This is a genomic window from Vibrio stylophorae, from assembly GCF_921293875.1.
Lineage (GTDB): Bacteria > Pseudomonadota > Gammaproteobacteria > Enterobacterales > Vibrionaceae > Vibrio_A > Vibrio_A stylophorae.
Window position 1 is genome coordinate 806661 of sequence record NZ_CAKLDI010000001.1, and the last position, 230686, is coordinate 1037346.

The window sequence follows — 230686 nt, forward strand, 5'->3', positions numbered from 1 at the left end:
CCATCACCAATGACGGCGGCAATTTTTCGTGGTTTTTCTTGCTGGCGCTGAGTGATGGCAAGGCCTAGTGCAGCGCTGATTGACGTGGATGAGTGACCGACGGAAAGCACGTCATATTCACTTTCTTCACGCCATGGGAATGGGTGTAAGCCATCTTGCTGACGAATGGTCGGCATTTGCTCGCGGCGACCCGTTAAAATCTTGTGTGGATAGGCTTGGTGACCCACATCCCAGATTAACTGATCAAAAGGCGTTTGGTAGACGTAGTGAAGCGCCACCGTTAATTCAACAGTGCCAAGCCCAGAGGCGAGGTGGCCGCTGGATTGGCTCACTGTATTGAGCAAGTATTGGCGCAGCTCTGCGCACAGCTCTGGCAACTGCTCTTTGGGGAGCAGGCGGAGGGCATCCGGCGTATCGGCCAATGCTAGGGTCGGGTAGTGAGAGATATCCAACATACTTCTTTATTTTACGTTCGCGTATGATTCGTTTTAATGATTTCGCTCGATAATATATTGAGCAAACTTTTCTAAAGTATCTGTCTGGTAAGGCAAGGATGCGAGCGCGCTGATTGCATTTTGGTAACAATCTCTCGCTTTTTGTTGCGCGCCTTCAAGACCAAGCAGGGCAGGATAGGTGCTTTTGTTATGTGCAACATCGGAGCCTTGCGGTTTTCCTAGGGTTTGAGTATCGCTGATTAGATCCAAAATGTCGTCTTGAACCTGAAAAGCAAGACCGATATTTCTGGCAAAGATATCCAGTTGTTGCAAAACCGTTGCGTTGTTGCAACCGCCTGCAAGTGCCCCCATGCGTACCGCCGCCATAATCAGTGCGCCTGTCTTATGGCGATGAATGGTTTCAAGTTGCGCTAAATCTGCATGTTGGCCTTCGGCCTGTAAATCCAGAGCTTGGCCAATACACATGCCATTGGCGCCAGATGCTTGCGCGAGGGTGGCGAGCATGGCAACACGATTCGCTTCCCCTTGCTGACTGAGTGGGCCTGTAGCCATCACCTCAAAAGCGAGGGTTTGTAGGGCATCGCCGGCTAAAATCGCATGCGCTTCATCAAATTGAATATGACAAGTGGGTTGACCACGACGCAGCGCATCATCATCCATGGCGGGTAAGTCGTCGTGGATTAATGAGTAGGCATGAATCATCTCAATGGCTGTGGCAGGGGTGTCTAGCGCATCAACAGGCGCATTAAATAAAGCGCCCACTTCATAAACTAAAAATGGACGAACGCGTTTACCACCTAAGGTTGCGCCGTAGCGCATCGCTTGAATTAGTGGATTGTCGCAAAAGACTTGGCGATCGAGCCAACCGTGGATCTGCGCAGTACTTCGAGCTTGATGCTGTTGAAGCTGCTGTTGCCAAGCGTTTGAGCTCATCATTGATTACTCATCTTCATCTTGTTGAAAGGTGCTCAGCGGTGCATCGTCTGATTGCGCCAATAAAATCTCAACGCGTTGCTCGGCATCGGTGAGTTTCTTCTGACCAATATTGACCAGACCCACACCACGTTCAAACTGTTTGAGCGCTTCTTCGAGCGGCAGGTCGCCATTCTCTAACTGTTGAACGATGGTATCGAGCTCGGTCATTGCAGACTCAAAGCTCACATCTTCTGTTTTTTTTGTCGCCATAGTGGTTCCGACTTCAAAGTTCAGTGAAAAGACCGCAGCCCAAGACTCGATAAGGGATCAAAGCTCGGGCAAGATAGTATCTATCGGCGGCTGTATTTTAACGAAAAAACAACCTAAAGATCGACAAAAGATGCCGATATATTAGATGTCAGATAAACTGAGCCGTTTTGTGCTCAACACTATCAATAGGAGCTTTCAGTGGATTTAGCGACGCTGCTCGGCATACTCGGGGCTTTTGCCCTGATTGTGATGTCAATGCTATTGGGGGGGAGCATCACCATGTTCCTCGACCTACCTTCTGCGTTAATCGTTGTCGGGGGAACCTTGGGCATCGTCTTGGCTAAGTTTAGCTTTGGCCAATTTTTCAGCTCCCTTAAGGTGGCAGGTAAAGCCTTTTTCTTTAAGACAGATAATCCTGAAGACCTGATCGCCAAATTGGTTGAAATGGCGGATGCCGCACGTAAAGGTGGTTTTCTCGCGCTTGAAGAGATGGAAGTGCGCAACTCCTTTATGCGTAAGGGCATCGATCTTTTGGTTGATGGTCACGATGCAGAAGTGGTTCGCAGTACGCTACAAAAAGATATCGTCCTGACCAACGAGCGTCATGAAAGCAGTATTGGCTTTTTTACGGCCGCTGGTGATGTGGCGCCTGCGATGGGGATGATCGGGACCTTGATTGGTCTGGTGGCGATGCTGTCTAACATGGATGACCCGAAATCCATCGGTCCTGCAATGGCGGTTGCTTTGTTGACCACGCTTTATGGTTCGGTCATTGCCAACGTTATCGCCTTGCCCATCGCGGATAAACTTGCGATGCGTAAAGATCAGGAGCGATTGAATCGCCGTTTGATTTTAGATGGCGTACTTGCCATTCAAGATGGTCAAAACCCACGTGTGATTGATGGTTATTTGAAAAACTATCTACAAGAGAGCAAGCGCACCGTTAGCGGTGATGAGTCTTAGGAGGCTGCGTGGAAGACGAAAGCCCTAAAAAAGAGAAGGCGGGTGCCCCCGGTTGGATGGCAACCTTTGCTGATCTTGCCACATTGCTAATGTGCTTTTTCGTATTGCTGCTGTCTTTTTCTGAGATGGATGTGCTGAAATTTAAGCAGATTGCGGGCTCAATGAAATACGCCTTTGGTGTGCAAAACATGCTGGATGTAAAGGATATTCCCAAAGGCACCAGTGTGATCGCGCAGGAGTTTCGTCCTGGTCGCCCAGAGCCGACACCCATTGAAGTGATCATGCAGCAAACCATTGATATGACGCAGCAAAGCCTTGACTTCCATGAAGGGGAATCATCAAAAGCTGGCGGCATGCAGCGCGATCAAGGTAAGCAAACAGGCGGTCAAAGCATGCAGCAATCGAGCCGTCAAAATAAAGCGGCCGAAGCGCAAGAAAGGCAAAAGCGTCAGGAGCGTCTTGAGCAAGCACTGCGTCAAGCGTTGCAAAAGCAAATTAAAGAGGGTGCCATTGAGGTTGAAAGTTTGGGGCAGCAATTGGTCATTCGTATTCGTGAGAAAGGATCATTCCCAGCAGGCTCAGCCTTCTTGCAGCCTAAATTCCGACCTTTAGTGCATCAAATCGCTGAGTTGGTGAAAGATGTGCCGGGAGAAATTCGCGTCTCAGGCCATACGGATAATCAGCCGCTGGACTCTGAGTTGTATCGCTCGAATTGGGATCTATCGGCGCAGCGTGCTGTGTCAGTGGCGCAAGAGATGGAAAAAGTACATGGCTTTGAACATCATCGTATGCAAGTGATTGGTATGGCAGATACCAAGCCACGTTTCCCTAATGATACACCGGAGCATCGCGCGATGAATCGTCGTGTGGAGATTGCTATCATGCAGGGTAAACCGCATCTTTCCGATGAGGTGATTTCTGGTGAAGCGCTAGATGTGCAGCACCGACAAGGTCATGAGACTTTGCAATCTAAGCCCTGAGTTTGTTCAGATGATGAACTGCAATAAAAAAGCGATGCTGATGCATCGCTTTTTTTATTCTCTCAATCTGTTATTTCAGCCCGTTACTTGAACCCGTCATTTGAGAATCTGAGGTCACTCGGGTTGCGAACACATCACTGCTTATGAGTGAAACTGCTCACAGGCAAGCAGTGTGTTTTCAATCAGGGTAGCGACTGTCATCGGCCCGACACCGCCAGGTACTGGAGTGATGTAACTGGCGCGAGTTACTGCGGTATCAAAGGCCACATCGCCAGCAAGTTTGCCATTGTCGAGACGGTTGACGCCCACATCGATCACCACGGCACCCTCTTTGACCCATTCGCCAGGAATAAAGAAAGGCTTACCAACTGCAACCACTAAGAGGTCGGCTTGGCGCACATGACTTTCTAAATCTTGGGTAAAACGATGACAAGTGGTGGTGGTGCAACCCGCGAGTAGAAGCTCCATGGTCATTGGACGGCCAACAATATTTGAAGCGCCGACAATCACTGCATGTTTACCACGTAGTGGAATATTGTAGCGCTCCAGCAAGGTCATAATGCCTTTTGGGGTACAAGAGCGCAGTGTCGGAATACGCTGACACAAACGGCCCACATTATATGGATGGAAACCATCGACATCTTTATCTGGGCGAATAAGTTCAAGTACCTTCGTGCTATCAATACCGGCTGGCAGAGGCAATTGCACCAAAATACCATCAACCTTGTCGTCTTGGTTCAAGGTTTCAATCAGTGCTAATAGTTCGCTTTCAGAGGTGGTACCTGGAAGGTCAAATGACTTCGACACAAAGCCCACTTCTTCACAGGCTTTACGTTTACTGCCGACATACACTTCCGAGGCAGGATCGCTGCCCACTAAAATAACCGCTAATCCTGGTGCGCGGCGACCGGATGCGACACGAGCTGCAACACGAGCGGCGACTTCTTCGCGAACGCGCTGAGCAATCAATTTTCCATCAATAATATTTGCAGACATCCCTTGGCTCTCTTGAACATCCCTTGAACAATGTGGTGGAATTGTCTCAGAATCCAAGAAATCTGTCAGTAACTGAACCGATTTTTGATCAAGATTGTTGCTTCTTTACCCAACCAAAAGTGCTCGCTCAAAGAAACAATTGACCCTATGGCGGTGAGCCGTATAATGCCAAGCGTTGTACGGCTTCTACGTACACCATGCGCCCTTAGCTCAGCTGGATAGAGCACGTCCCTTCTAAGGATGTGGTCGCAGGTTCGAATCCTGCAGGGCGTGCCATAATTCTAAGGCGAAGATAACTCAGTTATCTTCGCCTTTTTCATTTCTTGATTCTAACCATCATCTGTCTGCTGTGTCTGCTGTGTCTGCTGATTGTGCGCCTCAGTTTTGAGGGGGCTTAGTCTATTTGGGATTGTCTTTTCGCTGCTGCCTCTGCTTTTGCTTCCGCCATCACCTTTGCGAAATAGGCTTCTATTTGCGCTGAGGTGAGCATTTCAGTCTGATTGTTGAAACAGTAGTTGCTGGGCTTTAGATCAATAAAGTACTGCATCGCCATGTTGGTGTTGTCCATATTTTCGAGTAAACCAAGCGGCACATTGAATTCGTTACTTTTTTTGACGCGATAGTAAAGATGCGTGCCGCAGTGACGACAAAAGCCTCTTTTCGCCCATGGTGAAGAATCAAATTCCTGCACATTTTCCTGCCCTTCGACCACAACAGACTGGCCGCATGGGATAGCGAATAGCGGCCCGCCGCCCCATTGCCGGCACATGCGGCAATGACAGACGCTAAAGTTTTGCTGCGCAGGTGTCGCTGTTATTTTGACTTGGCCACAAAGGCATTGACCTTGTTTGGGTTCACTCATCATTTATCTCCCTATGATTGATTCGCTAAATCGATTGATTGACACAAGAAAAGAAGGCGCGAGGGCTAGTATCTGATCCTGTGTATAACGCTCTTATGGCGTGTTTGTTTGATGAAGTATAAAGCGAAAAATAGACACTGTATATTTAAACAGTTACCTTTGTTTGCGTGAAATACGCGGCAATATAAAAGTGTCAGCTTGAGTAGCCATTTTATCTTATTGTTAATTTTGTTACTGGCATTGACTGGTTCACTTTTGTGCAATAGAAAAAGAGTCAATCGGTTTGATTTTTCTTTGCCATACTAAAGGCAGAGAAGTGAGCTGTGGCTTGCGTTTGCGGTGTATTTGGATTGAATAAAAATGAATTTATTTTTTGTTAATAAGACAAAAAATTTTTGTTTTGATTTTCCCCATCCCTCTCGTAAGGTGCCGCCTCTTTTGGTTGTCCAACCAAACTTTCACCTTGTCTTTTTTTCCATGTTATAGGGTTCGCTATGCGTATTGCTATTTTGTCTCGCAATGAAAATTTGTATTCCACGCGCCGTTTGAAAGAGGCCGGGGAAGCACGCGGTCATCACGTTGATGTGATCGATACGTTGCATTGCTATATGGACATTACCAGTAGTAGTCCAAAGGTTCGCTATAACGGTGAAGAGCTACCACCTTATGATGCGGTGATCCCGCGTATTGGCTCTTCTGTGACCTTTTACGGCACGGCCGTGGTTCGCCAGTTTGAGATGATGGGGACGTTTTGCGTCAATGAATCCGTCGCGATCAGTCGCTCACGCGATAAACTGCGCTCACTGCAGCTGTTGTCTCGTAAAGGGATTGGTTTGCCACGCACCGGTTATGCGTCACGCCCAGATAAAATTCAGGATGTGATTCGTAATGTCGGTGGCGCACCTTTGGTAATCAAACTATTGGAAGGCACACAAGGGATTGGTGTGGTATTGGCCGAAACCAATAAAGCTGCAGAGAGTGTGATTGAAGCCTTTATGGGCATGAATGCCAACATTCTCGTGCAAGAGTTTATTGAAGAAGCTAATGGTGCTGATTTACGTTGCTTTGTTGTGGGTAACAAAGTGATAGCCGCGATGAAACGTCAAGCGGCGGAAGGCGAATTTCGCTCAAACTTACACCGCGGTGGTACTGCCCAGTTGGTGCGTTTGAGCAAAGAGGAGCGCGCGACTGCGATTCAGGCTGCTAAGGCCATGGGGTTGAATCTATGTGGCGTTGATATACTGCAATCCAATCGTGGGCCTGTGGTGATGGAAGTGAACTCATCACCAGGTCTTGAAGGGATTGAAAACGCAACAGGGAAAGATGTCGCGGGTTTGATCTACGAGTTTATTGAAAAGAACGCCAAACCTAATGCGACCCGTACACGAGGACAGGGTTAAATGACCACCCCATTGATCATTGGTGGCGTTGAAGTTGCACCGGGAAGCTCGGTGCAACTGAACATTCCAGTCGCCAAACTTTATACCGATACAGAATTAACCTTACCGGTGCATGTGCGCCGTAGTAAAAAACCAGGCCCTGTGGTGTTTATTAGTGCAGCGGTACATGGGGATGAGCTCAATGGGATTGAGATCATTCGCCGTTTGATTCAGCAGCAGTTGAATGTGATCCGTGGTTCGGTGATTTTGGTTCCGATGGTCAATGTTTACGGTGTGCTCAACCAGTCTCGTTATCTTCCCGATCGCCGAGATTTAAACCGCTCATTTCCAGGCTCTCCTAAGGGCTCTTTGGCTGGGCGTATGGCGCATCAGTTTCTAACTGAAATTGTCAGCCACTGTGACTTTGGTATTGATCTTCATACTGGGGCTATTCACCGCTCCAATTTGCCGCAAATTCGCGCTGATTTGAGCGATGAGCAAACCAAAAAACTCGCTGAATCTTTTGGTGTGCCAGTGCTACTTAACGCTGATTTACGCGATGGTTCATTGCGCGCAGAAGCGGTCAGTAGCGGCACGCGAATTTTGCTCTATGAAGCAGGTGAGGCGCTGCGTTTTGATGAGTTATCGATTCAAACCGGCGTTAAAGGGGTGCTCAATGTGCTCTCTTCATTGGGTGTGGTGCGTAAATCGCGCCGTAAAAACCCAATTTCACCCTTTATTGCCAACCGCAGTCAGTGGCTGCGTGCGCCTGTCAGCGGATTTATTCATGAATACGTTGGCTTGGGGGCAAAAGTGGAAGCGGGCGATGTGTTGGCAGAAATTAATAGCCCTGATGGCAGTTTGCTGGACCAATTGGTTGCGCAGCGCGCTGGCATCATTATTGGTAAACAAAATATACCGCTAACCCAAGAGGGGGAGGCTTTGTTCCATCTGGCTTACTTTGGTGAAGAAGAAGCCGATGAAGTGGTGGAGCATATCGAATTGATGCAGGATGCACTTGAACCCATGCCAGAATAAAGAGGTTGTGCATGACAGCAATGACGGAAAACAAACTGGTGATAGGCTGTTTAGAAGTCTGTAGTTTGCCAGAGCTCGGTATTTTTGACCTTGAAGTTCGAGTTGATACGGGCGCACAAACGTCATCACTTCACGTTGATAATCTGACTCGAGTGAAACGAAATGGTCGTTTATTTGCTTGTTTTGATCTCCACCCAGATATCTATCATTTGGAAAAGATCATTCATTGCGAAGCTTTGATTGCAGATTCTCGTCGTATTAAATCATCCAACGGCGGCATTGAGCAGCGCTGCGTGATTCAAACTCAGTTTATGATTGGTGAGCATCAATGGCCAATTGAGGTGACTTTGAGTAACCGTGCAGATATGACCTATATGATGCTGATGGGCCGAGAAGCCATGGCTGGACGTGTTTTAGTCGACCCTGGGCAGCGTTTTTTAGTGACCGGTAACCAATAATCAATAACCGCAGCTCAGGCTGCGGTTTTATTTGTGCATCAAGCACTGGTTTGAAAACAAAAAAAAGCGCAGTATATCTGCGCTTTTATGAAAGATTATGGCTTATACGGCCATGACATCATCATCTTCGCTGCTGTAATCTTCATCGTTTACAACATCGTTGTTTTTCACAGTGCCATTGAGCGTGTGGAAATTTTTTCGCCCACGGGATAAGCGAATATATTTGAGCCAAACATGCTCAATTTTATTCTTGGCTTTGCCTGGATGAGCAAGCGCTTTGACGAAATGTTTTTCGTCACAGTTTTCTGGTGCCAACTCACCCGTTTCTAGTGCCAGCATGGTTTCACCATAGGTCATTAGAATTTCTTCTTCAGTGAGGGTGAAATCGCCAGATTTAGCAAATCCACGGGGGAATTTTTTATCGTCATAAAAACGTTTTTTACCATGACGAAAAAGAGTGTTTTCCATACAAGCCTCAATAGTCATATAGGAGGTGGCAACTTGAATCTAGACGGAAAATACGAAGATGATGATGAAAGTTAAAGCAAATGTTTTTAATCGTTACCATAATATGAGTCAGTTTTTTGCGGAGTCAGAATCGCAATGGATGTGAAGGTTTTTCGAACATTTTTAGAAGTGGCTAAAGAGCGACATTTTGGCCATGCTGCGGACAATTTATATATTACTCAGGCGGCGGTGAGCGCCCGTATTAAACAGCTAGAAAGTTACTTTGATGCGGCTCTATTTCGTCGACATCGTAATAACATCACTTTGACCTCTGCAGGGGAACGTTTGGTACCTTACGCTGAAATGATGGTAACCACGCTTCAGCAAGCAAAATTTGAGTTGGCTTTAGAAGAGCACAAAGCTTATCAATTAACGCTCGGTGGTACCCCCAATGTGTGGGATGCGTTTTTACAGCACGGTTTAAGTGTGGTGACAGACGCCTTTGATGGTTATGGTTTTATCGCCGAATCACTCAGTCGTGAGCACCTACAACGTAAGTTGCACGATCGCACCTTAGATATGGCTTTTTCCTTTGAGCCAATGAAGGCAGATGAGTTTCATTGTGAAGCCTTGACCGACTTAACCTTGATGTTGGTCTCCACAGAGCCAAGAACTATCGAAGAGGCATTTGCCAATCACTATATCTATATTGATTGGGGCGAGGCCTTCTCGCGCGCACATGCCCTGCGCCATCCTCAGGTTGCCGTGCCTTATATGCGTACCTCAACGGGGCGTATTGCGCTGGACTTTATTTTGGAAAAAGGTGGTGCAGCTTATTTGCCTGCATCATTGGCGGCGCCATTTATTGCCTCTGGTCAGCTATTTGCCGTATCAGATGTTGAGCCTTGGCCGCGTCCAATCTATTTGAGCTACCGGAAAAATAGCGCCGCATTGGAGGCCATTGAGCAGGTACGCACTTTGCTGAAAGCGTTGCCGCCAGCCACCGCTTATTTGCTACAGCAAGCCAGTGAAGCAGCTGCGACCCATGATGAGTCTTAACTCATTTTGAATTGGAAAAGCCGCCGAGAAGGTGGCTTTTTTGTTGGTGAGCGCGAAATGGCGGAAGATTTTGTGGTTTCGATCGGTTTTTTCTCGAATAAATCGGTATTTTTCTCGATTTCACCCTTGAAACCATTAAATTCAGCCCTATTTCACAGATACCATGAGTTGGCCTGCGGGGTTCTCGACTCCCCGCTATCTCGCCGCTATAATGTCGCGTCTTGATTTTCACCCCTGTTGCGATTCTCGTCTCTTCAGGATAAAGCAACGACGATTCGGAACATAACAGGATGCCCCGATATGCCCATGAGCGTGTCGGCAGAGTCACTCAGTCCAGGCTGAGTCAATTTAGAGGTTAAAAAATGCAAGTTTCAGTTGAAACCACTCAAGGCCTAGAGCGCCGCATGACTATCACTGTGCCTGCTGCAAACATCGAGGATGCAGTGAAAGCAGAACTACGTAAAATCGCGAAAACTCGTCGTTTCGATGGTTTCCGTCCTGGCAAAGCACCTCTGGCTATGGTTGAGCGCATGTTCGGTCAAACCGTGCGTATGGACGCAATGGGTCAAGCAATGCAACAGCATTACATCCAAGCGATTGTAAAAGAGAAGATCAACCCAGCGGGCGCACCAACTTTTGCTCCAGTAGAAACTGAAGCGGGCAAAGATTTCGTATTCACTGCAACTTACGAAGTATTCCCAGAGATCGAACTAGCAGGTCTTGACCAAATCAAAGTAGAGAAGCCAGTATCTTCTGTGACTGACGAAGACGTAAACGAGATGATCGAAACGCTTCGCAAGCAACAAGTTGAGTGGGTTGAAGCCGATGTAGCAGCTGAAGACAGCCGCGTAACCATCGATTTCGACGGTTCGATTGACGGTGTTGCGTTCGATGGCGGTAAAGCTGAGAACTTCCCACTTGTCATGGGTCAAGGTCGCATGATCCCTGGTTTCGAAACTGACATCGTTGGTAAGAAAGTAGGTGATGAGTTCACTATCGAAGTGAGCTTCCCTGAAGACTACCATGCAGAGCACCTAAAAGGTAAAGCTGCACAGTTCGCAATTAAAGTAAACAAAGTTGAAGCTGCAAACCTTCCTGAAATCAACGATGAGTTCGTTGCTCGTTTCGGCGTTTCAGAAGGCGGTCTTGACGGTCTACAAAAAGAAGTACGTAAGAACATGGAGCGTGAGCTAAAACAAGCGCTTAAAGCACGTACTAAAGAGCAAGTGATTAACGGTCTTGTTGAACAAAACGAAATCGAAATCCCTGCAGCATTGATCGATCAAGAAGTTGACGTGCTACGTCGTCAAGCAATGCAGCGTTTTGGCGCGCAAGCAGACAAAGCACCTGAGCTTCCACGTGAACTCTTTGAAGAAAACGCAAAACGTCGCGTGATCGTTGGTCTACTTCTTGGTGAAGTGATCAAGAGCAACGAAATGAAAGCTGATGAAGCTCGCGTTTCTGCACTAATCGAAGAGATGGCGTCTTCTTATGAAGATCCAAGCGAAGTAATTGCGTACTATGCTAAGAATGAAGAGCTTATGAACAACATGCGCAATATCGCGCTAGAAGAGCAAGCCATTGACTTCATTCTTGAGAAAGCTCAAGTAGCTGATAAAGAAGTTCGTTTTAACGAACTCATGAATCAGTCTGCTTAATCGCAAGATTAAGTAGCGTTTTGGGCTAACTTTTGCTAACAATGGTCCGTGTGAGCTCTCACTCGGGCCATTTTTTATAAAAAGGAATCAATTCTTATGAGTAACGCTATGACGCCTTCGATTATGAACGCGCTTATTCCCACTGTTATTGAACAAACATCTCGTGGCGAGCGTGCTTTTGACATCTATTCACGTCTGCTCAAAGAGCGAATTGTCTTTTTAACCGGCCAGGTGGAAGACCACATGGCAAACTCAATTGTTGCCCAGTTACTGTTTTTAGAATCTGAGAACCCTGAGAAAGATATCTTTATGTATATCAATTCACCAGGTGGCTCAGTGACGGCAGGGATGTCAATTTATGACACCATGCAGTACATTAAACCAAATGTCAGCACTGTGTGTATGGGCCAAGCTTGTTCAATGGGTGCGTTCCTATTGGCAGGTGGTGAAAAAGGCAAACGTTTCTGCTTGCCACATGCGCGTGTGATGATTCACCAACCATTGGGTGGTTTCCAAGGTCAAGCATCTGATATTCAGATTCATGCACAGGAAATCTTACACATTAAGAACCGATTGAATACCTTGCTTGCCGGCCATACCGGTCAACCACTTGAAGTGATTGAGCGTGATACCGATCGCGATAACTTTATGTCAGCTGAGCAGGCAGTACAGTACGGTCTAGTCGATGCCGTGTTAAAACATCGAGACTAAGACAGCAACAGCTGGCATCGAGCACATTTCCATGCCAGTTGTTATACACTCAAAGAAGAAATGAGTGGCAATATCCCAGATTAAGAGGTTAACGAATGACGGATAAGCGCAAAGACAGCAACAGCAGCGGTAAACTGTTGTATTGCTCTTTCTGCGGCAAAAGCCAGCATGAAGTTCGTAAGCTTATCGCGGGTCCTTCGGTGTATATCTGTGACGAGTGTGTCGACCTATGTAACGACATCATTCGTGAAGAGATCAAAGAGCTGGTCCCTAAGCGCGAGCAAGACGAACTACCAACACCAAAACAGATTCGAGATCACTTGGATGACTATGTTATTGGTCAAAACCATGCCAAGAAGGTTCTTGCTGTTGCGGTTTATAACCATTACAAACGTTTGCGTAACGGTGATACCAACAATGGTGTCGAGCTTGGTAAGAGTAATATTTTGCTCATCGGTCCAACCGGTAGTGGTAAAACCCTATTGGCAGAAACGCTAGCGCGTTTCTTGGATGTACCATTTACGATGGCAGATGCCACCACATTAACTGAAGCGGGTTATGTGGGTGAAGATGTTGAAAACATCATTCAGAAACTGCTACAAAAATGCGATTACGATGTCGCTAAAGCTGAGCGCGGCATTGTATATATCGATGAAATCGACAAGATTTCACGTAAATCAGACAACCCATCGATCACCCGTGATGTCTCGGGTGAAGGTGTACAGCAAGCCTTGCTGAAACTGATTGAAGGTACGGTTGCTTCTGTTCCACCACAAGGTGGTCGTAAGCATCCACAGCAAGAGTTCTTGCAAGTAGATACTTCTAAGATCTTGTTTATCTGTGGCGGCGCATTTGCTGGTCTAGATAAGGTGATTGAGCAGCGTGTCAACATCGGTACCAGCATTGGTTTTGGTGCAGATGTGCGCTCTAAGAAAGAAACTGCAAGCTTGAGTGAACTGTTTACCAAGGTTGAACCTGAAGATTTGGTGAAATATGGTCTGATTCCAGAATTCATTGGTCGTTTGCCTGTGGCAGCAACCTTAGAAGAGCTGGATGAGCATGCATTGCTACAGATCCTTAAAGAGCCAAAGAACGCTTTGACCAAACAGTATGCTGCGCTTCTTGATCTTGAAGGTGTTGAGCTTGAGTTCCGTGATGATGCCTTGATTGCCATTGCTCGTAGAGCGATGGAGCGCAAAACAGGTGCACGTGGCCTACGTTCAATCGTTGAAGCTGTATTGCTCGATACCATGTATGAATTGCCATCGATGTCGAACGTCAGCAAGGTAGTGATTGATGAGTCAGTGATTAAAGGTGAATCGGAGCCATTGCTCATTTACCAAAACAGCGATAGCCAAGCCGCTGGCGCTGAGTAAAAATCATTGATTTAAAAGTAAAAGGGAGCTGGTAGCTCCCTTTTTTATCGACTTAGAATTATTCTTATCTGATATATTGAATCTCATAGATTCATCCCCATATACTCTGCTAGAGCCCGAATGGAAGAGAGAAATATGATGAACTTGGAGCGTTCCGAGCGCCTTGAAATTCCAGTTCTACCGCTGCGCGACGTAGTGGTATATCCGCACATGGTGATCCCATTATTTGTTGGACGTGAGCGTTCAATCCGCTGTCTCGAAGCGGCCATGGACAACAACAAGCAGATTCTATTGGTGGCGCAAAAAGATGCGGCGACCGATGAGCCGAGTGTTCAAGACCTCTATAACATTGGTACTGTGGCAACAATTTTACAATTGCTCAAATTGCCTGATGGTACCGTCAAAGTCCTTGTCGAAGGCCAGCAACGTGCGCGCGTTGAACAGTTAGTGGATGACGAATTTTTCCACGCTGAAGCGCAATACCTTGAAACGCCACACCTTGATGTGCGTGAAGAAGAAGTCTTGGTACGCACCGCGATCAATCAGTTTGAAGGCTTTATTAAGCTCAATAAAAAGATCCCGCCTGAGGTATTGACCTCACTGAATGGGATTGAAGATGCCACGCGCCTTGCTGATACCATTGCAGCGCATATGCCGCTGAAATTAGAAGACAAGCAACAGGTACTAGAAATTATTCCTGTTGATGATCGCCTTGAATTTTTGATGGCGATGATGGAATCAGAAATCGATCTGCTGCAAGTGGAAAAGCGTATTCGCGGCCGCGTTAAAAAGCAGATGGAAAAAAGTCAGCGTGAGTATTATCTCAACGAGCAGATGAAGGCGATCCAAAAAGAGTTGGGTGAGCTTGAAGATGTGCCGGATGAGTTCGAGCAGCTGAAGCAAAAAATTGCTGATGCCAAAATGCCCGCTGAAGCCAAAGAAAAAACCGAGCAAGAGCTACAAAAGCTGAAGATGATGTCACCGATGTCAGCAGAAGCAACTGTGGTGCGCGGTTATATCGATTGGATGATCAGTGTGCCTTGGAATAAGCGTTCTAAGGTCAAAAAAGATATTGCTAAAGCGCAAGAGGTGCTTGATGCCGACCACTTTGGTTTAGAGCGTGTCAAAGAGCGCATTTTGGAATATTTGGCGGTGCAATCTCGCATCAATAAATTGAAAGGCCCAATTCTTTGTTTAGTTGGACCTCCAGGTGTGGGTAAAACCTCGCTGGGTCAGTCCATCGCCAAAGCCACGGGGCGTAAATATGTTCGTATGGCGCTTGGCGGCGTGCGTGATGAAGCTGAAATTCGTGGTCACCGCCGCACTTATATCGGTTCGATGCCAGGCAAGTTGATTCAAAAGATGGCAAAAGTGGAAGTGAAAAACCCACTGTTCCTGCTTGATGAAATCGACAAAATGTCATCGGATATGCGCGGCGATCCTGCATCAGCGCTGCTTGAAGTGTTGGATCCAGAGCAAAACAACAGCTTTAATGATCATTACCTTGAAGTGGATTACGATCTGTCGGATGTGATGTTTGTTGCCACTTCAAACTCAATGAACATTCCAGGACCATTGCTTGACCGTATGGAAGTGATTCGTCTGTCGGGTTACACCGAAGATGAAAAACTCAATATCGCCAAACGTCATTTGCTGCAAAAGCAGATTGAGCGTAATGGTTTGAAAGCTGGTGAAATTGAAGTTGATGATTCCGCAATTATGGGGATCATCCGCTACTACACCCGTGAAGCCGGTGTACGTGGTCTTGAGCGTGAAATCTCAAAGCTATGTCGTAAATCAGTGAAGAAAATTCTGCTCGACCGCGATTGTAAGCAAGTGGTGATTAACCAAGACAATCTGAAAGAATTCTTGGGTGTGCAGCGCTTTGATTATGGTAAAGCAGAAGAGAACAACCGCATTGGCCAAGTCGTCGGTTTGGCTTGGACTGAAGTGGGCGGCGATCTGTTGACCATTGAAACCCAATCTATGCCAGGTAAGGGTAAGCTTAGCTACACTGGCTCTTTGGGTGATGTGATGCAAGAGTCCATTCAAGCTGCGATGACTGTGGTTCGTAGTTACTCAGACAAGTGGGGCATCAACCCTGATTTTTATGAGAAACGCGATATTCACGTTCACGTACCTGAAGGTGCAACACCAAAAGATGGCCCAAGTGCTGGTATTGCGATGTGCACTGCATTGGTTTCTAGCCTCACAGGGAACCCTGTGCGCGCAGATGTGGCGATGACTGGTGAGATTACCCTGCGCGGTGAAGTGCTGCCGATTGGTGGTTTGAAAGAGAAATTGCTCGCAGCGCATCGCGGCGGTATTAAAACCGTGCTGATTCCTAAAGAGAACGAACGTGATCTAGAAGAGATTCCTGACAACGTGATTGCTGATCTCGATGTGCGTCCGGTGCGTTGGATTGATGAAGTTCTTGCCGTGGCACTTCAGGAAAATCCTTCAGGTATGGCAGTAGTGAATACCTAAAAGAGTGACATGCAGCAAAAATAAACAAGGAAATCACGCTGGCAAGCCCTAAAAAGCTTGTCAGCTTTTTTTTTGCCAGCTAACGTATGATTCGAAAGCGCCAGCCCAGATAAACTGCGGCTTGGGGCGATAACAGAGGTTTCTCTGTGCTGTAACAAAAATCTAAATAATCTGATGTCCCAAGTGCAAACAAAGGGGCGTCGTTAAAGGGGATGAAAGAGTGAATAAATCACAACTAGTCGACAAAATTGCAGCAGACGCAGATATTTCTAAAGCAGCAGCGGGCCGTGCCCTCGATGCATTCATTGGTGCGGTAACTGAGACCCTTAAGAGCGGTGATCAAGTTGCTTTGGTTGGTTTCGGTACTTTCTCAGTACGTGAGCGTGCAGCTCGCACTGGCCGTAACCCACAAACTGGTGCGGAAATCCAAATCGCAGCAGCAAAAGTACCAGGCTTCAAAGCTGGTAAAGCACTAAAAGACGCTGTTAACTAAGATTGGTTTTTACCGAGGCCATTTTGAGGCTTACCCCCCAAAATGACACGAAAGGTAAAAAAACCGAACAAAATAACAGCAAAGCGCATTGTTTCAATGCGCTTTTTTTTTGCTTTTAGTGTTGATGTGGTTATAGTTATTTTCTTTTATCGTCAGCCCGAATAGGAGACACGGCAAGTGATGATGGACCGACTTCGAGAAGGTGCCAATAGCCTGGTCATTAAGATTATTTTAGGCCTAATTATTCTGTCCTTTGTTTTTACAGGGGTTCAGGGCTATCTCTCAAGCAATATCAATACCGCTGTCGCCAATGTTGGCAGCCAAGAAATTAGTCAAGAATCGCTGAAGCGTGCTGTTGATGCAGAAACGCAGCGTTTAGAGCAAGAACAACCAGCGCTCGCACAAGCGATTCAATCCAATGAAGAATATCGCCAATCATTTACGCTTGATGTGCTCAATCGAATGATCAATGACTCGGTGATTGATGCAACAGCGCAACGCATGGGCTTCCGCTTTAGCGATGCGCAGGTGGTTGCGTTTATTCGTAACGATCCAAATTTCCAAAAAGATGGCAAATTTGATCTTGATTGGTACAAGCTGCTGCTTCGCAATAACCAAATCACCATGGATCAACATGTTGTGATGGTGCGTAACCAGCTGGCCCGCCAAGCTCTGATTATGGGTATTCTGGACTCTGAATTCGTATTGCCATCTGAAGTGGATGAGCTGCTTGCGTTGCAAACACAAGTTCGCAAAGTGCGTGTTGCAAGCATGCCGTTGGCGCCGTTTATTGCGAATGCCGAAATTTCTGAAGCGCAAATCAAGCAGTACTATGACGCAAACAGCATGCGTTATATGACGCCTGAGCAATATCAAATTGCCTATGTGCAGCTTTCTGCGGCTAATCTAAGCAAAGATGTCACCATTACCGATGAAGCGGTTGAAAGCTACTATCAAGCCAACCTAAATCGCTACACTGCGCCTTCTGGTCGTGAAGTGAGCCAAATCTTGGTACTTGGTACAAGTGATGATGCCAAAGCAAAAGCGCAAGCGATTTTAGATGAAATCAAAGCGGGCGCAGATTTTGCCACTGTTGCCAAAGACAAATCGGAAGATGCATTGTCAGCAAGCCAAGGCGGCTCGATTGGCAAAGTGGATCAAGGCGTTCTAGAGCAAAGCTTTGACCAAGCAGTATTTGGTATGGCCGCTGCCGGTCTTTATCCTGAGCTTGTGCAAACCAGCCAAGGCTTCCACATTGTGCAAGTTGATAGCATTGAACCTGCGCAAGTGAAACCACTTGCTGAAGTGAAATCCAGCATCGTTGCTGCATTGAAACAAGAAGCCGCGGTGGATCGCTACTATGAGCTTCAAAACGAGCTCGCCAATGTGGCCCATGAAAATGACGATCTAGAGCCTGTTGCGAAAGCCTTGGGTCTTGAGATTGTCACAACGCCTGTGTTTGTTGCCGGTCAAGCGCCAGCACCGTTAGATAACGCAAAAATCAGCGCCGCATTGAATGATGATCAGCAGCTTCGCGAAGGTCAATTTAACTCTCAGTTGATTGAGCTAAGCGGTGAAAATGCGATTGTATTCCATGTAGTTGAATACAAACCTGAAGCGCAGCTTCCATTGGCTGATGTTGAAAATGATATCGTTGCAACACTCTCTCGTGAGAAGGGCGTTGAAGCGGCAAACAACAAAGCGTCTGAGCTTGTGAAAGCCTTGACTGAGAAAGGTGATGCAGCGCTAGCAGCAGACAAGCTGACTTTTGCGCCAGAGCAAAGCTTAACGCGCATGGACCAAAATCAAGTCTTGGTCAACCGCGTCTTTACCCTTGCGAAACCACAAGCTGGTAAAGCAACCTATGGTTACGTCGTGTCTGGCGATCAAATCTTGGTTGTGGCATTGGATGGGGTTGAGCCAGGTCAAGCGGCAGACTTTATGAAAGTGCCAATGACTGAAAATCTGATGCAAATGGAAAGTCAGCAAGACTTTGCAGCTTCAGTTGGTGTGATGCGCGCACATACTGATGTCGATATCAATGAGTCATATGTTGCGCCAAGCAACGAATAACTGTAATTGAGTTGTTACTCGGCGAGCCCATTGTATGGTGCTCGCCGTTTTTTTAGGCTGCAATTGACCAGTTTTCTGGCGAACTTATCGTGCTGTCTTAGGTTTTAAGTTCACTCAAAAAACCAAAAGGAAGAGAACGATGAAATTATTGCTCAGCTGTTTAAGTCTGATGGCCGCACTTTGGCTGCTTCCAGTTCAAGCGGAAAGCACTGACAATCAAGTGCAAGCTGAAGAAGCCTTCGCCATTCAAGTGAATATCAATACAGCGACGGCAGAAGAGTTGGAAACATTGCTGACAGGCATTGGTGAAACCAAAGCTAAGCGAATCGTTGAATATCGACAAGCCAATGGCGATTTTCAGTCTGTCGATGATTTGGTGAAGGTTAAAGGGATTGGTGTCGCGACGGTGAATAAAAATCGTGACAAGCTAACCTATTAACCTCAATCTCTCTTGGCTTCGGTTTTGGCATTGATATTGCGATAGTGTTGATAAGCGAGCGCGACCAAGCCAAAACCAAGTCCCAGCAGCGCACCGCGAAGGTGCGCTATGGTCAATATATGGGCGCCAATAAGAGCGGCACTTCCCCAATCAAAGTTGTAACACTGCTCTGCTATCATCTTCAGGCTGATTGCCGCGAGCATTCCCCAGCCTTGCCAGCGCATTTTCGGTGTTGCGCAGTCTTGCACGGCGCCGTAGCTCGCCATACCATGCAGCACGCCAGAAAGTCCTAAATAGCGCGTGATTTGGCTGTCCAGCATCCATAGGCCCAAAGCAAAAGACAAAAGCAACAGCAGCACGCTCAGTCGCCAGTGGTGTAAATAACGTCCGTAGATGCCAGTTAGCAGCCACAGCGCGGCGAGATTCATTGTCAAATGCGCCCAATTGGTATGGCCAAAGTTGCCTGTGACTAAGCGCCAGTATTGGCCATCATGGATGGCTTGCTGTTGCCACTCGATTTGAGGTAAAAGAGCAGGCCACTGACAGAGCAAACAGATCAGCGTGATCGCAATTAACTGAAGATAAAGAGTCACTGAATCTCTATGAGTCGATATTGTGCTGCTTGCCATAAAGCGAAAACATCCTGTATTTGTACTTGGATCCAACCGGATCAAAGTCGAGCGCGAGTGATTATTCTACAGCACCCCAGTGAAGGGACAAAGCCATTGGGCAGTGCGGTGATTGCATCGCTAACCCTGAACAATTGTGAGATTTGGCAAGGTGAGAACTTTAGCGACGATGCGCGATTTCTTAAATTGCTCGCAGAGTTTCAGGCTGCGCAATGTGAGCTCGCGCTGCTGTTTCCCTCTGAGCAGGCTCAAACGCTTGCGCAGTGGCAACATGGGATGGATGTTTCATCTCTTGATCAAAAGACAGGCACGCTGGCGCGAGATAAAGTGCTGTTGGTGCTTGATGGTACATGGAAAAAGGCAAAAAAAATCTGGTTTTTGACGCCGCAGCTACAGGCGCTGCCACAGGTTTGTCTCACTGAGCCACCACAAGGCGAGTACCTGATTCGAAAATCGCCGCGCAGCGATGGGCTATCGACCATTGAGGCGATTGCCTATGCATTGCAAGAGCTCGGTGAAAAGCAGGCGATGTGTGAGCAAATGTTGCAGGTGTTTCGACAAATGATTGCAGCGCAATGCGCGCATATGCCAGCGGATGTGTTAGCGCGATATCAGAGCAAAGGATAAAACCCATTATTGATAAAACCTAGGTAGAAAGCTTGCGCTGCAATGGTTTATGAAATGGTTTACAAAGTGAAACAATGCGGCATTGATAATGCATCTTCTTTGTGACTAATATGCCCAAAACTGAGTCAGGAAGTGCATATGCCGTTACCCGCAGTACAAGGATGGATTTCGCGAATAATTCTACTCACCATCGCGTGGTTGAGTTTGTTGCTCGGCGCCATCGGCATTTTTTTACCCCTGCTTCCAACCACGCCCTTCGTTATTTTAGCCAGCGCCTGTTTTATGCGCGCGTCACCAAAGTTAAACCGCTGGTTATTAGCGCACCCCAAATTTGGCCCGCTACTCAATGCTTGGCATACCCACCGCGCCATTCCCGCCAAGGTCAAGCCACGCGCCATTGCGCTTATTGTGCTGAGTTTTAGCTGGTCTATCTATATGTTGGATGGATTGTTGCTACGAATTTTGGTGTTTACTATGGGCTGTATTTTACTTTGCTGGTTTTGTCGGCTGCCGACACTTGAGAACATTGCCGCCAAGAGCGAAAACCCCTAAACTAATCGGCTGGTTTCCGCACCTTTGTGCACAATAATCAAATAGGCATAAATGCCTTGGACACAGCCATGACAGAACAACAGAACCTGATCAAAGAGAGCATCAAAACCATTCCTGATTACCCAAAGGCGGGCATCCTATTTCGTGATGTCACCAGCTTGCTTGAGCAACCTGAAGCCTTTAAAGCAACCATCGATAGCTTTATCGCTGCCTTTGCTGGCCGTGGTTTTACTAAGGTTGTTGGTACTGAGTCTCGCGGTTTTATTTTTGGTGCGCCACTTGCTTTGGCACTGAACCTGCCATTTGTTCCTGTTCGCAAGCCTGGCAAATTGCCACGTGAAGTGATCTCACAAAGCTATCAGCTTGAGTACGGTACTGACACCCTTGAAATCCACAAAGACGCCATCGTTGCAGGGGACAATGTCCTTGTCATCGATGACCTTCTGGCTACTGGCGGTACCATCGAAGCGACAGTCAAACTGATTCGCCAATTGGGCGGTGAAGTGACAGATGCTGGCTTTGTTATCAACCTGCCGGACATCGGCGGTGAAGAGAAGCTGAAAGGTCTGGGTGTGACCAGCACTTGTTTGTGCAGCTTTGAAGGCCATTAATGTTCAATCAGCGCTCTTTCGAGAGCGCTTTGGTTCACTTGGCATAGGAAAGGGTCAATGAGTTATCAAGTATTAGCGCGAAAATGGCGTCCACACCGCTTTGAACAAGTGGTGGGGCAAAGCCATGTCCTTGGCGCGTTGTCCAATGCACTTGCGCAAAACCGACTACATCATGCTTACCTTTTCAGTGGTACGCGTGGCGTTGGTAAAACGACGATCGCCCGTATTCTTGCCAAGGGGTTGAACTGTGAGCAGGGTGTGACTGCCAATCCATGTGGCCAGTGTGCAACCTGTAAAGAGATCGATGAAGGTCGCTTTGTTGACCTGCTCGAGATCGATGCTGCATCTCGCACCAAAGTGGAAGATACCCGCGAGCTGCTTGATAACGTTCAGTACAAGCCAGCGCGAGGCCGTTACAAGGTGTATCTCATCGATGAGGTGCACATGTTGTCTCGCCACAGTTTTAATGCGCTACTCAAAACCCTTGAAGAGCCGCCCGAGTATGTGAAGTTTTTGCTGGCTACCACAGATCCACAAAAACTGCCGATTACGATTTTATCTCGCTGTCTGCAATTTCATCTAAAGCATCTATCGCGTGAGCAGATTGAAGCGCAGCTCAATCATGTTTTAAGTGCGGAACAGATTCCATTTGAGCCACGCGCGCTCAGCTTATTAGCTCGCGCTGCCGATGGCAGTATGCGTGATGCCCTGAGCCTAACTGACCAAGCTATTGCGCTGGGTAATGCGCAGGTCTCAGACCAAGTGGTGAGCACCATGCTTGGCACTTTGGACACTGATCAAGCGCTTCATCTTTTGCAGCCTGTCGCCAGTGGCGATGCGGCCGCGGTGATGGAACAGCTCGATGAGATTGCCAGCGTTGGTGTGGAGTGGGATGCGCTGCTTAAAGAGATTGCTGCTCAGCTTCATCGCATTGCGATGCTGCAAGCGCTGCCCAATGCCATTGAAAGTGGTGAGCCTGATTTTGAGCGTTTAAATCTGTTAGCCAAAGCACTGACGCCGCAAGAGGTGCAGCTTTTCTATCAGCTGATTTTACAAGGCCGTCAAGATTTCGCATTTGCTCCTGATGGACGCAGTGGCGTGGAAATGACTTTGCTGCGCATGTTGGCGTTTCGCCCTGCGGCTGCAGAGCCTGCGCCTTTCCAACAGTTGGCCTCTGCACCGGTAGCTACGCAAGCTGCTGCGCCACAATCAGTGGCGGCTAAGCCTTCTGTATTAAGTACACCAAGCGCTCAAACATCACCTTCTCCAGTGATGCCCGTGCAAGCTGCGACTGCCGTGCCAACGCAACCAGTTGTAGCGCAGCCAACAGCTGCGCAACCTGCCGCAAAATCGGCGCCGGGGATGATGGCTGCAAAAGCAATGTTGACCAATACAGCGCCGCAGGCACGCCCAGCATCGTCACAAGCTGAGCTAAATCAGCTTAAGTCGAGCCAGCCTGCACCGCAAGCGCCCGTGGATCCAGAGCAAGCGGCGATGGATGCCTACTATGCTGAAATGGCATCGCGCGATGATGACAGTGAGGATGATTTGGTTCATGGCGGATCTTCTTCATCGGCGCCTTCATCCGCATCGTCAGTCGCGCAACATTCAGTTGAACAACCTTTAGTTGATCAAGCCTCAGTTGCTCAGCCTGCTGTTGAGCAACATTCTATTGATCAAACAAAGGCACCAACGCAAGGTTCGCGTGCAGCCAGTATTATTCAGGCGCGTAACCGTCTGCGCAGTCAGATGAAAGCGCAGCAAGGGGAAAGCGCCCCAGTAAAAAAGACTAATGCGACGCCAGTAAAAAAAGAGAGTGTGCTTGAACGTGTGCAGCAAAAATCGCCGCACGGCTCGCCTGCTCCTCTGGTGTCGCACAATGCCAATGACGCGCAAGCTGATGCCGCTGCCGATGAAGAATATCGCTGGACGCCAAGCGATCACTATCATAGTTTGATCCAAGAGCAAGCCGAGCAAATCTCGCCGCAGCAGCTAAAAGCTGAGCTTGAGCATGAAAAAACGCCAGAGATGCAGCATCAGCTCGCTCTTGAGGCCGCAGAGCAAGATGCTTGGTCGGCAATGATTCTCCAGCTGTCGATTCCAATGTTGGTGCAACAGTTGGCGCTGAATGCCGCCTTTGAGCAGCAGGATCAGCAAGTGCGCTTAGCACTGCGCTCATCACAAGCGCACCTCAATACAGAGCGTGCCGTACAAGCGCTAACCAAAGCGATGCGTGAGTACTTACAGCAGCCCATTGAGCTGCGTGTTGGCATTGATGATAGCCGAGGACAAACGCCGCTTGAACTGCGCGAGTCCATCTATCAGCACAAATTACAACAAGCCAAAGCGAGTATCTATGCAGACTCGCTGGTGCAGGCGATCTGCTCGCGTTTTGATGCGAATGTGGATGACGCCAGCATTCGTCCGCTATAAGATTGCAACAACTTTAACGAAAGAGAGAACGATTATGTTTGGTAAAGGTGGTATGGGTAACCTAATGAAGCAAGCGCAACAAATGCAAGAGCGCATGCAAAAGCTTCAAGAAGAGATTGCCAATATGGAAGTTGTGGGTGAGTCAGGTGCGGGTCTTGTTAAAGTGACCATTACCGGTAGCCACAGCGTTCGCCGCGTTGAGATTGATGAAAGCTTGCTTGAAGATGACAAAGAGATGCTTGAAGATCTAATCGCTGCAGCCTTTAACGATGCAGCGCGCCGTGTTGAAGAAACCCAAAAAGAAAAAATGGGTGCAATCACTGGCGGTATGGGCCTGCCAGCTGGCTTTAAAATGCCATTCTAATCAATGCGCAGTAGCCCATTATTAAGTCAACTGATGGAAGCGCTGCGCTGTTTGCCTGGGGTTGGTCCCAAGTCAGCACAGCGCATGGCCTTTCATCTTTTGCAGCGTGATCGTAGCGGTGGTTTAAAGCTCGCAGATGCGTTGCAACAAGCGATGACAGAAATAGGTCATTGCCAAACTTGCCGAACCTTTACTGAGCTTGAGCAGTGTGCCATTTGCAGTAACAGCAAACGTGGTGAAAGCGCGCAGCTTTGCGTGGTGGAAAGCGCGGCTGATATTGCAGCGGTGGAGATGACAGGCCAATATTCTGGCCGTTATTTTGTGCTCAATGGGCACCTCTCGCCGATTGATGGTATTGGTCCTTCGGATATCGGTTTGGATCTGCTGTCTGAGCGCTTGGCCAATGAAAGGATTAGCGAAGTGATTTTAGCCACCAACCCAACGGTGGAAGGTGAAACCACGGCGCACTATATTGCCGATCTCTGCCGTCAATATGAGGTCACGGCAACACGTATTGCCCATGGCGTTCCCATCGGTGGTGAGCTTGATTTGGTCGACGGCACCACCTTGTCGCACTCCTTTGCAGGGCGACATCGTTTGTCTTAGACATATTTTGATGTGAAAAAGCGGCTTTGAGCCGCTTTTTTTATGGGCGTTGCTCGGCCATGGTCGTGGTCGCAGCGTTTCAATGGCACGAAAAACAAAAAAATTTCACCCAAGGCGTTGAAACTCTCGCGCTCGCCCATATCTCTACTGCAATACAACGATATTCAATGATGAATTGGAGTGAATAAATGAGCGAACAAGCGCAAGCGGTTAACAACCAAGAAACCCGTGGCTTTCAATCTGAAGTGAAGCAGTTGCTGCACTTGATGATTCATTCTCTTTATTCCAACAAAGAGATCTTTTTGCGTGAGCTGATTTCAAACGCCTCAGATGCGGCGGATAAATTACGTTTTCAAGCGCTTTCAAACCCTAATATCTACAACGGTGACGGCGAGCTGCGCGTTCGTTTGTCTGTGGATGCAGATAAAGGCACCTTGACCATTAGCGATAATGGTATCGGCATGACCCGCGAAGATGCGATTTCTCATCTAGGTACCATTGCCAAATCAGGAACGGCTGACTTTTTTGCTAAATTGGGTCAAGACGAAAGCAAAGACTCACAACTGATTGGTCAGTTTGGTGTGGGTTTCTACTCAGCCTTTATCGTTGCCGATAAAGTGGTAGTTCGTTCACGCTCTGTGGATGTTGCCGCAGACCAAGGGGTTCAGTGGGAATCACAAGGCGAAGGTGATTACACCGTTGCCACCATTACCAAAGAAACCCGTGGTACCGAAATCGAATTGCATTTGCGTGATGATGAAAAAGAGTTTTTGGACGAATGGCGTCTGCGCTCTATCGTTGGCAAATACTCTGATCATATCTCGATTCCGGTGGAAATCTTGACCCCTGAGCGTGATGACGAAGGGAAAGAAACCGGCGAGTCAAAATGGGAGATGATCAACAAAGCGCAAGCCCTTTGGACACGTAACAAAGCGGATATCAGCGACGAAGAGTTTAAAGAGTTCTATAAGCACATCAGCCATGATTTTGCTGAGCCGCTGAAATGGAGCCTTAACCGCGTTGAAGGTAAACAAGACTACACCAGCTTGTTGTATATTCCGTCTAAAGCGCCTTGGGATCTCTTTAACCGCGATCAAAAGCAGGGTTTGAAACTGTATGTTCAGCGCGTCTTTATCATGGATGATGCTGAGCAGTTTATGCCAAGTTACCTGCGCTTTACCCGTGGTTTGATTGACTCAAACGATTTGCCATTGAACGTGTCGCGCGAAATTTTGCAAGACAACAAAGTGACACAAGCGCTGCGTGGTGCCTGCACCAAACGTGTGCTTAGCATGCTTGAGCGCATGGCCAACAATGAGCCAGAGCAATACGCGACCTTCTGGAAAGAGTTTGGTCTGGTGCTTAAAGAAGGTCCTGCGGAAGATCACAGCAATCGCGAGAAAATTGCGAGTCTGCTTCGTTTTGCATCAACACATAACGATGACAATAGCCAGAACGTATCGCTGTCTGCTTATCTTGAGCGCGCGAAAGAAGGCCAAGATAAGATCTACTACATCACAGCAGATAGCTATGCCGCTGCGAAAAACAGCCCACACTTGGAGCAGTTTAAAGCCAAAGGCATTGAAGTCTTGCTGCTTTCCGATCGCATCGATGAGTGGATGATGAGCTACTTGCCTGAGTTTGATGGCAAAGCATTCCAATCAATCAGCAAAGCCGATATCGATCTGGGTCAGTTTGATAGCGAAGAGGAAAAAGCGCAGCACAAAGAAGCTGAAGAGACTTTTGCTTCTGTGCTTGAGCGCACCAAAACCTATTTGGGCGATCGCGTGAAAGATGTGCGTACCACCTTTAAACTATCAAACACCCCTGCGATTGTGGTGACCGATGGCGAAGAGATGACCACGCAAATGGCTAAATTGATGGCGGCTGTGGGTCAGCAAGCGCCTGAGGTGAAATACATCTTCGAACTGAACCCTGAGCACGCACTGATCAAACAGATGGCTGATGAAGCGGATGAAGTTCGCTTTGGTCGCTGGGTTGAGATGTTGCTGGGCCAAGCGCTTCTTGCGGAAAAAGGTTCGCTTGAGGACCCATCGCAGTTCTTGGCGGCGATGAACCAGCTGCTTGAAACAGCTTAAGGCGTTCAATGAAAGCATTCTATTTCTCAGCCAGTACTAGGTGATTGCTGCGTTTATTTGGCAAAAATGTCGCGAATAGCTGAGAAATGAATGCGAAGGATATGAAAACGTTCAAGCCTGACTCGATCAGGCTTGAATGCATTTTACAAGCGGTGTATGTTGCACCGCATTCAACTAAATTTTGAGAAAGGGGATGACCATGCGCATCATTCTGCTCGGTGCACCAGGCGCCGGTAAAGGAACACAAGCACAATTTATTATGGACAAATACGGTATTCCACAAATCTCCACAGGCGATATGCTTCGTGCGGCGATTAAAGCGGGTACTGAGCTTGGTCTGAAAGCAAAAGCTGTGATTGATGCAGGTCAGCTTGTTTCTGACGACATCATTCTTGGTCTTGTAAAAGAGCGTATCGCACAAGAAGATTGTGCAAAAGGCTTCCTATTGGATGGTTTCCCACGCACTTTGCCACAAGCTGATGGCCTAAAAGAGATCGGTGTTGATATCGATTACGTGCTTGAGTTTGACGTTGCTGATGCAGTGATCGTTGAGCGTATGGCTGGTCGTCGTGCGCACCTTCCTTCAGGTCGTACTTACCACGTGGTTTACAACCCACCAAAAGTGGAAGGTAAAGATGACGTGACTGGCGAAGATCTTGTTGTTCGTGATGACGACAAAGAAGAAACTGTACGTGCACGTCTTGGTGTTTACCATGACCAAACCAAACCGCTCATCGCTTACTACGGTAAAGCAGCTGAAGCTGGCGAAACCAAGTACTTCAAATTGGATGGTACACAAACTGTTGAAGCAGTAAGCCAAGAGCTTGCTAAAATCTTGGGTTAATCGCTCGCGATTTATCCTTTGATTGTAACGGTTTAAAATTGTCATTAAAAAGCAGGCCAAGGCCTGCTTTTTTTATGTCGATTGCAGCGATAGGTAAGAATAGGGCGGTGAAGGCTTGAGATTCACCTTTGGCCTGCGTAGGCTTAATCCCAGATTCAAGACAAAAAGGCCGCGCTATGAGCAATTCTCAACACGCTATTTCCACTGCATCATTTGCCAAATCAAAACAACACCAAGTCGGGGTGTTAGTGATGAATCTTGGCACACCCAAAACACCAGATACAGCGGGCGTAAAAGCCTTTTTAAAAGATTTTTTAAGTGATGGTCGAGTCGTAGATGTGAACCCTTGGCTATGGCAACCACTGCTACGCGGTGTAATTTTGCCCACCCGCTCACCGAAAGTGGCCAAGCTTTATCAAAGTATTTGGCTTGAATCTGGTTCTCCACTGCAGGTTTATTCTGATGCCATTACCCAAGGTTTATCAGAACGATTAGACGTGCCTTGCGCGCTAGCGATGACCTATGGCGAGCCCACAGTCAATCAAGCGCTGGATCAACTATTAGCCGCTGGGTGTGAGCGCATTGTGGTGTTACCGCTTTACCCACAATATTCATCGACTACCACTGCGGCTGCTTTTGATGCGCTGGCTGAAGGTTTAAAGCAGCGCTTTTTTGTGCCGCATCTGCACTTTATTGAGCGCTATTTTGACCACGATGCTTATGTGCAAGCGCTGGCACAAAGTGTGCGTGAGCACTGGCAGCAGCACGGTCAAGGTGAGTACCTACTTTGCTCCTATCATGGTATTCCGGTGCGTTACGCTGAATCTGGCGATCCCTATGGCGAGCAATGTGAGCAAACTACGCAGCTTCTGGGGCAAGCATTGGGCTTAAAGCCCGAACAAATTGGTATGAGTTATCAGTCGAAATTTGGTCGTGATCCATGGCTTGAGCCGGCCACCGATGATCGATTGGCACAACTGGCGCAATCTGGTGTGGGTCATGTGGATGTGATCACCCCAGCGTTTAGTTGCGATTGCTTGGAAACACTAGAAGAGATCAATATTCAAAGTCGTGAATGTTTTCTCGAAGCAGGGGGCCATGGCTTTGGATTTATTCCTTGTTTAAATGCTGAGAAGCAACATATCGACGCGCTTGCACAAATCGTAAACGATTGCCTTTAATCATCAGGGGGCTTCCCCTTTTCTTACAAAAAAAGCGTGATATGATTCACGAAATTTTTTGATAGGTATGCTTGATGAAATTTCCAGGCCAGCGCAAGTCCAAGCACTATTTCCCGGTTCACGCTCGTGATCCGCTCGTGACTCCAGTTGCAGAGGAGACACGTCGTAAACCTCGTAGCCACATTGTGGGTATCGATCAAACCTTGGTGGATATTGAAGCCAAGGTCGATGATGACTTTTTAGAGCGTTATGGCCTTCATAAAGGCGCCTCTTTGGTGATTGATGATGAGCGTGCTGAAGCGCTTTATCAAGAGCTGCGCGAACAAGAGCTGATTAGCCATGAATTTGCAGGTGGCACCATTGGTAACACCATGCACAACTACTCAGTGCTTGCGGATGATAAATCATACCTACTGGGTGTGATGAGCCAAGATATTGAGATTGGCTGCTACGCCTATCGTTATTTGTGTAACACCTCATCGCGTGTAGATTTAAACCATCTACAAGCGGTAAAAGGTCCTATTGGTCGCTGTTTTGCGCTGATCTCGGAAGATGGTGAACGTACCTTCGCGATCAACGAAGGTCAGATGAACCAACTGCATCCAGATAATATTCCTGAGTCCATTTTTGCCAATGCATCAGCGTTGGTTTTGACGGCTTATTTAGTGCGTTGTAAGCCTGGCGATCCAATGCCAGATGCAACCATGCGCGCCATTGAGTTTGCCAAAAAACACAATGTACCTGTGGTGTTGACCCTAGGTACGAAATTCGTGATTGAGGAAAATCCACAATGGTGGCGTGATTTTCTTGCTGAGCACGTTACTGTGGTGGCAATGAATGAAGATGAAGCGCTGGCATTGACGGGTGAGTCTGATCCACTATTGGCCGCAGATAAAGCGCTCGAGTGGGTAGATTTGGTGCTTTGCACTGCAGGTCCTGTGGGTTTGTATATGGCCGGTTATACCGATGAAACCATGAAGCGTGAAACCAGTTTGCCATTGCTTCCAGGGAATATTGCTGAGTTCAATCGCTACGAATTTAGCCGTCCAATGCGTAAAGATGATTGTGAAGAGCCAACCCGCGTTTATTCACATATCGCACCATATATGGGTGGTCCTGAGCGTATTAAAAACACCAATGGTGCAGGTGATGGCGCATTGTCAGCTGTGCTTCATGATATGGCGGCAAACCGCTACCATCGTGCGGCAGTGCCAAATTCAAGCAAGCATCAGCAAGCCTGTTTGACCTATTCTTCTTTCTCTCAGGTTTGTAAGTACGCCAACCGTGTGAGCTATCAAGTATTGGCGCAGCATTCACCGCGTCTATCTCGTGGCTTACCTGAGCGCGAAGATAGCCTAGAAGAAGCCTACTGGGAACGTTAATCGAAGCGTCCCCCGCGCTGCTTTATTCAAAGCCGATGAACTAAAAAAGCCACGCATTGCGTGGCTTTTTGTTATTGGCTAATGCTTGTTTAAATTCAATTACAGATGTCCTTAGTGGCGGTCACATTTCGCAACCTTGGTGCGTGCCGAACGCTTGAGAAAAACGCAGAATGGCATGACGTACAGCTTTATGGATGCACAAGGTGAGCAATAAACTATCTGATTTTTCTGTACATATTCCCATTGATCTTGCGCTTTGCGAAAAGCAGGATCGCACCAAGGATCTGCTGCATGACTATAATCATGCTCGCCCCTCTGAGCGTCAGAAAAAACGTGACATTTTGACCCAGCTGCTTGGTCGGTATCAGGGTGAAACAATCGTTCAACCCTTTTATTGCGATTTGGGTGAGAACATTCACTTTCAAGGTGGTGGCTTTTTAAATACCAATGTCACCATTCTCGATTTAGCACCAGTGCATTTGGGCGCTTACGTGCAAATTGGTCCCAATGTGGTGATTAGCACCGCAGGCCATCCTTTTGATATGGCAGAACGGGTGCTTCCCATCGCGCTGGGTAATCCAATCACTATCGGTGATCACGTTTGGATTGGCGCTGGTGCGATTATTTTAGATGGGGTGACCATCGGCGATCGCAGCGTCATTGGGGCAGGGAGTATTGTCAATCAAGATATTCCCGCAGATTCCATTGCGGTTGGCCAACCTTGTCGGGTGATTCGACGCATTGAGCATAGTGAGATGCCCAATGAACAGGAATTGGATGCGATGTGGCGGCCCATCCTTGAGCGTGAGTAAATGATTAAAGTCAGCAAACCTTGTGTCCGTGGTTTGTTGATTTGATTCATTCTTTTCAAAGCGGATGCATCGCGCCGCTGATCACCATGTGCTTTGACTTGCGCTGATGGAAAAAACACGCATAATAACTGTGTTTATATACAGTTTTGTTTTCATCCCTAGGTGCATCGCGTGAGCAAACAGCGCAAGATCATTCATATTGATATGGACTGCTTTTATGCTGCAGTGGAGATGCGCGATCATCCACAGTGGCGCAATCGACCATTGGCGGTCGGGGGTAAAAGTAGTCAACGCGGGGTGATTTCAACCTGTAACTATGAAGCGCGTCAATTTGGCGTGCGCTCAGCCATGTCGACCGCCAAAGCGATGCAGCTTTGCTCTCATCTGCTAGTGGTCCCTGGGCGTATGGATGTTTATAAGCAAGTCTCGCAGCAAATCCATCGTATTTTTTCTCGTTATACCGAGTTGATTGAGCCGCTTTCTTTGGATGAGGCCTATCTCGATGTGACCGATTGTAGCGCCTTTCAAGGCTCAGCCACGCGCATTGCAGAAGCGATTCGCCAAGAGATTCAAGCTACGACTCAGCTAACGGCCTCAGCGGGGGTCTCGTCACTGAAATTTGTCGCTAAAATTGCCTCAGATCTCAATAAACCTAATGGCTTATGCGTAATAAAGCCTGATGAGTTGGATGCCTTTATCGCAAAATTACCGCTGGAGAAAATTCCCGGTGTGGGCAAGGTGACCATTGAAAAGCTGCACGAACATGGCTTGTATTTGGGCCAAGATGTGCGCGATAGCGATCGCATTGAGCTGTTAAGTCGCTTTGGCAAACTAGGGCAGTCATTGTGGCAGCGCGCGCATGGTATTGATGAGCGGCCTGTGGTGAATACACGTACGCGAAAATCGGTTGGGGTGGAGCGAACGCTCAATCAAAATATCAGTAGTCGCGCTGAATGTGAGCTGATTTTAAACCAGCTGATACCCGAGCTTGAGCGGCGAATGCAGCGTCATACACAGGTGGATCAAATCGCTCGCCAAGGGGTGAAACTTAAGTTCGCTGATTTTCAACAAACCACGGTGGAGCACATTCAAGCCAGTTATGATCCCGCACGCTTTTATACTTTATTACAAGAGGCGCTGACGCGGCAAAATGGCCGTGAGATTCGCCTCATTGGGGTGAGTGTGGGGTTAAAAGATAAAGCGGCGATTGAGCAGCTGCAATTTGATTGGGCCTAGTCGCGGTCTTGCCGCGCCTGATATTGCTGTGCATTGATATTCACCAGTACTCTCATATCTCATTACTAGATAAAGAAAAGCCAGTCATATGACTGGCTTTGTGAATTTATCTCTTGAAAACGACCAAGCGCGAACCCTAACTCAGCGCTTGGTCTTTGCTTGCCGCGTTTGTGAATTACTTCACTTGCGTCACACGGCTAGTCTGTTTGCCGCTGGCAGAAACAGAGCGAACCCAAACATCACCTGAAACGGCTGGACGCGCTTGGTCTTGATAAGTTGTCCAGTTTTTACCATCCAGTGAGTATTGCAGTGCCACGCCTGGGAATTGGACGTTCATCATGAGTATGCCGTTTTCCACTTTGGCACCTGGGACTGGCAAGCGATAGTCGATGCCTGATTTTTCCAGTTTCGCCAATTCACGTTGGCCCATGATGTTGGCAAAACGGGTCCAGTCAGCATTGAGTTTGTTTTTGTTGACGAGCTGAGTATTTTGGTTGTACTCCACACCGACTTGGTAGTCGTTTTCCCAATCCGCGCGGTGCCAAGCACGCTCAGCGGCAGCAAGTACGCGTGGGAAGACCATATACTCAAATTGCTCGTCGGTACGCACGGTTTCAGACCAAAGCTGCGCTGATAGACCATAGAATGGTTGTGCTTCAACGGTGCCTTTACCGCTAAAACCGTTGCCATCACGGTCGACTGATGTTTCCGCGTTTTGTGGCATGTTTTCAGGCGCAAACCCAAACATCTTACGGGTATCGGTGGCGCGAGTTGCCCAGTAGTAACCACGCTCTTGTGGATCCACTTCATAAGGCATATCCATGTAGACGTAGTCAGGGTTTGATACGATCACGTCGTAGCCTTTGTTCGCCCACTCATAAACTGATGCAGTACCACCCCAGTAGAGCACATCCCAGAAATTCACGCGGGTGTTTTTGGTATCAAAATCCTTAGCGCCACCATCACTATATTTCAGACCATCTTGCCATGCTTGGAAGTTGGCAATGCCTTTGTCTGCGACGATTTTTGAAACCTCTTCAGCAAAATGACTTGGTAGGTGGGCAAAATCAGAAACAGTACCGTTGTTAATGAGCATTTGGCACTGAGGCGATTGCGCAAATGGCTTGTCTTGTTTGCTGAGATCAATATTGCCTTTCCATGCCACGCCATCTTTGCTGTTGATGTCTTGGAAGCCTGCACCAAGTTTGATGTTTTTCGCTTCATCGCCACCAAAGTGCCAAGTGGTTAGTGGCATGCCGGCTTCTTTGTGCATTGCTGCAACCTCAGTGATCACTTTATCGACAAAGCGTTTAGAGGAGTCCATGCATGGGTTGATAAAGCTGTGCTTATCGTAGAACTGTACTGTGGTGACGTTTGAAGTGTCCTGTGGATCCATCAAGCGGTATTCGTTTGCCGCCGCTTCCTTACCTTCAGCCATCAAACGGTTGTAACGCGCTTCCATGGATACCACAGCAGAGCGTGCGTGCGCTGGCATATCGATCTCTGGAATCACTTCGATATTACGCGCTTTAGCATATTTCAAAATATCGATGTAATCGGCTTTGCTAAAGTAGCCTGAGCCAAAGTTATCACTGCTTGGGCCTGAGCCTAGCTGTGGCAGCAAGCAGTTTTGCTCTTTCAGATCAAAGCAGCGCTGACCGCCAACGTCGGTGAGTTCAGGCAGACCTGGGATTTGCAAGCGCCAGCCTTCATCATCGGTGAGGTGCAGGTGCAGTTTATTCAGTTTGTAAGCCGCCATTTGGTCAAGTAGGGCCAAGATAGCGTCTTTAGAGTGGAAGTTGCGCGCGACATCCACCATCACCCCACGGTATTCAAAACGTGGTGCATCTTTGATGGTGATTTGTGGTAGTGACGTAGCATTTTGGCTATCAATCAGGCCAAAGATTGATTGCACCGCATAGAAAGCACCAGCTTGGTCAACGGCTTGAATTTGAATGCCTTTGTCGGTGATCGCTAGGGTGTAAGCGCCAGATTTTGCCATGTCAGCTTTAAAGTTCTCGGGAACAATTGTGATTTGCACAGGCAGATCACCGTGAACATTGACGCCAACCACATTGGCGCGCGCATTGAGGGCGTCGAGTTGTTCTGCAGCAAAAATATTGGTTGGCAGTGCAATACCATTGGCAATGCTGATTTCGCCTTGGCCAGCCACCACTTCCATTGGTGTTGGAATCAGTGCATCACGTACATCTTCTAGCGCCACATCGGCGTTTTTATCAAAACGACTACTTGCGGTCGCAAAGGTATTGTTGTCATCAGGGGTACGCTTGAGGTTATTGCCTTCAAGGCCATGAACAAAGCTGGCGACATCTTCGGTGTTGAGTGAGGCAATCAGTTTTGGTTCTGCATTTGGCGCAGTCACAAAAGCGCCCGGTAAGAAGTCGGTATCAAATAGCTGCCAGTATTCGCCGACTAGCGGAATCTCAACCACTTCGCCTGCTGCAAAGCCATCGAATTTATCTGTGGGTTCGAGTTTATGGAGGTCACCGGTAATGCGGGTGATTTTGAACTGGTCATTATCGACATCCAAAATCAGACGAATGCTGTGAAAGTAGATTGCCCAATCTTTGCTATCAACAGCGTCACCGTCATTGGTGAGCGTCATGGTGACTTGGTTACAGGATGCCCACTCAGCGCCAAGGTTTTGGCAATCAATGCCTTCATTGGCACCATGGTTGGTGTTCACTGTGTATTGAATATCGAGTTGATCAGCAAGCTCGTTCACCACTTGTTGCTCTGAATTTGAAAAAGCAGAGCAGCCAGAAAGCGCGATAGCAACAGATGCCGCGATGATTGAATATTTAAACATATAATCCCCCTATATGTTTTGAACTGAATATGGCTCTAGGCCTTGTTTTATCTATGCTCAACAACATACAAGTGATTATTTCGCGTGGTAAAATTATTAAAAATAAGATGTGATCTAGTTCAAACTGACGCTTTTTGTTCCGAATTATTGAGATAGAAATCAATAAGTTAATAATCACGTTAAAAAAGACAAAACCATTTTGACGAGAAAGTTGTGATCTTTATCGTTTAATTCGTTGTTTTTTCGCCAGTTGAAGTGATTTCGATCACGCTTGTGATTTTTATGGTATGGCGATTCTCTGGGCGGTTGTTATCAAGCTGTGATTTAGATCTCAGGAATCGCTCGTTAAAATACGTCAAAACCACAAAAAAGTGACGAGATTCTCGTCGGTTTCAGCGTCTGAATGTAAGCCGACATTGCAACTTGCGGGGCGTGTTGCTGTGGTGGGTTTGAGCGGGAATAAAGCGGTCATCTTCAGTCGATCATGTCCATCAAGTGATGTTCTGTTGGCAATTGTCAGTGAAGGGGGGCAGAACAATTCATGACGGCAGTGATTGCACCATAACAGATGAATTTAACGGTTCGTCGCAGTGAGTTGACAGTGGTTGGTGTTTTTTTCAACGATTCAATTTTCGCATCTTCTACCCTTGATGTATAATCCGCGCCTTATTCTCGCTAGCCCTTATATAAAGCAGTGCCATGAAGTATATCGTTAAGCTCCATCCTGAAATCATCGTGAAAAGCGATTCAGTTCGTAAACGCTTTACCAAAATCTTGGAAAGCAACCTACGTAACATTCTTAAGCGCCAGACTGATCAAGTGAGTGTTTACAATCGCTGGGATCATATTGCTGTGTTCTGTAAAGACCCAAGTCAGGATGCCTTTGTACTTCAAACGCTAACAAACACGCCAGGGATTCACCATGTGTTGCAAGTGCAGCAAAGTGAATTCACGGATCTTCATGATATCTATGAGCGCACTTTGGCGCTGATGGGCAAAGATCTTGAAGGCAAAACTTTCTGTGTGCGCGCCAAGCGCCGTGGCCAGCATGATTTCACTTCGATTGAAGTTGAGCGCTATGTCGGTGGGGGTTTGAACCAAGCCATTGCCAGCGCCAGCGTTAAGCTGAAAAAACCTGATGTGACTGTTCAACTCGATATTGATTACGACAAACTCAATCTAATTGAGGCGCGTTATCAAGGTTTGGGTGGTTTCCCGCTTGGTACACAGGAAGATGTCTTGAGCTTGATCTCCGGTGGTTTTGACTCTGGTGTCTCAAGCTATATGCACATTAAGCGCGGTAGTAAGGTGCATTACTGCTTCTTTAATTTGGGCGGTGCGGCGCACGAAACAGGCGTCAAGCAAGTGGCGCACTTCCTTTGGAACAAATTTGGCTCTTCTGCCAAGGTCCGTTTTGTTAGCATCGATTTTGAACCCGTGGTCGCAGAGATCCTTGAAAAAGTCGATGATGGTCAAATGGGCGTGGTTCTTAAGCGCATGTTTATGCGCGCTGGTGGCATGATTGCCGAGCGTTTTGGTATTCAAGCCTTGGTGACGGGTGAAGCCATCGGTCAGGTATCAAGCCAAACTTTGACCAACTTGCGTTTGATTGACAACGTCACCGATACCATGATTTTGCGCCCACTGATCACTTGGGATAAACAAGAGATTGTCGATCTTGCTCGTCATATCGGTACTGAAGATTTTGCCAAGACCATGCCTGAATATTGCGGTGTGATCTCGAAAAAACCAACCGTGAAAGCGGTGAAAGGCCGAATTGAAGCTGAAGAAGCTAAATTTGATTTCGCGATTTTGGAGCAAGTGGTCGATGCAGCGCGCTACATGGACATTCGCGACATTGAAAAGCAAAGCTTAGAAGATGCGCCTGAAGTTGATGAAGTGGCACAAATTGGTAGCAATGAAGTGATTTTGGATATCCGTAGTCCAGATGAAGAAGACGAAAACCCATTGGAAATTGATGGTGTGGAAGTCAAACACTTGCCATTCTACAAATTAGCCACGCAATTTGGTGATTTGGATAAAGAGAAAACCTATCTGCTTTATTGTGAGCGTGGCGTAATGAGTCGCCTGCAAGCGCTTTACTTGCGTGATAGTGGCTTTACCAATGTGAAGGTATATCGCCCTTAATGGCAATCGCCTATCTCAGAGAAAATAGAGAAAATAAAAACGCGCTGTATTGCGCGTTTTTTTATACCTAAATATCAGTTGAGTAGCGGACTCAGATCTGAATTAGCTCAGTTGAGCGGCTTTTCCATCATTCATAAACTGCGGTGAATAGGTCATATTGGGTAGTACACACATGGGCTCTGCAACCGCGGCTGCTTTTTCAATGCCCGCTAAGCGAGCAATGATCTCAAGGGCAAACTCCATGGTGGTGCCGGGACCTTGACTGGTGATCAGGCGATGGTTTTTATCCACCATCACGCGTTTGGTTTTATACAGATGCGCAGGGATTAAATTGGCGGTACTTGGGTAACTGGTTTTATAAGCCTCGCGAAAACAATCAAGCGGCTGAATAACCAGTGCTGGACTGGCACAAATCGCAGCGACCCACTTTTCATCGCAATATTGCTGGTTAAGAATCGCCTGCACCAAAGGGCTCGCAGCCAAATGATCGGCGCCTGGCAAGCCGCCCGGCAGCACAATGCAGTCATATTCATTGTCGGCGACAGTGACCAGCGGGCAATCTGCTGTCATAGGTAAACCACGTGCGCCGCGAAGTTGCACCGCGCCTTCACTGTCGGCGCTGGCGGTGGTGACCTTAAAGCCAGCGCGAAGCAATAGATTTTGACAGGTGACGGTTTCAAGCTCTTCACTGCCTTGGGCAATGATGATCAGAACATTGGATGTCATCGACACTCCTTAGATTGAATTTGGTGATAGAGCTGCTGGTGATGGGGCAATGATACGCCATGCAATGCGCCGCGTTGAAGCAAAAAGCCCGTAATGGCATCGATTTCTGTACGCCTTTGATTGGCAAGGTCACGATTCATCGATGAAAAGTTGGCTGCGGTTGCTTTGACCACAGCCATGATTTGCGCATCGATGGCTTGTGGGGTCCAAGGTAAGCCTTCGCGTTGGGTGACTTGCCATGCTTCTTTAATCAAGGTGGCTATTTCATCTTGATATTGCGGGTTTGCCAGTGCGCCATTTGGGCATTGATCACGTGCGGTAAGTGGGTTGATGATGCAGTTGATCAGCAGTTTTTGCCAGAGTCGTTGCTCTATCTCAAGATCGACATGGGCATCCATGTTTGCGTGGTTGAGATATTCGCACAGTGATTGTGCGATCCTTTGCTGAGTCACGGCTAAGGGATTGAGTGGCCCTAAAATACACTGGCCCAACCCTGTGTGTTTCAACTCACCGGCATCAAGCATGGCACCATGGGTGGTGGTTAGCGCAAAAATAGGGTGGTGGGTAAAAAGTGGATGGGTCTCGCTGAGTGCGCCCATGCCATTATGGCTGAGGATGATGGGCTGTTTGGCGTGAAAATAGGGCGAAAACTGCGCAAGTGCATCGGACAGTTGCCAAGCTTTCACGCAGCATAGCACCAGATCTGCCTTGGCAATGTCAGTGCGCTTATGAGCAAAGGTGATACTTTGCTTTGCAAGGTTGAGTGGCCCAACATAGTTGCGCGTTACTGAACCTAGCTGGCGCTGAAAAAGTGCAACTTGAACACCGCTTGCATCTAGGGTGAGTGCAAATAAAGAGCCGATGGCACCGGGGCCGATGATCGCAATTTTCATGGGCGTTCTTGCATTGAATGGGATTGCCATAGGATACAAAATTAGCGCAATAAAATCAGTGGCAAAAAAAAGCGCCCCCGAAGGCGCGCTTTTGAAACCCCAAACATTGCCGGATGGATTATAGGTGAATACCGATGCGGTAGATTAGTGCATCGCCGTAGCCATCAACGCCCAGTTTGTTGTCGAAGTAACGGTAAGTGAACGAGGTGTACACGCGATCGGTGATATCGTAAGAGATGCTCAAACCACCGTTCAGACCTGTTTTACCGCCTTGCGCATTGGCATAACCAGCGTTACGTGCAAACTCGATTTCGTTCCAGTTTGTCACAAGGAAGTTGTGTTCGCCAAGGTTGAAGCTATAGCCACCAACCCAGCCTAACATACCGCCGTTGTCGCCATTTGATTGGCTGTTGTTACCATTCCAAGACATATCGTGGTAACCGATAAATGGCTTGAACCACCAACCTTCACCCACAAGACCGGTGTAACCAAAACCGATTACACGGTTTTGCTCATCACCAAATTTGTTATCGTTCAAATCATAGATTTGACCATAAAGCGTAAAGTCATCAATCAACTTGTAGTGTGCGGTGACTTTTGCTGCTTGGCTACGAGAGTCTGAACCCATGTTCAATTTTTCGTATTCGTAGAAGCCGTAGATTTCACCCCAATCAAAGCCTGCACCACCTTCAATACCTAGGGTAATGTGAGAGTCACGGTTGATCTCTTCAGTACCTTGTTTCCAGTTGAGGTAATCGACGTATGTATTGGCAAAACCATAGAGATAATCAGCTTGTGCTGGTACAGCAGCAGAAGCAGCAAGAACGCCCAGAGCGATAAGAGACTTACGCATGTTAACTCCAAAATATCGGTTTTCTACGCAGTGAACTGGTAGAAATTATCGTTTGTGTCATGGATATCCAGCAGCGTTGCTGTTGAATGGCGGGCATTTTAGTGACCCAAACCGCAAAAGAAAACGGTCATGATACAAATTGTTAACTAACGCGTAGGATTTCGCCGAATTGAAGGTGAAAAGAGGATTTTGATCACATTAATGATGTGTAAAAAAGCGCATGTAAAACGCATTTGTGTGTTGCATGTCGCAATCGATTGCAATCACAGGTAAACGTTTACGCTGATTTTTTTGCAATCGAATGCTGAGATCACATTTTATGAGGATTAAACTGTTGCGAGTTTGTTAAAGTGCGCGCGCATATAAAATAGCAACATCAGACTAGGAAGCACCATCAACGCGGTGATCACAAAGAAGATAGCCCATTGCCCATCAAGCCAAGTCACCACATAGCCACTGCCTGAGGCAAGCACGGTGCGACCAAAACTGCCCACAGAGGCGAGCAATGCATATTGGGTTGCAGAGAAGGCTCGCCCTGAGAGCATGCTAATAAAAGCAACAAAGGCGACAGTGGAAAAGGCGGTGGTAAAGTTATCGACAAAAAGTGTCAGCATCAGCGCCTGGGTTTTGCTGATGGCAAAACCAAATAGGCTGGCATGTTCACCGACGGTGGCTAGCCACGCAAACATCAGATTACTAGCGGCCATGGCGACGCCACCGATAAACAAGCCGCGCACAATACCAAAGCGGGTGTTGAATACACTACTGATGAGGGTAAAGAAAATCGTGAGCATACCGCCATAGAGCTTGCTGTAAGTGCCAATATCTTCATTACTAAAACCAACTTCACGGTAAAACTGAATCGACATTCGGCCCAAAAAGGCCTCGCCCAGTTTAAAGAGCACCACAAAGAGCAATAAGCTCAGAGCCAATTTCACACCATTGCGTCGAAAGAACTCAGCAAAGGGCTCAAAGAAGCTTACACCCAGCCAGCGCAGTACTTTATCCCAGCGACTACCTTGGTCAAAGAGACTGTCAAAATGCGCTTTAGCCTTTGCTTGCAAGGCTTCACGATCGGTCTTTGGCTCTCGAATAAAGAGCAAATTACATAAAATCAGCGCTACCGTGAGCAGCGCAAAGAAAAGGTAGACACCATGCCAGCTCCAGCTATCAGCGTATTGAAAGGCCACATAGCCTGGAATGGAATAACCTACCCACCAACCAATGGTTGCCATCGCTGAAGCGTTGGGCAGCTTATCTTGATCGAACTGATTAAATAGATCGATGCGAAAGCCATCGATGGCAACATCTTGCGTTGCGGAGCAAAGCGCCACTGCAAACGCGCATAGACCCGTCAAAAACAGATTCGTGGCAGGATCATTGCCCGCAAGGGCAAAGGTGCTGATTGCGATAATTAGTTGGCAGACAAAGATCCAGCTGCGGCGCAATCCGAGCCAGCGATTGAGTCGACCCAATTTTAAGCTATCAATCAGCGGCGCCCATAAAAAGTTAATGGCGTAGGGCACTGTGATGATGCCAAAAAAGGCGATGGTACTTCGGTCAAGTCCCGCGTCATTCATCCATCCCACCATGGCAGAGCTGGTAATCACCCAAGGAAAACCACTGGCACAGCCAAAAATAAACACCCAGAGTAAGCGAATATCTAAATAGCTACGAAAGACTTGAAGCCATGGGTGTGAAGCATTTGATGAGAGAGACACAGCGGCGTCCTTGTCGAAAATCGCCTGCAAGCAGGCGATGGATTATGGTTGGATCAATTGAATATCGGTGATGATAATCGGCTGCATCGGCACGTTTTGCATGCGGCCAAGGTTCGTTGTTGGCACCTTTGCCATCTTTTCAATATTTGAAAATCCGGTGATCACTTTACCAAATACGGTATAACCCGGACGATAGCCTTGGGGATCCAAATTGCTGTTATTGGCCAAGTTAATATAGAACTGGCGAGTCGCAGAATCAGGATCAGCGGTGCGCGCCATGGCGATGGTACCGCGCTCGTTGCTTAGGCCATTTTGTGATTCATTGGGGACAGGAATTTGGTGCGCGCGCGCTTGCATGTTGACATCAAAGCCGCCACCTTGAATCACAAAGTTTGGAATCAGACGGTGAAATTGGGTACCGACGTAGCTGCCATCTTCAACATAGGATAGAAAATTACCCACGGTTTTCGGTGCTTGCTCGGGATAAAGCTCCAATGTGAAATCACCATAGTTGGTTTTCACGGCTACCTGTGGATTGGCAGCTTGCGCTGAAAAATTGATGCTGGCAAAGGCCAGCATCAAAAAGGTCAGAATACGCATTAGATCTTACCTTGCAGATAATCATGTAGCTGATCATCGGCGGCAATATCAGCAAGAATGGCTTCAATCACTTGATTCATTGAATTTTCCATATCTTGAATGCTGGCACTCATCACACCTTCATCGGTGGCATGGCCTGAATAGCGTTTTACTAAGCGTCCATAGGGTGCTTCAACCACAAGCTGCAGTTGCACTTTGGTGTCAATGCCATGATTGACAGCGCTGTCATTGACACGGGTCATCGCTTCCATGATATCGATGCGAAGAGATACAGGGCTTGAGATATCTGCGGTGTAACCTTGCGCGCGAAGCTGATCAGTAATCACATCTTCAAGCAGGACACGTAAATTTTGCTGAGATTGTACCGGTTTCACGCGGTCACGACCTGAGTCAACGATGGCAACAAACTGAGCAGAACGAAGATCGCGGCTAGTGATATTAATCTCGCTGCCGCTTGGTGCCACAATGCTTGAAGGCACGGCTTTGGGAGCGAGCGTTAGTTGTGTTTCGACTGGCGTAGCACAACCAGTTAAAGTGAGAAGAGCGGCTGCAGCCAATAATTTGATCTTCATCGATTAGTTTCCTTTTGCCTGTGGGCGTTTCGATGCCTGCAAAATAACGAATTTGCCATTGGATGCCAAGGTGTTCACTTGGCCAAACAAGCGTTTTAGCTTGATATGGTAACCGAGATGACGATTCCCGATCACAATAAGTTTGCCTTCATTTGCGAGAACATGGCGAGCATCACAGAACATCTGCCAAGCGATATGGTCCGTGATGGCGTTTTGTTGGTGAAATGGAGGATTGCACAAGACGAGGTCAACACTTTGCGGCGCAAAACCACTTAAACAATCATTCACGCGCGCTTCAACTTGGTGCGCTGGTCCTAAATTTTCATCGGCATTGAGATGAGCTGAGGCTACCGCCATGGGGCTTTCATCAACTGCAATGATCTGTGCTTGCGGATTTAAGCGAGCGGCTTGCAAGCTCAAAATGCCATTACCACAACCGAGATCAACGATGGTTTTTAGACTGGGATCTTTCGGAATGTGTTGCAGCATTAAGTGCGCGGCAATGTCGAGTTTCGTATTGGCAAACACATTGGCGTGGTTTTGCATTTCAAAATCATAATCCGGCACAGACCAGCGGATAGGTGCTGGTAGTTGCTGCTGCGTTTTTGCATTATGGCTGAAAATGAGACGCGATTTTTTTTGCGCTAGGCTGGTGTGCGTTGGGCCAAAATGTTTTTCAAAAAGAGCCAAGGTGCTGCTGTGAATCTCTTTAACCTTTCCTGCGCAGATCAGGGTGGCGTCTTTAGGTAGGATTTGGCTGAGTTTCATCAACTGCCAAGTGAGTAAACGCTGACTTTTAGGCAGCTTCATCAGCACCAGCGATGGTGTTCCTTGCCAAGGCTCAAGGCAGTCCCAAAAGGCAAAATCGGCTTGTGTTGATTGACTTTGCTCACGGTTATAGGCCGTACCCAATTGGCTGACATGGCTGTCGTGAATATGACGTAATTTAGCTGTTTGCTTGTCAAGCGCGCAGGCGAGGGCGCCAAAACTGTCGTTGAGTAGCCAAACTTCTTCGCTGATATCGAGCTGTTGCTCCTGTATATATTGCAACAGATATTCGTCGCCCGCATCCCATGCTTGTAAGGTGTCTTGCTCACGCTTTGGATAACGATAAAGCGGTGCACCGATTGGCGCAAAAATAGGGGCTGAAGCGGCCATAAAGCTCTCGATTACGGAATAAAGTTGGTATTGTTGAGGATATCAATTCAGGTTGCAATGGTTGCGAAGATTGCTTGATTAATTTTAACCAAATCTTGATTTTATGCTGCTTTTTGCGGCAGGATGCTGCTCTGTGAATTTGACTTAGATCAATAACCAGGAAGCAAGCATGTCGATTCTGCCGATCATTGAAAGCAAAGTGAGAGAGGCGCTCTCACCAACACATTTAGAGTTGCGAAATGAAAGCCATCTTCATCGCGGTCCACGTGATGCGGAAACGCATTTTAAACTGATTGTGGTCAGTGAACACTTTGATGGCATGCGTTTAATTCAGCGCCATCGTTTGATTCATGAGCTTCTCAAAAATGAGATGGTTCACCCTATTCATGCCCTCGCTATCAGCGCGTATACTAATGCGGAATGGTTAGAAAGAGCGCAGCAAGCGCCACAGACACCCAATTGTCGCGGTGGTGATCTCGCCAATACATAGTTGATGCATGGAGGCAATATGCAGGTCGCAGAATTGCCTTTTTTTTGGTCAAAAATTTCTATCTTTTGAGCGATTTGCCAGTTTTGTTTTGCGTAACTGTTTACACTTCGTTGCAGTGTTTATCATAGAGCGACGAATTAATGTAAATATGTCGTTACATTTTGATTGTTTTCGCAACAAATACGCATAAAAAATAGGTGAATCGCTTTCATGACATTTATTTTGGGGCGATTGTAGGAAAAATGTGAACGTTTGCGTGATTGTGATGTGGCGCAAATGAAGCTCGCTAACTATTTGAAATTTAAGGTGTTGGTGTGGTACTCATTGCTCAGTCAAAAAACCATGTGTTTAACATGGCTAAACAGACGCCGACCCCTTTATTGACGCTGATTTGTCGTGGTCAGCTCGCGTTTAAGATGTTAGAATTGCGCGCTTGATAATTGCTCAGCGCTACGTCGCAAGACGTTATGAGAAAGTTAATGAGTCGGCGACTGAGTGATTTACAGCAGTCATGTCGTGCTCTTTAATTTGTGCGCAATTTAAAGGTTTCTTTCCCGTTAATAGTGCAAGTGCATATGATTACAATTAAAAAGGGTCTGGATATCCCCATTACGGGAGCTCCAGCACAGGTAATAGATGATGGTCATGCCATCAAACACGTTGCCTTGCTTGGCGAAGAGTATGTTGGAATGCGTCCTACCATGCTTGTGCGTGAGGGCGATGTCGTGAAAAAAGGCCAAGTTCTTTTTACTGATAAAAAGAACCCTGGTGTGATGTTCACGGCGCCAGCTGCCGGTAAAGTGGTTGCTATCAACCGCGGCGCCAAGCGGGTACTTCAATCGGTTGTTATCGAAATCAACGGTGATGATCGAGTTTCATTTAGCCAATTCCAAGCCAGTGAACTGCCACAACTCGACCGCCAAGTGATCGTAGATCAATTGGTTCAGTCTGGTATGTGGACAGCTTTACGTACTCGTCCGTTTAGCAAGGTTCCAGCGATTGATGCAACGCCAGATGCCATTTTTGTGACTGCGATGGATAGCAATCCATTAGCAGCAAATCCAGAAGTGATCATCAACGAGCAAGCGGATGCATTTAAAGCTGGTTTACAAATCGTGGCACGCCTGACTGAAGGCAAAGTGTTCGTTTGTAAAAAAGGCGCAAGCCTACCGCGCATTGATGCGGCCAATGTTGAAGAGCATGTCTTTGACGGCCCACATCCAGCCGGTCTTGTGGGTACTCACATTCACTTCTTACGTCCTGTTGACGGCTCACGCAGTGTATGGCATTTGAACTATCAAGATGTGATCGCTTTCGGTCAGTTGTTCTTGACTGGTGAGCTTTACACCGATCGCGTGGTTGCATTAGGCGGCCCCGTTGTGAGCAAGCCTCGTCTGCTGCGCACGCAAATCGGTGCGTGTTTGACTGAGCTGACTGACAAAGAGATTCTTCCTGGTGAAGTTCGTGTTATCTCTGGCTCTGTGCTCAGTGGCACTGAAGCGGATGAAGCGCATAACTATCTTGGACGTTACCATACGCAGGTTTCTGTGCTTCATGAGGGTCGTGAAAAAGAGTTCTTGGGTTGGATTGCACCAGGCAAAGAGAAATTCTCTGTGACTCGTGCGTTTATCAGCCAGTTCTTCAAAGGTAAAACCTTTGCTGTGACCACTTCAACCAATGGTAGCGAACGCGCCATGGTGCCAATCGGTAACTACGAAAAAGTAATGCCACTTGATCTTGAGCCAACACTGCTGCTTCGTGACATCATCTCGGGGGACTGTGATAGTGCTGTTCGTCTTGGTGTATTAGAGCTAGACGAAGAAGATTTGGGGCTATGTACCTATGTGTGCCCAGGTAAATATGACTTTGGCCCGCTGTTACGTGATTGCCTGACGACCATTGAGAAGGAAGGTTAACCATGGGTTTGAAGACATATCTTGAAAAAATCGAACATCACTTTGAACCAGGTGGTAAACACGAGCGTTGGTTTGCACTGTATGAAGCAGTGGCAACTGTGCTTTATACCCCAGGTACAGTGACCAAAGCTGGTTCACATATCCGTGACAGCATTGACTTGAAACGCATCATGATTATGGTGTGGTTTGCATGTTTCCCTGCGATGTTCTGGGGCATGTACAACACAGGTAACCAAGCAATTCTTGCATTGAACCACCTTTATGCAGGTGCGCAGCTGCAAGATATTATTGCGGGTAACTGGCATTACACGCTCACCCAATTCTTGGGTGGTAGCTTGAGCTCTGATGCAGGTTGGATCAGCAAAATGCTGCTGGGTGCAACTTACTTCGTGCCAATCTATGCCGTGGTATTTATTGTCGGCGGTTTCTGGGAAGTTCTGTTCTGCATGGTGCGTAAGCACGAAGTGAACGAAGGCTTCTTTGTGACCTCGATTCTGTTTGCATTGATCGTTCCGCCTACTTTGCCTCTTTGGCAAGCGGCACTGGGTATCACTTTTGGTGTGGTAGTTGCTAAAGAGATCTTTGGCGGTACCGGCCGCAACTTTATGAACCCTGCGCTGGCTGGTCGTGCATTCCTATTCTTTGCCTATCCGGCACAAATCTCTGGTGATTTGGTGTGGACTGCGGCTGATGGTTACTCAGGTGCGACTGCATTGAGCCAATGGGCTCACGGTGGTCAAGCTGAAGTGATCAACCGTATCACGGAACAGCCAATCACTTGGATGGATGCCTTTATCGGTAACATTCCAGGCTCAATTGGTGAAACATCAACCCTGTTCATTTTGCTTGGCGGTTTGATGATTGTCGCGATGGGTATCGCATCATGGCGCATTATTGCTGGCGTGATGATCGGTATGATTGCAACTGCAACGCTGTTCAACGTGATTGGTTCTGACACCAACCCAATGTTTAACATGCACTGGTACTGGCACCTTGTTTTGGGTGGTTTTGCCTTTGGTATGATTTTCATGGCAACTGATCCTGTGTCTGCTTCATTTACCAATGCCGGTAAGTGGTGGTACGGCGCTTTGATTGGTGCGATGGCAGTGATGATTCGCGTCGTTAACCCTGCATATCCAGAGGGCATGATGCTGGCAATTCTGTTTGCCAACCTATTTGCACCTCTATTTGACCACGCAGTGGTAGAACGCAACATTAAGCGGAGATTGGCACGCTATGGCAAAGAGTAACGATAGCATTAGCAAAACGCTGCTCGTGGTCATCGTGTTGAGCATCGTGTGCTCAATCGTGGTGTCTACTGCAGCAGTACAGTTGCGTCCAAAACAGCAACAAAATGCGGTATTGGATGTGCAGAAAAACATTCTAGCGGTTGCTGGTTTGTTGAAAGAAGGCACCGATATTAGTGCAACCTATGCACAGTATATTGAGCCAAAATTGGTTGATCTAAAAACCGGCCAATACATTGAGCAAACCCCTGAAGGTCAAGATGCCGCAAGCTATAACCAGCGCGCCGCAGCAAAAGATCCAGCACAGTCTATTAAGATTGAACCAGAGCAAGATTTCGCGAAAATTATTCGCCGTGCAAACATCGCTAAAGTGTATTTGGTGAAAGATGCGCAGGGCAAAATCGTGAACTACGTGCTGCCTATTCATGGCAATGGTTTGTGGTCCATGATGTACGCATTTGTGGCAATCGAAACTGATGGCCATACCGCTTCTGGTATTACTTACTACGAGCAAGGTGAAACTCCTGGGCTTGGTGGTGAAGTAGAAAATCCAAAGTGGCGTGCACAATTTGTGGGCAAACAACTGTTGGATGAAAATGGTCAACCTGCACTTCGCGTGGTGAAAGGTGGCGCACCAAAAGGTGATCGATTTGGTGTCGATGGGCTTTCTGGCGCAACTTTGACCAGTAACGGTGTACAGCACTCATTTGATTTTTGGTTGGGTAAGAATGGCTTTGGTCCATTCTTGAAAAACCTACGTGAGGGGACCTTGAACAATGGCTGATATGAAAGAGATTAAAAAAGTCTTAGTAAGCCCCTTCGTGGACAATAACCCGATCGCTTTGCAAGTGCTGGGTATCTGTTCTGCATTGGCGGTGACCACTAAGATGGAAACTGCGTTTGTTATGGCGCTCGCGGTAACTTTCGTGACGGCATTTTCAAACATGTTTGTATCGATGATTCGTAACCACATTCCAAACAGTGTACGTATCATTGTGCAAATGGCGATCATTGCTTCTTTGGTTATCGTGGTAGACCAAGTGCTGCGTGCTTATCTATTCGATATTTCCAAGCAGCTTTCGGTATTCGTTGGTTTGATTATTACCAACTGTATCGTGATGGGGCGCGCTGAAGCTTACGCGATGAAATCTGAGCCGCTTCCTGCATTTATGGATGGTATCGGTAACGGTTTGGGCTATGGTTTTATCCTACTGACTGTTGCGTTTTTCCGTGAATTGTTGGGTTCTGGCAGCCTATTTGGTGTGAAACTATTGCCACTTGTTGGTGACGGTGGTTGGTATCAACCAAACGGAATGATGTTGTTGGCGCCTTCAGCGTTCTTCCTAATTGGTTTCTTTATTTGGATCCTACGTACACTGAAACCGGCTCAAATCGAGGCGAAGGAGTAAGGCCCTATGGAACATTATATTAGCCTGCTGGTTCGCTCGATCTTTATTGAGAACCTAGCATTATCATTCTTCCTTGGTATGTGTACTTTCCTAGCGGTGTCTAAGAAAGTAAAAACATCAATGGGTTTGGGTGTCGCAGTAACTGTCGTATTGATGGTTTCCGTTCCTGCGAACAACTTGATTTACAACTTGATTCTGAAAGATGGCGCCTTGATGCCAGGTTTGGATCTGAGCTTCTTAAACTTCATCACCTTTATTGGTGTGATTGCAGCTCTGGTACAAATTCTAGAAATGATCCTGGATCGCTTCTTTCCACCACTTTATAACGCGTTGGGTATCTTCCTACCTTTGATTACCGTGAACTGTGCGATTTTTGGTGCGGTATCTTTCATGGTGCAACGTGATTATAACTTCAGTGAATCTGTGGTGTATGGCTTGGGTAGCGGTATTGGTTGGACGCTTGCGATTGTTGCTTTGGCAGGTATTCGCGAAAAGCTGAAGTATGCTGATGTCCCTCCAGGTCTTCGTGGTTTAGGAATCACCTTTATCACAGCAGGTTTGATGGCGTTAGGCTTTATGTCTTTCTCTGGTGTTCAACTGTAAGTCGGGTAAACCGCAATAACAAAGGAATAATGAATGAATACGATTATTCTCGGCGTCGTGATGTTTACCTTGATCATTTTGGCCTTGGTATTGGTAATTCTCTTTGCGAAGTCCAAATTGGTTCCAACAGGTGATATCACAATTAGCATTAATGGCGATCCAGATAAGGCGATCACCACCGGTGCGGGTGGTAAGTTGCTTACTGCTCTTGCTGGCTCTGGCATTTTCGTGTCTTCAGCTTGTGGCGGTGGTGGCTCATGTGGCCAGTGCCGCGTTAAAGTGAAATCAGGTGGTGGTGATATTCTGCCAACTGAATTGGACCATATCTCTAAGGGTGAAGCCCGTGAAGGTGAGCGTCTAGCCTGTCAGGTGAATGTGAAAACTGACATGGACATTGAGTTGCCAGAAGAGATCTTCGGTGTGAAACGATGGGAATGTGAAGTTATCTCCAATGATAACAAAGCAACTTTTATCAAAGAGTTGAAACTACGCATTCCAGCCGGCGAAACCGTACCTTTCCGTGCGGGTGGTTATATCCAGATTGAAGCGCCTGTGCACCATGTGAAATACAGTGAATTTGATATTCCTGAAGAGTACCGTGGCGACTGGGACAAATTTAATCTGTTCCGCTATGAGTCAATCGTGAATGAACCGACGATTCGTGCTTACTCAATGGCGAACTACCCAGAAGAAGAAGGCATCATCATGTTGAACGTGCGTATTGCGACTCCGCCGCCGAACAACCCTGATGTACCACCAGGTATCATGTCTTCTTACATTTGGTCACTGAAAGCGGGTGATAAATGTACGATTTCGGGTCCATTTGGTGAATTCTTTGCGAAAGAAACTGATGCAGAGATGGTCTTCATTGGCGGTGGTGCTGGTATGGCACCAATGCGTTCACATATTTTCGATCAGCTGAAGCGTCTGAAATCAAAACGTAAGATGAGCTTCTGGTATGGTGCCCGTTCGAAGCGTGAAATGTTCTATGTAGAAGATTTCGATATGCTTCAAGCAGAAAATGACAACTTTGTTTGGCATTGTGCGCTGTCTGATCCACTTCCAGAGGATAACTGGGATGGATACACTGGCTTTATCCATAACGTGCTTTATGAAAACTACTTGCGTGATCATGAAGCGCCAGAGGATTGCGAATTTTACATGTGTGGTCCGCCAGTGATGAACGCCGCAGTGATCAATATGCTCAAAGATCTCGGTGTAGAAGAAGAAAATATTCTTCTCGATGATTTTGGTGGCTAACCCCATTACGGAATAAAATGGCTGGCCTTAAGGCCAGCCTTTTTCATATCAGTACAATTTTCGGAACAAGATTATGTATTCTCAATTGCGACGCGCAGTATCTTGGTTAGGGCTAGGGTTGCTTGTGTTGGTTATGCAAGGATGTAGCCAAGACAAGCAGGTCTATCATTTAACTGGCTCAACTATGGGCACTTACTATTCAATCAAGGTGATTTTGCCGCAGGATAGCCAGCTTAAACCTGACTTTTTGCTCAATGAGATCGATTTACGTCTTGAGCGTGTGAACGATCAAATGTCGACTTATCGCAAAGACTCAGAACTCAGTCGTTTTAACCAAAGCCGCACTGATACGCCAATGACAGTTTCACAAGATACTGCATTTGTAATTACCGAAGCTTTGCGCCTGAATAAATTAACCAGCGGTGCTTTGGATGTCACCATGGGACCTTTGGTGAATCTTTGGGGGTTTGGTCCTGAAGCGCGCCCTGAAACTGTACCGAGTAAGGCACTGATTGCAGAGCGTCGTAAAATGACCGGCACGCAATTTCTTCATGTTGTTTCGCCAACGCAGTTAGTTAAGACAAATCCAGATCTTTATGTCGATCTGTCTTCGATTGCCAAAGGCTTTGGTGTTGATGTGATTGCTGAATACTTTGATGATTTGGGTATCAAGGATTACTTGGTTGAAATTGGTGGCGAAGTGCGCACGCGCGGAGTGAATGATGCCGGTGTGCCATGGCGTATTGCCATTGAAAAACCGGTACCAGGGCAGCCAGCAGTACAGCAGATCGTTTCTATATCTGATCATGCGATTGCAACATCAGGTGATTATCGTAATTACTTTGAAGAAAATGGCCGCCGCTATTCGCATACTATCGATCCAGCAACGGCAATGCCAATCAATCACAGACTGGTCTCTGTGAGCGTGATTAATCAATCTTGTATGACAGCGGATGGCTTGGCGACCGGTTTGATGGTCATGGGGCCAGAAAAAGGTCTCGCACTTGCCGAGAAAGAAGGTCTAGCTGTGTATATGATTATTAAAACGGATGATGGCTTTGAAAGCCGTTATTCCAGTGCATTTAAACCTTATTTAGCTGTTGAGGGCGAATAATGCAGATTTTTCTGATTACATTTGGATTTTTTGTGGTGGTAATTGCCGCGATGGCAATTGGCTATGTGATTCAACGTAAGTCGATTCATGGTAGTTGTGGCGGTCTTGGCTCTGTTGGCATTGAGAAAGAGTGTGATTGCCCAGAGCCCTGTGATGCGCGCAAAGCGCGAGAAGCGAAAGCCAAACAAGAAGAACAATGGCAGAAGGATCGCATTCTTTAATGAAAAACGCAGCGCTAGTCGCTGCGTTTTTTTTATGACTGGCGTAGAATACCAGCAATAACCTTTGATAAGAACGGATACCAAACCGTTGAAAAATCTAACTTCTTGGCTATTTAGTCTCTCGCGGAACCAAAAAATCATTTTAAGTATGGCAAGTGACGCGGTATTTATTATTTTTGCCTATATTTGCGCATATTATGCACGTTTGGGGGATTTTGCTGAAACGCTTTCAAATATTAATATATGGGTTTGTAGTGCGACAGCAGCGATGACTCTCATTGCATTTCATTGCTTGGGTTTATATCGGACTGTATTGCGATATGCAGGCGTTGATTTGGGGAAATTAATGCTTGCTGGTGTTTTATTTTCAGCCGTAACAATAACGCTATTGTCATATTACTTTCGAGAAATGCTGCCGCGGACAGTGCCGATTATTTACAGCGCCTTTTTATTCTGTCTTGTCGTGAGCATTCGCGTATGGTTACGGCATTTACATCATTCATTGATTCATAGTTGCTCAAAGAAAGCACTTATTTATGGTGCGGGGCGATGTGGTCGTCAACTTGCTGCAATCCTAAAGCAAGGTGAAATGTATACACCAGTTGCTTATATTGATGATGATGCCAACTTACAAGGCAAAACAGTTCAAGGACTGAAGGTCTATTCACCCAATCAACTTGAACGCATGATTAAAAAGTATCAACTTACACATGTTTTTGTAGCGCTGTCCAGTGGTTCGAAAAATGAGCGGAAGGTCATCGTACGTTCATTAATGCCACATAAACTCGAAGTATTATCCATTCCTGATATCAATGCAGTCGCTACTGGGGAGATTAAATTCGATGAGCTTAAAGATGTCGCTATTGATGATCTTCTTGGGCGTCATAGTGTTGATGCGCATCACGCATTGCTGACGGCGAATATTCGTTCATTGAATGTGATGGTCACTGGGGCTGGCGGATCAATTGGTTCTGAGCTATGTCGACAAATTATTAAACAAAACCCGCAGCAAATCGTATTATTTGAGTTGAATGAATTTGCTTTATATCAAATAGAAAAAGAGCTCAGTGCCATAGCAAGTTGTGAAGTCATTTCTATTTTGGGTTCGGTACAAGATCAAGCGCGATTGACTTCCGTGATGAAGCACTTTGCCATAGATACGCTCTATCATGCGGCAGCTTATAAGCATGTCCCTTTGGTCGAACAGAATATGAGTCAAGGTGTGCTGAATAATTTATTCGGGACACAGTCTTGCGCCGATGCGGCTATTGAAGCCGCAGTGAAAACTTTTGTTCTGATTTCAACAGATAAAGCGGTTCGGCCGACCAATGCCATGGGGGCTAGTAAGCGCATGGCTGAATTGGTGTTACAGGCTAAATCAGCTGAGCAGTCAAAGACGCGTTTTACCATGGTGCGCTTTGGTAATGTGCTGGGTTCATCTGGCTCAGTCATCCCACTTTTTAAACAGCAGATTCAAAATGGTGGTCCAATTACCGTCACACACCCTGAGATTATTCGTTATTTTATGACAATTCCTGAGGCTGCTCAGTTGGTAATTCAGGCTGGCGCTATGGGAGAAGGTGGTGATGTCTTTGTGTTAGATATGGGTGAACCGGTAAAAATTGTCGATTTGGCTAAAAACTTGGTGTCTTTGTCTGGTTTGGACATTAAAGATGCCGACCACCCCTATGGCGATGTGGAGATCCAATTTACGGGATTGCGGCCAGGCGAGAAGTTATATGAAGAATTGCTCGTGGGTGAACATGAAACAACAACCATGCATCCACAAATCAAACGCGCGCACGAACCCATGCTAGCGCTTGAACAACTAGAACCATTACTTAAGAACATTTATTTGGCTTGCCGCTGTGAAGATTCAGTTGAAATACGTCGTCTGTTGGCATTGGCGCCAACGGGTTATTGTGCAGACCAAAAAATTGTAGATTGGCTTTGGCAAAATAATATTGTCGAGATCAAGTCTGCAAGAAGTTGAGATAAATTTGATGAAACAAATTCGAAAAGCAGTGATTCCAGTGGCAGGTCTTGGGACTCGAATGTTGCCCGCTACAAAGGCAATTCCCAAAGAGATGTTGCCGATTGTGGATAAGCCGTTGATTCAATATGTGGTCAATGAATGTATTGCCGCAGGGATCAAAGAAATTATTTTGGTGACCCATGCGTCTAAAAATTCCATTGAAAACCACTTTGATACCTCTTTTGAACTGGAAGCAACGCTTGAAAAGCGTGTAAAACGCCAATTACTTGATGAAGTGCAAGCGATTTGCCCTGCGGATGTCACCATCATGCATGTGCGCCAGGGGCATGCTAAGGGACTTGGTCATGCGATTTTGTGCGCGAAACCTTTAGTGGGTGATGAGCCATTTGCGGTGGTCTTGCCAGATGTCTTGCTCGATGATGCTTCCTGTGATTTGCAAAAAGATAATTTGGCGCAGATGGCTGCACTTTATCAGGATACTGGGCATAGCCAGATTTTGGTTGAGCCTGTTGCGCAAGCACTTGTTCACCAATATGGTGTTGTAGATATTCATGGCGCCGAATTATCGCCAGGCGAATCAGCACCCATGGTGGCGACGGTTGAAAAGCCAAATGCAGAAGAGGCACCATCTAATTTAGCGATTGTCGGTCGTTATGTGCTTTCAGAGAAAATCTGGCCACTACTAGCAAAAACACCTCCGGGTGCTGGTGATGAAATTCAGCTTACCGATGCGATTGATATGCTCATGGCTGAAGCGCCTGTAAATGCTTATCACATGAAAGGGGTGAGTCATGATTGCGGCAGTAAGTTTGGTTATGTGAAAGCCTTTATCGATTATGCATTGCGCCATGATGAAGTAAAAGATCGGCTACAAACCTATTTGAAGTCGTTAAATGCTTAATAAAAAGGCTTCCATTTGGAAGCCTTTTTAATTTAGTGAGGGCGATTAGATTAAGAAATCATCTAGATTCGCGCCAGCATCCAATTTTTCTTTAAGTGCTGATGGGGTACGGCCTTGGCCAGTCCAAGTTTTCTCTTCACCGTTTTCATCGATGAATTTGTATTTTGCTGGACGTGGTGCGCGTTTACCTTTGGCTTTTGGCGCAGACTCAGAGAAAAGCTCTTCTGGGTTGATGCCATCTTTTAAAAGCATTTCACGATATTGTTCTAGTTTAGCAAGGCGTTCTGCATTTGCTTCGCGCTCTGCTGCTTCAGACTCTTCACGTTCTGCAATAACAAGCGTTAATTTCTCTTGTGCCTCAACCAATTGTTCAAGTGATAGATCACGAGTTTGCGCACGCAAAGAACGTAGGTTAAGTAGAACCTTAATTGCTTCAGACATAGTTATTAATCCTATTTTATTTTCCTATGAATCAGGGGGAATACCCCTGATACAGGGATATTAGTTATTTCGATTTAAATTCTAGCAGCGCTTTTTTTAAAATAAAAGAAAACAAATGATAATGTTCAGATAGGGTTAATTTTCAACATCTTTTTTTTGCAGTGAATATGATGTTGGGAGAGACTTTACGGTTAAAATTAAATCTATCAGAAATGCTGCAAAATTTATTGCGACGAAGTTCAAGTTCGATTCGAGCAAATGTCGAACCGTGTTTGCACAAAAAAACACCTATAATGTTACATTCTTCAAAAAGAAATGGTTGCAAATGTGAGCTTTGTCATTAGAATTGGCTGCACCTAATCCAGGTAGAGGCGCACTGTCTATCAGTAGGTTTGGCGAGGTTGACCACCGATGACCCAAATTGAAAGGAGCCCGTGCCGAAGTCTATAAAGCGTCATCTTTGTAGGCTGGGGTCGTTTTTAATAGGAACGACACTGCCATAGTCAACATTCACTATGGAGCGCTACTGTTGGGGGTCCCAATTGGGGTTTTCTCATCTATCCATGTCATATGGAAACAGTAGATCTCCAACCAAATAGGTTGTACGAGAGATCATGGACATTTCCACTCACGAATATATCAACACAGTTTACTCTGTGATCCCGCCAGTCGTGGCGTTAATCCTAGTTCTATTTACCCGTCGGGTGCTGCTTTCTTTGGGCGTCGGCATTCTCTGTGGTGCATATTTTTATGCCGAAGGTGACCTTTGGGGCGCATTTAAATATCTCGATCATATTACCAGCGCGTTGTTTGTGAACGTTGATGGCGGAAATACATTTTGGAGCGATAAAGTTTCCATCCTCATTTTCCTTATCTGCCTTGGCGTGATGACTGCATTAATGACCCTTTCTGGTGGTACACGCGCATTTGCACAGTGGGCTCAACGTAAAATTAAAAACCGTCGCGGCGCGAAAATGATGTCTGCTCTTTTGGGCGTTTTCATTTTTATTGATGACTATTTTAATAGTCTTGCTGTCGGTGCAATTTCTCGTCCTGTAACAGATCAATTTAAAGTTTCTCGTGCGAAACTTGCCTATATTCTTGATTCAACAGCAGCACCAATGTGTGTAATTATGCCTGCATCAAGTTGGGGTGCCTATATTATTACGCAAATCGCAGACATTCTTGAAAAAAACCACATTCATGAGTCTAGTCCGTTAGGCACTTTTGTGACCATGATTCCAATGAACTTTTATGCCATTTTCGCATTATTAATGGTGCTTGCTGTGGCTTGGTTCCAAATTGATATTGGTCCAATGCGTCGTCATGAGCGTTTAGCACTACAAGGGACTCCTGTTGAAGCGCAGGAAGGTAAAAATCAAGAAGAGATTGAAATTAAAGAGAGTAGCCAAGGTCATGTTGCTGATTTGGTGATGCCTGTTGTGGTTCTTGTGATTGCAACCATTGGTGCCATGATGTGGACTGGCGCGCAGGCAATGGCTGCGGATGGTCGCGCATTTACTGTATTGGGTGCATTTGAAAATACCTCAGTGACAGATTCTCTTCTATATAGCGGTATCATCGGTGTATTGGCGGCGCTTGTGGGTCCACTTCGCCAGCGTCTACCTCGCGCAGAATTGGTGCATGCCATTAGCATGGGTACCAAATCTATGTTTGGTGCGATTTTGATTCTTCTGTTTGCATGGAGTATCAGTACAGTGATCGATAACCTACAAACCGGTGCTTATCTGTCTGGTTTGGTGATGGAACATAAAGTAGGTATTGCACTGATGCCGCTTATTTTCTTCACACTGTCTGGTTTTATGGCTTTTGCAACGGGGACGTCATGGGGCACCTTTGGTTTGATGCTTCCAATCGCGGGAAGCATGGCGGCGGCATCTGCGGCTAACGACCCAACAACTGCAAGCATGGTACTGCCAATGTTGGCTTCGGTACTTGCTGGCTCTGTGTTTGGTGACCACTGCTCACCAATTTCAGATACCACCATTTTGTCCTCAACCGGTGCGCGTTGCTGCCACATTGACCACGTGATGACGCAGTTGCCTTATGCACTTTCTATCGCACTTATCTCGATGATCGGTTATGGTGTGCTTGGCTTTACAGAAAGTACCTTTGCTGGCTTTATGACCTGTACGGTGCTGTTTATTGCTTGGATTGTCTTCTTGCTGATTTTCAACAAAAGACACCCAGAATTAGAAGAAGCATAATGATAACAAGGGGCCCAGCAGGGCCCTTTGTTTTAAGACCCAGAAAGAGAGAACACCTTTGGCGCAACTGTATTTCTATTACTCGGCGATGAATGCCGGTAAATCGACCACCTTGCTGCAATCTGCATTTAACTACAAAGAGCGCGGAATGAATCCGCTGGTGATGACCGCAGCGATTGATGATCGTTTTGGTCAAGGTAAAGTGGCCTCACGAATCGGCCTAGAAGCGCCTGCAGAGCTTTTTACGCCAGAGAGTGACCTCTTTGGTGATATTCAATCCTTGCACCAACAGAGCGCGATTGACTGCGTTTTAATTGATGAAGCCCAGTTTTTAACTAAGGCACAGGTTCATGCCATTACCTTGGTGGTGGATCAGCTTAATATTCCAGTACTTTGTTATGGCTTGCGCACGGATTTTCGTGGCGAGCTTTTTGAAGGTAGCCAATATTTACTGGCTTGGGCTGATAAAATGGTCGAGCTCAAGACCATTTGTCATTGTGGTCGCAAAGCCAGCCGTGTGATCCGCTTAAATGGCGAAGGCAAAGCCATTGCTGATGGCGAGCAAGTCGTGATTGGTGGGAATGAAAGTTATGTCTCTGTTTGCCGCAAACATTACTTTGAGGCGCTTGAGCAAGCATAGCCATGATTGGCTGATGTCCCATGAAAAATAAGATGAACATCAGATAAAAAGGGAGGCTATGCCTCCCTTTGTTGTTTTCGCGCGTTGCCATTGAATTTTATTTTTGATGGCGCGCTTGCAGTACCTGAATCACTTGTTCGAGATTCATCTCTTGATCTTGCAGGAGCACCAACAAATGATAGATGAGATCGGCCGATTCATTGGCGAGCTCTTCACGATCATTGACGGTTGCAGCCAGCGCCACTTCTACACCTTCTTCACCCACTTTTTGCGCCATACGCTTGGTGCCGCGAGCAAATAGGCTTGCTGTGTAAGAAGTACTCGCATTGCCGCCTTTACGGCTGGCAAGTAGGGTTTCAAGCTGATACAAAAAGGCCAACTGCGGGGTGGATGCATCGCGCTGCTCCGCCACATCAAAGCAGCTTTCGACACCGGTGTGGCAGGTCGGGCCCACAGGCATAGCAAGTACCAGCAAGGTATCTTGATCGCAATCTAGGCTGATGCTTTGCACTTGCAGATGATTGCCAGACGCTTCTCCTTTCGTCCACAGGCGATTTTTGCTGCGTGAAAAAAAGGTCACTAACTTTGTTTGCTCAGTTTTTTCCAAGGCTTCAGGGCTCATATAACCCAGCATCAACACTTTGCCGCTTACAGCATGTTGAATAATGGCGGGGATCAGCCCGTCAACTTTACGCCAGTTAATTTGTTGATTGAGTGTGCTCATGGGCGAATGGTGACTCCCTGCTCAAGTAGATATGACTTTAGCTCACCGATATTGATGATCTGTTTGTGAAAGACGGAAGCGGCAAGCGCACCGTCAGCATTGGTTTGTAAAAAAGCGTCTGCAAAGTGGGGCATAGCCCCTGCGCCGCCAGAGGCGATCAGTGGTACTTTACAGATATTGCGCATGCGTTGAAGCTGCACGAGATCGTAGCCTTGACGCACGCCATCTTGGTTCATCATATTGAGGACAATTTCACCCGCGCCGCGCTTTTGTACTTCTTTGATCCAATCTTCCGTTTGCCACTGGGTGACTTGGGTGCGCTTTTCGTCACCGGTGAATTGATAGACCTGATATTGTTGCGTTTGCGCATCAAAATAGCTATCAATGCCCACCACAATACATTGCACGCCAAATTTGTCGGCAAGGCGAGTAATGAGTGTTGGATCGGCCAGGGCGGGTGAGTTGATGGACACCTTATCGGCGCCAAAGGCGAGAATGCGCTGGGCATCCTCTGCGGTTTTAATGCCGCCTGCGACACAAAATGGAATATCGATCACTTCGGCAACGCGAGCCACCCAGCTTTTGTCGACCACACGGCCATCGCTAGAGGCGGTGATATCATAAAAGACCAGCTCATCGGCGCCTTCTTCAGCGTAGCGCGCGGCGAGCGGTACGATGTCGCCAATAACTTCGTGATTGCGAAATTGTACGCCTTTGACCACTTGGCCATCGCGTACATCAAGACAAGGAATTATGCGTTTGGCCAGCATGCCAGTGCCTCCTTCGCGGTAAACTTGCCTTCAAGTAGCGCGCGGCCAACGATGACGCCCGCCACGCCAGTGCCGACAACTGCCTTGATATCCTCAAGATCGCCAATACCGCCGGAAGATTGAAACTCAATTTGCGGATAGGCTTTGCATAGATCGATATAAAGATCGACGTTAGAGCCCTTGAGCGTGCCATCGCGCGAGATATCGGTACATAGCACATGCTTTAAACCAACCGTGAGGTAGTTTTCTAGCAGGGTTTCAATGGTCACCCCTGAATCTTGCTGCCAGCCAGAGATGGCCACCACGCGGTGCCCCTCTTTGGTGATATTGATATCCAAGGCCAGCACAATGCGCTCCGCGCCATAGGTTTCAATCCAGCCTTTCACTAAATCTGGCGATTTAACGGCGGTTGAGCCAATCACTACACGTTCAGCGCCAGCCTCGAGTAGATCTTTGACATCTTGCTCGTGGCGAATGCCGCCGCCAATTTGAATTTTTGCTGGGGTTTTTGCCAGCATTTCACGAATCAAAGGCAATTGGCGCGCATTGGTATCTTTAGCGCCAGTTAAATCTACGAGGTGCAGCCAAGTTGCGCCAGCTTCAAAGTAGGCATTAAATTGCGCCACAGGATCGGCGCTGTATTCGGTTTTTTGTGCGTAGTCACCTTGATAGAGGCGAACAACTTTACCGTCGATTAAATCAAGTGCAGGAATAATCATGTCGACTCCTCAGTCAAAGGACAGGGATAAAAAGTTAGCAAGTAGTTGAGCGCCCACTTTGCCAGAGCGCTCAGGGTGAAACTGTACGCCGTAAAAATTATTGCGACCCACAGCTGCGCTAAAAGGCTGACCATAATCGCAGCTGGCGATGGTGTAGCGCGGATCCACAGGCATGGCGTAGCTGTGCACAAAATAGAAATAGCTCTCGGGTGGGATACCTGCAAAGAGTGGATGATTATCCACAGGTGTCACTGTGTTCCAGCCCATGTGAGGCAGTGGCAAATCACCGGTTTGCATCTTACGTACTTCACCTTCGCATAGCTCAAGGCAAGTGACTTGGCTATCTCCCTCTTCTGAGAGCATCCCCAGCAGCTGCATGCCCAAACAGATCCCGAGCAGCGGTTTTTCAACGCGCTTGACCAGCTCAATTAAGTCGCGCTCAGCAAGGTTATTCATCGCTTCTTTGGCGGTGCCTACACCCGGTAATAGCAGCTTATCTGCCGCGAGTACAACCTCAGGTGCTTTGCTGATGGTGACGTCATAGCCCAAACGTTCAACAGCGTAGCGCACTGAAGCAACATTGGCGCAGCCAGTATCAATGATCACCACCTTGGTTTGAGATTGCGTCATTAGAGCACTCCTTTACTACTAGGGAGTTCGTTGCCCTCAACGCGAATGGCTTGGCGCAGAGTGCGACCAAAGCATTTAAATAGGCTTTCAACCAAGTGATGATCGTTGCTACCTGTGGCACTCAAATGCAGGGTGCAAGCTAGCGCGTCGCTTAGTGAGCGGAAAAAGTGCGGGGTCATCTCAAGTGCGTATTCACCAATGGCATCACGCGAAAATGGCGCATCAAACACGAGATAAGCTCGACCTGAGAGATCCAAAGCGCATTGCGCTAAGCATTCATCCATGGGAAGGGTAAAGCCAAAACGGCCAATACCACGCTTATCTCCCAAGGCTTGTTTGAGCGCCTCACCGAGTGCTAGAGCGGTATCTTCAACGCTGTGGTGATCATCAATATGTAAGTCACCACTTACTTGGCAGTTGAGAGAAAATCCGCCATGGGTGGCGATTTGATCTAGCATGTGGTCAAAAAATCCGATCCCAGTACTGATCGCGCTTTGTCCTGGTACATCGAGATTGACGGTGATGGCGATATCGGTTTCCTTGGTGGTGCGGCGCACCGAGGCAATGCGAGGTTGGGTGGTGAGGTCGGCCAGAATCTCTGGCCAGCCCATGCCATCGCGATTGTATTGAATGCCGCGAATGGCCATATTTTCAGCAAGCTGTAAGTCAGTTTGGCGATCACCAATCACTGCTGAGTGGCGAAAATCCACTTTACCTTGCTGTAGATAGTCTTTGACCAAGCCCAGTTTGGGTTTGCGGCAACTGCAGTTGTCGCCATCAAAGTGCGGACAGATCAACACATCATCAAAACGCACACCTTGCGACTCAAAAATCTGCATCATCAGATTGTGCGGCCCATCAAAATCGGCTTGTGGGTAGCTGTCGGTGCCCAAACCATCTTGGTTGGTGACCATCACTAAGCGATAGCCTGCATTTTGCAAAGCTAACAGTGCTGGGATCACTTGCGGCTCAAGTGCAAGCTTGTCAAATCGGTCAACTTGAAAATCAACCGGTGGCTCTTCTATTAGGGTGCCATCTCGGTCGATAAATAGAATTTTTTGTGCAGATTGGCTCATATTTTCATACCTTGAAAACCATCTTCATTCAGGCTGCGAATGATTGCAGCCTGTCCTTGAATGTTTGCTTCAACAGCAAAAAAACTTGTTTAGGCGTTGACGCACTGGGTTTGATAAAACCCTTGAATCGCAGTGAGTGTTCGCTCACATTCTTGGCGATTACCGATACTGATGCGAATGGCATCTTTGACCGGTGAGCGGCGCAAAATGATCCCTTGATGCCAGAGTGCATCAAACAGTGCGTCGCCTTGGTCAAAATGGATCAGTAGATAGTTGCCCATCCCGGTATTTACGCGAGCCTGTGGCATCGCTTCTAGCGCTTGCTTGAGCCAGTTGCGATTGTCATTGAGGGTACGCATCTCTTGGCGCATTCGCGCAAGGCCTTGGCTTGAGAGTGCCTGACAAGCGATATCGGTGACTGGCACTGGCATGGGATAGGGCGCAATGACCTTGAGCAGCATCTCAATCACATTGGGATTGGCGAGGGTAAAGCCGCAGCGCAAACCCGCCAGAGCAAAGGCTTTAGATAGGGTGCGTAGGATCACCAGATTGTCATATTGATCTAAAAGCGTTGCCATGGATTGGTCGAGACAAAAATCGATATAGGCTTCATCCACTACCACCAGTGCTTGGTTGGCGCAGGCTTGCAATATGCGCTCAATCGCTGCGCGATCAATCAGGTTGCCCGTTGGGTTATTGGGCGAGCAGATAAAAACCAGTTTGACCTGATCAAGGTTTGCCAAAATAGCGCTTTCATCGAGTTGCCAATCATCGGTGAGTGGTATCACTACTTCACCAATGCCAGCGGTTTCAGCGCAGATGCGATACATGCCATAGGTCGGCGGGCAATAGAGAATTTTTTCGCCGGCCTCACAGAAGGTGCGCACCAGTAGCTCGATCCCTTCATCGGCACCGCGCGAGACCAAGGTTTGTTCACTGCGAACGCCAGCATATTGGGCGTAGGCATCAATTAGCGGTTGCGGCTGACATTCGCTATAACGGTTGAGGCGCGCGCAGTCGATTTGATAATCGTGAACAAAGGGCGATTCATTGGCATTGAGCCAAACATCGCCACTGCCGCCGAGGCGACGCGCTGACAAATAGGGGGTTAACGCTTGTACATTTTTACGGGCAAGTTGCTCAATACTCATGCTGGCATCTCCTGCATCGCTTGATTTTTTAGCGCTTCGACGCGAATGGTTACTGCGCGTTTGTGCGCATCGAGCGTTTCAGCATCTGCGATGGTGGCGACGGTGTCTGCAATGGCCAGTAAGCCTTGCGGGCTGAGCTCTTGCACTGTCATACGTTTGCTAAAATCAGCCAAACCAAGGCTGGAGTAGGTGCGGGTATAACCATAGGTTGGCAGTACGTGGTTGGTGCCCGAGGCATAGTCACCCACGGACTCTGGCGACCAGCGACCAAGGAAGATTGAGCCTGCGTTATCTAAATCCACGAGGAGGGCGCGTGGATCTTCGGTTTGTACAATCAAGTGCTCAGGACCGTAGAGATTGGAGATGGCCACGCATTGCGCCAGACTTTCGGTTTCAATTAGCACACTTTCACTGAGCGCTTTACGGGCGATGTCGTTGCGCGACAAGGTTGCAAGTTGACGCGCCACGGCTTCACGTACGGCATTGCATTGCGCTGCACTTGGGGTAACCAAGACCACTTGCGAGTCAGGGCCGTGCTCGGCTTGGCTGAGCAAGTCAGCGGCAATAAAGTCAGGATTGGCTTTGTCATCGGCAATCACTAGCACTTCAGAGGGGCCTGCTGGCATATCAATGGCCGAGCCGTAAAAATCATTGCTCACTTGGCGTTTGGCTTCGGTTACGAAGGCGTTACCTGGGCCAAAAATCTTGTCCACTTTGCTGACGCTGTCGGTGCCATAGGCCATAGCGGCGATGGCTTGCGCGCCGCCGAGCTGGTAAACCGCATCAATATTGCAAAGTTTGGCGACATACAAAATTTCATCAGCGATGGGGGGTGGCGAGCACAACACCACGCGCTGACAACCGGCGATTTGCGCCGGAATACCAAGCATCAATACCGTTGAAGGCAGTGGCGCACTGCCGCCCGGAATATAAAGACCGACGCGGTTAATTGGGCGTGTTACTTGTTCGCAGACCACGCCCGGCTGGGTTTCAACTTGCACCACTTTCGGTTTTTGTGCTTGGTGAAATTTAGAAATATTGGCATAGGCGGCTTGCAGCGCGTGCTTCATGGTATCGCTTAAACGTGCTTCGGCAGCATCCAATTCAGTGCGGAGCAGTTCAATGCTCTCAAGATTGACACGATCAAATTTTGCAGTGAGCGCTTTAAGCGCTGCATCACCTTGGTTGCGAACTTGGCTGATCACATCTTTGACCGCCGATTCAATAGACGCGCCTTGGTTAATGGCTGGGCGAGCTAGTACAGCTTGGCGCTCATCGGCATTGAGTGCTTGCCATTGAACTTGTTTCATCGAGATTGGGGCAATGGTGGTTTCCATGATGCTTACTCCATCATCTTTTCAATTGGCAGCACCAAAATGGCGCTTGCGCCTAGGGCTTTGAGCTGTTCCATGGTTTCCCAGAACAGGTTTTCTGCACTGACGGTGTGCACGGCAACGCGCTGTTTATCGTGGGCAAGGGTGAGTACGGTTGGGTCTTCGCTGCCAGGTAGTAGGGAGATGATCTCTTCAAGGCGATCCGTTGGCGCATGCAGCATGATGTATTTCGATTCTTTGGCTTGTGTTACGCCTTGAATACGCGTGAGCAGGCGCTCGATAAGTTGCGTTTTCTCTGGGCTAAATTCACCCGCACGTTGAATCAGCGCGGCTTTAGAGCGAAAGATAGTCTCGACTTCTTTGAGGCCATTGGCCACTAGGGTTGCGCCTGTCGAAACCAGGTCACAAATGGCATCAGCCAACCCTGCGCGCGGTGCAACTTCCACTGAGCCGGTGAGCATACAGGTGCTAAATGGAATATTTTGTTCGTCCATATAGCGCTTAAGCAAGTGCGGGTAGGTGGTGGCGATGCGCTGTCCGGCCAGATCTTGCGGGCCGTTATAGTCTAAGTCTTGGTCGATGGCGATGGACAAGCGACAGCCACCAAAATCAAGGCGACGCAGTTTGACATAGTCATTGTTGACGCCAAGCGCCCTGCGATCGAGATAGACCTCTTCCAGCTCATTTTCGCCGATAAAACCGAGGTCAACTACGCCATCCATAATCAGGCCTGGAATATCATCATCACGAACCAAAAGAAGGTCGATTGGCATATTTTCAGCGTGCGCAATAAGGCGCTCACCCATCAGGTTGATTTTCACACCGCAGCGTTTAAGTAACTCTTTACATTCGGTGCTGAGGCGGCCTTTCTTTTGAATCGCAATTCTCAGGCGTTGTGTTTCCATGTGTTGATTTCCCTATGCCCTAAATTAAAAAACCCTTGGAAGAGAGCTTCCAAGGGTATCGATTGGGTTTGTCCTTTATACCACCGGAAGCTTTGTTATCTTCCAGTCAGAACGTATCCTCCCGAAAGACTACTCAGGATGATGATGGTGATGAATGACCATTGAGAGAATACGCATAATTAATCCTACTAAATCCATTAGTGGCGCGTGTTGTGAACACGCTTGCTTCACTGCTGCTTTTCATCTGTGAAAAGACTTGAGGCTTCAAATTAACCAAGTGTTGTACAGAATGCAACCCCATTCTTGATGATTTTTTATCTTTTTATTTGACGCATCAAAACTGAATTAGAATGCTGAAAATACAGGTTATGCTACTGAATTAGATATATTTTAGTTGATTATTCCGGTAATTAAATTTAGCCAGTTAAAGATAGGGTTAAATTTTAATTTCATAAAAAAACGCGCTATCTATTGAGCGCGTTTTTCAATTTATTTTATCGCTAATGACGATGAAAAATTAAAAGACCTGCTTAAAGGGTTTGACGATGACCTGTGCATAAACACCGGCATCGACATAAGGGTCTGCATCTGCCCAAGCTTGTGCGTCACTCAGAGAGTCAAATTTTGCGATCACGGTTGAGCCCGTAAAGCCAGCCTCACCCGGATTATCACTGTCAATGGCGGGCATTGGGCCAGCAACAAGCAAACGGTCTTCTGCTTTGAGCGCTTCAAGGCGTGCAAGGTGTGCTGGGCGTGCTTGCTGGCGCAATGGCAAGCTGTTGTCGATATCTTGAGAAAAAATCACGTACCACATGGTACATCTCCTTTGAGTCATTAAGTAAAGCGCTAGCGTGGAACGCGGCGCGGTTTGCCATCTTTATCGACAGCAACATAGTGGAAAATGGCGCTGCATACTTTACGGCGCTCACCAACGCGGTCGGCATGAACAGGTTTGACCCAAACTTCTAAGTCAATGGTCATGGAGCTGTTACCAATTTTGCTGCAATCGCCATAGCAGCAGACTACATCACCGACGCTCACTGGCGCGATAAATTGAATCTGGCTTACTGAGGCGGTGACAATGCGACCATGGGATATCTCTTTGGCGAGCACGCCGCCAGCTAAATCAAGCTGGGACATGATCCATCCACCAAAAATATCGCCCGCAGCATTGGTATCTGCCGGCATGGCGAGGGTGCGAAGTAATAGTTGGCCGCGAGGCACACTGTTGTCGAGGGCAATGTCTGTCATCAATATGAACTTTTATTCCGATTCGGGCGTTTTAGGCTCTTCTTCTTTAGGCATATATTTAAACATATAGACGCCTGAGAGAATGGTAAAAACAAAGGTAGCAATGAGCAAGCCAAAGACCTTGAAATTTACCCAAACGTCAGTCGGTAGATGAAACGCGATATACACGTTGAGCACGGCGCAGATAGAGAAAAATCCGGTCCAAGCCAAGTTTAAATTGCGCCAAACAAATTCAGGTAGGGTGATCTCTTTGCCAAGCATCGCTTTGACAACAGGTTTACCCATTAACTGAGAGCCTAGCAGTACCACGGCAAACAGCGCATAGACAATGGTCACTTTCCATTTAATAAAGTCTTCATCTTGTAGATAGATGGTTAAGCCACCAAACACCGCAACCATGGCAAAGGTGATGAGGTGCATTTTTTCTACTTTGCGATATTTCCACCACATAAAGGCGATCTGAAAAGGGATCGCAACAATCAGCGCCATGGTGGCAACATAGATATCGTGCGTTTTATACAGCACAAAGAAGATAATCAGAGGAATAAAGTCGATCAGTTGTTTCATGGGCTAGGCCTTCTTAATAAGTTGGCATTAGTCTACTCAAATTGTATTTTCACTCAACTCTACACTGTTAGCAGTTGTATCCTGGTCCGATTTTTCCTCTATAATCCACTCAATTCAAGGACGCACAAAAGTCGACTGCTATGATCCCGCCAAAAGCCAAACAACAGATCACCCAACTCACCGCGCACGGTATAACCCGTGAAGATGAATATTATTGGCTGCGTGATCTGGACGATGATGTCGATGTACGTCGTCATCTTGAAGCGGAAAATACCTATACCAAGCAAGTGCTTGCTCATACTCAGCTGTTGCAAGCGCAGCTTTATCAAGAGATGCGTAGCCGTATCTGCGAAGAGACACAAACCGTACCCGCGCAGTGGGGACGTTTTGTTTACTACCAGCAATATATTGAAGGGAAAGAGTATCCCATTCACTGTCGCCGCTTATTTCATGATGAGCAAGCGCCAGTGGAAGTCTTTTTGGATGAAAATGAACTCGCCGAAGGTCATCGCTATTTTGATTTAGCTGCCTTTGATATCAGCCCAGATCATCGCTGGCTTGCTTATGTAGTGGATACTGAGGGCGATGAGCGCTATCAGCTGCGCTTTATCGATTTAGACCAAAAAGTGCCTGTGGATGTGGTCATCGATGCTGTGGATGTCACCTTGGCTTGGCTCAATGACAATCAAACGCTGGCCTATGTCGAACTTGATGATAACAATCGCCCTGTAGGGGTGAAAACCCATACTTTGGGTCTGCCTGCCTGTGATGATCCTTGGCTCTATCGCGAGAAAAGCGAAGGGCAGTATTTTGTCTCCGTGGATAAAACCCAGGATGAAAAATACCTGATGATCGACTCAGGTGGTGCAGTCAGTGGCGAGTGCTATTGGCTCGATGCCAATGAGATCAACAGCAAACCGCAGCGTTTGTATCCGCGAGAAGCGGGTCATGAGTATTATTTGGATCATCATGATGGTTACTTTTATCTGCAAAGTAACCGCCATCATGCCAATTTTGGTGTGTATCGCGTGCCCGTGGCCGATCCCAATGCTGTGTGGGAGTGTGTGATTGAGCCAAGTGATCAGCGTTTGATCACCGGTTTTATCTGCTTTAAGCGCTTTTTAGCCATTAGTTATATGGAAAATGGTCTGCCCGGTATTAGCTTGCTGGTGGATTATCAAATTGAGCGTCCTTTGGCGTTTCAGCAGGCCGCCTATACCTGCGCCATTGGTGAAAACCATGCTTACGACACATTAACTCTGCGTTATGTGTACGCTTCCTTTACCACGCCGACCAGTATCTATGAGTACGATTTGGTGACCGGCGAGCATCGCTTACTCAAACAAGAGCCAGTGCCGCACTTTGATGCCAGCCAATACCAAGTGGCGCGATTGATGGCGGCCAGTGATGATGGCACCTTGATTCCAGTGAGTGTGCTGCATCATCAACAGACGGCTATTGATGGGCAGGCGCCACTGCTGCTCTATGGTTATGGTGCTTATGGCGTGAGTATCAAACCGGACTTTCATCGTAATGTGCTGTCTTTAGTAGATCGCGGTTTTATCTTTGCCATTGCCCATGTGCGTGGTGGTTCAACCATGGGGCGTCATTGGTATGAGCAGGGTAAATTTGAGTATAAACAAAATAGTTTTCTCGATTTTAATGCCTGTGCTCGATATTTAACGGCGCAAGGCTACGGCGATCGTCACGGAATCACTGCATTAGGCGGCAGTGCGGGTGGTTTGTTGGTGACGGCTGCGGCTAATTTAGCGCCGAATCTATATCGCGCTGTGGTGGCTGAAGTGCCTTTTGTCGATGTACTCACCACCATGTTGGATGAGGATTTACCGCTGACAAAATTGGAATATGAAGAGTGGGGCAATCCGCAGACGCTTGCGGCCTATCAGTGGATAGCTGCCTATTCGCCCTATGACAATATTCCAAATGGGCATTATCCAGATCTATTGCTCACCGCTGGTCTGTCGGATCCGCGCGTGACCTATTGGGAGCCGGCAAAGTTTGCCTTGCGCGCCCGCGATCGTCTTGATTCAAATGTGACTGTGTTGCTGCATACGCAGATGGAAGCAGGGCACAGCGGCGCATCAGGTCGTTTTAGTTATCTCTACGAAGAGGCGATGCAATACGCCTTTATTTTAAGTCGTTATCCTGAGCGAGAAACAATACAGACTCGCGCATCTATGGTGTCTGAGTTTTAATATAAATATATGATTTATATTATTTTTGTTTTTTCGTGATATTCTTTCATCACTCAATCAAGGAGTGTGAGTGATGATTCGAACCCTATTTTTCGGCGCCCTTTTAAGCGCCATCATAAGCCTTTCAGCATGGGCGCTGCAGGCTCCAGCCAATTCCCCAAGGGCAAAAGAGACCCATGCGCCAGAATATATCCTTAATCCTAGTGATGCCTATCAACAAGCCATTGAATTTTTTGAGCAGCAAGCGTTTACCAAGGCGTTACCTCTGTTTCGTATCTTAGCTGAGCAAGGGGACGCCAATGCGCAGTTCTATTATGCACTGATGCATCAGCGCGGCAATGGCGTTCCTGTTGATTTAGAAAAAGCAGAAACTTGGTATCTAAAAGCGGCCAAACAGCAGCAGTTGGACGCGCAGTATCATCTGGGATTGCTATATCACGACGCGCCTAAACCGATGCAAAATTATCAACAAGCGATGAACTGGTATTACAAAGCGGCGCGCCAAGGTCACCTGATGGCGATCAATAATATCGGCTATTTGTACCAAGAAGGTTTGGGGGTGACGAAAAATCCACAAACTGCGGCTAATTGGTATCTGATTGCGGCTGAGCAGGGCTTGGCCATTTCTCAAAATAATCTGGCAACCTTATATCGCGTGCAAAAGCAGGTCGACAATTATGGCAAAGCGGCCTATTGGTTTGGTCAGGCGGCAGCACAGGGCGACTATATGGCGCAGCATAATTTAGGGATTAGTTATCTGTGCGGTTATGGCGTAGACCCCAATGGCGCATTGGCTTACACATGGTTGAGTTTGTCTGCGCAGCAGCACTTTGCACCGGCTATCGCGGAGCTTAAGGATCTTTCCTGTGAGCTTAAGCCCGCTGAAATCCAACAAGGAAAAGCGATATTACAGGCTTGCCAAGATGATTTGTTGCGCTGCCCTGTTCCTGATATTTCGGTGACGAAATAGCGCTAAAATCAGCCATTGTTCATATAAAAAATCCCGCAGTATGCGGGATTTTTTGTCACTGAATTTGATTGAATACAGCGTACTTATTTTTGTTTGTTGACCATCTCATCGATGATCACGGCACAAACGGCGTCACCTGTGATGTTGAGCGCGGTACGAATCATGTCAAAGATACGATCTAGCGCGAACAATAGTGGTAAGCCTTCAATTGGAATACCAGCCGCAAGCAGAACCGCAACCACAAGGAAAGATGGCCCCGGAACACCAGCTTGACCGACTGCGCCAAGGGTTGACGTGAGGATGATAGCGCCATAGGCCATCATATCGAGTTCGGTGCCAAATAGCTGGGCAAAGAAAATGGCGACCAAACCGTAATAAATCGCGTTACCACACATATTGATGGTGGCGCCCAATGGCAGCACAAAAGAGGAGGTCGCATTGCTCACGCCCAGCTCTTTTTCCACCACTTCCATATTCACAGGCAAGGTAGCCATAGAAGATGCGGTTGAGAAGGCCACAGCTTGCGGCTTTTTCATTGCAGAGATGAACTTCATCACCGGCACTTTACTAAAGAGTTTGATCAACAGCGGGTTAAAGCCAAAGGCAAAGATCAGAATCGTGGCAACGTAAACGGCAAAGAGCTTCATCACCATTTCAAGTGCATCAAAGCCATAGGTACCAATGGCGACTGCCATCAAACCAAAGACGCCCAGCGGTGCAATCTTCATCACTTGGTTGATCATCCACACCATGGCATCGACGATGACATTAATACCATTAAGCAGAGGTTCACTACGTGCTGAATCAACGCGAGACAGGGCAATACCAAAGAACATGCAGAACACCAAGATTTGCAAAATATTGCCTTGGTTCAGTGCAGAGAAGAAATTGGTTGGGATCATGCCAATCACAGTGGCCCAAAAACCAGCGACTTCACCTTTATCCGCATATTCGCTTGAAAAATGGCTCTGCATGGCCGCCATATCTACGCCACTGCCAGGTTGGAAGATATGACCCATGACGAGCGCCAGCGCAACCGCAGCCGCTGAAGTTAAACCAAAGAAAGCTAGCGTAGAGAGACCGACTTTTCCGGCGGAATGGCTTTTGCCAAGGCCCGCTGAGCCAGAGATAATGGCAACGGCAATCAGTGGAATAACCAACATTTTGATGAGGTTGATAAAGATATCACCTAAGGGTTGGAATACCGTGGCATCGTGGCCCATCATCTGGCCGACAATTGCGCCAAGCACCATGGCGATGACGACTTGAACGCCAATATTTTTTAGTAGGCCAAAATGGCATTTTGATGTTGTGTTTGACACGTCATTCCCCTCTGTCGTGTTCATTTGTTCGGCTCCAGCATTAAAATGCTGAATGAATCCTTGTTTGCGGATGCTTTTTACCGCGACATTGCTGGATTCGCAAGATGATTTTGGCGTTTTATTTGGTGTAAATGCGGTTTTGCCTAGTTAAAACTTTGCTTAAGTGTCTATTTGTGGTGGTTTTTTATATTTAAATCGGCACATTGATAAAAAATTCACAATTTGTGGATTTCATCAAACCGCATCAAAAAATGTGAGTGATTTGGTGAATCTTGACTCTCTTTTGAGACGGAATAAAAAAGCCAAGAGTGATCCCTTAGGATCATGGCTCTTGGCTTGATGCTTAATATAGTACGTTTAGTATTTTTAGTGCTTGGTTTACGGCGTTAACGTACCGCCGCTGGCTTGCTATCAATTAATCAGTAAAAAAATAGCCCTGTATTAGCGCTGCGTTGCAGCTTTCATCTCACACACAAATTGGCTGAGCTCGCGCAAAAGTGCGTTTTGGTCATCCACATTGTTTTCGATAATTTTCACGGTTGCAGAGCCTGAAATTGCGCCTGCAGCGCCCGCATGAATCGCTTCTTTGACCTGCGCTGGCTCTGCGATACCAAAGCCAAGCAGTGGTGGCGGCGCATCAAACTGTCTGAGGTTTTCAAGTAGCGCTGCAACGGGGGTTCCCGCTTTGGTTTCAGCGCCAGTGACCCCTGCGCGTGATAATAGATAGGTATAACCGCCGCCAAGTGCTGCCACTTGGCTTAGTGTTTCTTTATTACCATTGGGCGGCGCGATAAAAATAGGATGAATGCCGTGGGCTTTGGCGCTGGCGACAAAAGGTGCAGACTCGCCTGTGGGTACATCGGCAATCAGCACTGAATCAACGCCGGCCTTTTGGCAGCGCAGATAAAAGTTATCGATACCCGCAGCAAATACCAAGTTGGCATACATCAGCAAGCCAATGGGCAGATCAGGATGGCGCTCACGCAGGGTGGTGAGGATCGCAAAACAATCTTGGGTGGTGGTCCCTGCCGCATGAGCGCGCAGCGTTGCCGCTTGAATGGTGGGGCCATCGGCAAGCGGATCGGAAAACGGGATTCCCAGCTCAAGGGCATCAGCGCCTGAGGCGATCAGGGTCTCGATAATTTCTAAAGAGCGCGCTGGCGTTGGGTCGCCTAGGGTGACAAAGGGCACAAAGGCACCTTGATTAAGGGCATCTAAGCGCTCAAACATCAATTGATAACGATCCATCATAGCGCTCCTTGCTCTTTTAAAATGTCGTACACAGTAAAGATATCCTTGTCGCCGCGACCAGAGAGATTGACCACCAGCAGCTGCTCTTTGTTTGGGTTTTCCTTGGCATTGCGCAGCGCATAGGCCAGCGCATGAGAGGACTCAAGGGCAGGAATGATCCCTTCATGGCGCGCTAGTGCTTGGAATGCTTCTAGCGCCTCATCATCACTGGCATGTTCATATTGCGCGCGACCTGTGGCGAGAAGATGGGCATGCTGCGGCCCAACCGATGGAAAATCGAGGCCCGCAGAGATGGAGTAAGACTCCTCGATTTGTCCTTCGCTGCTTTGCATCAAGGGGGATTTCATACCAAAGAAGATACCCGTTTTGCCATGTTTGAGCGGCGCACCGTGCTGGTCGGTATCAATGCCTTTACCTGCGGGCTCCACACCAATCAATGCCACATCGGTTTCTTCAATGAAATCGGCAAACAGACCAATGGCATTGGAGCCGCCGCCAACGCAAGCGATCACTGCGTCGGGTAAGCGTCCTTCTTTTTCTAAAATCTGCGCTTTGGCTTCTTCGCCAATCATGCGCTGAAACTCACGCACTATGGTAGGGAAGGGGTGTGGGCCGGCTGCCGTACCCAGCAGATAATGCGCGGTATCATAGTTAGCAGACCAATCGCGCATCGCCTCGTTACAGGCATCTTTAAGGGTGGATGAACCAGAATGTACAGGAATGACGGTCGCGCCCATCAGCTGCATACGAAAGACATTGGGGCTTTGACGTTTGACGTCGACAGCGCCCATATAAACGCGGCATTTCAGGCCCAGTAGCGCACAAGCAAGGGCTGTGGCAACACCGTGTTGGCCTGCGCCAGTTTCTGCGATGATCTCTGTTTTTCCCATACGCTTGGCAAGCAGGGCTTGGCCTAACACTTGGTTAGTTTTATGCGCGCCGCCGTGCAGTAGATCTTCTCGCTTAAGATAAATGGTGGTTTTGGTGCCTTCCGTGATATTGCGACAACGGGTCAGTGCGGTTGGGCGACCGGCATACTCTTTGAGTAGGTCGGTAAACTCTTTTTGAAAGGCAGGGTCTTGCTGCGCATCAATAAAAGCTTGCTCGAGCTGATCGAGGGCTGGGACCAAAATTTGTGGCACAAACTGACCGCCATACTCTCCAAAATAAGCATTTAACTTGCTCATGATTACTCCTTGATTGGTCCTGCATAGTTGCGAATCGCGGCGAAAATAGCCTGCAACTTAGCGTCATCTTTTAATCCCGGCGCGCTTTCAGCGCCAGAATTGATATCTAATCCAAAACAGCCAATTTGACTGGCGGCTTGGGCATTGTTGGGGGCAATACCACCAGCGAGCAAATTGCTGGCCAGTGTATTGGGCTGCTGGTGAAGGAGTTGCCAATCAAAGGCTTGTCCCGTACCGCCTTGGGTTTGGCCTTGCTTGCGATCAAACAGGTAGCGATCGGCGCCAGCGACAGGGGCGTCCAGTGTTTCGTCGGCGTTTTGTACGCGCCATAACTCACAACCCGTTGGTAATTTTGCCTTGATGCGCGCCATGGTTTGGCTGTCTTCTTGGCCATGTAGCTGTACGGCAGCAAGGTTCAATGCTTGTGCGGTTTCCACCACAATGGCTTCGCTTTGATTTTGAAAAACGCCGACATAGGCCAGCGGCGCGCCGCTTTGCACTACTTTGGCTTGTTCGAGGGTGACTTTGCGCGGTGAGCGCTCGGCAAAAATAAGGCCGCCATAAATCGCGCCCGCATCAAAAGCGGCTTTGGCATCTTGCGTGCGGGTGAGGCCACATACTTTGTTGTGCCCTAAAATCAGCCCTTTCACCGCGCGTTCAATATCATGTTGTGCCATCAGCGAGCTACCGACCAAAAAGCCATGGGCGTATTGGGCCAGATCGCGCACTTGCTGGTGGGTATAAATGCCAGACTCGCTAATGATGACGGTGCCTTTCGGGATTTGTGGTGCCAGTGTTTTGGTGCGATTGAGATCAATGGAGAGATCGCGCAAATTACGATTGTTAATGCCAATCACCTTGGCTTTGAGTGCAATGGCGCGCTCAAGCTCCTGCGGCGTACTGACCTCAGTCAAAATACCTAAATTGAGCGCCTGCGCCACTTCGGCAAGCTTTTGATATTGGCTATCTTGCAATACCGAGAGCATCAGCAAAATGGCATCAGCGCCATAATGGCGAGCGAGATAGACCTGATAGGGGTCAATCATAAAATCTTTGCACAAGACGGGCACAGAGACTTGCCCGCGAACCTGTGGCAAAAAACGCATATCGCCTTGGAAATAGGGCTCATCGGTGAGCACTGAAATGGCGCTGGCGTAACGGCCATAGATTTTGGCAATGCTGGCAGGGTCAAAATCATCGCGGATCAGCCCCTTGGAAGGCGATGCCTTTTTACATTCCAAAATAAAGGCGCAGCGATCGCTTTGCAGCGCTGCAGTAAAGTCACGATCGCTTGGCGTTAGTTGTCCAATAAAGCTATCCAATGGCTCGCTTTGCTGGCGCGCTTGTACCCATTCAATCTTGGCATCGACAATTTTACCGAGCACCGTTTGATGGATTTCAGGGCTCAGTCCTGCGCCAACTTGGGTCGTTTCAATATTGTGCTGGCTCATGCGTGACCTCGCTGCGCAAGGGCTTGCATCACGGCATAACCTGCACCGTCAGCCATGGCTTTAAGCGCTTTTTGCGTATTGGCTTTGAGATCGGGCTGGCCAAATAGGGTGAGGAGTAGCGCCACGTTGGCTGCCACCGCAGCTTGATGCGCAGGTTGGCCCTGACCTTGCAAAATCGCTTGGGTATGGGCGCGGTTCTCTTCTGGACTGCCACCTTCTAGATCCTTGAGGCGATAGGTCTCAAGACCAAAATCCTGTGGGGTCAGGGTAAAGCTGCGCACGTGCCCGTTTTTTACTTCAGCCACATGGGTTGAGCCATGTACTGCTACCTCATCAAGACCGCTACCATGCACCACCAGCGCATGTTCAAAACCCATGGCCGCCATGGTTTTGGCAATGGGCTCCACCAGCGCTTCGTCATAGACCCCCATCAGCTCTAAATTTGGACGCGCTGGGTTAATTAAAGGGCCAAGTAGGTTGAAAATTGTGCGGGTGGCCAGCGCTTGGCGCACAGGCATCGCATGTTTGACACCGCCGTGATAGTGCGGCGCAAACAAAAAACAAAGGCCGAGATCATCAAGCGCTTGGCGCGCCGTATCGGGCGACATGGTGAGATCGATGCCAAAGGCATCCAGCAGATCAGAGGATCCCGATTTGCTGGAAACGCCGCGGTTACCGTGCTTGGCGACCTTAGCGCCGCAAGCTGCGGCAATAAATGCAGCAGTGGTGGAGATATTGATGGTGTTGGCACCATCACCACCAGTGCCGACGATATCGGCAAAATCATAGCTAGGACGCGGAAAATCTTTGGCGTTTTCCACCAAAGCACTGGCAGCACCTGCGATCTCTTCAGGGGTTTCCCCTTTGATTTTCAGTGCCGTCAGCGCGCTGGCAAGCTGAATCGGATCCATTTCACCGCGAATAATATGATCAAATAGGGTTTGGCTTTGTGCCTGAGTCAGTGATTCGCCGTTATACAGGGCGGTAAAAATCGCATCCATGCTCAACACTCCTTGTTGCTGGTGGCTAAATTGCTGGCTGACAAATTGTGGGGGGGACAAGGCTGAGGCGGCTGTGCCTGTGCCCATGCCAATGCAGCCGTGAGTAGCGCGGCACCATTGGTCGTTAAAATCGACTCGGGGTGAAATTGAAAACCGCACACACGTTCATCATCCTGACGAACCGCCATGACCATATCATGGTTGGCTAGGGTTGCGGAAATAGTGAGCGATTGCGGCACTTGGCTGGCAACCAAAGAGTGATAACGTGCGATGGGCATTGGGCTCGTGAGTCCAGCAAACATTGCTTGCCCGTCATGGGCCATCATCGCTGATTTGCCGTGCACAATATCACCAGCACCAGAGACGGTGCCGCCATAGGCTTGCACCAAGGCTTGATGGCCAAGACAGATGCCAATCATAGGCACGCGGCCACGCAGCGCTTCAATCAGGGGCAGTAAAATCCCCGCTTGCTGCGGATTGCCCGGGCCGGGGGAGAGCATCACCACCGGATTGGTTACCTTTGAAATAGCGCTGAGTACTAAATCTAAGGGCAGATCGTTGCGATAAATGGTGACGTCAAAGCCTAGGTTGCGGCACTGATCCACCAAGTTATAGGTAAAGGAGTCAAAGTTATCGAGCAGAATAATGGTCGGTTTCATCAGGGATCTCCTTAAGCGTGCGCCGCAGTAATCGCGCTTAGCACCGCTTGCGCCTTGGCTCGGGTTTCATCGGCTTCGGCTTGTGGCTGTGAGTCATAGACCACACCAGCGCCGGCTTGAACGTAAGCGATCTCATTTTCAACATAGGCTGAGCGGATCACGATACAGGTATCCATATCACCGGCGCCGGTGAGATAGCCCACTGCGCCGCCGTAGCTGCCGCGCTGCTTTTGCTCGACTTCACGAATCAGCTGCATGGCGCGAATTTTTGGCGCGCCAGAGAGCGTGCCCATATTCATACAGGCTTGATAGGCATGCAGCGCATCGAGTTTGGGTTGCAGTTGACCGACCACGCGTGACACCAAGTGCATCACATGGCTGTAGCGATCAACTTTTAGTAAATCGGCAACATGACGAGAGCCTGCGCTACTAATACGCGCAACATCATTACGCGCGAGATCCACCAGCATCATGTGCTCTGCCAGCTCCTTTTTATCGCTGCGAAGTTCAAGCTCAATGCGGCCATCGAGATCAAAATTGATACTGCCATCGCTATTTTTGCCGCGTGGGCGGGTGCCCGCGATGGGGTAGATCTCTACTTGATTGCTTTGCTGGCTATATTTCAATGCGCTTTCTGGTGATGCGCCAAACAGGGTGAAGTCGCGATCTTGCAGATAAAACATATAGGGGCTTGGATTGCGCTGCTTGAGCGCATGATAGGCTTGCAGCGGTGATGGGCAGGGCAGCGAAAAGGTGCGTGAAGGCACCACTTGGAAAATATCGCCCGCGACCACATGGCTTTTGAGTTTTTCGACGGTATCGCAAAACGCGGCATCGCTAATATCGGTTTGCACTGACGGCATTGCCACTTGCTGGGCTTTCGGAAGCGCAGTGACAAGTTGTGCTTGCTCGCTGAGTTGCTGAATACGACGACTGAGTTCAAAGTAGTTTTCGGTTACTTGCTCGCCACCAAAAATGGTGCCTTGCAGGTGCATCTTTTGGCTTTGATGGTCCAGTACCAGCAGCGTTTCGGCGACAAAAAATAGGTAATCTGGACACTGATTTCGACGCGCTACTTCAGGTAGCGGTTCAAAACTGGCCACTAAGTCGTAGCCAAAGATACCGCCGACAAACAGCGCTTCATCGCGATGACCACGCAGTTCAAGCTCAGTGCGTAGCAAACGCAGCACGCTGAGCACGCTTGGTTGGTGAAGACGAGCATCTTCATCAAGTGCACGGCTGACAGGGGCCAAGGTCAAAATTAAACAGCAATAGCCGTTTTCCATCTGAGTTTCTTGCTTGGCAATGGCGTCGCCAAGGACCGGTAATGCGCGCTCAATCAGGCGAATTAAGTTCTGCCCATTGTTGCTCAGAGCGCTTAGGGTGATGGTTGACGCAAGGCAGTGAATGCGCAGCGCTGCATCCACTAGCATGAGGCTTTTTTGTGCCTGCTTGGTCGCAATTTCCGCAGATTCCAGTAATAGGCTGTGCGCGCGATCGCCACACAGGGTGTGATAGAGCGCCGTCGGATCGTCACGGTAGGTCAAGCTCAGGTGCAAGGTATCGAGCTCGCCTAATGCAAGATTCATGGTTTTCATAAGGTTTTACCTGCAGCTTGAACAAAGGGAGCGATGCTTTGCATCAAATGGGCAAAGTCAGCTTCATCGAGCGCTTGATGACCGTCGGAAAGGGCTTGGCATGGATTGAGGTGCGCTTCAACGATGATGCCATCCGCGCCGACAGCAACGGCCGCTTTAGACAGTGGTGTAATCAGCTCACGCACACCGGTGCCATGACTTGGATCGACAATCACAGGCAGATGGCTGCGCTGTTTGAGATAGGCGACTGCATTGAGATCCAAGGTATTGCGCGTGGCGGTTTCATAGGTGCGAATGCCGCGCTCACAAAGCATGATGTTGTGATTTCCCGCATCGTAGATATATTCCGCGGCAAGCAGCAGTTCTTCGATGGTGGCCGAGAGACCGCGCTTGAGCAAAATAGGTTTTTGCGTTTCACCGACGGCTTTTAAAAGGCCGTAGTTTTGCATATTGCGCGCACCAATCTGCAGGCAGTCGACATACTGGCAGAGACTATCGACTTGGCTCACCTCCATCACTTCAGAAACAGTGGGCAGACCAAGCGCTGTATTGGCTTGTTTGAGAAGTTTCAAACCTTCTTCACCCATGCCTTGAAAATCATAGGGGCTGGTGCGCGGTTTATAAGCGCCGCCGCGAAGGGCGACTGCGCCATAGCGCTGCACCATTTTGGCGGCGCCCATCAATTGTTCTTGAGATTCCACCGAGCAAGGACCTGCAATCACCGTAAAGCGATCGCCACCAATGGCCAAATTGCCAAGGCGAACCACGCTGTCGTGCGCTTGCACTTCACGGCTCACCAGCTTGTATTTAGTTAGAATCGGTTTTACTTCTTGCACGCAAGGATTAGCTTCAAGGTGCAGTTTTTGTAAGACGCGTTCATCACCCAGTGCACCGAGGACAATACGCTCAACGCCAGGCATAAAAAGGGGTTTGAGACCCGCCTGTTCAATTTGTGCCAAAATCGCATCAGCGTCTGCTTTGGTGGCTTTGGCGGTCAGTACAATAATCATGTCCTATTTCCTTTTTCTCTAAGCTTGATTCGAGCGGACATAAAAACGCCCGCTTTCCCTGCGGGCGTGATAACGACAAATCGTCCTTACACAGCCCTTTTGAGGCTGCGCCACCAGTAATTGTGCAATAGTTTTTGTGTGTTTTGCGTTATCATCATGGGTTCCTAGTGAATGCTAGTTGCGTACTAGTACACTAGTATATGAATGCAAAGTCAAGCCTAAAATTGGTTGTTTTTTGATAGGCAAACCAAAATTAAAATCAAGAATGAAAAAAACATGCTAATGATTTTTGACCTTCACAGTCATACCACGGCCTCCGATGGCAAATTAACACCACAAGCACTGGTGGCTCGCGCCGCTGAAAAGAGAATCTCGGTTTTGGCGATCACCGATCACGATTGTGTCGATGCCATCGTGCCAGCGCAGCAGGCGATTCAGCAGCAAGGACTTGCCATGCATTTGGTTGCGGGTGTTGAGCTTTCAACGGTGTGGCAAAACAAAGATATTCATATCGTTGGTCTGAATCTGGATATTGAACATTCAGCGCTAAAAGAATTTTTAGCAGCCCAGCGAGAGCGACGTTTAGCAAGGGCACAGCTCATTGGTCAGCGTTTGGAAAAAGCAGGATTAGTGGGTGCATTAGCAGGCGCTCAGGCGATGGCGGGGCATGAACTGGTCACCCGCGCGCACTTTGCGGCTTGGATAGTGGCGCAAGGTAAGGCTAAAACCATGCAGGCCGTATTTCAAAAATATCTTTCTCGCGGCAATCCAGGTTATGTGCCACCCAACTGGACTGGAATGGCCGAAGCCATTGCTGTGATTCAAAAATCTGGTGGGGTTGCTGTACTTGCTCACCCTGGGCGCTATAAACTGAGTAACAAATGGTTACGGATGTTACTGGCTGATTTTAGTCAGATGGGCGGTCAAGGGATGGAAGTGGCGCAGCCACAGCAACGTCCTGATGAGCGTCGTTTTTTGGCGGATTTAGCCAATCAACATGGCTTGCTGGCTTCTCAAGGCTCTGACTTTCACTATCCATCCCCTTGGTTAGAGCTGGGGCGTAACCTCTGGTTACCCGATGAAGTAACCCCTATTTGGCATGATTGGACGCTGGCAACGCCCATTGATGCGTGTTTCGCCAAGAGCGAATAAGGACCAAATCATGAGTCAATTTTTTTATGTACACCCAGAGAACCCGCAGAGCCGTTTGATTAATCAGGCGGTAGCGATCATTCGCAATGGCGGGGTTGTGATCTACCCAACGGACTCAGGCTATGCGCTGGGTTGTCAAATGGGTAATAAAGCGGCCTTGGAGCGCATTTGTGCGATTCGTCGATTGGATGAAAAACATAATTTTACGCTGCTGTGCCGTGATCTATCTGAGCTGTCGCTTTATGCTCGCGTCGATAACGTCGCCTTTCGTTTGATTCGAAATAACACGCCGGGTTGCTACACCTTTATTCTTAAAGCGACCAAAGAAGTGCCGCGTCGTTTGATGAATCCAAAGCGTAAAACCATTGGCATTCGCGTGCCTAATAACGTGATTGCACTTGCTTTGCTTGAGGCATTGGGTGAACCCATGATGTCCACAAGCTTGATTTTGCCAGGCAATGATTACACCGAGTCTGATCCGGAAAGTATTCGCGATCAGCTTGAGTATGCAGTGGATTTGATTATTAACGGCGGTTATCTCGGCGAACAGCCCACCACAGTGATCGATTTTAGCGAAGATAGCGCAGAAATTATTCGTTACGGCAGCGGTGATACCTCACCTTTTGAATAAGTGATGTATCACTAGGATTGCGATGTATGCGGGTGTATAATCGCGCGCAATTTCGCCAACTCATAAAAATGAGATGTTCGGCATGCTGCCACGGCGTTGACAACGACGTCTGTGAAGACGACAAAGGTAAAAAATGAACGAAAAACTGCAAAAAGTATTGGCGCGCTCTGGTCACGGCTCTCGTCGTGAAATCGAGCAGATGATTATTCAAGGCCGCATTAGTGTGGATGGCGAAGTCGCTACCTTGGGTGATCGTTTGACCAATCCTGAAGCTTGTGTGCGTATCGATGGCAATAAAGCGGCGATCCATCAACCACAAGACACCATGTGCCGCGTATTGGCATACCATAAACCTGAAGGTGAGCTTTGTACCCGTAACGATCCTGAAGGTCGTCGTACTGTGTTTGACCGCTTGCCACGCATTCAAGAAGGTCGTTGGGTTGCAGTGGGTCGTTTGGATGCCAACACTTCTGGTTTGTTGCTTTTCACCACTGACGGTGAGCTTGCTAACCGTTTGATGCACCCAAGCCGCCAAGTTCAGCGTGAATATATGGTGCGTGTTTTCGGTGAAGTGACTGAAGATATGGTGCGCAATCTGACTCGTGGTGTTGAGCTTGAAGACGGCAAAGCGCGTTTTGAAGATGTGCAGTACAGCGGCGGCGAAGGGATGAACCACACTTTCTACGTGGTGATCACCGAAGGTCGTAACCGTGAGGTGCGCCGTTTGTGGGAATCGCAAGGTGTGACCGTAAGCCGACTCAAGCGTGTTCGTTACGGTGATATCATTCTTGGTGCTGATTTGCCGCGCGGTGGCTGGAAAGAGCTTGAGCTAGACCAAGTGAACTACTTGCGTGAAATGGTTGAGCTTCGCCGTGAAACTGAATCGATTTTCCATGTTCGCAAAGATCAGCGTAAAGAAAAATCTGTTCAGAAAATTCGTCGCGCCGTACGTCGCCACGAAGATCGTGTGACAGGCAAAAAAGAGGAAGGTGGTAAGCCACGCTCATCTCGCCGCAATAGTCACATTCAAGATAAAAGTAAGAGCAAACCAACCCAGCGTCGCCGCAATACCGGTGGTAAGCAGCGTTAATACTGGCATTTGCATGATAAAAAGCCCCTAAAGGGGCTTTTTTTATGGGCGCAATCTATGGCGGCATCTATGGGTGAACTAAGTATTGCTGAAATGATTTTTTAGCCCTTTTAATCCATGGCCGCCGGGTGGTCAGCATCATTTTTTCGGCTGCGCATCAATACATTGACCGTGAAGATGTCGACCTTCTGGTGCCATTAGATAAAGATAGAGCGGCATCAAATCTGCCGGTGTTTTTAGCACTTGAGGATCTTCAGCTGGAAAGGCGCTGGCGCGCATTTTGGTACGAGTACCACCAGGGTTGATGGCATTGACCCGCACAGTGCTATGGCTCATCTCATCAGCCAGCACTTGCATCATTCCTTCAACTGCAAATTTACTGATCGCATAGGCGCCCCAATAAGCGCGGCCTTGATGACCCACAGTGGATGAGGTAAACACAATGCGTCCATCTGGGGATTGTTCAATCAAGGGGAGTAGCGCTTGGGTGAGCATCAATTCGGCGCGCACGTTGACCTGCCATAGGTCGTCCATCACTGAGATAGAAAGCTGTTGTAGCGGCCCCAGCGTGCCCAATAAACCGGCGTTGTGAAGGAGCCCATCTAAGCGGCCAAATTGATTTTCAATGGTCTGCGCCAAATCGCGATAGTGCTGGCTGGATGCGCCCGCTAAATCAAGCGGTACAATGGCAGGCTCAGGGCCGCCCGCAGCGATGATGGCATCATAGGTTTGTTCTAATTTAGCCACGGTGCGCCCCAGTAAGATCACGGTCGCACCATGGGCGGCATAACTAAGGGCGGCTTGACGACCAATACCTTCACCTGCGCCTGTCACTAAGATCACACGCGCCTTGAGCGCCTGTTCTGAGACTCTATATTGATTCATGGCATCGCACTCTTTTACAAAAGGGGGATTGTATTGTGGTGGCTCAAGCGATGGCAACAGAGTTACAATAACCCTTTGACCCAAATAACAAGATGAGGGCTTGGCCTTGGAATTTCTATTTGAATATGGATTGTTTTTCGCCAAAGTGCTGACCGCGCTGGTGGCGATTGTGGTTTTGTTGGTGGCGGTTAAATCAATCAACCATAAATCAGCAGCCAAAGGCGATTTAGAGCTAACGGATCTGACCGAAAATTATCGCGATACAGTGCACCTGCTAGAGCAGCAGTTGCTGAATAAAGATGTGCTGAAAGCGCGGGAAAAAGCAGAGAAAAAAGCAGAAAAAGCCAAACTAAAAGAGGCCAAGGCAGCCGCAAAATTAGCGAAAAAAGAGGCCAAAGAAGCGCAACAAAATGATGCACACCAAGCGCCAGAAACCTTAGAGCAAGCCGTGGAGGAACAAGCACCTGCAAGTCGCGAGTCTCAGCTTTTTGTTCTTGATTTTAATGGCAGTATTGATGCCAAAGAGGTGACCTCACTACGTGAAGAGGTGAGCGCGATTTTGGCCATTGCCAACGCTGATGATGAAGTGCTCGTGCGCCTTGAAAGTGGCGGCGGTATGGTGCATGGCTATGGTTTGGCAGCTTCTCAGCTGGCACGTATTAAAGCGGCCGGTATTCCATTGACTGTGGTGGTGGATAAAGTTGCGGCCAGTGGCGGTTATATGATGGCTTGTGTCGCCGATAAAGTGCTAGCTGCGCCTTTTGCCATTGTTGGCTCCATTGGTGTTGTGGCGCAATTGCCAAACTTTCATAAGCTATTGAAGAAAAATGATATTGAATTTGAACAGCTCACCGCGGGCGAGTTTAAGCGCACCCTCACCATGTTCGGTGAAAACACCGATAAAGCGCGTGAGAAGTTCCAGCAAGAGCTCGAAGAGACCCATGTTCTCTTTAAGCAGTTTATTGAGCTGCATCGTCCATCTTTGGATGTGGCCAGCGTCGCAACCGGTGAGCATTGGTTTGGTCAGCAAGCCTTGTCTTTGGGCTTGATTGATGCGATTACCACTTCAGATGACTACATCATCAATGCATGTAAGGCAGACAAAGCGGTGCTTGCTATTCGTTATGTGCAGCGTAAAAAACTGTCTCAGCGTTTTGCCGGCGCCACAGGCGAGGCGGCGGATAATCTATTACTGAAATGGATTGGCCGTGGTCAGCGCCCGATAATGTAAGCGTGATCTGTCAGTGTTATAGGCGTAACAAAAAAGCCCCAGTTGGGGCTTTTTTATGATTGATGATAACTAGCGCTGCTGGCGTTTTAATCAATCAGAATAAATTTATCAGAAAGCTGATGGGCCAAATATTTGTACAGATTGAACACTGTGGTGGTCTTTTCTGTGGGTAGGCCTTGCTCAGATAGGAAGTATTCTTCCCCTTTAAAAATCAATACGCCTGCTTGCTCACGAACCTCGGTCGCGCGCACACCATCAATATAGGCATCGTGATCTTGCAGCATTTGATTGGCAATCATTAGCAGATCAAGTTGGCTAATTTCACTTTTTTCTTGTTTGTCGCTCATGGTACCTCCAAAGTGATGGTGGACAGTGTACTGTCCTTGCGAAGAATCACAAGGTCAATCACAAGGCTTGCAGCGCTCCCTTAATTTGACATATTGTAAAAAGAGCAGTGCAATCGGGGCTGATTTTGTGATTTCGGCTAGAAAAATGCACTTGATCAAAGACGACAATACGTAGCTAATGGTAATAATCTGCCGCGTTTTTTGGTCACATCAATAAGCCGCAAATTTTGCATGGTAACAGGCTTATTGCTATACATCAGATAGAATACAAGCAAGGTTCGCCTTGCTTGTTTGTTTATGCTCAATGAATGAGCACCTCGTTGAAACAGAACAAGTAGAGTCTCGAATGGGTAAATCTCTGGTTATTGTGGAGTCGCCAGCTAAGGCGAAAACCATTAATAAATACTTGGGTAAGGATTTCGTGGTGAAATCCAGTGTTGGTCATGTCCGCGATCTGCCCAAAGGTGCAACCAGTGGTGGTAAAAAAGCTGCACCTATCTCAACCAAGGGGTTGAGTGTTGAAGAGAAAGCCCGCGTTAAAAAAGAAAAAGAGCGCAAATCTTTGATCAAAAAGATGGGGATCGATCCATACCATGGTTGGCAAGCCAACTATGAGGTGATTCCAGATAAGATCAAGGTGGTTTCTGAATTACAAAAGCTTGCTGAAAAAGCAGATTACGTTTACCTCGCAACGGATTTGGACCGCGAGGGAGAAGCGATTGCATGGCATTTACGCGAGCTCATTGGCGGCGATGATGATCGCTATAAGCGCGTGGTGTTTAACGAAATTACCAAAAACGCGATTCAGCAAGCCTTTGAAAATCCGGGTGAGCTTAATCAAGACCGCGTCGATGCGCAGCAAGCGCGCCGTTTTCTTGACCGCGTGGTGGGCTTTATGGTGTCGCCATTGCTATGGAAAAAATTAGCGCGCGGTTTGTCTGCAGGTCGCGTTCAGTCGGTTGCGGTAAAGCTGCTGGTTGAACGTGAGCGCGAAATTAAAGCCTTTAATCCAGAAGAGTTTTGGGATCTGCACGCAGATACCTTGGCTAGCAGTGAAGCCCTTCGCCTGCAAGTGACCAAGCAAGCGGGTCAAGAATATCGACCACGCAACAAAGCTGAGTCCGACGCGGCGGTTGCCGCCATTGCGAAAGCTGCGATTGAAGTGATTGAGCGTGAAGCGCGTCCAACCAAGAGCAAAGCTAGCGCACCATTTATTACCTCGACCTTGCAACAAGCGGCGAGTACCCGTTTGGGCTATGGCGTGAAAAAGACCATGATGCTTGCTCAGCGCTTGTATGAGGCAGGTTACATCACCTACATGCGTACTGACTCAACCAACTTGAGCCAAGATGCTGTCAATGCGGTGCGTGATTACATTGGCGAGAACTTTGGCGATAAATACTTGCCAGCCGCGCCTGTGGTCTTTGGTAGCAAAGCCAATGCGCAAGAAGCGCACGAAGCGATTCGTCCTTCTGATGTCAATGTGCTCGATAGCCAAATTGAAGGTGTGGACGCAGATGCGGTTAAACTTTATCAATTAATTTGGCGTCAATTTGTGGCATGTCAAATGACAGCCGCTGAGTATGACTCCACTACCATTACCGCGAAAGCGGGTGAGTTTACCCTGAAAGCCAAAGGTCGCACGCTACGTTTTGATGGTTGGACACGTGTCCAACGTCCACTGGGCAAAAACGAAGATATCATTTTGCCAATGGTTGCTGTGGGTGACACATTGGCACTTGAGCAGCTTGATCCAAAGCAGCACTTTACTAAGCCACCTGCGCGCTTTACTGAAGCGGCGCTTGTCAAAGAGCTTGAAAAGCGTGGTATTGGTCGCCCATCGACCTACGCATCAATCATCTCAACGATTCAAGATCGTGGCTATGTGCGTGTTGAACAGCGCCGTTTCTACGCTGAAAAGATGGGTGAGATCGTCACCGATCGTCTCGATGAGAGCTTTAACGATCTGCTCGATTACAGCTTTACCGCGCGTATGGAGCAGCGTCTTGATGAAGTGGCTGATGGCGAAGCCAATTGGAAAGATGTACTCGATCAGTTCTTTGGTGATTTCTCAAAAGATTTAGAAAAAGCGGAAGGCGAAGAGAGCGATGGTGGCATGAAGCCAAACCATATCGTGATCACCGATATCGCTTGCCCAACCTGCGCGCGTCCAATGGGCATTCGCACGGCATCCACTGGGGTTTTCCTCGGTTGTACGGGTTATGCATTGCCACCGAAAGAGCGCTGCAAAACCACCATCAACTTGATGGATGAGGAAGGGGTGATCAACATTCTTGAAGAAGATGTTGAAACCGCAGCACTTCGCGCGAAAAAACGTTGCCCTATCTGTGATATGGCGATGGATGCTTATTTGATCGACCAGCAGCGCAAACTGCACGTGTGTGGTAACAATCCAAGCTGTGAAGGCTATGTGATTGAGCAAGGTCAATTCCAGCTCAAGGGTTATGATGGCCCCGTGGTGGAGTGTGATAAGTGCGGCGCAGATATGGTGCTGAAAAATGGTCGTTTCGGTAAATACATGGATTGCACCAGCGATACTTGCAAAAACACCCGTAAGATCCTGAAAAATGGTGAAGTTGCACCGCCAAAAGAAGATCCAGTGCATTTCCCTGAATTACCATGCGAAAACTCGGATGCATATTTTGTGCTACGCGATGGGGCTTCTGGCCTGTTTATGGCAGCGCATAATTTCCCGAAATCGCGTGAAACCCGCGCACCATTAGTGTCTGAGTTGGCTCGCTTTGTTGACCGTTTGCCTGAGAAATATCAGTATCTCGCAACCGCGCCAGCCAAGGATCCTGATGGTCGTCCTGCTGTTGTTCGCTTTAGCCGTAAGAGCAAAGAGAACTATGTGCGCACTGAAGATGATGGTAAGCCTTCAGGTTGGACTGCGCTCTATGTCGATGGCCAATGGCAAGTGACAGACAAGCGTAAAAAAGCCAAAGCCTAATTGGTTTTGATTGAAAAACGCCGCATCTGATATGCGGCGTTTTTTTATGGCGCTATGCTCATCGGGTTCGTGGCTGAACTCGCGCTTTTCTTAACAAAGGCTGGATATTTATCCAGTCCTTGATTATTCTTAGCCGCAATTGTGTAACTCCAGAAGAGAAAGAATGTGATTGGTCGACTACGCGGTGAACTACTCGAAAAACAGCCCCCTGAAGTATTAATTGATGTGGGTGGGGTTGGTTATGAAGTCCAGCTTCCCATGAGCTGTTTCTATTCATTGCCTGAGTGTGGTCAGCCTGTGGTGATCTATACCCATTTTGTGGTGCGCGAAGATGCACAGCTGCTTTTTGGCTTTAACCACAAGCAAGAGCGCGCACTTTTTCGTGAGTTGATCAAAGCCAATGGTGTGGGACCGAAATTGGCATTAGCCATTTTATCGGCGATGAATGCCAGCCAATTTGTGCAATGTGTCGAGCGCGAAGATACCTCCGCTTTGGTAAAAATTCCAGGTGTCGGCAAAAAAACGGCAGAGCGTTTGGTGGTTGAGCTAAAAGACCGTCTAAAAGGTTGGGGCGGCGTTGACCTCTTTACCCCAGCTGCGGATATGGCAGGTTTTGCCGGTCATGATGACCCATTGATGCTTGATAGTGCAGAGCAAGAAGCGATCAGCGCTTTGGTCGCCTTAGGCTATAAGCCAGCACAAGCTGAAAAAGTGGTGAAAGCCGTGGCGAAAGACGATATGCGCAGCGAAGATCTGATTCGCGAAGCATTGCGTTCTATGGTTTAAAGGGAAGGGTTAGATTTATTCCATGATTGAAGCGGATCGTATTATTTCAGCAGCACCTCGCATTGATGAAGAGGTGATTGACCGCGCTATTCGGCCAAAGCTATTGGCCGATTATCAAGGTCAAGATCACGTTCGTGAGCAGATGGAGATCTTTATTAAGGCTGCCCAGCTTCGTCATGAAGCGCTGGATCATCTACTGATTTTTGGTCCGCCAGGATTGGGTAAAACCACGTTGGCGAATATCGTCGCCAATGAGATGGGGGTGAATATTCGAACCACCTCTGGACCAGTGCTTGAAAAGGCGGGGGATCTGGCCGCTTTACTTACCAATCTTGAAGCCAATGACGTGCTGTTTATTGATGAAATCCATCGTCTTAGTCCAGCGGTGGAAGAGGTGCTCTATCCCGCCATGGAAGATTATCAGCTTGATATTATGATTGGCGAAGGCCCTGCAGCGCGCTCCATTAAAATTGATCTGCCACCCTTTACCTTGATTGGCGCGACGACGCGAGCAGGCTCTCTTACTTCGCCGCTTCGCGATCGTTTTGGGATTGTGCAGCGCTTGGAGTACTACAAGGTTGAGGATCTGCAATTTATTGTGGAACGTAGCGGCCGCTGCTTAAATTTGAACATGAACGAGGATGCGGCATTAGAGATTGCCCGTCGTGCCCGCGGTACGCCGCGTATTGCCAACCGACTTTTGCGTCGTGTTCGCGACTTTGCTGAGGTGAAAAACCAAGGGGTAATTGATCAGCATGTGGCTGCGCAAGCGCTAGGGATGCTTGATGTGGATCCCTGCGGTTTTGATTATATGGACCGTAAGCTACTGATGGCGATCATCGATAAATTTATGGGTGGCCCCGTGGGTTTGGATAACGTTGCCGCCGCTATTGGTGAAGAGAAAGAAACCATTGAAGATGTGCTAGAGCCTTATTTGATTCAGCAAGGCTTTTTACAGCGTACTCCGCGCGGGCGTATCGCGACGCCTCGTGCTTATCTGCATTTTGGTATCACGCAACCTGATAGCAAATAACCCATTAATCAGATCAATGCGGGAATGTCATCATTCCCGTTTTTTTGGTCGATAACCTTGCGGCTATGATGCCTGCTTCTGCTTCTGCTTCTGCTTCTGCTTCTGCTTCTGCTTCTGCTTCTGCTTCTGCTTCTGCTTCTGTAATTGCGTGCCATATTTTCTTAAATTTAAGAGATACCTTCATAAATTGTTATCGACACAATGAGGGCGAGGCATAAAGCAAAAGAAATTCATGCAAATAGCGCTGAAATTAGTATGATATAGTAGGCATTCCTTAAGTTTGGCATTGGCTTGTTGGTCAATTTAAAATTTAATTTTGCTTTTTTGTATCTAATTGATAGAAAAATAACTTGCTATTTTAACGCCATCCTCGCTTTGTAAAATCCTCCTATCAATATTTTCCTCATTAGTTCTGTAAAATAGCACAGGCCTCAAATTGATTTAGATCAAGTGTTTGGTTGAATGTCACATTTCTCTCGAGTGATTTTTGATTTTTATCATGGAAATTTGTGTGGCAAATGCTTTGCCGCTGCCTTTGAAAGGCGGTAAGATGAGGCGTAAATTGAATCGCGTTTTGTAACGGTTTTTTAACAAAAATTGGTGAGTGTGAACTTTGCGTTTACAAAAACAACCAAACTGTTATCTCCTTAACTGCTACAAAATATTTTCTTAGCTACGGTGTTTATTGATAAAGCATCTAGGCGTCAGTCAGCTGACAATTAAGGAGTCGCAATGATGAGTGAAATCGTAGAGCTGTCACGGCTGCAGTTTGCCATGACCGCCATGTATCACTTTCTATTTGTTCCCCTGACTCTGGGTATGGCATTTCTACTTGCCATTATGGAGTCGGTCTATGTAATGACCGGGAAGCAAGTCTATAAGGACATGACTAAATTCTGGGGCAAGCTATTTGGGATTAACTTCGCACTGGGCGTTGCTACCGGCTTGACCATGGAGTTCCAATTCGGGACTAACTGGTCATACTATTCACACTATGTGGGTGACATCTTTGGTGCCCCGCTCGCCATCGAAGGCTTAATGGCTTTCTTCCTTGAATCAACTTTTGTTGGCCTATTCTTCTTTGGTTGGGATCGTCTGTCTAAACGTCAACACTTGGCGGTGACATGGCTTGTGGCACTCGGCTCAAACTTCTCTGCATTGTGGATTTTGATTGCCAACGGCTGGATGCAACATCCAGTGGGCGCAGAGTTCAACTTTGAAACCATGCGTATGGAGATGGTGAGCTTTGCTGAGGTGATCTTTAACCCAGTGGCACAGGTGAAATTCGTTCACACCGTGGCTTCTGGTTACACCACTGGTGCCATGTTCATTCTTGGTATCAGCTCATACTATATGTTGAAAGGCCGTGACCTTGCGTTTGCGCGTCGCTCTTTTGCCATTGCCGCATCTTTTGGTATGGCTGCCATTCTTTCAACTATCGTGCTGGGTGATGAATCTGGCTACGAGTTGGGTGATGTGCAAAAAACCAAACTTGCAGCGATTGAAGCTGAGTGGCACACAGAGCCTGCTCCAGCTGCCTTTACTCTGGTTGGTTTCCCGAACCAAGAGACCATGGAAACCGATTATGCGATTAAGATTCCTTATTTGATGGGTATCATCGCAACGCGTTCTTTGGATACCCAAGTAACAGGTTTACGTGATCTTGTGACTGAGCATGAAGGTCGTATTCGTAATGGTATCGTTGCCTATGATTTGCTTGAGAAGCTTCGCGCTGGTGAGCGCACACCTGAAAACATCGCTGCATTTAACAATGTAAAAGATGATTTGGGTTACGGCTTCTTGCTCAAGGCTTACACCGATAAGGTGGTAGATGCTACTGACGCACAAATTCAAGCCGCAGCAAAAGATTCGATTCCACATGTTGCACCATTGTTCTGGAGCTTCCGTATCATGGTGGGCTGTGGTTTCTTGATGCTCGGTATCTTTGGCGCAGCCTTTATTCAGACTTGTCGTCACCGTATTGGTGATAAAAAATGGCTGCTTAAAGCTGCGCTATACGGCATTCCATTGCCATGGATTGCGATTGAAGCTGGTTGGTTTGTTGCCGAATATGGCCGTCAGCCATGGGCCGTAGGTGAGGTGCTGCCTGTACATCTAGCTGCATCACAGCTGGCGAAAGGCGACATCATCTTCTCCATCGTGGCGATCTGTAGCCTTTACACCTTGTTCTTAATTGCCGAACTCTACTTGATGTTCAAGTTTGCACGCCTAGGTCCAAGTAGCCTAAAAACAGGGCGTTATCACTTTGAACAAGAAGCGGCGAAGCGTCAGCAATCTGGTGCTGATCGCACAGTAGAAGCTTAATCAAGGAGAGACAGCATGTTTGATTATGAAATTTTACGCTTTATCTGGTGGGTACTGGTTGGTGTCCTACTGATTGGTTTCGCTGTGACTGATGGCTTTGATATGGGGGTGGGTGCTCTCATCCCTGTGATTGGCAAAAGTGACAATGAACGCCGCGTGATGATTAACTCAGTGGCACCGCACTGGGATGGTAACCAAGTTTGGTTGATCACCGCAGGTGGTGCACTATTTGCCGCTTGGCCTTTGGTCTACGCAACAGCGTTCTCAGGCTTCTATGTAGCGATGATTCTAACCTTGGCGGCATTATTCTTCCGTCCAATTGGTTTTGATTACCGCTCTAAAATTGAAGATCCACGCTGGCGTAACATGTGGGACTGGGGTCTGTTTGTTGGTGGTTTTGTACCACCAGTGATCTTCGGTGTTGCTTTTGGCAACCTGATGCAAGGCGTTCCGTTCCAGTTGAGTGAATTGTTGATTCCAAAATACACGGGCAGCTTCTTTGGTTTGCTTAATCCATTTGCATTGTTGTGCGGTGTGGTGAGCTTGCTGATGATTGTGACCCAAGGTGCAACTTGGCTACAGATGAAAACCACAGATGCGCTACACAGCCGTGCACGTACAGTGGCTCAACTAACTGCGCTAGGTACCGCGGTGTGCTTTGCATTGGCTGGTGTTTGGGCATATCACTTGGAAGCTTTCCGCATTGTTGGTGAGTTAGACCTAAATGCTGCATCAAACCCACTACTGAAAGAAGTCACCATGGCTAAAGGCGCGTTGTTTGATAATTTCAATGCCATGCCTGCACTGTGGATTGCGCCAGCACTGGGCGTAGTGATGCCACTACTAACAGTTGTGCTATCACGCTTTGAGCGTTGTGGTTGGAGCTTCCTGACTTCAAGCTTGGCACTTGCTGGGATTATTTTGACGGCTGGTTTTGCAATGTTCCCATTTGTGATGCCATCAATCACTTTCCCGAACCACAGCTTGACTATGTGGGATGCAACCTCAAGTCAGCTCACTTTGAGCATCATGACGATTGCGGCTGCTATCTTTGTGCCAATCATTCTTGGTTACACCACTTGGTGTTACGCCAAAATGTTTGGTCGTTTGGATAACAAGTTTATCGAAGACAATAAAACGTCATTGTACTAAGCCAAAGGAGACGAAACGATGTGGTATTTTGCATGGATTTTGGGCGTACTATTGGCTTGCTCATTTGGTATTATCAACGCACTTTGGCTAGAGCAAAGTGAAGCGATGGACAAAGACGAGCAATCTGGCAATGACGCCTAATGCCTTTACAAATCGGCTCGATGATTATCATCGAGCCATTTCTGCCTTTCCATGGCGGATAATTTCATTTATCGGCGCTACTGTATTTATGGCGCTGGTGATGTGGGATCCCGTCGCGTTTGCAGAATCGATCGGTGGTTTTAATGTGATACGTGGTATTGGCCTGATTTGGGCTGTCTGTATCGGTATGATCCACGCCGTCGGTTTTTTTCCGCAGCGCTGGTATTGGCAACTTATTTTTTCTCCTTTCATTGCATGGCCTGTGTATCTTTGCTTCACATGCCTGTACTTTTTGTAATTGGATGAAAATACTGCAAGCGGTCATAAAAGAGTGACCGCTTGCGCTATTTCTCGGCAACTACAACGCTTTCCCGCCTAGATTCTTTACCAATTATTGCCAACTTAGGTATAGTATGAGCCCAATTTACATAGGGATATCAATAGGCTTATGGCAATTCCTTCATTTTCTTGGCCGGTGCGTGTCTATTATGAAGACACAGATGCCGGAGGTGTGGTTTACCATGCCAATTACCTTAAGTTCTTTGAGCGTGCGCGAACTGAATTTTTACGCGCAAAAGGTGTCACACAAGAGCCGCTCCTAGCACAGGATATCGCTTTTGTGGTCAATCATATGTCGATTGATTTCATCCAACCCGCGCGTTTAGATGATGCGTTGGAAGTTGTTACTGAAGTAACCCATATGCGCCGAGTTGCCATTGAATTTTGTCAAACTTTGGTTAATTCTGCTGGCCAGTGCTTGTGTCGCGCCAATGTTCAGGTAGCCTGCATTAACCCCAAAAAGACCAAACCTGTTGCCATACCTACAACGATTATTGCGGAGTTGAATCGTGAATCCTGAACCAACCGGTGAACTATCCATTATCAAACTGATCTTTGAAGCCAGCTTGCTTGTGCAGTTGGTGATGTTGATTTTGGTCCTTTTTTCGATTGTCTCTTGGGCAATGATTATTAAGCGAAGCCAAGCACTCGGCGAAGCGAAGCGTCGTAGCGAGCGTTTTGATGAACGTTTTTGGTCTGGCATTGATCTTGCGCAGTTATACCAAGAAGTGAATGCACGTAGTAATCACATTACGGGCGCTGAGAAAATTTTCCACGCAGGCTTTAAAGAGTTTGCCCGTCTGCATCGTCATAATAGTCAATCACCTGAATATGTGATGGAAGGGACTAGCCGCGCCATGCGTGTTGCTTTTTCTCGTGAGGTTGAAAAGCTGGAAGCTGGCCTGCCATTTTTAGCCACCGTCGGCTCTATCAGTCCATATATCGGTCTATTTGGTACCGTATGGGGCATCATGCACTCCTTTGTTGCGCTGGGCGCAGTGAAACAAGCGACCCTAAACATGGTTGCACCAGGGATTGCAGAAGCCTTGATTGCAACTGCGATGGGTCTATTTGCGGCGATTCCTGCCGTGATGTTCTATAACCGTCTCACCGTGAAAGTGACTCATCTTGAGCATGCTTATGGCACCTTTATGGAAGAGTTCGCAAGTATTCTTCACCGCCAAGCATCCTCTGTTCAGGAGTAAGTCATGGGGTATCAATATAAGCGTCGTAAGATGACCGCAGAGATCAATGTGGTGCCCTACATCGATGTGATGTTGGTACTGCTCATTATCTTTATGGTGACAGCGCCATTTATTACCCAAGGTGTGGACGTACAACTACCCACCTCTAGTGATGCAAAAACAGCCGCAGATATTGCCGATAAAAGTGGTGAAAGTAGCTTTATTATTGTGGAAGTTTCTGCCGATGGTCGCTATCGCATCAGTATTGATGGCGGCGATAAAATCCCTGTGACTGCCCAGGAGATGGCGCTGCAAGTGAAAGCGGCTTTGTCGCTGAAACCTAAATCCAATGTGATGGTAGGTGGTGATGTAAACACCCCTTATCAAGGCATTATTGATGCACTGAATATTTTGACTCAAGCGGGTGTCGAGTCCGTGGGATTGATGACGGAGCCTGCAGCTTAAAGCATGGATAAAGACAACAATCTGACCTTTGCCATTATTCTCTCAGTATTGCTGCATGCTGGGCTGGCGCTTGCGCTGTTTTTAGCCTCTTATTTTAATGCGGAGCAAAAACATACATTGCTCGCAGGCGAGAATGTCAAAGCCGTGGTGATTTCGCGTGCTGATGTTGAGCGCCAAGCGCGTGAAATTCAGCAAAAACGAACGGCGGCAGAGCGAAAAGAGAAGGCAAGGATTAAAGAGCTTGAAAACCAATCGGCTGCTTTAGAGCAAAAACGCAAAGCGGCAGAGGAAGAAACCAAGCGCCTTGAGAAAGAGCGCCTAAAAGCAGAGCGTGATGCACGTGAAGCACAAAAGCGTAAAAAAGAACAGTTAGCGGAAGAAAAACGCGCGCAAGAAGCCGCTAAAATAGCTGAACAGAAAAGACAAAAAGAGATCGCAGTACAGCAAGCTGCGAAACAAAAAGCAGACGCAGAACGAAAAGCTGCTGAGCAAGCAAAACGTAAAGCTGAAGCTGAACAAAAAGCGGCAGAAGCAGCCAAACGTAAAGCTGAGACTGAGCGAAAAGCTGCGGAAAAAGCCAAGCGAAAAGCTGAAGCAGAGCGTAAAGCAGCAGAAAAACGCAAAGCCGAAGCTAAACGTAAAGCAGCCGAGGCTGCGCGCAAACAAAAAGAGCAAGATGCCGCACTGGCAGCCATGATGGAAGGACTCGAGACCGAGCAAGCGGGGCGAAACCAAGCGCGCGGTCAACAGGTCAACAGTGAAATTGCACGTTATGCGGCTATCTACCGTGACCTCATCATGAATAATCTCTTGATTGAAGAGCGTTTTCGCGGACAAGAATGTAAAATCCGTTTGCGATTAGCAAAGAATGGTTTGATGACGGATATGCAAGTTCGTGGTGGCAATGATTCTTTATGTCGTGCGACGCAAGCGGCCGTATATAAAGTTGGCAGCTTTCCGATGCCAAAAGATCCGAAAGTGATCGAACAACTACGCTCAATTAATTTAACCGTTGAGCCAGAGTAAGAAGGAACCACGATGTTAAAGCATTGGTTAAAACCATGGGTATTGCTGATAAGCATGTTTGCACTTCAAGCCCATGCTGAATTGGAAATCGTCATTACCAAGGGGGTTGATTCAGCGCGTCCTATTGCCGTGGTGCCATTCCAGTTTGAAGGCACCAAGCCGATGACTCAGGACATTGCGAAAATCGTCGCCATGGATCTGCAGCGCAGTGGTTACTTTAGCCCAGTGGCAACAAGTAATTTACCGCGTACTCCATATCCTGATCAGTATATTAATTTTTCCGAGTGGACTGATCGCGGTATTGACGCCATCGTCACGGGTAAAATTACCCAGCAAGCCGATGGTAACTATACCGTGCATTATCAGCTGATTGATGCGGTTCGCGGCAAAAATACCGGCGGGCAAACCACAGAAGTAGCGGCTGATGGCACTACCACTACGGTGCGTGACCATGTTCTGCTCAACAACATTGTGCGCGATTTGCCCAATAAGCAGGCGCGCACCTATGCCCACCGTATTTCGGATCTCGTGTTTGAAGAACTGACAGGCATTCGTGGGGCGTTTCGTACCCATATTGCTTATGTCGTGGTGGATGATCGCGCGCGTTATCCTTACCAATTGCGCGTTGCCGATTATGATGGTTACAACGAGCGTTTGGTGGTGCAATCGCGCGAGCCAATCATGTCACCAGCCTGGTCACCAGATGGTCGAAAATTGGCCTATGTGAGCTTTGAAAACCGCCGCTCACAGCTTTTTATTCAAGACCTCTACAGTGGCAAACGTGAATTGGTTTCATCATTTCCGCGCCACAATGGTTCGCCACAGTTCTCACCAGATGGCAGCAAGCTGGCCATGGTTTTATCTAAAAGTGGGAGCTTGCAAATCTATATTTTAGATTTAAAAACCAAGAAGTTGACCCAAGTCACGCATGGTCGTGCAAACAATACCGAAGCATTTTGGGATCCAGACGGAAAGTCTCTTATCTTCACCTCGGACCGGGGTGGTCAACCTCAAATTTATCAAGTAAATTTAGCGGACGGACAGACCCGTAGATTAACTTGGGAAGGTAGCCAGAACCAAGGCGGTCAGATTACACCTGATGGTCAATATATGGTGATGGTGAATCGTAATGCGGGTGGCTTTAATCTCGCGAAGCAAAGTCTAGACGAAAGTTCAGGCACCAGCGCTGTCCAGATTTTAACTAAGACGCTCTTAGACGAGTCACCAAGTATTGCTCCGAATGGCACTATGATTATCTATAGCTCCGTTTATGGCAAAAACAATGTGCTCTCTTTGGTGTCCATTGATGGACGTTTCAAGGCTCGCTTACCAGCAACCAATGGTCGTGTTCGCGCACCAGCATGGTCACCGTTCTTGTAACGTATCGCGTTTAAAGCAATATAAGGAAACAACATGCAACTTTCTAAATTTTTCAAGGGATTGGCGATTGCGCTACCAGTATTGGCACTAGCAGCTTGTACTAACACTGAGAAACCTGAAGAGCAGCCACCAGTGGTTGACACTCCTAAAACTGAGATTGTACAACAGCCAACTAAGCAAGAGCTTATCGAGCAACTATCTCAAACCAATACAGTATTTTTTGCATTTGACAATGCAGAAATTCAGCCAGAATATGCAAATATGCTTGCAGCGCACGCTGATTTTTTGAAAGCATATCCAGATGTGAATGTTATCATTGAAGGTCACGCTGATGAGCGCGGCACCCCTGAGTACAATGTTGCCCTTGGCGAGCGCCGTGCAAAAGCCGTTGTTGCATACCTTCAAAGCCTCGGTGTACCAAGTGCGCAGCTTTCAATCGTAAGCTATGGTGAATTGAAGCCGCTAGTTCTAGGTCAAGGCGATGCAGCATACGCGAAAAACCGTCGCGGTGTGATTGCATACTAATCGACGATTAGGCAAAAAGATGAAAAGTAACAAAAGACAGCCGCTTGTCTTGGCGTTACTGATGAGTGCGGCGACCCCTGTGGTCGCCGCACCAGCACCGGTTACGGATGTAACAGGAACGTCAGGCTCAAGCCTTGAGCGCATTGAGCGCTTATTGGAAGCGCGCAATCAAGTTCAACTTGATATGCAGCGTCAACTACAACAGCTTTCCGGCGAAGTGGATCAGCTTCGTGGTATGGTTGAGCAGAACTCTTACCAACTGAAACAAGTGGTGGATCGTCAGCGCGATCTCTACCGTGAGTTGGATCAGCTCAGCCAACAAGCGCCAGCGGCAGCAGCAAAAACTGAAACGCCAGCGGGTAACTACAGCAGTAACTTGTCGGAAAATGAATCCTATGACCATGCGGTTGCATTGGTGCTTGAGAAAAAAGATTTTGATGGTGCAATTCAGGCCTTTAATCAATTTCTAAAGGATTATCCAAAATCAAGCTACAGCAGTAACGCGCACTACTGGTTAGGGCAAATTTACTTTGCCAAAGGTCAGGGGCAGTCTGCGGTTGCGCACTTCCAATCCGTGGTTAATGATGCGCAATCATCCAAACGTGCTGATTCATTATTGAAGCTGGGTTTGATTTATCGCAGTAGTGATAAAGGCAAAGCCAAACAATATTTACAGCAAGTGGTCAGCCAATATCCAGAAAGTGCCACAGCAAAACAAGCAAAAGAAGCGCTCGCTAAACTGAAATAGTGTTGAGTCATTCATTTGCAGCAGGATAGATGGTAAATTTGAGTACAAAATACTGGATAGGTTTATCTAGTATTTTGAATTTTTAAGCCGAATATCGGTGTAGAATAGTGAGCGTTACAAGCGAACTGATTGATGCTTGCAACGAATCGCGTTTAAAGGAATACAAGGAAATATCATGCAACTTTCTAAATTTTTTAAGGGCCTAGCGATTGCGCTACCAGTAATGACGCTTGCAGCTTGTTCAACAACTGAAGATACAACTGCAACTGGCACAACTGAAAACACTGAGCAAGTGACAATTGTTGAAGAGTCAGTTGTACCAACTGAAGCGGAAATGATTGCTGAATTGTCTCAAACCAACACTGTATTCTTTGCGTTCGATAACGCAGAAATTCAACCTGAGTATGCAAACATGCTTGCTGCACACGCTGAATTTTTGAAAGCTTATCCAAACGTAAATGTGACTGTTGAAGGTCACGCAGATGAGCGCGGTACGCCTGAGTACAACATCGCACTTGGCGAGCGTCGTGCAAAAGCAGTTGTTGCCTACCTACAAAGCCTAGGTGTTCCAAGCGCGCAGCTTTCTATCGTTAGCTACGGTGAAGAGAAACCACTCGTTCTTGGTCAAAATGCAAAAGCTTACGCGCAAAACCGTCGCGCAGTAATCGTATACTAATTGCGTATTGAACAATTGAATGAATGTAATGCCTATCCATGGGATGAGGGATTGCAAAAAAACGGTGGCCTGAGGGTCACCGTTTTTGTTTAAACTTGCTGAACTAGCGTGCCTTGCGCAAGGTGCCACGCATTGATGTCGCCTGAACATGAAAGGGGAAATTTGTCGGTAAAACCACCGAGATGGTGAAATTCGCGCCTGAGGCAGTGTATAATCGCACGAGCATCGCTAAAGACCATAGGCAAAGGAATGAGCCAGCACATAGTACCAGCACCATCGCAAACGATTTACCCATTTCCACCAAAACCCGCCAAGCTATCTGAGCAGCAAAAAGCAGAACATATCACCGATATTAAGCGTCTTTTGCTCGAGAAAAATGCAGTTTTAGTTGCCCACTACTACACCGATCCTGAGATTCAAGCGCTTGCCGAAGCTACTGGTGGCTGCGTGGCTGATTCTTTGGAAATGGCGCGTTTTGGTAACGAGCATCCTGCGACCACTTTAATTGTGGCTGGGGTTCGCTTTATGGGGGAAACGGCAAAAATACTAACCCCAGAAAAAACGGTGCTGATGCCAGATTTAGGCGCTGAATGCTCCTTAGATTTGGGCTGTCCTGAAGCGGCGTTCACTGCATTTTGTGATGCGCATCCAGAGCATACCGTGGTGGTTTATGCCAACACTTCTGCAGCGGTTAAAGCGCGCGCAGATTGGATCGTGACTTCAAGCATTGCCCTTGAAATTGTCGAACATCTAGATAGTGAAGAGAAATCGATTATCTGGGGGCCAGATCGCCATCTAGGTAGCTATATAGCAAAACAAACGGGCGCCGACATGCTGCTTTGGCAAGGTGAGTGTGTGGTGCATGATGAATTCTCGGCCAAAGCATTGCGTGAGATGAAAGCGCTACATCCGGATGCTGCCATTTTGGTTCACCCAGAATCGCCAGCCAGTGTGGTGCAAATGGCGGATGCGGTTGGCTCAACCAGCCAGCTCATTGCTGCGGCTAAAGCACTGCCGCAACAAAAGCTGATTGTAGCCACGGATAAAGGCATCTTCTATAAAATGCAGCAAGCGGTGCCTGAAAAAACATTGTATGAAGCGCCAACGGCGGGTAATGGCGCGACTTGTCGAAGCTGTGCGCACTGTCCTTGGATGGCAATGAATGGTCTTAAGGCGATTCAAACAGCGCTTGAGCAGGGTGGTGTGGCGCATGAAATCCATGTTGATGCCAAGCTTCGCGATAAAGCTTTAGTGCCACTTAATCGCATGCTCAACTTTGCAGCTGAACTTAAAATGAAGGTGCAGGGCAACGCCTAAGGTTTTCTCCTCGATAACTTATTTGCATAAAAAAACCGAAGCACAGGCTTCGGTTTTTTTGTGGATGGCTGATGCGATTATTGGTCGCTATCTTGCGCTGCGTCCACCAATTGCTGCCCAAGATAGGTCAGGCCATTGAGCAGCTCTGGCGTGGATTGAAAGAGCTCGTGGAACTGCTCATCCACATTTTCAATGCCTTGGCTTACCAGCTCGTTAATTGCAGCCTGAGGCTCACAAAACAGGCTAAAGGCGAGTAAGCAACCGCCCACCATTTGGTTGGTGGCTTCGCTTTCACCAATGAGGTTATACCAATCATCTTGGCAAATCTGCCAGCCTTGCAAAAAGCCTTCAGCAAAGGCTTGGGTTTCATCGTTGATCAAGGCTTCTTCATCTAAGGCGCAGCTTTCTGGCCACTGCCATTGTCCCTGAAGCAATGTGGCGCGATTTTCATTCCACAATTGCACGATAAGGTTGGCAAACTGCTCAAGCGCTTCACTGGAGGTAAAAGGGGATTGCTCCTCGCCGCCCCATAGTAGAGAAAACCACTCCTGTGGATCAATAGGATGCGGCGCGCAAGCCAGTGCGGTGATCACCCCGTGAATTTGCGATTCGGAAAGCAGCTGTTGTTGTAATTCTGGTTGCTGAACAAAGTCAGAAAGTGTGGTCATGGGATAACTCATTCACAAAATGTTGCGCTAAGTGTAACAGGGCACGGGTTTGGACACGAGGAAAGAAAACACCGAATTAAATGGTGATAAATAACCGATAACTGGATGAAAAATAGAAAAAAGAATAATAAATCAACACCATAAACTGCATGTTTAATGATTTAATTCGTAAAAATATCAATCTCAATTTAGATTGTTAGTTGTTTTATCTAGGGATAGAAAATGACGCAGTTATTCTCTCTTCGTGCGCGTGGCATTGCTGCCGATATGTTTGCCATGGTGGTCTTTTGTTTTGTCACCGGCATGGCGATTGAAGTGCTGATTTCAGGCTTGAGCTTTCAGCAATCTTTGTCGTCGCGATTACTGGCGATCCCTGTGAATTTACTGATTGCTTGGCCCTATGGTTGTTATCGCGATGCCTGGATGCGCCAAGCGAAACATTTTAGCCATCCTTATGCGATGCAAATGGCCGATCTATGTGCTTTTGTCACCTTTCAATCGCCTGTGTATGCCTTGATCTTACTGAGTATCGGCGCAGCGCCGTCGCAGGTGGTGATGGCGGTGCTGATCAACGCGGTAGTTTGTAGCTTGCTTGGCGTGGCCTATGGGCTCTTTTTAGACCGCTGTCGTCGATGGTTTGGTGCATCAGCGCTGCACATTGAACCACTTCACTAAATCAAAAAAATCAGGTAATAAAAAAGCCAAGTTACAAACAACTTGGCTTTTTAGATTGCTGTGATTCGGCTGTTTAGAAGTGAAAGTTTAGAAGCGGAAGCTAAATTTCAAACCGACGAACTCATCGTACTCTTCTACACCCATTTTATAGGCTTGCTCAGCAAACTCTTGGTTGTCAAACCATGGGTTGTATGTCAGTGACACGCTGTTGTCACGCCAAATATCTGTAACCCACCAATGGATATGACCCACAGGGTTTAAGAAGAACAAGCTGGTGCTCCCTAGCCATTCGCTGCCAAGCACTTCACCGCCATTGGCAACAATATCAAGCTCGGTTTGATACATCCATTCACCGACCACGGCACCCCAAAAAGGTGTCACGATAATATCTTGAATAGATGGCACTTCAGCAAAGGACTCAACACCATATTCCCAGAAGAAGGTCGACATGATGAAAGAGTAACCAAAGGATTGGAATTCGTTATAGCCAGCATGGCGGGCGACGGTGTAATAAACACCGCCAAAGTATGGGTGCGCAATATAGTTCAGGACATGGTCATCTTTGTCCCAAACTGGGCCGGCTTTGACGTTATCTTTCCACTTTTTACCTAAGTTGGAAAAAGAGCGATCCTCTGAGTCCCAGTTGGTAAAGCTTTCAGGGAGCAGTGTCATCAAGGCAACAGTGCTCACGCTCAAGCCTAAAATGGTATAGGTCTGTTCTTTGACGTAGTCAAAATCGGTCTCTTCAGAGGTCACAAGATAGCGAGGTAGCGTATCTTGCGGCTCAACCGCCAAGCTATCAATGGTCTCAGGTTGTTCATATTGAAAGCTGGGAAGCTCTGGGCAGTACAAGCTGTAACGGGTGTCACAGTTTTGATCAAGGCGATCATCAACAGAAACCGAGCTATAAGCCATTGTCTGTGGTGCAATAAATGCAGCACACAAAGGCAATAAAAATCGTGCTTTCACAAAAACTCCATCAATAGGAAGGTTAGGCGGGCTAAAAAATGCTCGCGTAAGTATCCAAATTTTCAACGAAATCGCAAGTGGTCTTACATCTTCTCTCTCAATTTTTCTGTCAACTGTGGGGATGGCACAAAAAAAAGTGTGCCAAATGCACACTTTTTATCTCAGACGCACATGAACGATGCGCTACAGCCATTAACCCACGGCAGGAATGAGCTTCGCCATTTGCAATAATTGCGAGCCAACAATCGCAATACCCGCAAGGGTAACGATGATTAATGCCAAGTTGCCACCGCGGACTTGATAACTATCGCAATTGAGTTTTCGCGCTTGGTAAACCAGTGCCACCGGCATAAAAATGGCGAGTATTGCGAGTGCAATCGCGGCGTAGCCCAGCGCCATAGCAAAGCCTTTTGGGTAAAAGAGGGCAAAGCACAGTGGCGGCGCAAAGGTCAGTACAGCAGCTATGGTTCGGCCAAAGCGACGGTTATCGGCACCAATGCGATCGCGAAGAAAATCAAAAAGCCCCAAACTCACACCTAGAAATGAGGTGGCCAGTGCTAAGTCAATAAAAATGCTTACTGCTTGACTGACGCGAGGCGAGGTTAATACAGCGCTCAGCATGGTCACCAGTTCACTGGATGATTTGCTATTCATCAAGTCGTTTTGGCTGAGCACGCCATGGCTGGCCATTTGCCACAATATATACACCACCAAAGGCAACGCAGAGCCACAAATGAAGATGCGTTTCAGGCGCGTCGGCTCAATGCCAACATAGCGCACGATAGATGGAATACTGCCGTGAAAACCAAAAGAGGTGAAAATCACAGGCAGTGAGGCGATGACAAAGCCTTGTGCGACAGGGCGCTCAAGTAGCGCACCTCCGGTGATGTTTGGTGTGAGAAGGCTTAGCATCACCACCAAAGCAATTAATTTGGCTGTAAAGAGAATACGATTGACCCAGTCCACACCTTGCGCGCCACGACTGACAATAGCACCCACCAACAAGGTCACGATGACCGCGCACCATTGCGGCGTAAGTTGCCATTGGCCACTGAGTTTATGGGCGAGTTGATCGCTGCTACCTGCGATATAAGCAGCGCATAGGGCATAAAACAAAAACAGGGTAGCAAATGTTGCAAGCAAGGCACCATAACGGCCTAAAAACTGAGTAGAAAGGGTATGCAGCGTGGCTGTTTGCGGTGCGTGTTGATGCGCCTCAACCATCAGCAGAGCGGTATAGCTGGTGAGGCACCAAAGGCCGAGCATTACTAAACTCGCGGTACCAAAACCAAGGCCAGCGGAGGCGATGGGTAGCGCAACCATTCCTGCGCCTATGGTGGTGCCAGCGATGATCAGGGTACTGCCAAAGGTTTTACTGCTAATCATGAAACATCCTGTCATAAAAAGTGTACATTCTGGTTGGATTGTTTGCTAAAACTGAAATTGTTTAGATAAATCCCTGTGATTGTGCACCTTATGAAAGTTGTAAAAGAAAGTCCACTGTAATTTACGATTTACAAAATAAAATGCTCGTAAATAAATAATTACACGAGATGTATCCTTTAAATTTTATGCATTCATAAAGGGTGATAAGGCGCAGTGAAAAGCATCAGACATGCATGCGCTTTTATGGTAAAAATGGGGTCGTTTTTTTGCTGCAAGGATTCGACATCATGGGACGTTTGGCCATGCTCAGTACCGGTGAAGAGGTACTTCATGGAGATATCACAGATACCAATGCTGCATGGTTAAGTCAGCTGCTCTATGAGTCGGGTTTTCCACTATCACGACGTGTCACTGTGGGGGATGGCTTAAGCGATCTTTCTGCTGTGATGGCGCAGATGGCCACTGAATTTGATGTGGTGATTGTCAATGGTGGTCTTGGGCCAACCAGTGATGACAATAGTACGCTTGCCTTTGCAGAAGCATTTTCCTTACCTTTGCTGCAAAACCAGCATTGGCTAACGACCTTGCGTCAGCGCTATGCTGCGATGGGGCGGGAGATGCCTCCAGCCAATATTAAACAAGCTTTGTTGCCTGAAGGGGCAGAGCTGCTTGATAACCCAGTGGGAACTGCTTGCGGTTATGCTCACTTGGTACAGGGCTGCTGGTTTTTCTTTACCCCGGGTGTACCCCATGAATTTTTTAAAATGGTGGAGCAGCAGGTGCTGCCGCGTTTAAGTCAGAGACTTACCCCAACCAACCATTATTGTTCGCGTTTTTATAGCTTTGGTCTGTCTGAGTCTGGATTGGAGCAAACTTTTTCTGATTTAGGTCTGCCGCCGTCCTATACCTTGGGCTATCGCTCAGCGTTGCCATTTATCGAGGTCAAATTATTTGGTCCTGATGGTCAGGCGCGCACCATTGTGGAGCAGCAAATTGCACGCCGGTTAGGCGATAATTTAGTGGGGCAAAACCATGATTTGCTCACTCAGCTAGCGCTTTTAATTGCCGAAAAACAGCCGCAGTGCCGTCTTGGCGTAGCAGAGCAATTTAGTGGCGGCTACTTAGCCCAGTGGCTGACGAGCCATATTGCGCTGCGTAAAAACCTCAATCAGGCGTGGGTTTTGCCGCAAGATACGCCGCTGACGCTAGCAGAGCAAAATCCACTGGCGGCGGCTTTGGCCTTGGCAACGGCGGCAAAAGAGCGCACCGGCAGTGATATCGGTTTGGCTATCGGTCCATCGCATGAAGGTGATATCACGGTGGCGATCGCAACGCCAACTGGGGATTTTGGTCAACATTTGCAACCGCGTCGTCAGTATGGTTTTGAGGATTGGCGAAAAATGGCGGCGACCGTGGTGCTAGATATGTTGCGCCGCTATTACAGTGAGCGGCCGATGTTTGGGCAGTTTGAGTCGCTGCAACGGATTAATGACATTCATCTACCGCCGGTAGCGCACTGCGATCAATCACCCAACCATATTTGAGCTCCGCAAAGGGCACTTCGTTCTCAATAATGATGCGCTGTCGATGATTGTGATAGCGCATTTTTGTTGAATAATCGCCATTACGATTGAGCTTGAGTGCAAAACCATTTTCTGCAGCGGCAATGGCTTGATGAAAGCGCAGGTAGCCGCGAAAACGCACGATCTGCCCGCAAATCTTTCGTACAGTTTTGATCACTTCTCCCGCGCTTTGACGAAAACCGATACCGGCGCCATAAATGACACTATTGGTGGTTTGCAGAGTCTGTTGATGAAGGGCGCGCAGATCTTGTTTGTCGCGATAGGCCAATAGGATTTGTCGCTGACTGATGCGTTTGAGCTCTTTTAAGCTCACCGCGATATCGGGCTCAAGTGAAAACTCTGCCGCCATCTCAGGGCTCATTTCCGCTTGCCAGATCATCGGGGTGTGATAAAGCAAAATTCCCAATTCATACATGACCACCTCCATTGCTTGTTCTTTGCTTTAGTGTCCATGCTTTTGTTGCGAGCTTCTGTGCGCTTGATAGGGTACGGAATTGATTTTATTGATAAATTAAAAAGTTGCTTTGACCTTCACGTTTTCCTTGGTGAAGGGCCAGTTAAAAAAGGCAGCACATTGCTGCCTTTTTGACGATTTTCGCCAATGCTTTGGCGATTTTTAAAAGTGAATTTGAGTTAACTTACCTTATCGAGCTTTTTACTGAGGGTGCGTTGAAACTGCAAACGCAGCGTGCTTTTGGCACGTGAGATACAGGGCAAAATCTCCCCCGGCATAGTAAATGCTAGGGGTGTTTGCATCAGCTCGACGTCACCTGATTGCAGCTGGCAGCGACAAGCACCGCATACGCCTTCACGGCAGTGGTATTCAAGCTCAAATCCCGCTTGCTCTAAGTTGTCTAAAATCGACAGCTTAGGATTGCTAAGCGCAACAGTCTGCTGCTCAAATTCAATCTTCATTAGAGCTCAAAATCACCGAGATCATCAGAGCTCATATCGGTGTCAATTTGACCCACAAGGTAGGAGCTGATCTCCACTTCTTGCGGTGCAACTTGCACGTTATCAGAGCTCAACCAAGTGTTAATCCAAGGAATTGGATTGCTGGTGGACTCTGGATAAGCAGATTTTAGCCCCACAGCTTGCATGCGCAGGTTGGTGATGTATTCAATGTACTGACACAGAATATTTTTGTTCAGACCAATCATTGAGCCATCTTTGAACAGGTACTCAGCCCACTCTTTTTCCTGCTCTGCGGCATCTTTAAAGAGATCGAAGCATTGCTGCTCGACTTGCGCGGCCACGATAGCCATTTCTGGATCGTCTTGACCGGTGCGCATTAAGTTCAGCATATGCTGGGTACTGGTAAGATGCAGCGCTTCATCACGCGCAATCAGTTTGATGATTTTGGCGTTGCCTTCCATGAGCTCGCGCTCAGCAAAAGCAAAGGAGCAAGCAAAGCTAACGTAGAAGCGAATCGCTTCTAGTGCATTTACCGACATCAAACAAAGATAGAGCTTTTTCTTGAGCTCAAACAGATTGATGCGAACGGTCTCGCCTTTGATTTCGTGTTTGCCTTCACCATAGAGATGGTAGAGGTTGGTGGCTTCAATGAGATCGTCATAGTAGCCCGCAATATCTTTGGCACGCTCAAGAATATGTTCATTGGTGACGATGTCATCAAACACAATGGATGGGTTGTTGACGATGTTACGAATGATATGGGTATAAGAGCGTGAGTGAATGGTCTCAGAGAAAGACCAAGTCTCAATCCAAGTTTCTAGCTCAGGCAGTGATACCAGAGGCAAGAGCGCCACGTTTGGGCTGCGGCCTTGAATGGAATCAAGCAGTGTTTGGTATTTAAGGTTGCTGATGAAAATATGTTTTTCATGATCAGGCAGCGCATTGTAGTCGATGCGATCTTGCGATACATCCACCTCTTCAGGGCGCCAGAAGAAAGATAGTTGTTTTTCAATCAACTTTTCAAAAATAGGGTGTTTTTGTTGATCATAACGGGCGACGTTGACCGATTGGCCAAAGAACATCGGCTCTTTGAGTTGATCGTTTTTAGTGCGAGTAAAGGTGCTGTAAGCCATATCCACCTCAGAAAAAAGCAAGCAAGAATGGGGCATTCGCCCCATTCGAAAAATTAGATTTTACAAGCGCCGCCAGCACAATCGTCGGCTGCAGCTAGGTCGTTTTGTGCATCATCCGCACCATCACGGGTGTTGTGATAGTACAGGGTTTTAACGCCCAATTTATAAGCGGTCAGTAGATCTTTGAGCATCGCTTTCATCGGTACTTTGCCGGTTTCAAAGATGCTTGGGTCGTACGCGGTATTGGCTGAAATCGACTGGTCGACAAATTTTTGCATAATGCCCACAAGTTGGAGGTAACCTTCGTTACTGCCCAGTGACCACAACAATTGGTAGTTGTCTTTATAGCGATTTAGCTCTGGCACTACCTGCTTCAAGATGCCATCTTTTGATGCTTTGACTGACACATAGCCACGTGGTGGCTCAATACCGTTGGTTGCATTTGAGATCTGTGAAGAGGTCTCAGAAGGCATCAGCGCTGTCAATGTTGAGTTACGCAGACCATGGGTTTGAATCTCAGTCCGTAGGGTTTCCCAATCGTAATGCAAGGTATTGTCGCAAATCGCGTCCAAATCCTTCTTATAGGTATCAATTGGCAAAATGCCTTGTGCGTAAGTTGTTTCATTAAACGCAGGACAAGCACCATACTCTTTGGCCAAGGCCACAGAGGCTTTCAATAGGTAGTATTGAATCGCTTCAAAAGCTTGGTGCGTCAGGTTGTTGGCACTGCCATCTGAGTAGCGCACGCCATGTTTCGCTAGGTAGTAGGCGTAGTTGATCACACCCACACCTAAGGTACGGCGATTCATGGTTGCGCGGCGCGCTGCAGCCAATGGATAGTCTTGATAATCCAGTAGTGAATCAAGGGCGCGAACGGTAAGTTCAGCCATCTCTTCAAGCTCGTCCAAGTTTTCAATGGCACCCAAGTTGAACGCAGAAAGCGTACACAGGGCGATTTCGCCATTGGCATCATCAACATTGTTTAGCGGCTTGGTAGGCAGCGCAATTTCCATGCACAGGTTGGATTGACGAATCGGTGCAACCTTGGCATCAAACGGGCTGTGTGTATTACAGTGATCCACGTTTTGAATGTAGATACGGCCAGTTGAAGCGCGCTCTTGCATTAGCAGTGAGAACAACTCAACGGCTTTAATGCTGCGACGACGAATGCTGCTATCTGCTTCATATTGTGCATATAGACGCTCAAATTCAGCTTGATCAGCGAAGAATGCATCATATAGCCCAGGAACATCTGATGGAGAGAACAGAGAAATGTTCTCGCCTTTGATCAGGCGTTGGTACATCAATTTGTTAATTTGAACGCCGTAGTCCATGTGACGTACGCGGTTTTCTTCCACACCACGGTTGTTTTTCAATACCAACAGTGATTCAACTTCACCGTGCCAAATTGGGTAGAACACAGTGGCTGCACCGCCGCGAACGCCGCCTTGAGAGCAACATTTCACTGCTGTTTGGAAGTATTTGTAGAATGGAATACAGCCGGTATGGAAGGCTTCACCACCACGAATTTCACTACCAAGCGCACGAATACGACCCGCATTGATACCAATGCCTGCACGTTGTGAGACATAGCGAACCACTGAGCTGGCAGTGGCATTGATTGAATCGAGGCTGTCGTCACACTCAATCAGTACGCAGGAGCTGAACTGACGGGTTGGGGTGCGCACGCCAGACATAATTGGCGTTGGGAGTGAGATTTTAAATTGTGAAACCGCATCGTAGAAACGTTGAATATAATCAAGGCGCGTTTCTTTTGGATATTTTGCGAATAGGCAAGCGGCAACCAGAATATAAAGGAACTGGGCACTTTCATAAATCTCACCAGTGACGCGGTTTTGTACCAGGTACTTCCCTTCAAGTTGCTTTACTGCGGCGTAGGAGAAGTTCATATCACGCCAATGGTCAATAAAGTTGTCCATGGTCGCGAACTCTTCTTCGCTGTAGTCTTCAAGCAAGTGCGCATCATACTTGCCAGCAGCAACCATTTTGCTGACTTGGTCAAATAGCTTCGGTGGCTCAAATTGGCCGTAGGCTTTTTTGCGAAGGTGGAAAATGGCCAAACGCGCAGCAAGATATTGGTAGTCTGGGCTCTCTTCTGAGATCAAATCTGCCGCGGATTTAATGATGGTTTCATGAATATCTTCGGTTTTAATCCCATCATAAAATTGAATGTGTGATTTAAGTTCAACCTGTGAGACAGAGACATTTTCAAGATCCTCTGCCGCCCAAGTGATCACGCGGTGGATTTTTTCCAGATCGATGGGCTCTTGGCGGCCATCACGTTTGGTTACTGAAAGTTGCTGCATGGACACGTTTCCTATCGCTAGCGACCTATAAACGCGAGGCTTTGCGTTGTGGCGGCTAGCTTCCCTTTGAAGTTGAAAACACTATATGTTGTGTTTTTTCTGTTGATGGGGGACAAGATAGTGTTGTTGGCCGTATTTTTCAAGGGGCTTTTTGACTTGCATCAAAGACATTTTTGTGCCTTCAGGCTAAGGGTGCTGATGTTCTATCCAGTTAGATAAAAATCATCAATCCATGGCTTTTGAACAATCCTAAGCGGGGGCGGACTTTAGCGTAATTTGCCAAGGGCCGTAAACCGAGATCACAAAAAAAAATGTTTGTTGTTACTTTTCAAAAGAAGGGCTCACTTTGGACATCGCTGTGAGCCATTGATTGAGATTGAGAGATGGATCAATCTTGACTGAGGTAGTGCCATACTTGTGCAGGGCTGTTGGCTACTTGCGCTTGATGCCAATGCTGCGCATCATTGAGCGCGCCGTCGGTGTAACCCCAGCCTGCCACGATTGGGGCCATGCCTGCGCCCTTGGCGGCAATAATATCGTTTTGAATATCGCCGACATAAAAGCAATCAGCGGGATTAAGCGCTAATTGCTGACAGACATGGTTGAGCTGGTCGGGGTGTGGTTTGGCACGCGGCAAATCATCGGCACAGACCAAAATATGGTGCTGTGTCAGTGGTAAAAATTGTGCCAATAAAGGCTCAGTGAGATCGCGCGGTTTGTTGGTGACAATGCCCCAGCAGATGTTGGCTTGATTGAGCTGCTCAAGCAGTTCCACAACGCCTTGGTAAAGCTGGGTGCCAACACATAGATTTTGGCTGTAGTAGCGCAAAAATTGTTCGCGAATAATGGTTTCACTGAGCGCTTGCAGTTTGGCTGGCGGCAAGGTCGCAAATCCAGCCCCGAGTAAACCGTGTGGGCCAAGGCTGGTATTGGCTTGAATGTGCTGCTCACTGAGCGGCGGCAAGTCATAATCTGCGAGAACCAAATTCGCCGCGAGCGCCATATCTGGCGCGGTATCCAGTAAGGTGCCATCTAAATCAAAAAAGACTGCGCGTGGCATGCAAGCTCCTTATGCTCAACATAACAAAGGGGAAATGGCGACCTTTAGTCGCGTCGCTCTGTATGCAAAATATAGTTGACGGAGACGTCGTCACCCAAACGATAGGTTTGGCTGAGCGGGTTGTAGTGTAGCCCTGTGATATGGCGCTCGCGCAGTGGGGTTTGATCCACCATCGCCATTAGCTCCGAAGGGCGGATAAACTTGTCATAGTCGTGGGTGCCTTTGGGTACAATCTTGAGCAGATGCTCGGCGCCGGCAATGGCAAAAAGCCAAGATTTTAAATTACGATTGAGGGTGGAGAAAAACACCTGACCGCTGGGTTTGACCAACTGAGCACAGGCGGCAATCACGGAAGCGGGATCTGGGACATGCTCTAACATCTCCATACAGGTCACCACGTCATATTGCGCGGCATGGCTTTGTGCATGTACTTCGACGGGCGATTGAATATAGTCGATGGATAAACCCGCTAACTTGGCATGGGCGCGAGCGACCGTGAGCGGCGCAGCGCCCATATCAAGACCTGTCACCTCAGCGCCAAGTTTGGCCAGGCTTTCCGCCAAAATACCACCACCGCAGCCGACATCGAGCACTTTTTTGCCAGCAAGGCCACCACTTCGCGTTGCAATATAATCACGGCGCAGCGGGTTAATTTGGTGTAGCGGTTTAAATTCCCCATCTAAATCCCACCAAGTACTGGCCATGGCTTCAAATTTAGCGATTTCTTGAGGATCAACATTGTGGGCGTTGGTTTGAGCGGAGGACTGGGTCATCAGTGGGGGTCTCATTTTCTATTTTTGTTCAGCATATATGGCTTTGTAGCAAAAGAAAAACGTGGACATGTAAGTACGCGATTTGTTGCAGGGAATCACCAATGTGATCTATTCGACGCAAATCACTTCAAGCTGCGTCAAATCGCCTTTGTGCGCACTTTTGCCGTGCGTCCTAAGGGTGATTTGTGATATATTCATGCGTCCTGTGGCGACTTGAGACCCAACTGTGCAAAAGCGTGATTTTGACGCTGAACGCGGTTTAAACAGGGATTCATAACGACACCAATAATACGGAAGGAAATTGGCTCTATGAGCGATCTTGCTAGAGAGATCACGCCAGTCAACATTGAGGAAGAGCTGAAAGGTTCATATCTCGACTATGCGATGTCAGTTATCGTTGGTCGTGCTCTTCCTGATGCGCGTGATGGCCTGAAGCCAGTTCACCGTCGCGTTCTATTTGCGATGAATGTACTGGGGAACGATTGGAACAAGGCCTATAAAAAATCAGCCCGTGTGGTGGGCGATGTGATCGGTAAATATCACCCGCATGGTGATAGTGCCGTCTATGACACAATTGTTCGTATGGCGCAGCCATTCTCGCTGCGTTATATGCTGGTCGATGGCCAAGGTAACTTTGGTTCTATCGATGGCGACTCTGCGGCGGCGATGCGTTACACCGAAGTGCGCATGGCGAAAATTGCCCACGAATTGCTTGCTGACCTTGAAAAAGAAACGGTGGACTATGTCCCCAACTATGACGGTACAGAGCAAATTCCTGAGGTACTACCAACGAAGATTCCAAACCTATTGGTGAATGGTTCTTCTGGTATTGCCGTGGGTATGGCGACCAATATTCCGCCGCACAACCTTGGCGAAGTGATCAATGGCTGTTTGGCCTTTATGGACAACGAAGCGATCACCGTTGAAGAGTTGATGACCCATATTCCAGGGCCTGATTTCCCAACTGCGGCAATGATTAACGGCCGTAAAGGGATTGAGGATGCCTATCGCACTGGCCGCGGTAAAATTTACCTCCGTGCCCGTGCTGAAATCGAAGCTGACAAGCATGGTAAAGAAACCATTATTGTCACTGAGATCCCTTACCAAGTGAACAAAGCGCGCTTGATTGAAAAGATCGCCGAGCTTGTGAAAGACAAAAAAGTGGAAGGCATCAGTGCCCTTCGCGATGAGTCTGACAAAGACGGTATGCGTATTGTGATCGAGTGTAAGCGTGATGCTGTGGGTGAAGTTGTACTTAACAACCTGTACGCACAGACTCAGCTACAAACCTCATTTGGTATCAACATGGTGGCGTTGGAAAACAACCAGCCACGCGTGTTTAACCTCAAAGACATGTTGAAGTGCTTCGTCAACCACCGCCGTGAAGTGGTGACACGTCGAACCATTTTTGAATTGCGCAAAGCGCGTGAGCGCGCCCATATCCTTGAAGGTTTGGCAATTGCGCTGGTCAACATTGACGAAATCATTGAATTGGTTCGCAATGCGGCAACACCTGCAGATGCACGCCAAGCGCTGATTGCGCGTGGTTGGGATCTGGGTAATGTTGCGGCGATGCTAGAGCGTGCTGGTGTGGATGCTGCGCGTCCAGAATGGCTCGAAGAAAACTTTGGTATTCGCGATGGTCAGTACTTCCTGACTGAGCAACAAGCACAAGCGATCCTTGATCTGCGTTTGCACAAACTGACAGGTCTTGAGCACGAGAAGATTCTCGACGAGTACAAAGATCTATTGGGTCAAATCGAAGAGCTGTTGAAGATTTTGGGTAGCGCCGTTCGTTTGATGGAAGTGATTCGCGAAGAGCTTGAAGTGGTTCGCGATAGCTTTAACGATGTGCGCCGTACCGAAATTACAGCAGCAACAGCTGATATTGATATCGAAGATCTGATCAACCAAGAAGATGTGGTTGTGACCCTTTCACATGAAGGTTATGTGAAATATCAGCCATTGGCTGATTACGAAGCGCAGCGTCGTGGTGGTAAAGGTAAAGCCGCAACGAAGATGAAGGAAGAAGACTTCATCGAACGTTTGCTGGTGGCCAATACCCATGACACCATTCTTTGCTTCTCAAGCCGTGGTCGACTCTACTGGCTGAAAACTTATCAATTGCCATTGGCATCACGCACCGCGCGTGGTAAGCCGATCGTCAACTTGTTGCCACTTGAAGCGGATGAGCGCGTGACGGCTATTCTGCCGGTTCGCGAATACGAAGCCGATAAGTTTATCTTTATGGCAACCGCTGATGGTACGGTGAAGAAGACGCCTCTGACTGACTTTAGTCGTCCACGTAGCGCCGGCATTATCGCTGTGAATCTTCGTGATGGTGATGAGCTGATTGGTGTGGATATCACCAATGGTGAAAACGACATCATGTTGTTCTCTGCGCAAGGTAAAGTGGTTCGCTTCTTTGAAAGCCCTGTGGTTGATGAAGAAGGCAATAGCAAAGGTGGCGTTCGCGCCATGGGTCGTACTGCTGCCGGTGTGCGTGGTATGAAACTGGCAACGGGCGATCGCGTTGTATCTCTGATCGTGCCTCATAATGAGGGTGATGTGTTGACCGTGACCGAAAATGGTTATGGTAAGCGCACTGCACTGGAAGAGTACCCAGCGAAGAGCCGTGGTACCCAAGGCGTAGTTTCGATCAAGGTTTCTGACCGTAACGGTCTGGTGGTTGGCGCAGTTCAAACCGAAGAAGGTGACGAGTTTATGATGATCACCAACGGCGGTATTTTGGTTCGTACACGTGTTGCTGAAGTCAGCCGTGTTGGCCGTAATACCCAAGGTGTTCGTTTGATTCGCACCACAGGTGATGAAAAAGTGGTGGCGCTTCAGCGCATCGATGAACCAGAAGAGACCGAATTGGTTGAAGGTGAGTTGGATGAAGCTGAAATGACAGCAGCGGCTGACAATGCACTGCCACCTGTTGAAGACCAAGATACATCAGAAGAAGAGTAATTGATTTCTGTAGAAATCAGCTACATTGATGTCGTAAAAAACGCAGCCATAGGCTGCGTTTTTTTATGCCCTGATTTTGAATTTGGCTTCAATGGCTGCTTTGCCTAAGACATATAACAGTCATATAAGCACAAAAAAGCCAGCAAAAATGCTGGCTTTGCTGTCATTTCTAAACAACACCTATGGCATTGGTGGTTGTTTGAAGAAAGACGATGATTGTATTAGCCGAGCGTATCAGCTGCTACTTTATAGCTTGGATCTTCAAGGTGATTGATCTCAACCAAGCTGCCTGCTCTGGTGAGTAGCGCACGACAATCTGGGCTGAGATGGCGAAGGTGCACTTTTTTGCCGAGCTTGGTGTAGCGCTCAGCAAGGGTTTCGATGGCCTCAATCGCGGAAAGATCGGCAACACGAGAGTGCGCAAAATCAATAATCACTTCAGCTGGATCGGTTGGCGCTGAGAAAAGCTCTAGAAAGTTCGCAGTAGAGCCAAAGAACAAAGGACCATGGATTTGGTAGATCTTGATCCCTTTTTCATCGGTGCGACTTGCCGCATAGATATGACGTGCATGATCCCATGCAAACATCAATGCGGATGCAATCACCCCAACGAGTACAGCAATCGCCAAATCCTTATAGACCGTGACCGCAGTGACCAAGATGATCACAAAAAAATCACGCTTAGGAACGCGACGAGCCAATTTGAAAGTGGCCCACTCAAAGGTGCCAATGACCACCATAAACATCACCCCAACCAGTGCGGCAAGCGGAATGCGTTCAATAAAAGCAGAGCCAAACAAAATAAAGGCCAGCAGTGCCAGTGCTGCGGTAACCCCTGATAAGCGTGAGCGACCACCTGAGTTGATGTTAATCATTGACTGACCAATCATGGCGCAGCCGCCCATGGCACCAAAGACAGAGCAGGTTGCGTTTGCAACGCCTTGGCCAATACACTCTTTGTTGCCGCGACCACGGGTGCCCGTCATTTCATCGACGACGGTGAGTGTGAGTAGTGACTCAATCAAACCAACCGCTGCCATCAACACTGCGTAGGGCAAAATCACATAAAGGGTTTCAAAGCTTAGTGGCACGCTTGGAATATGAAAGCTTGGTAGGGAGCCTGCCAGCGTTGCTGCTTCATTGCCGGTCATGCCACGAACAAAATCGATGACGTTGCGGGTATCTAAATCAAAACCAATCACCAGTGCAGTGACCGCTAAAATGGCGACTAAAGATGAAGGGACCGCTTTGGTTAATTTAGGTAGGAAGTAGATGATCGCCATAGTTAAAGCAACCAGTGCCAGCATCAAATAGAGCTGACCATCTTGCAGCCATTGGCCTGCGCCACTGCTGTCTTGCACTTTAAATTGGTCCAGTTGGGCCAAGAAAATCACAATGGCCAAACCATTCACAAAGCCGATCATCACAGGGTGCGGGACGATGCGAATAAATTTCCCTAAGCGGAAAATACCGGCAAAGATTTGTAGAAGACCTGTGAGTGCGACGGCGGCAAAAAGATACTCAACGCCATGGCTTAGCACCAAAGAGGTCATCAGTACGGCCATCGCGCCGGTGGCGCCAGAGATCATGCCTGGGCGGCCACCAATTAATGAGGTCACAAAGCCCATGATAAAAGCCGCATAGAGGCCAATCATAGGATCAACTTTGGCAACAAAGGCAAATGCAACGGCTTCCGGAACCAATGCGAGGGCAACGGTAAGTCCGGACAAAACGTCGTTTTTCACCGATTGTCGTGAAAAGGTAGGGGATTCAAACATGCAACTTTATCCCTGCTGTAAGCAAATTGTTGAAAGGGTGTTCAATTTATGAAGGGGCGAATACTACCGAAACATGTGAGCCAGTTCAAATCTTTCGAGTTCAAATTAATTATCTAACTGTTTGAAAAATGGGAATTGCATGCAGTTTTATTGGTCTTTAAGGAAAAATAAAAAAGCCACGCATTGCGTGGCTTTTTTGTTATATCAATTCAGTGATGGAATGGTTACATCACGAATATTATTCTGCACTAACAGCTTTGGTCATTACCGCTGTAGCATGGTGCGTCGCACTATGGCTGCCAGCAGCGTTGGCTTGCGCTGGTTCGCGGAAGGCTGCTGTTGCAACAGCGAGTTCTTCTGATGCTTCAGCAGGTGCTTGCGCTTTTGCCATATCAGCTTGCGCATGTAGCGTCGCAGCTTGACTACCAGCAACCAAAGTCACTTGCGGCGTACGGAACGCTGCATGTGCCACTTCAATCACTTGGGCATCGGCTTCTGGCGCACTTGCTTTGGTCATTGCTGCGGTTGCGTAACCTTTGATCACTTGCGCAGGTTTTACAGTTTCCTGTGCAGTCTCTGTCACTGGGTTAACCGTGACATCGGCTTGCTTTTCTGGCACCGCATTTTCAACGCGAGTGCTCTCAGCAACAGGAGCTTGAACCACAGGTGTTTCAGCTACAGCTGTTTCTACGACCGATGCGGCAACTTCTGCAGTTTCGATAATTGGTGCAGGTGCCATCATCGGTGCGCTGGCTTGAGCCTGAACACGCGCTTTTGCTTCTGCAAGCTTCGCTTCAACAACTTTGTCAGCAACAGGTTTTGCTTCAGTTGCAACCTTGGCTGGCGCTTTCATGACAGGCGCATCCACAGTGGTTTCAGTGACAATCGCTTTGCTGGTACGAAGTGGTTGTACTTTACCCATGGCCATTTCAGGCATCGCAACACCGCTTAGCATTGTATTTTGCTTCGCGATAGGCGCTTCAATTGCTACTGGTGTATCAACAACAGCTGGCGCAGCAATTTCAATAGACGTTTCAACTGGCAAACTTGGCGCAACACGGCTCCACACTTTACCCATTGCCATTTCAGGGCTTGCAACACCGCCTAGCATTGGACGTTGTGGACGACGTTCACGACGACGACGTTGACCACTTGCACGCAAATGACGTGGTGTACGACGGTTGCGACGTTGGCCTTGCTCTTTTGGCTGTTCGTTGCCTTGAACTGCATTGTTTTGTACCGATTGGTTTTCACCTGCGGCATTGTCTAGCTCACGACTTTCGTCTGCTGGCGCAAATTGACGGGTGTCATTTGGACGAACTGGTTTTTCAAGTTGACGACGTTGACGACGCTGTTTTGGTACCGCTTTCTCTGCTTTAACTGGTGCTTCTTTGCGTTTGTTTTCTACCGCTTTGGTTTCAACAACTTCAGTTGCAACAGTTGCAGTTTCAACCGCAGCTTCTTGCTGAGGACGTTTGCCTCGGCGATCTTTACGCTCGTTTGGACGATCAGTGTTACGTTGACGGTCATTGCGACGACGATCTTGACGCTCAGGTTTTTGCGTTTGTTGTGCGTCTTGTGGTTGCTCATTAACCAACTCTTTTTCATCACGTTGGCGATTTTGCTGACCACGACGGCGACGATTGTCACGGTTGTTGCGGCGATTATCACGGCCATTGCGATTATCACGACCTTGACGGTTTTGACGCTGTTTGTTGTTGCTCTCTTCCTCTTTGCTGCCAAAGAGCGAAGCGAAGAAGGCACCAATGCGGCTCAATAGGCCTGGTTGTTTCTTCTCTTGTTTGTTGTTTTGCGCAACTTTCTTCTCTGGGCGTGGCGCTTGGGCGATCACTGGCGCAGGGGTTGATGGCGCAGCAAAACCAGACAACGCAGGCTCTTCACGTTTGCGCGCCGCAGTACGTGCTTTGGCTTCTTCCTGCGGCTGCTCTGCTTCTTTCAGAGAGTCCACATGTTGCGGCAGCATGTATGACAGGAGATCAAGCTGCTCACCATCACGAACGCGAATGACTTCAAAGTTCGGTGTTTCTTTATCAGCGCTTGGTACCACAATCACACGGGTGTTTTGGTATTTACGCTCGATATATTGAATCGCGCGACGTTTTTCGTTGAGTAGGTACGAGGCGATGGCCACTGGCACAATCGCAACGACTTGCGCCGTGTTTTCTTTGAGCGCTTCCTCTTCAATCAAACGAAGGACAGACAATGACAAAGATTCGTTATCACGAACCACACCGGTACCGCTACAGCGAGGACAGATATGGTGGCTGGCTTCTTGAAGTGATGGGCTCAAACGCTCACGTGACATTTCAAGCAAACCAAAGCGTGAAATACGGCCGATGCGCACTTTTGCTCGATCTTGGCGAACGGCTTCGTGTAGACGACGTTCTACTTCACGTTGGTTACGCACTGGGTTCATATCGATAAAATCGATCACCACCAAGCCACCGAGGTCGCGCAAACGCAATTGACGTGCAATTTCGTCGGCTGCTTCAAGGTTGGTATGTAGCGCAGTTTCTTCGATATCTTTGCCTTTGGTGGCGCGTGATGAGTTGATATCAATTGAAGTCAACGCTTCAGTTGGATCGATCACAATGGAGCCGCCAGATGGTAGGCGAACTTCACGCTGGAAAGCAGATTCGATTTGGCTTTCAATCTGGTAGTGATTGAACAGCGGCGTATCAAATTCGTGACGTTTGACGCGATCGGCGAAATCAGGACGCACCAATTGGATATGCTTCAAAATACGGTCGTATGCTTTTGGACTATCGATGATGATTTCACCGATATCGTGGCGTAGATAATCACGTACGGAGCGAACAATCACATTACTTTCTTGGTGAATCAAGAAAGGTGCTTGTTTCTTATCGGCTTCTTCTTTAATCGCATACCAATGGTTGAGCAGTAGTTTTAAATCCCACTCAAGCTCTTCTTGGGTTTTACCCACACAGGCAGTGCGAACAATCAAACCCATGCCCTGTGGCACTTCAAGGTTGTTCACAATCTCTTTTAGTTGGGTGCGATCTTCGCCTTCGATACGGCGTGAGATACCACTTGAGCTAGGTTTATTTGGCATCAATACCAAATAGCTACCTGCCAGTGAGATATGAGTGTTCAGTGCGGCCCCTTTGTTCCCGCGCTCCTCTTTTTCGATTTGCACGATCACTTCTTGCCCTTCAGTCAAAATATCTTTGATATTTGGACGTTGGTTGCGATGACCATGAAGTTTTTGCAATAGCTCTTCTGGGTAGTATTCGCGGGCAATCTCTTTCAGGGGAAGGAAGCCGTGGCGTTCTGCACCATAGTCCACAAATGCTGCTTCTAGACTTGGTTCGATGCGTGTGACGCGGCCTTTATAGATGTTTGATTTTTTAGAATCATGGCCTGGGCTTTCGATATCAAGATCGTATAAGCGCTGACCATCGACTAATGCGACGCGCAACTCCTCTTTTTGAGTTGCGTTGATCAACATTCTTTTCATTGTGTATTTTTCTCGTTGTCATTGTTTCGCTTTGCAAGCGCAACGAGAGCAGCTTATAAGTGTGCCAGGCCTCGAGTCTGAATCGGTGCAGCCTCCCGGCTGGAAATACAGAGGCGCGCTAGGGCGGCGGTAATCTACCGTTCGACCAGGTCGCATCACATTGTTGAGCGTATTTTGTATTACGCTAAGTCATGGGTTAAGCGGTCTGTGGCCATAAAATAATCGGCAACCGTTAACACTTATAAATCTGTTCGTTGAGTTGCAAAAGCATGGGCCACTGATCTGTCGTCTTACGCCCTGTGCTGCGCATTATCAGTGGTGGTATTTTTCTGTTGCTTTTGCTGTGAGTAAGATGTGTGTACCTTATTCACAAAAATAACTGTAGGTGGTCATCCACCCAAGGCGCAATAATAGCAGGGACACTTTTTTGCGGCAATGCACTTTGTTGCCATGTTAGACTTTAATTTATGAATCAAGATAAGCCTCACGTTCAATTCGTCGATATTGACGAAGATATGGCCGGTCAACGAATTGATAACTTTCTTCGTAACCAGCTTAAACAGGTCCCAAAAAGCATGATTTATCGAATTGTGCGTAAGGGTGAAGTTCGGGTGAACAAAAAAAGAATTAAACCTGAATATAAATTAGCCGCTGGAGATTGTGTCCGAATTCCGCCGGTGCATGTACCGGAGCAAGAACAAGTCGCGCCTGTAAGTACCAAACTCAATCAAGTGGCCAAGCTTGAACACTGCATTGTTTATGAAGATGAGCATCTGCTGATTTTAAATAAACCATCAGGTATTGCCGTGCATGGTGGTAGTGGTTTGAAATTTGGTGCCATTGAAGCGATGCGTGCACTGCGTCCAGAGCAAAAATTTTTAGAGTTGGTACACCGCATCGACCGCGATACATCAGGATTGCTATTGATTGCTAAAAAACGTTCAGCACTACGCCATCTACAAGCGCAATTTCGTGAAAAAACAGTGCGTAAATTTTATTACGCCTTAGTCGCTGGTGAATGGCTGAGCAAATGGCGACAAGTGGATGCACCGCTTTTGAAAAATGAAGTGAACAGTATTGTGCGTGTGAATCGTCAGGGTAAGCCTTCAAAAACACTATTTAAAGTGATTGAAGCCTTTGGCAAAAAAGCGACCTTACTTGAAGCAAGCCCAGTGACGGGCCGAACCCATCAAATTCGTGTGCATACCCAGTATCAGGGACATCCCATTGCATGGGATGACCGCTACGGCGACCCTCGGTTTGATGCCTTGGTGGGGCCAAGTGGTTTGAATCGTTTATTTTTGCATGCGCATCGCATCAATTTTGTGCATCCAGCAACGGGCGAGTCACAAACAGTTGACGCACCGATGGATGCAATGTTGCAGGCAGCATTGACCTATTTACGCTAAATCAAGTAGTTTGGCTGCATCGTAGTCAAGGAGAAAGACAATGGCATTGCCGTATAAAGCCGTTATTTTTGATTGGGATGGTACTTTGATGAACTCAGTACCACGAATTGTTGCATGCCTTGCAGCTGCTAGTGAGGTTGCTGGTTTAGCCAAGCATTCTGATGCTGAGTTACAGTCTGGTATTGGTTTGAGTTTGGATCGCATCTTCTCCCGTCTTTTTCCATCTGCTGATGAGTCGCAACGTGATGCATGGCTGCGTGAATATCGTGAGCAATTTAATCATCGTTGTGAAGTCCCTGCAGTATTATTTCCACCGTCAGAAAGCCTGCTTCAGCATTTGCTAGAGGCACGTTTAACTATGGCTGTGGCGACCGGTAAATCCCGTTTGGGGCTCAACCGTGCATTTGTTGAAACCGGGATTGGTCACTACTTTGATGCATCTCGCTGCGGTGATGAAACAGCGTCAAAACCAGATCCTCGAATGATTGAAGAGCTATTAAAAGAGCTCAATTTAAATCGTTCAGATGTGGTACTGGTGGGCGATAGTGTGCACGATATGGCGCTTGGAAAAAATGCTGGCATGGATACCATTGCGGTGACCTGGGGCATTGATAGCGCTGAAGCACTGGCTGATTTTTCACCTAAGGCGATTGTCGATGATATGGAACAGCTGCAGGCTTTGCTGCTGGGCCAGCCTTGATATTTCGCTACTTTATTGCATGAGTCATCAAACACAAAAAGCACGCTTTGGCGTGCTTTTTGTGTTTTGTTGAATTGCTATCTATTGCTTATCTATTTATAGATTTATCTAGCTAGGGCTGACGCTTCAGGCGCTAAAGGATCGACGCCCATTTTTGCCAAAAGCTCAACTAGTGCAATTAATGGCAGACCGATCAGCGCATTGGGATCGCGGCCTTCTAAACGCTCAAAAAGCGCAATGCCCAAACCTTCCATCATAAAGCTACCCGCGCAATAGAGGGGCTGCTCAATCTCGACATAACGACTAATTTGCGCTTTTGTTAGTGTGCGAAAATGCACAGTAAAGGGCTCAACTAGGCTCAGCATTCTATTTTGCTCACTTTGATAAAGCGCCAAGCCGGTATAAAAGGTGACGGATTTTCCATTGGCCCGCATCAATTGAGTAACCGCATTGTCTGATGTGAGCGGCTTACCAAGAATTTCGCCATCAATAACGCACACTTGATCGCTCCCAATGACCAAGGCGGGTTGCCCATAGAGTGTTGCACCCGCTTTTGCTTTTTCCTGTGCTAGGCGCTCAACCAATTGAATGGCGTTTTCATGAGGTTTGGCACTTTCATCAATATCAGGCGCACAAAAGTCAAAGGGGATCTGCAGTCTTTCAAGTAAAGCGCGGCGGTAGGGTGAGCTAGATGCAAGCAGTAGTGGCAGAGTCATAGGCCTAATTGAGTGATTCAAATGTCGACAAATATGAGGAATCTGGCTAGCTTAGGGAGACGGAAGAAAAATGCAAAGATTTTGTCGCATTTTCTTTGACTCTTTTTACCACGACAGGTAAGATTCGCGCCCTATGCAAAAGGTAAAATTACCACTACGTGTTGACCCAGTACGAGCCGCCCAGAAGCGTCTTGACTACGATGGTATCATCGAAGCCAAAGCAATGACGCGCTTGTCTGACTCGACACAAGGTGTGAAAGACGATGTCTCAATTTACTTATCTTTTGCGGTGGATGAGCAGGGTTTAACTGTGTTGTATGGTAAAGCAACCGCAAATGTTGAACTCCAATGCCAACGCTGCAACGATAATTTTGAGCATGGTTTAGAAGTCGAATTCTGTTATAGCCCGCTTGGTCGCCGAGCGCAGGCTAAGGATTTTCCGGAAGCTTATGAGCCGGTCGATGTCGATGAAAATGGTGAGATCGACCTTTATCAACTGATCGAAGATGAGTTGATTTTGGCACTACCTCAAGTTGCCATGCATGACGAAGCTGATTGCAACGTTGCTGCACAAGACTTGGTGTTTGGTGAGATCCCACTTGCTGATGAGCGCCCGAATCCATTCGCAGTTTTGGAAAGTTTAAAGAACAAGTAACGAGGAGTAGGGCAATGGCCGTACAACAGAACCGTAAAACCCGTTCAAAGCGTGGCATGCGTCGCTCTCACGATGCGTTGTCTACTGACGTAGCAAAAAGCGTTGACGCTGTAACTGGTGAAACTCACCGCAGCCACAACATGACCGCTGACGGTTTCTACCGTGGTCGCAAGGTAGTTGACAAATAAGGTCAACCCTTGACAGGTCTAACCGTTGCACTTGATGCAATGGGAGGGGATCTCGGTCCCCAAGCCACAGTGCCTGCCGCCGTGCAGGCATTGTCGCAATTCCCATCCTTAAAAATCACACTGGTGGGTGATCAATCTCAGATCACCGAGCAGCTTATTACCCTCAATCTCGCTTCCGATACCTCTGTGCATGAGCCTCGTTTGAGCATTATGCATTGTGATCACGTGATCGCCTCAGATACCAAACCATCAAGCGCGCTGCGTCATGGCGCAGGTAGCTCCATGCGTACAGCACTTGAGCTGGTCGCCGCTGGTCAGGCGGATGCCTGTGTATCAGCAGGGAATACTGGCGCATTGATGGCGCTTTCTCGCTATATCCTTAAATTACAACCGGGCATTGATCGCCCCGCTTTGGTCACAAGTATGCCAAGCTTAAATGGTCAGCCATTTTGGTTGTTGGATTTAGGTGCGAATGTTGGCATTGATGCCGATACATTATTCCAATTTGCGGTGATGGGCGCGGTGCTGGCAGAGCAGCAACTTGGCCGTCCGGCAAAAGTGGCACTGCTGAATATCGGCGAAGAAGCGATTAAGGGCAATGATCTGGTTCGCCAATGTGCGCATCTACTACAAGCCAGTGACGCCGTTCACTATGTTGGTTTTGTTGAAGGCGACCGCCTTTATCATGGCGATGCAGATGTCATCGTCTGCGATGGTTTTGTTGGAAACGTCGCTTTAAAAACCAGTGAAGGTGTTGCATCACTCTTTATCAACCGCTTTAAACGATCGCTACAGGGCAGCAAAATTAAGCAATTGATCGCGAAATGGTTATTTTCCGATCTAATGTTGCAACTCAATGAGCTGAACCCCGACCAGTATAACGGCGCAAGTTTGTTAGGATTGCGCGGCATCGTGGTAAAAAGCCATGGCCGCGCCGATACTCAGGCGCTTTCCCAGGCCATAAGCGAAGCAGTATACGAGGTTAAACGGCAAATCCCTGACAAGATCAGTGGTCGTTTAGAAGCAGTTTTACTCGAGAGGCATTATTAGTCTTTTATGTTTAGCAGAATTCTTGGCACTGGCAGCTACTTGCCAGCACAGGTGCGTACCAACGCAGATTTAGAAAAAATGGTCGACACCAGTGATGAGTGGATTGTCGCTCGTACTGGTATTAAAGAGCGCCGAATTGCTGCTGCCGATGAGACCGTTGCAGAAATGGCTTATAAAGCTGCGCGCAACGCATTAGAGATGGCTCAGCTCCAAGCAACCGATCTCGACATGATTGTGTTTGCAACAACCTCGGCAACGCACGCATTTCCTTCGGCTGCATGTCAGCTGCAAGGCCTTCTTCAAGCACCGGGTATTCCAGCATTTGATGTTGCCGCCGCATGCGCAGGCTTTAGCTATGCGCTGAGCATTGCAGATCAATATGTGAAAACGGGTGCGGCGAAAAATGTTTTGGTGATTGGTGCGGATAAGTTATCACACACCTGTGATCCTGAAGATCGTGGCACCATTATCCTATTTGGTGATGGCGCAGGTGCCTGCATTGTTGGCGCCAGTGAAGAGCCGGGTATTCTTTCAACCCATCTTCATGCCGATGGCCAATATGGCGAACTCCTGAGCCTGCCTTACCCAAGCCGTCATGATCGCGCAAGTTGCGATGCATGGCTGAAAATGGCGGGCAACGAAGTGTTTAAAGTCGCAGTGACGCAACTTGCTGGTATTGTGACTGAAACCCTCGAAGCCAATGGTTTGGATAAAACTGAACTGGATTGGCTGGTGCCACACCAAGCGAACCTTCGCATTATTACAGCCACTGCCAAGAAATTGCGCATGGGGCTTGATCAAGTGGTCGTCACCCTTGATCGCCACGGCAACACTTCTGCTGCATCAGTGCCAAGCGCGCTTGATGAAGCGGTTCGTGATGGCCGTATCCAACGTGGACAAACCATTTTGCTAGAAGCCTTTGGTGGTGGTTTCACCTGGGGTTCTGCGCTGGTCAGATTTTAATAAAGGATAACGACATGAGTAATTTTGCCATTGTTTTCCCTGGTCAAGGCTCACAAGCCGTTGGCATGTTGGCAGAACTTGCAGAGCAGCATTCAGTAGTGACTGAAACTTTTGCTGAGGCATCTGAAGTACTAGGTTATGACCTCTGGGCCCTTGTTCAAAATGGCCCAACTGAAGATTTGAACCAAACACAACGCACTCAGCCTGCGTTACTAGCAGCATCAGTTGCAATTTGGCGCGTATGGCAGCAGCAAGGCGGCGCGATGCCAAGTGTTATGGCGGGTCATAGCTTGGGTGAATACTCAGCACTCGTTTGTGCTGGCGTGATTGATTTTAAAGCGGCAATCCAATTGGTTGAGCTTCGTGGTCAATTGATGCAGCAAGCTGTACCTGCAGGTGTGGGTGCCATGTCTGCGATCATCGGTCTTGAAAACGACGTGATTGCAAAAGCCTGTGAAGAAGCGGCGCAAGGCCAAGTTGTTTCTCCAGTGAACTTTAACTCACCAGGCCAAGTTGTGATTGCTGGCAATGCAGAAGCCGTTGCACGCGCGAATGAGCTTTGTAAAGAAGCGGGCGCAAAACGTGCATTGCCACTTCCAGTCTCTGTACCATCACACTGTGCATTAATGAAACCTGCTGCTGATGAGCTGGCAAAAGCGTTGGAAAATATCGAATTTAACGCGCCGCAAGTGGCTGTGATCAACAACGTTGATGTGGCGGCAGAAACTGCACCTGCAGCGATTAAAGATGCATTGGTTCGTCAGCTTTACGGTCCTGTTCGTTGGACCGAAGTGGTTGAGAAAATGGCAGCGCAAGGCGTTGAAAATCTGATTGAAATGGGTCCAGGTAAAGTATTGTCTGGTCTCACTAAGCGTATTGATCGCAATCTAGCATCAACATCTGTTAATGATGTTGCTTCGCTTGAAGCTGCGAAATAAGGGAGAAAGGAATGATGAATCTGCAAGGTAAAATTGCACTGGTCACTGGCGCAAGCCGTGGTATTGGCCGCGCAATCGCAGAGCTTTTGGTTGCCCGTGGTGCCACAGTTGTGGGTACGGCAACCAGCGAGTCTGGCGCGCAAGCCATCAGCGAATATTTAGGTGCAAACGGTAAAGGTTTGGCACTGAACGTGACCTCTACTGAGTCCATTGAAGCGGTTCTTGCAACCATCAAAGCTGAGTTTGGTGACATCGATATTTTGGTGAACAACGCCGGTATCACTCGTGATAACTTGTTGATGCGTATGAAAGATGACGAGTGGCAAGATATCATGGATACCAACTTGACCTCGATCTTCCGTCTATCAAAAGCGGTGCTGCGCGCAATGATGAAAAAACGTTGTGGTCGCATCATTAACGTGGGCTCTGTTGTGGGCACCATGGGTAATGCAGGTCAAACTAACTATGCTGCAGCGAAAGCCGGCGTGATTGGTTTTACCAAATCAATGGCGCGTGAAGTGGCTTCACGCGGCATTACTGTAAACACAGTGGCACCGGGCTTTATCGAAACCGATATGACCAAAGCATTGACGGATGACCAACGCGCAGCTACCTTGGCACAAGTGCCTGCAGGTCGCCTGGGCGATCCAAAAGAGATCGCATTTGCGGTGGGCTTCCTTGCTTCTGATGAAGCGGCTTACATTAACGGCGAAACTTTGCACGTTAATGGCGGCATGTATATGGTTTAATCAAAATCGTTGCAAATTTTAACCGTTAGGATCAAGACAGGTCACGATTTACACCATTTCGTGGTTTGACCAGCCTTGATAACCTTGCAACTTTTTTGCGATTGAATAAACTAACGCAACTATCGCATCTGCGAATCTTGAAGGAAATATATTAGCTATGAGCAACATCGAAGAACGCGTAAAGAAAATCATCGTTGAACAACTAGGTGTTAAAGAAGAAGAAGTGAAAAACGAAGCTTCTTTCGTTGACGACCTAGGTGCTGACTCTCTTGACACTGTAGAGCTAGTTATGGCTCTAGAAGAAGAATTCGATACTGAAATTCCAGACGAAGAAGCAGAGAAAATCACTACTGTTCAAGCGGCGATTGACTACGTTAACAGCCAACAGTAATGAACACCCCCAGGCGGTCTCCCAGACCGCCTGACTTTTTTCAAGCAATCTAAGAATCCCCTTCCGGAGAATAAAATCGTGTCCAAACGTCGCGTTGTCGTCACAGGCATGGGTATGTTGACGCCAGTAGGTAATACTGTTGAGTCTTCATGGAACGCCCTACTTGCTGGTACTAGCGGTATTAGCAATATCGAACATTTTGATACAACTAACTTCGCCACGCGTTTTGCCGGCATGCTGAAAGACTTCAATTGTGAAGATTACATGTCGAAGAAAGATGCACGTAAAATGGATTTGTTTATCCAATACGGTGTCGCTGCCGGCGTGCAAGCATTGAAAGACTCTGGCGTTGAGATCACCGAAGCAAATGCGGCCCGTGCGGGTGTTGCAATTGGTTCAGGTATTGGCGGTCTTGGTTTGATTGAAGCAAACCACCAGAGTTTGCTTGAAAAAGGTCCTCGCAAAATTAGTCCTTTCTTTGTGCCATCAACCATCGTGAACATGATTGCAGGTCATCTGTCGATTATGCACGGTCTTCGTGGTCCAAATATCGCGATCTCTACTGCATGTACCACAGGTTTGCATAACATCGGCCATGCGGCACGTATGATTGCATATGGCGATGCTGACATTATGGTTGCGGGTGGTGCAGAAAAAGCATCAACCGAGCTAGGTATCGGTGGTTTTGCGGCGGCAAAAGCGCTATCAACTCGCAATGATGATCCACAGCGCGCATCACGTCCATGGGACAAAGATCGCGATGGTTTCGTATTGGGCGATGGTGCAGGCATGATGGTGCTTGAAGAGTACGAACACGCAAAAGCACGTGGCGCGAAAATCTACTGTGAGCTTGTTGGCTTTGGTATGAGCGGTGATGCGTACCACATGACTTCACCAAGTGCTGACGGTTCAGGCGGTGCGCTAGCAATGGAAGCCGCCATTCGCGACGCAGGTATCAATGCGGATCAAATCGGCTATGTGAACGCACATGGCACATCAACGCCTGCGGGTGACTTGGCTGAAACCCTTGGTATTAAACGTGCTATGGGCGCAGCTGCAGACAAAGTGATGGTATCTTCAACTAAATCGATGACAGGTCACCTATTGGGTGCGGCAGGTTCAGTTGAATCAATCATTACTGCGTTGACCTTGGTAGAGCAAGCGGTGCCACCAACGATTAACCTTGAAAATCCTGATGAAGGCTGTGACTTGGATTATGTTCCAGGTGAAGCGCGTCAAGTGTCTCTTGAGTATGCAATTTGTAACTCATTCGGCTTTGGCGGCACCAACGGCTCATTGCTATTTAAGAAGATTTAATCGCAAAAAATTAAATAGCTTTAGCGACTCATCGCATCTTCTATTTTAGAGATCCAATGTTCGCTTGAAGCTTGCTATCATAACGGCTCGATTTATCGAGCCGTTTTTTTATTCAAGTAATTGAAAAATAAATATGTTCATCAATGAGATAAGGAGCTGCTGTGCAATGGATTAATGGTCAGCCAGCGTCACAAGTGAATGCACGCGATCGAGCGTTGCACTATGGTGATGGCTGTTTTACCACAGCGCAAATGTGTCATGGGACAATCCTAGATTGGTCATCTCATCTCGCACGTTTGCAAGATCATTGTCAGCGACTTTGGATTTCATTTGATGAGTGGTCTGCGCTTGAATCCTGTTGCCAGCGTATTGCTCATGAGCGGCAACAAGGTGTATTGAAAGTATTGATTAGTCGAGGCTCGGGTGGTCGCGGTTATAGTCCACAAGGCTGTGATGCACCGATGTGGCTGGTACAAACCAGCGAGCTCCCTAGTCATTATGAGCAGTGGCGACAGCAGGGCGTACGTCTTGGCTTAAGTGAGGTGAGCTTAGCAAGGCAGCCTTTACTGGCTGGCATCAAGCATCTCAATCGGCTTGAGCAAGTACTGATTAAGCAAGCACTGCTAGCGACGGATTGGGATGATGCACTGGTTTGTGACACGGTAGGGCACATCATTGAAACCAGTATGGCTAATGTTTTTTGGCGCATTGGCAACATTCTCTATACACCAAAGCTAGACCAAGCCGGTGTTGCTGGTATTATGCGCGCCAAAGTGCTTGGTCAATGTGCTTTCTTAGGCGTGGAATGTCAGCAAGTTTGCGAGCCGATTTCGGCCTTGACCATGGCTGATGAACTGATGATTTGTAATGCATTGCTGGGGGTGGCCCCTGTCCAGCAGTTTGAACAACGGATGTATCGCGATTTTTCGATGACGCGACAATTACAGGAGACACTTCGCTCGTGTTAAAGAAGTTATTTATTGCCGCCATTTTAGGTCTAGTTGCAGTGGCTGCTGCAGCTGGCTATGTATACCAACAGGCAACGGGCTATTTGGATCAAACCAATCAGCTTTCCGAGCCTTCACTCTTTGAAGTGAAGCGTGGTATGAGTTTTGCTGCGGTGACAGCAGCGCTACAAGCGCAAGGGATTGCAACGAATAATCCATGGACGCGTTTGATTCCGAAATTAGACCCCAAGCTTGCCAAAATCAAAGTGGGTGTTTACCAAATTGCGCCAAAATTGACTGTGCGTCAGGTTTTGGAAGTGCTGGTCGCTGGGAAAGAGCATCAATTCTCCATCACCTTAATTGAAGGTGAGCGCTTTACTGATTGGCGCAAACGGCTTGAAGCTGCGCCTTATCTTAAGCAAACCATGGCTGAGATGAGCGAGGCAGAGATAGCTACCGCCATCGGTGCTGATCGCACTAAGCTTGAGGGCTTACTGCTGCCTGAAACTTATAATTATGCGCACGGCAGTACGGATATCGCGCTACTCAAACGTGCCTATGATGACATGCAGGCCTTAATGGTCGCATCATGGCCTAAGCGCGCGAAAGCCAGTGAGCTGGATACGCCCTATGAAGCGTTAATTTTGGCATCGATCATTGAAAAAGAGACCGCTGTCGCCAATGAGCGTGGTAAGGTGGCCTCTGTATTTAATAACCGTTTGATCAAAGGTATGCGTTTGCAAACGGATCCAACGGTGATTTACGGCATGGGCGATAAATATGATGGCAATATTCGTCGCAAAGATTTGCGCACGCCAACGCCTTATAACACCTATGTGATTTATGGCTTGCCACCAACGCCGATTGCCATGGCAAGTAAGGAGTCAGTCCTTGCGGCGCTCAATCCTGATAAAACGCCATACTACTATTTTGTAGCTGATGGTACGGGCGGTCATAAATTCTCACGCACGCTGCGTGAGCATAATCGCGCAGTGCAGGCTTACTTAAGAACCTTACGACAGAATAAATAATGCTTGGAAAATTTATTGTAATTGAAGGCCTAGAAGGTGCTGGTAAATCTACTGCTATCGCCTTTGTAAAAGCCAAACTTGCTGAGCGGGGCATCGAACCAACTTGTACTCGTGAGCCAGGCGGTACGCCGCTGGCTGAAAAAATGCGCGCTCTGGTTAAAAGTGCGGATGAATCAGAGCCACTCACTGATATGGCTGAGCTACTGCTGCTTTATGCGGCGCGTAGTCAATTGGTTGAAAATGTCATTCGCCCAGCACTGTCGCGTGGTGAATGGGTACTGGGTGATCGTCATGATCTCTCATCACAAGCATATCAAGGTGGCGGTCGTGGCATTGACGCTGCCTTGATGCAAAATTTAAAGCAGACAGTGCTTGGTGATTTTGCGCCGAACCTAACGCTTTATCTGGATATTGAGCCGGCGCGAGGCCTCGCACGTGCGCGTGCGCGTGGTGAATTGGATCGTATTGAACAGATGGCTCTGGATTTCTTTGAGCGCACGCGTGAGCGTTATTTAACGCTGGCAAAAGCGGATGCCAATACAGTGATCATCGATGCCAATGTTGAATTGGAACAAGTACAAGCGCAACTGGATCAAGCCTTAACGACTTGGTTGGATGACAATGTCTGATTGGCGTGAACTGCAGCCGCAGATCTATCCATGGCAGCAACCGCTTTGGCAGCAGTGGCAGCAATTATGGCAAAGCCAACGTTGGCACCATGCTTTATTGCTGCTTGGCGATCAAGGCTTTGGTGCGCCGCAACTTGCAGCGTATTTAGCGCAAGCGTTGCTGTGTCAGCATCAAGGCTCAAATCCGCTCAATCTTGAAAGCTGTGAGTTATGCCATAGCTGTCGATTGTTTCAAGCGAAAAACCACCCTGATATTCACTGGCTTGCACCGCTAGAAGGCAAACGGATTGGCGTTGAGGCTGTGCGTGAAGCCAATCGTTGGGCGTTAGAAACCGCGCAGCTCGGTGGCCAAAGGGTGATCGTCATTGAAGGCGCGGATCGCCTCGGTGAAAGCGCGGCCAACGCCCTGCTCAAAACCTTGGAAGAGCCACCGGCCAATTGCCAATTTATTTTGCTGGCTGAGCGACAAAATTTGGTATTACCTACTATTTTAAGTCGTTGTAGTTTATGGCGAATGACAACCATCAATGAATCATCATTAATGCAATGGGGGCAGGCCCAGGGGATTAATGGCAATCTTGAGCACCTGCGTTTGTCGCATCAAGCACCGTTGTTGTGGGCGCAATTTGATGCTCAGCAGCAAGCGCAGCATCAACAGCTGATTGCGGCGTTTAGCGCATTTGTGCGTGGGCCGCTGCTAGGCGATTGGATGGCATTGGCACAGCAAATCAGTGAAAGCACGCCGCAAAGTTTTGATTGGCTGAGCTATCTATTGCTCGATGGGCAAAAATATCAGCGCGGCGCAATGCAACATATTGTGCATTGTCATCATCAAGACAGCGTTGCCGCTGTGGCTTTGCTACCTTCATCATTATTGATATCACAACAAAAAGCGCTGCATCAGCTGAAATTTAAACTCACGCAACCCCTTGGGTTGAATGCATCGCTGTTGATCAGTGATTGGCTGATGGCCTTTATTCCATCTTAATCTAAAGCGGTATGGTGGCTTGCCATGCCGTTCATTTCCTTTCGGAGTCTAAAGTGTTTGTTGATTCCCACTGTCATCTTGACCGTTTGAACTATCCAGAACTACACCAAAATATTGAAGCGGTGATCGCTAAAGCTAAGGCAGCAAAGGTTGAGCAGTTACTGAGCGTTGGTGTGACTTTGGCTGATTTTCCTGCGATGTACCAAAAAATTGAACCCTTTGCTGGCGTTTATGCCAGTTGTGGCGTGCATCCTCTAGATTGTGAAAGCGGTTTTGATCGCCAGCAGTTACTTGAATTTGCAGCTTATGACAAAGTGGTGGCGATTGGTGAAACAGGCCTTGATTATAACTACGCGCCGCAAACCAAAGCATTGCAGCAAGAATTATTTATTGAGCAAGTTGAAGTGGCAAAGGCGGTGAATAAACCACTGATTATTCACACCCGTCAGGCTCGTGAAGACACATTGGCGATTTTGCGCGCGCATCAAGCGGAACAAGTGGGCGGGGTTATTCACTGCTTTACTGAAGATCTTGCCTTTGCAGAGCAAGCCATGGCACTGGGTTTTTACATCTCCATTTCTGGCATTGTCACCTTTAACCAAGCAGCGGAGCTAAAGGCAGTGGTACAACGCTTGCCATTGGAGCGTTTATTGATTGAAACGGACTCACCTTACTTGGCGCCTGCGCCTTATCGTGGCAAGGAAAACCAACCGGCCTATGTTGCGCGAGTGGCTGAATATATAGCGTTATTGAAGGCTGAATCGGTCGAAACCATCGCCGAAGTGACCACGAAAAACTTTGAAACACTTTTTTTGCGACGCCAATAAAATAAAGCAGATTTTTCACAAAAAAGGCCATTTAGCGGTCATTTTAATCGACCAAGACGCGAATTGTTCGCGTCTTTTTATTTGCAACCGATTTCACTGTTGATAAAACGAACATTTAACAGTGAATTTATTTTATGTAATAAAATAAGTGAAATGTCACTTTTTCATAACCCGAGTAAAAATGAGCTATAGTTTGATTTGACTTTAGTATCATAAAGTTGCGTTGCTTTTGCTTTGTTTGCGTCTTTGTTGCGACTGTGATCTCGCTATTGTTTTTACATATAAAGTTAAAGGCCTGTGGTAAATGCGTGGTTTCAAGCGTTAAATACACGGGTTTCATGATGCCAAAGGCGTCATCGCGGTCTGTAACACCAACGCTACGGGGGTATGCGGTTACAGAAAGCAACACAATAACAACTCACTCAGGAGTGGAACATGTTCAAACAACTTTTTGCTAACTTGCAAAAGGTAGGTAAAGCACTGATGCTGCCAGTGTCTGTCCTACCCGTGGCAGGTATTCTACTTGGGGTCGGTGCGGCTAACTTTAGCTGGATTCCGGCAGTTGTCTCAGATGTCATGGAAAAAGCGGGCGGCTCAGTCTTTGGTCAAATGCCATTGCTATTTGCAGTTGGTGTTGCGCTTGGCTTTACCAAAAACGATGGTGTTGCAGGTCTAGCTGCAATCGTTGGTTACGGCATCATGTCTGCGACCATGAGCGTTATGGCCGGTCTTGAAGCAAACAGCGTTATGGCTGCATTGCAACACGTACCAGATATGGCATCGCTTTCTGGCAACCTCGAAACTTTGGTTCAGTCTGCTGCAACCAATATGAATGTTGACCCAAGTGCAGTCTTTGCAAGCCTTTCTGATCCTGCAACTGTGGGCGCGATTAAAGCGACCGTTGCAAAACAATTTGATACTGGCGTACTTGGCGGCATCCTTGTGGGTGGTGTTGCAGGTTGGGCGTTTAACCGCTTCTTCCGCATCGAGCTACCTGCTTACCTAGGTTTCTTCGCTGGTAAGCGTGCTGTGCCAATCATCACTGGTTTTTGTGCAATTGCATTGGCGATTGTGCTTTCATTCATTTGGCCTCCTGTGGGCGCAGCTATTGGCGCGTTCTCTCACTGGGCGGCAGTGCAAAACCCTGAAGTTGCCTTTGGTATCTACGGTGTGGTTGAGCGCTCTTTGATTCCATTTGGTCTACACCACATCTGGAACGTACCTTTCTTCTTTGAAGCGGGTCAATGTGTGGATGGTGACGGCGTTGTTCGTAACGGTATTTTGACTTGTTACCAAGTTGCGACTGAAGCAAGCCGTACTGCTGAAATGGGTTACTTCGGTCAGCTTGCTGGCGGTTACATGTTCAAAATGTACGGCCTACCAGCAGCTGCAATGGCAATCTGGCACACAGCGAAACCAGAAAACCGCGCGAAAGTGGGCGGTATCATGATCTCAGCAGCGCTGACTTCATTCCTAACTGGTATTACTGAGCCGCTTGAGTTTGCCTTCCTATTTGTTGCGCCTGTACTTTACGTGATCCATGCACTACTTGCGGGTTCTGCGTTTGTACTCACCAACATGCTGGGTATGGTTCACGGTACTTCTTTCTCACACGGTTTGATTGACTTTGTGGTTCTATTTGCGAACTCACACAAAGGCTGGCTATTCCCTGTATTGGGTCTAGGTTATGCTGCGGTTTACTACATCATCTTCCGCGTAGCGATCGTGAAACTTGATCTGAAAACACCAGGTCGCGAAGACGAAGAAGTTGAAACAGTGTCTGTTTCTGAGTCTGAAATGGCTGAAAACCTTGTTGCTGCATTTGGTGGTAAAGCCAACATCACCAACTTGGACGCATGTATCACTCGTCTACGTGTTTCAGTGAAAGACACTGACGCGGTTGATAGCGATCGCCTAAAACAATTGGGTGCATCAGGTGTGGTGAAAGTATCAGGTGGCGTGCAAGCTATCTTTGGTACTCGTTCAGACAACCTACGTACTGAAATGGATGAGTGGATGCAATCTCACTAATCCAAGTTCCTTGAACTCGGTTTCCCCCGCAAGGATCAAAAACGCTCACCTAGGTGAGCGTTTTTTTATGTCTAAGGATTATCGCTAAGACTAAGTGACAGAGGCTGACTCATGGTTTCGCACTGGTATTGAACGATGAGAGTCAGCCATAGGGGTTAATCGTGACTTTCCAGCGCATTTTCAAATGTAGAAGATGGACTTGTCAAAAAACGCTGGCAAATGGGACCGATAATCTCAGGCCATTCATTGTGACAGTCATGGCCAGTGAAAGGGATATGGCAAAGCTGCGCATCTGTGATCATCTCACCTAAAGCCATCCATTCTTGCATGCTGAGCAGCGGATCGGCTTGGCCGCGAATCAGCAGCGTAGGGCATTGAATCTCACGGATGGATTGCTTGGGATAACCTGCACCATCAAGCCATAGCGCTTTGACTTGTGCCAGTAATAATGCAAAGTTGGGCTGTGGATTTTGCTGCTGATAGCTGCTAACGCTCTCTGGGAACATCGCTTGCCAGTCTTCAACACTCAGTGATTCTAACATCTCGCGTGAGGCATCATCCGCTTCTAAACGCCACTGAGCACCAATTGTGATAAGGCGGGTGACACGAGAGGGCTGCGTTGCCGCAATGCCATAGCCGGTAATACCACCATCGCTAAAGCCAAGCAGTGCAAATTGATTGATCTGAAGATGATCGAGTAGCGCGAGTATATCTGACTGATATTGTGCATAGCTAAGCGCCATGCTGCCGAGACTCGAGTGGCCATGACCGCGTAGATCTATGCCAATCAAACAGTGGTTTTGCGCAAGGTGGGGCACAAGGCTGTTAAGTTCAGCCATATGGCCAAGGCCACCATGTAACAGTAGGAGCACCGGATCGTTTGTATCACCGATGATCTGATAACTTAAAAATGCATTGTCTTCATGAGGTAAAGGCCAGTGCTGCGCTTGGTCTTTGTGAAAGATCATATTTCATACTCTTAGAAAAAAGAGATGAATAAATACTGTTTGTTTAAACAGTTATCAATTTAATCTATTGAATTTTAAGATAAGTTCACACTTTTATCCGTTTTTAGTGTGCGATAGCCCAAAATGATGCGGGTTGCTGTAGTGAGCCAGCAAAGCGCGCCAAATAGGTAAGCAAGTCGCGCGAAATATTGCGGCATCAGGCAACACAGGACAAAAAAGGCAATGGTTTCGCTTCCTTCTGTCAGGCCACCTAAATAATATAGGGATTTGTGTGGGTAAACGGGACTTTGAATATTGCGTTTGGCTGCCATGATCGCAAAGGCCAAAAAACTGGTGCCCGTACCGATAAAGGCAAACAAAATAAAAGCAGCGGCAAGCGCATTGCTCGTGGGATTGGCGAGAGCAAAGCCAAAGGGCACCAAGGCATAAAAGAGAAAATCCAGCGCAATATCAAGAAATCCACCGGCGTCTGTGGTGCCTCGTCGCCGGGCAAGTGCACCATCCAAGCCATCAAAGAGTCGATTGATCACAATTGCAAGTAGTGCCCATGTATAGAGCTCAAAGGTGAGAAGCGGCAGTGCACACAGGCCGACAATAAAGCCAGTGACTGTGATGCGATTGGCACTGAGCCAAGGCTGATCGCACCAAGCGCTTAAGTTTTGCAGTGGCCTTTTTAGGCGCTGAATAAACCAAGGGTCAAGCATTTGAGTCTCCTAGTTCATGCCATTGAAAACAGCGGCTGTTGGCCGGTATATCTTGTGCGTCATGCGTCACCAGTAGGGTTGGTATATTCGCCTGTATCGCTTGGCTAAAGACAAATTGGCGAAAGGCTTGGCGCAGGTTGATATCTAAAGCACTAAATGGCTCATCTAAGAGTAGCAATTTTGGCTCACTGGCCAAGGTGCGAAGTAGGCTGACTCGCGCTGCCTGACCACCTGAAATACGTAAAACTGATTGCTCAGCAAGATTATCCAGTGTCACCTGCGCCAGAATATCGCGCGCTTGCTGTTCGCGTGCACGGCCATGAACCATGGTGGGCAGCGCAAAGGCGATGTTTTGCCACACATTGAGATGCGGAAATAGCAAAGGGTGCTGCCACTGCAATCCCACCTGGCGTAAATGCGGTGGGAATAGGTTGAGCAAATTGCCATTGAGATAAATCTCACCTTGGCTGTGAAAATCATGCCCAAGCTGTCCTGCAATACTACGCAGCAACGTGCTTTTACCGCAGCCACTGGGGCCCATCACAGTGACGATCTCACCCGGACTGATGGTCATCGATACAGGCGAAAGCAGCACTTGGTGCGGCGCTTTGGCCTGAAAAATAGTGAGCGATTTTAATTCAAGCGGCATAGGACTCCTTGCGCATCAATGCCGATGGCCGGCTGAGTAGCAGTGCTACGGAAAATACGATAAAGGGCAACATGGCTTGAAGCAGTGCATAGATGCCAATCAAACGACGATCATAGCCGCTGGTGACGGCGACGGCCTCGGTCGCTAAAGTTTGAATGCGGCCGCTGCCCAGCATCAAGGTGGGAAGATATTGCGCCAAACTAACGCTTGCACCTACGGCAAAGGCGATGGCTAGAGGCCGCTTGAGTAGCGGCAATGCGACTTTGAGCCAAGCGCGAATCGGTCCATAGCCGAGACTTTGTGCGGTGATCAAATAGCGCTGATCAAAGGCTTGGAGTGGACCGCTGATGCTTAAATACACATAGGGAAAGACAAAGAGTAAGTGGCCCCATGCAACCATCCACCAAAATGGTGGCGCACTGAGTTGGTGAATACTCACTTGAATCCCAAAAAGTAGCGCAAGTTGCGGGATCACCATGGGTAGGGCAATGAGCCATGCCGGCAGTTGACGCTGATAGCGTTGAAGCTGATAAAAAATAATCAGTGCTAAAACCAAGGCTAGGGCACTGGTCAGCATGGCCAAACTAAAACTGGTTTGCAGCAAATCAAATAACGCATCGCTTTGTTGTTGCCACAATCGCGTTTGCCATTGGCTTGGCCACAGCGCGCCGCGTGGCCAGCGCTGAGCAAAGGACCACAGCAGCATTAAGGGCAACGTGAGTAGCGAGAGCAGCGTCAGCGCTGAAAACCAACCGCGTCCTAAGTTCCAGCCCTTTCGCTTGCCTTTAACTTGCCAGCTTGCCGCGGTGCATAGCCATTGGCTGGCTTTTTGCCAAATTAGCATCATCACGCCAAGTGTGAGGCAAAGATGGAGGATACCCACCAGTGCGAGCGCGCCTTGTGTCATCTGCGGATCGCGCAGCCATTGCCAGATCAAAATCGATAAATTAGCAGGACGCGTAGGGCCAATAATCAGGGCCACATCCACCACGCTCAAGCCAAAGCTCAGTACTGCAAAAATGGGAAGGCGCATTAACGGCAGCCATTGTGGCAAAATAAGTCGGCGCCAAGCACTGGCTGGGGTGTAGCCTAAATTTTGCGCGCAATCGATCTGCGCGCGCACGCGTAGCTGTGATATCGCCGCCATACCCATCAAGATAAAGAAGGGTACCTCTTTGACGATCAGCGTCAGTATCATGCCAATGCCCCAAGTATCCTGCACCATAATCGGCCAATGAATATGGGTAAACCACTGCTGAAATAACCGCGCGAGCCAACCTGATGGGGCAAGTAAAAGCACCAAGCCCATGGCCAGCGCCATATGCGGCAAGGACAGAAGTGGTGTGAGCCAGCGCTCAATGCTGCGCCAGCGCCGGCTTAGCGCGTAGGTAGCGATAATTTGAAAGCTAAGCCAAAGTGCACTTAGGGTGCTGAGCAGCGAAATCATGATGGACTGCAACCAAGATTGGGTGAGCCCCGGCCATTGATAAAAGTGGATCAGCGGCTCAAGCCATTGCGTTGGGCTGTGTAAAATCGGCCAAAGCATTGCCATGATGCCCCAAAACATGGGGGCAAAGACCAGAATCAGGGCGATTGATACGACAAGGTGATGCCAGCGCAGCGCTGGCATCCATGAACTACTGACCATAACGTTTGAGCCAAGCCTGCTCCAGTGCACTTTGCCAACTTGGATGAGGTTCATTGATCGCAGGGAATAGCGCCATGGCATATCCTTGATTGTCTGGATCAATGGCATCAGCTCTTAACACCGTAGGGTCACCCCAAATCGACATATCCATTTTGCGTCGCTGGGCCACTGGGCTGAGCAAAAAGTTGATGGTCACTTGCGCTGCTGCGCTGTGGTCGCTGTTCCAAGGAATGGCAAGAAAGTGAATATTGGTCAGTGCGCCTTGTTCAAATGCGTGGGCTTTGGCTGTGGGTGGCAGCGTGCCGCTGACCGCACCAGCAAATGCTGCATTGGGGTTAAAGGCGATGGCCAAGTCGATTTCACCATCATTGAGCAATTGCATGCTTTGGCTGCTGCCTGAGAGGAACTGCTTGCCTTGGCGCCATGCCACTTTATGTAGCAAATCTAAGTATTGCCATAGTGGCGCAGTGACTTGCTCAAAGGTTTTTGGGTCAACTGGCAGATAGAGCGCCTCTGGATTATCGGTCAACTCAAGCAGCGCTGCTTTTAAAAAGCTGGTGCCGTGAAAATCGGGTGGCTGCGGATAGCTAATGGTGCCGGGAAATGCGCTGGCATAGCTGAGCAGCTCAGCAAAATTTTTCGGCGGGTTGTTAAGCTGCTGGTGGTCATAAATAAAGACCAGCTGACCGACGCCCCATGGCGCTTCATAGCCATCGGTTGGCTCGGTGAAATCCAGAGTTACAGGTAAGCTTTGATCCACTAATTGCCAGTTGGGTAAGCGCTCTACAAAAGGGCCAAACAGCAGTTGCTGTTGTTTCATCGCCTTAAAGTTCTCACCATTGATCCAAACCATGTCCACGCTGCCGCCATGATTTTTCCCAGCTTTTTTTTCACTGAGTAGCAGCTGGGTGGTTTCGGCAATATCGCTGACTTTGACATGGATAAAATCGATGCCATATTTCACCTGCAGCTCTTTTTTCACCCAGCGCAGATAAGCGTTGATCTCAGGGCTACCGCCCCAAGCGTGAAAATAGACCGATTGGCCGCGCGCATTTTGCTCCGTTTGTTGCCATGTTTCGGCCCAAAGTTGAGGGCTTAAAAGCAGCAGCAACGCCGCGACAATACCTTTCCATTGCATGTGATTTCCTCTTCTATTTTCGGCTGCTTATTTTTTTCGTCGCCAAGTATGAAAACGCTCAAGCCAAGGCATGAGGCGCTCAGGCGCATGGGCGCGTTTCCACTCACCAGCAACGTATTTATTGGCTTCACTTAAGGTTGGATAGGGGTGCACTGTGGCAAGGATTTTATTGAGCCCAAGGCCATGGCGCATTGCTAAGGTATATTCACACAATAACTCACCTGCGTGAGGACCAACAATAGTCGCGCCTAGGATTTTATCCTTACCTTGTACGGTAAGAACCTTGATTAAACCGTGCTTGTATCGGTCAGCAAGTGCGCGGTCAAGATCGCCAATATCAAAGCGGGTCACTTCAAAGGCAATGCCTTGAGCAAGCGCTTCTTTTTCATTAAGACCCACGCGCGCCAGCTCTGGTGCGGTATAGGTGACCGCCGGCAGCGCTTGATAACTCACCTTAAATTTTTTCACGATGCCAAATAGCGCATTGACTGCAGCATGCCAAGCTTGGTGGCTTGCTGCATGGGTGAGCTGATAAGGACCGGCAACATCGCCCACTGCAAAGATATTAGGAAACTTAGTTTGCAAGTAGTCATTCACCTTGATGGTGCCATTAGCGTTGTAATCAAGTTCGAGATTTTCCAGTCCAAAACCTTGGGTATGTGCGCGACGGCCAATGGCGGCGATCATACAGTCGACCTCAAATGAACTGGTTTGTTCGCCCTGCTGAATATGTACGCGATAGCCTTGCTCAGTCTTTTCGATACGTTGAACTTGGCTACCTAAATGAAGATGAACGCCATCATGGTTGAGCTGTTGCGCGACCATATCACTACAATCTGAGTCCTCACGGATCAGTAATTGCTCAGCAAGTTCTAGCAGATGCACGTCACTGCCTAGGCGGCAAAAGCTTTGTGCTAGCTCGCAACCAATGGGACCACCGCCTAGAAGCAGTAGTTTTTTCGGCTGTGTGGTCATTTTCCAGAGTGTATCTGAGGTATAAAAATCACTGGCTTGAACACCTTCAAACTCCGGAACCCAAGGTGATGCGCCCGTGGCAATGACCATATGTTGGCAGCTCAGCGTTTGATCGTTTACGCGCACATGCCAAGGCGACAAAATTTGTGCATTGCCAGTGATACATTCCACGCCCAATTGGCTATATCGCTCAATGGAGTCATGGGGTTCGATATCTGTAATGGCTTGGTGAACATGTGCCATCACTTGCTCAAAATCGACGCTCACAGGGCCGCTGGTGAGACCAAAGCGTTGGCTTTGGGCAATCTCATGGGCGCAGCCTGCAGCGCGAATAAGCGCTTTTGAGGGGACGCAGCCTGTATTTAGGCAATCACCGCCCATCTTATCCTTTTCAATCAGGGTCACTTTGGCCTTTACCGTTGCGGCGATATAAGCACTCACTAAGCCGCCAGCACCGGCGCCAATAACGATGAGATTGCGGTCAAATTGCTTGGGCTTTTGGTCTTGCCAAGCTTGATAAATACGACGATTTTGCACAAGGCTGATGATTTTTTTTGCCATAAGCGGAAAGAGTCCAAGCAGCGTAAAGGAGATTAAAATAGGGGCGGAGACAATATCGCCCAAAGATTCGATTTGTCCAAGCTGAGTGCCGGCATTGATATAGACGGCGGTACCCAGCAACATCCCAAGTTGGCTGACCCAATAAAAGGTACGGGTTTTCATCTGGGTCAAACCCAGCGCCAAATTAATTAAAAAGAAAGGGAAGATGGGAATCAAGCGCAGGGTCAATAGATAAAAAGGCCCATCTTTTTCTACGCCTTGATTAATTGCCTTAAAGCGTTCGCCAAAGCGCTGGCTGACCCAATCGCGCAGTAAAAATCGGCTGAGTAAAAAGGCTAAGGTTGCGCCGATGCTGCTGGCAAAGGAGACCAAAATTAAAGCCCACCAAAAGCCAAAGAGTGCACCGCTAAGCAGGGTGACAATGGCGGCGCCCGGTAGTGATAGGGCCGTGATCAATACATAAAGCGCAAAATACGCAAGCGAGCTTAAGATGGGCGCATTTTGAATTTGTTCAATCAGTGATTGTTGCTGCGCTTTGGCATTGGCGAGGGTGAAATAATCACCCAAATCAAATATAAACCAGCTGCTAATCACAACAGCTAAGGCGATGACGGTGAATATACGTGCGCGATTCATGGGGTGTTCCTTGGGCTCTTATTGGGAGCATCGATCGCGCAAAAACCTTGCGCTGGTACGTCGAGTGCTGCATTAAAACTGGCGGAGAGACTTTGAAAGCTAATCAGTGCAGTGAGTTCCATCAGCGCGGCATCATCAAACCAAGTGCGTAGCTCGGCAATTTGCGCATCGCTGACTTGTCGGTGGATATCAATGACGGTCTCACAATAGGCAAGAACGGCGCGCTCCTGTTCATTAAATTCAGGGTGTTGCGGCCATTGATGCAGCGCGGTGATTTTATCAAGCTGAGTGCTGCGCTGGGCATATTTGAGTTGGTTGAGATCAATACAAAAATGACACTGATGCAATTGCGCTACACGCAAGCACACCAAGGCGCGAAGCTCTGCTGCAATGGGGCTTTTTTTGCGATCCAGGGTTTGGAAAAAGGCACTGATTAAAAAGAAAAGTTTGGGTCGATAGCCCCAAAATCGCATGGGCTGCAATTCGCTGCCATAGCGGCGCCGTTGCCACCAAGCGAAGGGTTTTAGCCACCATGAGATGGGAGAGACGGGTTTGAGCCGCATCACGCCTCCTTGCATTGAGATCTTGCAGGCTCGCCTAGTCTATGAAGGTTGGCGAGATGCAATAAAATTGTTAACTCAATGTATCCTAACCAAGGCTGTGATTTTACGCCAGCGTAAACTGCGCGGGTTGCTGAATAAATAAAATCAAAAAAAGTAGGATAGGTAAAAGTGCGAGGGTGATGGTGATACCCGTATGGTAGTTGCGATACCAAATTTGTCGCGCCTTCAGGTGCAGGATGATGGCCCAAATCAGCAGCAAGGCATTGAGTAGCGCACACACTGTGGTGGTGAGAAAGGGGCATAAGATGTTGAGATTGAAGGTCTCGCTCAGGTTTAGCCACTCCAGTATAAAGACCAAACAAAGGGCGAAATAGCTCAATAGAACCATGCGCATCAGCAAACGTGGCCAGCGACCAAAATGGTCGACGAACACTCGGTGACTTTGATCGGGAAAGGGAGAGGCGCGGCGCATGCATTCGTTCACTGGATCATCCATGGCGCGTTTGTAGCGCAATTGAATGACAGCGCCAAGTGAGCTTGTGTCTTTTTTTGTGAATTCTCAGTCAGCCTCCCGCTTCAGTGAGAAGCGGGATGAAACTGAAAGCATATCCCTGTGAGATGGGTTCCGAGGATTAAGGTTCGACGGCTTCTTTCAACGCTTGCCTGTGCTCAAGAGAGAGAACGGACCAATGTTTGCCTAAGATGGCCCCTTCAAGCGCCCACAATAACTCAATGTTGAGTGGTGAGTCTTGATGCGCCTCGATGGCCTTATAGGCTTCAATACTGCCCATTTCGTAGAGTTTATCGACGCTATCGATTCCCACTTTTTTAAGCATGCGTTCGGTGCCTAAACGGAGATTCGGTAAATCTTTTAGACGAGATGGGCGCTGGTTTCGCTTTGTTTCTTGATCTTTTTTCGCCGTGAGATAGGCCTGCTCGCCTTCGACAAAAATCTGATTGGGTGTATTCCACCAAGTATCAACGATGGCGAAGTATTTGGTGATAACGGGGAATCCTCGCTTGGTGTAAATATAAGGCGTCATCCCTAGTTGTTCATAGCGAGGCTGAGAAAGGGAGTCTGCACGGAAATGGAGTTTATCGTTTACCACTAAGGCAAACATCACATCGCCGGAAAAAATGCCAAAGCCGCCAAACATCGAGCGGCACTTAATCGCGCCCAATTTCTCAAAGAGATGAAGTGAATTTTTCAGTAAGGGTTTGTCCATGTCACGTTCCGCTGAATCAAAACAAATACTGCGTGATACAAGCCAACGTTCAACGGGATGGCACGCAGTATTGAGCATTCGGTAACGCCGCTGCCATAGTAAAAACCTTAGGCCGGTCGTTTTGCGTCCTGTTCTTTCAAACAGTTTGCCAGTTCGTGCTAATCGGCAAGCTTAACTGAGTCTATCCAATCATCGAGCCATTGGCTGTCAAAATGTGAGCCTAGTTCCGAAAGCCGATTTCACTTGATTAAATCTATCTATATCAAGGAAATAACGATTCAGAACGGGATAAAAAATGTGCAATTTTATCCCGTTATATGACCGTATTTTTGGCTACTTATTCAGCGCCTTTACGGATTGGCGCTCAATCAACTCAGGCGCCATTGCGAAAGTTCGAATCTCGTGCTCTTTATCTTTCATTCGCTTGAATAACAATTCCACGGCAGTTTTGCCTAAACGACGCTTCGGCTGGTGGATGGTGGTTAATGGCGGCGAGAAATATGCTGCCAATTCAATGTTATCATAGCCAATGATAGAAATATCATCAGGTACTCGAATGCCATTCTGATGGAAGCGACTCATGGCAGCAAGCGCCATAATATCGTTAAAAGCAAATAACGCTGTTGGGCGCTCACTTTCTGGCATGTCGATGATCTGTTGCACTGCGTCAACTGTCTTGGCGCACTCAAAATCAGACTCCAGCACCCATTTATCAACTAGGGGTAAATCTGCTTCTGTCAGTGCTTTTTGCATGCCACGTAGACGTTCACGACAGGTCAATTTGTCCATTTGGCCCGTAATGCAGCCAATTTTCTCGTGACCTTGTTCAATCAAATGGCGCACTGCAAGGTAGGCACCTTGCTCGACATTATCGATGATTTTATCGCTATGTGGTGTTTCTGGACCCCAGTCCATGACCACCATCGGGAGCTCAACCATGCGATCTAGGGTATGCCAAAGCTCATCGCTTAAATCGGAGCACATCACAATCAAGCCATCGACACGTTTTTCAGCCAACATACGTAGGTAATCGCGTTGTTTGCTGATGCTGCCTTCGGTGTTACAAAGCACCAAAGTGTAACCATGCTTGTAACAATAATGCTCAACACCGTGAACTACTTCTGAAAAGAAAGTGTTATAGGATTGAGTGACCAACATGCCTATGGTGCGTGTGGTATTACATTTCAAACTGCGAGCAACCGCACTTGGCGCGTAGTTGAGCGTGTTGATCGCCTCCCACACTTTTTCGGTAGTTGCTTCTGCAACGAAACGTGTTTTGTTGATGACATGTGAGACCGTGGTGGTCGACACGCCTGCCATCTTTGCAACATCTTTAATGGTGGCCATATTGTTACCTTATATCGATGGCGCTATGAATCCATGCGCCTTTGATCGAAAACCAAAAGAGCCGATCTTAAGTACACTTGCAACGGTATGCTATGCGCATTCGTGAAAGTGAGACCGGCTCCGCTGTTTTCATGCCGACAAGCTTGTGAGGTACTTGTTATCTTCGGCGATAAATGTGGCGAGCAAATAGCTGGCTGCGCCATAAAATCCAAAATTATCCCAGCGTTGACATTGCTCGGCGAATGTATCGACCCAAGTGCGTAGCAGCTCATTGCTAATTTCAAGCTGACGGACAATAGCGTCACGGCCGGCGTCATCATCTTGTTCACTGCGTACAGCAAGATTGCCCATGAGATCCAAGATCAGGGCAAGGTGATCGCATGGCTCGTTGAAACCAGCTTGTGGGGTCATCTCCAAGGCGTCAAAGTGCTCGCGCATTTTGACCGCAGGCGCGCCATTGAGCAGGCCATCATCACAGAGATAAACCGATGCATAGGGAAGGGCGCCCGTTTTGGGGCTGGTTAAAAATAGGGTACAAAAGTCAGCAGCAAGTTCGAGTTGGCCATCGGTGCGTTTGAGCTGGCGTTGTAATTGTTGCCAAAACTGCTCTGTGGCCGGACGGAGCGCTTCGTTCTCGCCCAGTGATTGTAAAAAGAGACGACAATCATCGCTGCGATAGTTTTCAAGCGCTGCGTCGTCGAGCTCTAGCGCAAAAAGAGTCGATAGCCACCAATAGATGGTTGCGCGCTGCTGTGAATGGGGATCGAGTGTGCTCATCAATGTGCTCTTTACCACCTTTGGGTGGAGTTAAATGGGCGCTCAAAGAGCGCCCATTGTGTCGGCTTGACTATTAGTTTAGTTCCATTGCTGGGAACAGTGGATCTACGCTTTCATCGTAGATTGGGCCACTAAAGCCAGTCAATTCATAAGCTTTGCCTTTGTATTTCTCAACTTCTACCAGTGCGGTGTGGGCTGAGGTTGCTTGTGCAAGCTTTGAACTACCAATATCAAGGGTCAAGACGTTTGGATCGCCATACACACAAAGAGTCCCTGGTTTACCGCCGTGTAGCGGGTTATACCATGCACCCTCATGGATACGACAAACGCCTTGGCTGTAGTCATCAGTCACTACTGCACCAGCCAATACTTGGCCACGGTCGTTGAATACACGAACGATATCGCCAGACTTGATACCACGTGCTTTTGCATCTTCTACGCTGATGTAGAAAGGTTCACGGTTAGCAACGGCATAGCTTTCACGGTGCTTTGTTGATGAGCAAAGTTGTGAGTGCAAGCGTTGGTTCGGGTGACAGCTTTGCAAGTGCAGTGGATAGCGGTTTGATTTTGGACCACCATGGCTACGCTCTTCTTTCTCAAACCACATTGGGTGGCCTTGACAGTCGTCGTAGTGCATATCTGCAATGGTTTTACAGTAGATTTCAATCAAACCTGATGCGGTACCCAGTGGCTCAAGGTCTGGTTCGTTACGGAATGATTCGTGACGGACCCAAGCTTGGCCTTCAGGGAAGCTGACATAGCCTTCGCCTTCCCAGAATTTCTTGAAGGTTGGCATACGTACGCCAAGACCACGGCCTTGTAGACGTGCGCCGTTATAGATCTCTTCAATCCATTCCATTTTGGTTTTGCCGCCAGTGAAGTCTTGTTCACGTTTGAATCGACCACAAAGGCCAGCAAAGATATCGTAATCGTCTTTTGACTCAAACATTGGCTCAACCACTTTACGCATCGCCACGATACCTTTGTTGGAGTGGTTACCAAACTGTTCGATATCGTCACGCTCGTAGCTGGTGGTGGCTGGCAATACGATGTCCGCAAAGCGGCAGGTTGCAGTCCACTGGTGATCAATACTGACCACAGTTTCCAGCTTGCGCCACGCTTTGATCATACGGTTACGATCTTGGTGGTGGTGGAATGGGTTGTTACCACAGAAAATTGCCATTTTCATTAGTGGGAATTTAATTTTGTGACCGTTCCACTCGATGGTTTCGCCTGGGTTTTCAATACAGTCCACAAAACGTGCCACAGGAATGTAGCTGGCATAGCCATTGAAGCTGCCGTTGTGGATTGGTGGTACTGAGGTCGCCGCGCTAAAGCCTGACATCAAAGGACCGTTTGAGGTGATGGTACCCGCATCATTGTAGTGCCAACCAAAACCGAAACCGCCGCCAGGTAGACCGATTTGACCCAACATTGCAGCCACAACAACCAACATCCAAGCATATTGCTCACCGTGTTGCATACGTTGCAAACACCAGCCGCCGATAATTTGGGTACGGCCAGACGCCATTTGACGTGCCATGGCACGAATAGTGTCAGCATCAACGCCAGTGATTTTCGCAGCCCACTCAGGGGTTTTCGCAATGCCGTCGGTTTCACCCAATAGGTATGGCAAGAACTGGTCAAAGCCTGTGGTGTAGTTGGCGATGAAAGAAGCATCGTACAACTTCTCTTGATACAAGGTATAAGCAAGACCTAGCATCAAAGGCACGTCGGTTTGTGGGTTCACTTTAATCTGATCGCCACCGATCATCTTTTGTGTTTCGTTGCGAACTGGATCCACATGGATCACTTTGATTTCGCCACTTTCCACTTTCTTAGCAAGCTCAGCGTAGTAACCGTACACGCTGTGATCTGGCATCAACCAGCCCACTTGTAGGTTCTTCACTGGATCTGAGCCCCAAATCACGATGGTTTTTGCGTGCTCAAGCACCAAAGGCCATGAGGTTTGTTGCTCATACACTTCCATGGCGCCCGCAACGTGTGGCAGAACCACTTGCGCGGCACCAGTTGAGTAGTCACCCGCTTTTGATAGTGATGTACCGTGCAGATTGATACCACGACGCATCATGGTGCCTGCAGAGTGCAATTTACCGCAAGACTGCCAGCCTGAATGACCTGCATATAGGGCACTTGGGCCATAGGTGTTTTGTACACGCTCAAGCTCGAAGTAGAAGAAGTCGAGGGCTTGTGACCAGCTCACACGAACAAAGCGGTTGTCACCACGTTGTTTGGTGTCTGACTTATAGCCATGCTTCAACCAGTCCAAGCGTACCATTGGGTATTTCACACGCGCAGGGTTGTAAACCACTTCACGGACACCCGCGAGCATGGTGGTTGGGCGTGGATCGTGTTCAAAGGGTTTGGTATCTACCCAAACGCCATCTTTTACTTGTGCACGAAATGCGCCCCAGTGGGAGCCAGAAAGCACTTCACCAGTGAAGGCTGGTTGGCTTTTCTCTGCCGCGTGGGCAGATTTTGGTACCAAAAGGCTTGCACCGATAAAGGCGCCAGCAGCGGTCGCTGCAGATCCCTGCAAAAAGCGACGACGCGAGATGGTTTTATCAAATAGAGATTTCGCCATAGGTCAACTCTGTTAATAGTCATGAGGGCGCCCGAAGGCGCCCGGAATCAGGAAAAATTAGTGGTGGCCTGCGCCGCCAGTGTCTTTACCGTGGTTTTGTAGATATTTGAGCAGGGTACGCTCTTCTGTTTTATCCAAACGGTAGTAAGCACTCATCGCACTTAGGCCAGAGATCCAACCGTTCGCAGTGAAGTGCGCTGGATCTGGGGCTGCGTGACAGGCGTTACAGGTAGAGCGATACATATCTGCCGCGTAGTTCCATACTGGTTGGATGCTGGTCAACATGTTGCCTTGCTTCATCCAAGCGGTGACACGAACGTGCTGCCAAACCATATGGGTAGTTGGATCAGTTTCTTCGCCAAGAATCTGCTGGTGCTCTTTCACTTCGCCACGGATGGTTGCTTTGAATACACGTTTACCCATGTATTCAGTCATCACACGGCCTTTACCTTGTTTTTCTAGCCAGCCATCGATCTGTACTTTGATCATGTCGCCTTTGTGCTCAAGCACAGTCACTTGCGATGCAGGAAGGAGCGTACCTTGAACTTCTTTGCTTGCATCATCAGTGGCGTAGAGATCTTTCTCACTGATGGAGAACAGTGTCTTCGCATCAGGGCTCACGTTTGCTGACTGTGTTTCAAGGTCTTGGAATGCTTTCTTAAAGCCGCCTGCCATATTTGGCAGTTCATGGGCGATCCCTTTGTGACACTCGATACAGTTCATATCCGCTGCCGCTGCTTTGTTCATTTCAAAGGCTGCTTTTGCAGATTGTTTGCTGTGATCCATCGCTTCGTAAGAGTGACAGCTCTTACAGGTGGTGGATTTTTGGCGAGACATACGCGCCCAAACCTTTTGTGCCATCTCTAATCGATGCTCTTCGAATTGCTCAGGCGTATCGATTTTCTTGGTCACGAAGTGGTGGTAAAGGTCTTTCGATGCTTCTAGCTTACGAAGGACTTTACGTGGAAAGTCTTTGGCTTGGTGACAGTCAGCACAGGTCGCGCGGACACCAGAGGCGTTCTTAAAGTGAATACTCTCTTTATACTCTGCATAGTTTTGCTGCATGGTATGGCAAGAGGTACAAAATTCGATGCTCGAGGTGTATTCAAAGCCTTTGTGCAAAGCGATGACCCCAGCTAACGTGATACCCGCACCAGCAAGCAGCAAAGCCAAAAGAGAGTACTTGCTGCTCGGCGAGCGGAGAATTCGCCAAAGTTTTTTCATGGTGTTATTTCTCAAAAGTTAAGGAAATTGCGAGAGAATTTTTGATGACACCTAGTTTAAAGTTTGTTTGTAAACAGCATTACAGGAATAAATGAATAAAAGGGGTGTGGTTATGAACGAAATGTGAATAAAATAGAGGGCAAAGCAATAATAAGAGCGAACTATGGCGAACCATATTTTAGTTGTCGAAGATGAGCCCGTGACACGGGCCAAACTGGTGGGATACTTTGAGCATGAAGGATACCGCGTCAGCAGCGCCTCAAACGGCGATGAGATGCGAAATCTGCTTCAATCCGGGGGGATTGATTTGGTCATGCTCGATATTAACTTGCCGGGTGAAGATGGATTGATGCTCACGCGTACGCTGCGCAGCCAAAGTGATATTGGTATCATTCTTGTGACCGGGCGCACAGATAGTATTGACCGTATCGTCGGTTTAGAGATGGGGGCGGATGATTATGTCACCAAACCTTTCGAATTGCGTGAGCTATTGGTGCGGGTGAAAAACCTACTGTGGCGTATTGATCTTGCTCGCCGAGCGCAGGAGCAAGTCTATGCAGAGCTTGATGATGAGAGCGTGATCCGCTTTGGTGATTGGCGCTTTGATATCGACCGTCGTGCTTTGTTGCACAAAGATCAGCCGGTCAAACTCACCAAGGCTGAATATGAGCTATTGGTGGCTTTTGCGACCCATGCGAATCGTGTCCTCAGCCGTGAGCGTATTCTCAATATGATCAGCCATCGTGTTGATGCGCCAAATGATCGCACCATCGATGTGTTGGTGCGCCGTTTGCGTCGTAAAATCGAAAAAGATCCCAAGAACCCACAGCGATTTATCACTGTGCATGGGGAAGGGTATTTATTTGTTGGCGACTGATCATTGTCGCGGATACATGCATTGCCAGTAATCATTAACTGGTTCTTGAACCATCAAAAAAGCTCAGCATATGCTGAGCTTTTTTATTTCATGGCAAGATGCCGTATTACATAATACGCATGCCTGCTTGTGCACCTTCATGCGGCTCAAGAATCCATAGATCTTCACCACCAGGGCCAGCAGCTAGGATCATCCCTTCAGACATACCAAAGCGCATTTTACGAGGTTTGAGGTTGGCAACAATCACAGTGTGTTTGCCAATCAAATCTTCTGGCTCGTAAGCTGATTTAATCCCAGCAAAGATCTGACGGGTTTCACCGCCTAAATCGACGATGATTTTCAGCAATTTCTTCGCTTCAGGCACGGCTTCGGCGCTGATGATTTTTGCCACGCGCAAATCGACTTTGGCAAAGTCATCGAACTCAATCTCATCAGCGATTGGCTCTTTGCTCAGTTCAGTTTCTTGCGCCGGTGCAGCCGCTTGGACTTGTGCCGCTGCAAGCTCTTTTGAGCTTTCTACCATGGCTTCAACATGCGCCGGATCAATGCGGTTAAACAGCGCCTTGAATTTGCTGATTTGATGGCCAAGCAATGGTTGATCGATGCCATCCCAAGTCAAGGTTTCGTTAAGGAAAGCCTCAGTGCGCTCTGCCAAAATTGGTAGCACAGGCTTGAGGTAGGTCATCAATACGCGGAATAGGTTAATGCCCATGCTGCAGATGGCTTGAAGCTCGGCATCTTTGCCTTCTTCTTTTGCCACAACCCAAGGCGCTTTCTCGTCGATATATTGGTTGGCTTTATCCGCAAGCTCAATGATTTCACGGATGGCGCGACCAAATTCGCGATTTTCATAATGCTCAGCAATGCTGCCTTTGGCATCGATAAAGCTTTGGTATAGCGCTGCATCATCACAAGTCGCAGAAAGCATGCCGTCAAAGCGTTTGGCGATAAAGCCTGCGTTACGAGAAGCAAGGTTGACCACCTTGTTTACCACATCGGCGTTGACGCGCTGAACGAAGTCTTCCAAGTTCAAATCGATATCATCGATGCGGCTGTTGAGTTTAGCTGCGTAGTAGTAGCGCAGACACTCAGGATCAAGGTGCTTGAGGTAGGTGCTGGCTTGAATAAAGGTGCCGCGAGATTTTGACATCTTGGCATTATTCACCGTCACATAACCATGTACGAAGACGTTGTCTGGTTTGCGATAGCCTGCGCCATCAAGCATGGCAGGCCAAAATAGGCTGTGGAAATACACGATGTCTTTACCAATAAAGTGGTAAAGCTCGGCATCGCTGTCTTGGCGCCAGTACTCATCAAAGTTCAAATCACCACGCTTGTCGCACAGATTTTTAAATGAGCCCATATAGCCAATTGGTGCATCTAGCCATACATAGAAGTATTTGCCAGGCTCGCCTGGGATCTCAAAGCCAAAGTAAGGCGCATCGCGTGAGATATCCCACTGCTGCAGACCTGACTCAAACCACTCTTGCATTTTGTTTGCGGTTTCTTTTTGTAGCGAGCCAGATTTGGTCCACTCTTTGAGCATGCTTTCAAACTGAGGCAGGTCAAAGAAGAAGTGCACTGAATCTTTCATTACAGGCGTTGCACCAGAAACTGCTGATTTTGGATTGATCAGTTCAGTTGGGCTGTAGGTCGCGCTACATACTTCACAGTTGTCGCCATACTGGTCTTCTGCTTTACATTTAGGACAGGTGCCCTTAACGAAGCGATCCGGTAGGAACATCTCTTTCTCAGGGTCAAACAGCTGAGAAATGGTGCGCGAGGTGATAAAGCCATTGTCTTTTAGTTTGAGGTAGATGTTGCTCGCAAGCTCGCGGTTTTCATCACTATGGGTGCTGTGATAGTTATCAAAGCTGATGTTAAAGCCCGCAAAATCAGTTTGGTGTTCTTGTTGCATCGCCGCAATCATCTGCTCAGGCGCCATTCCCATCTGCTGGGCCTTTAACATGATTGGTGTGCCGTGGGCATCATCCGCACAGATAAAATGAACAGTATTGCCTTGAAGGCGTTGAAAACGTACCCAGATATCCGCTTGGATATGCTCAAGCATGTGGCCGAGGTGAATCGAACCATTTGCGTAAGGTAGGGCACAGGTCACCAGAATTTTTCTTGGGGTTGCCATGATCTATTCGCTCGTAGATGGGATAAAACTAAAGCGCTGATATTACCCGATAGCCTGCTTTCTGCCTAGGGGCGAGGCGTTGAATTCCACCACTAGTTTTTGTTCAAGAATTGAAAAAACAGATACTTTGCCTTTGAAATGTCTCGCTGCTTTTGCGCTATCGCGCATCTTTACTTGCCATTTGCTGTGAAGTGCATCGCGTGAATTTGAGCTGATGGCGAAAATGTGTACTTGGCGATGTTTGTTGATTCACCCCAAATGAAAATTGGTGTTAGGATGGGAGCTTAACGACGGAGGCATTATGAGCTGGCAATTTCCCTTAAAATTTCGCGATGTAGAAGATGTACAAAACTGGCTGATTGGCTTTGAGCATTCGCTGTTGCCGACCATGTGGGCCAGTACGCCAAATTGGGTCGCCCTCAAAGAAGAGCAGCATATTGAGATTCGTTTGCCCTTCGTCAGTCGCGATATTGAATTGACCTTGACTCAGTGGATTGCCGATCAGCGCCAGTGTGGCGTGATCAGCGAAGAGACCCGCGTCGATGTTATGACCAATGTGGAAGCCTTGAAACCGGGCAATGATCAGCTTGTCGTGCCTGGCGTGAAAAACCTGATTGCCGTCAGTTCGGGTAAAGGCGGGGTGGGTAAGTCCACCATGTCGGTCAACCTTGCATTGGCCTTGCAGCATCTCGGTGCGAAAGTCGGTTTGCTTGATGGCGATATCTATGGCCCTTCGGTGCCACTGATGCTGGGTTCACAGGATAAGCGTCCAGTGACGGTCAATGGCAAACAAATGAAGCCGATTACTGCGCATGGCTTGGCCACGCAATCTATCGGTTATTTGGTGGATGCAGAAAAAGCCACGGTTTGGCGTGGGCCAATGGCTGCCAAAGCGCTACAACAAATTTTGCGTGAAACCTTCTGGCCTGATTTGGATTACTTGGTGGTGGACCTACCTCCGGGCACAGGTGATATTCAGTTGACCCTTGCACAGCAGCTTCCGGTTAATGGTGCAGTGGTCGTCACCACGCCGCAAGATCTCGCTTTAGCCGATGCTATTAAAGGTGTGGCGATGTTTGAAAAAGTCGATGTCGCGGTGTTGGGTGTGATTGAAAATATGAGTTATCACATCTGCTCTGAATGCGGTCATCACGATGCGATTTTTGGTGAAGGCGGCGCTGAAAAACTCGCCAAGCAATACCAGTTATCAGTATTGGCACAGGTGCCACTGGCGATGACCATTCGTGAAGACTTAGATAAAGGCACGCCAACTGTGGTGCGTGACCCACAAGATCCACACAGCCAGCGCTTTATTGAATTGGCAGAGCAGGTCGCAAGCCGCTTGTATTGGCAAAGTGAAGCGATTCCTGCCACCTTATCTGTGGCTAAGGTTTAGTTTGATCTGTGGTTAACGTTTGGTTTGTTGGTGTGAATCGCCAGCCCAAGTGGTTTGATTGAAAAGAGCGCGTTAGCGCTCTTTTTCTTTTTGTGACTGTTTTTGATGACAGTTTTTTGCGGTGGCGCTGGCATGTAATATGCGGCGCTCATCTTTGCAGCACTTGGCTGTTGATAGCTTCATTGCTGATTTTGCCTTCTTGGCTGTAAAGCTCACAATGCAACCGATTGCGGTGAAAAAATGCGGCTAAGCGCACATTTTTGCTGGTATCTCAGCGCAGCAATTCCTATAATTTCGCCAATTTGAACCGCGCATGCCGCGGTTCTTTTATATCCTTTATATTGTTGTTCCCCGCTCGTTTATTTAGGTATCAAACGTATGTCTGATCAATCTCATGCTTGTGTAATCGTCGGTATTGCTGGTGCATCTGCATCAGGTAAAAGCTTGATTGCTAATACCATTTTTGAAGAACTCCGTGCCAAAGTAGGCGATGCACAAATTGGGGTGATCACTGAAGATTGCTACTACCGTGACCAAGGTCATTTGACCATGGAAGAGCGTGTGAAAACCAATTATGACCATCCAAGTGCCTTGGATCATGATTTGTTGTGTCAGCACCTTGAAGCGCTGATCGATGGTCAAGCCGTTGAAGTGCCGCAGTACAGCTACTCTGAGCATACTCGCATGCAAGAAACCACTACCATGACGCCGAAAAAAGTGATCATTTTGGAAGGTATTTTGCTGCTGACTGATCCACGTCTTCGCAAATTGATGCACGCGAGTGTATTTATGGACACGCCATTGGATATTTGTTTGCTACGTCGTTTAGAGCGTGATGTGGCTGAACGCGGTCGTACCATGGAGTCTGTATTGGTGCAATATCAGCAAACCGTACGTCCTATGTTTATGCAGTTCATTGAGCCATCTAAACAATATGCGGATATCATTGTACCGCGCGGTGGTAAGAACCGTATTGCCATTGATGTGCTAAAAGCACATATCGGTAAATTGCTTAAACGCAAATAATTGATGACCCGTTTGATTGGAAAAAGCCCTGCATTGCAGGGCTTTTTTGTGTCATCGCCTCAGCGAATGCCATGCCTGCAATCTTTTTCAAGGCTAATATATGGATTGTTTGTTACACACCATCATACGATGTGAATAAAAGCTGCCTTGTAAAATCAATGTTTAAGCCTGAAAAATCTGGCATTTGTTCTCAGTCCGAGTATATAACTGACACATACACTTCAATTTAGGTTGGCACTGCGCAGTCAGTGAGGATTGCGCTTATGCTTAGACCTGAGCGCGATTCAGATCCTAAAGGAGCTCGCATGAAACTGTTGAAATATATATTGGTTGCTGTGGTTGGCGTAGTCTTGCTAGCCATTGTCGCCGTGGTTGGTTTAGTGATGTTTATCAATCCCAACCAATTTAAGCCGATGCTGGAAAAGCAAGTTGCGCAGCATACCGGCATGATCCTTGATATGCCAGGCGATATCGCTTGGCGGGTGTGGCCTTCCATTGGTCTGACTGTGGGCGAAACGGCATTGAAAACACCTGCTGATGCCGGTTTTAGTCAAGATACCGTGGTCAAAATGGGCCAAGCGGATATCGATGTCGCGGTGATGCCGCTATTGAGCCAATCCTTGGTGATTGAGCAGGTGGCACTGAAGAACAGCAAAATTTTTATCGAATACTTAGCCGATGGACGCAGCAATCTTGATGGTTTGACGCAATCGAAAAAAGAGACACCGCCAGAGCCTTCAAAAGATGCATCATCCGCTTCTGAAGGGGCGCAAAGCGCGCAGAATAATTGGCAAGTGAGCCTTGAGTCCTTGCGCTTAGATAACGCCAGTCTCACAGTGAAAGATGATCGCAAATCCACGACACAGCAACTCAATGTTACTTTATTGCATCTGCAGCAATTGGCCTTTGATGCTTGGGGTAAGGCAGAGCTTGTGCTGGCATTTCAAAATGAGCAGCAGCAGTTGAATTTAAGGTTCAATAGTCAGCTGAAATTGGCCAAAGATGTGGCAAAACTGGCATTGAAAGATATCGAGCTTTCTTTAACAGGGCGAAGTGGTGATATCCAACTGGATAAATTGACGCTTAATGCCGCAGATTTTGATTTCTCTGGCGCGCATGCCGTAACGCTAAGTGGTTTGGGACAAATGGCTCAGCAAGCCTTTACCCTTGATTTTTCCACTGAGCTTGAGGTGTCGCCAGATTTTCAACAAGTGACCCTGGCAACCCCTAAATTAGATGCAAGTTTGCAAGGCGCTGAGAAAACCACACTGGCGCTCAGTAGCGAGCAGGCCATTGTGGCCACACCGAAATCGGTGCAAGCCAAGGCGCTGTCCTTGATGCTCAATGAAATTCAAGGGCAAGCGAATGTGGCTGTGAATCTTGCACATAAAACGCCGATGGTGACTGCAAATCTGGTGCTGCCGACACTCAATCTTGACCAATTGATGGGGCAGGGGAAAACAGCCGCTGCACCTGCTGAGTCAACACAATCGGCAGACAAGCCAGCGACCAAAAAACCGTTAAGTAAAACTGAGCCCAATCTTGCTGCGCTTTCATCGGTGAACGCCAATGTGACTTTAGATATCGGTCATTTGATTGCTGACGGCATTGATTTTAAACAGGTGAAAGCGAAAGCCACATTAAACAATGGCGTACTTAAAATCAGCCAGCTGGCTACGCAAGTGTTTGATGGTCAAATCGATATGACCGCGACCTTAGATAGCCGCCAAAAACTACCGAGTTACCAGCTGAGCGGTAAAGTGGTGAACATTGCAACGCAACCCATGCTTAAGCAGCTTGCGAAAATGGATTGGCTAGAGGGCAATGCCAATTTGCAGATTAAGGTGAGCGGACAAGGTTTAAGTCCCTATCGTATCGTCAATGATGCGAAAGCGCAGGTAAATGGCGCTGTGCTTGATGGCGCAGTTCATGGGTATAACATTGCGCAAATGATTCGTGAGGCGAAAGCAAAGTACAGCGGCGGTAATGTCGCAGCGGCTGCAACGGTGCAAAAAACTGATTTTAGTGAATTGACCACCTCGCTTTCCTTAAATCAAGCCGTGCTTACGCTGAACAGTTTGAATATGAAATCACCTTTGCTACGGATTCAAGGCCAAGGGAAAGCGCCGATTAATCAGCAAACCTTGGATATGAATATTACAGCAACCATTGTGGGCAGCTTAAAAGGGCAGGGCGGTGCTTCGCTCAAAGAGCTCAAAGGGTTGCCTATTCCAATTCATCTTTATGGGCCGTGGAGCAAGGTGGATTACAAGCTAGATTACGGTAGCTTGCTCAAAGCCAAAGCAAAAGATGAAGGGCAAAAAGAGATTGATCGTTTTCTTGAGAAAAAACTAGGGGATAAACCCGAAGAGCAAGAAGCTGCAAGAGAGCTGATTAATCAGTTGTTTAAATAATACACTCAGGGAAAAGCGCCATTTGGCGCTTTTTCTTTTTATTGAATAGATAACGATAAAAAACGACGCCTTTCCAATATATTTTTGTCGATTAGAAAATCTAATTCGTTTTCTAAAAATGACTCCTCTACAATGCCGCACAAATACACAAAAACAATGAATGCAGATGTTGATTACTTGCTTGTATCTTGTCGGAATTACCGCTGAGGCGATGACGGGTGCCTTGGCTGCTGGGCGACGCCAAATGGACTGGTTTGGTGTGATGTTGGTGGCGAGTGCAACGGCCATTGGTGGCGGTACGGTGCGCGATATTTTGCTGGGACACTATCCATTGGGTTGGGTGCGTCATCCTGAATATTTGATGATTACCTGCACTGCAGGTGTGCTCACCACACTGATTGCGCCTTGGGTGGCACGCAACCGTCGTCTGTTTATGTGGCTCGATGCCATTGGTCTTGTGGTGTTTAGTATTATCGGCAGCAATGTGGCTTTAGATATGGGATTACCCGTTAGCATTGCCATTGTAGCGGCTGTGGTCACTGGCGTATTTGGTGGGCTACTTCGTGATTTGATCTGCCGTCAATCTCCACTGGTGCTGCATAAAGAGCTCTATGCATCGGTTTCTTTACTCTCTTCTGCTGTGTATATCGGCCTGATGAAAATTGGTTTAGATTCGGTGACCTTGGTGCTCTCGACCATTGTGATTGGGGTGACGATTCGGATGGCCGCGGTGCGTTATTCTTGGCACCTTCCTGTTTTTCATTTTGCAGATGACTCTGCCTTGGTCAAAGCCGAGAAAAAATAGCGCGCGAATAGTGCGCGCTCTTATCGCAGGAAAGTATTAATTCTCTTCAAGATGTTGGTCAAAGGCGCGTAATAGATCGACCTGTGACAGCATGCCTACTAAAGCCCCCTGGTTATCAACAACTGGGGCTGCGCTAATGTGATGGTGCAGAAAGTGATGAATCGCTTGGCGCAGCGTATCTGTTTGCTGCACGGTGATCACAGGCTGGCTCATAATTTGGCGGACTTGTACTTTTTCATCTAGTGGGGTGACAGTGCAGCGCTGCTCGCTATCGCTTAGCCATAAGGGCTGGCGCAATTGACGCTCACTGATAATGCCCACTAACTCGCCATGATCATTGAGTACGGGCAGATGACGAATTTTCGCATCACTCATCAGAATAAAGGCTTCGCGTAAGCCATCATTCTGATGGATGGTGATAAGGGGATGGCTCATGTAATCGACAACGGCGCGATCCATGGATGTCCTCCTGACTCAAAATTGATAAGATTTGAAATAATAGCGCGCTGAGCTGTTTCATCCAGTACTAAGTTTCTAAGATGAAAAGAAGCGAGATGAAACCAACATTTGTCGACTTTTCAGCGTGCAATAAGGAGTAAAGAATGGACTCGATTTCGCAAGCTGTGCTGGGCGCAAGCGTTGCGGGTGCTGTGGCTGGACGCCAGTGCAATGTGAAAGTGCTTTTAGCAGGCGCTGCGCTTGGTACCTTACCTGATCTGGATGTATTGATTGACTATGGTAGTGATATTGCCAATGTGGTCAAACATCGTGGTTTTTCTCACTCGTTATTTGTGTTGACCCTATTCTCGTGGTCACTGACTGCATTGCTCAAGCGCTTTTCGCAATTTGAAGCATGGGGCTTTATGCGCTTGGGGCTGTTAATTTGGCTCTCTTTAATTACCCATCCGCTTTTAGATAGCTTTACCACCTATGGTACTCAGCTATTTTGGCCATTGTCTGTACCCTCTGTGGCGCTTAACAGTGTGTTTATCATCGATCCGCTCTACACCTTGCCCCTAATAATCGGTCTGTGCTTTGCTTGGCGTCGGCGTGCTGTGATGGCGTCCATGGCCAAAGCCTGTCGCATTGGTTTATTTGTATCTTGTGCTTATCTACTTTGGTCACTGGCAGCACAGCAAATGATTATGAGCCGTGTACAAGCGCAGCTGGTGGCGACTCCCTTAGAAAATAGTCGAGTGTTGGTGAGTGCTAGTCCATTCAATACCTTGCTATGGCGCGTTGTGGTGATGGGGGAGGAGCACTATTGGGAGGGGACGGCATCGCTTTTAGATAGCCATGCGCAAATTGATTTTTCCGTGCATCCCATTGGCCGTTGGCCCTTTGACGTGGAGCCGCAATCATTGCGCGCTTTACGCCGATTTACCCATGATTATTTGCGCTTTGAGGTGCGAGAGCAGCAGCTGCTTGCGGTAGATTTGCGCTTAGGGTTTGTCAATTACCACCCCTTTAGCTTTGTCATGGCGACTCAAAATGAGCAAGGCGCGTGGCAAGCGTTGGAGCAGCCTTATCAAATCGCGCGCAATGAGATGGGGCCGCGACCTATCAGTGTGGTGCAGCTTTGGCAGCGTTTGTGGGGTGACCCATTGGCGCTTCACGCAAAGAGCCCTGCATTTGATAGCCAAGATGCAGCGCCCTTTCCTGTGCAATAAGCGAAGTCTTTAAAATAAAAAACGCAGCTCAAGGCTGCGTTTTTTGATATTGCCCTGTGGGGCTAAAAAGTTATTTAACCTTCAAGACCTGCTGAGGCTGATTTGTTTTGAATCAGCTCAATGGCGTAGCCATCTGGATCACGTACAAAAGCGATTTCGGTCGTGCCACCTTTTACTGGGCCTGGTTCACGGGTGATATTGCCCCCTGCTGCGCGAATCGCTTCACAGGTGCTGTAAATATCACCGACGCCAATGGCGATGTGACCAAACGCATTGCCTTGGTCGTAGCTGTCCTTGCCCCAGTTATAGGTCAATTCAATCACAGATCCTTGTGATTCATCACCATAGCCAACAAAGGCAAGGGTATATTCATACTCTTTGTTTTCATTGGTGCGAAGTAGGGTCATGCCCATCACTTCGGTGTAAAAGGCGATTGCGCGGTCAAGATCGCCTACGCGAATCATGGTATGCAAAATGCGTCCATTTGCCATGGTGAGTTCCTCTATCGGTGGATATTTAAATTATTCATCAGGGTAGATCTTGTCTTTGTATTCACAAAGATCTTCGATAATGCAGCTGCCACAGCGCGGTTTACGCGCAATGCAGGTATAACGTCCGTGCAAAATAAGCCAATGATGGACATCGACTTTAAATTCTTTTGGTACAACCTTCAGTAGCTTTTGTTCAACTTCATCGACGTTTTTGCCCACCGCAAATTTAGTGCGATTACTGACGCGAAAGATGTGTGTATCAACGGCGATGGTCGGCCAACCAAAGGCGGTATTGAGCACCACGTTGGCGGTTTTTCTCCCAACCCCAGGGAGCGCTTCCAATGCTTCGCGGTTTTCGGGCACTTCACCACCGTGCAGGTTGATTAAACGCTGGCAGGTTTTGATTACGTTTTCCGCTTTGGAATTAAACAAACCAATGGTTTTGATATAGGACTTGATACCTTCAACCCCTAAATCCAGCATGGCTTGCGGTGTATTGGCCACCGGATAAAGTTTGGCCGTGGCTTTATTGACACTAACATCCGTGGCTTGCGCTGAAAGCAGCACCGCGATTAGAAGCTCAAAAGGTGTATTCCAGTGCAGCTCGGTCTGTGGGTGGGGATTCTCATCTCGAAGCCGAGTGAGGATCGCCAAGCGTTTCTCTTTATTCATGGGCTGACATGCTCTGTGTTTTGCTGCGGTCTGTATTTTGCACGGTCTGTATTATGCTATGGATTAGTCCGTTACGCGTGCGCGTGCGATGACCTTAGTTGGATCGCTTGATTGTTGTTTTTTATTGCGCTGATCAAGGACGTTTTTGCCTGCTATTAAAAAGCCAACGGCGATAAACGCACCCGGTGGCAGCATTGCAAGCAGTAAACTGCTGTCAAAATGAATGACTTGAATGGTGAGCGCGCTGGCCCAATCGCCCAGCAAACGGTCTGCGCCGTCAAATAGCGTGCCATTGCCAAGCAGTTCGCGGATCGCGCCAAGGACAGAAAGAACAGATGTCATGCCAAGCCCCATCCATAGGCCATCAAGGGCGGAAGGAAGGGCATCATTTTTTGAGGCAAAGGCTTCCGCACGACCGATGATGATACAGTTGGTCACAATCAGAGGAATAAAGATCCCAAGTGATTGATACAAACCAAATGCGTAGGCATTCATCAGCAGTTGTACGCAGGTCACCAAGGCGGCAATGATCATCACAAATACAGGAATGCGAATTTCATTGGGTACCCAGCGACGAATCAAAGAGATGGTGACATTGGAACTGACCAAAACCAAGGTGGTTGCCAGTCCTAAGCCCAAGGCGTTAATCACTGTGGCAGAAACGGCTAGAAGCGGACAGAGCCCCAATAACTGAACCAGTGCTGGGTTGTTGTGCCACATCCCGTTTTTCATCAGGGTGAGATTACTCATGTGCGTCTCCTTGATGACAGTTGTTTGGCCAAGTGGCGATTTCAGCTTGATGCTTTTGATAATAAATCACTGCGCGTTTTACTGCGCCAACCACAGCGCGTGGGGTAATGGTGGCGCCAGTAAACTGGTCAAATTGACCGCCATCTTTGCGCACAGCCCAGCGGCTGTCAGCCTCGCCAACCACGGTCATGCCATCAAAAGAGAGAACCCAGTTGGAGACTTTTAGATCAATTTTATCGCCAAGCCCAGGGGTTTCGTTGTGGCCTAAAATACGCACGCCGGTAATTTTGGCGGCGTTATCTAAGGCGACCACAATATGAATATCACCGTTGTAGCCATCGGGGGCGACGACTTCAAGTGCCGCGCCATTGGCTTGACCTGCTTTTAAGGCGCGATAAACAGGCATGGGTTGCTTACCTAAGCTCGAATCAGAGGCGAGGGTACAGCTTTGGTACAAATTATTGTCATGACTGCTGGCAGGTACAATTTGACTGAGCACCTTGAGCAGTTGCTTTTCTTGCTGAACAGAAATTGCATCTTTGGTCAGCAGATAGGTGAGACTCACCACGGCGGTCGATGCTAGGGCAAATAGCCCCAATAGCAGACCATTTTTACTCATTGCGCGAATCATTGTGATGCTCCGTGGCCGTAGGTGCGTGGTTTGGTATAGGTGTCAATCAGGGGCACCGTGAGGTTTGCCAGCAGTACGGCAAAGGCGACGCCATCTGGAAAACCGCCAAAACTGCGAATTAAATAAACCAGCAGGCCAATTAACGCGCCATAGATGAGGCGACCTTTATTGGTGGTTGAGGCTGACACTGGATCGGTCGCAATAAAGAAGGCACCGAGCATGGTGGCACCTGAGAGCAGGTGAACCCATAAACCGGCTTGATGGGCTGGCGCAATGAGATCGCCCATGAGTGCGCATAGTGCCAGTGTGCTCAACATAGCGACAGGAATGTGCCAAGCGATTGCACGTCGCCAAATCATGATCAAACCGCCCAATAAAAAGCCAAGATTGACCCATTGCCAACCACGACCCGCTAGACCAGAAAACACATGGCTTTGCATCAAGGTGTAGCGATCAGCGCCGGTGGTAAACCCAGTTTTAAGGGTATCAAGAGGCGTTGCCATGGTGCTGCCATCAACGGCCAAGCGTAGCTGATTGGCACTAAAACCGTCATGGGTAAAACCGGAGAAAATCGTTGAAAGCACATCTGCAAAAGAGAGTGGCTCAAGCATAATCGATTTCGCTGGCAGCCAAGTGGTCATTTGCACCGGAAAAGAGATCAGCAGTACGACATAGGCCACCATGGCTGGGTTGAGCAAATTTTGTCCCAAGCCACCATAGAGCTGTTTGGCAATCACAATGGCAAAAAAGCTACCAATTACCACGATCCACCAAGGAGCCAATGGTGGCACAGCAATACCAATCAATAGACCTGTGAGTAGGGCGCTATTGTCTTTGAGCGTGCGTAGCATGGGTCGGCGGCGAAGCGCAATACAGAAAGCTTCAAAAAACAAACAACTGGCAATGGCTAAACCAATTTGGATGAGGTTGCCATAACCAAAACCATAGACTTGCGCAGCAATGCCGGGAAGGGCACAAAGCACCACGGTGAGCATCAGTGTGCTGGTGCGCATTTTGCTGCGAGCATGGGGAGAACTTGCGCGATAGAACATTAGGCATCATCCTCCAAAGAATTTGATGATTGAGCTTTTTGTTGAGCGGCTTTACGCGCTTTGGCGCGCGCAATGGCTGCTGCGACCGCTGCTTTTTTCGCATCGGCTGGATGGTCAGCGCTTTCTGCATTTACGGATGCTGCATGGCTTGGGGGGCTTTCGTCTAGACCCTCTGCTTCAACTGGCTTATCTGCTTCAGCGTGCGTTTCCGTTGATGTTAACTGCGCATCAGCTGTTGAGGCTTGCTGCGCCGCTTTACGTGCTTTGGCGCGCGCCACGGCAGCGGCGACCGCTGCTTTTTTTGCATCAGCTGGGTGGTCAGCACTTTCTGCATTTACAGATGCTGCATGGCTTGGGGGGCTTTGGTTTAGACCCTCAGCTTCCGCTGGTTTATCCGTTTCAGTGTGTGTTTCTGTTGATGTTAATTGCGCCTCAACTGTTGATGCTTGCTGCGCCGCTTTACGTGCTTTCGCGCGCGCTACGGCCGCGGCCACTGCGGATTTTTTACTATCAGCAGCATTTACATCATTGGATTTGGTATCAGTCTCTAGCGCGGGCTGTTGGCTTTGTGCGGCTTTGCGGGCTTTGGCGCGGGCGACAGCGGCAGCCACAGCTGCTTGTTTTGCATCGGTTTCATGATTTGAGCTAACTTTTTGTTCTTGTTCTTGTTCTTGTTCTTGTTCTTGTTGCGCTTTTTTCGCCTTGGCGCGCGCAATCGCTGCTGCGACGGCAGCATTTTTAGCCGCTGGTTTATCTGTGATGTCTGTGGGCTCACTTGATTGTGGGCTTTCAGTCACAGTCATTGCTGCTTTTTGCGCTTTGCGTGCGCGGGCTTCCGCTTTACGCGCTTCACGTTTTGCGGCCATATCATTGGCTGCATTTTGCGTGCTTGCATCTTGTTCGGATGGCGCTTCAGATAACTGCGCTTGTTTGGCTTTAGCGCGTGCAATGGCTGCGGCAACAGCGGGTTTTACATCAGAGCTTGGCGTCAGTTTTACGGTTTTAGCACGTGCAATTGCAGCTGCGATGGCGGCGCTATCTTGGCTGGACTGCTGGCGTGTTTGCGCCGCTTGACCAAAGCGCTCAGCGCGCGCTGCCTTTTCACGTTCTACACGTGCTTTTTTCGCTTCAAAACGCTGTTTCGCGCGATCTGATTTATCGGCATCAACTTTACGCTGTTTGATTTCGGCTTTGGCTTGGCGATAGTACTGGACCAGTGGAATTTCACTGGGGCAGACATAGGCGCAAGCGCCGCATTCGATACAGTCGTTGAGGTTGTAGCTTTCGCACTTATCGTAATCTTGCGATTTACTGTACCAATAAAGCTGTTGTGGCAGCAGAGACTGCGGGCATGCATCAGCACAACTTGAGCAGCGAATACAGCTGAGCTCAGCATTGTGCTCTGGCAGCTCTTTTCTCTTCGGCGCCAAAATACAGTTGCTGGTTTTACTGATGGGGGCCATCACATCATTGAGGGTAAAACCCATCATCGGGCCACCTAAAATGAGGCGGGCTTGTTTCTTCTCTGGACGATAGAAAAAGCGTTGTAGCAGGTGTTCGACTGGGGTGCCAATACGCGCCCACACGTTCCCCGGCTTGCCCATGCTATTGCCGGTAAGCGTGACTACGCGCTCAATAAGGGGCTCGCCATCAATAATGGCGCGTTTAATCGCAAACGCTGTACCGACGTTTTGTACCAAGACACCGATATCAGCTGGAATACCGCCGCTTGGCACCTCTTTATTGGTGAGGATCTTAATCAGCTGTTTTTCACCACCTGATGGGTATTTCGTCGGGATCACGCGAATCATGATCCCTTCATATTGGCCTAAGGCGTGGTGCAGTGCATGAATGGCCTCAGGTTTGTTGTCTTCAATGGCGATGACGCACAGGCTGGGTTTCAAAATCCACTGTAAAATGCGCACTCCCTCAATGACCTCTTGCGCATAATCTTGCATTAAGCGGTCATCAGCGGTGATATAGGGTTCACACTCAGCGGCATTGATGATCAATAGGTCCGTTTGTGCAATGGCACTTTGCAATTTGCGAGCAGTTGGAAATCCAGCGCCGCCTAAGCCGGCAATACCCGCTTGGCGAATATGCTCAATGAGAGCGGTAGGCTCTTGTGATTTGTAATCGGTCAGCGCATGTTTTTCACCCCAGCGATCGCAGTTATCAGGGGTGATCACCACGCAGAGATCTTTTAGGCCCGATGGGTGCGCAATGACGCGCGGCTCAATGGCACTGACCACTCCGGATGTTGATGCGTGTACTGGGACAATCATTGAGAGGTCGGCGCGGGTGAGCGGCTGACCTTTTTGCACTGTGTCGCCCACTTGGACCAGCAATTCGCCTTGCTGACCAATGTGTTGTTTGACCGGAATGATCACCTCAAATGGGATGGAAGCCGGTTCAATTGGCGTTTGATTAGACTGGTGCTTATTTTCTGGCGGATGAATACCGCCCGGGAAATCCCACATAGCACCAAGTTTGAGTTGTTCGATCAGGGCCAGCATTATGACTCCTTTGCTGACGCCGAGGCATCAATTTGGTGAACGGGAATTTGATTGAGTTGCCACTTCCATGTCTCTGGCGTGTCAGTGAGTGGAATCATTTCAATACAATCAGTTGGACAAGGATCAACACAGAGATCGCAGCCAGTACACTCTTTGGCAATTACCGTGTGTACTGCTTTGGTCGAGCCGACGATGGCATCGACAGGGCAGGCTTGAATACATTTGGTACAGCCAATGCACATATCTTCATGAATAAAGGCGACGCGTGGAATGCTGTTGGCTGCCTCTTGACCTTCGGCTGGCACATCCACACCCATTAAATCAGCGAGCTTTTCAATGGTCGCTTGGCCGCCTGGCGGGCATTTATTGATCACATCGCCATTGGCGATGGCTTCGGCATAGGGACGACAGCCCGGATAGCCGCATTGACCACATTGCGTTTGCGGCAAAATAGCATCGATTTGATCGACGATTGGATCGGCATCGACACGAAAATAGATCGATGCAAAACCGAGTAGCAGGCCAAATACTAAGGCCAGCGCTGCGATAACAAGGATCGCGATCATCACACCACTCACAGCTTCACCAATCCAGTAAAGCCCATAAAGGCGAGAGACATCAAACCTGCGGTGATCATCGCAATGGCTGCGCCGCGAAATGGAACAGGGACATCCGCTGCATTAATGCGTTCGCGCATGGCGGCAAAGAGGATCAGCACCAAAGAGAAACCCACGGCAGCGCCAAAGCCATAAACAATGGATTGGATAAAATTATGGTTTTCATTGATGTTGAGCAAGGCCACACCGAGTACGGCACAGTTGGTGGTGATCAAGGGTAAAAAGATACCCAACAAGCGGTATAGCGTTGGGCTGGTGCGGTGTACCACCATTTCGGTAAATTGCACAACCACAGCAATGACCAAAATAAAGGCCATGGTGCGAAGATATTGAAGCCCAAGCGGTGCAAGAATGTAAGTTTCGACGAGATACGCGCAAACAGAGGCGAGTGTCAGGACAAATGTTGTCGCTAGACCCATGCCAATTGCGGTTTCTAATTTTTTCGACACGCCCATAAAGGGACAAAGGCCAAGGAACTTTACAAGTACAAAGTTATTGACCAGAACAGTGCCCACGAGAAGTAATAGGTATTCGGTCATACCAGACTGATTTCGTTATTGTGATAGCACTATTATCGGCGCTTGCGGCCCAAGACACAACCACCCATCTTTTGTGGAGATGGGTGGTTGTGTTTTTTTGAATGATTGTTGCGCAATTTGCGACTTAGTTGGCCATTGCGTAGCCAGGTAATTCCGCTGGATGAGAGAGAATAAAGCCCTGCATACCGTCGATACGCAGTTCTTCTAATGCCTCTTTTTGTTCAATCTCTTCAACGTTTTCGGCGATTACTTTCACTGATTGACGTTGCGCTGTATCAATAAGTGTACGCGCATAGTGGGTTGCCGCTGAATCATCTGGAATTTGACTGGTAATACTGGTACTGATTTTTACAAAATCAAATTTCAATGTGTGGATGAGTCTAAAGGAGTGCAGGCCACTACCAAAATCACTGACACAGATATGTGCCCCATAGGCACGCATCAATGTGAGTAACTCCTCACTCATTTCAATATTGCTGCTGATAAGTTTTTCAGGCATCTCAAAGACCACCTGTGATAGCGCTTGTTTGTGTGACTTGGCCACACCATCAAACCATTCGATAAACTCTTTGGTCAGGGCTTTATCTGAGGTGATGTTAATCCCTTTAAGGCGATCCGCTTCGATACCAGTCATACGGCAAAGCGCGCTTTCGACCAGATATTGCTCAAGTTGACGATCAAGCTCGTAGTGTTTGGCATGCTCAAAGAGTTCAATGTTATCTACTTCGTTATTGTTGGCATCGTTTAGACGCAGCAACATCTCTTCGTAAGGCATAAAGTTTGCCGAGAATGGACGAATACTTTGCTCAACAAAACGCGCTTTATCAAATTCAATGGTTTGCTCAATCAATTGTTGCCAGCTGTCCTTGGCTGGTAGCTCTGGCTCTGGGGCTTTGGCCGCAGGTGCAGGTTGTGCTGGCGCTGTTTCTTGCGCAGCTTCTGGCAGTTCAAGGACTGTAAGGTGCCATTGTTGGGTGCGAGAGCGCGCGGCTTTATCCTGCGCAATATCAACTTGGCTTAAAATCTCATCGTGGCTTTGTTTACCTGCGAGTACCACACCAAGACTGGCTGGGGTGGCTAATTGGTGATGGTGGCGAAGGAGCTCAGTTTCACTTTCAAAGCGAATGGCTAAGCTGCGAATCTTCTTCTCATCAGCAAGCTTGTGAATGATGTAATAGTCAGTATCGCTGAGGCGGAAATGGTGCAATGCTTCTTCAAATGTGCTGCGAATCGCCTGATAGAGCTCATCAAGGTATTTATCGACTTTGGCTTTGCCATCGCGATCATAGGCTTCAGGTACACCTGCAACATGAATGGCGTAAACCGAGAAAGCATCGTAATCGTTATTACGGCAAATGCTTTCAAGCTCCATATTAAAGCGATATTGCACCGCCATGGTCGCTTTATCTGTTTTATCGGCGGCACTTTCAGATTTCTCAGCTTTGGCTTTTTCTGATTTACTTGCTTTGCTTTTCTCTTTTTTCGTAGCAGCTTTTGGTGCAGGCGCTTGATATGTATCCTCATCGTCATCATCACTGAGAAGTGAATCAGCGATAGCTTTCGCTTTAATGCCGGAAAGGGTGATCCCTTCGGCATCACGGCGGGCTTTTTCTTCAGCCTCAAGACGTGCTTTTTCTTCAGCTTCAAGGCGGGCTTTTTCTTCAGCCTCAAGACGTGCTTGTTCTTCTGCTGCTTTTAGGCGAGCCTTCTCTTCAGCCTCTAATCGTGCTTTTTCTTCAGCTTCTAAACGCGCTTGCTCTTCTGCCGCTTTTTTCTCTGCTGCGATGCGCTCTTTTTCAAGACGCTCTTGCTCTTTTGCTGCGAGTTTAGCGGCTTTTTCTTCCTCTTTTAGCCGTGCTTTTTCAGCTTTTTCCGCTTCTTTACGTGCTTTTTCTTCCGCAATGGCTTGCTCTTTGGCTTCACGAGCAAGGCGTTTTTCTTCCTCTGCTTGCTCTTTAGCTGCCTGTGCTTTTTCTTTTTCCATTTGCGCGAGCAGAGCAAAGTCATCAGCTGCATGGTCTACGTCATCATTATCTGCATAGTGTTGTGCAGAAGCTGCTTGATGGCGCGGTTTCTCTTTATGATGTAGTTCACGGCCGTCGCGCATGGCAACGAGTTGATCAATAATATCCAGTGAGAGTGGTAGACGAGAGGCGTCGCCACCGTTTAGAAAACGTTCAAAATACTCTTCTTGTTTATTTCGGTCGTAGTAACGCTTGGCGGTCCACAAACCGACGAAAATGGTCGACATCACACCGAGTAACACCAGTGCCATGACTACGGCATAGCTTGAGATCTCCATGGCGAGAATATTATCAAGCGAGAAGTTGCCGAGAATATCGCCAAGACCTGCATTTGTCGCCGCTGCGGTCGCATTGGCTGCTTGTTCTGGATGATTGATTGCTGCTGTTGGGTCTTGATAAGTGACGCGACTAGAAAGGCTGATTAAGGCACAAACTGGGGCAATCAGAAGAAGCCAGCAACTAACGAGAATACGTAGGCTGGTTTGCCAAATGCGTTCTTGCATGAATGAATTTCCTTCGCGAAAAAGATTGAGCACAGTATAAACTTGCCAATTCAAGGCGTTATATTTGATAGAGCCAAACAAGATATGAGTCAAAAATGAATTTCTAGTTTGTGTACTATTTCGAAAAAACTGAGATCTAAGTTGCTTGTGATGGAAAAAGCAGCATGCAATCTGTTGAATGTAAAACCAATCACCATGCTGTTTATCTTGATATGAGCGCTGATCTGCTGGCTGGATTTTGATCTGAAGATTATTTAGACAAGCAATCTCTGCCGGTGTGCGCAATCGTTGACAAAATTAGACAGAGTTCGTAGTATGCGATGCGTTAGTTCTTTGAACTTTCATCGGCTTGTAGCGCAGCCTGGTAGCGCACTGTCATGGGGTGTCAGGGGTCGCTGGTTCAAATCCAGTCAAGCCGACCATCTTACAAAAGCCCAGCCAATTGGCTGGGCTTTTTAGTCTCTGCAATTTAGTTTTCCTGTTTTCTGGCCTAGCGTTTGATTCAATTCGGGCACAAAAAAAAAGCAGCGATTGCGCTGCTTTTTGTTTACCTGCGAATTAAGAATCGCTGGGTTGGCGATAAAAACGTTTCAGCTCAGCCATCACTTGTGATAACACCGAGAGTGGCGCTTTATCATTGATTGGCTGGTACTCGGCATCAAATAGGTTGTGATTGCCAAACTTATCGACCACTGTAGTGCGATGCGGCTCAATGACCACCACATCTCGACTATCCCCAGCAATCAGCCAGCGACGCGCGTTGTCACTATCTAGTAGGTTGAGCCCGCTGCTATACACTTTCGCCGGTGTGGCGATATGTAATAGCTCTTCCATTAAAGTTGGCACGATGTCCAAGTGTGATGTCGGACGTTCTACAACTAAGGGTGCATGGCCGGGAAGGTGCATAACCAGTGGTACTTGAATCTGGTAACGACTGTAGTTGCTGTTTGCGCCCCAGCTATTGGTTCCCGTCTCATTAAACTCAAGACCATGGTCTGAGGTGATAATCACTAAGGTGTTTTCAAGCTGGTTAGAGGCACGCAGTTGCGCCAATACTTGCGCAATATAACCGTCTGCGCGGTATGCCGCTGCGCGATAATGATTGAGCAAGGTTGCTTCTGGATGGTTTTGCACCTTCGCTTGCGCAGCATCAGTTTGGCTAAATGGTGTATTGGCCGCTGGCTTGTTTTCATAATCAAGCACAGAGGTTAGCTCTAAATAACTAAACCAAGGTGAACTTTGTGTCTTTTCCCACGCTATCCAAGCTTGTGTGGCTTTTGCATCATCATAGGCGGTTGCCGTTTGCGCGAGCACTTCTGGGCGATTAAAGATCGCTTGATAGTAAAGTGGCTCAGCAAATTGATTGCCGCTAAAAAGTCCAAAGTGGTATTGGCGCTTGGTCAGGGTATCGACAAGTAGCGGTTTGGCACCATCTTGGCGCACGCTATCAACATAGTTGCCTGGCAGGCCATAGAACAAACCAAAGAGGCCGACCATGGTGTCATTGCTGGCACTGTGGTGCTTGGTGAAATTGAGATTTTGTGCGGCAAAAGCGGTGGTATTTGGCATGGTTTCATGGTTGAGCATATCACTGCGCAGACCATTGACCATGATGATCAATAAATTTTGCTCGCTGCCTTGATCGCGAAATGTGACCGCTTCCAAGGGGTAGTTGATCAAATGGTTTTCAAGCTCGCCTTGTTCCGCTCGTTTTTTAGCGTAGCTGGCGCGATCCAGTAAACCATGGCGCTCCATAAATGATTTGGCCGTCATTGGATAGGAGAGCGGGAAATTTGATTTTTGCACGGTAATTGGGCGGTACAAATTGGCGTCCGCCCAAATATGAATCAGGTGGCTGCTGATAAAGCAAAGGCCAAAGACCATTGCTAGCGTGCCGCCAATATTTTTACGCGCTAATTTGCGTTGCTTACGCCAGGTCCATTCTGCCAACGCGAGCTCAAGCAAAAAGAAAATAGGCATCACAGTGAACAGATATTGCCATGTGGCATTGCTGTCACTTTTCTCGCCGCTGAGTAGTAATTCCCAAACCAGCGGACTTAAATGAAGTTGATGCTGTTCGTAGGCTTGCGTATCAAGAAGCAGTAAGGTCATTCCCACCGTACTAAATAGCACGGCAAATAGACGCAATGCCCGCTGCGATGGCAGGAGAAAGGTCAGTGGGAAAAGAACCAGTAAATAAAGCGCAAAGACTAAAAAGCTAAAATGGCCGATCCAGCTTAGCCCAAGGTAAAACTGTCCCAATAGGGTCGCTGGCCACTCGGATTCGGTGATATAGCGGGTCCCCAGCAACATCGCTGCGATAATATTGAAAAAGGCAAACCAATGCCCCCAACCAATCAGTTGCGATACTTTCTCGCGATATGTATGTCCGTTTACCATAGGTAGCTTGTCTTTAGTCACTGTTCGGCCGAAAAATACGCAGGATTAGTGAGTTGGTTTCTCATCAATGGAGCGCATTAATGCTTGCGCGAATTTTTCTGCAATGGCTTTACGTTGGCTCAATGGTACATTGCAATTGATCAAATTCGTAGCGATATTGCCCAAACACATCAAAGATAATTCAGTTGAAGCTTCATTTTTTTCAAGGGCTTGGACAAGGTCACTTAGGATTTGTTCAACTTTTTCATCGCTGAACTTAGAAGTAATTGGCATAGTTGTAATGGTTCACTAATCAACAAAGCGGCTTATAATACCTTACACTTTAGCCCGATAGGTAATTTTTTCCGCCATGAGTCTTGAGCTTTCTAACCTGATCCTTCATCAAATCACTAAAAATAGTGATGAAACATTTTCTGTGGTTCGTCGTAACAACCCTCTTAACCTTGATGATTCAAGCCAGCACTTTGTGGCTGAACTGCATCGCGTTTATAGCGCCAAGGCTGGGAAAGGGTTTGCTGGATTTAAAACGGAGAGCGCCTGCCAGCAGTGGTTGGGACAGTTACTGAAAAATGAACTGCCATTTTACGATTTTTCGGTGCAATGCGCTGAGCGCCTGTATCAAGAGCTCAGTAAATATCCTTTTGCACAAGCGGGTATTTTGGTTTTAGCGCAATATCGTTCTTTGGCGACGGATTATCTCTTTATTGGTCTTTTAAACCGCTGTGATAGTTTGAAGGTCACTGACGATTTGGATATCCATAACAGCGATTATTTAGATGTGGCAAAAATGGATATTGCCGCACGCATCGATCTTTCTAGCTGGCAAACAGAGCCAGAATCCAACCGTTATCTGACCTTTATTAAAGGTCGAGTGGGTCGCAAAGTGGGTGATTTCTTCCTTGATTTTCTTGAGGCGGAAAACGGCATGGATACCAAAGTGCAAAACCAAGTGTTACTGCAAGCGGTGGAAGATTTTTGTACCGATGCACGCATTGAGTCCAATGAGCGACAAGATGTGCGCAAACAAGTGTATGAATACTGCAATGGCCAACTCAAAGCAGGCGAAGAGGTGGATCTCAAAGAGCTATCAGATAGCCTGCCAGATTCTCCTGAAGGCAGTGATTTTGCACAGTTTACCGCTGCGCAAGGTTATGAGTTGGAAGAGAGTTTTCCAGCCGATCGCTCAACCATTCGCAAATTAACTAAATTTGTCGGTGCTGGCGGTGGTATCTCTATTAACTTTGATAGCATGCTGCTTGGCGATCGTATCTTTTATGATCCAAAAACCGACACCCTAACCATTCAAGGGACACCACCAAATTTGCGCGATCAGCTTCAGCGCCGCCAAAATTTGGATGACTAGGTCGTTTGAATGATGCGACCTTGTCGCACAGAAAATGCCACCGCTTAGGTGGCATTTTTGTCTTCGCCATTTTGTATCTGCCTTGGTTTTCAACTAACTTCGAAAAGAGAAATCACAGGAGTTAGGGACGACTATGGCTGCACACGAACAACCTTCATCGGACACTTTGACCATCAGCAGTCATCGTAAGCGTTCTTGGCGACAAAGGCTGACCTTGCTATTGGCCCTAGTTGCGCTCTGTGCTGCGCTAGCTATCACCGCACTATATCTTTATCGCGCCAAGCAGTATCAGGGCATGATTGATCTGTTATCGCCCATGCAAAGCCAAAGTGATGCGCTCTATTTTAGTTTGTCGCGCACCGTGGTTCGCGGTGATTTGGCCCTTGCCAATCTGGCAACATCAACTTTGGCATTTCGCCAGCAAGCGCTCGCCCTGACTCAGCTGGGACTTTCGAATGAGCAGCGATTACCCGGGCTACAAAGCGCAGCGGTATCTGCCAATTTACTGGTCGATCAGGCCGACAATCTTTATGCTAATTTTGTCGCGCATCACAATATGGCTGTGTTATTGCAACGTGCTATGCAGCAACCTATATCCGCACGCTTGATGGATGAATATCTGCATTTTGCATCCTTGCTGTTATTTGCACAGATAGATGGCGATCATCGCGATATCCTTCAATATTTTTCTCAGCTTGAGCAGCGAAGTGCACTTTGGTCAGCAGAAGAGCGCCAACAGATTCAAGCCTTAGTACAGCAAATTTCCCCTTTGGTTGCGCGCAAAAAAGTCTATCAAGCCATGACCAATGCGCTGTTTGAAAATCATTTTATGGGCGAGCTCAGAGCATTAATTTTGTCGGCTTACGATCGTCGTAATCAAGCGGTGATGCGAGCAAGTCTTGCCGGATTAATTGCGATATTTGCACTTTGGGGGGCGATGGCTTTGCGCCGTTCATCTGCATCTCGTCATACCGCTTCATCGCAGGGCTGCGCCGCGCCAGTCATAAGACAAGGTGATGATGCGCCTCAATCAGTCAATGACGCGGAGCCAACAGCAAAACCAACTAAGGCGGATTCAAATCGCCATGGAGCTAGCGTTTGCACAGCACAAACACCTAAACATTCATCGCCAATATCGTCGCAAACATCGCCGCATGAATCGCCGAATCATTTACCTTCCTCGCAAGCTGATATGCAGCAAACTGCGGCCTCAAAATCTGACCTGGCACAAGCGGATGCAGCGTCAGCGTATAGGTCGCAAACGCAGGCTCCCTTTGGTTTGCAGTATATGATGAGCTGTTTTGATGATGATATAGCGTCGGTGAATATGTTATTGCGTATTTTTGCGACAGATCATCGTGAAGATATGACAAAAATTGAGCAGCTTTTAGCCAAGCAGCAGTGGGAAGAGGCGCAGCGCTGTGCCCATAGCCTAAAAGGCGTTGCTGGAAGCTTGGCTGCGGAATCTTTGAAAGCGGCTGCAGCGCAGGTCGAACAAAGTTTACGACAGCAAGAGCCACCCAGTGCCATTTTACTTGATGCGCTGAGTGCGGCACTGCAAGATACCATTCAGGCGGTTGATCAGCACCTTGCCATGCAACCTGAGGTGTCAGCTGAATGAGTCGCCGTTCCATTCCTATTACGCAGTCATTAAGTGTTCGTGGGTTAGTACTGCTATTGGCATTGCTGGCCACCATGACGCTAGCGATTATGCTGGTGCTCAATACCACAGGTCGTGATTTGGCAATACAAGGTGCGGCCAAGCAGGCTGAGGCCAACGCCCGTGTGGTCTCAAAAGAGTTGGGGCAGCTGACCGAGAATATTGAAGGTATTGCCATTGGTATCGCCGAGCTTGCAGCAAATGCGGTGGGGGATGAGAGCTTGATGGTTTATGTGCCAGCCATGCTCAATCATCCTCAGCAGCAACAATTAATTGCGGGCGGCGGGATTTGGCCTGAGCCTCATGTGGTCAATCGAAATCGAAGTCGAGCTAGTTTATTTTGGGCACGCGATCGCAGTGGCCGACTGCAATTTAATGCAGCTTATAACCGAATGGATACGCCTGCCTATCATCATGCGGCTTGGTATGTGCCGGGTCGCTGGTTGTCGCAGGGGGAGGCGCATTGGTCGCAGTCCTATGTGGATCCGGTCACCCAAGAGCCCATGGTTACTTGCACCATGCCCTATTATGTGGATGGTCAGTTTGCAGGGGTGGTGACCATTGATGTGATGCTCAAAGGGCTTGAGCGTTATCTTGCGAATAAAGGGAAAACTATTGGTGGCTATTTTATATTGCTTGATCGCGCAGGCCATTTTGTGTCCTATCCCAAAGAGAGCGGTGAATTTACGCAGTTAGCATCACTCACCCAAACTCAAGCCCAATCAACGGCAGCACCTTTATCTAAAACATCGCTCACGGGAACGCCAGCGCAGTCAGTGGCGATTGCGCCAGTGGCGGTGGCTGAGCTTGCTAAAATTTCGCCTGATTATGCGCCTTTGGCACTTAAAGTGATGGAAGCGATTGAGCGCGCGCAGCTTTTAGTGAAAGAGGACAAGCGGCTCAACGCTGTGGCGATGCAGCTGGTGGCGCAATCGCGTGATTTAGATTTAGCTTCTGCGTTAATCACAGTGGCAACCATGCCGATGACGGCACAATCAATCTCTGGTTTGCATGACTTTGATTTGTGGCTTGAGCGAGATCCCATCTGGCAGGGGAGTAGTTATCTTGCTGGCTTGGTGATCCAAGGCACTGATTGGATTTTACTCTTTTCCATGCCCAAATCAGAAATGTTGGCGCAAGCCTTTGTGTTGGAGTCGCAACTATTGTGGGTTTTGTTGCCAGTCGCGTTATTTATTTTGTTTTTAAGCTATGCCGGTATTCACTATCAGTTGGTATCACCGCTGATTAAGCTGCGGCGAGAGTTAAATCAAAATAAACATACTGGGGAGTTTCAGCCGCTGACTATTTACCATCAAGATGAACTTGGGGTACTGGTCTCTGAATTTAATCATCGCAGTCGTTCGCTGCAAAAAGCGCAAAAACAAGCGCAGGCCGCCGCAGAGGCGAAGCAATTATTTATGGCCAATATGAGCCATGAAATACGCACGCCGATGAATGGCATTATTGGCGCGGCCAATTTATTAAAAGATGGACGCTTAAGCGAGGAAGACAAAAAACTGGTTCATGTGATTGATCGCAGCGCGAATACCCTGCTGCTGCTGATCAATGACATTCTTGATTTTAGTAAGCTCGAATCCAACCATATTGTGCTGGAAAATAATTCGCTCGATTTTGAAGATTTATGCCAACATATTTTTTCTTTGGTGACTCCCGTGCCATTGCTGGAAGGGGAAGCGCCGGCGGTCGATTATCAATTTATCTATCAGACAGGGACGCCTAAACGTATCTTTGGCGATGCGCTGCGCCTACAGCAAGTGATCACCAACTTACTGGGTAATGCGGTGAAATTTACCAGTTCAGGTAAGGTGGTGCTGACGATTTCAGCGCAGTTACAGGATGATGAATACGCCAATTTCACCATCCAAGTTGCTGATAGTGGTATTGGCATTGCACAACATCAAATCGATGCCATTTTCGATAAATTCTCACAAGCCGATGCCAGCACCAGCCGTAAATATGGCGGTACGGGTTTAGGGTTGGCGATCACCAAGCAATTGGTGGCATTGATGCGTGGTGATATTTCGGTATTTAGCCAGTATGGCGTGGGATCTTGTTTTACCGTGACGTTACCGTTGAAGCTCGATTTGGCTTATGCGCAGCGCCAAGGCCCTGCAATCAACAAAGTCGCAAGTCCATTTCAGCGGCGTCATTGTCTATTGGTGGAAGATAGCCAAGTGAATTTGATGCTGGCGCGAAAGTTACTGGAAAAAATGGGCTTTGAAGTTAGCGTAGCGCTTGATGGTCAAGCCGCTTGTGACAGCGCGCAGCTACAACGCTTTGATATTATCTATATGGATATGCAGATGCCGGTGATGGATGGTTTAACAGCGACCCATCAGATTCGCCAGCAACAAGGGCCAAATCAGTACACGCCGATTGTCGCCATGACCGCCAATGTGATGGCCAGTGATGTTGAGCGTTGTTTACAAGCGGGAATGCAAGGGCATATTAGTAAGCCCGTTATTGAACAAGAAGTGTTCGATGTGACGCAAGAATTGCTCAACCCGATGCATAGCAGTGTTTAAAAATTTGATCTGTGTCATAGGAATTGGCTGAGAAGTAACGATAATGAGCCGCCTATGTGTGTTGTAAATACAGATTCCGCTCGATTGCGACGAGAGCGGAAGACCATAGACACTATGGTTCGCTTCTATTGTCATTCGTTGCACCGGAGTGGTTCATTGTGCCCTGATTGTGAAAGCCACTTGGCTTATGCAATGGCGCGTTTGGACCAATGTCGATTAGGTGATCAAAAACCAACATGTGGCCGCTGTGCGGTGAGTTGCTATCAAGCTGCAAATCGATTGGCAATTCAACATATCATTCGCTGGGCAATGCCCCGCTTGGCTTGGCGCTACCCATGGCTCTATCTCAGCGCAAAATGGGATGAATTTAGCTCTAGCCAATCCAAATATTGCGGAAAAGGTCATGCCACCGGCATGGACAAAGTCTCCTATAAGCAGGGCTCTGTCACTAGATAAAAACACGAGATAATAAAAAAAGAAGGCGCTTGCCTTCTTTTTTATGGTTGTTTTTTACGGTGTTGCATGATTACCAATCAATGCCTTGCCGTGCTTTTAATCCGGCTTCAAACCCATGTTTGACATTTTTCACCTCAGAGACGGTATCTGCTATCTCCAGTAGTCGGCGATGACAGGCGCGACCTGTGATCACCACGGATTGATGTGCTGGGCGTTGGCTTAGCGCTTGGCACAGTTCCTCAAGGTCGATATAGCCAAAATTGACCATATAGGTCATCTCATCAAGTAGCACTACATCAATGCTTTCATCGGTGAGCAGCTGTTTACAATTCTGCCAAACGACTTGCGCAGCTTGGGTATCACTGTCTTTATTTTGCGTTTCCCAAGTAAAACCCGTGGCCATGACATAAAAAGGCACACCATGTTGGCTAAGTAAATTGCGTTCACCGCAGGCCCAGTTTCCTTTAATAAACTGAGCGACCGCGCAGCGTTGGCCATGACCCGTAGCGCGGGTGATCACGCCAAATCCCGCGGTGCTTTTGCCTTTACCATTACCAGTGATCACCAAAATTTGGCCGCGCTCAATGTTGGCCTGATCGATACGCGCGTCAACTTGCGCTTTGATTTTTTGTTGTCGCTGCTGATAGCGATCTTCCTTGCTGTGCTCAGTCATTTCGTTCCTTTTGCGCTGTATGTTTTGATTATTATTATCCGATGAATAGGGCGGTGAGTAGCAGATAGCAGCTGACTTCGCAGACTTGCTGTACGGCGCCTAAACAGTCACCAGTATAACCGCCGAGTTGACACATTAAAAACCAGCCACTGATTTGGCGAATCAATAGTGCCCCGCATGCGATGGCTAAGGCTGCGATATAAGGCAGTAGTAATAGTGCCAATGCAGCGGTGACGATCACGATGAGTAACTCGCGCATGCTTTGCTGCTGAGCGAGTGGTTTGACTTTGCTGGCTTGATCGAGCTGCACATAGGGGTAGCTAAAAATCAATGAAGCGGAAACTGCGCGGCTGACACAATGAATCGAAACAAGACTCAATAAGGTGAGGTTCAATTGGTGCTGTGCAAGCGTACTGAGTGCTAAATATTTTAACCCGAGAGCCAAGCTTAAACCCAGTAAACCATAGGTTCCGAGCCGAGAGTCTTTCATGATGTTGAGCTTTTGTTCCACTTGCCAGCCACCGCCGAGCCCATCACAAAGATCAGCCAAGCCATCTTCATGAAATGCGCCAGTGAGCAAGATACCAAAAGCGATACTGAGCAATACAGCGATAGAGAGCGGAAAAACGAGCTGTGCCAGATAGAGAATCAAAGCGCATAAGGTGCCGACCAATAAGCCGACCAAGGCAAAATAGCGATTGGCTTGATTGAGTAATGTCTTTGAAAAGGGCACGGTTGTTGAAATGGGAATACGGGTAAAAAAACCGATGGCAATCAGCAGTAGTATCCACTGACGACGACATCCACTAAGTTGGTCAGGCACAATGATCTCTCCTGGTCGATTGTGCCTGCAGTGTACGATGCTTTACTGAGGATGTCAGCTCACTGGCGTCGGCTGATTCTTACTGACCTCAAGCCACACAACGCCATCAAAGGTAAATGGATAGGCGCCGCCTTTTTGCGGGATCAGCATATATTTTTCGATATGAAAATCGGTAATGGCATAGCCCTGATTGTGTAGTTCTTGGCGCACACTTTGAAATGCCGCACTGTGGCGGATCGCCGGTTTGAGATAAGCCCGAAGCGCAAGGGCGGTGGCGCTATTTCGCTTTTTCTTGACGGCGTTATATTGCAGCGCATGGTGCTGGGAAAAATAGTGATGGAGCTGTGTTTGCAGGTTGGGGTCCTGAAATTTTGCCAATCGGCCAAAGCCAACATGCGCCAATTGCTGATGCGCAGGAAATAGATTCAAGGCTTGGGTCAGGGTTTGTGGTTGTGCATCATGTCGAAAGCGCACCAGTGTTTGTTGCTTATCGATGGGATCAATGATCCACCCAGCATAGCTCGATGCACTTGACGATAATGCCATGATAAATAAAAGAATATTTTTCATTTTTAGCCTCCATTCAATGATGCAGCTGTTATACAGTAATGACTCATTAATGGTCAAATATTGATTTAATTCATATGCTTATCTTCATTTTTAGTGCGCTAGGTGTTGGGCGCCGAATACTGCATTGAATCTTGGCTTAATCTCAATGAAATCCATGATTGGTTGCTGTATTCTTGGTTTTTTGTGTTGTATCGAGTTGTATTTATGAACATTCAATCTGATCGCTTGATTGAGCATTTTCTTTCTTTGATTCAAATCGACAGTGAGTCTGGGAATGAAAAAGTGATGGCTGAACAGTTGCAAGCGCAACTTTCTGCGCTTGGCTTTGAAGTCACGCCGCAAGCCGTGGATCCTGCGCTATCCAATGGTTTTAATCTCTATGCAAAATTACCGGGTACCTTGCCAGGGCACACGGTGATGAGTTGCCATATGGATACCGTCACGCCGGGGAATGGCATCGAGCCAGAAATCGTTGATGGCATGATTCGCTCTAAGGGCAATACCATTTTGGGTGGTGATGATAAATCAGGCATTGCTGCCATTATGGAAGCGGTGCGCAGTCTGCAAGAGCAAGGCATTGCACACCACACCATTGAGTTGGCGTTTACCGTCTATGAAGAGGGCGGTTTGTGTGGTTCAAAATGCTTTGATGTGAGCATGATTGAAGCCAAGCAAGGTGTGGTTTTGGACTCAGGCGGTCCGATTGGCACCATTATTACGCAAGCGCCGGGGCAGCAAAATATTGAGCTTGAGATGATTGGCCGCCCTGCGCATGCCGGTCTTGCACCTGAAGATGGGATTAACGCGTTAACCGTGGTAGCCGATGCTATTAGCCAGATGAAATTATCACGCATTGACCATGAAACCACCGCCAATATTGGTGTCGTGCAAGGCGGTCAAGCGACCAATATTGTGATGCCAAGTTTGACCCTGAAAGCTGAAGCCCGCTCTTTGGATGATGCCAAGCTAGAAGCGCAAGTAGCGCATATGGTGCAAACCTTTGAGCAAGCCGCGGCCAAGCATGGCGCAACGGCCAATATCAAAGTTAGCCCTGCCTATGGCGCATATCGTATTAGCGACGACGATCCTTTGGTGCAATTGGTGAGCCAAGCATTTGGCGCAGTAAATTTGCCAGCTAAAACCAGTACGACAGGTGGCGGTAGTGATGCCAACATCTTTAACCAAAAAGGGATTAAGATGGTGAACCTATCCACTGGGATGTCAAAAGTGCATACCTGTGAAGAGTTTATTGCGGTGCAAGATATGATTGATATTACCCGCGCACTTACCGCTTATATGGCAGCGCCAGGCCTCTAAGGTCAAGCGAGTTCGAAAAGCCACGATTGCGGATGCGATGGTGGCTTTTTTATTGTTTTCAGCATGGTGCTAGGGGGGATTTAGCGCTAGCATAGAGCCTCAATCAAGGATGGAGGCAAGGGAATGAGTGCAATCAATTCAGTGCTGGTGGTGTGTACGGGCAATATCTGTCGCTCTCCAACAGGAGAAGCTGTGCTTCGCGCCAAGGCGCAGCAGCATCAGTTGGCATTGCAAGTGGACTCTGCGGGTATTGAAGCCTTTCACCAAGGTGAGTCGCCAGATGCACGCAGTGCTGCCGCAGCGGCTTTGCGTGGTTACACTTTCCAAGGAATGCATTCACGTCCCATCTGCCTTCAAGATTACCAACATTTCGATTTGATCCTCGCCGCAGACCGCGGTCATCTGGCAGCCATGCAGCGTCAATGTCCTGTCGAACATCTTCATAAACTCAAATGCTTTATGGCGGTTTTACCGCACCTTCATCAAGATATTGCTGACCCCTATTATGGTGGCTCGGCGGGTTTTGAGCGGGTGCTTGATCAAATTGAAATGGCGGCAGAGGCTTGGTGCCAAGCCTTTGCGCAAGGGAAGGATTCACAATAACTTGGCGTTTTTCGCCGAACCATGAGGAGTGGTATATACATGGAGCAGGTGTTTAATTTTAGTGCCGGTCCTGCAATGTTACCGGAACCTGTTTTAGCGCAGGCCAAAGATGAGTTGCAAAACTGGCGTGGCCTTGGCACCTCTGTGATGGAAGTGAGCCATCGCGGTAAAGATTTTATGGAAATTGCGGCAAAGGCTGAGCAAGATTTACGCGATCTTTTAGCAATTCCAACTAACTACAAAGTGCTCTTTTGCCAAGGCGGTGCGCGTGCGCAATTTGCTGCCGTGCCACTCAACCTATTGGGTCAAAAGACCCAAGCAGATTATATGGATGGCGGTTTTTGGGCGCATAGCGCCGTTGAAGAAGCGCTTAAATATGGTCAGCCTCGCGTGACCGATATCACCTGTGAGCGTGATGGCAAACGTGCCATTGTGCCAGCCAGTCAATGGCAGCTTGATAGCAACAGCGCTTATGTGCATTTTTGTCCTAACGAAACCATCGATGGGATTGAAATTCGCGATTTGCCAACCACCGATCTGCCCATTGTGGCGGATATGTCCTCCAATATTCTTTCTCGTCCTATCGACGTGTCGCGCTATGGCGTGATCTATGCGGGCGCCCAAAAAAATATTGGTCCAGCGGGTCTGGCTATTGCGATTGTTCGCGATGATTTGCTCGATCGCGCGCATACCATGACGCCAAGTGTGCTGCACTATAAAACCCTGTTTGAAAAAGAGTCGATGTTTAATACCCCACCGACCTTTGCTTGGTATCTTTCTGGTTTAGTATTTGAATGGCTGAAAGCGCAAGGCGGCCTAAGTGCGATGCAAGCACACAACGAAAGCAAAGCCGCGCTCTTGTATCAAGCCATTGATAGCTCAGATTTTTATCGCAACCAAGTGCATTCGGATAACCGCTCGCAGATGAACGTGCCGTTCCAATTGGCCGATGCCAAACTTGATGCCTTGTTCCTTGAGCAAGCGGAAGCGGCTGGCATGCGTGCGCTTAAAGGTCACCGCGCTGTGGGTGGCATGCGTGCTTCTATTTACAATGCGATGCCAAAAGCTGGTGTTGAGGCATTGGTAGCCTTTATGCAAGAGTTTGAACGCACGCATGGTTAACATTTGAATGCTTTAATCAAGCGTTTTGACTACGTGAATTGGTCACAAAAAAGCCTGCCTTGTTGCAGGCTTTTTTATGCGTTGAAAGCCAAGAAAACAGTCTGTGAAAATGGTCACAAATATGAAGGGAGTGGCGTCAAATTCTTACTCAATTTGCCGATAACCTCGGTATGCTCGCGGCCGAAAATAATTTTTGCGATGCATATCAAAAGCAGGCTGCAATGCAACGGCCTGCAGATGGCTGCGAACATTAAGAACCGTGCGTCTTCATGGATTGACTACGCAAACACAACAAACTTCACTGTCGAGGAATCTATGAAGTTAAAGACCCAATCTTATTTGCTGTCGGTGATCATTCTGGTGGCTTTGGTCTGTATGACCGCCATTGGTCTATGGACCCTACGTGTCGCGAGTATTCAAGACAATAAAACCCGCGTCACCCAGCTTTTTACCAGCACCTATAACATGGTTCGCGAAATGGAAAAATTGGCTGCGGATGGCACCCTGCCAGAGGCTGAAGCGAAAGCCATTGCGGTTCAATTGCTGCGTAATAATATCTACAGCGACAGCGAATATGTCTATGTCGCTGACGAGAATTTAGACTTTTTGGCCACTCCGCTTGATCCCCATTTTCACGGCACCACTTTCCATCAGCTGACGCAACCTGATGGCTCAAGTGTCGGTAACATTTTGATTCAAGCCCTATCTAAAGGTCAGCCTAACCAAATTGTCGAGTATGAGTGGTATCAGCAAACCGATAATGGACCGGAGAAAAAGTTGTCTATTGCTCAGCGCAGCCCGCGCTGGAACTGGGTGGTAGGTACGGGCATCGGCTTTCATGAAGTGAACGCACGCTTTTGGTCAACCGCAAGCTGGCAGCTGACCTTATGTGTGGTGATGGCTGGATTGATTTTCGCCATTTTGATTTTAGCTTTGGGCCGCATGCGACGATTACTTGGTGGTGAGCCGGCAGATGTTCGCGCAGCGGTGCAAGCGGTAGCTAGTGGCCATATCCAAACCCAATTTGCGACAAAAGCTGAGCCTGACAGTATCTATGAAGCGGTGCAGCAGATGAGCGTGTCTTTGGCACAGCTAGTGGATAACCTTGAGCGTTCAACCAAAGCCTTGCGTGAAGAGTTGATGCATGTCGAAGATCGCGCCGGCGCGATTGCGGCGCTGACCGAGACTCAGCAGCAATCAACAGCGATGATCGCAACGGCGATGACTGAAATGGCAAGCTCGGCCAATAATGTTGCTGAATCGACCCGCGAAACGGCGCACAGCACGGATGAAGCCGATCAGCAAAGTCAGCGCACCCAGCAAATGATTCATCACGCCGTAGACAATATTGAAGGCTTGGCGGGTGCGTTGCACACTGCGAGTACGGCGGTGGCGGCACTTGATAGCGAAGTGAATTCGATTGTCAAAGTGTTGGATGTTATTGGTGATATTGCAGAGCAGACCAATTTGCTGGCATTGAACGCAGCCATTGAAGCGGCACGCGCCGGCGAGCAAGGTCGCGGTTTTGCGGTGGTTGCTGATGAAGTACGTAATCTTGCTGGTCGCACCCAAGGCAGCACGAAAGAGATTCAGCAGATGATCACTAAGCTGCAAGAGGGCTCGCGTAACGCCATTGAAACCATGGAAGTGTGCGCGCAAACCAGCCAGAGCACCGTTGAAGAGTCGCGCAATGCCTCTGAAGCTTTGCAAATGATCGTGACAGCGCTAGAGGCGATTTCAAGTATGAGCCATCAGATCGCAACGGCCGCGGCAGAGCAAACACAGGTAAGTGATGATATCTCTCAGCGTATCAATTTGATTGAAAACAGTGGTAACCAGCTCAGTGACGTGGTTTCAAGCAGTCATCAGAGCACCCAAACCCTGACCACACTTGCCAATGAGTTGGACAATTGGGTGGCGAAATTCTCAGTCAATCGTGTCTAATCTTCGTTTCTAACGCTGTGTTAGATTTCATTGTGAATTGAAAAGAGAGCCCAAGGCTCTCTTTTTTCTCTTTTTTTAAGGCAAACAACCCGCCCTTGGTTAGCGTTCTTGGTTTGCACATTTGGTTAGTGCCTTTGGTTAGAGCTGTTAGAACCACGGGTTCAATCATTTTCTATGCAGACTGATTGGCGCAATAGGCAGGCGATGGATTGTCGGCTGGCATCAAAATGTGGCTCGGGAAGATTGTTGGGATCGCACCAAATCCAGCCTTCGCACTTGTTTGGTTCGCGATTTTCTAAGTTGCCACGGTAAGCCAATGCTTCGACCACCACACTTACGTAATGCAAGCCGCTTTCTTGGTAGGTTTCAAGGTTATTGGTGATGGCGATGACTTGGCCTTGTTCTAATATCAGCCCCGTTTCCTCTTCAAGCTCACGCCTTGCTGTGGCTAAAAAAGTTTCGCCAATCTCCATATGGCCACCTGGAATTGAGTAGTAGGGGGCGTGGCTGTTTTTTCGTCGACCCACAAGAATCTGCTGCTTTTCATTGCGAAGGATAATGCCAATACCAACATAGGGTGTTTTTGCCATCAGATCATGCCATATATATGCCTCAGGAAAGGCATTTAGCCTATCTTGTTTTATCTGTGCAGTAAAATCAGGACTGGTGCGAACGCACGCTTTTCGATAGAGTCAAAGCACTTAATTTGACGTAAACATTTCAAGGATGGAATTGTGCCAATGAACCAATTTTTCCTGACGTTGGCCAATGCCGGTGTGCGTGGCCTATCGCCATATCAAGCTGGTAAACCGATTGATGAGCTAAAACGCGAGCTGGGCCTTACGGATGTGGTCAAACTGGCGTCAAACGAAAATCCATTAGGCCTTTCGGCCAAAGCGGAAGTGGCGATGGTCAAAGCCATGGCCGATCTCACTCGCTACCCTGATGCCAATGGCTTTACCCTGAAGCAGCGCATTAGCCAAATTTATGGTGTTGATGCCAAGCAAGTGACTTTGGGCAATGGCTCTAATGATCTACTGGAGCTTATCGCGCACACCTTTGCTAGCAGCGACGATGAAATCATTTTTTCGCAATATGCTTTTGTGGTTTACCAATTGGCAACCCAAGCTATTGGTGCTAAAGCCGTGGTCACCCCCGCGAAAGATTGGGGCAATGATCTTGATGCCATGCTGGCGGCGATCACTGAGCGCACCAAGTTGATCTTTATCGCCAACCCGAACAATCCAACAGGCACCTATTTGCAGCCTGAGCAGCTGGCTAACTTTTTAGCCAAAGTGCCTGAAAATGTTTTAGTGGTTCTCGACGAAGCTTATATTGAATATCTTGCTGATGATGAAAATCCACAGCAAAGCATCGCGTGGACACAAGATTATCCAAACTTGTTGGTCACTCGTACCTTTTCAAAAGCATTTGGCTTAGCTGGTTTGCGTGTTGGTTTTTGCGTGGCGCACCCAGCCGTTACTGATTTACTTAATCGCGTGCGTCAACCCTTTAATTGCAGCGCATTAGCACTTGCTGCGGCTACTGCCGTGCTTGATGATCATGAATATCTAAAACGTACGCGCGCAATGAATGATGCCGGCATGACGCAGCTTTGCGCAGAATTTGATGCCCAAGGCTTGGCCTATATTCCATCCAAGGGCAATTTTGTGACTGTTGATTTTGGTAAACCGGCAGCGGCGATTAATCAGGCGCTACTTGAGCGTGGCGTGATTGTCCGTCCTTTAGCACCTTATCAAATGCCCAATCATCTGCGCGTGAGTATTGGTACGCAAGCAGAGAACGACACCTTTATTACGGCGCTGCGCGCTGTGTTGGCCACCCAATAGAGAAGTATTGAATTCATGGAGCAGTTAACCCTGAATCCGGTTCGTTGTTTTGATGGTGAAATCAACTTACCTGGCTCGAAAAGTGTCTCAAATCGCGTTTTGCTACTAGCAGCGTTGGCACAAGGCACCACCCATGTCACCAATTTGCTTGATAGTGATGATATTCGTCATATGCTCAATGCACTGAAAGCATTGGGGATTGAATATCAGCTATCGGAAAATAAAACCGAATGTACCATTCAAGGCAATGGTGGTTTGTTTGAGGTAAGTGAGCCGCTTGAACTCTATTTGGGCAATGCGGGAACGGCCATGCGACCACTTGCAGCGGCGCTGTGTGCATCGCGCGGTGAGTTTATTTTGACGGGTGAGCCGCGGATGAAAGAGCGCCCGATTGGTCATTTGATTGATGCGCTGCGGCCTCTTGGCGCCAAGGTACAATATCTTGAAAATGAGCATTATCCACCGCTGGCCATTTCAGGTGTCGCGCTGCAAGGTGGCAAGGTTAAAATTGATGGTTCGATTTCCAGCCAGTTTTTAACCGCATTGCTCATGGTTGCCCCCTTGGCTGCGGGCGATATCGAGATTGAAATTGACGGTGATTTGGTGTCGAAACCCTATATCGATATCACCTTGGCGATCATGAGTCGCTTTGGTATTGATGTGTCCCATGACAACTACCAAGTGTTTCATGTACAAGGCGGTCAAACCTACAGCGCACCTGGTGATTTTTTGGTTGAAGGTGATGCGTCTTCAGCATCTTACTTTCTTGCGGCGGGCGCAATTAAAGGCGGCCGAGTGAAAGTGACCGGGGTAGGTAAGCAAAGCATTCAAGGTGATGTGCAGTTTGCTGATGCGTTGGCGGCCATGGGCGCTCAAATTGAGTGGGGCGAGGATTATATTATTGCCAGCCCTGGCGAGCTTAAAGGCGTGGATTTGGACTTTAACCATATTCCTGATGCGGCAATGACCATTGCCACCACGGCGCTTTTTGCCAAAGGTCCAACACGTATTCGTAACGTTTATAACTGGCGTGTCAAAGAAACGGATCGCTTAGCGGCGATGGCCACAGAGCTTCGCAAAGTGGGCGCTCAAGTGGAAGAGGGTGAGGATTATATCTATATCGAGCCGCCACAAACGCTGACCCATGCCGGCATTGATACCTACAATGATCACCGTATGGCGATGTGTTTTTCCTTGGTGGCTTTGAGCGATACCCCGGTAACCATTCATGATCCCAAGTGTACGGCCAAAACATTTCCTGATTATTTTGAGCAGTTTGCGCGACTAAGCTCGAATTAAGATGATGATTTAAAGACAATTATTTGCATTTGAATCACACGTTTTTAGTACATACAAGCTGGCTTAATGCCAGCTTTTTTTATCTGAAGGTGCATGCCTCTCACAGAGACAATGGCTGAACATTGAGATGTCTCTCCTTTGCATCAAGCGATTGAGAAAATGATCATTTTACCTCACAGCTATGCGGGAATATGCGTATAATACCCCCCGATTTTCGCACCAAGGCGTGCGAGGGAATGATGCATGCTCGCATGCAGCAACATGTAACGATTTGGAGAAAGGCTATGTCGACGGCTCCCGTCATTACCGTGGATGGACCAAGTGGTGCAGGCAAAGGAACCTTGTGCATGCTTCTTGCGCGCACATTAAATCTGCCGCTATTGGACTCTGGTGCAATTTATCGCGTGCTTTCATTGGCCGCATTGCATCATGATGTCGACCTCGATAATGAAGACGCCTTGGTGGTACTTGCAGCCAATCTGGATGTGGAATTTATTGCTGAAGGCGATTTAGTCAAAGTAATCCTTGAAGGTGAAGATGTATCGTCTACCCTTCGTACAGAAAAAGTTGGCAATACCGCATCGAAAATTGCCGCGTTGCCGCGTGTTCGTGAAGCGCTTTTGCGCCGTCAACGTGGCTTTGCTGGTGAGCGAGGTTTGGTTGCTGATGGCCGTGATATGGGCACAGTGGTCTTTCCACAGGCGAATGTTAAAATTTTTCTCGATGCCAGTGCTGAAGAGCGCGCTTCACGCCGCTTCAAGCAGTTGCAAGACAAGGGCTTTGATGTTAAATTCGACAGCCTTTTAAGCGAGATCAAAGAGCGTGATGACCGCGACCGCAACCGAGCGGTGGCGCCATTAAAAGCTGCTGATGACGCTTTACTGCTTGATTCTACATCACTTTCTATTGAAGAAGTGGTGCAACAAGCACTGAATTATATTGAATCCAAGCTTGCTAGTTAGTTGTATTTGGCTGGTAAGTAGAGTCGGTGATAAGGATTGTTACTGACTATGTCCTCAACCCCACGCGGAAGGATTCCCGTGGTAGTTAAATAAAGTGAAGATTATTTCTAATGACTGAATCTTTTGCTCAACTCTTTGAAGAGTCGCTAAACGAACTAGAAACTCGCCCTGGTGCGATTGTTAAAGGTACTGTAGTTGCTATCGCAAACGGCTACGTACTTGTTGACGCAGGCCTAAAATCTGAGTCTTCTATCCCTGCTGAACAGTTCAAAAATGCTGCTGGCGAACTAGAAATTGAAGTTGGTTCTGAAGTTGACGTAGCGCTAGACGCGATCGAAGACGGCTTCGGCGAAACTCAACTTTCTCGTGAGAAAGCGAAACGCCACGAAGCTTGGATCGTTCTTGAAAAAGCTTACGAAGAAGCTGCAACTGTTGTTGGTATCATCAATGGTAAAGTGAAAGGCGGTTTCACTGTTGAACTTAACGGTATCCGTGCATTCCTACCTGGTTCTCTAGTAGACGTACGTCCAGTTCGTGACACTGCGCACCTAGAAAACAAAGAGCTTGAGTTCAAAGTAATCAAGCTTGACCAAAAACGTAACAACGTTGTTGTTTCACGCCGTGCAGTTATCGAAACTGAAAACAGCGTTGAGCGCGACGAGCTTCTAGCGTCTCTACAAGAAGGCATGGAAGTGAAGGGTATCGTTAAGAACCTAACTGACTACGGTGCATTCGTAGATCTAGGTGGTGTTGACGGTCTTCTACACATCACTGACATGGCTTGGAAACGCGTTAAGCACCCATCTGAAATCGTTAACGTTGGTGACGAGATCCTTGTTAAAGTTCTTAAATTCGACCGTGATCGCACTCGTGTATCTCTTGGTCTTAAGCAACTTGGCGAAGATCCATGGGTATCAATCGCGAAACGTTACCCAGAAGGTCACAAACTTTCTGGCCGCGTAACTAACCTAACTGATTACGGCTGCTTCGTAGAAATCGAAGAAGGCGTTGAAGGTCTAGTACACGTTTCTGAAATGGATTGGACTAACAAGAACATCCACCCATCTAAAGTTGTTAATGTTGGCGACGAAGTTGAGGTTATGGTTCTTGAGATCGACGAAGAGCGTCGTCGCATCAGCCTAGGTTTGAAACAATGTAAAGCAAACCCATGGCAGTCTTTCGCTGAAGCACAAGCTAAAGGCGATAAAGTAACTGGTAAGATCAAGTCTATCACTGACTTCGGTATCTTCATCGGTCTAGACGGCGGCATCGACGGTCTTGTTCACCTATCTGACATTTCTTGGAATGTTGCAGGTGAAGACGCAGTTCGCGAGTTCAAGAAAGGCGACGAAATCACTGCAGTTGTACTACAAGTCGACGCAGAGCGTGAGCGCATCTCTCTTGGCATCAAACAAATGGAAAGCGATCCATTCAATAACTTCATCGCAGACACCAAAAAAGGTGCGCTTGTAAACGGTAAAGTTATCGCTGTTGATGCGAAAGGCGCAACTGTTGAGCTATCAGAAGGCGTTGAAGGTTACATTCGCGTTTCTGAAATCTCACGTGACCGCGTAGAAGACGCTTCTCTAATCCTAAGCGTTGGCGACGACGTTGAAGCGAAATTCACCGGTGTTGACCGTAAGAACCGTATGCTAAACCTTTCTATCAAAGCGAAAGATGAAGCAGACGAGCAAGAAGCAATGGCATCTATCAACAAACAAGATGACGCTGCATTCGGCAACGCAATGGCTGACGCGTTTAAAGCAGCTAAAGGCGAATAATTTCGCATAAGGGGGAAGCAATTCCCCCTTAAACGGTTATACTACTGAGAAAGTTACTAAATTCGGAGTGGTTATGACAAAGTCAGAACTCATTGAGCGCCTATGTAGCGCACAACCTCATCTTTCAGCAAAACACGTTGAAGATGGCGTGAAAGAAGTCCTCGATCATATGGCGTCTACCCTTGAGGAAGGCGATCGTATTGAAATTCGTGGTTTCGGTAGCTTCTCACTACATTTCCGTGCGCCACGCGTTGGTCGCAATCCGAAGACAGGTGAGAAAGTTGAGTTGGACGGTAAATACGTTCCTCACTTCAAACCAGGTAAAGAGCTTCGTGAACGCGTTGATTTCTAACGCTGGTTGAACGAAAAAACGGCATCCAATTCGGTTGCCGTTTTTTTATGCCTGCGAATCATGGTGCGTTAGGCAAATTTCCTGCATAATTCAAAGAGTGTCTCAAGGAGAGGGGAATTAAAGTGCGAATTATTCTAACCATTGCGATTGTGATCTGTTTAGTGATTGCCGTGATGCTGGGCGCTGAAAACCATAGTGAAGTGACCTTCAACTATTTGGTCGCGCAGGATCAATTCAACCTATCAACCTTGCTTGGCGGTGCCTTTGCGCTGGGGTTGCTGGTTGGTCTGGCACTTTTTGGCCTCAAATATTTGGCCTTGCTCTTTACCAAGCGTCGACTTGAGAAGCAATTTAAAAAACAACAAGCAGAGCTTGCCACATTACGTGACAAAGCTGCTGCAACCCCATTAACGGATAGCAAAAAAGCGTCTCGTTAAGACCTGAATAGCAAGAGAGAAAGGTTTCACGTATGTTGGAACTGTTGTTTCTGCTCCTCCCTGTTGCTGCTGCCTATGGCTGGTATATGGGGAACAGAAGCGCGCGTCAGCAAAAACAGCAAAAATCCCACCACCTGTCACGACAATATGTGACGGGCTTGAACCTTTTACTCTCAGATCAACCAGACAAAGCGGTAGATCTCTTTATTGATTTGCTACAAGTCGATGAAGAAACCATCGATACACACCTTGCCCTTGGTAACCTCTTTCGTAGTCGCGGTGAAGTGGATCGGGCTATCAAAATTCACCAAAACCTCATGGCTCGAAGTAACCTCACCATTGAGCAGCGCAATTTAGCGTTGCAGCAACTGGGTAAGGATTACATGTTGGCCGGTTTCCTTGATCGCGCTGAAACCATTTTTGTTCAGCTGCTTGATGAGCCTGAGCACCGTGAGGCTGCGCTGCGCCAATTGTTGCAAATTTACCAACAAACCCGTGAGTGGGATAAGGCAATTGAGATTGCCCATGCCTTGGTGAAGTTAGGCAAGCCGAAGCTGAAACGCGATATCGCGCATTACTACTGTGAGCTGGCTAATTTAGAGTTGGCAGAATCTCATACGGATCAAGCCAAGAGTTATCTAAAAAAAGCGCTGCAACACGACAAAAACTGCGCGCGTGCTAGCTTGATGCAAGCGCAATTGGCGCACCAAGCACAGGATTACAAAGGCGCGATTAAAGCGCTGTCAGCGATTCCAGAGCAAGACCTCGATTTTGTCAGTGAAGCCTTACCCATTTTATCTGAAAGCTATATTGCATTGGGCCAAGAGCACGAGCTTTTCGCTTTCTTACAACATTGTATTAGTTTGAAAGCAGGCGTTAGTGCTGAGCTGATGCTGGCGGATGTGGTTGCCAAACAAGAAGGCAACGAGCTGGCGCAAACTTTCCTCACCAAACAGCTAATGAAAAACCCAACCATGAAAGGCTTCTACCAATTGATGGATTACCATCTACGTGAGGCGGAAGAGGGGCGTGCGAAAGAGAGTCTTGAGACCTTGCGCGCGCTGGTGGGTGAGCAGCTGAAAATCAAACCGAATTATCGTTGTCGCCACTGCGGCTTTTCAACCCACGCGCTTTATTGGCATTGTCCATCTTGTAAGAAGTGGGGGAAAATCAAGCCGATTCGCGGATTGGATGGCGAATAACTGCGACACGCTTTCTGCATTTTATTGAAGTTCTTAACTCTGGCGAAAAGGAGCCCGCATGCAAACCGACGCAAAAGTAATCGTCGCGCTCGATTATCAAACTCAAAGCGATGCCTTTGCTTTTATTGACCGTATTGAACCGGGCAGTTGCCGCCTTAAAGTCGGCAAAGAGATGTTTACCTACTTTGGTCCTGAATTTGTTCGTCAGTTGCACCAGCGTGGTTTTGAAGTCTTTCTTGACCTTAAATTTCATGATATTCCAAACACAGTTGCCAAGGCGGTTGCCGCTTCAGCAGATTTAGGTGTGTGGATGGTGAACGTTCATGCCAGTGGTGGTGAGCGCATGATGGTTGCTGCTAAAGAAGCATTGCAACCTTTTGGCTTGCAAGCGCCAAAACTGATTGCCGTGACCGTACTAACTAGCATGACCGAAGCTGATTTGCAGGGTGTGGGTATTACCCGTACACCGCAAGAGCAAGTGATGCATCTTGCTCGCTTAACCCAGCAAAGTGGCCTTGATGGTGTGGTGTGCTCAGCGCAAGAAGCCAATATGTTAAAAACTGAGTTGGGCCAAGCCTTCCAGTTGGTGACCCCAGGGATTCGACCAGCCGGTAGTGATGCAGGCGATCAGCGCCGAATCATGACGCCAGTGGACGCAGTGGCTGCGGGCTCTGATTATTTGGTCATTGGTCGTCCAATTACCCAAGCGGCCGATCCTGCCAAGGTGCTGGCTGAGATTAACGCGTCATTAGCGTGATAACTCAGGCATGAGATCATTGAGATAAGAAAAGCCAGCGTTTGCTGGCTTTTTTATAGGCTGAAATCTACATAAATAACGGACGCCGAGGCGTCCGTTTTGGTGTTCACGCTGTGAGTTTTTGGTAAAGATTATTTCCCTGCAGGAATAATCTCACCGTTGTCATCAAAGGTGGTGACGTTAAAGAAGTGCTTCACACAATTTTCGTAATCGCCTTGGCGCAGTGCGCTGTAGGCATATTGGTAAGGTACCAATTTACACGCAAAGGTCGCACCACCTGGATTGTTGGCATCATAGCCCCAATCTTTATCCCAAGTGATTTCGAGTGCGCCAGCGCCATCAGTGTTAAATGGTTTCATATTGGCGCAGCCAAGCGTTTCACCTGTGATATCAAGATTCAGAAGCTCAGCAATCTTGCGATAGTAGTTGATGCGGTTTTGCGCGCGATAATCTTCCGCGCCTTTGCCACATTCAAAAGCACCATTGATGATTTGAATGGTCGCGCCAAAGCCAAGCTCGAGTCCTGCGGCTTTATCAGCCGCATTAGGCTGCCAAGTACCATCAATCACATGTAGCATGCTTGGTTTTGGTGGCTGCGGGTAGACATAGAAGAACACTGCAGAGGCAAGGTTAAGCCAAGTATCAGCAACCAAAGCTGGGTTTTGCAATAAAACGTGTTTGTCACCAAACATCGCTTCAGAGAACGCGCCATAGTTGTAGTTCCAGCTTAGCTGCTTAGCACCACGGCCAAAATAGCTCTTACCTGGGGCACAAGGCCATGCTTCACCTTGCCAGCTACCACAAGCGCTATAGGCGCCATTTTGGCTGGTTTCTGTATTGCCCATTTCACGAAGGTACCACAGTCCTTGACGCCATACTGGCACGCCCTTACTGGCTTCCCAGTTTGGTGCATTGGCACCCGTTTCTTGAATAAAGTGGGCAAACATAGTGGCCAGTGAGCGCTTACAGATTTCATCTGAGTTGCGACCATCGGTATAGGTTCGACAAAACGCAGGGAATTTGGCAATCGACTGCAAGAAGCGGGTATAGGTGTAGGCTTCATTGCGCAGTGGGAACAGGTAGTTCCAAGTCACTTCATCGACGATCATCTCAGCGCGCTGCACGTTTTCAGGATTGGTCGCTAAATTTGGCGCAACGGCTTCAACAATCGCGTTATCCGCTGTTTCGATGTCAGAGCGTACCAAGGCAAAGAGTGGGGTATTGGTCAGCGTGGTTTCCACATTGGATAACTCGCTGCGCGACATCAAAAAGCCGCCGTTGCCATCAGGAATGATGGTCATTTCACCCGGAGGGGTGACAGGTGGTTCGATTGGTGGTGGGGTAATCGGTGGTTCAGGTTTTATTGGCGGCTCCACCGGTGGTTCTACAGGACCGCTTGGACAATCGACTGGGGTCCAGAACCAACTATTTGCTGATGGACTTTCCCAAAGACCCGGATTGTTTTTTGCTTCAAAACATTGGTTGTTGAAGCTCACAATATCGCCATTGCTGACCTTGGTTTGACCCGGTTGCCAAACAATGACATCGCCTGCAGGTGGGGTTACCGGCGGCTCTGGATTCACAGGTGGCTCTGGATTTATAGGGGGTTCGGGCTTCACGGGTGGCTCTGGCGTGACCGGTGGTGTGGTGGTGCCATCACAGGTAGTTTGTTGCCAAAACCAGCTGGATGCCGCGCTTGGGGTTTCCCAAACTCCCGGATTGTTTTGAGCAATATAGCAAGCCTCTTGATAGACAACGGTATCACCATTGCTCACCTTGGTTTTGCCTTGCTCCCATGTGATTGCGGCACTGGCTGTGCTGCTCACAAATAGGGTTGCCAGAATCACTGACAAGGGCGTGAGTGTACGCATAACTAAGCTCCATTTCGTTTGTCGTCTTACTCTCGAATCTCAGTTAGAGCCACGAAATTTCCAATCTCGCTGGCAGTTTCCCACCTAGTGTTGATAGCTCGCACGCCTTGTCAGTGACTCAAATTTCATGAGGTACAGAGTTTCAATGGGCATTATTCATGGCTTGCGCTAAGGGCTACAGTAAAAAGCGCGAAGGCCTCGCATTCCTACGAAGGATCTCCACAGCAAGGCTGTAAATTTGTATGCGTGGTTTCACAACTTTGAACTGGGTTCAAAGCTGACACTTAAAATTGGCGTGAAAAATAGCCTTGAAAATGGCTAGAGAATTTCGGGGTAACCATAACGCGGTCACAGAGAAATCAAGGTGCATGACATAGAATGAGTGCCGGTAAACAATAAGATTTGTCTCAGGAGTAAAGGATGATTGCGGTGATTTTTGAGGTCGAGGTAGCAGCGGGAAAACAGGACGATTATTTGCAAAGTGCCAGTGATCTTCGGCCTTTACTTGAGGGTGTCGATGGTTTTATCTCCATTGAGCGTTTTCAAAGCCTCAGTCAGCCCGGTAAGGTACTGTCTTTGTCATTTTGGCGTGATGAAATGGCGGTTGAAGTGTGGCGTAATGAATTTGCGCATCGATGTGCACAAAGCCAAGGGCGTGCCAGTACTTTCCAGCATTATCGTCTGCGGGTTGCTGAAGTGATTCGTGATTATGGGCTTGATACACGTGCGCAAGCGCCACAGGATAGCCAACAGATCCATGCGTAAATGGTGAGATAAAGACGGTGATGCCTAAAGGGCTCACGTTCAATGAGATCCATATTCAGCTGCCATTTACCCCGAATATGCGATGTTTCACCCATAACTAGCGCAGTTGTCACTCGCTTTGAGAATATTTGCTTGGTGCTGACCTGACGTTGTCCAAGGTCTTGCACTTTATTTTCAAAATAGAGCGAGATGAGCGCATTGATATGAGTGTGAAATGAAAGCCAAATTACTTCTAAGCAGCCTTTGTGTGTTGCTTTCTGCCTGTGCTAGCCATGATCCAGAAGATGGCTATCGCGGGATCTATACCTATGGTCAGGATGTCTCCAATTTTCGTCTTTGCAATACCAATCAAGTGTATTGGCTTCGTGGTGAGCCAAAGGCGATGCAAAGCATTCAAAGTGAGATTGCCATGCAATCTGCACTCAATGACGACCCATATCCATCCATTTATCTGCATTTTTCTGGAGAAATTGACGCGCCGCCAGCTCAGGGTGTCGCCGCTGATTATGATGGGGTGATCCATCTTGAAGCGCTGCACATTTCATTGATGAAAGCGCCCTCTAACTGTCAGTAATCGGCATTCCTAAAGGCTCATCTTTCTTTTTCGATGGCAAAGCTTTTTCGATGACAAAGATTTTTCGATGACAAAGACAAGCTCACACTCTGGTTGTGGCTGTCTTTGCATCATCTCTTGGAATCGGTACACTCACGGTGAAATCGATAGCTAAGGGATTGAGATGAGACGATTTTTTCCAAAATTAAAGCAAGCAGCATGGCTGTCAGCCGCCTTGGTGATGGCACCGACTGCGCAAGCGGATATCGCCAGCACACCGGTGATCGGTGGCATGATCAATAGCAGCGCCATTCTTAAAGACCAAGTGTTTGGTGGGCTGCAATTCTCAACTCGAGCCACTCGCGATCTCACTTTGTTTACCGTCGCGGGCCTCTCGCTAGATAGTTATATTCTGACCCTTCCCTTGGATGCAAAGGTCAAAGCGCGGGTGGTAGGACAGCTTTCTAATCCAGCCTATGCCATTCCTTTGGGCTATTTTCTGCATACCTTTTACGATCGCTACACGGGCAGCGATGCACGTATTGTTGAAGGCGATCAGTTCAAGGCCTATTTGCAAACGCAATATAGCCAAGCACAGCTGGCACAGTGGCAACATGATTTGTTTTCCCTTGATGATGGCAGCCAAGCTTCGACAACCACAGAAGAGACAGCCACCGCTGAAAAACTGGAAGATACCAGCCATCATCATAATGGCTTAACCGTCAATCGTGAGATGATCGCCGCCTTGGTGGTGGTTTATGACGCGCTGGTGGAGATTGATGATTGGCGCAAGCAAGATTACTTACCAGACCACTATCGCTATTTATCCAACAGTCCAGAAGATAAGGCCTTGGTGGCCAAAATCCAGCCCATCGTCATTGGCTTTTTTGAGCAGTTGGCTCCGACCTTAGCGCCGGGCGATACGCGCGCAGCCATTGAGACGGTCATTGCTGATCACGCGCCAGATGCGCAAAACAAGGTCAACAATAAAGCGCAAGCTGTGACCATCACGCTGATCGATTTTGTGCGGCTCAATGTGCTGAAAAACTACCGTCAATTTTCCATGTCGCAAACACGCATTGATACCTATGGCGACTGGCTCGAAGCGCAATTTGATGACAACCCACAGCAGCTTGTTGCCTTTTTAACGGCGCGCGTCAATCGCCCCTTGGCGGTGCAGATCGTGGTTGATGGTTTGCAACAAGGGATGATGGAAGGGCTCGTGACTCCGGGGCATCCTTATTTGCAAACCGCCTATGGCGATCATTTAGCCGGCCTTAAGCGCGCGCAGCAATTTTCACCCGCAAATCCTCCAAGCGGCGAGCAACATCGCACTTGGCTAAAAGCCTTGGCAAGCGATCCGAAAGCGCATCAAGCACTGCTTGCAGATAAGCATTATTTGCCCTTTTTTAAAGCGCTATATCGTGATTACGAGCCTGCCATTGTGGATATAGGCGTGGCGTCAACACCAACCATTAGTGTGCGTAATTTGCCCATTGTGAAAACGGGCGCTGCAGTGGCAGGGGCGCAGGGTACGGGGATCCCTAATTTTCACTTTGTTGCCCGCGATGAAGATCGCGCCTATTACTTCTTTGGTAATGATGCCTTAGCGCTTGATAAGCTGCTGGCGCAAAACAAAGTGCCCACCATGTTTGAGCGCTTGGATCATCTCACCACCTTAAACTGTAATGCACAGTATGATTGGCATGCCCATGTCAGTTATGACGGCTTGGTTAATTTAGGTCTGGGTGAGGCGATGCGTGACTATGGCGAAAAACGCTGCGTGCGTGAATTGTCGATGCGCAGCCAAGTGGAGCAAAAAGCGCAGGCGCTGCGCTTGCAGCTCATTGATGACATTCGCCAATATCAACAAATTCATGGCATTTGGTTTTATACCAAGGTGACGCTGGGTTGGCGCATTGAAGAAAATCTGCGCCAGCTTGCAGCGCTGAGCGAGCAAGGCATGCCTGATTTCACCTTGATCTATAACCCATGGCCGGATCATTTCGCGCACTTTACGGGGCCGCTGGCCGATGAAATTATCGCGCCTACCGGAGAGCTCAATCGTTTGGATTACTGGCTCTCGCAAATTACAGCTGTGTATCAAGAAGCCGGCGTTTATTCGCGCACCCTCTGGGGAATGGCTGGGGATCATGGTTTAGCGCCGGTGTATCACACCCTAAATCCTGAAATTACTGTATTTGAACAGCTCAAAGCGCGCTATGGCCATGAAATTGTGGTCAAGAAAATCTCTTCTGATGAAGGGGAAGGGCCGAAGATCACCCATGCGCTGAATCCGCCAAGCATGCAAAACATTGATGTGGTGGTGGCCTCAACGGCTGGCGGCAACTTGATGTTTGATTTTTTTAACGCACGCCAAGGCTGGGCGGTACAACCCGTGTATCAAGATTTAATTGCCTGGCGACCGCAGGCTGCGCCTGCTGATTTTGCCATCGATTTAGTGGATGAAATTAGCACTCAGCTGGCCGATAGTTTGGATTATTTAGCGCTGCGACAAAGTCATTGCGATACGCAAGTGTGCCAAGTGCGCTTGGTGGGTTATCGCGATGGTAAACGCCGCGATGAGCTGGTCATGCGCCAAGGCGAACGCCTCTATTATGGTGTGCTGAGCTTAAGTACAGCTAAGGCAAATGCCGTGACTTTTGCAAAAGACAAATCGCCGATTTTATTAGCGCTGAGAGAAGCCAATCCATATCTGCCTCAACCAACTGCTGTGCAGCTTCGCGCGCGCGATGCCGAACTTGATCGTTGTTTGGTCAAAGCTGATCCCGCTCAGCCAAATACTTGGTGTGATAGTCAGTCTTGGCGCGAGCTGACGCGCTATTCGGCGAAGCCTGATGCGGTGAATCAAATCGCGCAGCTTTACGCAGAAGATCGCGCAGGGACAATCAATCTTTTCCCACAAGCGGGTATTGGCTTTAATACCAAGGTGCCGGGGCGTCATGCTGGAGAGCATTACTTAGAAAAAGATGCCTTTTTAGGCTTTTGGGGGGCGCCTCTAGGCAATGCCATTCAACCTATTGGTATTGCGGAAAATGGCTCGCTGGCACCGACGCTTTATGAGTATCTCACCGGAGAGTGCGTGCAAGTGGGTAAGCATCATTGGGGTTATCCGTCGCTGCTTCAATATTTATCCATATCGCCCATGAACGTCGATTCTCACTAACCGCATGCAAAGACATATAAAAAAAAACCGCCCCTCAGGTCGGTTTTTTTTATGGATATCAATCCTAGCGAAACAGGATATTAGCCCAGCGCGCTAACCCTGCTGTGACTGAGCCAAAATAGTTACCGTGGGTCATGGGGACATGGGGCAGCACTTGGCGCACCGCTTGTTGCAAAATAGGCGAGCGCGCTGAGCCGCCGGTCATAAAGATGGCGTCTGGCTGACAGCCCGCTTGCGCCACCGCTTCTTCCACCAGCGCCGTGATTTTTTGCATCGGATTGGTGATCGCGTAAGCCAACTGCTCGGTATCAATCTCAAGCTGAAGCAGCTCATCGCCCACTTTAAGGTTGGCGCCATAGCTTGGTGCACTGGCTAGTGCGATTTTGCAGTTCTCTGCTTCTTTGATAATGGCGTAACCCAAGCTGTCTTGATGCACTTTAAGTAAGCGCGCCATCTTTTCAGGCTCAGCAGCATCGCGCAGTAACATTTGCAGGGTGGGCAAATTATCGCGGCCATAGAATTGGCGCTGCGCCTGAACATCATTAATGGCAATGGCGTTCCAAAATTGGGTGGTGGGGTGCATTTTGCCGGTGATGCTGGTCGAGCCCATGCCAAAAGGATGCATCATTTGGCGAAAGGCGATGTAGATATCCAAATCATTACCGCCAACCAGCTGGCCGGTATGGCTCAGCAGTGTTTGTTGGCGATCCATGCGCCCGACCCACTGCGGGCCCATGGCGATCATCGAGCAATCGGTGGTACCACCGCCGATATCCACCACCAGCACTTTTTGCTCTTGAGTGAGCGAGGCTTCATATTCAAGACCCGCAGCGACAGGCTCAAATTGAAATTCCACATCGCGAAAACCAGCGCGATTGGCGGCGCGGCGTAAAATACCTTCGGCTTGTTCATTGGACTTATCACCGCCGCGACCTTGAAAGTTGACCGGGCGACCAATCACGGTTTGGCTGACATCGCGGCCCAGCGCAAGCTCAGTGCGATGTTTGATATTCGCCATCATGGCGCAAACCAGATCTTCAAAAAAAGCCAGCTGCATTGGGCTTAGTCCCATGGCGCCTAAAAAGGACTTGGGTGACTTGACGTAATACACCTCTTTGGGATCAGCGAGATATTGCGCTAGCGCCTCTTTACCAAAGCACACATCTTCAGGAAGCACATCCCAGCCTTCCTCTTCGTTATTACGAATAGCCAGACGTAGCAGGTTTTCACCAATCTCAGTACAAGGGGTGATTTGATAATGGCGATAAAGATACTCAGAGATGGTTTCCGCATTGGGCGCACTAATGGTGGATGGCACGGTTTGATCTGTGCCATAGAGCGCAATCTCACGCATTTGGTTGTTGTCGATATGCGCGACAGAGCAGTTAGCCGTACCGTAGTCAAAACCAATCGCCATGGGAACCTCATCTTTAAAACCAGCGCCAAGCCATGGATTTGGCCAACGCAAAAGAGCGGCATTCTAATCCCTTGCCCCATGGTGTGGTCAACCATTGAGGGGGAATTTTTGTTGTTGGTGTGTCGCAGCCATGAGAGCGGTGGCGGTTTTGGAGCATGGTAGTGTAATAGAAGCTATGAGATAGACAGTGTCTATTTCCGAAGAGAAATTTTCCAATCTACTGTAATTAATCGATGGTTTATCAATTAGCATGAGGCGATCGAACTGAGTGTAGTTTGTAAAAATATGATTGTTCGATATACCTATCACATAGAGATTGGTGATGTATCTCGAAGGGGAATGATTTTTCTGCTTAGTTCAGAGGCAGGATTGCATGCCAAAATTAAAAATGCAGAAAAATCAATAAAGAATTTTGTTGTTGTATTTTTATGTTAGGATTTGTTCTGTTGTGGTTGTTATTCTAGTGTACAGTGGTCTATGTGCTTAATTTTATTGTGAAGCTTATTCGGAGTTAATAGGAGTTGATCATGTATGATGTGCTGAAATCAAAAAAATTAGTGATATTTGATCTCGATGGGACGTTGGTGTCAACAGAGAATGGTGAGTTAGAGTTTTTTTTCAATAAGCTTGAGGCTGAGGTGAATTTAAGTATTGATAAAAATATTGGTTTCTATTCAAACAGAACATTGTGTTCCGTGTTGAATTCGTTGCCAGTTGAAAATAAGAATGTTCTTTTTGAGAAAATGGAAGGATATATGGCTGAATTTGTTAGTGGTCGTAATTGGATTCCAATTGCCTGCGGGGTTGATTGTTATAATGCGGCAAATGAAATGTGCATTGATAATTTTATTGTTACTGGTAACTTTCGCCGTTCATCAGCGATTAAGATGCGCCGTTCTGGGATTGATGTAAATACGGATAATTTATTTGTCACCTCATTGATGGTTGAGTCTAAGTTAGATGTTATTAGTAAGTTAATAAGCGATAAGTATATTCCACAAGATATTTTAAGTGTAGGGGATAGTGAATATGACTTAGAGATCGCCAGGCGCTTAGGTATTGATTTTTTCTTAATATCTTAAGTGTGTATTTTTTCTTTAATTAAGATTTCGAATTTTCCGCCTAAAGATATAAATAATTTCTGTAACGTCACTTCGTATTCTGAATTACTGCGTGACATGAAATATATTAGTTCCTGTGTGAGCATGTAACATTCTTTTCTCTGTTTAAATTGATGTAAATTTTTTATATGTTTTAAAAATTGCCATACTGCGCTTCCATTGCTATTTAAGCCTGTAAAACTTGTTAGATCCCATGAGAACTGACCGAAGAAGTTTTTAGCAAAACCTTTACTGTTTGTAGATAAAATTTCTGATACGTCGTTATATACAGAATCTAAGCGATTACTAAGTACAATTTTATCTTCAATCCTTCCAGAGAATTGAAGCATATTAAAATCTGATAAAACTTCTTTTCTGTACCAAGATAATTTATCTCTAGCGTCTAGAGCCCGGTCTAGAAGTTCTTGCACTGATGATGCTTCTTTTGAAATGAGTAAATGTAATGCACTCGGTATGTCTAATTGATACTCTTTGCCTGTTAGTCGTAGCTTTTTCATTTCTTCCCGAGGATCTTTGTTTAGTTCTTGCTGATATGTGTTCATAAACGAGTAGGCGGTATCCGTATTTTTCAGTGCGCGTGATGCTGATGGAGTAAATGCAAGACGCAAATCTTCAGCTAGCAACAAGTTATATTTATTTCTAGATAATGCTATGAAATCTATTAGCTCAGCTTTACCAATATGTTGATCTTTGATTTTTTCTCTAACTAATTGAAGCAAGTCGCTGTCACTTAGTATTAATCCAACCATATAGCTAATGCTATCATCATTTAGTGATTCCTGAATTTCTGATTTGAATTGATACATTGATTGATTAGTAAGTAATGCGTCTGAAAAAATATCAACACTTCGATCGAGCATGTTATAGTAACCTGATGGGAAGCTTTCCTTAGTCGATTTTCCAAGTATCGGGAAGTTAGATAGCCACTCATACTTAAGTTTTTGAGATATTCTATTTCTTTGTTCTATTCTATCAGCAGGATCAGGATAGGAATATCGCTCAATGAAATTTTGTGGTAGTCCCATTGACTCTAGTGAATTAATTACGCTTATTGTCCCTTCGGTTATATCGCGAGGACCAAGAACAGAAACTGTCACTTTTTCACAAAAAATAACTTGGCTAAGGAAATTTAGAAAATCAATTATATTTTTCAAGCTTTCAGGCGTCCCACTGATAACTTTTCCCATAGAATGGAAGCTAGTAATATCGCGATAGTGCTCCATAGTTCCCTCAATATATTTAAGGCCTAAGATATAATATCCACCAATTGGTTAAATTTCATACAATTTGATTCATATGTGCGCTGTCGCACGTGTGGATTGTAATTGGGATAAATGGTTTATTTATTGAGGATGATATGAGTCACATTTTTATTGTGTGTTTTATTTTAAATGGCGATATTGATAGTGATTTCTTTGCACAAGCAAAGAAAAGTAACTCGCCGTTAGGCGAAATCGGAAGCGGATAGATACGTATTAATTTAAAGTACTGCGAAACCTGAAAGGTTTATTTCGCATATTCCACCCACAAAAAAGCCGGCTGAGCCGGCTTTTGCGTTAATTCATCAATCATAAAGCGATTAATAAACAATCTTCACTTTCTTGGCCATGGCCACGGCTTTTTCCACGGCTTGCGCTGTGTTTTCACTGCGGGAAAGGGCGACGCCTAAACGGCGGCGGCCGTTGATATCAGGCTTGCCAAACAAGCGCAGTTGGCTGTGTGGCTCGGTGAGTGCGGCGGCGATGTTGTCAAAGCAAATGGCGCTGGAGCTGCCTTCGCCCAAAATCACCGCTGAGGCGGCTGGGCCATAGTGGTGAATCTCACCAATGGGTAGGCCTAAGAAAGCGCGCACATGCAGGGCAAATTCTGATAGTTCCTGTGAAATCAGGGTGACCATGCCGGTATCGTGTGGGCGCGGCGAGACTTCACTAAAGATCACCTGATCGCCTTTGATAAAGAGCTCCACACCAAATAGGCCATAGCCACCCAGTGCATTCACCACTTTTTCGCCTACGGCTTGCGCGCTGGCAAGTGCGGCATCAGACATCTGCTGTGGCTGCCATGATTCGCGATAGTCACCATCTTCTTGGCGATGACCAATGGGATCGCAGAAATGCACACCATCTGCTGCGCGTACGGTGAGTAGGGTGATCTCATAATCAAAATCGACAAAGCCTTCGACAATGACACGACCTGCGCCAGCGCGGCCGCCTTCTTGCGCGTAATACCATGCATGTTTGATATCGGCATCGGTTTTAATCACGCTTTGGCCTTTGCCTGATGAGCTCATAATCGGTTTGACCACGCATGGCATGCCCACTTGCTCAATCGCTGCACAAAAATCATCGTAATTATCGGCGAACTGATAGGGCGAGGTGGTGATCCCCAGATCTTCTGCTGCAAGGCGACGGATCCCTTCACGGTTCATGGTCAGTTTGGTGGCATTGGCATTGGGCACCACGTTTAATCCCTGCGCCTCAAGAGCGACTAGGGTGTCTGTGGCAATGGCTTCGATTTCAGGTACCACATAATGTGGCTGCTCTTTGGCAATAATCTCCGCCAGCGCATCAGCGCAGAGCATGTCGATATGATAGCTACGATGAGCCACTTGCATGGCTGGTGCATTGGGGTAGCGATCAACCGCGATCACTTCCAAACCAAGACGTTGACACTCGATGGCAACTTCTTTACCGAGCTCTCCAGCGCCGAGGAGAAGAACACGGGTTGCTTTTGCACTTGTCGCTGAACCAAACATGGGTATTCCTTTTATCAATGGTGCAAACCTGAGCAAACAGGTTAAGAATCAGCGGCATGATACCGAATCTCAACCATAAGGCAAACGATTGCGCTGTAGCGCTTTAAATTGGTTGAGCTTGTCACTGTCAAGTTGTGCTGGCGATGGGATTTAAAATGAAAAAAGAGCAGCCTAGGCTGCTCTTTCAATGCTTTGCGGTGCGGCTTAAAGTGCGTGATAGTGAAATTGCGCCTGTGGTGCTACTTGGCTGCACAGGGTTTGCATATCGTGACTGAGCTGATTGCTGATTCCCTGTTTTTCAACAAAGTAGACCTCTTTAATCTGATGCCACGAGCAATCGGCCAAGTTGATTAAATTCAGCGCGACTTGTAACGGCGGCAAGCTTGGGTTAAAGGCGGCGTTCTCAGCGTAGCGACCGGTAAAAATTTGGCCATTGTCGAGTAAACAGGCGATACCTGCATAGTTGTGGCTATAGGGTGCATGGCTCTGGTTGGCTGCGGCGAGTGCGGCTTCATATAAAGGGTGCGCTGCAGTCATCTCAGGCGTCAGTGCATTGTCTTTCGGTGCCAGTAATGGCTCACTGATATTGAGATCGCTAGGGCCAAAAGCATCAGGCAAATAATCATGAAAGGCGCGAGTTGGCTGTTTGGGCAGGGTGATGGTGATCTGCTCAGCACCATTGAGTTCATTGATAAACTGTCGGCAATGGCCGCAAGGGCTGTAGTTGATATAGATTGCCGAAAGCGTGGTTTCACCGCGCAGCCAAGCATGGCTAATGGCGGATTGCTCCGCATGGACAGTATGCGCCAAGCTCACATGTGCAAACTCTAAATTAGCACCAAAATAGAAATGGCCGGAGCCGCCTTTGGCAATGGCGCCCACATAAAATTGGGAGATGGCAGGCATGGCATAAGCAGCGGCGAGCGGCAAGAGCGCTAGCGCCATATCCGCTTCGTTCATCTGATGATTTTGGCAGAGTGTGGCCATTTCATTGGCGCTAAGACTGGCATCAAATTCAGGACGACGAAGAATGGGTGAAAGATCTTTAGCAAGCGCATCTGGCAGTTGGGTTAACGCAGAAAGTAAGCGATCGCGCATGGGTGTATCCTCATTTTTATCATGGCCTTGATTGTAATCTCTCCCCATCAAAAAGGCCTTTTTGATGCACAGATTTCGAATGTAATCGCATTCATTTTCACCAATTTGCGTGCGCAATCGCACAACTGGCTATCTTGCTTGTTTTGCACCTGCTATCGATAGACTTGATTTTTACAGCAGAGTGCGCACAATAACTGTATAAATGAACAGTTATTGTGAATGGCTATCGTGCAGATTATTCCCATCGCCGCCAGTGCAGGGATCACCGGATTTGAAAGCCCTGCGGCGGATTATCATGAGTTACCACTGAGCTTGGACGCGCTACTGATTGAGCATCCCAGCGCGACCTTTATTGGCCGCGCGCAAGGGCGCTCCATGGAGGGCGTGGGTATTTTTGATGGGGATATTTTAATTGTGGATCGCCATATTCAAGTGCAGCAGCATGATGTGGTGGTCGCGACCTTTCGCGGTGAGTTCGTATGCAAAATTATTGATTTAAAAAATCGTGCTTTGCTTTCCGCCGCGCCTGGATTTGCCCCTTGGGGGGTGAGCGCTGAAGATCAATTTTGCATCGAAGGGGTGGTCATTCGTTCGGTGCGCTGTCATCGACCCAGCTATTTATTGCAAGAGGTATAGATGTTTGCGCTGGTGGATGCCAATAGCTTTTATTGCAGTGCCGAGCAGGTGTTTCGTCCTGATTGGCGCGGCCGCCCCATGGTGGTATTAAGCAATAACGATGGCTGTGTGGTCGCGGCCAATCGTCAAGCATTGGCTGCTGGGGTCGAGAAATTTAAACCCTATTTTCAAGTGCGCCAGCGTTGTGAGCAAGCGGGCGTGGTGGTGTGCTCTTCGAATTATGAACTCTATGGCGATCTCTCTTCTCGCATGATGGAAGTGGTGGGACGCTTTGCACCTGAGCAACATATCTACTCCATTGATGAATCCTTTCTCTCCTTTCGCGGCTGGCAACTTGAATCGCAAGACTATTTAGAGCATGCGATGGCGCTGCGCCGCGCTGTATGGCGTGAGTGTCGCTTACCCGTTTCGGTGGGGTTGGGGCGCACCTTAACCTTGGCCAAAGCGGCCAATCAGGCGGCAAAAAAATTGCCCCACCTCTTTGAGAAAAATAGCGAAGGCCGCTTGATGCAAGGGGTGTGTTTGCTTGATGAGCACAATATCGCGCAAGTTTTGCCACAGTTGGCCAGTGGCCAGATTTGGGGGGTTGGACGCAAACTGGCCGCGCGCTTAGCGGGTGTCGGTGTGGAAACGGCATGGCAGTTGGTGCATTTGCCCTTAGTGCAGGCTAAAAAAGTAGGCGGCATTGAGTTAGAGCGCATTGTGCGAGAGCTCAGCGGTGAGCGCTGTAAAGGCTTTGATGCAACCCGCGCTGATAAGCAGCAGATCTTTTCTACCCGTAGTATGGGAGAGCGCATTACCTCGGAGCAGGCACTTCGTGAGGCGCTGTGCACCCACGCGGGTATTGCGGCGAGTAAAGCGCGTGAGCAGGGCAGTTTGTGCCGACAATTGTATCTGTTTGCTGCTAGCTCTCCGCATGATCGCCGTAGTGTGCATTATAAATATCAGCACCGTTTTGCCACGCCAGTGAACGATGTTTGCGTGCTCAACCAAGTGATTAGCTCGGTAATGCCGCGGCTTTACGAGCGCGGTGTGCGTTACTACAAAGTGGGGGTGGGGTTAGTGGATTTGGTCGATGTGCGCTATGACCAATTGGATCTCTTTGCGCCGCCACCACCCAATCCCGCTTTGATGCAGATGCTTGATGGTGTGAATCATAAATATGGCCGTGATACGTTATTTACTGCTGCGCAAGGCGTCTCACCCAAGTGGGGAATGCGCCGAGAGTTTTTAACCCCGCAGTACACTACGCGTTGGCGCGATATTCCCACCATCGCCTGTAAATAACGTGGCTATATGAATAACCGAGCTATATGAACAAAATAGCTATGTCGCTGTGCTCGCGCCTGCAATCTGAATACGATGGGAAAAACGCGCAGCGAGGGTGTCGATATCAAATTGACTGCGCACCCGCTGTTCGGCGCGTTGACGCTGCGCTTGCAGTGATTCATGCGTTCGAAAAAGATGCGCGATCATCATATCAGTGAGTGCGCTGCGATCTTCCATCTCCACTTGCACCGCGCAGCTTCGCTCAAGTGAGGGGGACGGCCCAAGAATTTCATCGCAACCAATGAGGTGGGTGGTGATCACAGGCAGTCCCAACGCCATCGCCTCTTTAATGATCAAAGGCCCCGTATCTTGATCGCCATTGCGACCAATGCGAAAAGGCATCACCAGTGCACCGTAGCTGGCGGCATGCGCCAGTAGCCAAGATTGCGGCTGCGCGCCTAAAAAGCGAATACGTGGATGGGCATATTCGTTTTCCAACTGGGCTTTAAGCGGACCATCACCCACCACATCCAGCTGTACTTCTTGGTACTGTCCCGCCAGTTGATGAAAGGCTTGTAGCAGGAGATCTAACCCTTTTTTTTCAACGATTCGGCCAAAAAATAGAAAGTGGGGCTGCGCACCAAGGGCTTGAGGGATTGGGTGAAAACGCGATAGATCGAGACCACAGGGGTGATAAAAGGTATCGCAGCCATATTGCTGTAAGTCTCGCTCCATCGCGTGGGTGACAGCGCACACCCAGTCAGCGGCTTGGCATTTAGCCGGTAAATCTTCAGCATTGGCATAAACATCAGCGCCATGGCCAGTAAAGCTGACGCTAATCCCAAGCAATTTGGCCGCGACAATGGCACTGGCTGCACTGGCCCACGCAAAGTGGGCGTGTAGGTGTTGGCATCCACTGGCCTTGGCAAGATGGGCAATGCGCGCCCCTTGGCGCAATAAGGCGAAGGCAGACCAACCTTGTTGGCGGTGTAAAAATGGTACCAATGATTTGAGCTGCGGCCATGCGAGCAGCCCAAGCAAGGGCTTGAGTGGCGTTTTCGGTGCTTGCTCAAGATAGCGCGTTTGTTTGGCGAGAAATTCATCCTGCGGTTGATGCTTGCCACTGGGCTGATGCAGTGACAAGGGCACGACGCTGTGTCCTTGGCGCATCAGCGCGCGCATCTCATTGCCGACAAAGGTTTCAGACAATACTGGAAATTCATTGACCACGATTCCGATGGTTTTTTTCATAGCGGCTCCCTGTCTTGCTGTGTTGAGTATAGAAAGTGCCAGTAAGGCTTGCGTGCGCATCGGCGAAGTTCTCTTGTTTCATGTCTATTCTTTTGTGCGCTCAATAATTTGATCTGTTTTTGAGTGCCCGATATCACTGCGGTGAATGGTGTTGTGGCGGGAAGAATTTTGCCTGAAATTTTTAACTGTGACCCATCTCTCATTTGCCATGCACTTAAGGGCGTAAAGGACAACGAAGAGGCAATGCTGCTCGAGCGAGTCCACAAGGGGGATGAGCAAGAAAATTGAGGGATTCAAATAAGATAGGCCGGCTATACGGTATAATGAACGCCGTTTTATTGATTAAGTATTGATTCAGAAACCAGCGCTAGAGTGGGCCTCGCGTTCAAGACCCAAGGCAAAACACAACAAGGTCTTGGTCAATTCAACGGAATAAAAGACGAGGAGTCTACGATGAAAAAGCAGATCACAATTGCATCACTACTTGCAGCGAGCATGATGGCCGCACCAGCAATGGCAGCAAACATGGATTGGGTTGTTGGTGGCGGTATTGGCTATCAGAACGATGATGTTTCTGGCCAATTTGAGCAAAACGGTGAAGATGTGGCCTATCAGCTTCGTGGCGGTATGATTTTAAATGACCACCATCGTTTCTTAGCGACTTACAACTACATGGACAAGTCAGAGCAAAACATGTTCTTGGCGTCTTATGACTATCTCTACCCAGTATTTGATCAAGTAAGCCTATTTGCGGGCGTCAATATGGGCGTTTCTGATAGTGAAATCCACAATGAAAGCAGCACTGATTTTGTTTGGGGTGGCCAAGTGGGTGCAACCTACGCCATCACAGATAGCTGGTCGACTGATTTGACCTATCGCTATATTGCGCAAGATTATGATGAGCAAAACACTGAAATTGATAACAGCCAGCAAGTGATGTTGACTGTTGATTATCGCTTCTAATTCAGCCGTTATGGCCGATAAAAAGCCCCGCTATTGCGGGGTTTTTTTATGCGTAGTTGATGAGGTGTGATTTATCCGAAAGAAAGAACACGATTTTTAACGATGTCGTTGGTAGACAAACGGCACGCTATATCTGCCATTCCCCTTTGTTAATCCTGTTATGGTTGTGTTATAAATGCGATCGAGAATCGTTATTGTTTCATCAATATTTCTTCGCGACTATGCGAGTGCTCTCATCCTTGAATTGAATAGGGTAAAAGGGGCTTGCCTGCAATTATCTTAATGATAATTATTCGCATCAATTTTCTAAAGGACAGAAAGGAAAAATGATGAACGGACGCATTTATGCAGCCTTGGTGTGTGTGAGTACTTGTCTGCCGTCTTATGCTTCGACGACAAATTGTGAGAATAACGAGCAACAACCATGTGAAACTAACTTAATTACTGTGACTGCAAATCGCTTTGAAATGGATATAGCGAAATATGCAGGCTCAGTTGGGGTGATGGAGGCATCTGAACTGAAGCAAGATGCCAATTTAATTAAAGCGCTGACAGATATTCCAGGGTTTGATTCCAGCAATGATCTAGGCCGACAAATTGGCTCGCAATATACGATTCGCGGTTTTGGTAGTTTTAGTGATAACCGCGTGATCGTCCGCCGCGATGGGGTGCCACTGTCTTCAAATTTGTTTTCCAATCATATCTCTACATTTCGCTCCGACAGTGATTTGTTAAAGCGTGTTGAAGTGGTGAAGGGCACCTCATCGATTTTATATGGTAGCGGTGCCATTGGCGGTATTGTGCTGATGGAAAGTAAAAACGCCGATGATTTCCTCAAGGCTGGCGAGCAATTTGGCGCCACTTTAGGCCAACGTTTTGAGTCAAATAATATGTCGAGCACGCGCTTCTCCGTGGCGGGCGATCTTGATGCGTTACCTGTGGATTTTGTGCTGTATGGCAAAACATCGACATCGGGTGATATTGCGCTAGCTGATGGTGGCGTTCCTGGCACTACAGATATTCATAATGATGAAAATATCGATACGCTCTATTTTAAAGGGGGTTGGGATATTGATGCTGAAAAACGATTGGAGTTTAGTGTTTATGATTTTGATGAGAAGCTCGATGCCGTTTGGCAAAATTTATTCCATAGCAATCTAGATGAATATTATGTCGGACATCTAGAGCAGCAAGACTGGCAGCTGCGCTATTTACAAACCAGCCTTGAACATCAATTGATTCATTTGAGCGCAGGGGTTTATTACAGTGATGCGAGCTACGATCGCCATAGCGCAGATATGGTCAATGATCCGCGCTGGGTGACTTATCGCAATGAAGAAAAGCGCTGGGGCGCCAATATTCAAAATGTGTCACTGTTTGATACGGGGCGCGTTGGTCATGAATTATTGATTGGCTTTGAATATGCCCATCGTGAGGAAGACGCCATTTATCAAAATGCCCATGGTATTTCTGATTTTGGCTCCATGCCCAATGAGTACAATGATTATGGTCTGTATGTGTTAAATACCATGACCATCAATGATTGGCAGCTTACTTTGGGCGGGCGTTATGATGACTTTGATCGAGAAGTAAAACGGCATGCCCAAGGGAGTTATAGCGACAGTAACTTTTCGCCACGCGCCGCCCTTGCTTACGAGCCTGTACAAGGTTTGACGCTATTAGCTGGTTACGCACAAAGTTTCCGCGCGCCCACGCCTCATGAAACCAGCTCTGAAGGTCCTTTAAATCCTCATTATTACTATTTACCTAATTACGATCTGAAAGCGGAAAAAGGCGAAGAGTATGAGCTTGGCTTTAGCTATGAGTCTGATGGATTGATAACTGCAGATGATCGCTTGTTCTTTAAGGCGATTTACTTTGATGGAAAGATCAAAGATATGATCAGCCTTAAGCGTTTACCAGGGCTGGGCACGCCGCCATCATCTAATGAATATGCACAATATCAAAACGTGGATAATGCCACCCGTCAGGGCGTTGAAATCATGGCGAACTATTGGATTGGTGACTGGCAAATTGATGCAAGTTTTGAAACATTGGATGTGGAAGATGAAGTCACAGGTTTAGATGTGGACCAAGCCTTTGCGGATAAAGTGATGGGCCGTGTGAGTTATATTCACCAACCTTGGCAGTTGCAATTGGGCGTGCAAGTCAACCATTGGTTTGCGCCTGATCAAGACTTTGCCACCACCATTTCTGGTGGGCAGACCTATACCTATGTTGACCAATCCTTTACTCAGGTCAATGTTGCTGGCTCATGGGACTTTACGGCATCTGGCAGCACTTGGCTTGCGCAAAATGCCATGCTGTATTTTGGTGTGAATAATCTCTTTGACCAGCAATACATCAATGCAGGCGGCGTAAATGAAAGCTCGCGTGTTGGTCAGGCCACCAATTACTACCTTGATTTAGAAGTGCAGTTCTAAATCAATGGTTGAGATGAAAAGCCGCAGGTCGCTGCGGTTTTTTATTTCTATTTTTCGTACATAAAAAGCGCCTGTGGGGGAACAGGCGCTGGTGTTTTGTTCTTCAGAAGTTTAAGGGTAAATTTTTATCGCTTAGTCATGGAAAGGCGTGCTTCTAAGCGATCCATTCTTTAAAGGGTAAACACTGGAATGAGCACATGTTGCCAAAGCAGTGCGCCTGCAACAGCGCCTAAAATTGGACCCACCACAGGGACGATGGCATAGCCCCAGTCAGAGTCGCCTTTGTTTTTAATTGGTAGCAGTGCATGCACGATACGTGGCATTAAGTCACGGGCTGGGTTTACGGCATAACCAGTGTTACCGCCGAGACATAAACCCAAGGTACAAACCAAAATACCCACAGCGTAAGGACCAAAGCCTGCGCCAATTCCGTTATTGACGTTGAAGATAGCCAAAATGCCAATCATCAATACCGCAGTGGTAATGGCTTCTGAAATGATGTTCCACTTGGTATTACGAATGGCAGCGCCAGTTGAGAAGGCTGCCAAAATTAGGCCGGGATCTGTGGTTTCATCAAAGTGCTGTTTAAAGGCAAGCCAAAGCACAATGGCACCTAAAAATGCGCCCACACATTGCCCTGCAATATAAATGGCTGCGGTTTTGGCGCTAATGCCACCAATCGCAAGAAAGCCAAGGGTTACGGCGGGATTAAGATGCGCGCCACTGACCCAACCCGCCGCATAGACGGCGATACCGACACCGAAACCCCAGCCGAGTGAGATCACGATCCAACCCGAGTTTTCCGCTTTACTGTGTTTGAGTACGACGTTTGCGACTACACCGCAACCAAGTAGCACCAATAATAGGGTGCCGAAAAGTTCAGCCATAAACACATTCATTGTTTCACCTCGATTGATTATTTGAAATGGAATTGCGTTCAATCGAGTCGATCATAAAAGGCGTGATAGCGCTGGTGGCTCAATGAGCACGCCTGTTTCGAAATGAATCAAAGGGTCTATTTGCGGCGTTTCAAAATGAAACGCTGTGATCTGTGTTTTGTCCACTTCGTGCGTGATCCCTCGCTTTTATTGGTCTTCTTTCACTCTTTGAGTGTGATGAACCGCTTTAGACGTGAATCTGGGAGATGTTTTTTGCCAATGCCATCACAAAAAAAGTGGGTATCAGTAGCAAGCTTAGAACGCTTAAAAATGATAATTATTTCAAATACAACGCATAACCCATTGTATTTACGGCGATTGCATTGATTTTTGGGCTTTTTCTGATGCCCTGCAAATGTACCCTATTTGCTGTGACGTTTGGTTTTGCGCAAAAAATAGCCGCAAAACTACGCCTCGAAGAAAAAGACGTGCGACGGATCACGTCAGGGGATTTCTGAGTAAAAATGTTCCGATATGGAACGTGCGCAAGACGCTTTTCATTTCAATATGAAACGATATTTTTTTGCATTGTCATGGTTTTTTGTCGGCCTAGGATGGAATCAAACCAAAGCGGTTTTCCAGAAAAGAGAGCCGCAAATCATTCTAATGATAAGAGAGCGAAGCCATGAAAAAGTTAATCAATCGCGTTGAAGATGTTGTCAAAGAGCAAATGGAAGGGTTGGCACTTTCTCGCCCTGAACTACAAGTCAGCTACGAACCTCGTTTCATGTGGCATCAGCCAAAACAAAAACAAGTCGCTTTAGTGTCAGGTGGTGGTAGCGGTCATGAGCCACTTCACGCGGGCTTTATTGGTGAAGGCATGCTAACAGGTGCATGCCCAGGTGAAGTGTTCACCTCGCCAACCCCAGATCAAATGTATGAATGCGGCCAAAAGGTCAACAGCGGCGAAGGCGTGCTGTTTGTGATCAAAAACTACACTGGCGATGTTCTGAACTTTGAAACAGCAGTAGAACTACTCGATGCCGATGGTGTACCTGTCGGTGCGGTACTGACCGATGATGATGTTGCCGTAAAAGATAGCTTGTATACCGCAGGCCGCCGCGGCGTGGCGGGCACTGTATTGGTGGAAAAAATTGTCGGCGCCGCCGCAGCCAAAGGCTATGACCTTGCGCAATGTGAAACTCTAGCACGTCGCATTAATGACAACTGCCGCTCTTTTGGTGTTGCCTTAAGTGCTTGTGTGGTACCAGCCGCCGGTAAGCCTTCATTTGTTCTTGAAGAAAATGAGATTGAATTTGGCGTTGGTATTCATGGTGAGCCGGGCATTGAGCGTCGCAGCTATCAAGATGTGGATACCTTGGTTGACCAAATGTTTGCTGAAATCATGGAAAACACAGGTTATAGCCGCACCCTACGTATTTGGAATCGTGACAGCAGCGATTGGGATGAAGTGGTTAGCCCAATTGCTGATTTTACCGCTGACCGCGATTATATCGTGATGGTGAATGGTTTGGGCGCAACCCCTGAATCAGAGCTTTATGGGGTGTTCCGCCAAGTTGCCCGCAACTGCGAAAAAGCAGGTATTCGCATCGTGCGTAATCTTGTGGGCAACTACTGTACTTCCATCAATATGGAAGGTGTGTCGATCACCTTGTTGCAAGCCGATGAAGAGATGCTGTCTCTTTACGATGCACCAGTAAGCACTGCGGCAATGACTTGGGGGAAATAATCATGACCATGCAAATCGAAAAACAACAAATGATCAATTGGCTCAATCTATGTGCTGACACCTTTGCCGAGAATCAGGATTTTCTCACTGATCTTGACCGTGATATCGGTGATGCGGACCACGGTTTGAATATGAATCGTGGGTTTAGCAAGGTGCGTGAAGCCCTACCAAAAGTCGAGCAGCAAAATATTGCAGCTATTTTGAAAAATACCGGGATGACACTGCTTTCAAGCATTGGCGGTGCAAGCGGCCCATTGTATGGCACTTTGTTTATTCGCACCGCAGCATCTGTGGGAGCGCGTGAAGTGCTGACCTTTGAAGAGCTGGTGGACGATCTAAAAAGCGGTGTCGATGGCGTGGTTTCTCGCGGTAAAGCAGCGCTGGGTGATAAGACCATGTGTGATGTATGGCTGCCTGTTTTGCAACAGATGAAAGCTAGCCTTGAGCAAGGTGTCAGCGGTGATCACTTGCTTGATGAGATGGTGGAGACGGCTGAAAAATGCGCGCTTTCAACCATTGAGATGCAAGCGAAAAAAGGTCGTGCCAGCTACCTTGGTGAACGCAGTATTGGTCACCAAGACCCAGGCGCCACCTCATCATTGTTGATGATTAAAGCATTAAAACAAGCAATTTCAGGGTGTTAAGCCATGGTAGGGATTGTTGTTGTTTCGCATAGTTTATTACTAGCACAAGGCGTGGCCGAACTGGCCACGCAAATGACCCAAGGCAAGGCGAATATTGCCATTGCCGCAGGGGTTGATGATCCAGAAAACCCAATTGGTACCGATGCCATTGCTGTGATGGGCGCCATTGAACAAGTGTTTGATGACGCGGGCGTGGTGGTGTTGATGGATTTGGGCAGTGCGCTTTTGAGCACGGAAATGGCGCTGGATTTAATCGATCCTGAGATGGCTGAAAAGGTTTCCTTGGTTGCCGCGCCAATTGTAGAAGGCACCATGGCGGCATCTGTCGCAGCGGCGGCAGGCTTGCCGCGTGAAGCTGTGATGGCAGAGGCGAGAAGTGCTTTGGATGTCAAAAAAGAGCACTTGGGTGAAGCGGCTGATACTGTTGCTGAGACCATTGAGCCAGCGCTTGACCAGAATGAGCCATGCCTTGAGTACACATGGGCAGTGCAAAATCCACATGGCATTCATGCGCGCCCTGCGGCGGCCATTGTCGGTGCGCTGGCGGGTTTTGATGCTGAGTTAACGCTACAAAAAGCGGCGCAAAGCGCCAGCGCCAAAAGCCTTAACAGCATCGCAAAATTAGGTGTTCGCTGCGGTGAGACGATTGTGCTGCAAGCGCGCGGCGCAATGGCGCAAGCCGCCATTGATGCCTTTAGCGCACTTGCGCAAACGCACTTTGGTGAAGCGGCGCAGGTTGCTGCTGGTGAAACGCAGGCGGATATTGCTGAGCAAAGCGATGATGTCGATGCGCAGCGTCGTGATGCACCGCAAGGTGCGCTATCTGGTATTCGTGTTAGTGACGGTGTGGCCATTGCGCCCGCAGCTATTTTTAGTGCGGCGATGCCAGCGCTGCCGGAGCGTGAATTTACCAGCGCGGCGCAGGAGATGGCGCATCTACAGCAAGCGATGGATTTGGTTTTAGCCGAGCTAAACCATGATGCGAAAGGGCCGCATGGGGATATTTTCAAGGCCCATGCCTTGATGCTCGCGGATCCTGAAATTCAAAACGCCCTAGCACAAGCACTTGAAGCTCCTGTGATTGCTGAGCAAGCATGGCTTGATGTGATGAATCAACTTGCAGCGCAATACAGTGAAGCGCAAAGCCAATATATGCGTGAGCGTGAAGCCGATGTGCGTGATATTGCACGTCGCGTGATGGTGGCATTAACCGGCGATCAGGGTGAAACCATGACGCTCAATGAGCCCGTGATCTTGCTAGCGCGCGATCTCATGCCATCAGATGTTGCTGGGCTCGAGAAGTCCAAAGTACTTGCGATTGTGCTCAGTGAAGGCGGTAAAACCTCGCACAGCGCAATTCTTGCGCGCGCCATGGGCATTCCTGCGCTGGTGAAAGTCAAAGGCTGCCTAGAGCAAGTTCGCACGGGCGATCCGCTGATTTTAGATGGCTTTGAAGGTCTGCTCTGGCTTTCCCCAAGCGAAGAAATCCGCCAAGCGCTCAGCGAAAAACGCCAGCAATGGCAGGATGAAATTGCCAGCTTTGCTGCCAAAGCGCAGGCACCAGCAGTCACTAAAATGGGCCATGAGGTTAGCGTGCTGGCTAATATTGGTGGTCCTGAAGATGTTGCACAAGCCTTGGCATGTGGCGCTGAAGGGGTGGGGCTATTTCGCACCGAATTTTTGTTCCAGCAAAGTGATGCATTGCCAAGTGAAGAGGCGCAATACCAAGTGTATCGCGATATCGCGGCTGCCTTTGGTGATAAGCCTGTGACCATTCGCAGTCTTGATGTGGGCGGTGATAAACCTTTGGCAGCGTATCCTATGCCAGCTGAAGAAAACCCATTTTTGGGACAGCGCGGCGTGCGTTTATGCCTTGCACATCCTGAATTGTTTGCCACTCAGCTACGTGCCATTTTGCGCGCCCATGCCGAGCAGCCAAACATTCAGCTGATGATCCCAATGATTGCAACGGTTCAAGAGGTGCGCCAAGTCAAAGCGCTGCTTCATGAGGTGCGAGAAGCCATGGGCATGGCCGATCATGGTCTCAGTGTGGGAATCATGATTGAGGTGCCAGCGGCGGTGTTTAACGCGCAAGCCTTGGCTGATGAAGTGGACTTCTTCTCCATCGGAACCAATGATTTGACCCAATATGTGATGGCGGCGGATCGCGGTAATAGCGCGGTTGCAGAGCTGGTGGATTACTTCCAACCGGCGGTACTCGGCGCGATTGCACACACCTGTCAGGCTGCCAATGATGCTGGTATTAGTGTCAGCATGTGCGGTGAAATGGCGGGTGATAGCAAAGCCACCGCAACACTGCTTTCTTTGGGGTTGGGTAAGTTCAGTGCCAGCGCAGCACTGCTGCCAGCCTTAAAGGAAACCATTCGACAGAATTAGTTCATCCCCTTCTGTCGAAGCGCATGTTCATACTGAGCCTGATGGGTGTGCGCATTTTTTTCATGTATCTCGGTTGCCGTCACTTTGTGGCGGCTTTTTTATGGCTACTAATTGGCTAATCCATGGGCAAAAAAGCGGGCAATAAAAAAGCGCACAGGGCGCTTTTTAGAAGGATTGAGTGGCGCGGCTTTTTGGCGAGAAAGCTAAAAAGTGGCGCAAAAGCTAAAAAGGCCGCAAACAGCTGGAAAATCGAAAAGCGGCTTAATCTTTGAGGCGATCGGTAAGGCCATATTTATCAATTTTTCGCCATAGTGTGGTGCGGCCAATTGCCAGCGCTTTGGCCATCTCTGTCATTTTGCCATCAAACACATCCCAAGCTTGAATAATGGCTTTTTTCTCCAGCGCTTCCATAGTGAGCACAGGTGCTTGTGATTGCGGATTACCATCAGGGTTGTGCTTAATATGATCGGGAATATCTTTGAGCTGAATACGGTTACTACTGCGGTTGAGTAAAATACGCTCCATACGACTTTTCAGTTCAGGATTGTTGCCTGGCCACGCAAAAGCGAGCAGTACATCAAAAGCCACGGGATCGATTTGAATTTGCACATGATGGCGCTTTTCGTAATCCGCCAAAATACGTTCAATGTGTAGCGCGATATCCTCTTTGCGTTTGCGAAGCGGCGCTAAGGTCAGCTCATTATTGGAGATGGCATAGTAAAGCTGGCGGCTAAAGGTACCTTGCGCAACATAGGCGCTTAAGTCTGATGAAGTGCTGGTGATCAGCTGAAAATTGACGGGGATTAAACGCTGGCTATCACTGCGACTCACCAAACCGGTTTTAAGCAGTTTGAGTAAAACCGCTTGCAGCTCTTGGTTGAGATATTCCACTTTTTCAAGCAGTAGGGTGCCGCCATGGGCCAGCTCAAATTTCGAAGGCAGGCCGCTGTCAGCATCATAACCCAGAATCTCACGACGCATATTTTCGCTGCTAATGGCGCGACAATTAACGGTAATAAAGGGACCGGCCTTAAATTCGCCCTCATTATGAATCGCCATGGCCAGCGCCGTTTTGCCGACGCCCTCTTCGCCATAAAGGAAAATGGGAGACTTGGATTTTAGTGCCCGCTTACTGACGGTGATCAGGTGCTTCATTTTTTTTGAGCGCGCGGGCAGGGTGGCAAAGGTGTATTTGGCATTGCCACCAATTTGCTGCTGCGCGAGCTCGCGCAATTTATGAATGGGATGCACAAATAAAAGCGTGGCACCATCTTGCAGCATGCTGACTGAAAGCATGGCCTCAATAAATTCGCTGTTGATTTCAACCGTGGTTAATTTGCGCTGCATGTTCTCACCTTGCTCAAAACTGGCAAGGATATTGGGCGCAAAACGAATCACCTCAAAAATTGGCTTATCAATGACCTCGAGCGCGTTGAGCTGCAGCAATTTTTCAGCTTGCTGATTGACCATGGTGATCCGCTTGTTGCGATCCCAAGACAAGAGCCCATCTTCCATACTGGCCATGGTGGCATTGTGCATGCTGATCAGCCGATTCATATTTTCTTGTTCATAGAGCAGTTGCAGTTGTAGCGAGATCTCTTTGGCGCAAGAGGCCACAATAACGCTATTTTCGCGGCGATATTGTTTGGCCATTTTTACCATTGCCATGGTGCCGCGTAATTTGCCAAAGGAGTCAAAGATAGGCGCGGCGCAGGCGCCATAGGGATGTAACTGCTGATTAAAATGATCCGCAGCAAAGACCTCCATGGGCAAATGGGTTTCTAAACATAAGCTCACCGCATTGGTGCCAATTTTTCCTTCGGAGAAAAAGCAGCCTTGCACGATCCCCAGCGTGTCTAGCGCTTGCAGTAGATTGGCTTCGCCAACACGATAGACCACGCAGCCATTGTCATCGGTTATGAGCAGTACAATCGGCTCATCGGTCAGCAGGTCAAAAGTATCTTCAACAACCGTTGTTGCGCAGTGGATTAGGCTTTCATTGCGCTTAAATAGCGAGTTGAGGGTGTGGCCTGATGCGATATGTGGCGGCGACCAATGAAGGGCGCTGCATTGATTAACGCAGCGCTGCCAAGAGCCAAAGCAATAGGTTTGGGCAAATTCAGGCGCAACCCAGTGATGCTTTTGGAAAAAATCCCAGCGTTTTAAACTGGTTTCAGTGCAATATTGTAGCGACATAACAAATCACGATTGAAAATATCGGAATATTTTATCGTGATGATAAAAATATCATTGTGATCTCGCTCGCGCTTATCTGCGCCGAGTTTCAATTTAAAACATTAAAAAGCCCCGCGATTGCGAGGCTTTTGATATAGGCATGTGAGATGGCGTTAACCGATTTGTTGCCACAGTTGCCAATAACGGCCTTTGGCATCAAGCAGCGCTTGGTGACTGCCGGATTCAGCAAACTGACCTTGCTCCATCACATGCACTTGATCCATCTGCGCAAGACCAACCAAACGGTGGGTAATGTAAAGCACGGTTTTCCCTTGCCAATGGGCTTGCAGCAGCTTGAGGATCTGCTGCTCGGTGCGGCGATCTAAGCCTTCGGTTGGTTCATCTAAAAGAAGAATTGGCGCGTTGTGCAAAATCGCACGGGCAATGCCAATACGGCGGCGCTCACCACCAGAAAGCTGGCGTCCACCTTCACCGAGCCATAGGTTCATCTTCTGCTCTGTTTCACCCAAATAGCCCAGTTCAACTTGCTCTAGTGCCTGTTGCAATTGTGCATCGGTGGCCTCAGGTTTGGCTAAACGCAGGTTGTCGCGCAGGGTGTCATTGAGCAGATCAACGCGCTGACTGACCACAGTGATCGCTTGGCGAAGCGCAGACTCTTGCCATTGGTCAAGGGCTATACCATCGATGGTGATTTGCCCCTGCTGCGGATCATATTGCCGTGTCAGCAATTTGAGTAGGGTGGATTTCCCGCAGCCCGTTTGACCTAAAATCGCCGCTTTTTCGCCAGCTTTAAGGCTGAGCGTACATTGTGATAATACCCAAGGTTGCTGCGCGTTATAGCGATAGTTCACCGCATCGAACGCGATGGCACCTTGGCATGGGCCGGTAAATTGTGACTGGCTAAAATCAACATCGGGTTTGGCATTTAAAATGGCATTGAGACGCTTGGCCGCTGTTTGCGTTTGCCCTAAGAAGTGAAAGGCGCCGGCCACGGGCATTAAAATTTCCATAGCGCCTAGCGTACTAAAGGCGACCAACGCGATGAGCGGATTTTGTTCATGACCGCCGACACCATCAGCGGCAAGCCAAAGCATCAATACCAGCAAAGTACCACCGCAAAGGAGCAATAGGGCGCTGGCTAGGCCGGTGAGATGCGCCATGCGATGCTGCGCTGAAAATAGCACTCGCTGCTCTTGATTGAGGGCTTGGCGATAACGCGCTTCACCGCCAAAGAGCACTAATTCAGCATGCCCTTGTAGCCAGTCCATGAGGCGCACACGAATCGCCATTTTTTGATCCGCTAGCGCGCTGCTGGGCGCTTTACCTAAGCGATAGAAGATCACAGGTAAAATCAGCAGCAGTGCTGTCAAACAAGCGCCAAGAATTAGCGCTAGCGCAGGGTCAAAAAAGGCAATCAGACCGCTGGTGGCCAAAATCGCCAATACGCCGACAACCATGGGGGAAACCAAGCGCAAATACACTTGGTCCATGGCATCCACATCACTGATCAGGCGATTGAGAATGTCGGCATCACGTAGATCGCCTAGCGTACCAGGGATCAGCGGCGCCAGTTTTTCAAAGAAATAAACGCGAAGGCGAGTGAGCAATTTAAATGTGGCGTTATGACTGACCACACGCTCGCCCCAACGGCCAGCCGTTCGCGCCATGGACAAACCACGGACGCCGCCAGCAGGCAGCATATAGTTAAAAAATTGCGAGGCAAGCGGGCTTAAACCGGCCACCGCCGCGGCGGAAATAAACCAGCCAGACAGGCTCAGCAAACCCACAGCGGCGCACACTGTGGCAAGCGCCAATACCATGCCAAGGCTGAGTTCAAACCAGTGGTAGCGATAAAGGCGTAAAAACGGCATTAAATCACGCATCGATATCTCCTTGCAGCGCTGGGGCATGTTGGCGTAAAAGGGCAAATTCACCTTGTTGATCATTGCTTAAGGTTACAAAGTCACCTTGCTGAACCAATTGACCTTGTTTGAACACGAGGATCTGTTGGTAATGTTTGAGCTCATCAAGGCGATGGCTCACGGCAAGGGTGGTGCAACCTTGGCTGATTTGGTCGATGCTTTGTTGGACCAATCGCTCGCTGCGTGCATCTAAGCTGGCGGTGGCTTCATCCAAAAGCCACAGCTGGCCTTGCTGCAAAATGGCGCGCGTGAGCGCAAGACGTTGTGCTTGGCCCACAGAAAGGCCGCTGCTGCGATCGCCAATGGGTGCATCGAGCATTTCAGGCATCGCTTGTACAAAACTATCGGCATGGGCTTGTTTGAGCGCGAGCCAGAGTTGGTCGTCATCATGACCTGTGCCAAGGCATAGATTGTCGCGCACAGTGCCATGAAGAAGCTGCGGGTTTTGTCCCACCCAGCTGATATGGCTGCGCCAATGGTTGGCATCCAAATCACGAAGCTCATAACCACTGATGGTCAAACTGCCTTGATAGGGTAAAAACCCTAAGATTGCGTTCACCAAACTAGATTTACCAGCGCCACTGGTTCCCACCACCGCGGTGCGACTGCCGGCTGCCAGCGTAAAGCTCACGGGGCCAAGGAGGACACTGCCATCATTGGCGCGCACCAGCAAATCACGCGCTTCAATGGTGAGTGGGGTTTGTAGTGTTGGTGTTTGCGTTCCTTGTGCGGGGTCTTGTTGCTCGGCTTTGGCATCCAAAAATTCAACCACGCTTTCAGCTGCGCCCAGCGCTTCGGCTTTGGCATGGTAAAAGGCGCCAAGATCGCGCAGTGGTTGATAGAATTCAGGCGCTAGAATCAGCACAAATAGGCCGACAAATAGGGTGATGCCACGACCGTAATCGCCGAAATTCAGCTCGCCGATATAACTAAAGCCAAAATAGACGGCAACGATAGCGATGGATAGCGCAGTAAAGAACTCTAAAACCGCTGATGAAAGAAAGGCTAAACGCAACACTTCCATGGTGCGCTTGCGAAAGCTCTCGGTACTTTGCTGCATAAACGCAGTTTCTGCTGGTACGCGGTCAAATAGACGAATGGTCGCAAGGCTTTGCAGGCGGTCATAAAAGTGGCCAGAAAGGCGTTGTAAAGACTCAAAGTTACGCTTGTTGGCATCGGCGGCGCTGATGCCCACCAAGGCCATAAACAGCGGAACCAAAGGCGCAGTGCAAAGGAATATCAGTCCCGCAGCCCAGTTAAAGGGGAAGACGACAATGACGATGGTCAGCGGGACGGTGACGGCCAAGACCATTTGCGGTAAATATTTTGCAAAGAAGTCTTGCATCTGCTCGATCTGCTCAAGGGCTAAGGTTGCCCAGCTACCCGCGGGTTTTTGCGCAATGGCAGCAGGGCCCAAAGCTTTGAGTTTGTCGAGCACCTGTCCGCGAATATGTTCGCGGATTTGTTCGCCAGCGCGATAACCTGCAATTTCTCGACCCCATGCACACAGCGCGCGGAGCGGAAAAATAGCGATGAGCGCAAGAAATTCAGGGAGAAGGCTGAATTTATCCACGTGATTGATAATCAGCTGATGGAGTATATGGGCGAGTAGCGCAGCTTGGCCAATAAGTAAAAGGCCAGCCACAACACCAAGCATCATACTGCGTCGCAACCACTGCTGACCGATTTTGCTTTGGCTGCGAAGCCAAACGGTCAAGGCGCGTTTTTGAGCTTTATCCATATTGAAAGGCGCTTTTTGTTATGATTTTGTATCGGATAGAGTACCAAATAAAAACACGGTAACCCAAGCGAGTTACCGTGTTTCGATAAGATTTGATACCTTTTGAAACAGCTTTGTTATCTTGACACTTGTAGATAACGCGCTGATTGCTGAGGATTAAGCTTGTTCGGCTAGGGCATCCAAATAGCGCTCTGCATCCAGCGCAGCCATACAGCCTGTGCCTGCAGAGGTGATTGCTTGACGATAGGTATGATCCATCACGTCACCGGCTGCAAAAATACCAGCAATATTGGTTTGTGTGGCGTTGCCATGCAGGCCAGATTGCACTTTGAGGTAGCCGTTTTCCATCTCCAATTGGCCTTGGAAGATATCGGTATTTGGTTTATGACCAATGGCGACGAAAACACCCATCACATCGATAATTTCTTCGGCTTCACCTTGGGTTGAGGCAAGACGCATTTGCGTGACGCCCATTTCATCGCCAAGTACTTCTTCAAGAACGCGATCCGTGTGCAAAACGATATTGCCGCTTTCTACTTTATCCATCAGGCGCTGAATCAAAATTTTCTCAGCGCGGAAGCTGTCACGGCGGTGCACCAAGTGAACTTCAGCGGCGATGTTGGCAAGGTAAAGCGCTTCTTCAACTGCGGTATTGCCGCCGCCGATCACCGCAACTTTTTGATTGCGATAGAAGAAGCCATCACAAGTGGCGCAAGCTGAAACGCCGCGACCTTTAAATGCTTCTTCAGATGGTAGGCCGAGATATTGTGCAGATGCACCGGTGGCGATGATGAGCGCATCGCAGGTGTAGGTGCCACTGTCGCCAGTTAGGGTAAATGGACGCTTGCTAAAATCCGTGGTGTGAATGTGATCAAAAAGGATTTCAGTCTCGAATTTTTCAGCGTGCGCTTTCATGCGCTCCATGAGACCCGGTCCAGTGAGACCTTCAGGATCGCCCGGCCAGTTTTCCACTTCTGTGGTGGTGGTCAATTGACCGCCTTGTTGCATCCCGGTAATCATTACCGGATTTAAATTGGCGCGCGCTGCATAGACCGCTGCGGTATAGCCTGCAGGGCCTGAGCCAAGAATAAGTAGAGGGATGTGTCGTGCTGTCATGACAACTCCATGGAAGGCAATGTTTGATTTATAGGTGTGCAAAGATTGTATGGAAAATGAAAAGTGAAGGAAAGCAATACGGTGATGGTGACTGGAATATTTGGTTTTAATTTATAACCATCTGAATGCAAAACTAGTTTTCCTTTTACATTTGGCGAAAAAAACGGCATTTTATCTTTGCAATGACTTGCGCCCTCGCTAGGAGTAAGGTATTGTGCCTCAAAGTGAATATGTATTTCGAAATACAGCATAAAAATTCCCAAAGGAATGTGAACGAAAGTCTTTACAGTGGCTTACTTCACTGGGTATGATTTGCTTTTAATGGAATTTGGTGCTAAACAGGTTTGGTTTTTTAGCACATTTGATTGCAAGGATGTAATGAGGTGGTATGAACATGGCACAATCTAATAAAAAACCGTCCAAGGAGCTGGACCGCATCGATCGCAATATTCTGAATGAATTGCAGAAAGATGGCCGTATTTCCAACGTAGAACTATCTAAACGTGTTGGTTTGTCACCAACACCTTGTCTTGAGCGTGTACGTCGTCTTGAGCGACAAGGCTATATCAATGGCTATACTGCGCTTCTGAATCCACAATATCTTGATGCATCGCTGTTGGTTTTTGTTGAGATCACGCTTAACCGTGGTACGCCTGATGTCTTTGAAGAGTTTAATGTGGCGGTTCAACAGCTAGAAGATATTCAAGAATGTCATCTAGTTTCTGGTGATTTTGACTACTTGCTGAAAACACGTGTATCAGACATGTCTGCATACCGTAAGTTGCTTGGCGAAACCTTGCTTCGTTTACCAGGTGTGAATGACACGCGAACTTACGTGGTGATGGAAGAAGTGAAACAGTCAAATCACTTGGTGATCAAAACACGTTAAGTGAACCTGAATTTGATCATTGCAAAGGTGTGATTTCACCCTTTGGATGCACTTCACAAACAAGACGAGCGGCATGATGCCGCTCGTCTTGTCTTGCCTGTTAGCCACTTAGCCGTGCTATAGTGTGCGGCGACATTCCAATTCATTCGTGATGTGGTGAACACGTCATCAATTTCATCTGCAGGCCTATGCGATTAACTGGTTTACAACGAATTTATGAAAGTGTGCTGATTCTTGGGTGGCTCGCTGCTATCTATGTGATGATCGCACTATTGAGCTTTGATCCGGCAGACCCATCTTGGTCACAAACGGGCTGGCATGGCCCTGTCCATAATTTGATGGGGGCCACTGGCGCTTTCTTTGCCGATAGCTTCTTCTTTATATTCGGCTCTTTAGCCTATCCAATGCCGTTTTTGATCGCCTTGGCATTGTGGATTGCCTTTAAGCGTCGCGATCCCAGTGAGCGCATTGATTTTGTAGTGCTGGGCACCAAAGTGATTGGTGTGGTGCTTTTGGTGCTTACTAGCTGTGGCTTGGCGGATTTGAATTTTGATGATTTTAGCCATTTCTCATCTGGCGGTGTGGTCGGTGATGTTCTGAGCAGCTTGATGTTGCCGCTGTTTAATCAGCTTGGCACTGTGTTGGTGCTGCTCTTTTGCTGGGCCGCAGGTTTTACTCTGTTTAGTGGCATCTCTTGGTTGACGCTGGTTGATCGCGTTGGCAGTGGCGTGCTCAATTTAGCAGCTTGGCTGGTTAATTTAGTACGCGGCGATCAAACCATTACGGAGAAAAGCGTTGCTCGTGATACGCAAGATTCCGATTTTGCTGCGTCTCAATCTATGCAACTGACCGACTTTGAAGCGCTAGCCGCAGCGCAGCAAGCATCGCGCCATACATCGGTGAATCGTGCGGATGTAGCAGCTGCATCTCAGGTGCTGCCTGTGGTCAATCAGCACCAATCAGTATCAGCTGAAATTGCACCGGCTACTGAATACACATCTGCCGCTGAAACAGCTGTCGCGACGCCTAATCGCATTTTCCCTGCCTATGATGATGCGCCGCATTATCAACCCGAGCCTGAAGCATCGGCTGAAACGCGCAGAGAGCCGGTGATCTCTTGGCCGCAAACAGAGCCGCATGAGATGGCGCCGATGGTTGCGCAGCGTGATGATACGGTTGTGTCCGAGGCTGTTATACCTGAGATGTCCACTGCGTCAGCCCAAGCTACGGCTGAAGTTGAAACTGATACTAAAGCAGAGTCGCAAACGTCGGTTGCGAATAGTGTCGCTGCGAGCGCATCGTCATGGTCTGAGCAAAACGATGCGGCTGCTTTAGAACAGCCTACGCAAAGTGTCGCAGCAGAGCCTGCGCCATCAATGCCAACAGATTTACCATGGCAAGTGGATCCTGAAACCGTCGATACCACCAAGGTGACAGCGCCTGATCCAATTCCAGCGGCGCAGCAACACATGGCGGCAGAGCAGCATCCGTTTTTGATGAAATCTGAGCCCAATTTACCTAAGCCAACCACGCCGCTACCAACGCTTGATTTGCTGGATCGCCCCGATAAATCTGTGCGTCCAATTAGCCGTGAAGATTTGGAGCAAACGGCGCGCTTGGTGGAAGCCAAGTTGGCTGATTATAAGATTTCCGCCGAAGTGGTGGGGGTCTATCCAGGACCTGTGATCACCCG

The 230686-nt window shown here is 48.0% G+C and carries 206 protein-coding genes, 2 tRNA genes, 2 riboswitches and 1 other annotated feature (2 of these 211 only partly in view); of the genes, 117 read left to right on the plus strand and 91 right to left on the minus strand.

Annotated features, from left to right (window positions below):
- The 3 genes in view from dxs to xseB are tightly spaced (at most 33 nt apart) and all read right to left on the minus strand, a layout consistent with a single transcriptional unit that may run on beyond the window.
- A protein-coding gene (gene dxs, locus L9P36_RS03700) for a 1-deoxy-D-xylulose-5-phosphate synthase (protein ID WP_237465038.1) crosses the window boundary here: on the minus strand, window positions 1-455 show its 5' portion. 1432 nt of this gene lie to the left of the window's left edge; only the first 455 of its 1887 coding nucleotides appear in the window; its start codon is at window positions 453-455; its stop codon lies beyond the left edge, outside the window.
- A gap of 33 nt (window positions 456-488) precedes the next feature.
- A complete protein-coding gene (gene ispA / locus L9P36_RS03705; RefSeq protein WP_435532758.1) occupies window positions 489-1388 on the minus strand; it encodes a (2E,6E)-farnesyl diphosphate synthase in 900 nt (299 codons plus the stop codon).
- 6 nt (window positions 1389-1394) lie between these two features.
- Window positions 1395-1640, minus strand: a complete 246-nt coding sequence (gene xseB / locus L9P36_RS03710) for an exodeoxyribonuclease VII small subunit (protein WP_237465042.1) — start codon at window positions 1638-1640, stop codon at window positions 1395-1397.
- 198 nt (window positions 1641-1838) lie between these two features.
- Between xseB and pomA the strand changes: the two genes are divergently transcribed.
- On the plus strand, window positions 1839-2603 hold the full coding sequence (gene pomA / locus L9P36_RS03715; protein ID WP_237465044.1) for a flagellar motor protein PomA: 765 nt from the start codon (window positions 1839-1841) through the stop codon (window positions 2601-2603).
- 56 nt (window positions 2604-2659) lie between these two features.
- Window positions 2660-3583: a flagellar motor protein MotB gene (locus tag L9P36_RS03720; RefSeq protein ID WP_237467846.1), complete on the plus strand. Its 924-nt coding sequence runs from the start codon at window positions 2660-2662 to the stop codon at window positions 3581-3583.
- Window positions 3584-3724: 141 nt separating this feature from the next.
- Here L9P36_RS03720 and folD read toward each other — a convergent pair whose 3' ends face one another.
- Window positions 3725-4579 (minus strand): bifunctional methylenetetrahydrofolate dehydrogenase/methenyltetrahydrofolate cyclohydrolase FolD, encoded by an 855-nt coding sequence (folD, locus tag L9P36_RS03725; RefSeq protein ID WP_237465046.1) that lies wholly within the window; start codon window positions 4577-4579, stop codon window positions 3725-3727.
- Window positions 4580-4778: 199 nt separating this feature from the next.
- Here folD and L9P36_RS03730 point away from each other — a divergent pair.
- Window positions 4779-4855, plus strand: a tRNA-Arg gene (locus L9P36_RS03730).
- A gap of 118 nt (window positions 4856-4973) precedes the next feature.
- Here L9P36_RS03730 and L9P36_RS03735 read toward each other — a convergent pair.
- Window positions 4974-5441 (minus strand): GFA family protein, encoded by a 468-nt coding sequence (locus L9P36_RS03735; protein ID WP_237465049.1) that lies wholly within the window; start codon window positions 5439-5441, stop codon window positions 4974-4976.
- Window positions 5442-5935: 494 nt separating this feature from the next.
- Between L9P36_RS03735 and rimK the strand changes: the two genes are divergently transcribed.
- Genes rimK through L9P36_RS03750 form a run of 3 tightly spaced genes read left to right on the plus strand, consistent with a single transcriptional unit; the run spans window position 5936 to window position 8316 of the window.
- Complete coding sequence (rimK, locus tag L9P36_RS03740) at window positions 5936-6841, plus strand: 30S ribosomal protein S6--L-glutamate ligase (protein WP_237465051.1); 906 nt, start codon at window positions 5936-5938, stop codon at window positions 6839-6841.
- On the plus strand, window positions 6842-7858 hold the full coding sequence (locus L9P36_RS03745) for a succinylglutamate desuccinylase/aspartoacylase family protein (RefSeq protein WP_237465053.1): 1017 nt from the start codon (window positions 6842-6844) through the stop codon (window positions 7856-7858). It begins immediately after the preceding gene.
- A 20-nt stretch (window positions 7859-7878) separates the two neighbouring features.
- Window positions 7879-8316 (plus strand): ATP-dependent zinc protease family protein, encoded by a 438-nt coding sequence (locus L9P36_RS03750; RefSeq protein WP_237467847.1) that lies wholly within the window; start codon window positions 7879-7881, stop codon window positions 8314-8316.
- A gap of 102 nt (window positions 8317-8418) precedes the next feature.
- Here the strand turns inward: L9P36_RS03750 and L9P36_RS03755 are convergent, their stop codons facing one another.
- Complete coding sequence (locus L9P36_RS03755; protein ID WP_237465055.1) at window positions 8419-8784, minus strand: MaoP family protein; 366 nt, start codon at window positions 8782-8784, stop codon at window positions 8419-8421.
- A gap of 135 nt (window positions 8785-8919) precedes the next feature.
- On the opposite strand from L9P36_RS03755, the gene L9P36_RS03760 reads away from it, so the two are divergent.
- The 8 genes from L9P36_RS03760 (at window position 8920) to L9P36_RS03795 (ending at window position 19059) form a co-directional block, all read left to right on the plus strand.
- Window positions 8920-9822, plus strand: a complete 903-nt coding sequence (locus L9P36_RS03760) for a LysR family transcriptional regulator (RefSeq protein ID WP_237465058.1) — start codon at window positions 8920-8922, stop codon at window positions 9820-9822.
- A 362-nt stretch (window positions 9823-10184) separates the two neighbouring features.
- Complete coding sequence (gene tig / locus L9P36_RS03765) at window positions 10185-11480, plus strand: trigger factor (RefSeq protein ID WP_237465060.1); 1296 nt, start codon at window positions 10185-10187, stop codon at window positions 11478-11480.
- Between the two features lie 96 nt (window positions 11481-11576).
- Entirely contained in the window at window positions 11577-12191 is a 615-nt protein-coding gene (gene clpP, locus L9P36_RS03770) for an ATP-dependent Clp endopeptidase proteolytic subunit ClpP (RefSeq protein ID WP_237465062.1), read from the plus strand.
- A gap of 95 nt (window positions 12192-12286) precedes the next feature.
- Window positions 12287-13567 carry an ATP-dependent protease ATP-binding subunit ClpX gene (clpX, locus tag L9P36_RS03775; RefSeq protein WP_237465064.1) on the plus strand — a complete coding sequence of 427 codons (1281 nt, stop codon included), beginning with the start codon at window positions 12287-12289 and terminating at the stop codon, window positions 13565-13567.
- Between the two features lie 138 nt (window positions 13568-13705).
- A complete protein-coding gene (gene lon, locus L9P36_RS03780; protein ID WP_237467848.1) occupies window positions 13706-16054 on the plus strand; it encodes an endopeptidase La in 2349 nt (782 codons plus the stop codon).
- A 220-nt stretch (window positions 16055-16274) separates the two neighbouring features.
- Window positions 16275-16547 carry a nucleoid-associated protein HU-beta gene (gene hupB / locus L9P36_RS03785; RefSeq protein ID WP_237465066.1) on the plus strand — a complete coding sequence of 91 codons (273 nt, stop codon included), beginning with the start codon at window positions 16275-16277 and terminating at the stop codon, window positions 16545-16547.
- Between the two features lie 180 nt (window positions 16548-16727).
- Window positions 16728-18620, plus strand: a complete 1893-nt coding sequence (locus L9P36_RS03790; RefSeq protein WP_237465068.1) for a SurA N-terminal domain-containing protein — start codon at window positions 16728-16730, stop codon at window positions 18618-18620.
- Window positions 18621-18759: 139 nt separating this feature from the next.
- Complete coding sequence (locus L9P36_RS03795; protein WP_237465069.1) at window positions 18760-19059, plus strand: ComEA family DNA-binding protein; 300 nt, start codon at window positions 18760-18762, stop codon at window positions 19057-19059.
- Window positions 19060-19061: 2 nt separating this feature from the next.
- On the opposite strand, the gene rrtA is transcribed toward L9P36_RS03795, so the two are convergent.
- A complete protein-coding gene (gene rrtA / locus L9P36_RS03800; RefSeq protein WP_237465070.1) occupies window positions 19062-19652 on the minus strand; it encodes a rhombosortase in 591 nt (196 codons plus the stop codon).
- Window positions 19653-19661: 9 nt separating this feature from the next.
- Between rrtA and L9P36_RS03805 the strand changes: the two genes are divergently transcribed.
- From L9P36_RS03805 to dinB, 12 genes are all read left to right on the plus strand, one after another.
- Window positions 19662-20315, plus strand: coding sequence for a tRNA-uridine aminocarboxypropyltransferase (locus L9P36_RS03805; RefSeq protein WP_237465071.1), 654 nt, complete (start codon window positions 19662-19664; stop codon window positions 20313-20315).
- 138 nt (window positions 20316-20453) lie between these two features.
- Entirely contained in the window at window positions 20454-20867 is a 414-nt protein-coding gene (locus L9P36_RS03810; protein ID WP_237465072.1) for a YbaN family protein, read from the plus strand.
- A 68-nt stretch (window positions 20868-20935) separates the two neighbouring features.
- Window positions 20936-21478, plus strand: coding sequence for an adenine phosphoribosyltransferase (apt, locus tag L9P36_RS03815; RefSeq protein WP_237465073.1), 543 nt, complete (start codon window positions 20936-20938; stop codon window positions 21476-21478).
- A 57-nt stretch (window positions 21479-21535) separates the two neighbouring features.
- The gene (dnaX, locus tag L9P36_RS03820; RefSeq protein WP_237465074.1) at window positions 21536-23911 is read left to right on the plus strand and encodes a DNA polymerase III subunit gamma/tau; all 2376 of its coding nucleotides are present in this window, start codon (window positions 21536-21538) and stop codon (window positions 23909-23911) included.
- A gap of 34 nt (window positions 23912-23945) precedes the next feature.
- Window positions 23946-24275, plus strand: a complete 330-nt coding sequence (locus L9P36_RS03825) for a YbaB/EbfC family nucleoid-associated protein (RefSeq protein ID WP_237465075.1) — start codon at window positions 23946-23948, stop codon at window positions 24273-24275.
- A gap of 3 nt (window positions 24276-24278) precedes the next feature.
- Window positions 24279-24881: a recombination mediator RecR gene (recR, locus tag L9P36_RS03830; protein ID WP_237465076.1), complete on the plus strand. Its 603-nt coding sequence runs from the start codon at window positions 24279-24281 to the stop codon at window positions 24879-24881.
- A gap of 188 nt (window positions 24882-25069) precedes the next feature.
- Window positions 25070-26980, plus strand: coding sequence for a molecular chaperone HtpG (gene htpG, locus L9P36_RS03835; RefSeq protein WP_237465078.1), 1911 nt, complete (start codon window positions 25070-25072; stop codon window positions 26978-26980).
- Between the two features lie 199 nt (window positions 26981-27179).
- Complete coding sequence (adk, locus tag L9P36_RS03840) at window positions 27180-27824, plus strand: adenylate kinase (protein ID WP_237465080.1); 645 nt, start codon at window positions 27180-27182, stop codon at window positions 27822-27824.
- A 176-nt stretch (window positions 27825-28000) separates the two neighbouring features.
- Window positions 28001-29005 carry a ferrochelatase gene (hemH, locus tag L9P36_RS03845; protein ID WP_237465081.1) on the plus strand — a complete coding sequence of 335 codons (1005 nt, stop codon included), beginning with the start codon at window positions 28001-28003 and terminating at the stop codon, window positions 29003-29005.
- A 74-nt stretch (window positions 29006-29079) separates the two neighbouring features.
- The gene (locus L9P36_RS03850) at window positions 29080-30387 is read left to right on the plus strand and encodes an inosine/guanosine kinase (protein ID WP_237465083.1); all 1308 of its coding nucleotides are present in this window, start codon (window positions 29080-29082) and stop codon (window positions 30385-30387) included.
- Between the two features lie 203 nt (window positions 30388-30590).
- On the plus strand, window positions 30591-31199 hold the full coding sequence (locus L9P36_RS03855; RefSeq protein ID WP_237465085.1) for a sugar O-acetyltransferase: 609 nt from the start codon (window positions 30591-30593) through the stop codon (window positions 31197-31199).
- 162 nt (window positions 31200-31361) lie between these two features.
- Window positions 31362-32435, plus strand: coding sequence for a DNA polymerase IV (dinB, locus tag L9P36_RS03860; protein ID WP_435532726.1), 1074 nt, complete (start codon window positions 31362-31364; stop codon window positions 32433-32435).
- Window positions 32436-32610: 175 nt separating this feature from the next.
- Here the strand turns inward: dinB and L9P36_RS03865 are convergent, their stop codons facing one another.
- Window positions 32611-35265, minus strand: coding sequence for a beta-N-acetylhexosaminidase (locus tag L9P36_RS03865; protein ID WP_237465087.1), 2655 nt, complete (start codon window positions 35263-35265; stop codon window positions 32611-32613).
- A gap of 699 nt (window positions 35266-35964) precedes the next feature.
- Between L9P36_RS03865 and thiI the strand changes: the two genes are divergently transcribed.
- Window positions 35965-37413, plus strand: coding sequence for a tRNA uracil 4-sulfurtransferase ThiI (gene thiI / locus L9P36_RS03870; RefSeq protein WP_237465089.1), 1449 nt, complete (start codon window positions 35965-35967; stop codon window positions 37411-37413).
- A 102-nt stretch (window positions 37414-37515) separates the two neighbouring features.
- Here thiI and L9P36_RS03875 read toward each other — a convergent pair whose 3' ends face one another.
- The 7 genes from L9P36_RS03875 to L9P36_RS03905 all read right to left on the minus strand — a co-directional run bounded on the left by L9P36_RS03875 (window position 37516) and on the right by L9P36_RS03905 (window position 43936).
- Complete coding sequence (locus L9P36_RS03875) at window positions 37516-38139, minus strand: DJ-1 family glyoxalase III (protein WP_237465091.1); 624 nt, start codon at window positions 38137-38139, stop codon at window positions 37516-37518.
- Window positions 38136-39032 carry a 2-dehydropantoate 2-reductase gene (locus L9P36_RS03880; RefSeq protein WP_237465093.1) on the minus strand — a complete coding sequence of 299 codons (897 nt, stop codon included), beginning with the start codon at window positions 39030-39032 and terminating at the stop codon, window positions 38136-38138. Before L9P36_RS03880 ends, L9P36_RS03875 begins: the two co-directional genes overlap by 4 nt.
- A 118-nt stretch (window positions 39033-39150) precedes the next feature.
- Window positions 39151-39885 (minus strand): outer membrane protein OmpK, encoded by a 735-nt coding sequence (locus L9P36_RS03885; RefSeq protein ID WP_237465095.1) that lies wholly within the window; start codon window positions 39883-39885, stop codon window positions 39151-39153.
- A gap of 326 nt (window positions 39886-40211) precedes the next feature.
- Window positions 40212-41606 (minus strand): AmpG family muropeptide MFS transporter, encoded by a 1395-nt coding sequence (locus L9P36_RS03890; RefSeq protein ID WP_237465097.1) that lies wholly within the window; start codon window positions 41604-41606, stop codon window positions 40212-40214.
- A gap of 42 nt (window positions 41607-41648) precedes the next feature.
- On the minus strand, window positions 41649-42206 hold the full coding sequence (locus tag L9P36_RS03895; RefSeq protein WP_237465100.1) for a peptidylprolyl isomerase: 558 nt from the start codon (window positions 42204-42206) through the stop codon (window positions 41649-41651).
- Window positions 42206-42778, minus strand: a complete 573-nt coding sequence (locus L9P36_RS03900) for a YajG family lipoprotein (protein WP_237465102.1) — start codon at window positions 42776-42778, stop codon at window positions 42206-42208. The genes L9P36_RS03895 and L9P36_RS03900 overlap by 1 nt, the downstream gene beginning before the upstream one ends.
- Before the next feature lie 3 nt (window positions 42779-42781).
- Window positions 42782-43936, minus strand: a complete 1155-nt coding sequence (locus L9P36_RS03905; protein ID WP_237465104.1) for a methyltransferase — start codon at window positions 43934-43936, stop codon at window positions 42782-42784.
- 169 nt (window positions 43937-44105) lie between these two features.
- Between L9P36_RS03905 and L9P36_RS03910 the strand changes: the two genes are divergently transcribed.
- The 11 genes from L9P36_RS03910 to galU all read left to right on the plus strand — a co-directional run bounded on the left by L9P36_RS03910 (window position 44106) and on the right by galU (window position 55093).
- Window positions 44106-44426 (plus strand): BolA family protein, encoded by a 321-nt coding sequence (locus L9P36_RS03910; RefSeq protein ID WP_237465105.1) that lies wholly within the window; start codon window positions 44106-44108, stop codon window positions 44424-44426.
- Window positions 44427-45001: 575 nt separating this feature from the next.
- On the plus strand, window positions 45002-46342 hold the full coding sequence (locus L9P36_RS03915) for a Na(+)-translocating NADH-quinone reductase subunit A (protein ID WP_237465107.1): 1341 nt from the start codon (window positions 45002-45004) through the stop codon (window positions 46340-46342).
- Between the two features lie 2 nt (window positions 46343-46344).
- On the plus strand, window positions 46345-47592 hold the full coding sequence (locus tag L9P36_RS03920) for an NADH:ubiquinone reductase (Na(+)-transporting) subunit B (RefSeq protein WP_237465109.1): 1248 nt from the start codon (window positions 46345-46347) through the stop codon (window positions 47590-47592).
- Window positions 47579-48373 carry a Na(+)-translocating NADH-quinone reductase subunit C gene (locus L9P36_RS03925; protein WP_237465111.1) on the plus strand — a complete coding sequence of 265 codons (795 nt, stop codon included), beginning with the start codon at window positions 47579-47581 and terminating at the stop codon, window positions 48371-48373. Before L9P36_RS03920 ends, L9P36_RS03925 begins: the two co-directional genes overlap by 14 nt.
- The gene (locus tag L9P36_RS03930) at window positions 48366-48998 is read left to right on the plus strand and encodes an NADH:ubiquinone reductase (Na(+)-transporting) subunit D (protein WP_237465114.1); all 633 of its coding nucleotides are present in this window, start codon (window positions 48366-48368) and stop codon (window positions 48996-48998) included. Before L9P36_RS03925 ends, L9P36_RS03930 begins: the two co-directional genes overlap by 8 nt.
- A gap of 6 nt (window positions 48999-49004) precedes the next feature.
- A complete protein-coding gene (nqrE, locus tag L9P36_RS03935) occupies window positions 49005-49601 on the plus strand; it encodes an NADH:ubiquinone reductase (Na(+)-transporting) subunit E (protein ID WP_237465116.1) in 597 nt (198 codons plus the stop codon).
- Between the two features lie 33 nt (window positions 49602-49634).
- Window positions 49635-50861, plus strand: coding sequence for an NADH:ubiquinone reductase (Na(+)-transporting) subunit F (gene nqrF, locus L9P36_RS03940; protein ID WP_237465118.1), 1227 nt, complete (start codon window positions 49635-49637; stop codon window positions 50859-50861).
- 73 nt (window positions 50862-50934) lie between these two features.
- Window positions 50935-51975 carry an FAD:protein FMN transferase gene (locus L9P36_RS03945; RefSeq protein WP_237465120.1) on the plus strand — a complete coding sequence of 347 codons (1041 nt, stop codon included), beginning with the start codon at window positions 50935-50937 and terminating at the stop codon, window positions 51973-51975.
- Window positions 51975-52196 carry a (Na+)-NQR maturation NqrM gene (gene nqrM, locus L9P36_RS03950; protein ID WP_237465122.1) on the plus strand — a complete coding sequence of 74 codons (222 nt, stop codon included), beginning with the start codon at window positions 51975-51977 and terminating at the stop codon, window positions 52194-52196. Before L9P36_RS03945 ends, nqrM begins: the two co-directional genes overlap by 1 nt.
- Window positions 52197-52344: 148 nt before the next feature.
- Window positions 52345-54189 (plus strand): polysaccharide biosynthesis protein, encoded by a 1845-nt coding sequence (locus L9P36_RS03955; RefSeq protein ID WP_435532759.1) that lies wholly within the window; start codon window positions 52345-52347, stop codon window positions 54187-54189.
- Between the two features lie 10 nt (window positions 54190-54199).
- Window positions 54200-55093, plus strand: a complete 894-nt coding sequence (galU, locus tag L9P36_RS03960) for a UTP--glucose-1-phosphate uridylyltransferase GalU (RefSeq protein WP_237465126.1) — start codon at window positions 54200-54202, stop codon at window positions 55091-55093.
- 45 nt (window positions 55094-55138) lie between these two features.
- On the opposite strand, the gene L9P36_RS03965 is transcribed toward galU, so the two are convergent.
- Window positions 55139-55534 (minus strand): H-NS family histone-like protein, encoded by a 396-nt coding sequence (locus L9P36_RS03965; protein WP_237465128.1) that lies wholly within the window; start codon window positions 55532-55534, stop codon window positions 55139-55141.
- A gap of 358 nt (window positions 55535-55892) precedes the next feature.
- Window positions 55893-56068, plus strand: a riboswitch (Lysine riboswitch).
- 86 nt (window positions 56069-56154) lie between these two features.
- Between L9P36_RS03965 and L9P36_RS03970 the strand changes: the two genes are divergently transcribed.
- Both L9P36_RS03970 and L9P36_RS03975 read left to right on the plus strand, forming a co-directional pair.
- On the plus strand, window positions 56155-57762 hold the full coding sequence (locus L9P36_RS03970; RefSeq protein WP_435532760.1) for a Na+/H+ antiporter NhaC family protein: 1608 nt from the start codon (window positions 56155-56157) through the stop codon (window positions 57760-57762).
- A 58-nt stretch (window positions 57763-57820) separates the two neighbouring features.
- On the plus strand, window positions 57821-58402 hold the full coding sequence (locus tag L9P36_RS03975; RefSeq protein ID WP_237465131.1) for a thymidine kinase: 582 nt from the start codon (window positions 57821-57823) through the stop codon (window positions 58400-58402).
- Window positions 58403-58499: 97 nt separating this feature from the next.
- On the opposite strand, the gene hisIE is transcribed toward L9P36_RS03975, so the two are convergent.
- From hisIE to L9P36_RS04030, 11 genes are all read right to left on the minus strand, one after another.
- Window positions 58500-59126, minus strand: coding sequence for a bifunctional phosphoribosyl-AMP cyclohydrolase/phosphoribosyl-ATP diphosphatase HisIE (gene hisIE, locus L9P36_RS03980; protein WP_237465133.1), 627 nt, complete (start codon window positions 59124-59126; stop codon window positions 58500-58502).
- Entirely contained in the window at window positions 59123-59896 is a 774-nt protein-coding gene (hisF, locus tag L9P36_RS03985; RefSeq protein WP_237465135.1) for an imidazole glycerol phosphate synthase subunit HisF, read from the minus strand. Before hisF ends, hisIE begins: the two co-directional genes overlap by 4 nt.
- Window positions 59878-60615 carry a 1-(5-phosphoribosyl)-5-[(5-phosphoribosylamino)methylideneamino]imidazole-4-carboxamide isomerase gene (hisA, locus tag L9P36_RS03990; RefSeq protein ID WP_237465137.1) on the minus strand — a complete coding sequence of 246 codons (738 nt, stop codon included), beginning with the start codon at window positions 60613-60615 and terminating at the stop codon, window positions 59878-59880. The genes hisF and hisA overlap by 19 nt, the downstream gene beginning before the upstream one ends.
- Before the next feature lie 9 nt (window positions 60616-60624).
- On the minus strand, window positions 60625-61245 hold the full coding sequence (gene hisH, locus L9P36_RS03995; protein WP_237465139.1) for an imidazole glycerol phosphate synthase subunit HisH: 621 nt from the start codon (window positions 61243-61245) through the stop codon (window positions 60625-60627).
- Window positions 61245-62321 carry a bifunctional histidinol-phosphatase/imidazoleglycerol-phosphate dehydratase HisB gene (gene hisB / locus L9P36_RS04000; protein ID WP_237465141.1) on the minus strand — a complete coding sequence of 359 codons (1077 nt, stop codon included), beginning with the start codon at window positions 62319-62321 and terminating at the stop codon, window positions 61245-61247. The genes hisH and hisB overlap by 1 nt, the downstream gene beginning before the upstream one ends.
- A gap of 89 nt (window positions 62322-62410) precedes the next feature.
- Entirely contained in the window at window positions 62411-63466 is a 1056-nt protein-coding gene (hisC, locus tag L9P36_RS04005; RefSeq protein WP_237467850.1) for a histidinol-phosphate transaminase, read from the minus strand.
- Between the two features lie 2 nt (window positions 63467-63468).
- Entirely contained in the window at window positions 63469-64782 is a 1314-nt protein-coding gene (gene hisD / locus L9P36_RS04010; RefSeq protein ID WP_237467851.1) for a histidinol dehydrogenase, read from the minus strand.
- 32 nt (window positions 64783-64814) lie between these two features.
- Window positions 64815-65711 (minus strand): ATP phosphoribosyltransferase, encoded by an 897-nt coding sequence (hisG, locus tag L9P36_RS04015; protein ID WP_237465143.1) that lies wholly within the window; start codon window positions 65709-65711, stop codon window positions 64815-64817.
- A 23-nt stretch (window positions 65712-65734) separates the two neighbouring features.
- Window positions 65735-65865: a sequence feature (His leader region), on the minus strand.
- Between the two features lie 363 nt (window positions 65866-66228).
- The gene (locus tag L9P36_RS04020) at window positions 66229-66525 is read right to left on the minus strand and encodes a YciI family protein (protein WP_237465145.1); all 297 of its coding nucleotides are present in this window, start codon (window positions 66523-66525) and stop codon (window positions 66229-66231) included.
- A gap of 32 nt (window positions 66526-66557) precedes the next feature.
- Window positions 66558-66962, minus strand: a complete 405-nt coding sequence (gene yciA, locus L9P36_RS04025; RefSeq protein ID WP_435532727.1) for an acyl-CoA thioester hydrolase YciA — start codon at window positions 66960-66962, stop codon at window positions 66558-66560.
- Window positions 66963-66974: 12 nt separating this feature from the next.
- Window positions 66975-67529: a septation protein A gene (locus tag L9P36_RS04030; RefSeq protein ID WP_237465147.1), complete on the minus strand. Its 555-nt coding sequence runs from the start codon at window positions 67527-67529 to the stop codon at window positions 66975-66977.
- A 140-nt stretch (window positions 67530-67669) separates the two neighbouring features.
- On the opposite strand from L9P36_RS04030, the gene L9P36_RS04035 reads away from it, so the two are divergent.
- Both L9P36_RS04035 and L9P36_RS04040 read left to right on the plus strand, forming a co-directional pair.
- Window positions 67670-69745, plus strand: coding sequence for a S9 family peptidase (locus L9P36_RS04035; RefSeq protein WP_237465150.1), 2076 nt, complete (start codon window positions 67670-67672; stop codon window positions 69743-69745).
- Window positions 69746-69818: 73 nt separating this feature from the next.
- Entirely contained in the window at window positions 69819-70715 is an 897-nt protein-coding gene (locus L9P36_RS04040) for a tetratricopeptide repeat protein (RefSeq protein ID WP_237467853.1), read from the plus strand.
- Between the two features lie 83 nt (window positions 70716-70798).
- Here L9P36_RS04040 and L9P36_RS04045 read toward each other — a convergent pair whose 3' ends face one another.
- The 8 genes from L9P36_RS04045 to aroF form a co-directional block, all read right to left on the minus strand.
- Window positions 70799-72061: a dicarboxylate/amino acid:cation symporter gene (locus L9P36_RS04045; RefSeq protein ID WP_237465151.1), complete on the minus strand. Its 1263-nt coding sequence runs from the start codon at window positions 72059-72061 to the stop codon at window positions 70799-70801.
- Between the two features lie 417 nt (window positions 72062-72478).
- Complete coding sequence (gene trpA, locus L9P36_RS04050) at window positions 72479-73285, minus strand: tryptophan synthase subunit alpha (RefSeq protein ID WP_237465153.1); 807 nt, start codon at window positions 73283-73285, stop codon at window positions 72479-72481.
- Complete coding sequence (gene trpB, locus L9P36_RS04055) at window positions 73285-74475, minus strand: tryptophan synthase subunit beta (protein WP_237465154.1); 1191 nt, start codon at window positions 74473-74475, stop codon at window positions 73285-73287. Before trpB ends, trpA begins: the two co-directional genes overlap by 1 nt.
- 2 nt (window positions 74476-74477) lie before the next feature.
- The gene (gene trpCF, locus L9P36_RS04060) at window positions 74478-75926 is read right to left on the minus strand and encodes a bifunctional indole-3-glycerol-phosphate synthase TrpC/phosphoribosylanthranilate isomerase TrpF (protein ID WP_237465155.1); all 1449 of its coding nucleotides are present in this window, start codon (window positions 75924-75926) and stop codon (window positions 74478-74480) included.
- Window positions 75923-76927 (minus strand): anthranilate phosphoribosyltransferase, encoded by a 1005-nt coding sequence (gene trpD / locus L9P36_RS04065; RefSeq protein ID WP_237465156.1) that lies wholly within the window; start codon window positions 76925-76927, stop codon window positions 75923-75925. Before trpD ends, trpCF begins: the two co-directional genes overlap by 4 nt.
- Before the next feature lie 2 nt (window positions 76928-76929).
- Entirely contained in the window at window positions 76930-77586 is a 657-nt protein-coding gene (locus tag L9P36_RS04070; RefSeq protein ID WP_237465158.1) for an aminodeoxychorismate/anthranilate synthase component II, read from the minus strand.
- An 11-nt stretch (window positions 77587-77597) separates the two neighbouring features.
- Window positions 77598-79184, minus strand: coding sequence for an anthranilate synthase component 1 (locus L9P36_RS04075; protein ID WP_237465160.1), 1587 nt, complete (start codon window positions 79182-79184; stop codon window positions 77598-77600).
- On the minus strand, window positions 79181-80194 hold the full coding sequence (gene aroF / locus L9P36_RS04080) for a 3-deoxy-7-phosphoheptulonate synthase (protein WP_237465162.1): 1014 nt from the start codon (window positions 80192-80194) through the stop codon (window positions 79181-79183). The genes L9P36_RS04075 and aroF overlap by 4 nt, the downstream gene beginning before the upstream one ends.
- Before the next feature lie 282 nt (window positions 80195-80476).
- Here aroF and rnm point away from each other — a divergent pair, with 282 nt between their 5' ends.
- The 3 genes from rnm to rluB all read left to right on the plus strand — a co-directional run bounded on the left by rnm (window position 80477) and on the right by rluB (window position 83067).
- Window positions 80477-81346 carry an RNase RNM gene (rnm, locus tag L9P36_RS04085; protein ID WP_237467854.1) on the plus strand — a complete coding sequence of 290 codons (870 nt, stop codon included), beginning with the start codon at window positions 80477-80479 and terminating at the stop codon, window positions 81344-81346.
- Between the two features lie 10 nt (window positions 81347-81356).
- Complete coding sequence (locus tag L9P36_RS04090; protein ID WP_237465163.1) at window positions 81357-81977, plus strand: L-threonylcarbamoyladenylate synthase; 621 nt, start codon at window positions 81357-81359, stop codon at window positions 81975-81977.
- 133 nt (window positions 81978-82110) lie between these two features.
- Window positions 82111-83067 carry a 23S rRNA pseudouridine(2605) synthase RluB gene (rluB, locus tag L9P36_RS04095; RefSeq protein ID WP_237465165.1) on the plus strand — a complete coding sequence of 319 codons (957 nt, stop codon included), beginning with the start codon at window positions 82111-82113 and terminating at the stop codon, window positions 83065-83067.
- Between the two features lie 138 nt (window positions 83068-83205).
- Here rluB and L9P36_RS04100 read toward each other — a convergent pair whose 3' ends face one another.
- The gene (locus tag L9P36_RS04100) at window positions 83206-83952 is read right to left on the minus strand and encodes a YciK family oxidoreductase (protein WP_237465167.1); all 747 of its coding nucleotides are present in this window, start codon (window positions 83950-83952) and stop codon (window positions 83206-83208) included.
- A 100-nt stretch (window positions 83953-84052) separates the two neighbouring features.
- Here L9P36_RS04100 and sohB point away from each other — a divergent pair, with 100 nt between their 5' ends.
- Window positions 84053-85183, plus strand: coding sequence for a protease SohB (gene sohB, locus L9P36_RS04105; RefSeq protein WP_435532728.1), 1131 nt, complete (start codon window positions 84053-84055; stop codon window positions 85181-85183).
- An 86-nt stretch (window positions 85184-85269) separates the two neighbouring features.
- Here the strand turns inward: sohB and L9P36_RS04110 are convergent, their stop codons facing one another.
- On the minus strand, window positions 85270-85530 hold the full coding sequence (locus L9P36_RS04110) for a DUF2498 family protein (RefSeq protein WP_237465170.1): 261 nt from the start codon (window positions 85528-85530) through the stop codon (window positions 85270-85272).
- Window positions 85531-85876: 346 nt separating this feature from the next.
- Here L9P36_RS04110 and topA point away from each other — a divergent pair, with 346 nt between their 5' ends.
- From topA to ruvB, 3 genes are all read left to right on the plus strand, one after another.
- Window positions 85877-88501: a type I DNA topoisomerase gene (gene topA / locus L9P36_RS04115; RefSeq protein WP_237465172.1), complete on the plus strand. Its 2625-nt coding sequence runs from the start codon at window positions 85877-85879 to the stop codon at window positions 88499-88501.
- A gap of 165 nt (window positions 88502-88666) precedes the next feature.
- The gene (gene ruvA / locus L9P36_RS04120) at window positions 88667-89287 is read left to right on the plus strand and encodes a Holliday junction branch migration protein RuvA (RefSeq protein ID WP_237465173.1); all 621 of its coding nucleotides are present in this window, start codon (window positions 88667-88669) and stop codon (window positions 89285-89287) included.
- A gap of 22 nt (window positions 89288-89309) precedes the next feature.
- Entirely contained in the window at window positions 89310-90320 is a 1011-nt protein-coding gene (gene ruvB, locus L9P36_RS04125) for a Holliday junction branch migration DNA helicase RuvB (RefSeq protein ID WP_237465175.1), read from the plus strand.
- 13 nt (window positions 90321-90333) lie between these two features.
- Here the strand turns inward: ruvB and L9P36_RS04130 are convergent, their stop codons facing one another.
- Window positions 90334-90504, minus strand: a complete 171-nt coding sequence (locus tag L9P36_RS04130; protein ID WP_237465177.1) for a hypothetical protein — start codon at window positions 90502-90504, stop codon at window positions 90334-90336.
- A gap of 551 nt (window positions 90505-91055) precedes the next feature.
- Here L9P36_RS04130 and cydA point away from each other — a divergent pair.
- The 13 genes from cydA to nadA all read left to right on the plus strand — a co-directional run bounded on the left by cydA (window position 91056) and on the right by nadA (window position 101598).
- Window positions 91056-92645 carry a cytochrome ubiquinol oxidase subunit I gene (cydA, locus tag L9P36_RS04135; RefSeq protein ID WP_237465179.1) on the plus strand — a complete coding sequence of 530 codons (1590 nt, stop codon included), beginning with the start codon at window positions 91056-91058 and terminating at the stop codon, window positions 92643-92645.
- 15 nt (window positions 92646-92660) lie between these two features.
- Window positions 92661-93797, plus strand: coding sequence for a cytochrome d ubiquinol oxidase subunit II (gene cydB, locus L9P36_RS04140; protein ID WP_237465181.1), 1137 nt, complete (start codon window positions 92661-92663; stop codon window positions 93795-93797).
- Window positions 93798-93815: 18 nt separating this feature from the next.
- Window positions 93816-93938: a cytochrome bd-I oxidase subunit CydX gene (gene cydX, locus L9P36_RS04145; protein WP_237465183.1), complete on the plus strand. Its 123-nt coding sequence runs from the start codon at window positions 93816-93818 to the stop codon at window positions 93936-93938.
- Window positions 93928-94236 (plus strand): cyd operon YbgE family protein, encoded by a 309-nt coding sequence (locus L9P36_RS04150; RefSeq protein WP_237465185.1) that lies wholly within the window; start codon window positions 93928-93930, stop codon window positions 94234-94236. Before cydX ends, L9P36_RS04150 begins: the two co-directional genes overlap by 11 nt.
- A 150-nt stretch (window positions 94237-94386) precedes the next feature.
- Window positions 94387-94797 carry a tol-pal system-associated acyl-CoA thioesterase gene (gene ybgC / locus L9P36_RS04155; RefSeq protein ID WP_237465186.1) on the plus strand — a complete coding sequence of 137 codons (411 nt, stop codon included), beginning with the start codon at window positions 94387-94389 and terminating at the stop codon, window positions 94795-94797.
- A complete protein-coding gene (tolQ, locus tag L9P36_RS04160) occupies window positions 94787-95482 on the plus strand; it encodes a protein TolQ (RefSeq protein ID WP_237465187.1) in 696 nt (231 codons plus the stop codon). The genes ybgC and tolQ overlap by 11 nt, the downstream gene beginning before the upstream one ends.
- A gap of 3 nt (window positions 95483-95485) precedes the next feature.
- Window positions 95486-95926 (plus strand): protein TolR, encoded by a 441-nt coding sequence (tolR, locus tag L9P36_RS04165; RefSeq protein WP_237465188.1) that lies wholly within the window; start codon window positions 95486-95488, stop codon window positions 95924-95926.
- A gap of 3 nt (window positions 95927-95929) precedes the next feature.
- Window positions 95930-96952, plus strand: coding sequence for a cell envelope integrity protein TolA (gene tolA, locus L9P36_RS04170; protein WP_237465189.1), 1023 nt, complete (start codon window positions 95930-95932; stop codon window positions 96950-96952).
- Between the two features lie 12 nt (window positions 96953-96964).
- Window positions 96965-98332 carry a Tol-Pal system beta propeller repeat protein TolB gene (tolB, locus tag L9P36_RS04175; RefSeq protein ID WP_237465190.1) on the plus strand — a complete coding sequence of 456 codons (1368 nt, stop codon included), beginning with the start codon at window positions 96965-96967 and terminating at the stop codon, window positions 98330-98332.
- Window positions 98333-98365: 33 nt separating this feature from the next.
- Complete coding sequence (pal, locus tag L9P36_RS04180) at window positions 98366-98857, plus strand: peptidoglycan-associated lipoprotein Pal (RefSeq protein ID WP_237465191.1); 492 nt, start codon at window positions 98366-98368, stop codon at window positions 98855-98857.
- Between the two features lie 19 nt (window positions 98858-98876).
- Window positions 98877-99605, plus strand: a complete 729-nt coding sequence (gene ybgF / locus L9P36_RS04185) for a tol-pal system protein YbgF (RefSeq protein ID WP_237465192.1) — start codon at window positions 98877-98879, stop codon at window positions 99603-99605.
- A gap of 175 nt (window positions 99606-99780) precedes the next feature.
- Entirely contained in the window at window positions 99781-100281 is a 501-nt protein-coding gene (pal, locus tag L9P36_RS04190; protein WP_237465193.1) for a peptidoglycan-associated lipoprotein Pal, read from the plus strand.
- Window positions 100282-100530: 249 nt separating this feature from the next.
- Window positions 100531-101598, plus strand: a complete 1068-nt coding sequence (nadA, locus tag L9P36_RS04195) for a quinolinate synthase NadA (protein ID WP_237465194.1) — start codon at window positions 100531-100533, stop codon at window positions 101596-101598.
- A 77-nt stretch (window positions 101599-101675) separates the two neighbouring features.
- Here nadA and L9P36_RS04200 read toward each other — a convergent pair whose 3' ends face one another.
- Complete coding sequence (locus tag L9P36_RS04200) at window positions 101676-102266, minus strand: UPF0149 family protein (RefSeq protein WP_237465195.1); 591 nt, start codon at window positions 102264-102266, stop codon at window positions 101676-101678.
- Window positions 102267-102488: 222 nt separating this feature from the next.
- Here L9P36_RS04200 and L9P36_RS04205 point away from each other — a divergent pair, with 222 nt between their 5' ends.
- A complete protein-coding gene (locus L9P36_RS04205) occupies window positions 102489-102941 on the plus strand; it encodes an L-alanine exporter AlaE (protein ID WP_237465196.1) in 453 nt (150 codons plus the stop codon).
- 87 nt (window positions 102942-103028) lie between these two features.
- Here L9P36_RS04205 and L9P36_RS04210 read toward each other — a convergent pair whose 3' ends face one another.
- Entirely contained in the window at window positions 103029-103856 is an 828-nt protein-coding gene (locus L9P36_RS04210; protein ID WP_435532761.1) for a DUF3943 domain-containing protein, read from the minus strand.
- Window positions 103857-104102: 246 nt separating this feature from the next.
- Window positions 104103-105296 carry an aromatic amino acid transport family protein gene (locus L9P36_RS04215; RefSeq protein ID WP_237465198.1) on the minus strand — a complete coding sequence of 398 codons (1194 nt, stop codon included), beginning with the start codon at window positions 105294-105296 and terminating at the stop codon, window positions 104103-104105.
- Between the two features lie 287 nt (window positions 105297-105583).
- Between L9P36_RS04215 and L9P36_RS04220 the strand changes: the two genes are divergently transcribed.
- Window positions 105584-106840: a CinA family nicotinamide mononucleotide deamidase-related protein gene (locus L9P36_RS04220; protein WP_237465199.1), complete on the plus strand. Its 1257-nt coding sequence runs from the start codon at window positions 105584-105586 to the stop codon at window positions 106838-106840.
- On the opposite strand, the gene L9P36_RS04225 is transcribed toward L9P36_RS04220, so the two are convergent.
- The 6 genes from L9P36_RS04225 to ubiG form a co-directional block, all read right to left on the minus strand.
- On the minus strand, window positions 106782-107294 hold the full coding sequence (locus tag L9P36_RS04225) for a hypothetical protein (RefSeq protein WP_237465200.1): 513 nt from the start codon (window positions 107292-107294) through the stop codon (window positions 106782-106784). The two genes, L9P36_RS04220 and L9P36_RS04225, sit on opposite strands and share 59 nt — an antisense overlap.
- A gap of 218 nt (window positions 107295-107512) precedes the next feature.
- Window positions 107513-107794: a class I ribonucleotide reductase maintenance protein YfaE gene (gene yfaE / locus L9P36_RS04230; protein WP_237465201.1), complete on the minus strand. Its 282-nt coding sequence runs from the start codon at window positions 107792-107794 to the stop codon at window positions 107513-107515.
- Window positions 107794-108927, minus strand: a complete 1134-nt coding sequence (nrdB, locus tag L9P36_RS04235) for a class Ia ribonucleoside-diphosphate reductase subunit beta (RefSeq protein WP_237467855.1) — start codon at window positions 108925-108927, stop codon at window positions 107794-107796. Before nrdB ends, yfaE begins: the two co-directional genes overlap by 1 nt.
- 53 nt (window positions 108928-108980) lie before the next feature.
- A complete protein-coding gene (gene nrdA / locus L9P36_RS04240; RefSeq protein ID WP_237465202.1) occupies window positions 108981-111254 on the minus strand; it encodes a class 1a ribonucleoside-diphosphate reductase subunit alpha in 2274 nt (757 codons plus the stop codon).
- A gap of 388 nt (window positions 111255-111642) precedes the next feature.
- Entirely contained in the window at window positions 111643-112314 is a 672-nt protein-coding gene (locus tag L9P36_RS04245; protein WP_237465203.1) for an HAD family hydrolase, read from the minus strand.
- A gap of 44 nt (window positions 112315-112358) precedes the next feature.
- Complete coding sequence (gene ubiG, locus L9P36_RS04250; protein ID WP_237465204.1) at window positions 112359-113087, minus strand: bifunctional 2-polyprenyl-6-hydroxyphenol methylase/3-demethylubiquinol 3-O-methyltransferase UbiG; 729 nt, start codon at window positions 113085-113087, stop codon at window positions 112359-112361.
- Window positions 113088-113396: 309 nt separating this feature from the next.
- Here ubiG and gyrA point away from each other — a divergent pair, with 309 nt between their 5' ends.
- Window positions 113397-116060, plus strand: coding sequence for a DNA topoisomerase (ATP-hydrolyzing) subunit A (gene gyrA, locus L9P36_RS04255; protein ID WP_237465205.1), 2664 nt, complete (start codon window positions 113397-113399; stop codon window positions 116058-116060).
- A 221-nt stretch (window positions 116061-116281) separates the two neighbouring features.
- Here the strand turns inward: gyrA and L9P36_RS04260 are convergent, their stop codons facing one another.
- Window positions 116282-117838, minus strand: a complete 1557-nt coding sequence (locus tag L9P36_RS04260) for a SulP family inorganic anion transporter (protein ID WP_237465206.1) — start codon at window positions 117836-117838, stop codon at window positions 116282-116284.
- Between the two features lie 238 nt (window positions 117839-118076).
- A complete protein-coding gene (rne, locus tag L9P36_RS04265) occupies window positions 118077-121337 on the minus strand; it encodes a ribonuclease E (RefSeq protein ID WP_237465207.1) in 3261 nt (1086 codons plus the stop codon).
- 467 nt (window positions 121338-121804) lie between these two features.
- On the opposite strand from rne, the gene rluC reads away from it, so the two are divergent.
- Complete coding sequence (gene rluC / locus L9P36_RS04270) at window positions 121805-122746, plus strand: 23S rRNA pseudouridine(955/2504/2580) synthase RluC (protein WP_237465208.1); 942 nt, start codon at window positions 121805-121807, stop codon at window positions 122744-122746.
- A 40-nt stretch (window positions 122747-122786) separates the two neighbouring features.
- On the plus strand, window positions 122787-123446 hold the full coding sequence (locus L9P36_RS04275; protein WP_237465209.1) for an HAD family hydrolase: 660 nt from the start codon (window positions 122787-122789) through the stop codon (window positions 123444-123446).
- A gap of 104 nt (window positions 123447-123550) precedes the next feature.
- Here the strand turns inward: L9P36_RS04275 and L9P36_RS04280 are convergent, their stop codons facing one another.
- Window positions 123551-124162: a Maf family protein gene (locus L9P36_RS04280; protein ID WP_290368668.1), complete on the minus strand. Its 612-nt coding sequence runs from the start codon at window positions 124160-124162 to the stop codon at window positions 123551-123553.
- Window positions 124163-124295: 133 nt separating this feature from the next.
- On the opposite strand from L9P36_RS04280, the gene yceD reads away from it, so the two are divergent.
- The 14 genes from yceD to ptsG all read left to right on the plus strand — a co-directional run bounded on the left by yceD (window position 124296) and on the right by ptsG (window position 136866).
- Entirely contained in the window at window positions 124296-124817 is a 522-nt protein-coding gene (yceD, locus tag L9P36_RS04285) for a 23S rRNA accumulation protein YceD (RefSeq protein ID WP_237465210.1), read from the plus strand.
- A gap of 14 nt (window positions 124818-124831) precedes the next feature.
- Window positions 124832-125005: a 50S ribosomal protein L32 gene (gene rpmF / locus L9P36_RS04290; RefSeq protein ID WP_237465211.1), complete on the plus strand. Its 174-nt coding sequence runs from the start codon at window positions 124832-124834 to the stop codon at window positions 125003-125005.
- Window positions 125006-125014: 9 nt separating this feature from the next.
- Entirely contained in the window at window positions 125015-126055 is a 1041-nt protein-coding gene (gene plsX / locus L9P36_RS04295) for a phosphate acyltransferase PlsX (RefSeq protein ID WP_237465214.1), read from the plus strand.
- Window positions 126056-126061: 6 nt separating this feature from the next.
- Entirely contained in the window at window positions 126062-127018 is a 957-nt protein-coding gene (locus L9P36_RS04300; RefSeq protein ID WP_237465216.1) for a beta-ketoacyl-ACP synthase III, read from the plus strand.
- Between the two features lie 14 nt (window positions 127019-127032).
- Window positions 127033-127956 carry an ACP S-malonyltransferase gene (gene fabD / locus L9P36_RS04305; RefSeq protein ID WP_237465218.1) on the plus strand — a complete coding sequence of 308 codons (924 nt, stop codon included), beginning with the start codon at window positions 127033-127035 and terminating at the stop codon, window positions 127954-127956.
- Between the two features lie 14 nt (window positions 127957-127970).
- Window positions 127971-128705: a 3-oxoacyl-ACP reductase FabG gene (gene fabG / locus L9P36_RS04310; protein WP_237467857.1), complete on the plus strand. Its 735-nt coding sequence runs from the start codon at window positions 127971-127973 to the stop codon at window positions 128703-128705.
- A gap of 157 nt (window positions 128706-128862) precedes the next feature.
- Window positions 128863-129096 carry an acyl carrier protein gene (acpP, locus tag L9P36_RS04315; protein WP_237465219.1) on the plus strand — a complete coding sequence of 78 codons (234 nt, stop codon included), beginning with the start codon at window positions 128863-128865 and terminating at the stop codon, window positions 129094-129096.
- 78 nt (window positions 129097-129174) lie between these two features.
- On the plus strand, window positions 129175-130413 hold the full coding sequence (gene fabF, locus L9P36_RS04320; RefSeq protein WP_237465221.1) for a beta-ketoacyl-ACP synthase II: 1239 nt from the start codon (window positions 129175-129177) through the stop codon (window positions 130411-130413).
- Window positions 130414-130574: 161 nt separating this feature from the next.
- On the plus strand, window positions 130575-131381 hold the full coding sequence (gene pabC / locus L9P36_RS04325) for an aminodeoxychorismate lyase (protein ID WP_237465222.1): 807 nt from the start codon (window positions 130575-130577) through the stop codon (window positions 131379-131381).
- On the plus strand, window positions 131375-132391 hold the full coding sequence (gene mltG / locus L9P36_RS04330) for an endolytic transglycosylase MltG (RefSeq protein ID WP_237465223.1): 1017 nt from the start codon (window positions 131375-131377) through the stop codon (window positions 132389-132391). Before pabC ends, mltG begins: the two co-directional genes overlap by 7 nt.
- Window positions 132391-133020 (plus strand): dTMP kinase, encoded by a 630-nt coding sequence (gene tmk / locus L9P36_RS04335; RefSeq protein WP_237465225.1) that lies wholly within the window; start codon window positions 132391-132393, stop codon window positions 133018-133020. The genes mltG and tmk overlap by 1 nt, the downstream gene beginning before the upstream one ends.
- Entirely contained in the window at window positions 133013-134008 is a 996-nt protein-coding gene (holB, locus tag L9P36_RS04340) for a DNA polymerase III subunit delta' (protein ID WP_237465227.1), read from the plus strand. Before tmk ends, holB begins: the two co-directional genes overlap by 8 nt.
- Window positions 134009-134061: 53 nt before the next feature.
- Complete coding sequence (locus tag L9P36_RS04345) at window positions 134062-134835, plus strand: TatD family hydrolase (protein WP_237465229.1); 774 nt, start codon at window positions 134062-134064, stop codon at window positions 134833-134835.
- A gap of 435 nt (window positions 134836-135270) precedes the next feature.
- Entirely contained in the window at window positions 135271-136866 is a 1596-nt protein-coding gene (gene ptsG / locus L9P36_RS04350; protein WP_237465230.1) for a glucose-specific PTS transporter subunit IIBC, read from the plus strand.
- 155 nt (window positions 136867-137021) lie between these two features.
- On the opposite strand, the gene L9P36_RS04355 is transcribed toward ptsG, so the two are convergent.
- The 13 genes from L9P36_RS04355 to torC form a co-directional block, all read right to left on the minus strand.
- Window positions 137022-137834 carry an alpha/beta fold hydrolase gene (locus L9P36_RS04355; RefSeq protein ID WP_237465232.1) on the minus strand — a complete coding sequence of 271 codons (813 nt, stop codon included), beginning with the start codon at window positions 137832-137834 and terminating at the stop codon, window positions 137022-137024.
- A 74-nt stretch (window positions 137835-137908) separates the two neighbouring features.
- Window positions 137909-138538 carry a CDP-alcohol phosphatidyltransferase family protein gene (locus L9P36_RS04360; protein ID WP_237465233.1) on the minus strand — a complete coding sequence of 210 codons (630 nt, stop codon included), beginning with the start codon at window positions 138536-138538 and terminating at the stop codon, window positions 137909-137911.
- Entirely contained in the window at window positions 138531-139187 is a 657-nt protein-coding gene (locus L9P36_RS04365) for an ATP-binding cassette domain-containing protein (protein ID WP_237465235.1), read from the minus strand. Before L9P36_RS04365 ends, L9P36_RS04360 begins: the two co-directional genes overlap by 8 nt.
- Window positions 139177-140835, minus strand: a complete 1659-nt coding sequence (locus tag L9P36_RS04370) for an ABC transporter permease (RefSeq protein WP_237465238.1) — start codon at window positions 140833-140835, stop codon at window positions 139177-139179. Before L9P36_RS04370 ends, L9P36_RS04365 begins: the two co-directional genes overlap by 11 nt.
- On the minus strand, window positions 140825-141973 hold the full coding sequence (locus L9P36_RS04375) for an ABC transporter substrate-binding protein (protein ID WP_237465240.1): 1149 nt from the start codon (window positions 141971-141973) through the stop codon (window positions 140825-140827). The genes L9P36_RS04370 and L9P36_RS04375 overlap by 11 nt, the downstream gene beginning before the upstream one ends.
- Before the next feature lie 27 nt (window positions 141974-142000).
- A complete protein-coding gene (locus L9P36_RS04380) occupies window positions 142001-144145 on the minus strand; it encodes a dihydrolipoyl dehydrogenase family protein (RefSeq protein ID WP_237465242.1) in 2145 nt (714 codons plus the stop codon).
- Window positions 144142-144708 carry a carboxymuconolactone decarboxylase family protein gene (locus L9P36_RS04385; RefSeq protein WP_237465244.1) on the minus strand — a complete coding sequence of 189 codons (567 nt, stop codon included), beginning with the start codon at window positions 144706-144708 and terminating at the stop codon, window positions 144142-144144. Before L9P36_RS04385 ends, L9P36_RS04380 begins: the two co-directional genes overlap by 4 nt.
- A gap of 103 nt (window positions 144709-144811) precedes the next feature.
- A complete protein-coding gene (locus tag L9P36_RS04390) occupies window positions 144812-145192 on the minus strand; it encodes a hypothetical protein (protein WP_237465246.1) in 381 nt (126 codons plus the stop codon).
- 148 nt (window positions 145193-145340) lie between these two features.
- Window positions 145341-145934: a TfoX/Sxy family DNA transformation protein gene (locus tag L9P36_RS04395; protein ID WP_237465248.1), complete on the minus strand. Its 594-nt coding sequence runs from the start codon at window positions 145932-145934 to the stop codon at window positions 145341-145343.
- Window positions 145935-146011: 77 nt separating this feature from the next.
- A riboswitch (cyclic di-GMP riboswitch) is annotated at window positions 146012-146094 on the minus strand.
- A 173-nt stretch (window positions 146095-146267) separates the two neighbouring features.
- Window positions 146268-147281 carry a substrate-binding domain-containing protein gene (locus L9P36_RS04400; RefSeq protein WP_237465250.1) on the minus strand — a complete coding sequence of 338 codons (1014 nt, stop codon included), beginning with the start codon at window positions 147279-147281 and terminating at the stop codon, window positions 146268-146270.
- A gap of 129 nt (window positions 147282-147410) precedes the next feature.
- Window positions 147411-148058, minus strand: a complete 648-nt coding sequence (gene torD, locus L9P36_RS04405; protein WP_237465252.1) for a molecular chaperone TorD — start codon at window positions 148056-148058, stop codon at window positions 147411-147413.
- Between the two features lie 73 nt (window positions 148059-148131).
- The gene (gene torA, locus L9P36_RS04410; RefSeq protein WP_237465254.1) at window positions 148132-150663 is read right to left on the minus strand and encodes a trimethylamine-N-oxide reductase TorA; all 2532 of its coding nucleotides are present in this window, start codon (window positions 150661-150663) and stop codon (window positions 148132-148134) included.
- A gap of 57 nt (window positions 150664-150720) precedes the next feature.
- Window positions 150721-151887 carry a pentaheme c-type cytochrome TorC gene (torC, locus tag L9P36_RS04415; RefSeq protein ID WP_237465256.1) on the minus strand — a complete coding sequence of 389 codons (1167 nt, stop codon included), beginning with the start codon at window positions 151885-151887 and terminating at the stop codon, window positions 150721-150723.
- Between the two features lie 163 nt (window positions 151888-152050).
- On the opposite strand from torC, the gene torR reads away from it, so the two are divergent.
- On the plus strand, window positions 152051-152764 hold the full coding sequence (torR, locus tag L9P36_RS04420; RefSeq protein WP_237465258.1) for a two-component system response regulator TorR: 714 nt from the start codon (window positions 152051-152053) through the stop codon (window positions 152762-152764).
- A gap of 106 nt (window positions 152765-152870) precedes the next feature.
- On the opposite strand, the gene metG is transcribed toward torR, so the two are convergent.
- Window positions 152871-154907 (minus strand): methionine--tRNA ligase, encoded by a 2037-nt coding sequence (metG, locus tag L9P36_RS04425; RefSeq protein WP_237465260.1) that lies wholly within the window; start codon window positions 154905-154907, stop codon window positions 152871-152873.
- A gap of 301 nt (window positions 154908-155208) precedes the next feature.
- On the opposite strand from metG, the gene apbC reads away from it, so the two are divergent.
- From apbC to L9P36_RS04445, 4 genes are all read left to right on the plus strand, one after another.
- The gene (apbC, locus tag L9P36_RS04430) at window positions 155209-156303 is read left to right on the plus strand and encodes an iron-sulfur cluster carrier protein ApbC (RefSeq protein ID WP_237465262.1); all 1095 of its coding nucleotides are present in this window, start codon (window positions 155209-155211) and stop codon (window positions 156301-156303) included.
- Between the two features lie 378 nt (window positions 156304-156681).
- Complete coding sequence (gene udk, locus L9P36_RS04435; protein ID WP_237465264.1) at window positions 156682-157329, plus strand: uridine kinase; 648 nt, start codon at window positions 156682-156684, stop codon at window positions 157327-157329.
- 305 nt (window positions 157330-157634) lie between these two features.
- Window positions 157635-159743: an AsmA family protein gene (locus L9P36_RS04440; protein ID WP_237465266.1), complete on the plus strand. Its 2109-nt coding sequence runs from the start codon at window positions 157635-157637 to the stop codon at window positions 159741-159743.
- A gap of 166 nt (window positions 159744-159909) precedes the next feature.
- Entirely contained in the window at window positions 159910-160548 is a 639-nt protein-coding gene (locus L9P36_RS04445; protein WP_237465268.1) for a trimeric intracellular cation channel family protein, read from the plus strand.
- Window positions 160549-160584: 36 nt separating this feature from the next.
- On the opposite strand, the gene L9P36_RS04450 is transcribed toward L9P36_RS04445, so the two are convergent.
- Window positions 160585-161007, minus strand: a complete 423-nt coding sequence (locus L9P36_RS04450) for a CBS domain-containing protein (protein ID WP_237465269.1) — start codon at window positions 161005-161007, stop codon at window positions 160585-160587.
- Between the two features lie 143 nt (window positions 161008-161150).
- Between L9P36_RS04450 and L9P36_RS04455 the strand changes: the two genes are divergently transcribed.
- The gene (locus tag L9P36_RS04455; RefSeq protein ID WP_237465271.1) at window positions 161151-162218 is read left to right on the plus strand and encodes a metal-dependent hydrolase; all 1068 of its coding nucleotides are present in this window, start codon (window positions 161151-161153) and stop codon (window positions 162216-162218) included.
- A gap of 74 nt (window positions 162219-162292) precedes the next feature.
- Here the strand turns inward: L9P36_RS04455 and gloA are convergent, their stop codons facing one another.
- From gloA to L9P36_RS04500, 9 genes are all read right to left on the minus strand, one after another.
- Window positions 162293-162709 (minus strand): lactoylglutathione lyase, encoded by a 417-nt coding sequence (gene gloA / locus L9P36_RS04460; protein WP_237465273.1) that lies wholly within the window; start codon window positions 162707-162709, stop codon window positions 162293-162295.
- Window positions 162710-162739: 30 nt separating this feature from the next.
- Entirely contained in the window at window positions 162740-163381 is a 642-nt protein-coding gene (gene nth / locus L9P36_RS04465) for an endonuclease III (protein ID WP_237465274.1), read from the minus strand.
- Between the two features lie 63 nt (window positions 163382-163444).
- Window positions 163445-164131 (minus strand): electron transport complex subunit E, encoded by a 687-nt coding sequence (locus L9P36_RS04470; protein ID WP_237465275.1) that lies wholly within the window; start codon window positions 164129-164131, stop codon window positions 163445-163447.
- Entirely contained in the window at window positions 164124-164762 is a 639-nt protein-coding gene (rsxG, locus tag L9P36_RS04475; RefSeq protein ID WP_237465276.1) for an electron transport complex subunit RsxG, read from the minus strand. The genes L9P36_RS04470 and rsxG overlap by 8 nt, the downstream gene beginning before the upstream one ends.
- Window positions 164759-165814, minus strand: a complete 1056-nt coding sequence (gene rsxD, locus L9P36_RS04480) for an electron transport complex subunit RsxD (RefSeq protein ID WP_237465277.1) — start codon at window positions 165812-165814, stop codon at window positions 164759-164761. Before rsxD ends, rsxG begins: the two co-directional genes overlap by 4 nt.
- Window positions 165814-168330, minus strand: a complete 2517-nt coding sequence (gene rsxC, locus L9P36_RS04485; protein WP_237465278.1) for an electron transport complex subunit RsxC — start codon at window positions 168328-168330, stop codon at window positions 165814-165816. The genes rsxD and rsxC overlap by 1 nt, the downstream gene beginning before the upstream one ends.
- Window positions 168330-168908, minus strand: a complete 579-nt coding sequence (rsxB, locus tag L9P36_RS04490) for an electron transport complex subunit RsxB (protein WP_237465279.1) — start codon at window positions 168906-168908, stop codon at window positions 168330-168332. Before rsxB ends, rsxC begins: the two co-directional genes overlap by 1 nt.
- Window positions 168905-169486 (minus strand): electron transport complex subunit RsxA, encoded by a 582-nt coding sequence (gene rsxA / locus L9P36_RS04495; protein ID WP_237465280.1) that lies wholly within the window; start codon window positions 169484-169486, stop codon window positions 168905-168907. The genes rsxB and rsxA overlap by 4 nt, the downstream gene beginning before the upstream one ends.
- Window positions 169487-169610: 124 nt before the next feature.
- Window positions 169611-172013, minus strand: coding sequence for an EAL domain-containing protein (locus tag L9P36_RS04500; RefSeq protein ID WP_237465281.1), 2403 nt, complete (start codon window positions 172011-172013; stop codon window positions 169611-169613).
- Between the two features lie 345 nt (window positions 172014-172358).
- Between L9P36_RS04500 and L9P36_RS04505 the strand changes: the two genes are divergently transcribed.
- Window positions 172359-172435, plus strand: a tRNA-Pro gene (locus tag L9P36_RS04505).
- Window positions 172436-172571: 136 nt separating this feature from the next.
- Here the strand turns inward: L9P36_RS04505 and L9P36_RS04510 are convergent.
- The gene (locus tag L9P36_RS04510) at window positions 172572-174413 is read right to left on the minus strand and encodes a DUF3413 domain-containing protein (RefSeq protein WP_237465283.1); all 1842 of its coding nucleotides are present in this window, start codon (window positions 174411-174413) and stop codon (window positions 172572-172574) included.
- Window positions 174414-174458: 45 nt separating this feature from the next.
- Entirely contained in the window at window positions 174459-174686 is a 228-nt protein-coding gene (locus L9P36_RS04515; protein ID WP_237465285.1) for a YejL family protein, read from the minus strand.
- 76 nt (window positions 174687-174762) lie between these two features.
- Here L9P36_RS04515 and yejK point away from each other — a divergent pair, with 76 nt between their 5' ends.
- The 4 genes from yejK to L9P36_RS04535 all read left to right on the plus strand — a co-directional run bounded on the left by yejK (window position 174763) and on the right by L9P36_RS04535 (window position 180438).
- Window positions 174763-175776: a nucleoid-associated protein YejK gene (gene yejK, locus L9P36_RS04520; protein WP_237465287.1), complete on the plus strand. Its 1014-nt coding sequence runs from the start codon at window positions 174763-174765 to the stop codon at window positions 175774-175776.
- A gap of 133 nt (window positions 175777-175909) precedes the next feature.
- The gene (locus L9P36_RS04525) at window positions 175910-177397 is read left to right on the plus strand and encodes an Hpt domain-containing protein (RefSeq protein WP_237465289.1); all 1488 of its coding nucleotides are present in this window, start codon (window positions 175910-175912) and stop codon (window positions 177395-177397) included.
- A complete protein-coding gene (locus L9P36_RS04530) occupies window positions 177394-179982 on the plus strand; it encodes an ATP-binding protein (RefSeq protein WP_237465290.1) in 2589 nt (862 codons plus the stop codon). Before L9P36_RS04525 ends, L9P36_RS04530 begins: the two co-directional genes overlap by 4 nt.
- A 54-nt stretch (window positions 179983-180036) precedes the next feature.
- Window positions 180037-180438 carry a nitrous oxide-stimulated promoter family protein gene (locus L9P36_RS04535; protein ID WP_290368669.1) on the plus strand — a complete coding sequence of 134 codons (402 nt, stop codon included), beginning with the start codon at window positions 180037-180039 and terminating at the stop codon, window positions 180436-180438.
- A gap of 70 nt (window positions 180439-180508) precedes the next feature.
- On the opposite strand, the gene cobO is transcribed toward L9P36_RS04535, so the two are convergent.
- Genes cobO through L9P36_RS04550 form a run of 3 tightly spaced genes read right to left on the minus strand, consistent with a single transcriptional unit; the run spans window position 180509 to window position 182504 of the window.
- Window positions 180509-181111, minus strand: coding sequence for a cob(I)yrinic acid a,c-diamide adenosyltransferase (gene cobO / locus L9P36_RS04540; protein WP_237465295.1), 603 nt, complete (start codon window positions 181109-181111; stop codon window positions 180509-180511).
- Window positions 181112-181145: 34 nt separating this feature from the next.
- Window positions 181146-181934 (minus strand): adenosylcobinamide-GDP ribazoletransferase, encoded by a 789-nt coding sequence (locus tag L9P36_RS04545; RefSeq protein WP_237465297.1) that lies wholly within the window; start codon window positions 181932-181934, stop codon window positions 181146-181148.
- A gap of 54 nt (window positions 181935-181988) precedes the next feature.
- The gene (locus L9P36_RS04550; protein WP_237465299.1) at window positions 181989-182504 is read right to left on the minus strand and encodes a hypothetical protein; all 516 of its coding nucleotides are present in this window, start codon (window positions 182502-182504) and stop codon (window positions 181989-181991) included.
- A 204-nt stretch (window positions 182505-182708) separates the two neighbouring features.
- Here L9P36_RS04550 and L9P36_RS04555 point away from each other — a divergent pair, with 204 nt between their 5' ends.
- The 4 genes from L9P36_RS04555 to L9P36_RS04570 all read left to right on the plus strand — a co-directional run bounded on the left by L9P36_RS04555 (window position 182709) and on the right by L9P36_RS04570 (window position 187490).
- Window positions 182709-183821 (plus strand): M20/M25/M40 family metallo-hydrolase, encoded by a 1113-nt coding sequence (locus L9P36_RS04555; RefSeq protein WP_237465300.1) that lies wholly within the window; start codon window positions 182709-182711, stop codon window positions 183819-183821.
- A gap of 123 nt (window positions 183822-183944) precedes the next feature.
- Window positions 183945-184424 carry a low molecular weight protein-tyrosine-phosphatase gene (locus tag L9P36_RS04560; protein WP_354004719.1) on the plus strand — a complete coding sequence of 160 codons (480 nt, stop codon included), beginning with the start codon at window positions 183945-183947 and terminating at the stop codon, window positions 184422-184424.
- 39 nt (window positions 184425-184463) lie between these two features.
- Window positions 184464-185546, plus strand: coding sequence for a 3-phosphoserine/phosphohydroxythreonine transaminase (gene serC / locus L9P36_RS04565; RefSeq protein WP_237465302.1), 1083 nt, complete (start codon window positions 184464-184466; stop codon window positions 185544-185546).
- A gap of 315 nt (window positions 185547-185861) precedes the next feature.
- Entirely contained in the window at window positions 185862-187490 is a 1629-nt protein-coding gene (locus L9P36_RS04570; protein WP_237465304.1) for a methyl-accepting chemotaxis protein, read from the plus strand.
- A 161-nt stretch (window positions 187491-187651) separates the two neighbouring features.
- On the opposite strand, the gene L9P36_RS04575 is transcribed toward L9P36_RS04570, so the two are convergent.
- The gene (locus L9P36_RS04575) at window positions 187652-188080 is read right to left on the minus strand and encodes a nucleotide triphosphate diphosphatase NUDT15 (protein WP_237465306.1); all 429 of its coding nucleotides are present in this window, start codon (window positions 188078-188080) and stop codon (window positions 187652-187654) included.
- Between the two features lie 150 nt (window positions 188081-188230).
- Between L9P36_RS04575 and hisC (L9P36_RS04580) the strand changes: the two genes are divergently transcribed.
- From hisC (L9P36_RS04580) to pyrF, 8 genes are all read left to right on the plus strand, one after another.
- Entirely contained in the window at window positions 188231-189340 is a 1110-nt protein-coding gene (gene hisC / locus L9P36_RS04580) for a histidinol-phosphate transaminase (protein ID WP_237465307.1), read from the plus strand.
- Window positions 189341-189355: 15 nt separating this feature from the next.
- On the plus strand, window positions 189356-190639 hold the full coding sequence (gene aroA / locus L9P36_RS04585; RefSeq protein WP_237465309.1) for a 3-phosphoshikimate 1-carboxyvinyltransferase: 1284 nt from the start codon (window positions 189356-189358) through the stop codon (window positions 190637-190639).
- Window positions 190640-190923: 284 nt separating this feature from the next.
- On the plus strand, window positions 190924-191601 hold the full coding sequence (gene cmk / locus L9P36_RS04590) for a (d)CMP kinase (RefSeq protein WP_237465311.1): 678 nt from the start codon (window positions 190924-190926) through the stop codon (window positions 191599-191601).
- Between the two features lie 110 nt (window positions 191602-191711).
- Complete coding sequence (rpsA, locus tag L9P36_RS04595) at window positions 191712-193382, plus strand: 30S ribosomal protein S1 (RefSeq protein ID WP_237465313.1); 1671 nt, start codon at window positions 191712-191714, stop codon at window positions 193380-193382.
- A 73-nt stretch (window positions 193383-193455) separates the two neighbouring features.
- Complete coding sequence (gene ihfB, locus L9P36_RS04600) at window positions 193456-193734, plus strand: integration host factor subunit beta (RefSeq protein ID WP_237465315.1); 279 nt, start codon at window positions 193456-193458, stop codon at window positions 193732-193734.
- A 122-nt stretch (window positions 193735-193856) separates the two neighbouring features.
- Window positions 193857-194171 (plus strand): lipopolysaccharide assembly protein LapA domain-containing protein, encoded by a 315-nt coding sequence (locus tag L9P36_RS04605; protein WP_237465317.1) that lies wholly within the window; start codon window positions 193857-193859, stop codon window positions 194169-194171.
- Between the two features lie 32 nt (window positions 194172-194203).
- Complete coding sequence (lapB, locus tag L9P36_RS04610) at window positions 194204-195373, plus strand: lipopolysaccharide assembly protein LapB (protein ID WP_237465320.1); 1170 nt, start codon at window positions 194204-194206, stop codon at window positions 195371-195373.
- A gap of 58 nt (window positions 195374-195431) precedes the next feature.
- Entirely contained in the window at window positions 195432-196130 is a 699-nt protein-coding gene (pyrF, locus tag L9P36_RS04615) for an orotidine-5'-phosphate decarboxylase (protein WP_237465321.1), read from the plus strand.
- Between the two features lie 131 nt (window positions 196131-196261).
- Here the strand turns inward: pyrF and L9P36_RS04620 are convergent, their stop codons facing one another.
- A complete protein-coding gene (locus tag L9P36_RS04620) occupies window positions 196262-198001 on the minus strand; it encodes a chitinase (RefSeq protein WP_237465323.1) in 1740 nt (579 codons plus the stop codon).
- A 420-nt stretch (window positions 198002-198421) separates the two neighbouring features.
- On the opposite strand from L9P36_RS04620, the gene L9P36_RS04625 reads away from it, so the two are divergent.
- The 3 genes from L9P36_RS04625 (at window position 198422) to L9P36_RS04635 (ending at window position 202506) form a co-directional block, all read left to right on the plus strand.
- Window positions 198422-198766 carry an antibiotic biosynthesis monooxygenase family protein gene (locus L9P36_RS04625; protein WP_237465325.1) on the plus strand — a complete coding sequence of 115 codons (345 nt, stop codon included), beginning with the start codon at window positions 198422-198424 and terminating at the stop codon, window positions 198764-198766.
- Window positions 198767-198980: 214 nt separating this feature from the next.
- A complete protein-coding gene (locus L9P36_RS04630; protein ID WP_237465326.1) occupies window positions 198981-199340 on the plus strand; it encodes a hypothetical protein in 360 nt (119 codons plus the stop codon).
- Window positions 199341-199503: 163 nt separating this feature from the next.
- Entirely contained in the window at window positions 199504-202506 is a 3003-nt protein-coding gene (locus L9P36_RS04635) for an alkaline phosphatase family protein (protein ID WP_237465327.1), read from the plus strand.
- 64 nt (window positions 202507-202570) lie between these two features.
- On the opposite strand, the gene yegD is transcribed toward L9P36_RS04635, so the two are convergent.
- Window positions 202571-203923, minus strand: coding sequence for a molecular chaperone (gene yegD / locus L9P36_RS04640; protein ID WP_237465328.1), 1353 nt, complete (start codon window positions 203921-203923; stop codon window positions 202571-202573).
- Window positions 203924-204450: 527 nt separating this feature from the next.
- Here yegD and L9P36_RS04645 point away from each other — a divergent pair.
- On the plus strand, window positions 204451-205005 hold the full coding sequence (locus tag L9P36_RS04645) for an HAD family hydrolase (RefSeq protein WP_237465329.1): 555 nt from the start codon (window positions 204451-204453) through the stop codon (window positions 205003-205005).
- On the opposite strand, the gene L9P36_RS04650 is transcribed toward L9P36_RS04645, so the two are convergent.
- The 3 genes from L9P36_RS04650 to cdd all read right to left on the minus strand — a co-directional run bounded on the left by L9P36_RS04650 (window position 205002) and on the right by cdd (window position 208897).
- Entirely contained in the window at window positions 205002-206267 is a 1266-nt protein-coding gene (locus L9P36_RS04650) for a hypothetical protein (protein ID WP_237465330.1), read from the minus strand. The genes L9P36_RS04645 and L9P36_RS04650 overlap by 4 nt on opposite strands.
- Before the next feature lie 356 nt (window positions 206268-206623).
- Window positions 206624-207799: a formate-dependent phosphoribosylglycinamide formyltransferase gene (purT, locus tag L9P36_RS04655; protein ID WP_237465331.1), complete on the minus strand. Its 1176-nt coding sequence runs from the start codon at window positions 207797-207799 to the stop codon at window positions 206624-206626.
- Window positions 207800-208003: 204 nt separating this feature from the next.
- On the minus strand, window positions 208004-208897 hold the full coding sequence (gene cdd / locus L9P36_RS04660) for a cytidine deaminase (RefSeq protein WP_237465332.1): 894 nt from the start codon (window positions 208895-208897) through the stop codon (window positions 208004-208006).
- Between the two features lie 228 nt (window positions 208898-209125).
- Here cdd and L9P36_RS04665 point away from each other — a divergent pair, with 228 nt between their 5' ends.
- Complete coding sequence (locus L9P36_RS04665) at window positions 209126-209533, plus strand: S24 family peptidase (RefSeq protein WP_237467859.1); 408 nt, start codon at window positions 209126-209128, stop codon at window positions 209531-209533.
- Window positions 209534-210820, plus strand: coding sequence for a Y-family DNA polymerase (locus L9P36_RS04670; protein WP_237465333.1), 1287 nt, complete (start codon window positions 209534-209536; stop codon window positions 210818-210820).
- A gap of 39 nt (window positions 210821-210859) precedes the next feature.
- Here the strand turns inward: L9P36_RS04670 and L9P36_RS04675 are convergent, their stop codons facing one another.
- Window positions 210860-212053, minus strand: a complete 1194-nt coding sequence (locus L9P36_RS04675; protein WP_237465338.1) for a glycosyltransferase family 4 protein — start codon at window positions 212051-212053, stop codon at window positions 210860-210862.
- A 453-nt stretch (window positions 212054-212506) separates the two neighbouring features.
- Between L9P36_RS04675 and L9P36_RS04680 the strand changes: the two genes are divergently transcribed.
- Entirely contained in the window at window positions 212507-213016 is a 510-nt protein-coding gene (locus L9P36_RS04680; protein ID WP_237465339.1) for an outer membrane beta-barrel protein, read from the plus strand.
- Window positions 213017-213345: 329 nt separating this feature from the next.
- Window positions 213346-215460, plus strand: a complete 2115-nt coding sequence (locus tag L9P36_RS04685) for a TonB-dependent receptor domain-containing protein (RefSeq protein WP_237465341.1) — start codon at window positions 213346-213348, stop codon at window positions 215458-215460.
- A 170-nt stretch (window positions 215461-215630) separates the two neighbouring features.
- On the opposite strand, the gene L9P36_RS04690 is transcribed toward L9P36_RS04685, so the two are convergent.
- A complete protein-coding gene (locus tag L9P36_RS04690; RefSeq protein ID WP_290368670.1) occupies window positions 215631-216359 on the minus strand; it encodes an MIP/aquaporin family protein in 729 nt (242 codons plus the stop codon).
- A gap of 664 nt (window positions 216360-217023) precedes the next feature.
- Between L9P36_RS04690 and dhaK the strand changes: the two genes are divergently transcribed.
- The 3 genes from dhaK to ptsP are packed head-to-tail and all read left to right on the plus strand — an operon-like array spanning window position 217024 to window position 221129.
- Window positions 217024-218088, plus strand: coding sequence for a dihydroxyacetone kinase subunit DhaK (dhaK, locus tag L9P36_RS04695; protein ID WP_237465344.1), 1065 nt, complete (start codon window positions 217024-217026; stop codon window positions 218086-218088).
- 2 nt (window positions 218089-218090) lie between these two features.
- The gene (dhaL, locus tag L9P36_RS04700; RefSeq protein WP_237465346.1) at window positions 218091-218732 is read left to right on the plus strand and encodes a dihydroxyacetone kinase subunit DhaL; all 642 of its coding nucleotides are present in this window, start codon (window positions 218091-218093) and stop codon (window positions 218730-218732) included.
- Between the two features lie 3 nt (window positions 218733-218735).
- Window positions 218736-221129: a phosphoenolpyruvate--protein phosphotransferase gene (gene ptsP, locus L9P36_RS04705; RefSeq protein WP_237465348.1), complete on the plus strand. Its 2394-nt coding sequence runs from the start codon at window positions 218736-218738 to the stop codon at window positions 221127-221129.
- A gap of 261 nt (window positions 221130-221390) precedes the next feature.
- Here the strand turns inward: ptsP and dhaR are convergent, their stop codons facing one another.
- From dhaR to trxB, 4 genes are all read right to left on the minus strand, one after another.
- Entirely contained in the window at window positions 221391-223325 is a 1935-nt protein-coding gene (dhaR, locus tag L9P36_RS04710; RefSeq protein WP_237465350.1) for a dihydroxyacetone kinase operon transcriptional regulator DhaR, read from the minus strand.
- Between the two features lie 152 nt (window positions 223326-223477).
- Window positions 223478-225208, minus strand: coding sequence for a heme ABC transporter ATP-binding protein/permease CydC (gene cydC / locus L9P36_RS04715; protein ID WP_237465351.1), 1731 nt, complete (start codon window positions 225206-225208; stop codon window positions 223478-223480).
- A complete protein-coding gene (gene cydD / locus L9P36_RS04720) occupies window positions 225201-226988 on the minus strand; it encodes a heme ABC transporter permease/ATP-binding protein CydD (RefSeq protein ID WP_237465353.1) in 1788 nt (595 codons plus the stop codon). The genes cydC and cydD overlap by 8 nt, the downstream gene beginning before the upstream one ends.
- 156 nt (window positions 226989-227144) lie before the next feature.
- Window positions 227145-228104 (minus strand): thioredoxin-disulfide reductase, encoded by a 960-nt coding sequence (trxB, locus tag L9P36_RS04725; protein ID WP_237465355.1) that lies wholly within the window; start codon window positions 228102-228104, stop codon window positions 227145-227147.
- A 394-nt stretch (window positions 228105-228498) separates the two neighbouring features.
- Here trxB and lrp point away from each other — a divergent pair, with 394 nt between their 5' ends.
- Together lrp and L9P36_RS04735 are read left to right on the plus strand one after the other, a co-directional pair.
- Window positions 228499-228993 (plus strand): leucine-responsive transcriptional regulator Lrp, encoded by a 495-nt coding sequence (gene lrp, locus L9P36_RS04730; RefSeq protein ID WP_237465357.1) that lies wholly within the window; start codon window positions 228499-228501, stop codon window positions 228991-228993.
- A gap of 188 nt (window positions 228994-229181) precedes the next feature.
- Window positions 229182-230686 carry the 5' portion of a DNA translocase FtsK gene (locus L9P36_RS04735; protein ID WP_237465360.1) on the plus strand. Its footprint extends 1324 nt past the window's final position, so 1505 of the gene's 2829 nt are visible here — the first part of the coding sequence; it begins with the start codon at window positions 229182-229184; its stop codon lies off the right edge, out of view.

Coding starts and splice junctions, on each gene's coding strand:
- pyrF (WP_237465321.1), top strand. CDS start 195,432: ATGCAAACCGACGCAAAAGTAATCGTCGCGCTCGATTATCAAACTCAA.
- L9P36_RS04645 (WP_237465329.1), top strand. CDS start 204,451: ATGTATGATGTGCTGAAATCAAAAAAATTAGTGATATTTGATCTCGAT.
- fabD (WP_237465218.1), top strand. CDS start 127,033: ATGAGTAATTTTGCCATTGTTTTCCCTGGTCAAGGCTCACAAGCCGTT.
- recR (WP_237465076.1), top strand. CDS start 24,279: ATGCGCAGTAGCCCATTATTAAGTCAACTGATGGAAGCGCTGCGCTGT.
- nth (WP_237465274.1), bottom strand. CDS start 163,381: ATGAATAAAGAGAAACGCTTGGCGATCCTCACTCGGCTTCGAGATGAG.
- L9P36_RS03885 (WP_237465095.1), bottom strand. CDS start 39,885: ATGCGTAAGTCTCTTATCGCTCTGGGCGTTCTTGCTGCTTCTGCTGCT.
- yfaE (WP_237465201.1), bottom strand. CDS start 107,794: ATGAAGATTGAATTTGAGCAGCAGACTGTTGCGCTTAGCAATCCTAAG.
- L9P36_RS04675 (WP_237465338.1), bottom strand. CDS start 212,053: ATGAAAAAAACCATCGGAATCGTGGTCAATGAATTTCCAGTATTGTCT.
- L9P36_RS04470 (WP_237465275.1), bottom strand. CDS start 164,131: ATGAGTAATCTCACCCTGATGAAAAACGGGATGTGGCACAACAACCCA.
- ihfB (WP_237465315.1), top strand. CDS start 193,456: ATGACAAAGTCAGAACTCATTGAGCGCCTATGTAGCGCACAACCTCAT.
- cydC (WP_237465351.1), bottom strand. CDS start 225,208: ATGCGTGATTTAATGCCGTTTTTACGCCTTTATCGCTACCACTGGTTT.
- L9P36_RS04575 (WP_237465306.1), bottom strand. CDS start 188,080: ATGGCAAAAACACCCTATGTTGGTATTGGCATTATCCTTCGCAATGAA.
- L9P36_RS04650 (WP_237465330.1), bottom strand. CDS start 206,267: ATGGAGCACTATCGCGATATTACTAGCTTCCATTCTATGGGAAAAGTT.
- L9P36_RS03965 (WP_237465128.1), bottom strand. CDS start 55,534: ATGTCTGAAGCAATTAAGGTTCTACTTAACCTACGTTCTTTGCGTGCG.
- adk (WP_237465080.1), top strand. CDS start 27,180: ATGCGCATCATTCTGCTCGGTGCACCAGGCGCCGGTAAAGGAACACAA.
- L9P36_RS04360 (WP_237465233.1), bottom strand. CDS start 138,538: ATGCTTGACCCTTGGTTTATTCAGCGCCTAAAAAGGCCACTGCAAAAC.
- cobO (WP_237465295.1), bottom strand. CDS start 181,111: ATGACTGAGCACAGCAAGGAAGATCGCTATCAGCAGCGACAACAAAAA.
- hisH (WP_237465139.1), bottom strand. CDS start 61,245: ATGACGCAATCTCAAACCAAGGTGGTGATCATTGATACTGGCTGCGCC.
- L9P36_RS04150 (WP_237465185.1), top strand. CDS start 93,928: ATGACGCCTAATGCCTTTACAAATCGGCTCGATGATTATCATCGAGCC.
- dnaX (WP_237465074.1), top strand. CDS start 21,536: ATGAGTTATCAAGTATTAGCGCGAAAATGGCGTCCACACCGCTTTGAA.
- L9P36_RS04040 (WP_237467853.1), top strand. CDS start 69,819: ATGATTCGAACCCTATTTTTCGGCGCCCTTTTAAGCGCCATCATAAGC.
- L9P36_RS04515 (WP_237465285.1), bottom strand. CDS start 174,686: ATGCCAATTACTTCTAAGTTCAGCGATGAAAAAGTTGAACAAATCCTA.
- rsxA (WP_237465280.1), bottom strand. CDS start 169,486: ATGACCGAATACCTATTACTTCTCGTGGGCACTGTTCTGGTCAATAAC.
- cydD (WP_237465353.1), bottom strand. CDS start 226,988: ATGGATAAAGCTCAAAAACGCGCCTTGACCGTTTGGCTTCGCAGCCAA.
- cdd (WP_237465332.1), bottom strand. CDS start 208,897: ATGCGCGATCGCTTACTTTCTGCGTTAACCCAACTGCCAGATGCGCTT.
- L9P36_RS03755 (WP_237465055.1), bottom strand. CDS start 8,784: ATGGAAAACACTCTTTTTCGTCATGGTAAAAAACGTTTTTATGACGAT.
- L9P36_RS03905 (WP_237465104.1), bottom strand. CDS start 43,936: ATGGCCGCTTCAGCCCCTATTTTTGCGCCAATCGGTGCACCGCTTTAT.
- L9P36_RS03955 (WP_435532759.1), top strand. CDS start 52,345: ATGGCAAGTGACGCGGTATTTATTATTTTTGCCTATATTTGCGCATAT.
- L9P36_RS04245 (WP_237465203.1), bottom strand. CDS start 112,314: ATGCCACGCGCAGTCTTTTTTGATTTAGATGGCACCTTACTGGATACC.
- L9P36_RS04625 (WP_237465325.1), top strand. CDS start 198,422: ATGATTGCGGTGATTTTTGAGGTCGAGGTAGCAGCGGGAAAACAGGAC.
- L9P36_RS04225 (WP_237465200.1), bottom strand. CDS start 107,294: ATGTATGAATTGGGAATTTTGCTTTATCACACCCCGATGATCTGGCAA.
- L9P36_RS03790 (WP_237465068.1), top strand. CDS start 16,728: ATGATGGACCGACTTCGAGAAGGTGCCAATAGCCTGGTCATTAAGATT.
- holB (WP_237465227.1), top strand. CDS start 133,013: ATGTCTGATTGGCGTGAACTGCAGCCGCAGATCTATCCATGGCAGCAA.
- lapB (WP_237465320.1), top strand. CDS start 194,204: ATGTTGGAACTGTTGTTTCTGCTCCTCCCTGTTGCTGCTGCCTATGGC.
- aroA (WP_237465309.1), top strand. CDS start 189,356: ATGGAGCAGTTAACCCTGAATCCGGTTCGTTGTTTTGATGGTGAAATC.
- tolR (WP_237465188.1), top strand. CDS start 95,486: ATGGGGTATCAATATAAGCGTCGTAAGATGACCGCAGAGATCAATGTG.
- L9P36_RS03895 (WP_237465100.1), bottom strand. CDS start 42,206: ATGCGTATTCTGACCTTTTTGATGCTGGCCTTTGCCAGCATCAATTTT.
- L9P36_RS04215 (WP_237465198.1), bottom strand. CDS start 105,296: ATGATTAGCAGTAAAACCTTTGGCAGTACCCTGATCATCGCTGGCACC.
- L9P36_RS04380 (WP_237465242.1), bottom strand. CDS start 144,145: ATGAATCGCGCACGTATATTCACCGTCATCGCCTTAGCTGTTGTGATT.
- L9P36_RS04045 (WP_237465151.1), bottom strand. CDS start 72,061: ATGAACACGACAGAGGGGAATGACGTGTCAAACACAACATCAAAATGC.
- L9P36_RS04275 (WP_237465209.1), top strand. CDS start 122,787: ATGGCATTGCCGTATAAAGCCGTTATTTTTGATTGGGATGGTACTTTG.
- rne (WP_237465207.1), bottom strand. CDS start 121,337: ATGAAAAGAATGTTGATCAACGCAACTCAAAAAGAGGAGTTGCGCGTC.
- L9P36_RS03925 (WP_237465111.1), top strand. CDS start 47,579: ATGGCAAAGAGTAACGATAGCATTAGCAAAACGCTGCTCGTGGTCATC.
- L9P36_RS04690 (WP_290368670.1), bottom strand. CDS start 216,359: ATGAATGTGTTTATGGCTGAACTTTTCGGCACCCTATTATTGGTGCTA.
- nqrE (WP_237465116.1), top strand. CDS start 49,005: ATGGAACATTATATTAGCCTGCTGGTTCGCTCGATCTTTATTGAGAAC.
- L9P36_RS03810 (WP_237465072.1), top strand. CDS start 20,454: ATGCCGTTACCCGCAGTACAAGGATGGATTTCGCGAATAATTCTACTC.
- L9P36_RS04555 (WP_237465300.1), top strand. CDS start 182,709: ATGAACATTCAATCTGATCGCTTGATTGAGCATTTTCTTTCTTTGATT.
- yegD (WP_237465328.1), bottom strand. CDS start 203,923: ATGGCGATTGGTTTTGACTACGGTACGGCTAACTGCTCTGTCGCGCAT.
- folD (WP_237465046.1), bottom strand. CDS start 4,579: ATGTCTGCAAATATTATTGATGGAAAATTGATTGCTCAGCGCGTTCGC.
- trpB (WP_237465154.1), bottom strand. CDS start 74,475: ATGAGCAAGTTAAATGCTTATTTTGGAGAGTATGGCGGTCAGTTTGTG.
- rsxD (WP_237465277.1), bottom strand. CDS start 165,814: ATGTTCTATCGCGCAAGTTCTCCCCATGCTCGCAGCAAAATGCGCACC.
- L9P36_RS04110 (WP_237465170.1), bottom strand. CDS start 85,530: ATGAGCGACAAACAAGAAAAAAGTGAAATTAGCCAACTTGATCTGCTA.
- L9P36_RS04365 (WP_237465235.1), bottom strand. CDS start 139,187: ATGCCGCTTGAATTAAAATCGCTCACTATTTTTCAGGCCAAAGCGCCG.
- trpD (WP_237465156.1), bottom strand. CDS start 76,927: ATGGATGCGATTTTTACCGCCCTGTATAACGGCGAATCACTGACTCAG.
- ybgC (WP_237465186.1), top strand. CDS start 94,387: ATGGCAATTCCTTCATTTTCTTGGCCGGTGCGTGTCTATTATGAAGAC.
- rpmF (WP_237465211.1), top strand. CDS start 124,832: ATGGCCGTACAACAGAACCGTAAAACCCGTTCAAAGCGTGGCATGCGT.
- clpX (WP_237465064.1), top strand. CDS start 12,287: ATGACGGATAAGCGCAAAGACAGCAACAGCAGCGGTAAACTGTTGTAT.
- L9P36_RS04070 (WP_237465158.1), bottom strand. CDS start 77,586: ATGAAACCGACCATTATTCTGCTCGATAACTTTGACTCCTTTACCTAT.
- L9P36_RS03875 (WP_237465091.1), bottom strand. CDS start 38,139: ATGACATCCAATGTTCTGATCATCATTGCCCAAGGCAGTGAAGAGCTT.
- trpCF (WP_237465155.1), bottom strand. CDS start 75,926: ATGAGCCAGCACAATATTGAAACGACCCAAGTTGGCGCAGGACTGAGC.
- hisIE (WP_237465133.1), bottom strand. CDS start 59,126: ATGAGCACACTCAATCAACAAATTAACTGGCGTAAAGTTGACGGGCTG.
- rnm (WP_237467854.1), top strand. CDS start 80,477: ATGATTTTTGACCTTCACAGTCATACCACGGCCTCCGATGGCAAATTA.
- hisB (WP_237465141.1), bottom strand. CDS start 62,321: ATGAGCCAATCTGCACAAAAAATTCTATTTATCGACCGAGATGGCACC.
- galU (WP_237465126.1), top strand. CDS start 54,200: ATGAAACAAATTCGAAAAGCAGTGATTCCAGTGGCAGGTCTTGGGACT.
- L9P36_RS03900 (WP_237465102.1), bottom strand. CDS start 42,778: ATGAAGATCAAATTATTGGCTGCAGCCGCTCTTCTCACTTTAACTGGT.
- L9P36_RS04670 (WP_237465333.1), top strand. CDS start 209,534: ATGTTTGCGCTGGTGGATGCCAATAGCTTTTATTGCAGTGCCGAGCAG.
- L9P36_RS04090 (WP_237465163.1), top strand. CDS start 81,357: ATGAGTCAATTTTTTTATGTACACCCAGAGAACCCGCAGAGCCGTTTG.
- L9P36_RS03920 (WP_237465109.1), top strand. CDS start 46,345: ATGGGTTTGAAGACATATCTTGAAAAAATCGAACATCACTTTGAACCA.
- nqrM (WP_237465122.1), top strand. CDS start 51,975: ATGCAGATTTTTCTGATTACATTTGGATTTTTTGTGGTGGTAATTGCC.
- L9P36_RS04395 (WP_237465248.1), bottom strand. CDS start 145,934: ATGGACAAACCCTTACTGAAAAATTCACTTCATCTCTTTGAGAAATTG.
- xseB (WP_237465042.1), bottom strand. CDS start 1,640: ATGGCGACAAAAAAAACAGAAGATGTGAGCTTTGAGTCTGCAATGACC.
- L9P36_RS04560 (WP_354004719.1), top strand. CDS start 183,945: ATGAGTGCAATCAATTCAGTGCTGGTGGTGTGTACGGGCAATATCTGT.
- L9P36_RS04220 (WP_237465199.1), top strand. CDS start 105,584: ATGGGACGTTTGGCCATGCTCAGTACCGGTGAAGAGGTACTTCATGGA.
- L9P36_RS03880 (WP_237465093.1), bottom strand. CDS start 39,032: ATGAAAATTGCGATCATCGGCCCCGGTGCCATCGGCTCTTTATTTGCA.
- L9P36_RS04510 (WP_237465283.1), bottom strand. CDS start 174,413: ATGGTAAACGGACATACATATCGCGAGAAAGTATCGCAACTGATTGGT.
- cydX (WP_237465183.1), top strand. CDS start 93,816: ATGTGGTATTTTGCATGGATTTTGGGCGTACTATTGGCTTGCTCATTT.
- thiI (WP_237465089.1), top strand. CDS start 35,965: ATGAAGTATATCGTTAAGCTCCATCCTGAAATCATCGTGAAAAGCGAT.
- L9P36_RS04550 (WP_237465299.1), bottom strand. CDS start 182,504: ATGAAAAATATTCTTTTATTTATCATGGCATTATCGTCAAGTGCATCG.
- rsxC (WP_237465278.1), bottom strand. CDS start 168,330: ATGCTGGCCCTGATCGAACAACTCAAACTTGGTGCTATGTGGGATTTC.
- L9P36_RS03720 (WP_237467846.1), top strand. CDS start 2,660: ATGGCAACCTTTGCTGATCTTGCCACATTGCTAATGTGCTTTTTCGTA.
- ispA (WP_435532758.1), bottom strand. CDS start 1,388: ATGAGCTCAAACGCTTGGCAACAGCAGCTTCAACAGCATCAAGCTCGA.
- L9P36_RS04210 (WP_435532761.1), bottom strand. CDS start 103,856: ATGGCTTATAGCTCGGTTTCTGTTGATGATCGCCTTGATCAAAACTGT.
- tolB (WP_237465190.1), top strand. CDS start 96,965: ATGTTAAAGCATTGGTTAAAACCATGGGTATTGCTGATAAGCATGTTT.
- metG (WP_237465260.1), bottom strand. CDS start 154,907: ATGGCAACCCCAAGAAAAATTCTGGTGACCTGTGCCCTACCTTACGCA.
- L9P36_RS04280 (WP_290368668.1), bottom strand. CDS start 124,162: ATGACTCTGCCACTACTGCTTGCATCTAGCTCACCCTACCGCCGCGCT.
- cydA (WP_237465179.1), top strand. CDS start 91,056: ATGAGTGAAATCGTAGAGCTGTCACGGCTGCAGTTTGCCATGACCGCC.
- L9P36_RS04035 (WP_237465150.1), top strand. CDS start 67,670: ATGATCCCGCCAAAAGCCAAACAACAGATCACCCAACTCACCGCGCAC.
- L9P36_RS04535 (WP_290368669.1), top strand. CDS start 180,037: ATGTGTGTTGTAAATACAGATTCCGCTCGATTGCGACGAGAGCGGAAG.
- hisC (WP_237465307.1), top strand. CDS start 188,231: ATGAACCAATTTTTCCTGACGTTGGCCAATGCCGGTGTGCGTGGCCTA.
- L9P36_RS03795 (WP_237465069.1), top strand. CDS start 18,760: ATGAAATTATTGCTCAGCTGTTTAAGTCTGATGGCCGCACTTTGGCTG.
- L9P36_RS04620 (WP_237465323.1), bottom strand. CDS start 198,001: ATGCGTACACTCACGCCCTTGTCAGTGATTCTGGCAACCCTATTTGTG.
- L9P36_RS04205 (WP_237465196.1), top strand. CDS start 102,489: ATGACGCAGTTATTCTCTCTTCGTGCGCGTGGCATTGCTGCCGATATG.
- L9P36_RS03910 (WP_237465105.1), top strand. CDS start 44,106: ATGTCGATTCTGCCGATCATTGAAAGCAAAGTGAGAGAGGCGCTCTCA.
- rsxG (WP_237465276.1), bottom strand. CDS start 164,762: ATGATTCGCGCAATGAGTAAAAATGGTCTGCTATTGGGGCTATTTGCC.
- L9P36_RS04375 (WP_237465240.1), bottom strand. CDS start 141,973: ATGCAATGGAAAGGTATTGTCGCGGCGTTGCTGCTGCTTTTAAGCCCT.
- L9P36_RS04455 (WP_237465271.1), top strand. CDS start 161,151: ATGGACTCGATTTCGCAAGCTGTGCTGGGCGCAAGCGTTGCGGGTGCT.
- purT (WP_237465331.1), bottom strand. CDS start 207,799: ATGTTTGGTTCAGCGACAAGTGCAAAAGCAACCCGTGTTCTTCTCCTC.
- ubiG (WP_237465204.1), bottom strand. CDS start 113,087: ATGACCCAGTCCTCCGCTCAAACCAACGCCCACAATGTTGATCCTCAA.
- ptsG (WP_237465230.1), top strand. CDS start 135,271: ATGTTCAAACAACTTTTTGCTAACTTGCAAAAGGTAGGTAAAGCACTG.
- dhaK (WP_237465344.1), top strand. CDS start 217,024: ATGAAAAAGTTAATCAATCGCGTTGAAGATGTTGTCAAAGAGCAAATG.
- serC (WP_237465302.1), top strand. CDS start 184,464: ATGGAGCAGGTGTTTAATTTTAGTGCCGGTCCTGCAATGTTACCGGAA.
- apbC (WP_237465262.1), top strand. CDS start 155,209: ATGAGCTGGCAATTTCCCTTAAAATTTCGCGATGTAGAAGATGTACAA.
- nqrF (WP_237465118.1), top strand. CDS start 49,635: ATGAATACGATTATTCTCGGCGTCGTGATGTTTACCTTGATCATTTTG.
- L9P36_RS04200 (WP_237465195.1), bottom strand. CDS start 102,266: ATGACCACACTTTCTGACTTTGTTCAGCAACCAGAATTACAACAACAG.
- L9P36_RS04450 (WP_237465269.1), bottom strand. CDS start 161,007: ATGGATCGCGCCGTTGTCGATTACATGAGCCATCCCCTTATCACCATC.
- rpsA (WP_237465313.1), top strand. CDS start 191,712: ATGACTGAATCTTTTGCTCAACTCTTTGAAGAGTCGCTAAACGAACTA.
- L9P36_RS04630 (WP_237465326.1), top strand. CDS start 198,981: ATGAAAGCCAAATTACTTCTAAGCAGCCTTTGTGTGTTGCTTTCTGCC.
- hisD (WP_237467851.1), bottom strand. CDS start 64,782: ATGAAACAAGTTCAATGGCAAGCACTCAATGCCGATGAGCGCCAAGCT.
- gloA (WP_237465273.1), bottom strand. CDS start 162,709: ATGGCAAATGGACGCATTTTGCATACCATGATTCGCGTAGGCGATCTT.
- cmk (WP_237465311.1), top strand. CDS start 190,924: ATGTCGACGGCTCCCGTCATTACCGTGGATGGACCAAGTGGTGCAGGC.
- htpG (WP_237465078.1), top strand. CDS start 25,070: ATGAGCGAACAAGCGCAAGCGGTTAACAACCAAGAAACCCGTGGCTTT.
- L9P36_RS03735 (WP_237465049.1), bottom strand. CDS start 5,441: ATGAGTGAACCCAAACAAGGTCAATGCCTTTGTGGCCAAGTCAAAATA.
- L9P36_RS04030 (WP_237465147.1), bottom strand. CDS start 67,529: ATGAAACAACTGATCGACTTTATTCCTCTGATTATCTTCTTTGTGCTG.
- rimK (WP_237465051.1), top strand. CDS start 5,936: ATGCGTATTGCTATTTTGTCTCGCAATGAAAATTTGTATTCCACGCGC.
- torD (WP_237465252.1), bottom strand. CDS start 148,058: ATGAGCACACTCGATCCCCATTCACAGCAGCGCGCAACCATCTATTGG.
- gyrA (WP_237465205.1), top strand. CDS start 113,397: ATGAGCGATCTTGCTAGAGAGATCACGCCAGTCAACATTGAGGAAGAG.
- L9P36_RS03945 (WP_237465120.1), top strand. CDS start 50,935: ATGTATTCTCAATTGCGACGCGCAGTATCTTGGTTAGGGCTAGGGTTG.
- L9P36_RS04130 (WP_237465177.1), bottom strand. CDS start 90,504: ATGAAGGTATCTCTTAAATTTAAGAAAATATGGCACGCAATTACAGAA.
- L9P36_RS03745 (WP_237465053.1), top strand. CDS start 6,842: ATGACCACCCCATTGATCATTGGTGGCGTTGAAGTTGCACCGGGAAGC.
- L9P36_RS04635 (WP_237465327.1), top strand. CDS start 199,504: ATGAGACGATTTTTTCCAAAATTAAAGCAAGCAGCATGGCTGTCAGCC.
- tolA (WP_237465189.1), top strand. CDS start 95,930: ATGGATAAAGACAACAATCTGACCTTTGCCATTATTCTCTCAGTATTG.
- fabG (WP_237467857.1), top strand. CDS start 127,971: ATGAATCTGCAAGGTAAAATTGCACTGGTCACTGGCGCAAGCCGTGGT.
- L9P36_RS04260 (WP_237465206.1), bottom strand. CDS start 117,838: ATGTTTGAATCCCCTACCTTTTCACGACAATCGGTGAAAAACGACGTT.
- pal (WP_237465191.1), top strand. CDS start 98,366: ATGCAACTTTCTAAATTTTTCAAGGGATTGGCGATTGCGCTACCAGTA.
- L9P36_RS03930 (WP_237465114.1), top strand. CDS start 48,366: ATGGCTGATATGAAAGAGATTAAAAAAGTCTTAGTAAGCCCCTTCGTG.
- L9P36_RS03825 (WP_237465075.1), top strand. CDS start 23,946: ATGTTTGGTAAAGGTGGTATGGGTAACCTAATGAAGCAAGCGCAACAA.
- rluC (WP_237465208.1), top strand. CDS start 121,805: ATGAATCAAGATAAGCCTCACGTTCAATTCGTCGATATTGACGAAGAT.
- pal (WP_237465193.1), top strand. CDS start 99,781: ATGCAACTTTCTAAATTTTTTAAGGGCCTAGCGATTGCGCTACCAGTA.
- L9P36_RS04530 (WP_237465290.1), top strand. CDS start 177,394: ATGAGTCGCCGTTCCATTCCTATTACGCAGTCATTAAGTGTTCGTGGG.
- L9P36_RS04385 (WP_237465244.1), bottom strand. CDS start 144,708: ATGCGGCTCAAACCCGTCTCTCCCATCTCATGGTGGCTAAAACCCTTC.
- tig (WP_237465060.1), top strand. CDS start 10,185: ATGCAAGTTTCAGTTGAAACCACTCAAGGCCTAGAGCGCCGCATGACT.
- dhaL (WP_237465346.1), top strand. CDS start 218,091: ATGACCATGCAAATCGAAAAACAACAAATGATCAATTGGCTCAATCTA.
- L9P36_RS03915 (WP_237465107.1), top strand. CDS start 45,002: ATGATTACAATTAAAAAGGGTCTGGATATCCCCATTACGGGAGCTCCA.
- rluB (WP_237465165.1), top strand. CDS start 82,111: ATGAACGAAAAACTGCAAAAAGTATTGGCGCGCTCTGGTCACGGCTCT.
- acpP (WP_237465219.1), top strand. CDS start 128,863: ATGAGCAACATCGAAGAACGCGTAAAGAAAATCATCGTTGAACAACTA.
- L9P36_RS03850 (WP_237465083.1), top strand. CDS start 29,080: ATGAAATTTCCAGGCCAGCGCAAGTCCAAGCACTATTTCCCGGTTCAC.
- nrdA (WP_237465202.1), bottom strand. CDS start 111,254: ATGCAGCAACTTTCAGTAACCAAACGTGATGGCCGCCAAGAGCCCATC.
- L9P36_RS04400 (WP_237465250.1), bottom strand. CDS start 147,281: ATGGCCACCATTAAAGATGTTGCAAAGATGGCAGGCGTGTCGACCACC.
- L9P36_RS04680 (WP_237465339.1), top strand. CDS start 212,507: ATGAAAAAGCAGATCACAATTGCATCACTACTTGCAGCGAGCATGATG.
- torA (WP_237465254.1), bottom strand. CDS start 150,663: ATGGCGAAATCTCTATTTGATAAAACCATCTCGCGTCGTCGCTTTTTG.
- tmk (WP_237465225.1), top strand. CDS start 132,391: ATGCTTGGAAAATTTATTGTAATTGAAGGCCTAGAAGGTGCTGGTAAA.
- ybgF (WP_237465192.1), top strand. CDS start 98,877: ATGAAAAGTAACAAAAGACAGCCGCTTGTCTTGGCGTTACTGATGAGT.
- lon (WP_237467848.1), top strand. CDS start 13,706: ATGAACTTGGAGCGTTCCGAGCGCCTTGAAATTCCAGTTCTACCGCTG.
- L9P36_RS04300 (WP_237465216.1), top strand. CDS start 126,062: ATGTTTAGCAGAATTCTTGGCACTGGCAGCTACTTGCCAGCACAGGTG.
- torR (WP_237465258.1), top strand. CDS start 152,051: ATGGCGAACCATATTTTAGTTGTCGAAGATGAGCCCGTGACACGGGCC.
- L9P36_RS03750 (WP_237467847.1), top strand. CDS start 7,879: ATGACGGAAAACAAACTGGTGATAGGCTGTTTAGAAGTCTGTAGTTTG.
- L9P36_RS03805 (WP_237465071.1), top strand. CDS start 19,662: ATGAGTCGATATTGTGCTGCTTGCCATAAAGCGAAAACATCCTGTATT.
- cydB (WP_237465181.1), top strand. CDS start 92,661: ATGTTTGATTATGAAATTTTACGCTTTATCTGGTGGGTACTGGTTGGT.
- L9P36_RS04570 (WP_237465304.1), top strand. CDS start 185,862: ATGAAGTTAAAGACCCAATCTTATTTGCTGTCGGTGATCATTCTGGTG.
- hemH (WP_237465081.1), top strand. CDS start 28,001: ATGAGCAATTCTCAACACGCTATTTCCACTGCATCATTTGCCAAATCA.
- L9P36_RS04370 (WP_237465238.1), bottom strand. CDS start 140,835: ATGGTCAGTAGTTCATGGATGCCAGCGCTGCGCTGGCATCACCTTGTC.
- L9P36_RS04685 (WP_237465341.1), top strand. CDS start 213,346: ATGAACGGACGCATTTATGCAGCCTTGGTGTGTGTGAGTACTTGTCTG.
- yejK (WP_237465287.1), top strand. CDS start 174,763: ATGAGTCTTGAGCTTTCTAACCTGATCCTTCATCAAATCACTAAAAAT.
- L9P36_RS04075 (WP_237465160.1), bottom strand. CDS start 79,184: ATGAAAACCATGAATCTTGCATTAGGCGAGCTCGATACCTTGCACCTG.
- apt (WP_237465073.1), top strand. CDS start 20,936: ATGACAGAACAACAGAACCTGATCAAAGAGAGCATCAAAACCATTCCT.
- clpP (WP_237465062.1), top strand. CDS start 11,577: ATGAGTAACGCTATGACGCCTTCGATTATGAACGCGCTTATTCCCACT.
- lrp (WP_237465357.1), top strand. CDS start 228,499: ATGGCACAATCTAATAAAAAACCGTCCAAGGAGCTGGACCGCATCGAT.
- dhaR (WP_237465350.1), bottom strand. CDS start 223,325: ATGTCGCTACAATATTGCACTGAAACCAGTTTAAAACGCTGGGATTTT.
- trpA (WP_237465153.1), bottom strand. CDS start 73,285: ATGGATCGTTATCAATTGATGTTTGAGCGCTTAGATGCCCTTAATCAA.
- ptsP (WP_237465348.1), top strand. CDS start 218,736: ATGGTAGGGATTGTTGTTGTTTCGCATAGTTTATTACTAGCACAAGGC.
- L9P36_RS03760 (WP_237465058.1), top strand. CDS start 8,920: ATGGATGTGAAGGTTTTTCGAACATTTTTAGAAGTGGCTAAAGAGCGA.
- L9P36_RS04445 (WP_237465268.1), top strand. CDS start 159,910: ATGTTGATTACTTGCTTGTATCTTGTCGGAATTACCGCTGAGGCGATG.
- yceD (WP_237465210.1), top strand. CDS start 124,296: ATGCAAAAGGTAAAATTACCACTACGTGTTGACCCAGTACGAGCCGCC.
- topA (WP_237465172.1), top strand. CDS start 85,877: ATGGGTAAATCTCTGGTTATTGTGGAGTCGCCAGCTAAGGCGAAAACC.
- ruvB (WP_237465175.1), top strand. CDS start 89,310: ATGATTGAAGCGGATCGTATTATTTCAGCAGCACCTCGCATTGATGAA.
- yciA (WP_435532727.1), bottom strand. CDS start 66,962: ATGACAGACATTGCCCTCGACAACAGTGTGCCTCGCGGCCAACTATTA.
- L9P36_RS03865 (WP_237465087.1), bottom strand. CDS start 35,265: ATGTTTAAATATTCAATCATCGCGGCATCTGTTGCTATCGCGCTTTCT.
- trxB (WP_237465355.1), bottom strand. CDS start 228,104: ATGACAGCACGACACATCCCTCTACTTATTCTTGGCTCAGGCCCTGCA.
- hisA (WP_237465137.1), bottom strand. CDS start 60,615: ATGATTATTCCTGCACTTGATTTAATCGACGGTAAAGTTGTTCGCCTC.
- nrdB (WP_237467855.1), bottom strand. CDS start 108,927: ATGGCTTACAGCACCTTTACTCGCACTAAAAACGATCAACTCAAAGAG.
- torC (WP_237465256.1), bottom strand. CDS start 151,887: ATGAAAAAACTTTGGCGAATTCTCCGCTCGCCGAGCAGCAAGTACTCT.
- L9P36_RS04440 (WP_237465266.1), top strand. CDS start 157,635: ATGAAACTGTTGAAATATATATTGGTTGCTGTGGTTGGCGTAGTCTTG.
- aroF (WP_237465162.1), bottom strand. CDS start 80,194: ATGATTATTGTACTGACCGCCAAAGCCACCAAAGCAGACGCTGATGCG.
- hisF (WP_237465135.1), bottom strand. CDS start 59,896: ATGCTGGCCAAACGCATAATTCCTTGTCTTGATGTACGCGATGGCCAA.
- L9P36_RS04525 (WP_237465289.1), top strand. CDS start 175,910: ATGGCTGCACACGAACAACCTTCATCGGACACTTTGACCATCAGCAGT.
- L9P36_RS04355 (WP_237465232.1), bottom strand. CDS start 137,834: ATGATCTTTCACAAAGACCAAGCGCAGCACTGGCCTTTACCTCATGAA.
- udk (WP_237465264.1), top strand. CDS start 156,682: ATGTCTGATCAATCTCATGCTTGTGTAATCGTCGGTATTGCTGGTGCA.
- nadA (WP_237465194.1), top strand. CDS start 100,531: ATGAGCCAGCACATAGTACCAGCACCATCGCAAACGATTTACCCATTT.
- L9P36_RS04020 (WP_237465145.1), bottom strand. CDS start 66,525: ATGTGGTACGTGATTTTTTCTCAAGATATCGACAACAGCTTGCCATTG.
- L9P36_RS04500 (WP_237465281.1), bottom strand. CDS start 172,013: ATGCAAGAACGCATTTGGCAAACCAGCCTACGTATTCTCGTTAGTTGC.
- L9P36_RS04100 (WP_237465167.1), bottom strand. CDS start 83,952: ATGAATCAATATAGAGTCTCAGAACAGGCGCTCAAGGCGCGTGTGATC.
- hisG (WP_237465143.1), bottom strand. CDS start 65,711: ATGGAAACACAACGCCTGAGAATTGCGATTCAAAAGAAAGGCCGCCTC.